This window comes from Kribbella endophytica (assembly GCF_054781295.1).
Window position 1 is genome coordinate 461374 of the sequence record NZ_BAAGUR010000002.1, and the last position, 226285, is coordinate 687658.

The following is a 226285-nucleotide window of genomic DNA, read 5'->3' on the forward strand; positions in this document are numbered from 1 at the left end:
CCCACGACCCGGCCCGCGAAACCGCCTGGATCGCCGAGGTCGACGGCGAACGCGCCGGCTGCGTCTTCTGCGTCCAAGGCCCCGACGAGTCCACCGCCAAACTCCGCCTGCTCCTCCTGACCCCCGCCGCCCGAGGCCACGGCCTGGGCAGCCAACTGGTCGACACCTGCCTGGCTTTCGCCCGCGCGGCCGACTACAAACGCATGGTCCTCTGGACGAACGACCCCTTGGAAGCAGCCCGCACCATCTACCTGAACCGAGGCTTCACCCTCACCGGCTCCGAACCCCACACCCTCTTCGGAGAAGGCCTCCTCAGCCAGTACTACGAACTCGACCTCACCTGATCGGTACGAAGGTGATGCGGTTGCCGTCGGGGTCTTGTTGGTCGGGGCCGGGATCGGTGACCTCGAGGGTGAGGTGGTTGACGGGGGTGGTGGCTGTGGGCCAGGTCGGGCTGAGTTCGAGGGTGTCGTTGGCCAGGTGGAAGGTTTCCGGGTCGTCCTGCTGCAGGCCCAGGTGGTCGCCGTAGAAGGTGTGGGCGGCGGGGAGGTTGGGGGCGTCGAGGGCTATGTGGGCCAGGCGGCGGAGGGGTGTGGTGGTGATGGGTGGGATGCGGAACTCCTCGGTGCGTTGGAGGAGTTCTACTCGGTTGCCGTTGGGGTCGGAGAGGAAGGCCAGGCGGCCTTGGCCGCTGCCGGCGACCTTGGGTGGGGTGAGTTCGGCGTACCCGGCGGTGATGAGGCGGGCGTAGTCGGCGTCGAGGTCGTCGGTCATGAAGCCGATGTGGTTGAGGCCGTACGTCGCGTCGGGGGCCGGGTTCTGGTTGTGGAGGAGCTCGATCAGGCCGGTGCCGAGTTGGAGGTGGACCCGGGTGACCTTCGGGCCCTCCATGAACAGGGTGTCGACGATCTGGGCGCCGAGGTCGGTGTAGAAGGTCAAGCTGGCGTCGAGGTCTTGGACGGGGCCGCCTACGTGGTTCAGCTCGTAGATCATTCCAGCATCTTGGCAAACGTTTACCGAGGCCTGTCAAGGTGCTGGCCGGGAGTGTGGCCGAAGGTTCGGCGGAAGGTGTCGATGAACGCGCTCGGGGTGGACCAGCCGCAGCGCAGGGCGACCGTGGTGACGGGGTGGCCCTCGGCGAGCAGGATGAGCGCGTGGTGCAGGCGGAGCTGGGTGCGCCACTGGGGGAACGTCATCGCGAACTCGGAGCGGAAGAGGCGGGACAAGGTGCGTTCGCCGGCGCCGACCGAAGCGCCCAGGGAAGCCAGGGTCCACGGAGAGGCCGGGTCAGCGGCCAGTACGGCGCAGGCCGCGGCCAGTCGGGGATCGGTTGCTTTGGGCAACTTCAGGGGTTGTTGTGAGGTGTGCTGCAACTGGTCGAGAAGCACCGCCCGCAAGCGAGTGTGCTCAGCGGACGAGCGGTCGGCGTCGGTGCAAGCGATGATCAGCTCGCGCAGAAGCGGGCCGACGGCAAGGACCGCGGGCGACGACAACGACAGCGGATTCTCGGTCAGCCCGACCAGATACAGATCCGTCCGTCCATAAGCCCGGTGCTGGTGCACGGTCCCCGCCGGCACCCAGATCGCCCGGTCCGCGGGCGCGATCCAGTGGCCCTGGTCGGTCGCGACCGCGAGCACCCCGCGGGCGGCGTACGCGATCTGGTGGTCGTCGTGCCGGTGTGCGTCGATGCCCGCGCCGGCGTCGAGGCGGCGCAGGACGGTCGGCGCGATCGGCTGGTGGCGGGTTGGCGACATCACTCGGCAGATTATCGGAAGCCGGACAGCCGCCGGCGCCACGAGGCTGGGAGGTGTGAAGAAACTCCCCACCGTCCTGCTCTCGACCGGCCACGGCAGCGTCGACCTCTACCAGGGCATCGTCCCGGTCCTGGTCCCGTTCCTGGTCGCCGAGCGCGGCTACGACTACGTCGCGGTCTCCGGCTTCGTGCTCGCGGCGACCCTGCTGTCGTCGGTGGTCCAACCGCTGTTCGGCCTGCTCACCGATCGCTGGTCGATGCCGTGGCTGCTGCCGGTCAGCATGCTCGGCACCGGCGCCGGTACGGCGCTGATCGGTTTCACCGAGGACTACCGCCTCACCCTCCTGGTGATTGCGCTGACCGGCGTCGGCGTCGCGGCGTACCACCCGCAAGCAGCCCGTACGGCGCGCGCGGTCACCGGCGGCGGGCACGTCGGCATGAGCTGGTTCTCGCTCGGCGGCATCGTCGGATTCGCGCTCGCGCCGGTGCTCGTCGTACCGCTGCTGCACGCGGGCGGCCTCAAAGCGAGCCCGGCGCTGATGATCCCCGCGATCGTCGGCGCGCTGATCACGCTTCCCCTGCTGCGCAAGGGCACAGCGCCGAAGATGACCCGACGCGAGGGCGCCGACGATTGGCGGTCCTTCGCTCAGCTCACCACGATCATCGTGCTGCGGTCGATCGTGTACGTCGGGCTGACGACGTTCGTCGGCCTGTTCATCGGTCAGCGGCTGGAGCTGTCCGCGACCGGTAGCTCCGCCGTGCTGGTGGTGCTGTTCGGCGGCGGGGTCGTCGGCACGCTGCTTGGTGGCCGCCTCGCTGCAAAGTACTCCCGGCTCCCCGTGATGCGCGTCGCGTACGCGACGGCGGCCGTGGGACTGGCCGGGCTGACCTTCGTGCCAGGCCCGGCGATGCTCGCGTTCGTCGTACTGGCCGCGATGGCGTTGTCCGTCCCGTTCTCACTACACATCACGCTCGGCCAGGACTACCTGCCGACAAGAGTCGGTACGGCGAGCGGCGTCACGCTCGGCCTCGCGGTCAGCGCCGGCGGGCTGCTCGCTCCCGCACTCGGCGCGCTCGCGCGGAGCACCTCGCTGCAGACGGTTCTCGCCGTACTGATCGTGCTCCCCGCGGTCGCCGGGCTGCTCGCCCGACGACTCACGGAGCCGCAGCCGATCAGATGATCGTCGTCCAGATCTTCGTGCTCGACTGGCTGCCGACGAACGGGTTGTTCGCCGCCCAGAGCAGCCCCTCGTGGCCTTCCGGTACGTCGAAGTTGCACATCACCCAGCCGCCGTCCTCGCCGCGGCGGTTGAAGCACTCGCGGCTCCAGTTCGTCGACGACTCGGTGTCGTAGATGGTCCCGGCCGCGGGCGCGCCGTTCGCCTTCGTGTCCTTGACCCAGACCCGGTCGCCGTACGCCGCGAAGCACGCCTTCGCGCCGCCCGTCGACACGCACCAGACGCCGGTGCTTCCCTCCGGCGGTGCACTGCTCGGGTTGCCGTCGGCGGCGAACGCCTCGATCGTGGTCAGCCCCATCACGAGCAGCGTCGTGGCGGGTACCGCGATCAGGGCGCGGGTCAGCCTGTTCATCTGAAGTCCTCACTGTGAAACGTGCGTTTGACCGCGCAGTCAATCACGCGGCGGGTGATGTCGAGCCCGCGCCACCGGCTACGACGTCGTCGACGCAAGCACCACCGAGCCGAGGAGCCGACCATGAGCCTGCCCGACGTCGTGTCGCGGGAAGAGTGGCTGACCGCCCGTCAGCAGTTCCTGATCGAGGAGAAGGAGTTCACGAAACGCCGCGACGCGCTGAACGCCGATCGCCGCCGCCTGCCGATGGTGCGGATCGACGAGGACTACCGCTTCACCGGCCCGGACGGCGAGCTCGGCCTCGCCGACCTGTTCGAGGGCCGCGCGCAGTTGGTGGTCTACCACTTCATGTTCCATCCCGAGTGGGACGCGGGCTGCCCGAACTGCTCCGGCTTCGCCGACGAGATCGGCCGGCTGGAAGGCCTGACCGACCGGGAGACCACCTTCGTGGCGATCTCGCGTGCGCCGTACGAGAAGCTCGCGGCGTACCGGCAGCGGATGGGCTGGACGTTCCCGTGGTACTCGTCGGGCGACGGAAGCTTCAACTACGACTTCCACGTGACGCTGGATCCGGCCGTCCGGCCGGTCGAGTACAACTACCGCACCCTGGCCGAGTGGGAGGCTCGAGGCAGCGGTGACCACGTGAAGGGCGAGCACCCGTTCGACCTGCACGGGCTGAGCTGCTTCCTGCGCACCGACGAGGCCGTCCACCACACGTACTCGACCTACGGTCGCGGTGTCGACGCGATGGGCTTCGCCGCCAACGCGCTCGACCTCACCGCGCTCGGTCGCCAGGAACCGTGGGAAGAACCCAAGGGCCGTACAGGGGGTACGGCGCCGGTGGCCGGCGACCCGCGAATCACGCACCGAGAGACGGGCGAACCCTGCCACTGAGAGGGGACAGCTCGGGCGCGGCAGGGGGACCGGGATGAGGGAACGGGTCGGTCTGTAAGCCGGATTCTGTAATCGGTGATCATCCATCTACGGCTGCCGTTGCCGGCAGTCTCCAGCGGCCTACCCGCGAGCTCGGGCGGGCAGCCCTCGAACGCTCGCGCGAACGCCGGTTGCCCAGCGCCCTTCTTGGCCTTGCTCCACGTGGGGTTTACCTAGCCTCCGCAGTCACCTGCCGAGCTGGTGGTCTCTTACACCACCGTTTCACCCTCACCCGCACCTGAACGAACCACGGGGTTCGTTCAGGCCGCTGGCGGTCTGTTCTCTGTGGCACTGTCCCGCGGGTTTCCCCGGGTGGGCGTTACCCACCACGCTGCCCTGTGGAGTCCGGACTTTCCTCGGCGCGCACCGGAGTGCGCGACGCGATCACCCGACCGACCCGTTCCGTCGATCAGGATACGGCCTGCGGCGACACTTCGGGCCAACGGCCATCGGGCCCGCGCTCATAAGCCAGTACGTCGACCACGGCGTCCAGGTTCAGCGGCCCGTAGATGTGCGGGAACGTCGTCCCGCTGCCGTCCAGGTCCTCGTCGCACAGCGCCGAGACGAGCCGCTCGGTGTCGATCACCAGCAGCACCAACGGCGTCTCGACGTCGGCGTAGAACTTGTTCGCGGTCGCTCCGACCTGGTCGAAGCGGGACGCGTGGATGAAGGTCGCGCCGTCGTCCAAGGTCTGGCCGCGGGTCGAGATCCGGTACGCGCCGGCCTTCTTCGCCGCCGCCCACTCGTCCTCGAACGCGAGGTGAAAGATCGTCGCCATGCCCCGAGATTAGCGACGGTACGGCGGCCGGTGCGGGACGAGGCAGGGGCGAGCCGCGGCGATCGTCCGGAGGCCCGCCGCGGACCGCGCCCAGGCCCGGAAGTTCCGGAACCGGTGAGGGATTGACAGCGGAGCGTGAAGCCAGAAAGATCCGATGTCTACCTCTGGTCCTCTCCGCCCCCAGGCCAGTGGTCCGCTCCTTCTCCAGGAGAGATCCGATGAACACCCTCCTGCGATCCCGCCTGCCCAAAATCCTGCTGGCGACAGCCCTGCTTGCCGGGCTGATCGCGACGGGCGGGCCTCCACCCGCCGTCGCCGCACCCGGCACCACCGCCTGGCAGAACGGGTCCTTCGTCGTCGACACCCCGAACCTGGTCCGGCGCTCCGACATCGTGCTCGGCCGGGCCAACGCGGCTCCGACCGAGTCGCTCCCGCTGGGCAACGGCGCCCTCGGGGCCGCGGTCTGGTCGGCCGGCGGTTTCACCGCCCAACTCAACCGCACCGACACGTTCCCGGGCCGCAAGTCGCTCGGCCACGTGGTCATCCCCGGACTGTCGCGGATGACCGGCGCGGCCGACTTCACCGGCCGCCTCGACCTGTACGACGGAATGCTGCGCCAGTCCGGCGGCGGCATGACGTTGACCGCCTTCATCCGCGCCGACGCCCAGCAGTTGGTCGTCGACGTGACCGGCGCCGATCCCAACGCCACCCAGACCGCGCAGGTCAAACTCTGGTCACCCCGTACGCCGACCGCCCGGGCCTCCGGATCCGTTGCCGCCCTGGCCGAAACCTGGGTCGACAACTCCGGCGCGGGAGCGTCGGGCCGGACCTTCGGCTCGCTGGCCGGCCTCACCGCGGGCGGCCGCAACGTCGTCGCCTCGACCCCGAACGCGCTGACCGGCCAGGTCGCCTTCCAGCCCAACGCCGACGGCTCGTTCCGGGTCGTCGTCGCGGCGCCGACCTGGACCGGCGGCGACTCGATCGCCACCACCAACGCCGTACTGAACGGCGCTGCGACCCGTCCTGCCTCCGAGGTGCGCTCAGCGCATCTGCAGTGGTGGCACGACTACTGGCAGAAGGCCGGCCTGATCAAGATCAGCTCGACCGACGGCACCGGCGACTACGTCGAGAACCTGCGGACCATCTACCTGTACTCCGCCGCGGCTCAGAGCCGCGGAGTGCTGCCGGGTTCGCAGGCCGGGGTCGCCGACCTGTTCACGTTCTCGCAGGACAAGCGGGACTGGTACCCGTCGGGCTACTGGTTCTGGAACCTCCGGATGCAGGTGGCCGCGAACCTGTCCGCCGGGCTGCCGGCGCTGAACGACCCGATGTTCCGCCTCTACAAGGACAACCTCGATGCGATCGCGTCCTGGACCAGTCAACGCATGCCCGGCCGGCAAGGGCTTTGCGTGCCGGAGACGATGCGGTTCAACGGCAACGGGACGTACGACGGGGGCACGAGCAACGCCTCCTGCGACTCGATCATCGCTCCGACGTACAACTCCCTGACCGTCACCACCGGCGCCGAGATCGGCCTGTGGGTCTGGGAGCACTACCGGATGACCGACGACCGGGCCTTCCTGACAGCGAACTACCCGCTGATCAAGGGCGCGGCGCAGTTCCTGCTCTCGCACGCGACGACCGGTGCCGACGGCAAGCTCCACACGTTCTCGAACGCTCACGAGACGCAGTGGGGTGTCACCGACCCGACGACCGACATCGCGGCGATGCAGGCGTTCTTCCCGGTCGCGGTGAAGGCGGCGCAGACCCTCGGCGTCGACACCGCGCTGGTCAGCCAGCTGAACGCGGCGATCCCGAAGATCCAGGCGCTGCCGCGTACCGACACGGCGACGCAGACCCAGCTGCTGACACCCGCACAGGATGCCAACGGCAACACCATGATCGGGCTCTCGACCCAACCCACAGCACCAAGGCACAACAGCGAGAACATCGGACTCGAGGCAGTCTGGCCGTTCAACCTGATCGGCGACACCGGTCCGCTGACCGCGGTCGGCCGTCGTACGTACACGTCGCGCAGCTACGTCAACGGCAACGACTGGAGCTACGACGCCCTGCACGCCGCGCGGCTCGGCATGGCAGGCGACATGAAGACCGCGCTGCTCGCCGCGATCCGGCAGTACCAGGTCTACCCGTCCGGGATGGCGAGCTTCACCGCGCAGCCGGCGTTCGAGCCGTACATCGAGCAGTCCGGCGTCCTGGCCATCACCGTCCCGGAGTCACTCGCGACGGACTACGACGGGCTGCTGAGGATCGCGCCCGCTTGGCCGGCCGACTGGACCGGTGAGGGAACGGTTGCCATCGGCCACAAGTCGAAGGTGCACGTGCAGATCACCAACGGCGCGCCGACCACGGTCGCGATCAGCTCCGGGGCTGCGCAGCAGCTCGCCGTACGGAGTCCATGGCCGGGGCAGAGCGTCACGGTCCTGGACGGGCAGACGCGCGCTGTCGTCGTACCGGCGCAGTCCAATGCGACGTTCACGATCCCGGCGCAGGCGGGTCGTTCGTACCTGGTCGAGAAGACCGGGGCGACCGCGCAACCGTTCCAAGCACTGTCCGGTACGCCGGCAACGACCGCGAGACGGTACGACAAGGCAACGATCGGGCTGCCCAAGCAGAGCAGCGGCAATGGAACCGTTGCCCTGCGAGCACGGGCCAACGGCAAGTACGTCACCGCAGGGACCGGTACGCCGCTCATCGCGAACAGCACGACGATCGGCACCGCCCAGCAGTACGTGATGACCGACCTCGGCGGCGGCAACGTCTCGCTGCGCGCCAAGGCCAACAACCTGCTCGTCGCGGCCGACGACGCGGGCGCGGGACCACTGCTGGCCAAGAACCAGAACGTCGGGTCGTGGGAGACCTTCCAGCTGATCCGCAACGGTGACGGCTCGGTCAGCTTCCGGGCCCAGATCAACAACAAGCTCGTCTGCGCCGACAACGGCGGCGCCGCTCCACTGATCGCGAACCGAGACGCGATCGGCCCGTGGGAACAGTTCGACCTGATCGAAGGAGTCGCGTGATGAGAAGAAGCCGAATCGCCGTGCTGATCACGGCGGCTCTGATCGGAGCCCTGGGCGTCAGCGCCCCGGCCGCCGAGGCAGGGTCGACCATTCCGGCCGCGGACTACCAGCAGGTGTCGCTGGCCAGCGGAGCCAACGAGCTCGGCGAGGCGATGTCGCTCGCCGTCATGCCCAACCGGTCGGTGATCCACACGGCCCGCGACGGCGCCGTACGGATCACCGATGTCAACGGTACGACGACGCTCGCCGGCCGATTGAACGTCTACACCCACGACGAGGAAGGCTTGCAGGGAGTCGCCGTCGACCCAGGTTTTGCGACCAACCGCTTCGTCTGGCTGTACTTCTCGCCGCGACTGTCGACGCCGGACGGGGACGCGCCGACCGACGGCACGCAGGCCGACTGGGACCGGTGGAAGGGCGAGCTGCATCTGTCGCGCTTCGTGCTGAAGACCGACAACACCCTCGACCTGGCCAGCGAGAAGATCGTGCTCCGGGTCCCGAACGATCGCGGCCAGTGCTGCCACGTCGGCGGTGACCTCGACTTCGATGCCGCAGGCAACCTCTACCTGACCACCGGCGACGACAGCAACCCGTTCCAGTCCGACAGCTACACGCCGATCGACGAGCGGACCAGCCGCAACCCGCAGTTCGACGCGCAGCGCACGTCGGGCAACACCAACGACCTGCGCGGCAAGCTGCTCCGGATCAAGCCGCAGGCCGACGGCACGTACACGGCTCCGTCCGGCAACCTGTTCGCGCCGGGCACCGCGCAGACCAAGCCCGAGATCTACGCGATGGGCTTCCGCAACCCGTTCCGGATGAGTGTCGACAAACCGACCGGCATCGTCTACCTCGGCGACTACGGCCCGGACGCCGGCGTCACCGACCCGAACCGCGGACCGAACGGCCAGGTCGAGTTCGACCGGATCACTGCCCCCGGCAACTACGGCTGGCCGTACTGCACCGGCACCAACGCCAGCAACGAGACCTACAACGACTGGCAGTTCCCGAGCGGTCCGTCGGGCGCCAAGTTCGACTGCGCCGGTGGTCCCACCAACAACTCGTTCCGCAACACCGGCCAGACCAAACTGCCGCCGGCCAAGGCGTCCTGGATCAAGTACGGCGGTGACGCCGGCACGCCGCCGGAGTTCGGCGGCGGCTCCGAGTCGCCGATGGGCGGTCCGGTCTACCGGTACGACGCCAACAACACCTCGCCGGTCAAGTTCCCGGCGTCGCTGAACGGCCGCTACTTCGCCGGGGAGCTCGGCCGCAAGTGGATCAAGGCGATCGAGGTGACCGGCACTGGTGGCGTCGGTGACATCGGCGCGTTCCCGTGGACCGGTACGCAGGTGATGGACATGGCCTTCGGTCCGGACGGCGCGCTCTACGTGCTCGACTACGGCACGGGCGCGAACAACCAGGCGCTGTGGCGGATCGAGTACAAGGGCAGCACCAACCGCAACCCGATCGCCAAGGCCGCCGCGACACCGACGTCGGGCGGCAGGCCGCTGACCGTGGCGTTCTCGTCGGCGGGCAGCTCGGATCCCGAGGGCGGCGCGCTGTCGTACCGGTGGACCTTCGGTGACGGCGGGACGTCGACGCAGGCCAACCCGTCGTACACGTACAACACCGCGGGCACGTTCACGGCGACGCTGACCGTGACGGACCCGACCGGGCTGACCGGTTCGGCGAACGTGCAGATCAGCGTCGGCAACACGGCTCCGACCGTGACGCTGCAGACGCCGGCCGACGGGCAGCCGTTCTCGTTCGGCGACACCGTGCCGTTCCAGGTCACCGTCAGCGACCCTGAGGACGGGACGATCGACTGCAGTCGGGTGAAGGTCACCTACCTGCTCGGGCACGACGACCATCAGCACCAGATCACGTCGAAGAACGGCTGCAGCGGTTCGATCGCCGTACCGGCCGACGGTGAGCACGATCCCGCCGCGAACATCTTCGGGGTCTTCGACGCGGAGTACACGGACAACGGCGGCATCACCTCGCACAGCGTGCGCAAGCTCCAGCCGAGGCACCGCCAGGGCGAGCACTTCAACGCGATGTCCGGCGTCGAGTTCGCGACGCACGCCGCGGCCGAGGGCGGCCGGACGGTCGGGTACGTCGACAACAACGACTGGGTCTCGTTCACGCCGTACGCGCTGAGCACGGCGACGTCGTTCAGCGCACGGGTGTCGTCGGGCGGGCCTGGCGGCACGATCGAGGTGCGGGCCGGTTCCGCCACCGGTCAGCTGATGGCGACCGTGCCGGTGGCGAACACGGGCAACTGGGACACCTTCACCAACGTCTCGGCCAACCTGAGCAACAAGCCGGCCGGTACGACGACGCTGTTCCTGGTCTTCAAGGGCGTCACGGGCAACGGGAACCTGTTCGACCTGGACGCGTTCACGCTGGCGACGTCGGGCTCGACCGGTACGACGCGTGAGGGCGAGGCGTTCAGCTCGCAGTCCGGCGTACAGGTGGCCGCGCACGCGGGTGCCAGTGGTGGGCAGACGCTCGGGTACATCGACAACGGCGACTGGGCCGGGTACTCGACGGTCAGCACGACCGGTCTGCGGTCGTTCAGCGCCCGGATCTCGTCGGGCGGGCCCGGCGGGACCATCCAGGTGCGGTCGGGGTCTGCGACGGGCACGCTGCTCGGCTCGGTCGCCGTACCGACCACTGGTGGCTGGGAGAACTTCCAGACCGTCTCCACCGCACTGACCGGCAACGCGACCGGTCCGCTGTTCCTGAGCTTCACCGGCGGCGCGGGCTCGCTGTTCGACGTCGACACCTTCACCGTCACTTCCTAGGGAGCTGTCATGACTACATTCACGCGACGTACGGCATTGCTGACCGGTGGAGCGCTGGTGGTCGGCGGTCTGCTGCCGTGGCAGACGGCGTCTGCGGCGCCGTACCAGGTGCTGGTGTTCAGCAAGACGGCCGGCTTCCGGCACGACTCGATCCCGGCCGGCATCCAGGCGATCCGGGACCTCGGTACGGCCAACGGCTTCACCGTGACGGCCACTGAGGACAGTGCGGTCTTCACGGCGTCGCAGCTGGCGGCGTACAAGGCTGTGGTGTTCCTGAGCACGACGGGGGACATCCTGAACGCTGCACAGCAGACTGCGTTCGAGGGCTACATCAACGGCGGTGGTGGGTACGTCGGAGTGCACGCGGCGGCCGACACCGAGTACGACTGGCCCTGGTACGGGCAGCTGGTCGGTGCGTGGTTCCACAGCCACCCGGCGATCCAGCAGGTCACTGCACGGGTGGAGGACCGGACGCACGCGTCGACCTCGCACCTGGGGACCACCTGGGTGCGGACCGACGAGCTTTACAACTACCGGACCAACCCCAGGCCGAACGTGCGGGTGCTGATCAACCTAGACGAGTCGACCTACAGCGGCGGCAACATGGGCGACCACCCGATCGCCTGGTACCACGCGCAGGGCTCGGGGCGGTCGTTCTACACCGGGTTCGGCCACACGATCGAGTCGTACGCCGACCAGGTGTTCCGGCGGCACCTGCTGGGCGGCATCCAGTACGCCGCTGGGGCCTCGTCGACGCCTCCGGTGACCCAGATCGAGGGGGAGGCGTTCACGTCGCAGTCCGGCGTACAGGTGGCTGGGCACGGTGGTGCGAGCGGTGGTCAGACGCTGGGGTACATCGACAACGGTGACTGGGCCGGGTACTCGCAGGTGAGCACGGTCGGCCGGACCGGGTTCACGGCGCGGATCTCGTCGGGTGGGGCGGGCGGGACGATCCGGATCCGCTCCGGGGCTGCTGGCGGCCCGGTGCTCGGGACTGTCGCCGTACCGGTCACTGGAGGGTGGGACAACTTCCAGACCGTCTCGACGACGCTGAACGGTTCGGGGAGTGGTCCGCTGTTCCTGACCTTCAGCGGTGGGTCGGGGTCGCTGTTCGACGTGGACCACTTCAGCCTGAGCTAGGTCGGTGCCGGCGCTCGTCACCTGCTGGGTGGCGAGCGCCGGTTGTGGATAATCCACGACGCCGGGTTGCCTTGTTTTGTTAGTGTTCCGGGCATGGCGACAGACGAGCGGGGACCCGAGGCGACCGGTGACAAGGTCGCGCCCACGACGGGGCCGACGGACGACCTGACGACGACGCGGCACGAGCTGACCGTGGGGGACCGGACGCTGAAGTACACGGCGACCACCGGGCGGATCGTGCTGCGGCGCGAGGTGCTGACCGAGGGCAAGTTCGACGGGCACGTGCCGAAGGCCGAGGTGTTCCTGACGTCGTACACGCTGGACGACGCGGACGCCGGCTCGCGGCCGGTGACGTTCGCGTTCAACGGCGGGCCGGGGTCGTCGAGCATCTGGCTGCACCTCGGGCTGCTCGGACCGCGGCGCGTGGTGTCGGGGGACGCGGGAGAGTTGGCGCCACCGCCGTACGGGCTGGTGGACAACGCGGAGACCCTGCTGCAGGTGAGCGACCTGGTGTTCATCGACCCGGTCTCGACCGGGTACTCGCGGGCCGTCGAGGGCGAGAAGCCGGGGGAGTACCACGGGTTCACGCCGGACCTGGAGTCGGTCGGCGAGGTGATCCGGCTGTGGACCTCGCGCAACGGGCGCTGGATGTCGCCGAAGTTCCTGGCCGGCGAGTCGTACGGGACGACCCGCGCGGCCGGCCTGGTCGCGCACCTGCAGAACCGGCACGGCATGTACTTCAACGGCGTGATGCTGATCTCGGCGGTGCTCGAGTTCGCGACGCTGGACTTCACACCGGGCAACGATCTGCCGTACACGCTGTTCCTGCCGTCGTACGCCGCGGCCGCGCACTACCACGGACTGATCCCGGACCGGGGGCTTGAGGAGGTCCTCGCGGACGCGGAGCGGTACGCCGCCGGGCGGTACCCGAATGCGCTTGCCCAGGGCAACCGATTGCCGTCGGACTACCGCGGTGAGGTGATCGAGCGGCTGTCCGCGCTGACCGGCCTGTCGGCGGACTACCTGGATCGCGTGGACCTACGGATCGAGCACACCCGCTTCTTCGCCGAGCTGCTGCGTTCCCGGCGGCAGGTGGTCGGTCGGCTGGACGCCCGCTTCACCGGGTGGGACCCGGACTCCGCCGGCGAGGTGTCGACCGACGACCCGTCAATGCGCGCGATCATGGGGCCGTACACGGCCGCGCTGAACCACTACGTGCGCGCCGAGCTCGAGTACCTGAACGACCTGCCGTACGAGATCATCAGCGCGGACGCCGCCAAGGACTGGTCGTTCAAGGAGTTCGAGAACAACCACGTCTCGGTCGCCGACCAACTCTCCGAGGCGATGCGCGCGAATCCCCACCTGAAGGTCCACATCGCCTCCGGCCGCTACGACTGCGCGACGCCGTACTTCGCCACCGAACACACCGTCGCCCGCTTGCGCATCCCCGCCGAACTCCGCGACAACATCGAACTCTTCTACTACCCGGCCGGCCACATGATGTACGTCCACGAGCCCTCGCGCCTGCAACAGTCCCAAGACCTGGCCGCCTTCATCCAGGCAGCCTCAAACCGTTGAGCCGGTCCGACAGAACACCAGGTCCGTTGCCGGCCACGCACGCAGTCTCCGAGCTGCCTGGTCCACCGGCCGCCGCCTGATGCTCCTCATCCGCCCACCCGCGCCGGTGGACCTCACCCCTCCACCGCCCGGTGTCGTCCTACGCCCTCCAACCCCCGAGGACATCGAGGCCTTGGGCCGCACGTACTTCGCCTCCTACCCACCAGACGTCGCCTGCGCCACCGAGCCAGAAGCAATCGAAGACATCCGCCGCACCTACTCCGGCGAGTACGGCCCTCTAGACCTCGCCAACAGCCGTCTGGCAATCCAGCCCGATGCCGTGGTCGGTCTGGCAGCCCAGCCCGACGCCGTGGCCGGTCTGGCAGCCCAGCCCGCCGCCGTAGCCGATCTGGCAGCTCAGCCAGCCGCCGTGGTGCGGCCGGCGGTCCAGCACGCCGTTGTCGGCGCTGCCCTCGTCGTCGAACGCGGACCCTGGGCCGACGCCCCCGACTGCCCGTTCCTCATCGAGCTCTTCACCCTCCCCACCCACCGCCGCCAAGGCATCGCCCAGGCCCTACTCACCGCCTGCCTGACCCTCAGCACCCCATTGGCTCTCCGCGTACAGGACAACAACACCCCCGCAATCACCCTGTACAAACGCTTCAACTTCAAGCCCAGCTGACCCAAGTCCGACCATCCGCGCAGCAGTCCTCGGGAGCGGTGGGCGAAAGACGGGAGCAGTCGGCGACGGTGGGCTGGGTGCTTACTGCGGGAAGCGCCGCTCGAATTCTTCGAGGAATTGTGTTGGGCGGGTTTGTTGGATGGCGTGGCCGGCGCCTTCGATCGTTGCCGGGTGGGCGTGGGGGATGCGGGCGGCGGCTTCGGTGAGTTTGTGGTGGGGGACTGGGCTGGTGGTTCCTCCGGCGAGGATCAGGGTGGGGACGGTGATGGCTGGGAGGTTCGCTTTCCAGGCTGGGTCGGGATTGGCTAGTTGGCCGAGGATGGCGGCGTAGCAGGTCCAGTCGTACGGCAGTTGTCCCTCGGGGCGTGGCGGGACGGTCCAGTTGCCTTCGCCGTCTGGTGGTGGGCTGTCGACTAGGACCAGGCCGGTCAGGCGGTCGGCGTACTGCTCGGCGAAGATCGCGGCGACGGTGCCGCCCATCGAGTGGCCGCAGAGGAGGAACTGGTCGAGTGCGAGGCGGTCGGTGAATTCCAGCAGGTCGTCGCGCATGGCTTCGAACGAGTACTGCTCGGTCCACACGCTGTCGCCGTGGCCGCGTTGGTCGAGGGCGATGACTCGGTAGGTGCGCGCGAGGTGGGGCGCGACCTTCTCCCAGGTGGCGGCGTTCGAGGTGAGGCCGTGCAGCAGGACCAAGGGTGGTGCATCGGTGTCGCCGTACTCGATGGCGGTGAACGGGCCGGCGGTGAGATCGATCCTCATGCCGGGCATTCAACGCCTGCAGCAGGTCAGCCGGGGTAGATGCGGAAGCCGCTGTATGTGTGGTGCTGGAAGGAGGCGTAGAAGTCCTGGGCGGTGTCGGTGACCAGGTCGACGCGTAGGGCACCGGTGAGTGGTGCGGCATATTCCAGTAGAGCTCGGCCGATGCCTTTGCGGCGGTGGGTTGCTGCGACGGCCATCAGCGAGAGGTGGGCCTGGATGTGGCCGTCGCTTTGCAGGTAGGCGAAGCCGACCACCTCGTCGTCTTCGACGGCGACGACGCTGGTGACACCGGGAGCGGTCAGTACGACGTGCGCGCGCTCGGGATCGCCCGGGAAGCTCGGCCAGTCCTCGGCACCACAGATCTTCAGTACGCCGTCCAAGTGCGAGCGGTCGTAGCGCATCACCCGCACAGCCGACGATGCGCCGGACCCGGGGGAGTGGCGGGACTCGCCGGACTCGGGCGAAGGGTGTGCGTCACCGGACCCGGGCGAGGGCCGTGCGTCACCAGACCCGGGCGAAGGGTGCGCGTCGCCGGACCCACGCGAGGGCCGTGCGTCGCCGGACCCGGGCGACAGGTGGGCATCGCCGGGGTCGGTGGTGTTCATGGCAGGGTGAGGACTTCGGCGCCGGTAGCGGTGACGACCAGGGTGTGTTCGAACTGCGCGGTGCGCGACTTGTCCTTGGTGGTGGCGGTCCAGCCGTCGTCCCACAGGTCGTAGTCGTAGCTGCCCAGGGTGAGCATCGGCTCGATGGTGAACGTCATGCCGGGCTCGATCACGTCGTCGAAGCGCTCGTCGTCGTAGTGCGGGATGATCAGGCCGGAGTGGAACGACGTCGCGATGCCGTGGCCGGTGAAGTCGCGGACGACGCCGTAGCCGAAGCGTTTGGCGTACGACTCGATCACGCGTCCGATGATGCTGACCTGGCGCCCGGGCTTCACGGCCTTGATGCCGCGCATCAAGGCCTCGTGCGTGCGCTCGACCAGCAGCCGGCTCTCCTCGTCGACGTCGCCGACCAGGAACGTCGCGTTGGTGTCGCCGTGCACGCCGTCGAGGAACGCGGTGATGTCGACGTTGACGATGTCGCCGTTCTCCAGCGGACGGTCGTCGGGGATGCCGTGGCAGATCACCTCGTTGACCGAGGTGCACAGGGACTTCGGGTAGCCGCGGTAGCCGAGCGTCGACGGGTACGCGTCGCGTTCCACCAGGTACTCGTGGCCGACCGCGTCCAGCTCGTCGGTGGTCACTCCGGGCTTCGCCGCCGCGCCGACGGCCTGCAGCGCCTGCGCGGCGAGTTTGCTCGCGACGCGCATCTTCTCGACCAGTTCGGGGGACGTGACGTAGGAGCCCTCGTACGGCGTCGGCGCGGGCTTGTCCACGTACTCCGGGCGCGGAATGGAGGCGGGAACAGGGCGGCGCGGCGAGATGATGCCGGGACTGAGAATCGACATGGTGGGATCATTCTAGTTAGTTGCGACAACTTCACCGGGAAGGTGGTCCGCTGCGATGGCCGACGACGATCACAGCAACGAGTGGTACTACAACACGAAGACCGGCGAGGTCGAGCCCTACCAGGGCGCGAAGTCCGCCGACCGGCTCGGTCCGTACAGCTCCCGCGAGGAAGCGGCCCGCGCGCTGGAGAAGGCGCAGGAACGCAACGAGGCCTGGGACAACGACCCGAAGTGGAACGACGACTGATCGGCGACAACACCAAGCGCTGAAACGCCGAGCGCTGAACGCACCGAGGGGCACCACCGCACAGGTGGTGCCCCTCGAGCGTTGTGCAGCGACTAACGCGACGTCGCCTTGCGGGCCGGCGCCTTGCGCGCGGGCGTCCGCTTGGCCACGGTCTTGCGGGCCGGGGCCTTCTTGGCCGGAGCCTTCTTCGCGGCGACCTTGCGAGCCGGCGCCTTCTTGGCGGCGACCTTGGCCGGAGCCTTCTTCGCGGCGACCTTGCGAGCCGGCGCCTTCTTGGCGGCGACCTTGGCCGGAGCCTTCTTCGCCGCGACCTTGCGGGCCGGGGCCTTCTTGGCGGCGACCTTGCGAGCCGGCGCCTTCTTCGCGACGACCTTCTTGGCGGGAGCCTTCTTCGCCACGGTCTTCTTCGCCGTCGTCTTCTTGGCCGGGGCCTTCTTGGCCGCCGTCACCTTTTTGGCCGCGACCTTCTTCGCCGGGGCCTTCTTGGCGACGGTCTTCTTCGCGACGACCTTCTTGGCGGGAGCCTTCTTCGCCGTGGTCTTCTTCGCGGCCGTCGTCTTCTTCACCGCCGTGGTCTTCTTCGCTGCGGTCTTCTTGGCGGGTGCCTTGGAGACCGCCTTCTTGGCCGCACTCACCTTCTTCGTCACTGTCTTCTTCGCTGCCGTGACCTTGCGCGCGGTCGTTGTCTTCGCGGCTGGGGCCTTCTTGGCGACAGTCTTCTTGGCGGGAGAAGCCTTTTTGGCTGTCGCCTTCCCTGCGGCTGCCTTCTTGGCTGGCACTCTGCCTCCTTGGTGCGGCTGAGGAAAACCACGGTGGATTCCTCGTCGTCCTGATGATGACAACACTTGGTGCCCACGTAAAGCACCTGAATCGCCCACAGGTCAAGGCGTCCGCACCGGCAATTCGGGCAGTAATGCCGAAAATCCTTGTGCAGAAGGGTTTTCGGTGACTCTTGAGCATGCCGGAAGGCGCTGAAGAAATGTTGGCGACACGCGCGCGAACTGGCCACTTCGGAGTGTTTTCGGACAGTGTTGTCCTCGGCAACGTCTCTGCGAACGATCGGATCCGGTGCGGTGCGAACCCTCTACGACGACCTGCACGACCCCGTCGAACTACCGGCGAACATCACGTCCGTGGTCAGCATCGTGCCCTCGTTGACGGAGTCGATCGCGCACACGCACCGGCCCTTGCTGACAGGCGCGACGGACTGGTGCACGCATCCGCACGACCTCGACGTTACCCGCGTTCGCGGCACCAAGAACCCCGACGTCGAACGCATCGCGCGGTTGCGTCCCGACGTCGTCGTCGCGAACGCGGAAGAGAATCGTGCCGTCGATCTCGACGCGTTGCGCGCGCACGGAATCGCGGTGTGGGTGACGACGCCGACGACTGTCGAGGAGTCACTGACTTCACTCGAGCGAATGCTCTCGGCGATCACCGGAAGCACTCCTTCGTGGCTCGACGAAGCGCGCGAAGTGTGGAGTACGCCGTACGACGGACCGCGCCGGCGAGCGGTCATTCCGATCTGGCGAAAGCCGTGGATGGCACTCGGCCGGGACACGTTTGCGGGTGATGTCCTCACGCGACTCGGGATAGACAACGTGCTGGCGGAATCGCCCGAACGTTATCCGCGGTTCGACGTCGACGCGTTACCGCCGTACGACGTCGTGGTGCTCCCGGACGAGCCGTACGCCTTTTCTCCCGACGAGGGCCCGGAGGTATTCGACCGCCCGGCGAAGTGCGTTTCCGGCCGCCATCTGACCTGGTACGGGCCGTCGCTGGTCGAGGCGCGGGCGGTGCTCAGCGGACAGCTGGCGTGACCTGCGCCACGGAAGTTGCCGTCTCAGGTAGACGGTTAGGTCAGGCTCACCTATCCTCCAAACGTGCCCGAGATGACCGCGAAGAAGAAGTGCTGCAAGGACAAGCCGAGGTGCAAGAAGTGCCCGGTCGTCCTCAAGCGGCTGGCTGACGCCGGCTGCGCGGAGCGCCTCGACCTGCGCCACTACGTGGTGGACAAGAAGGTCAAGAAGAAGGTCCTGAAGAAGGCCCGCGAGCGCTGAGCCCGCAGGATCCCGCCCGCAGGGTCAGGACGCCTGCCGCAGCGTGATCGCCTCGACGGCGACCCGCAGCAGCCCCGGGATCGTGACGTGCGCGGCCTGACCGGTCGCCTCCAGCTCGTCGGGGTGCCACCAGCCGTGGTCGCTGATCGTCTCCAGCTCGAGCGCCTCCTGGTTGGCGAACGTCACCTCGACGGTGTCCACACCGACCGCGAAGAAGGTCTGGTGCTGGATGATCGGGCAGCCGCCCCACTCGAACTCGATCGTGTTCGTCGCGACCGGTTCGCCGAGCGCGTCGGACGGCAGCAGGATGCCGACCTCCTCGCGCAGTTCCCGCAGCCCCGCCTGCACCACGGTCTCGCCCGCCTCGACGCCGCCACCGATCGTGAACCAGTACGGCGTACCGGGCTTCAGCGGGTCCCAGCCGTGCAGCAGCAGCACCTTCCCGTCCGGGCGGACGGGCAGGACGCGAGCCGTCGTCCGCCGGACGACGGTGCCTGGTGGTGGCAACCGGGAATCTGTCACATCTCAAAACGCTAGACGACCTGTCCCGTCCTTCGACCGCTTCCACGGCGCGTCGCCGTCAGCAACTGTTCCGGCCTGGTCCGGCTGCGGCGTGGGGGATCCACGCAACGGACCGTGCACGCCGGTGGTTGGAGCGCGGTGAGACGATCGCCGTATGACAGCGCGCATCGGTCTGGGTCTGGCGGCTCTGGGACGTCCCGGCTACATCAACCTCGGGCACGACGAGGACCTGCCGCCGGGCCGTGAGATCGACGACCTGCGCCGTCGTACGCACGACCTGCTCGACCTGGCCTGGCAGTCCGGGGTGCGGTACTTCGACGCGGCGCGGTCGTACGGACTGGCGGAGGTGTTCCTCGGCGAGTGGCTGGCCGCGGACCCGAAGCGTCGGGCTCAGCTGACGGTCGGGTCGAAGTGGGGCTACACGTACGTCGCCGACTGGCGATCGGACGCCGACCAGCACGAGATCAAGGACCACACGCTCGCGACCTTCGAACGGCAGTGGCCGGAGACGCTGGAAGCGCTCGGCGGTCCGCCCGACTTCTACCTCGTGCACAGCCTGACACAGGACAGCCCGGCGCTGGCCGACGCGAAGCTGCTCGACAGGCTCGGTGAGCTCGCCGACAGCGGCGTACGGGTTGGTCTGTCGACGAGTGGTCCGCATCAGGCCGAGACGTTGCGGGCGGCGTTGAAGCTCGACGGGCCGTTCACGGCGGTGCAGTCGACGTGGAACGTGCTCGAGCGGTCGGTCGGTCCGGCACTGGCTGAAGCTCATGACGCCGGGTGGTTCGTCGTCGTGAAGGAAGCGGTCGCCAATGGTCGGCTCACTGCGAAGGCCGGTACGACGCCGTTCACGGCGTACGCCGCTCAGCATCACGTCGCGCCTGATTCGCTGGCGTTGGGTGCTGCCCTCGCCAATCCATGGGCCGACATTGTGCTCAGTGGCGCGACGACCGCCGAGCAGCTCGCCAGCAACCTTGCCGCGACCGACGTCGAGCCGCTGGACGAGTTCACCCAGACTCCGGCGGAGTACTGGACCGAACGCTCAGCCCTGCCGTGGATCTGAGATCGCCTCGGCCAGTGCGCGGACCCCGCGGCGGATCCCCGATTCGTTGACGTTGCCGAAACCCATCACGAGTCCCGGCGCGGCCGCACCGACGTCGTCCATCCGGTAGTCGCCCAGGCCGCGCACTGACACCGATCGTTCCTCGGCTGCTGCGACGACGGCCGCCTCGTTCGTTCCGGAGGGCAGTCGCAGTACGGCGTGACAGCCGGCCGCGAGACCGGTCAACTGCAGCGCGGGCAAGTGCTCGTTGACCGCAGCGATGAGCGCGTCACGGCGTACCTGGTACGTCGTGCGCATCCGCCGCAGATGCCGGTCGTACCTACCCGACTCCATCAACCGTGCCAGCGCCAACTGATCGAGAGCGGGAGCGCCTCGGCTGGTCAGCGCCTTGGTCTCGACGAGCCCGTCGAGGATCGTGGGCGGCGCGAAGATCCAGCCGATCCGGATCCCCGGCGCGAGCGTCTTGCTCACCGAGCCCAGCGCGATCACACGCTCAGGAGCCAAGCCCTGCAGGGATCCGACCGGCTGCCGGTCGTACCGGAACTCCGAGTCGTACTCGTCCTCGATCACGAACCCGTCGACCTGCTCGGCCCAGGCGACCAGCTCCTGCCGACGGCCCGGACTGAGCGCGACACCGGTCGGGCACTGATGAGCCGGAGTCAGTACGACGGCCCGCGCGCCGCTCGCCCGCAGCGCGGCGACATCGACGCCGTCCTCGTCGACCGGGACCGGAACGGCCCGCAGGCCGAAGCGTTCGGCGATGCGGTCGTGATCGCGCGGGCCCGGGCTCTCCAGACCGACTCGCTGTACGCCGTGGTTCGCCAAGGTCGCGAAGACGAGGTTGAGCGCGTGCCGGAAGCCGGTCGTCACGATCGTGCGCTCCGCGATCGACGCACCCGCGCGGACGCGGCGGTGGTACGCGGCGAGGACCTCGCGCAACCGTGGGTCGCCGCGGTCGGGTTCGTCGCCCATCAGGGTCGCCGGTGCGAGGCGGGCCGCGTCGCCTAGCGCCCAGATCCAGTCGCGGACGGGCGCGGAGGCGAGGTCGGGGATGCCGTACTCGAAGTCGACGTCGAAGCGTGGCGCGGGGTGGTCGACGGGCGTCGTACGGGTTGGAGCTGTCGCTTCGGCGCGCTCGGCGACGCGGGTGCCGGAGCCGACCTCGCTGACGAGGTAGCCCTCGGCGTACAGCTGGGCGTAGGTGTCGACGACGAGCCCGCGCGAGATGCCGAGCTGGTCGGCGAGGCTGCGCGACGAGGGCAGCCGTTCGCCGGGGCGCAGCGCGCCGGTGCGGATCGCCGTCCGGAGCTTCTCCTGCAGTTGGTGCCCGAGCTGCCGCGGCGTACCGCGATCGAGCTGCAGGAGCAGCCCCGGGCCGTCGCCCTTCCACTGGACCGTCATGGCGCCTCCCAAGTGGTTCACTGGCCGTCCCCCGAAATGGACCTTCAGCCGGTGCCGCATTCGACCACATGCTGGAGGTCGTCAGCCGAGGGAAGGAACACCATGCGCGAGATCGTCAACTCCACCTACATCAGCCTCGACGGATTCATCGAGAACCCCCAGAACTGGCCGGACACGGGTGGGTTCACCGAGGAGGGCAACCGGATCCAGAACGAGCTGGTGCTCGGCTGCTCGGCGATCCTGATGGGCCGGCACACCTACGAGAGCTTCGCCGGCGTCTGGCCGAACCTGCCCGCGAGCGAGCTGGTCGACAAGATGAACACGATGCCGAAGTACGTCGCCTCCAGCACCTTGACCGCGCCGGAGTGGACCAACAGCCACGTCATCAAGGGCGACCTGGTCGAGACCGTCACCGCGATGAAGCAGGAGCCCGGCGGCGACATCGTCCAGTTCGGCGTCGGTGAGGTCACCCGCACGCTGCTCGCGGCCGGCCTCCTGGACCGCCTTCGCCTCTGGGTCCACCCGTTCATCATCGGCCACGGCGGGCCGGAGGGTTTGCTCTACCGCGACCTCGAGACCACTCAGTTCGAGCTCACCAGCAGCACAGCACTCACGTCCGGCATCGTCGTCCTCGACTACCGCGTGCGGCAGTAGTCGTCAGCTCCGCAGTACGTCGGCAAGCTCGTGCAGATCGCCGAGCGCGGCATCCGGCGCATGCCCGTCCGGACACGGAAAGCCGTCACGGTTGAGCCAGATCCCGGTCCAGCCGGCGGCCTGCGGACCGGTCACGTCGTTCGGCAGCGAGTCCCCGATCATCGCGATCGCACTCGGCGGACGATCGACCTTCTCGGCGGCCAACTGGTACGCCGCAGGATCCGGCTTCGCGACGCCGAGGTCCTGCGAGAACAGCACGACGTCGAACAGCTCCTCCAGCCCGGCCTTGGCTGGGTAGCTGTTGCCGTTGGAGAGCAGGCCGATCCTGTACGACGTACCGAGCGCTCGCAGGACCGGGATCGTGTCCGGGTAGAGCTCGATGTCGGCGAACCGGCGCTCGAGGTAGAACGCGTTCAGCTCGGCGGCCAGCGACGGGTCAGGTGGGCCGAGGCGGGTGAGAGTCCGTTGGAACGCCGCCAGGCGGAGGCGTTCGAGATTCAGCTCGGTGCCGTTGAGTTCGGCGGCGACGGCCTGACGGTCGGCGATCAGGTCGTCGACCGTCAGGGCCTCAGCGGCTGAGTGGTGCTCGCGGAGCTTCGCCAGGGTGGCGTGCAGGGATCTGCGCATCACCTGGTCGAAGTTCCACAGCGTGTTGTCGCCGTCGAAGAACAGCGTGTCGATCAACGGCGGTCAGAAAGTGTGTTCTTCGGTGGGGAAGGTGCCGTTGGTGACTTCGGCGGCGTACGTCGTCGCTGCGGTGGTCAGGATGGTGCGCAGGTCGGCGTACTGCTTGACGAAGCGGGGCATGGGGCCGGAGCGGAGGCCAGCCATGTCTTGCCAGACGAGGACCTGGGCGTCGGTGTCTCTGCCCGCGCCGATGCCGATGGTGGGGATCGGGATGCGTTTGGTGACCTCGGCGGCTACGTCGCCGGGGACCATCTCAAGGACGACCGAGAAGGCGCCGGCTTCGGCGAGGGCTACCGCGTCGTCGATGAGGCCTGCTGCTTGGTCGCCTCGGCCTTGCACGCGGTAGCCGCCGATGGCGTGCTCGCTCTGCGGGGTGAAGCCGATGTGGGCCATCACCGGGATGCCTGCCTGCGTGAGCTTCTCGACCGCCGGTACGACGGTGCGCCCGCCTTCGAGCTTCACCGCGGCGACGCCCGCCTCCTTCATGAACCGGACGGCCGTGTGGAACGCCTGCTCGGGAGAACCCTGGTACGAGCCGAACGGGAGGTCGGCGACGACTAGCGCGCGTTGGGTCGCCGTGGCGACCGCGCGGGCCAGCGGGATGAGTTCGTCGACGGTGACGCGCAGGGTCGACTCGTAGCCGTAGACGTTGTTGGCGGCCGAGTCGCCCACCAGCAGCACGGGGATGCCGGCGTCGTCGAAGATCTCGGCGGTGTACTGGTCGTACGCCGTGAGCATCGCCCACTTCTCGCCGCGGTTCTTCATGTCGCGCAGGTGGTGGATGCGGTACTTGCGCGGACGCTTGCTGCCGTCGGCCGGAGTACCGGTCGCGCCGGGGCCGGTCGCGCCAGAGCCGGTCGCGCCGAGGCCCGTCGTGCCCGGGCCGGTTGCGCCGGGGGTGTTGAGGACGCCGGAGTTGGACGGGTCGGACGGGGTCGTGTTGGTGACGTTGGCCGGTTGCTGTGCTGTCGGCTGGGCCGGGCCTGATGTGCCGGGCTGGCGCTGGTTGCCGGACTGGCCCTGGGCGCTGGACTGGCCCTGGGCGCTGGACTGGCCCTGCGGGCCGGGTTGGTTCTGAGCGCTGGGCTGGCCTTGGGCGTCGGGCTGGTGAGCGCCGGGCTGCTGAGCGCTGGGTTGGCCTTGGACGCCGGGCTGGCCCTGGACGCCTTGCGGCGCAGGTGCGTTGCCGCCGGGCTGGGCGCGGCGGGCTCGGTGGGAGATGGCGGCTTCGGCCTTCACCTGGCTCGGGGCGTCCTGCTGTACGTCGGCACGGCGGCGGGCGCCGAGCGGGCGACCCTCGGTGCGCATCTCCGGGCGGCCCTCTGCGCGGGGCTGCTCCGGGCGGGTCTCCGGGTGGTTGCTCTCGTACTCCGCGCTCGGGTCGGTCGGGTAGCCGTTGACCGCTGCGTTCTGCTGCGCGGCCGGGGGCTGCGCCGGCGGGCGGTTGGCCGGCGGGCGCTGCTGGGCGCCTGGCGGGGGAGGCGTGGGAATGGACGCCTGGATGGCGGGCTGGATGCCGGTGGACTGCTGCGCGGGGTACCCGTTGCCGGGTGCGTTGGCGCCGTTGCTCAGCCCGTTGCTGTCGCTGTGGCCGTTACCCGAGGTGCTGCCGTTGCCGGAGCCCAGCCCGTTGCCCGACCCGGAGCCGAGGCCGTTGCCAGAGCTCAGACCGTTGCCCGACCTCGAACCGTTGCCTCCGGAGCCCAAGCCGCTGGCGGAGTCCGAGCCGTTGCCCGTCCCGGAGCCCAAGCCGCTGCCGGAGCTCAGCCCGTTGCTGGTCCCGGAGCCGAGGCCGTTGCTGGTGCCCAGTGCCGTGCCGTTGCTGGAGCCGAGGGGGTTGGGGGCGGGCTGGCCGTTGCCGTTCGCGGAGCCGTTGCTTGGTGCGGGCGGCGGGGTGTTGGGGGACGGGCGGTTGGTGAGCCCGTTCGACGGCGGGGGAGGCGGAGGGGTCGGAGCGCTGCCGCTCCAGCCGTTGCCCGGAGTGCCGTTGCTGTGCTGGGTGAGGCCGTTGGAGCCGTTGCCTGGCGGAGGTCCGGCCGGGCGCTGCGGAGGAGTCCCCTGCTGCGGCGGCGGTGCCTGACGGTTGGCAGGAGGCTCGGGCGCACGACGCGGCGGCTCACCCTGCTGAGGTGCGAACGGGCTCTGCTGCCGCCCGGGCTGAGGAGGAGCCGGCGGCCGTTCCTGGTACGCCGAAGGAGCAAACGGCGACTCGTCGTACCGCGCCGACTCCTGCGGGATCTCGCGCGTGGTCTCGCGCGCCGGATCGCGCCCGAGGTCCCGGGCAGACTCACGCCCCTCGGGCGGAAGCAGACGACCAGGCTCAGGCGGGAAGGGCCGACCGAGGTCACGCCCTGCATCGCGGGCGGGATCGCGTCCCGGCTCCGGCGGGAAGCCCCGGCCGTTCTCGCGCCCGGCTTCGCGCCCGCTCTCGCGCGGGTCGTACTGCGCCGGTCGGCGGTCGTCGTACTGGCGCTGGGGGTCGGCGTACTGGCTCGGGTAGCCGCGGTCCTCGGCAGGCAGGAACGGCGGCTTCGGTACGTACGGCTGCTGGGGCACGGGGCCGCGTTCGTACGTGCGGGGGGCGTTGGGCAGCGACGGGGACGGGTCGAGGCCCTCCAGGGTCGAGCGGTCGCGCCAGCTGTCGCCTGAGTCGTCGGCGTAGCCGTAGTCCGAGCGGTGGTGCTCCTCGGTTGTCCGGTTCTTCGGTCCGGTCCCGTACGGCGCCGGCAGCTCGTCGTCGGCGTCGCCGTTGGTACCGGCCGACATGAAGTTGTCAACCATGCCCTCATCGTCCCACCGTTGCGGAGGGTGAGCGCCACCGGCTGTCGATGAGGGATCGCTCACAGCATCCGCGGGCACGCCGGAGTGCCCGGGGTGCTCGTCGAACGGGCTGTCCCAAGGAGCGTCGGAAGAAGGGCGGTTCCGCCACGATCCACTCAGTTGTCGGCAGCCTTTCTGGCGTCCTCACGCCACGCGTTCGTGATCGGGAGCCGCCGGTCGCGGCCGAACGCCTTGTGGGTGATCTTGGGACCCGGAGGATACTGCCTTCGCTTGTACTCCGCCTTGTCGACCAGCTGGACCACCTTGCTGACCAGCTCCGGCTCGAACCCCGCGGCGACCAGCTCGGCACTGCCGCGGTCCTGCTCGACGTAGTCGTCGAGCATGTCGTCCAGCAGGTCGTACGGCGGCAGCGAGTCGGTGTCGACCTGCCCGGGCCGCAGCTCGGCCGACGGCGGCTTGGCGATCGCGTTCTCCGGGATCGGCGGCTGCTTGCCCTTCGCCGCGGCGTCGGCGTTGCGCCATTTGGCCAGCCGCCAGACCACCGTCTTCGGCACGTCCTTCAGCGGCGCGAACCCGCCGACCGAGTCGCCGTAGATCGTCGAGTACCCGACCGACAGCTCCGATTTGTTGCCACAGGCAAGTACTAGGTGGCCGTCGGCGTTCGACAGCCCCATCCAGATCACCGCGCGGACGCGCGCCTGCAGGTTCTCCTCGGCGAGCCCGTTCAGCCCGAGCGTCTCCAGGAACGGCTGCACCATCGGCTGGATCGGGATCACCCTGTAGTTCAGTCCGGTCCGCGCGGCCAGCTCGGCGGCGTCGTCGCGGGAGTGGTCGCTGGAGTAGATGCTCGGGTTGGAGATCCCGAAGACGTTCTCCGGACCGACCGCGTCGCAGGCGATCGCGGCGACCAGCGAGGAGTCGATCCCGCCGGACAGCCCGAGCAGCACCGACTTGAAGCCGTTCTTGCGCACGTAGTCGCGCAGCCCGAGCACGACAGCGCCGTACATCTCGGCCTCGTCCGACAGCCGCGGCGCGATCGCGGCCTCCATCGGCTCGTACGCCGGCAGCGGCTCCTCGTGCAGCACGGTGTGCACGATCTCGATGCCCTCGTGCTCGGCGACCGGGATCGCCGTCGCGGCCGGTAGGTCGAGGTCGACGATCATCGAGCCCTGCTCGAACTGCGGTGCCCGCGCGAACACGTTGCCCTCGGCATCGGCGATCAGCGAGTCGCCGTCGAAGACCAGTTCGTCCTGGCCGCCGACCAGGTTCACGTACGCCAGCGCGCAGCCGGCCTCGCGGGCCCGGCGCGCGACCAGCTCACCGCGGACGTCGTCCTTGTTCGCCTCGTACGGCGAGGAGTTGACCACCAGCAGCAGGTTCGCACCGGCGGCGCGGGTGACCGCGACCGGGCCGCCGTCCTGCCACAGGTCCTCGCAGATCACCAGCGCGACGTCGATGCCGTGGATCCGGACGACCTGCAACGTGTTGCCGGGCACGAAGTGCCGGAACTCGTCGAAGACGCCGTAGTTCGGCAGGTGGTGCTTGACCGCGCTGGTGACGACGCGGCCCTGGTGGATCACCGCGGCCGAGTTCGTCGGCGAGCCCTTCGGCCGGCCGAGCCGGTCGACGCCCATCGCCGTACCGGCCGCGCGGTCGAGGTAGCCGCACACCACAACGACGTCGCCGAGACCTTCGTCGGCCAGCCGCTGCGCGAGCGTCTGCACCTTCGACTGGGACGCGTCGACGAACGAGCCGCGCAGGGCCAGGTCCTCGACCGGGTAGCCGGTCAGTACGAGCTCGGGAAAGGCGACCACGTGGGCGCCGCGCTCGACCGCGCCGCGGGCCCAGGAGACGATCTTGTCCGCGTTCGCGTCGAGGTCGCCGACCGTCACGTCGAGCTGAGCGAGAGCAAGCCGGAGCTGAGGCACCTGTGCACCCTACTGGGTTCCCGACGTGCCCCGAAGCGACTCGGCGAAGTCTTAACCGGCGACCAAGGTTGCGGCCCGGAATACTTTTCGCCGACGACCGGCCGGGCCGCTGCCGATTCACTGAGAAGGTGACCACCACCGAGCAAGGACCGACCGCTGTCACCGAGCGCGCGCTGGGTCCTGACCTGGCCCGCGGCTTCATGCTGCTGTTCATCGCGCTGGCCAACTCGCACTACTTCCTGCGCGGCCCCTCGGTGCTCGGAGGCTTCCCGCAGGACGGCTCGGCGATCGACCGCGCCGTCACCTGGCTGATCGCGACTTTCGTCGACGGGCGGGCGTTCCCGATGTTCGGCCTGCTCTTCGGGTACGGCGTCGCGCAGATCGTCCGCCGGCAGACCGGGACCGCGTGGGCGACCCGGTTCCTGCTCTGGCGGCGCAGCGCCGTGCTCGTCGTCCTCGGGTTCCTGCACGCCATGCTGCTGTACGTCGGGGACATCCTCGCGGCGTACGGCGTGCTGCTGTTCCTCGGCGTCTGGGCGATCCGGTGGAAGGACCGCTGGCTGTTCGTCGGCGCGTTCCTCGTGCTGGCGCTGACCGCGCTGCCGAGCGACACGTCGCTGTCGATCAGTGCCGACGCACCGGATGCCTCGATGCTGCCGCCGGATCTCTGGACGCAGTTCTCGCAGCGGATCCTGGTCAGCCCGGTGATCGCGCTGCTCGGGCCGATCGGGTTCCTGCCGCCGTTCCTGATCGGGCTGTGGGCCGGCCGTCGGCGGATCCTGGAGCGGCCGGCCGAGCACCTTCGGTTGCTCAAGGCCACGGCCGTCGTGGGCATCACGATCGCCGTACTGGGTGCGCAGCCGGTCGCGCTGACGCTGGCGCGGGTGATCGACCAGCCGACGGGGGACACGCTCAGTCTGGTCGGGCCGCTGCACGACGCGAGCGGGACGCTCGGTGGATTCGGGTACGCCGCGCTCATCGTGCTGATCGCGACGCGGATCCGGCGCGGCCGGGTGATCGAGGCGATCGCGGCGACGGGGCAACGATCGCTGACCTGCTACCTGATGCAGTCGGTGGTGTGGACGGTGGTCTTCACGCCGTACCTGCTCGACCTGTCGGACACGTTGACGGTGGCAACGACAGCGCTGCTCGCGACGGCGGCCTGGATGCTGACCGTGGTCCTCGCGGACCGGATGCGGAGCGCGAACTATCGCGGGCCGTTCGAGCTGCTGATTCGCAGGATCACGTACCGCACCGGCGTGTCGAGTCGTCCGGCGGTCCGGCGGTGACCGACGATCCGCAGACCATCCGGAACCACCTGCGCGGAGTACGACGTGAACCTCAGCCTTGCCGACCAGCCGACGCTGGCGGACCTGTCCGACGACGAACGGCACCTGCTCAACCTGGTTGCCACCCCCGCGGCAACGCTGCTCGGGCTGGTCGCCGGTGTGTTGCGGACCCGGTTGTTCGGTGAGGACGCCGCGGGCTGGGTGGATCTGTGGCAGACGAACCCGTCGACCGCTCGCGTCGAGTGGCAGGACGGGCCGGAGCTTGCCGAGGTGCTCGAGCACCTGCTGCCGCGGCCGATCGAGGGGACGTTCGAGGGGGTGCCGGGCCTGCGGTCGGTGACGACGTTCGACGCGCAGGCCCAGCTGGTGTGGATCGGTACGACGAGCCCGGTGGCCTTGCACCTCACTCGTCTGGACGGCTGATCACCAGGAGCCGCCGCCCCCGCCTCCACCACCGTCGCCCGCGCCGGCACTGCCGCTGAAGCCCGAGCTGCTGTTGCCGGTGTCGCTGCCGTAGCGCCAGCTGTTGTCGCCGGCGTACGCCGTACTGGATCCGCCGACGAGGCTGCCGGCCATGAACGCCGCGACGCCGCGACGGAACCGGCCGACCCGGAAGATCCCGACCGAGCTGAACAGGCTGACTGGGTCACCTCCGGCGATGAGCTCCTCCCAGCGGTCGCCGCGGTCGAGCACCATGGCCCACGGCAACAACTCGGCGAGCTTGCCGTCGGAGAGGTCCTCGGCGCGGACCGTGGTCAGGTATCGCTGGAACGACCGCAGGTCGCGGACGAGGTCGCGCGCGGAGTGCGTTAGCCGGCCGCGGGTCGCTGCCCGGCGGACGACGTACAGGCCGATGCACGCGATCACGACCAGCGCGAGGATCAGGATGCCGTCGAGCGGGCGGCCCGAGATCTCGGTGCTGATCGCGCTCGCGAGGAACGCCAGCAGCGCGAGGCCGAGCGCGCTGAGGAAGATCGGGACGAACTGGAGCTTGCGCCTGACCACCGGCGGCTTGCGGGTCGGGAGTCGGCCGAACCAGCCCGACGTAGCGACCTCGGTCCGCAGGGCGCGGATCATCGCGGCCTGGGCGTCGAGCGGGCGGCGGTGGTGCTGCAGGTAGAGCGTGGCACCTGGGGTGAGTGTGGGGAACAGGCCTTTGAGCAGCGCGAGGTGGTGGGGACGTCGGGTGGCGGCAGGGGTCACCAGGGTGACGAGGGTGTCGCCTTTGTCCTCGGTGTCGAGCCGGACCGCACCCAGCAGGGCGAGCTCGAGCAGCGTGGCCTGGGTGGTTTCGGCGTCGACGTACCCGTGGGTGAGCAGACGGGACTCGGCGACGCTGATCGGCGGCGGCGAGGTGACGGGCTTGCCGGTGGCGCCGCTGCGGTTCCAGCGGAAGAAGAGGACGAGGGCGGCGGCCACGGCGACGATCAGCGCGAGCAGGCCGCCGAGGAGCTTCAACAGACCGGGGGAGGTCGGGCCGGCGGCGTCTTCGAGGATGGCGGTGTCCGCGCGGACCTGGCCGAGCTCGATCGCGGACACGACGGTCAGCTGCTCGCCCGGTGCGAGCTTGCTTTGGGTGTACGTCGCTCGGCCGTCGGTGATTTTCGCCGTCGTACAGGGAGTCCGGGCGCCGGCCGTCCCGGCGTAGCAGGCCGTTCGGGTGACGCCGCCGGGGACCTCGACGGTGACGGTGGTCTGCTGCAGAGGAGCGGTCCAGCCTCGGCCGGTCGCGTTCCAGTACAGCTCGTCGTGGTCGGCGAACGACCGGATCGCGCCGTGCAGCCGGTAGCTGAGCACGTACGTCGCGGTGTCGCCGGTGACGGTCTTCTCCGGGGCGCCGATCCACAGCCGGACCGCCTTCGTGCGCGGGCTGCCGAGCTGGATGTCCTCCTGCTCGACGATGGTGTCGGCGCCGGTCGGGCTGGTGACGTGCACGTCGGTCACGTCGTACCGGCGGTCCTGGTCGTCGCCGCTCGGCTCGCGGACCACGAGGTCGCGGTAGATCCCGTGCCGGTCCGACGTCTCGCCGAAGCGGTAGACGATCGTCTCGGTGACCTGGACGACGCCGTCGCGGTCGACCTGGTAGTCGATCGCGAGCGAGTCGACCTGCTCGGTCGCCGGGCTGGGCGCCGCGAAGACCTGCGGCGAGGGTGCCACGACCAGCGCGGCACTTGACGCGGCAACCACCACCAGGGCCCGGGCCCACCACCGTCGACGGCTCATGTCTCAGTAGATGGCGGCGCCGCCGGGCGGGTTCCCCTTGTTAGGTGATTGTGTCGGGATCGACTTCCACCGTGTACGACGTGATCGAGGTGAGATGTCCCTGCGTGAACTCGTACAGGTCGCACGACGAGACGAACGACGACTGCCACTTCGCGTCGACGTACCGCGCCACTGCGTGCACCGCGACGGAGTCGGCGTTCGCGATCGTCTTGAACCGCAGGAACTGCGTCGTCGATCGCGCCAGCCCCGCCAGCGCGTTCTCGCACGCCTGCACCACCTGCTCGTGCCCCTGCAGCTTCGCCGCCCCCACCAGCGTCCAGGTCACCTCCGGGTGCAGGAACGGGTACACCTCCGAGAAGCGGTGCCGCGAGAACGCCTCCGCCACTTCCTGAATCGTCGCCATGGCGGGATCTTCTCAGAGCTTCCAGGTCCACGGCGCGTAGATGCTGACCCGTACGCCGGTCAGCAGCGGAGCGACGTACTGGGCCGAGCAGCCGGCGGCGTAGAAGTTGCGCGCCGCGACCACGTTGGCCCGGGTCAGACTGCCGCGCGCCACGTCGTACGTGCTGACGAGCTTGCGCGTCGGCCACGAGTCCTTGGTGAACACCCGCGCGGAGTAGTCCGCCGCCATCGGATCCCCGTGGCTCCCCAGCGCCTCCGTGGTCCGCGTCGCCATCCTGGCATTCAGGTAGTCACCCCGACTGTCGTTCGCGGGCATCGGCTGCACGGCGTGCTGCTGCTCCTGCGGGCTCCACTCCTCGTAGTCGCAGGCGAAGACGACCTGGGCGAAGCCCGGAGCGGGTGCTCGCAGCGAGGTGTCCGGCTCGGCCAGCCGGTGGACCGTCAGTTGCTGGTAGGCGCTCTTGGGGAGCGCGGGCCGGGACGGCAGCTTGGTCGGGAAGACCGGCCGGGTCAGCTCCGGCGTCGGCGGCGGTGCCGCGGGAGTGATCGGCCAAGCTGACGACGGGTCGGATTCCGCGGCGGGGACTCGGCCGGCCGACTCGGTGCCGCAGCCGGCGGTGAGGAGGACGGCGGCGGCGAGCAGGGTGGTGAGGCGCATGGGGCAACTCTGGTGGGTCGAGGGGTCGAGACGGAGCTGAGATGTTCGGGGTGCTGGGTCGAACTGGTGGTGGTGTGTAATGACGGACGTGACGACGGGTGATGGGCTGCGGCTGGGCCGGGTGGGGAAGACGGTCAGGGTCGTGGTGGCGGTGGTCGGGATCGTGCTGCTGGTGAACGGGTCGGTGCGGATGTCGGACGACATGTGGCCGTTCGGGCCGATGTCGCAGTACGCGATGACCGTGCCGGACGACGCGTCGATCACGTTCACCCGGATCCAGGCCGAGACCGATGCGGGGACCTCGGTGGACGTGCCGTTGAACATCGAAGGTGCAGGCGTCGCCCGGGCGGAGATCGAGGCTCGGACCGGGGAGATCGTGAAGGATCCCTCGCTGCTGCAGCAGGTGGCGGACGGGTGGGCGCGCAAGCACCCGGACAAGCCGAAGTACGTGAAGCTGGAGCTGATCCGGGACACCACGCAGCTGGTGGAAGGGCGTGTCGACGGGCCGCCGAAGGCTGAGGTCATGGCGACCTGGCAGGTGCGCCGATGAGCGACACCCAGCAAAGCTCGGTCACCACGCTGAACAAGGTGGCCAACTGGTTCACCCCGAAGATCGCCCTGGCGCGCGTCGCCTGGCTGCGGACGGTTCTCTACCTGTTCGTCATTCTCGACATGCACGCGTTCGTCCGCGACACCCGGCTCAAGGGCGAGCACCCCGGGCTCTACCAACCGCTCTTCCTGGCCCGCCTGTTCGATCTCCCGAAGCCGTCGGTCGCGAACACGACCACCCTGTACGTCGTACTGATCGTGTTCTGCCTGCTCGGCGCCTCCAACCGGCTGCCGCGGCTCGCGGGCTGGGTGGTCGCGCCGGCGTTCACCTGGTGGGTGCTGATCGGGATGAGCGACGGCAAGGTCGATCACGACCACCTCGCGCTCGTCGTCGCGCTCTGGGTGCTCCCGACGATCGCGCCGAACAAGAACCGCAAGGGCTCCGTGTACGCCGACCAGACCACCTCGGAGGCGGCCGGCTGGGCGATCCGGTGCGTCCAGATCAGCGTGATCGCGACGTACTTCCTGTCCGCGGTCGCCAAGCTCCGCAGCGCCGGTTGGGCGCTGACCTGGCCGGGCAGCGCCGTCCTCACCTGGGCGATCGTGCGCAGGCCGCACCCGGTCGGCGAGTGGCTGCTGCACCACCCGTGGCTGCTGCACGTGATGCAGTGGGTCGGGATCATCGGCGAGTTCCTGTCGCCGCTGGTGCTCTGGCTGAAGGGCCGCTGGCAACTGCTCGGCGCCCTGTTCTTCATCGGCTTCCACGTCGCGAACACCGCGATCCTGCTGATCCACTTCCTGCCGACCGTGGTCTGCTGGCTGGCCTTCGCCCCGATGGAGCGGATCGTGCCGTGGTTCCAGCGCCGCCGGAACCAGGACTCAGGTGGCGACGCCGGACAGCCCGAAGACCAGCCCGAAGACAGCCGGCAGCCCCAGCAGCAGCCCGGCGCGTAGCCGGAAGCGGCGCCCGCCCGGGCCCGGCGTACGGACGACGCGCGAGAGCACCGCCCCGGCGTACCCGAAGACGAGCGCGGCGAGCAGGATCTGCTTGGTCGGCAGGAAGGCGTCGTCGTGGGTCAGGCCGAGCGCCACCAGTCCGGGGCAGCAGAACGCGAACATGCCGTACCCGAGCTCGGGAATGGGGAGCCAGCGTCGCCCGAGGACGTCGAGCTCGGCGGGCCGGCGGCGTTGCAGCGACCGGACGAAACGCCCGGTGCTGAGCAGCAGGTCGCTGATGCAGAGCAGGGCGGCCACGATCAGCGCGGCGTGGAAAATCGTCTGCACCGGCGCAACCCTAGGCCCTGTGGCGAGGGTTGTCCCAGTCGCCACGTAACGTCTGCTTAACACTGCCGGGGCACACTGTGTGAGGTCCGGTGCTATGTCGTACGTCGAGAGAGGTGGAACCGCCGATGGACAAGCAGCAGGAGTTCGTGCTGCGCGCGCTCGAGGAGCGCGACGTACGGTTCGTGCGGCTCTGGTTCACCGACGTGCTGGGCTTCCTGAAGTCGGTGGCGGTCGCGCCGGCGGAGCTGGAGGGCGCGTTCTCCGAGGGGATCGGGTTCGACGGTTCCGCGATCGAGGGGTTCGCCCGGGTGACCGAGGCGGACATGCTGGCCAAGCCGGACCCGTCGACGTTCCAGATCCTGCCCTGGCGGGGCGAGACGATGGGCACCGCGCGGATGTTCTGCGACATCAACATGCCGGACGGCTCGGCCTCGTTCGCCGACCCGCGGCACGTGCTGAAGCGGACCCTGTCGAAGGCGGCCGACCTCGGCTTCACCTTCTACACCCACCCCGAGATCGAGTTCTACCTGTTCAAGTCGCTGACCGGCGCCCCGGGCACCTATCCCGAGCCGGTCGACTCGTCGGGCTACTTCGACCACACCCCGCAGGGCATCGGCAACGACTTCCGCCGCGAGGCGATCACGATGCTGGAGTCGATGGGCATCTCGGTCGAGTTCAGCCACCACGAGGGCGGTCCCGGTCAGCAGGAGATCGACCTGCGGTACGCCGACGCGCTGTCCACCGCGGACAACATCATGACGTTCCGCGTGGTCGTGAAGGAGGTCGCACTCAGCCAGGGCATCTACGCCTCGTTCATGCCCAAGCCGCTGAGCGACCAGCCCGGTTCGGGCATGCACACGCACATGTCGCTGTTCGAGGGCGACCGCAACGCGTTCTTCGAGGGCGGCGCGCAGTACCAGCTGTCCAAGACCGGACGGGCGTTCATCGCCGGCCTGCTCCACCACGCGGCCGAGATCACCGCGGTGACCAACCAGTGGGTGAACTCGTACAAGCGCCTCGCCGTCGGTGACGAGGCTCCGTCGTTCATCTCGTGGGGTCACAACAACCGCAGCGCGCTGGTCCGGGTGCCGATGTACAAGCCGCACAAGGGACAGTCGAGCCGCGTCGAGTTCCGCTCGCTCGACTCCGCCGCGAACCCGTACCTCGCGTTCGCGCTGATGCTAGCCGCCGGGCTGAAGGGCATCGAAGAGGGCTACGAGCTGCCGCGCGAGGTCGAGGACGACATCTGGTCGCTGACCGACCGCGAGCGCCGGGCGCTCGGCATCAAGCCGCTGCCGAACAGCCTGGCCGAGGCGATCCACGCGATGGAGGACAGCGAGCTGGTCGCCGAGACGCTCGGCGAGCACGTCTTCGACTTCTTCCTGCGCAACAAGCGGGTCGAGTGGCAGGACTACCGCAAGCAGGTCACGCCGTTCGAGCTGAACAAGCTGCTGCCGGTCCTGTAGGGCTCAACCGACGAGGATCCCGGTGATCCACACCGGGGTCCGCCCGCCGCCGGCCACGATCTTGTCGACCACCTCGAGCCCGGCGAACACCGTCCCGACCACCGTGTACGCCGGCGGCAGCTGCGCGTCGCGGTGGACGACGAAGAAGCGCGCGCCGTTCTGCCCGGCGGCGACCGGCACCATCGCGACCGTGCCGCGCGGGTAGCTCTCCTTGCCGGTCAGCTCCGCCGGGTACCGGAAGCCGGCCTCGGCTGGTCCGCACTCCAGCAGCACGCGCGTGAGCCGCCCGCACGGCGCGCCGGTGTAGAACCCGCCGAGCGCGAGGTGCCCGAACGCGTGCACCGCGCACGGCGCGCTCTCGCGGTCCAGCCGCAGCTCGACCGCGCCGACGTTGGTCGTCACCGTCACCTTCACCAGGCCGTCCGTCGGCGTCAGCGAGTACGGCGGCCGGACCGGCGCGCTCGCCCCCGTCCGCAGGTACGAGCACTGCTTGAAGAACGCTGGAGCGGCCTGGGCGCTGGCGATCCAGCCCTCCAGGACGAAGACCAGGGTGGCCACTACGACGATCGCAACAATCCGCTGCCATTGACGCATAGTGACCACGGTAACACTGAGTGGCAGTTTCAGATGATGTTGTTTTGTTGGTAATTAGTTTCCTGATCAGTCATCAAGGTCGCGTGGGATTCAGCCCATGCGTCGTCTGCTGACATTCCTCGGGCTGCTTGCTGCCCTCGCGCTGGCTGGGACCACGGCCGCGTCCGCCCACGTGATCGCCTCCACCGGCTACGCCACCGTCACGCAGGACGGCGGCCAGGTGAACTTCCAGCTCAGCCTCGAGTACGCCGTACTGGCCCGCGCGGTCGACCTCGGCGAGCCCGCGACCGACGACGGTCAGCGCGCGAAGGCCCTCGACAATGCCAAGCCGACGCTGGAGACCTACCTGCACGACCGCGTGATCGTCTCCCTGGACGGCGCCGCCTGCGAGCCAGAGCTGGCCACCACATCGGTCGGCAACCGCGCCAGTACGCCGTACGCGGAACTCGGTCTGACCTACGCCTGCGCGGGCGACCAGGGCACCTTCCGCCTGCAGTACACCGTGTTCGGCGATGCCGAGGCGGTCGCCGACGACCACACCAACCTGGTCGAGTACCACTTCGGCGACGACTCCGGCCGGACCGTGTTCGACCGCAGCCACCACGACTTCACCGTCGGCGACTCGACGATGGCTTCGTCCAGCCTGCAGTTCGGAAAGATGGGCGTCGAGCACATCCTGCTCGGCCTCGACCACGTGCTCTTCGTGGTCGCCCTGATCCTCGGCGCGCAGAGCTTCAAGAGCCTGCTCCAGGTCACCTCGATGTTCACCGTCGCGCACAGCGTCACGCTGGTCTCCACGCTGCTCGGCGGGATCACCGTGCCCGCGATCGTCGTCGAGCCGCTGATCGCGCTGTCGATCGCGTTCGTCGCGGTCGAGAACCTGCTGGGTTCCACCCGCCACCGGCTCCCGGTGGTCTTCGGTTTCGGTCTTCTGCACGGGCTCGGCTTCGCCGGGTCGCTGCGGATCACCGATCAGGTCAGTCCGGAACTGCTCGTCTCGCTGCTGAGCTTCAACGTCGGCATCGAGACCGGCCAGGCGTTGCTGCTGCTGGCCGTGTTCCCGCTGGTCCTGCTGATCCGCCGGAGCCGTGTCTCGGTTCCGGTTGTCCGCTCGGCGACCGGGGTCGTCGCCGCCTTCGGCACCTTCTGGTTCGTAGAAAGGTTCTTCCTCGCATGATCGGCTCTCCTCGCGCGTCGAGCGATCGTCCGCCGGCCACCCGCCGGCACAAAATCCTGTACGGCGTCACCGGCGGCCTGGCCGCTCTGGTGATCGGCGTACCGCTGACCGGCGTCATCGCGGACGCGGTCGACGCGCCCGCCGCCACCATCTCCGGCACGGTCTTCGAGGACCGTGACAACGACAACCGCCAGGACACCAACGAGACCCCGTTGGCCGGCGTGACCGTCTCGGACGGTCAGAAGCTCGTCGTGACGGACAAGAAGGGGCACTACTCCTTCGCGTCCGACGTCGAGCGTCGTGACGTCGACCTGGTCTTCGTCACCCAGCCGTCGGGCTACTCGGTGGGCACCGACGACAACATGACCCCGAAGTTCTTCCGCAGCCTCGGCCAGCTCGCCGCCGGTGACACCCGGGAGGTGAACTTCGGTCTGCGCAAGGACAAGAAGTCCGCCGACGGCGGGTTCACCTTCGGCAACGTGGCCGACCCGCACGTGAACGCGCAGCTGCCCGAGCAGATCACCGAGATCAACTCGACCCGGCAGAACCTCGCGTTCATCCAGGTCAGCGGTGACCTGACGAACTCGGCCACCGACGCGGAGTTCGAGTTCTACAAGTCGAGCACGGCGAACTCGAAGGTCCCGGTCTGGCCGGCCGTCGGCAACCACGAGTACGCCGCCGGTGCGACGTATGCGGCGCGGATCAACAACTACCGCAAGCACGTCGGCCCGGAGTGGTACTCCTTCGACTACAGCGACCGGCACTTCCTGGTGCTGGAGAACAACGGCGCCGCGCCGTTCGCCGAGCAGCTGGAGTGGGTGAAGGCCGACCTCGCGCAGAACGTCAAGGGCGGCAAGCATCTCGTGGTGCTGACCCACCAGCCGATGAACGTGCCGTTCGGTTCGCCGTCGGTGTACGACGAGTTCGGCAAGGTGCTCGAGCAGTACAAGGCCGAGCTGATCCTGGTCGGGCACGAGCACTCGAACGACGTCGAGGTGAAGAGTGACTTCGCGGGCACCGCGAAGCACATCCAGACCGTCTCGTCGTCGTACACGATCGACAACTCGCCGCGCGGGTTCCGGTTCGTGAACATGGACAACAAGACCTTCGACAACCCGTTCCGGATCTACGGCGCGGAGAAGGACCTCACGATCGTGTCGCCGGCGCCGGGCACGTCGGTGCCGCTGGACAAGTTCCCGGGCATCCAGGTGAACGCGTACGACACCACGGACGCGCCGGTGAAGGTCCGCTACCGCCTGGACAACGGCAACTGGAAGCAGCTCGCCCCGACCGGTGAGTTCACCTGGTACGCCGACCTGCCGGGCAACGCCAAGGTCGGCAAGCACACCCTCGAGGTGGAGGCGACCGACAAGTCGAAGGCCACCTGGAAGGGCACCTCGAAGTTCACCCTGACCAACGAGAAGGCGATCAAGCCGGTCGCCGGCGCCGACTGGAACCAGCACCACGGCGACTCGTCGCACAGTGGTGTGGCCCAGGACTACATCGCGGCCGGGCAGCGGCTGGCCTGGTCGTACCGGACCAAGGGCACGTTCCTGACCGGTTCGCCGGCCATCGTCGACGGCGTCGTGTACGCCGGGACGCGGGACGAGAACGGTGAGGGCAACAGCGAGGTGCACGCCGTGAACCTCGCCACCGGCAAGAAGCTGTGGAGCTACGACGTCCCGTCCTCGGTGCACGGCAGCGTCGCGGTCTCGGACGGGCTGGTCTACGTCCCGACCCTGCGCGGCACGCTGTTCGCGGTGGACGCGAAGACCGGCAAGCTGAAGTGGCGCAACGATCCGGAAGCCGCGCCGGAGGGCAACAACCAGCGCACCTACGGGTACTACGGCGTGACGGTTGCCGACGGCAAGGTGCTGTTCCCGTTCCAGACCCGCTTCGGTGAGGCAGCCGCGGGCATTCTGCTGGCGCTGGACGCCAAGACCGGGCAGCGGATCTGGGGCTCGCCGATGGCCGGCAACACGATGAGCGACGGGACCCCCGCGGTCGCCGACGGTCGCGTGTACGTCGGGAACCAGGACGGCAGCATCGTGATCGCGTACGACCTGAAGACCGGCCAGAAGCTGTGGACCGGCACCGACACCCTCGGCGGCTGGCAGGACGGCATCCCGACCGCGGGCGGCGGCAAGGTGTTCATCGGGTCGAACAACGGCCTCGTCGCGCGCGACGGCGCGACCGGCGCGGTGCTCTGGAGCTACACCAGCACGCACCCGTCGCTGGTCAGCAGCGGAGCGACGCCGTCGGCGGCCGCGCTCAGCGGCAACACCGTCTACATGTCCTTCCCGAGCGGTGCGGTGACGGCGCTCAACGCCACCACCGGCGCGGTGATCTGGGACCAGTTGCTGCCGGGTTCGCAGTACCGGGGTGGATCGTTCACCTCGCCGGCGCTGTCGGGCAACACCCTCTTCGTCGGGGCGAACAGCGGCGGGTTCTACGCCCTGGACGCGCGGACGGGGCAGCCGCTGTGGTCGCAGAACATCGGCACCTGGGTGTCGGCGGGCCCGGCGGTCAGCGGTAACACCGTCGTCGCGGGTGCCTTCGACGGCAACCTGTACGCCTTCACACCGGGCGGTACGGCGGCCAAGCCGTGGCCGGTCGTGTCCGGCAAGGTCACGGTCAAGGCCGACGGCTCACCGGCCGCGAGCACCACGGTCAGCGTCGTCAAGGACGGTACGGCGATCGGCCGCACCACGACGGATGCCTCCGGCAACTACCGGGTCGGGCTGCCGGACGGCGCGGGCACCTACACCATCCAGGTGGCGCAGCTCGGCTACGGGACGGCGGCGCGCGAGATCACGGCCGGTACCGGCGAGTCCACCGGGATCGACCTGCAGATCAGCCCGGTGAACGTCGACGCGAGCATTGGCAAGCGGCTCCCGAGCGGTCTGGTCGAGGGCGGGCCGGGTGACGTGGTGATCGAGAACAAGAAGCTCGCGATGGCGATCGCGAAGGTCTACAACGATCCGCAGCTGAGCCCGTCGTCCACGGGCAAGGTGCTCGACCTCGCGCTGACCGGGCAGCCGGACCAGCTCGACTGGATCAACCTGCCGTACGTGAGCACCGCCGAACCCACCGGTGGCAACGCGTGGCAGCAGCTGCAGGTGCGCTCGACCGAGGTGAAGATCATCGAGAACTCCGGAGAGAAAGCTGTCGTGCAGGTCGAGGGCACCTCGGCCGAACACTCTCAACTCAAGGTCGTCACCACCTTCACGGCGACGCCTGACGAGTCGTTCATCACCGCTGATACGACCTTCACCAACGGCACGGGGGCGGCACTGTCGGTGTGGGCCGGCGACGCGATCGACCACGACGGCGCGGGTTCGCGCTCGGCCGTCGCGGGCTTCCCGGTGGTCACGAGCGGTGGGCCGTTCAGCCAGGTCCCGACCGCGAAGCGGTGGATCGGGCAGTCCGGGACGACGCCGGACAACGAGACCTACGGCCTCGTCTACAGCGCGGCGTCGGGTGCGTTCACCGGCTACTCGCAGAGCAACTTCACGATGAGCAAGTTCAAGCTCGACCTCCCGGCGGGTGCTGACCACACCATCAGCCGCCGGATCGTGGTCGCGTCCAACGGCGGAGCCGCGGACAAGTTCGGCGTACTGGACCAGTTCGCCTACTGAGCTGACGAAACGGCCGGCTCCCCGATCGGGGAGCCGGCCGTTTCAGGTGCTGGTGATCAGAACGTCTTGGTGTACTTCGTGCCCTTGTAGTACATCTTCACGCCGTCGGGTTTGGACGCGTCGTGGCCGAAGGACAGCTTGCCCGTGTAGGTGCTGCCGTGCTTGCCGGCGGCAACGTCCCGGTAGCCGTAGTCGGACGAGCCGTTGCGCGTCACGTTGTAGCTGATCCCGCTGTTGCAGTTGTTGGTCACGTCGACGACCCACTTGTAGTCGTTCCAGCCGTCGTTGTTCAGCTTGGTGCGGACGACCTTCACGCAGGAGGGCCACGCGGCGGCAACTGCCTGCGGGGCCGGGTCGGCGGAGGGGGCGGGAGCAGCCTGTGCGGTGAGCGGGGCGGCGAGGAGAGTGGTGCCCAGGGCAAGGATGGCGAGGACGCGCAACGTGGATTCCTTTCGCGGAGTGACGTCGCCGGGTGACGGCGAGCTGAGTCGATCGCATCCTGGCATGCGATCGTGTCACTGAACGGTGCGAAAAGAGGCGGAAGTTAACTGGCGCCCGCGGTTTCGGGGGTGGTCCAGCGAGCAGCGGCCGTGGAGTGGCGGTACGGAGTGCTGAGGGCCGCGGGCACGGGCGTGGTCGTCCGTGGCTCCGGGACGGTGGTGCCGTCGGGGGCGAGGATCTCGACCTCGTCGACCGTGAAGAGGCCGACCGGGCGGATTCCTTCGGTGACGACCACGATGCAACCGGGGACCACCTGCTGGGCGCGGTGGTCCTGGGCCGGGACGAGGATGCCCTCGGCCGCCGAGCGCCAGGCACCGGGAGCGAAGCGGCGCAGCGCGATGCCGACCTGCCCGTCCTCGGCCGTGCGTGGTGGAAGGAACGCGGTGGCTGTGTAGTCGTAGTCGTAGTCCGGCTCGGGCGGCCCGGACACTCGCCCGCCCTGCTGGGGCGTCAACCAGACCACCGTGCCCCGAACAGCGAGCGACCCCGTCATCATGACCATGACCAGTCATCATGCCCGTCACAGACAGTTTTCGCCAGCCACTCCGAGTGTTGGCCGCAATCACTCCGTAATCCCACCGCGATGTCCACCAACCCGTGGTGCGGGTGGGGCGAAGCGGGTGCCGCTCGGTAGCCTGCGGGGGTGGCGGAGTCGCGGAAGGTGTCCAATGAGGGACAGCTGGTACGGCGGGGGTTCGCTGACCCCCAACGGGCCTCGAAGATGCTGCAGCAGCTCGATCAGCTGGACGCGCGCACCCCGATGGCGACCGAGCAGCTGATCAGCTCGCTGTCGGAGTCCGCCGATCCCGATCTCGCGCTGCTGCACCTGCTCGGCCTGGCCGAGGCCCTGGCCCAGCACGAGTACGACGTGTCCGCCTTCGCCCGCACGCTCGACATGGACGACGACTTCCGCCGTCGCCTGTGCTTCGTGCTCGGCGCGAGCGAGGCGCTCGGCCGCCATCTCACCGTGCACCCGCGGCACTGGTACGACCTGGCCGACCCGGCGCTGGCCGGCAGCAACCCGACCCCGGACGACGTCGCCGCGCGGCTCGCGCTGGCCGTCGACGACGACAACCCGGTCGATGCCCTGCGCATCGAGTACCGCCGGCTCTTGCTCCGCCTGGCCGCCCGCGACCTCGCCGAGGGCCTGCTGGTCGACGAGACGGCCGCCGTACTGGCCGACCTCGCGGGCGGCGCGCTGGAGACCGCGCTCCGGATCGCCCGCAACGACTACTTCAGCCAGCACCCCGGTGCGGCCGACTGCCGGCTCGCGATCATTGCCATGGGCAAGTGTGGCGGCCGCGAGCTGAACTACGTCAGCGACGTCGACGTCCTGTTCGTGGCCGAGCCGCTGGAGGGGGAGGACGAGCAGCCGGCGCTGAAGACCGCGACCCAGCTGGCCGCCGCCGCGATGCGGATCTGCTCGGCGCACACGGCCGAGGGCACGCTCTGGCCGGTCGACGCCGCGCTCCGCCCGGAAGGCAAGTCCGGCCCGCTGGTCCGCACACTCGACAGCCACCTGGCCTACTACCAGCGCTGGGCCAAGACCTGGGAGTTCCAGGCGTTGCTGAAGGCCCGCCCGATCGCCGGGGACGCCGAGCTCGGTCGGGCGTACGCCGACCAGACGGCCGGCCTGGTCTGGTCCGCGGCGGACCGTGAGGGTTTCGTCGACGACGTCCAGGCGATGCGTCGCCGGGTCGTCGACCACATCCCGGCCGCCGACGTGGACCGCCAGCTGAAGCTCGGTCCGGGCGGTCTGCGCGACGTCGAGTTCGCCGTACAGCTGCTGCAGCTCGTGCACGGGCGGAGCGACGAGAGTGTGCGCAGCGGGACGACGCTGATCGCGCTGGAGCAGCTGACGAGCTCCGGGTACGTCGGGCGCACCGACGGCGCCGTACTGGCTGATGCGTACCGGTTCCTACGCTCGATGGAGCACCGGATCCAGCTGTACCGGCTGCGGCGGACCCACTCGGTCCCCGAGCACGAGGACGACCTGCGACGGCTCGGTCGTTCGCTCGGCTTCACGAAGAACCCGATCACCGACCTGACCAAGGTGTGGAAGAAGCACGCGCTCGAGGTCCGCCGCCTGCACGAGAAGCTCTTCTACCGCCCGCTGCTCGCGGCCGTCGCGCGCATCCCCGGCGAAGAGGTCCGGCTCACCCCCGAGGCTGCGAAGCAACGACTCACCGCACTCGGGTACGCCGACCCGGCGTCCGCGCTGCGGCACATCGAGGCGTTGTCGGAGGGCGTGTCCCGACGGTCGTCGATCCAGCGCGCGCTGCTGCCCGCGATGCTCGGCTGGTTCGCCGAGTCGCCCGATCCGGACGCCGGTCTGCTCGCCTTCCGGACGATCTCCGAGGCACTCGGCTCGACGCCTTGGTACCTGCGGCAGCTCCGCGACGAGGGCGCATCCGCGGAACGACTCGCGCACCTGCTGGCCAGCGGCCGGTACGCCGTCGACCTGCTGCAGCGCGCACCCGAGGCGACGGCGATGCTCGCGGACGAACGCGAGCTGGTCCCGCGCAAGCCCGAAGCGCTGCTGACCGAGATGTCGGCTGCCGCGCGCCGGCAGGAGAAGCCCGAGGCCGCGGTTGCGGCGATCCGCGCGGTCCGGCGGCGTGAGCTGTTCCGCGTCGCGGCGGCCGACCTGTCGCACCTGCTCGAGGTCGAGCAGGTCGGTGAGGCGCTGACCACGATCGCGGCCGCGACGCTGACGAGTTCGCTGGAGGTCGCCCGGCGGGCGGTCGCCAAGGGCGGCGAGGAGCCGACCCGGATGGCGATCGTCGCGATGGGCCGGTTCGGCGGGCACGAACTCGGCTACGGCAGCGACGCCGACGTGATGTTCGTCCACGATCCGTTGCCGGGGGCATCGGAAAAGGCGGCCACCGACTTCGCCACCCAGGCCGCGACCGAGTTGCGCCGCCTGCTGTCGCTGCCGGGTGCGGATCCGGCGGTCGCGATCGACGCCGACCTGCGGCCAGAAGGCCGGCAGGGACCGCTGGTGCGCACGCTGGCGTCGTATGCGTCGTACTACGCGCGCTGGTCGGCGGTCTGGGAGGCGCAGGCGTTGCTCCGGGCCGATCCGCTCTGCGGCGATCCCGAGCTGTGCCAGGCGTTCCGCGACCTGATCGACCCGCTGCGCTACCCGGCGGACGGCGTACCGGCGCGGGACGTGATGGAGATCCGGCGGATCAAGGCGCGCGTCGACGCCGAACGGCTGCCGCGCGGTGCCGATCCGGCCACGCACACCAAGCTCGGGCGCGGCGGTCTGGCCGACATCGAGTGGACGGTCCAGCTGCTGCAGCTGCGCGAGGCGCACCGGGTCGAAGGGCTGCGGACGACGCGGACGCTTCCGGCGATGCGGGTGGCGGTCGAGGAGGGACTCTTCGAGCGCCAGGAGGCCGACGTACTGCGGGCCGCTTGGCAGCGGGCGTCGCGGATCCGGAACGCGATCATGCTGACCCGTGCTCGGCCGAGCGACTCGTTGCCGCGCGATCCGCGCGATCTGGCCGCCGTGGCGCAGATCTGTGGCTACCCGCCGGGACAGACCAGTCGTTTCTCCGACGACTACCTGCGGTTGACCAGACGTGCACGCAACGTGGTCGATCACCTGTTCTGGGGTGAGTAATTCATCGCCGTAAGGCCATGAAAGAGCGCTGAAAGGACCCTGCGCCACTCTGATCCCTCTGGGGGTGATCAGGGTGGGGAGTGCGGACAGTTTCACGGAGTTCGTGACACAGCGGTACGGAGCGCTGCTGGGTACGGCGCACCTGTTGACGCAGGACCACGGACTGGCCGAGGACCTGGTGCAGACGGCCTTGGCCAAGAGTTGGCGGACCTGGGACACCATCCGCGGCGACGACCCGTACGCGTACGTGCGGCAGGTGCTGGTCAACACCTGTCGCGCCTACTGGCGGGTGAAGAAGGGCAAGCTGGAGTTCCCGACCGAGGACCTTCCGACGCGGCCCGTGCTGATCGACGGCTTCGACCGGATCGAGCGCGACTCCGTCCTGGTCGCCGCGCTGGAACGGCTGCCGGGACGGATGCGGGTGGTCGTCGTACTGCGGTACCTGGTCGACCTGACCGAGGCCGAGACCGCGGAGGAGGTCGGGTGCGCGGTCGGCACGATCAAGAGCCAGACCAGCCGGGCGCTGGCGCGGTTGCGGGGTGACCCCCTTCTGCTCGACTACAGGAGGTCTGCGTAGGGCCCTGTAAGTTGTACCGGTGGAAACGGTGGATCAGATCCGGCAACCGGGCGTGTTCAGTCACGTCCGGCGCAGCGTGCGGATGACGGTCGGGCAGCAGCGGGTATGGGACACGCACTGGTCCGAGATCGGGCGCAAGCTGGAGGATCTGCCGGCCGGAACCCTCGACCTGGACGCCTGGTTCGGCCGGACCGCGCCGGTGGTGCTGGAGATCGGGTCGGGCATGGGCGAGGCGACCGCGCAGCTCGCGCAGGCCGCGCCCGACGTCAACCACCTGGCCGCCGAGGTCTACCCGGCGGGGCTTGGGCAGCTGATGCTCGCCGTCGAGAAGAACGAGCTCGGCAACGTCCGCCTGCTGCACGGTGACGCGCTGGACTTCCTCCGTGACCACGTCGCGCCGGACACGCTGGACGGCGTACGGATCTACTTCCCGGACCCGTGGCAGAAGAAGCGGCACAACAAGCGGCGACTGGTGAAGTCGCCGTTCGTCAGCCTCGTCGCGTCCCGGCTGCGGCCGGGCGGGACGTTGCACCTGGCCACGGACTGGGCCGACTACGCCGACGAGATGCTCGACATCTGCGCGGCCGAGCCGCTGCTCGTCAACCAGTACAACGGTTGGGCGCCACGCCCTTCGTGGCGCCCACTGACCAAGTTCGAGTCGCGTGCGCAGGTTGAAGGTCGCGTCTGTCGCGACCTTCTCTACACGAAGGTCATGCCGTCCGGCTGGTGAACGACCAGTGCCCTGACGGCACGGTGTAGATCGCGTAGCCGTCCGCCCAGACAGGCTCCCCGGCGTACGGAGCCGGCACGGCGGTGACGTCGCTCGCCTGCTCCGACGGCACGTGCACCTCGGCGGTGCTGCCGACCGGGACCTGCACCTCGACGTGCAGGACGCGCCCGACCTGCCGCCAGGTCGCGGACACCTTGCCGCGCACGGTGTCGGACCGCAGTGACGCCTGAGCCGTCTCCGCGCGGGCGTCCGGACGGATCAGGATCCGCTCCCAGCCGTTGCCGAGGTTGCGGACGCCGGCCACGTTCTCCAGCAGCCACTGCACGACCGTGCCCTGGAAGTAGTGGTTGCGCGAGCGGCTGTCCGCCTCCCAGCGCTCCCACATCGTGTCGGCGCCCTCGTCGTACCAGTAACCCCAGCTCGGGTACGTCCGCTGCTGCGCGACCTTCGCGGCGACGTCCGCATGCCCGTACTGCGTCAGAACCGGCAGCAGTACGCCGACGCCGAGGCAGCCGGTGTTCAGGTGGAAGTCGCGCGCCTCGATGTCGCTGACCAGGTGGGCGACGACCTGGTCGACGTGCTCGTCGGGGACCAGACCGAAGGCGAGCGGAACGGCGTTCGAGGTCTGCCGGTAGTCGGGATCCTTGGCGGTCCGGTAGAGCCCTTGCTCGCGGTCGAGGAACTCCCGGTTCAGGCCGTCGGCCAGCTCGACCGTTGCCTTGCGCAACCGCTCCAGCGGGCCGGTCGCGTCGATCAGTTCGCCGATCTCGATCACCGCCACCACCGCGCGGTGCAGGTACGCCGTGGCGGTCAGGCGCCGGTCCTCCGGCGCGGGGCCGGACGGGTAGCCCGGCGGCAGCCAGTCGCCGAGAACGCTGAGCGACAACCCGTCCTCGACGCGGGCCAGCTCCCAGTCGATGTACCGCAGGACGGAGTCCCAGTGGTCGCGGAGCAAGCGCGTGTCGCCGTACCAGCGGTGCATCTCGCGCAGGAGGAACGGGTAGACCGTCGACCACTCGGTCGCGGGGGACAGCTCGGTGAAACCCCAGTCGCCGGTCGGCACGATCACCGGCAGTTGCCCGTCGGCGGCCTGGCTGTCGCGGATGTCGCCCAGCCACTTGGTGAAGAACCGCGACAGGTCGAGCTGCGCCATCATCGTCGGCGCGCCGACCTGGGCGTCGCCGGTCCAGCCGTTCTTCTCGAACATCGGGGTGTCGGTCGGGATGCCGTGCAGGTTGTTCAGCACCGTCCGCCGCATCGCGTGCTCGGACCACTCGTACAGCTCGACGTCCGAGCTGAACCGCGCGGCCGGCCGTACGTCGGAGTGCACGACCTGCAGGATCAGGTCGGCGCGGTCGGCCCCGGTGACCTGGACGTAGCGGAAACCCTTGTACGAGAAGCGCGGCGCCCAGGTCTCGACTCCGTTGCCGGCAGCAATGTACTCGTCCTGCTGGAACCGACCCTCGACGTGGTGGCTGTCGGCAACCACCTGGCCGTCGGGGCCCAGCGTTTCGCCGTACTGGAGGCTGATGGTGCGGCCGGCCGGTGCCTCGGCGCGGAGCTGGACCCAGCCGGCGGTGGTGCGACCGAAGTCGACGACCTGGATTCCGGCGTGCGGGCTGGTGATCTCGGTCGGGTGGACCTCCTCGACGACGCGGATCGGCTCGTGGTGCTGGGCGCGGAGCTGCCCCTTGGGGGCGTCCAGCTCGAGCGCGGGGGACCAGGTGGAGGCGTCGAAATCGGCCGTGTCCCAGCCGGGCTGGGCGAGGCGGGCGTCGTACGTCTCGCCGGCGAACAGGCTGTCCGAGACCGTCGGGCCGCTGGTGACCTGCCAGCTGGCGTCGGAGTGCAGCTCGGTGGTGGTGCCGTCCTCGTGGTCGACGACCAGGCGAGCAACGAGGCGCGGATCAGCGGTCCAGGGCGTCTGGTGCCAACGCCAGACGTTCGGGGTGTTCATGCCGAAGAAGCCGCGGCCGAGCTCGGCGCCCAGGACGTTGGCGCCGGGCTGGAGGAGCTCGGTGACGTCGTGGGTGACGTAGAGGACCGTGCGGTCGTAGTCGGTGAAGCCGGGGTCGAGGACGGCGTCGCTGACTCGTTGGCCGTTGAGGTGCAGGTCGGCGTACGCGAGACCGCTGACGTAGAGGCGCGCCTTCGCGATCGGGCTGGGCAGGTCGAAGGCGCGGCGGAGCAGGGGAGCGGCTTCGGTGGAGGCGCCGATCCAGCGGGCGTCCTGCCAGCCCTCGTCGAGCAGCGCGGTCTCGAACCAGCTCGGGCGGCTCCACCTGCTCTCGCGGTCCAGGCCGTCCCACAGTCGGACGGTCCAGTGGTAGCGGGTGCGCGGGGTGAGCTGCGGGCCGTCGTACTCGACCTGGATGGCGTCACCGGTGACCTTGCCGGAGTCCCAGACGTCGGCCAGCTCCGGCGTGAGGAGGTCAGGGCTGCTGGCGACGAGGACCTGGTACGCCGACTGGATGGCGCCGTACCCGGGGGCGGTGGCGATCCAGGCGAGGCGTGGGCGGGGCTCGTCGAGGCCGAGCGGGCGGTCGGCGTACTCGACCGTGAGCTTCGCCACGTCGAGGGGTCCGCCGGGGGTCCAGCCGTCCGGGAAAGCTGGTGTGGCCACGGGGAGAGCTCCTCACGTCAGGCGGTCGATCCCGGAGGACCGTACGTACCTGCACCGGCTGGGGGCAACACCTGTGACCGCATCTGGACAGATCAGGATCGAGGCGTGAGAGCCAACGCCCACAGTCGGTCGGGGACGAGTTTGGCGAAGCGCATCAGCAGGGACATCTGCCAGGGGAAGACGATCCGGGCGGACTGGCGCTCGATGCCGTCGGCGATCGCGCGGGCCGCCTGGTCGGCCTTGATGATGAACGGCATCGGGAACGAGTTGGTCTCGGTCATCTCGGTCTCGACGAAGCCCGGGCAGACCGTGAGGACGTCGATACCGTTCGGGCGGAGCTTGGCGCGCAGCGCTTCGAGCAGGTTGATCTGGGCGGCCTTGGTCGCGCCGTACGCCTCGGCGCCGGGCAGGCCGCGGTAGCCGGCGACCGACGCGATGCCGACGATCATGCCGCCGCCCTGGAGGCGCGGGATGACGGTGTCGAGGGTGTTGGCCAGGCCGGTCAGGTTGACGTCGAGGTGCTTCTGGAAGGAGGCGGCGTCGAAGTCGTCCATCTGGGCCCAGTAGCCGGCGCTGAACACGACGATGTCGAGCCCGCCGAGTTGTTGCGTCACGTCGTGGGCGGCACGGCGTACCGAGTCCTGGTCGGTGACGTCGACGGTGCTGATGGCCAGCTGGTTGCCGGCGACCTCCTTGAGCTTGTCCTCGCGCCGAGCGGAGATCGCCACGTGCGCGCCGCGCTGGTGCAACTCGTGCGCGAGTGCGGCGCCGATGCCGGAGGAGGCGCCGACGATCCAGATCTTGCGGCGGGTGAGATCCATGTCAGGTCCTTCGGGTGAGGGCGAGCTGGACGACGTCGAGATAGCCGGAACGGAAACCGGCTTCGGAGTACGCGAGGTAGAACTCCCACATCCGGCGGAAGGTCTCGTCGAAACCGAGCGCGTCGACCTCCACGGCCTGCTCGGTGAAGCGGTCGCGCCACAGGCGCAGCGTCCTGGCGTAGTCGGCGCCGAACCGGTGCTGGTCGACCACGGTGAGACCGCCTGCCGCGCGGTCGATCGCTTCCAGGGAAGGGATCAGGCCGCCCGGGAAGATGTACTTGTGGATCCAGCCCTGCGCGTGCCGGGTCGCGCGCAGCCGGTCGTCGGGCATCGTGATCGCCTGCAGCCCGAACCGGCCGCCGGGGACGAGCACACGGTCGACGGTCTCGAAGTACGTCGGCCAGTAGCGCTCGCCGACCGCTTCGATCATCTCGACGCTCACGACCGCGTCGTACCGGCCGTCGACGTCGCGGTAGTCGCACAGCTCGACGGTCGCGTCCACGCCCGCCTCGGCGATCCGCTTGCGGGCGAGGTCGCGCTGCTCGGTGGACAGGGTGATCGATGTGACGGTCGCGCCGCGGCCCGCGGCCCGGATCGCGAGCTGGCCCCAGCCGGTGCCGATCTCCAGCACCTTCGAGCCGTCGCGTACGCCGGCGAGGTCGAGCACGTGGTCGATCTTGCGGACCTGGGCCTGCTCGAGGTCGTCGGTGCCGTCGAAGAGCGCGGACGAGTAGGACATGGTCGGGTCGAGGAACGTCGCGAACAGGTCGTTGGACAGGTCGTAGTGGCGGGCGATGTTGGAGCGGGCGCCCGTGCGGTCATTGCGTTCGGCGGCCGGCATCCGCTGCTCGATCACCTTGCGGAAGCGCTGCAGCGTCGGCGGGACGAGCGTCGTGAGGCGACGGGCGAAGACGGTGAGCAGCTCGGCCAGGTCCGTGCCGGGGGCGGCTCGCCAGTCGCCGGCCATGTAGGCCTCGCCGAAGCCGATCTTGAGGTCGGCGCCGATCCGGTGGAAGAAGCTGTCGTCGACGATCTCCATGACCGGTCCGCCGCGGCCGAGCCGCCGGCCGTCGGGCAGGACAACCTCGACCTCCAGGTCGCGCACGGCACCGCGCAGGACCTGCCGGGCGGCCGCCGCACGGAGTGAACTGCGGGGGGACTGGGCGATGTCGGGCCAGCGCCCGCGATCGACGGGCTTCGGCGTCGTGGCACCGCGCAGCGCGTTCGAGTTGGTCATCGTGCGACTCCTTCCGGTGGGGTGTGCGGGCGGCGCTGGACCACCGGTAACCGGCGGAGCCACAGCCACACCCCGTGGATTCGGATCAGCGCGGCGATCTGGTGGGTGACGAAAGGGTTCCGTAAGACCGTCGCGAGAACAGCGCGTCGCCGAGCAGGCTTCGGCGTGCCGGTGAAGGCCGCGGAGAAGACGCGGCGGTCGTGCTGGTGCAGGTCGATCGCGACCGAGACCTGGCCGGGTTCGAGGCGCAGCGTCACGTCGTACCGGCCTTCGACGGTGAAGAAGGGGGAGACGTAGAACTGCTTGTCCAGGCTGAAGCGGGTGCCGCGGGCGAGCTGGGCGTGGCGTTCGCCGTACGTGTTGTGGATCTCGAGCACGACGCAGCGCACGTCGCCGGCGGCGGTGAGGCACCAGAAGACGGTGAGCGGATCGAAGACGTAGCCGAAGGTGCGGGCGTTGGACAGCATTACGACGCGGTCGTCCGGAGCGAGCGGGATGCCCTGGGCGGCGGTGAAGTGGGCGACGTTGTCGCGAAGGGATTGCTCCGGGCTGCCGAGGTGGTCGGCGGCGCGGAACGAGCCGAGCCAGCCGCGGCGGGGGAGGTCGGTGACGTCGACCAGCCACTGGTACGTGCGGTAGCGGAACCGGTGCCTGCGCGGCACCCGGCGTGAGTGGCTGACGTGCCCGGGCACGATCGCGGGCAGCGTCGGAAGGTCTACCACTCGACTCCCATCCGCGCGGCGGCCTCGACACCTGAGCGGCAGCCGTCCTCGTGGAACCCCCAGCCCAGGTGCGCGCCCGCGAAGGCGAGCCGCGGCCCGCCCGCGGACTTGAGCTGCTCGGCCGCGGCGACCGACTCGGGCGTGAAGACCGGGTGCGCGTACGTCATCCGGCTGGTGACCTTGGCCGGGTCGACCCAGCCGTCGGGGTTGAGCGTGACCAGGTGCTCGTCCGCGGAGTCCAGACCCTGCAGGCGGTTCATCCAGTAGCTGACCAGGACCTGCGGCTGGTCGGTGTGGCAGTCGCGCATCCGGTAGTTCCAGGACGACCGCGCACGCCGTACGGCGGGAAGGACCGACGTGTCGGTGTGCAGCCAGGTCGGGTTGACCGAGTAGCGGAACGCGCCGAGCAGCGTCTTCTCCTGCGGCGTTGCGTCGCCGAGCAGGTCGAGCGTCGTGTCGGCGTGCGTCGCCAGTACGACGCGGTCGAAGGCGTGGGTCGCGTCGTCGGTGACGATCTCGACGCCGTCGTCGTGCCGCAGCACCGAACGGACGGGAGTCGCCGTCCGGACGTCGCCGATCGCGGCGACCACCTGGTCGACGTACGCGCCGGAGCCGCCCTCGACCGTGCGCCAGGTCGGCGAGCCGCCGACGGTCAGCATGCCGTGGTGGTCGAGGAAGCGGAACAGGTAGCGGGCCGGGTAGAGGCCGGCGTCGGCGGTGCCCGACGACCAGACGCAGGCGACCAGCGGGACGGCGAAGTGCCGTTGGAAGTACTTCGAGAAGCCGCGCTCCTGCAGGAAGCCGGCCCAGGTGAGGGTGTCGTCGCCGCTGTCCAGGACGGCGCGGGCCTCGCGGTGGAAGCGGGGGATCTCGGTGAGCATCCGGAGGAACCGCGGATCGGCGAGGCGGCGCGGCTGGCTCAGGATGGACGCGGTGCCGCGGCCTCCGGCGTACTCCAGACCGCAGCCGTCGCAGTGGACGCTCATGCTCATCTCGGTCGGACGCGTGCGGATGCCGAGCTCGGCGAAGAGCCTGAGCAGGTACGGGTAGGTCTGCTCGTTGTGCACGATGAAGCCGCTGTCGACCCGGTGGGTGCTGCCGGCCGAGTCCGTGACGTCGTGGGTGTGCGCGTGCCCGCCGGGCCGGACGTCCGTCTCGAAGACGGTGACCCGACACGTCCGGCTCAGCAGGTACGCCGCGGTCAACCCGGCGACGCCGGACCCGACCACGGCCACCGATTCACGATGACCGCTCATGAGGAAAGCCTTCCGCGTGCATAAGTTCTGAACAACTTTGAGTGCTGTGCGGAAGGTCTTCGGAGCCGAGCGCCGCGGTGATAGGTCCGGCCACATGCTGAGTTCGACGTCTCACATGCTGAAAGAAAGCCAAATCGATAGGTTTTCTTTGCTTTCATGGTCGCCAACGCAGGCCGCCCGGTGTCCCCGTGTTAGGTCGTCCGAAGACAGATCGCGATCCGCCCCGGTCGCCCGCACCTGAAGGTCACCACTGTGAGGAACAACTTCCGCCGTACCCGCTTGCTGGCCGCCGCTGTCGCGCTGATGGCCGTCGCCGTCGGCTGCTCCCGCGCCGACAGCAACGAGCAGCCGGTCGCTGCCACCGACAAGGGCCTGGCCGCGGAGCTGCGGCTCGGCTACTTCCCGAACGTCACCCACGCCGCGGCGCTGGTCGGACTCGACCAGAAGCTGTTCACCAAGGAGCTCGGCAGCACCAAGCTGGTGCCGACCAAGTTCAACGCCGGCCCGGAGGCCGTCGGCGCGCTGCTCGGCGGCTCGCTCGACGCGTCCTTCATCGGCTCCGGCCCGGCGATCAACGCCTACGCCAAGTCCAACGGCGAGGCCGTCCGGCTGATCGCCGGTACGACGTCCGGCGGCGCGCAGCTGGTGGTCAAGCCGACCATCACCAAGCCCGAGGACCTGGTCGGCAAGACCGTCGTCACCCCGCAGCTGGGCAACACCCAGGACGTGTCGCTGAAGAAGTGGCTGTCGGAGAAGGGCCTGACCGGCAAGGTCAAGGTCACCAACCTGGAGAACGCGCAGACGCTCGACGCGTTCAAGAAGGGTGACGTCGACGCGGCCTGGCTGCCCGAGCCCTGGTCGTCGCGGCTGGTCCTCGACGCCGGCGCGAAGGTGCTGCTCGACGAGGCCTCGCTGTGGCCCGACGGCAAGTTCCCGACCACCGTGCTGATCGTCCGCACCCAGTTCCTGCAGGAGCACCCGCAGACGGTCAAGGCGCTGCTGACCGGTCTGGTCTCCGCGATCGACTTCAGCACCAAGGACGAGGCCGCCGCGAAGAAGGTCGTCAACGCCCAGCTGCTCGAGCTCACCGGCAAGGCGCTGAAGCCGGCCGTCATCGACCGGGCCTTCGCCAACATCAAGATCACCGCCGACCCGGTCGCGTCGCAGTTCCCGCAGCTGGCCAAGGACCAGGTCACCGCGGCGATCGCGAAGGAGGCGCCGAACGTCTCGGGCTTCGCCGACTTCGGGCCGCTGAACGAGGTGCTGACCAAGGCCGGGCAGCCGACCGTCGACGCCGCCGGCCTGGACACGAAGTAACCGTTTCCAAGGGTTTTCAGGGCACCAAGGGTTTCCGGCAAGGGTTTCCAGGGGGAACACGATGACCGCAACGATCGAGACCAGGCAGGTGGCGCCGGTGGCGACTCCGGTCCGCTTCCATCAGGTCGGCAAGACCTTCGGCCAGGGCAGCAAGGCCGTGGTCGCGCTCGACCAGGTCGACCTCGCGGTCGCGCCGGGGGAGTTCGTCTGCCTGCTCGGCGCGTCCGGCTGCGGCAAGACGACGCTGCTCAACCTGGTGGCCGGTCTCGACCAGCCGACCAGCGGCCGGATCGAGCTGAACTCGTCCCGGCCGGCGGTCGTCTTCCAGGAAGCCGCGCTGATGCCGTGGCTGACCGCCGCGGGCAACATCGAGCTGCCGCTGCGGATGGCCGGCGTCGGCAAGGCGGCCCGGCGCGCCACCGCGGCGGAGCTGCTCGAGCTGGTCCGCCTCGGCGGGGTCGGCGACAAGCGGCCGCACGACCTGTCCGGTGGGATGCGGCAGCGGGTCGCGCTCGCCCGGGCGCTGGCCTCGACGACCGACCACACCGGTACGGGTGCGGGCAAGCCGTCGTTGCTGCTGATGGACGAGCCGTTCTCCGCGCTCGACGCGATCACTCGCGACGTACTGCAGGGTGAGCTGCTGCGGATCTGGCGCGCCACCGGTACGGCGATCCTGTTCGTCACGCACGACGTCCGCGAGGCGGTGCGGCTCGGCCAGCGCGTCGTCCTGCTGTCGTCGCGGCCGGGCCGCGTCGTCCAGGAGTGGAACGTCGACGGGCTCGCCGATGGTGACGAGACCGGTGCCGTGGACGAGGTCAACGCCGCGCTCCGCAAGGTGATCAGCAGCCATGCCGCCTGAGGCCACCCGCGTCCGGCCGGTCGACGCCGGCTCGGTCGAGGCGGGGCTCGACGCGCTCGACACCCCGGTCGACCTGCACCGGGAGACGTTGCTGCGGCGGATCGTCGTACGGGTCCTACCGCCGGTCGGTGCGATCGCCCTGTTCGTGCTCGTCTGGCAACTGCTCTGGGCCGCGGCGTTCTGGCCGGAGTTCAAGCTGCCGGCGCCGGCCGACGTCGGTGCGCAGATCTGGCAGCTGGTCACGTCCGGCGACATCCTCGAGCTGTTCTGGACGTCGGTGCACCGGGCCGTGATCGGGTTCGGGATCTCGCTGCTGATCGCCGTACCGCTGGGTCTGGCGATCGCGAACCTCACCGTCGTCCGGCGCGGCATCGGGCCGCTCGTCTCCGGGCTGCAGAGCCTCCCGTCTGTGGCCTGGGTGCCGGCGGCGATCCTCTGGTTCGGGCTCAACGACCGGGCGATCTACTGGGTCGTCCTGCTCGGCGCCGTACCGTCGATCGCGAACGGGCTGGTGTCCGGTCTGGACCAGGTGCCGCCGATCCTGCCGCGCGTCGGCAAGGCGCTCGGCGCGGGGCGGTGGGGCGGGATCCGGTACATCCTGCTGCCCGCCGCGCTGCCCGGATTCCTCGGCGGGCTCAAGCAGGGCTGGGCGTTCTCGTGGCGGTCGCTGATGGCCGCGGAGCTGATCGCGACCTCGCCTGACCTGGGCGAGGGGCTCGGACAGTACCTGCACAACGCGATGTCGCTGTCGGACATCTCGATGGTGTTCGCGGGAATCCTGCTGATCTTCGTGGTCGGTGTGGGGATCGAGCTGGCCGTGTTCCGGCCGCTGGAGAACTCGGTACTCCGGGCGCGAGGGTTGACCCAGGGGAGGAAATGATCGGGCGTCTCGCCATCTGAAACCCTGGCATCTTGGGTGACTTTGTCTGCTTTCCTTGAAGCATGCAGGTCATCGTCGCGAACGCGCCCGGAGACGCTCTCACGCGTCGCCGGCACGTCGACCTGCTCCGGGTGAACTCCGCCGGCTGTTGATCTTCGACGCACCTCTTCAGCCGCCGTCTCCGTTCCGCCCCAAGGGAGCAGTCCTGTGCGTCGTCTCATCCTCATTGCCCTGCTCGGATCCGTGGCCCAACTGGTCGACGGCACGCTCGGTATGGCGTACGGCGTCACCGCCACCACCGCCCTGCTGATCACCGGCATCACCCCGGCCGTCGCCTCGGCCTCCGTCCACCTGAGCGAGGTCGGGACGACATTGGCGTCCGGGCTGTCGCACTGGCGGTTCGGCAACGTCGACTGGCGCGTGGTCGCGCTGATCGGCGTACCGGGTGGGGTTGGTGCTTTCGCCGGGGCGACGTTCTTGTCGAACCTGTCGACCGAGTCCGCGTCGTTGTGGGTTGCGGCGTTGCTGATTCTGCTCGGGGTCTACATCCTGGCGCGCTTCGCGACCGGGAAGGTTCGGGCGGTGATCCAGGGGCGCGTTGGTGGGCGGTTCCTTGGTCCGCTTGGGCTGGTTGCTGGGTTTGTGGACGCGACCGGTGGTGGTGGGTGGGGGCCGGTCGCCACGTCGGCGCTGCTCGGGAGCGGGAAGCTGGCGCCGCGGAAGACGGTCGGGTCGGTCAACGCCGCCGAGTTCATCGTGTCGGTGGCGGCGAGCCTGGGCTTCCTGTTCGGGCTGGGGAACGAGAACATCCCGTACGAGATCGTCGCCGCGCTGCTGATCGGTGGGGTTGTCGCTGCGCCGCTCGCCGCGTGGCTGGTGTCGCGGCTCGCGACGCAGTGGCTGGGGGTTGGCGTTGGGTTGGTGCTGATCCTCACCAACGCGCGGACGCTGATGAAGGGGCTCGAGATTTCGACCGGGCCGCGGTTCGCCGTGTACGGCGTGCTGGTGGCGCTGTGGGCGGCGGTCGTCGCGTACGGCGTACGGCGGTCTGCCGCGCAGCGCGCCGAGGAGAAGGAACTGGAGACGATCGCGGGCTGATCGTGGCTCGGGCCGGCGGTTCGTTGGCGAGCCGAAAGGAGATCGGCCGCGCCGTCGGGGTCGCGTGCTGGAAAAGGCGCCGTACTGTGGAGGCGTGCGATATCTGCCGTTCCTGATCAGTCTGGCCCTGACCGTCTACGCGCTGTTCTCCTGCATCCAGACGCGTACCGAGGACGTTCCCTACCTGCCCAAGCTGGTGTGGCTCGTCCTGATCGTCTTCGTGCCCTTCGCGGGCCCGATCGTCTGGCTACTGATGTCGCGAAACGCCGGCCGCCCTGAACGCCCGGTCCGCCGGGCTCCCGCCGCCGGCCGCCCGGTAGCGCCCGACGACGACCCGGACTTCCTCGCGACGCTGGAGCGCTTCCGAGACCCCCGCATGGGCGGCTCGGCGCCGCCTCCCCAGGACCCGCCGGCCGAGGACAAGCCCGCCAAGGACAAGCAGTCCAAGGAGAAGCCCCCGAAGGCCCCCAAGGACAAGCCATCCAAGGCCGAGGACACCGGCAAAGAAGCCCCCACCGAATCCGACGACGGCAAACAGTAAGCAGACGTCGGTACGCCCCGCAGGCCGCGCGGCGCCAAAGTCAGCACGTCCACAGGCCTCCAACCCCGCGCCCCCTGAGGCCGCGCCCATGCGGCCGACAACGCCGCGCCCCTTGAGGCCGCTCCGGCCGAAAGCGAAGTGCGAAGGGGAGAGCCCGGTGGGTGCGCGAGGTGAGCGGTGCACGGCCGAGCGGTGCACGAGCCGAGCGGTGCACGAGCCGAGCGGTGCACGAGCCGGCAAGGTGCCGAGCTGACCTGTGGACGAGCCGAGCGGGGAACGCGAGCCGAGCGGTGCACGAGCCGGCAAGGTGCCGAGCTGACCTGTGGACGAGCCGAGCCGGGTACGCGAGCCGAACGGTGCACGAGCCGAGCCGGGTACGCGAGCCGAACGGTGCACGAGCCGAGCCGGGTGCGCGAGGTGAGCGGTGCACGAGCCGAGCGATGCACGAGCCGAGCGGTGCACGAGCCGGCAAGGTGCCGAGCTGACCTGTGGACGAGCCGCGCCGCGCCGCGTGCGCGAGCCGAGCGGTGCGGTGCGCGAGCCGAGCCGGGTACGCGAGCCGAACGGTGCGCGAGCCGGGCGGGGGTGCTGGTTCAGGCCGGCTACTACTTCAGCTGTTTCCGGCCGCAGCGGCCTCAGCCCATGGCGACCTTCTCGGCCGCATCGCCGCCGGCAGTAGCTCAGCAAGTCGGCTAGCAGCGGTGTGCGTGCGGCTACGACCAGCAGGTGAGCGAGTCGGCTGGTAGTTGGTGCTCGTCGTGCTGCCGGCTGCGCTGCCTGGTCACCGTGCGCGGGTGGCCGCCACGTCAGCACCAGCGAGGGTGAGGTTGGCGGGCGGGGTCGGCCAGGTCAGGTAGGGCTCGGAGCCCTTCAAATGCTGGGAATCCCGCGTACCAACCCACCGGTCCTCGGGCGCACGGGTGTACGCCCGAGGAGCTCGGTGCTGGGTGGGTGTTCAACCTCCGGACGAAGAGCTACCGGGGTTGGGTCCGGGGCCGGAGCAGGCCGGCGCCGGAAGGGTCGGGGTGGATCGTCACCCGGCGGCCGTCAGGCGGACTTCCTGTGCTCGGCGAGGACGACGTTGTTGTCCCGCTCGGATTCCGTGGTCCCGCCCCAGACGCCGTACGGCTCTCCGACGGAGAGTGCGTGCTGACGGCACTCGGGCTGGACCGGGCAGGTACCGCAGAGTGACTTCGCCACCATCTCGCGCGCGCGTTTGCGGACGCCACGCTCCGATTCGGGGGAGAAGAACAGCTCCGGGTTGACGTCGCGGCAAGCGGCTTGCGACTGCCAGTCCCACAGATCCATGAGCGGGCGGGGTAGGCGAGGCATCCCTCTCGACATGGCAACCTCCTTGACTCACCGTGAGCGCGGACGGGCGCTCGGTGAAAACTATGCTCAACTCATGCGTAGTTCAACCCTTGTCGTCTCGAACTTCGGTCGATTCGTTATCGGCCCTTGGCGAATTCGGCCGCATTTCCCCCGAATCGGGAGTTGAAACAGGCATGATGAACGCCGTGCGACCCGCCTCCGAGACCCTCACCGTCGGGGCCGCCGCACGTCGTCTGGGCATCGCCGCACCAACGCTGCGGAGTTGGGAACGCCGGTACGGATTGAGCCCGAGCGCCCGCAGTACAGGCGGTCACCGCCGGTACGACGCGGAGGACCTGGCCCGGTTGAGGGCGATGTTGCGGCTGGTCGACCAGGGGGTGCCGACGGCCGAAGCCGCGGCGGAGGTTCGTGACCGTAGCTACCCGGTGTCGTCACCGGCTGTGACATCCGCCACGTCGGTTGCCACCGGCCCGGAGAAGGCTGCCGCGGCAACTTTCCAGCCGCCCGCGAGGGCCCGGCGCGAGCCGTCGAAGCCGCCGGCGGACCTGTTCTCGCTGGCGAACGCGATGGACGGCGAGCGGCTCACCCACGAAGTTGCCCGCAGCCTCGACCGGTCGGGCGCTGTCGAGGCCTGGACGAGCCGGCTGATGCCGCTGCTCGTCGAGGTCGGCGACCAGTGGGAGCGGACCGGCGCCTGCGTCGAGGTCGAGCACCTGGCGTCGGACGCGGTCGCGGGCGGCCTGAGGTACCACACGCGCCGCGCGGTCGAGCGGAACCGGCCCGACGACGAGGAGCGTCCCGTCGTACTGGCGTGCCTCGAGCGCGAGGACCACGCGCTTCCCCTGCTCGCCCTCGCGGCCGCGCTGGCCGAGCGAGGGGTGAAGGTCCGGACGCTGGGCGCCGCGACTCCGGTGGCGTCGCTGTCGACGGCGGTCAGCCGGATCAGGCCGGCCGCGGTGTTCGTGTGGTCGAGCGCGCCGGAGACGGCCGACCTGGCCGCCCTGGGGACGCTGGTCCGCACGCGGCCGTCGTACGCGGTGGTGATCGGTGGGCCTGGTTGGCAGGCGGTCGGCAAGCCGACGGGTTGGGTGAACTCGCTGTCGGATGCGGTGAACGCGCTCGTCAAAGCGGTCCGCCCGGGCTAGGTGATCGTCGCGCCGAGGATTGCGGCGGCGAGGCCCAGTCCGAGGTTGAGTACGGCGTTGAGGACCGCGCCGGCGCGGTTGCCGCTGCGGGCGAGTTGCAGGGTTTCGGCGGAGAACGTGCTGTACGTCGTGAACGCGCCGCAGAAGCCGACGCCGACCAGCAGCGTGGTCGTGTGGTCCGTGACGCCGGTCAGCAGGCCGAGGACGAAGCTGCCGAGCACGTTGACCGTCAGCGTCCCCCACGGGAACGGCCTCGCGCCGTGCAGGATCCGCGCGACGACGTACCGGTCGGTGAGAAACCTGAGCGGTGCTCCGACCGCCGCGCCGACGGCGACGAGCAGGAGATTCATCGGGCCACCCGATCTCCGGCCCAGACCGCGACCATCGCGGCGGCCAGCGTCCCGAAGAAGTAGACCAGGGCAACCACCGCGTGATCAGGCAACAACCGATCGGTGTCCACGGCAAACGTCGAGAACGTCGTGAACCCACCCAGTACGCCGGTCCCGATGAAGGGCCGGAGCAACGGATGTGTTTGCGGGGTGATCCGAGCCAGCAGTACGCCGATGAGAAAACACCCGACGACGTTGGTCACGAAGGTCGCCCACGGAAACGCACCCAGCTGATGAGGCCAAACCTCAGCCAGCCCGTACCGAGCCAACGACCCGACCACGCCCCCTGCAGCGATCACCACCAGAGTCCGCCCGAGCCCGACCTCTGCACTCACGTGTTGTCGGTCGGGTCGTAGCGGTAGCACTCGTGGACGCCGTGGGCGATGTCCTTGGTGCCGGTGAGGGCCCGGATGACCATCGCGTGGGTGATCGCGAGGACCGGGCCGTCGGTGCTCGCGGTGTGGCGGGCGAGGGCGGCGCGGGCTCGTTCGCGGACGGCGGACAGCGGCTCCCACGGGCGCGGGATGCCGTCGGGCCACTCGCCGCCGTACTCGTCGAGCTCCGCCTGAGCAGCCCGTACGTCGGCGACGCCGCGCCACGTCCCGGTGCTGTTCGGCAGCCAGTCGCGCAGTTCGTAGTCGACCTTCACACCGAGCGCGAGCCGGTGCCCGATGATCGACGCGCTCTGCAGGGCGCGGGTGAACGGCGAGCTGATCAGGTACGTCGCACCGATGCCGCTGAGCAGGTCGGCGACTGCCTCGGCCTGCTTGACGCCCTCGGTGCTCAGCGGCGCCGAGTCGGCGGCCATGCCGGGCCAGCCGCGGCCCTCCACCGGTTCGTAGTCCGGTGCCCCGTGCCGCACCAGGTAGATCTGGATCACGAGCCTGTTCTACCTGACTCGGCAGCTTTTCGTCGCGCCTCGCGTGGTGTCGCCCTCATCGCAGATGCCGCGCGCCGGCCCAGCCGCGCACGTGCCCGCCCGACAGCGGATCCGTTGGGCCACCCGGAGGCCGCACCGAGTGCTGTACGCCGAACAGCTCGTCCAGCGCGGCCTGATCGTCAGCATCGGTCCCGTCGAACTCGCCCGGCGCGGACCCGTCGCCGGAGGCGGTGCCGTCGTCGAGGGGAGCCGGGTAGTCGAGCCCCGCAAGCCGGGGCAGGATGGTTGGCCCGTCGAGCGGCGATGAGGCCATGCCCTCCGTCGGCGTACTGCCGTCGACCTCGTCGACGGCCGACGGGTAAGCGGGCGGAGGCGGGTTGTGGAAGTCCTGGAGAGGTCTGGCGCCGCGTTTCCCCAGTGGGGGCCTGGTGTCGAGCTGCGGTGGCTCCAGCGGCGGAGAGGGCTCCGTCCAGCCCTCCAGCCAGTGGACCTCCGTCGCGCCGTGGTGGCCGTGGACGGCGAGTACCGAGTCGAGGTCGGGCCAGACCGCCGTCGCGGGATTGTTGCCTCGCCACCGCAATGCCACCGAACCGTCCGTGAACACACACCCCTCGGCGACCACACCGGTCCCCGAGACACCGCTGAGGTCACGGTGCCGAACGAGCTCGAACGTCCGCGGCATCACCAGCCCGCTCCGCGCCGGTACCCGCCGTGCCGAACCAGACCCCCGAGCGGACTCGCCACCGTACTTCGACCCCTTAGATGCCTCGACATGTTGTTGCGACCCTCAACGACCCACCTCCCACCCCGGTTACTGATGGGACAGCTGGGTCTCACCCGCTGGCCGCATTCGTCTCAGTCGGTACGGCGTCCGTGGGTCAGCGGGTCGGGCGGCGCATGAAGACCCGGGCGGCCGGGTCCAGGCCGATCTCGCTCTCCTCCGCGCGGAGCCTCAGCAAACCCGGCGTCAGTTCGTCCTCGGGCAGCATCCGGAAGCCCAGGCTCGCGTAGTACGGCGCGTTCCAGGCGACCTCGCGGAAGGTGCTCAACGTCAGCGCCGGGAGGGAGTTCTCCGACGCCCAGCGGTCGGCGGTGTCGATCAGGGCGCGGCCGAGGCCTTGGCGCTGGTGGTCGGGGTGGACGGTGACCTGCTCGATGTGGGCGGCGCCGTCGACGACCTTCACGAGGATGTAGCCGATCGGCTGGTCCGCGGTCCCGGCGGCCACCCAGGCGCGGCCGGCTCGCTGGTAGGTGCGGAGGACGTGCAGCGGCGGCGGCGCGTGGTCGGCGATGTCGGTCATGCCGATCGCGCGGAACAGTTCACCGCCCGCGGTCTCGAGCGCTTGCAGGAGCGGAAGTTCGCCAGGTGCGGCGAGTCTGATGGGCACTCCAGGAGACAACCACGCCTCGCCTCACCCGCGCCACGGGATTCGCGAGCGGCGTTCCGGCGTACGGACGTCTCGACGGACCGCAAACGGCAAGTGCTACGCTCTGTCATGTGAAGCGTTGCTATTGGCAGTTTTTTGAGTGGCCGGCCCTGGTGCCGGGCGACTCAGCCAATCGCTGACGCCCCGACGCAACACCCAGAGCCGGCTCGAGGCAAGGACATCCGTCCTTGCCTTTTCTCATGTCAGCCGGCGCTGGCTTCGGGTTCGGTCGCCGGCGGAAAGGTCTCCCCGTGATGAACACCCAGCCGCTGCAGGCAGGTCCGTCCCCGGTCGTCGATCGCCGGATCGAGAAGACGGTCCCGCTCGTCACGCCGCAGGCGCTGCACGACGAGCTGCCGCTGACCGACGACCTCGCCAAGACCGTCGTCGCCGGGCGTGACGCCGTGGCCGACGTGCTGAACGGCGTCGACGACCGCCTGCTGGTCGTCGTCGGGCCGTGCTCGGTGCACGACGCCGACGCGGCGCTCGAGTACGCCGAACGCCTGCGCCCGGTCGCCGAGCGGCTGTCCGACGGCCTGCTCGTGGTGATGCGCGTGTACTTCGAGAAGCCGCGCTCCACGCTGGGCTGGAAGGGCCTGATCAACGACCCGGGCCTCGACGGTTCCGGCGACGTGAACTCCGGGCTCCGGATCGCGCGCAAGCTGCTGCTCGAGGTGCTCGCGCAGGGGCTGCCGGTCGGGTGCGAGTTCCTCGACCCGATCACGCCGCAGTACATCGCGGACACCGTCGGCTGGGGCGCGATCGGCGCGCGGACCGTCGAGTCGCAGGTGCACCGGCAGCTGTCGTCCGGCCTGTCGATGCCGATCGGCATGAAGAACCGCCCCGACGGAAGCATCGCGACCGCGGTCGACGCGATCAAGGCAGCCGCCGTACCGCATGTTTTCACCGGTATCGCGCACGACGGTACGCCGGCGATCCTGCACACGCGGGGGAACCCGGACTGCCACCTGGTGCTGCGTGGTTCGGACGGTGGGCCGAACTACGACGCCGAGTCCGTCGCCGGCGCGCAGGAGTTGCTGCGCAACGCCGGTCTGCCTGAGCGCGTGGTGATCGACGCGAGCCACGGGAACTCCCGCAAGGACCACCGCCGCCAGCCGCAGGTCGCCGCCGAGATCGGTGAGCAGATCGCCGCCGGCAACAAGGCGGTCGTCGGCGTGATGCTGGAGTCGTTCCTGGTCGAGGGCCGCCAGAACCTGGAGCCGGGCCACGAGCTGACGTACGGCCAGTCCATCACGGACGCCTGCCTGGGCTGGGACACGACGGAGCAGGTGCTCGAAGGCCTCCGCGACGCCGTACTGGCCAGGCGCCGGGCGAGCTGACCCACACGGCCGGTGCGGCGGGCTGGTCGCCGTACCGGGCCCGGCCGATCGCCCTGCGACGCGCCGTACGGATGATTCACGCAACTTCTCCGGTGCTACTCGCATCGAGAGGGTTGATGGCAACGATGCCGTCGAACTCTGGAGGGGAACCACTGTGCGGATCACGAAGAAGGCAGTAGCGGGAATTGCGGCGCTGGCGTTGGCCGGAGGCGGGGGCGTTCTCGTCATGTCGTCGGCGGACGCGGCGCAGTCGGCGCCGCAGCCGTCGGCTCCTGGGGCGCGTGACGCGGGGGGATCGATCCCGAACACCAAGGGTGCCGTCACCAACTGGAACCTCGGCAAGGGCAGCGTGTACGGCGACAACCTCGGCCCGGGCATGGTCCAGTGGTTCACGACCGTCTACAACGGCTCGGTTCACGAGATCGGCCTCGACGCGAACCTGAAGAACCAGCTCGGCAACGGCAAGGGCACCAGCGCGACGTTCGCGGCGAAGGCGATCGAGAAGATCGGCGGCTCGTTCGCCACCAACAAGACCGTCGTCGGCGAGCTGAAGCTGCCGGGCGCCGGCATCTACCTGGTCAACACCCAGGCGAAGTTCGACCGCAAGGACCTCGGGTCGACCGGCTACGAGACGCCGACCACCGAGACGTACCCGAGCCTCGTCGTCCGGTACGACGGTGACAAGGACGCCGGCACGATCATGGGCAGCCCGGTCTCCAAGGCCGGCTTCGTCGAGCTGACCGGTTCGAGCACCGCTACGGTCACGGTCACCGGCCCGACCACGCTCAACATCTACGGCTTCGGCTACAACGAGGACCGCAGCGCCTTCGGCGGGGGCCAGATCACGGTCGCCGGACAGGCCACCGCCGTCAAGATCGGCTGACAAAGCCGCCACGAGCGTTGACGGTGGCCCGTGCTAGGCGCCCACCGTCAACGCTTCGTGGTGCCCCCGGGCCCGTCCGCCTGGGGGTGCGGCAACCGGACGGGTGATCTTCACGGAGGGGACGCGAAGCGTTCACCCAGGCCGAAAATCCGGCTCTAATCTGCAGGTATGACTGAGATCTCCCGCCGTCTCGTGCTCGGATCCGCGGCCGGTGGCGCGGCGCTGTCGCTGCTGCCGCCGTCGTTGCACAGCGCGATGGCGCAACCGTTGCGCAAGGGTGGCCTGAAGGCCGTCGAGCACGTGATCGTGCTGATGCAGGAGAACCGTTCGTTCGACCACTACTACGGCACGCTGCGCGGCGTCCGCGGGTACGGCGACCGCCGGCCGTTGCGGCTGCGGAACGGCAAGTCGGTGTTCCACCAGCCGGTCGCCGGTGGTGGTGAGGTGCTGCCGTTCTCGGTGCGTGAGGCCGCCGCCGCCGAGGGGCGCGATCCGGGCGACATCCAGTACCTCGGCGCGCTCGCGCACGGGTTCACCGACGCGACCCAGGCCTGGGGCAACGGCTGGAACGACGACTGGGTCGCCGCCAAGACGTCGGCCACGATGACCCACTACGAGCGCCGCGACATCCCGCTGCAGTACGAGCTGGCCGAGACCTTCACGATCTGCGACGCCTACCACTGCTCGGTCAACGGCTCGACCAACCCGAACCGGAACTACCTGTGGTCCGGCACGACGGGCTACGAGCCCGGTACGGCGAACCGCGCGGTCACCAACGCGGCGTACGACTACGCGCACGCGGGCTACGACTGGACGGCGTACCCGGAACGCCTGGAGAAGGCCGGCGTCTCCTGGCAGATCTACCAGGAGTGGGACAACTTCACCGACAACGCGGTCGAGTACTTCACGACGTTCAAGGAGATCGGCCGCCGGATCCTCGCGAACGTGCCGGATGGGTACCGGACGACCGAGGAGTTCTACGACAAGCTCTTCGCCAAGACGCCGGAGGAGCGGGCGACGGCGCTGCAGCAGCTCGACGCGGCGGTGAAGAAGCTGTCGAAGAAGGAGCAGACGCTGTTCCGCAAGGCGATGTTCCGGTCCGAGCCGGAGTCGCTGGTGCCGCGGCTGCGGGCCGACCTCAAGGCCGGGACGCTGCCGCAGGTGAGCTGGCTGGTGCCGTCGGCGGTCGACTCCGAGCACCCGGGCTCGTCGACGCCGGTCGGCAGCGCGAACCTCGTGTACGACGTGCTCGACGCGATCGCGGAGGACCCCGAGGTCTGGTCGAAGACCGTGCTGCTGATCAACTTCGACGAGAACGACGGGTACTTCGACCACGTGCCGCCGCCGGTGGCGCCGCGGCCGGCGTCCGGCAACGACGACGACTGGTTCAACGGCAAGCCGATCGGGCTCGGCCCGCGGGTGCCGATGACGGTGGTGTCGCCGTGGACGATCGGCGGGCACGTGAACTCGCAGGTGTTCGACCACACGTCGGTGATCCGCTTCCTGGAGACGTGGACCGGGGTCCGCGAGCCGAACATCAGCAGCTGGCGCCGGACGGCGTGCGGCGACCTGACGTCGGCGTTCGACTTCGATCGGGGCTATCGGCAACCATCGGTCGACAAGCCGGGCGTGGTGCCGGCGCCGATCGCGCGATGGAAGCCGACGCCGCCGGTGGACCAGGCGCTGCCGTTGCAGGAGCCCGGTCGTCGGCCGGCGCGTGCGCTGCCGTACCAACCGTCGGTCTCTGGTGCAGTCGTCAACGGCGTACTCAAGCTGCGGTTGGAGAACGAGGGCGACGTCGCCGCGCACTTCGCCGTCTACCCGTACGCCGGTGAGCTTGCGGCGCCCGAGCACCTGGATGTCCGCACGGTGAAGGCGTTGCCGATCGAGGTCGACGGGCCGTTCGAGCTGGCCGTCCAGGGCCCGAACCGCTTCTGGGTCGAGCTCGCCGGCACCACCGAGGGCGTCGCGGCCGGGCTCGATGTCCGCCTGGAGATCAAGCACGGCGACGTACGCCTGGAGCTCGAGAACCACAGCAGCAAGCCGCTCACGGTCAAGCTGAAGTCGAAGGGCTACGGCCGCCACAACCTCACCCAGCCCTTGCGCGGCAAGCAGTCGAGAACGTTGCCCTGGCCAACCGACAAGGGCTGGTACGACGTCGAGCTCACCGTCGTCGAAGACCCCACCTACCGCCGCCGCCTCACCGGCCACACCGAGACCGGCCACCCCAGCGTGACGGGCTAGTTCTTCGGCGTGCAGCCGCAGGACTGGCGGTGCATGATCTCGGCGGGGAGCCGGACGGTTTGTGGCGGTGCGGCGGGATCGTGCATGCGGCGGAGGAGGAGTTGGACGGCTCGGGCGCCGATGGCGGTGGAGGGCTGGGCGACGGTGGTGAGGCCTGGGCTGAAGAGGTCGGCCCAGGCGAAGTCGTCGAAGGCTGCTACCGCCAGATCTCGGGGGACCTTGATGCCGGCGGCCTTGAGGGCCGCGAGGGTGCCGATGGTCATGTTGTTGTTGGCGGCGAAGACCGCGGTCGGGGGATCGGGGAGGTCGAGCAGGGCGAAGGTGGCTTTGCGGCCTCCTTCGCTGGTGGAGGAGCCGTCGATGATCAGCGCGGGGTCGACCGGGAGGTCGGCGCGCTGGTGGGCCAGGTGGTAGCCGCGGAGGCGTTCGGCGCTGGTGGAGAGGCCGGGGATGCCGGCGACCAGGCCTATGCGATGGTGGCCGACTGAGATCAGGTGGTCGACGACGGCTGCGGTGGAGGCCTCGTTCTCCACGCCCACCTGGTCGACGCGGAGCTCGGGATCGATGCGGTCGACCACGACGTACGGGATCGGACGGTCGCGCAGCAAGGGCAGTGTGAGGTCGCGCCAGCCGTCGGCGGGCGCGATGACGAGGCCCTCGATGTGGTGGGCGAGCAGGTTCGCGACGGCGACCGACTCGCGCCGGGCGTCGTCGCGGGTGTCGACGATGATCAGGTTGAGCCCGGCGCGGGTGGCCTCGCCGTCGATGCCCTGGATGAGTTCGACCCAGTACGGGTTGGACGCCGCCGTGAGTGCGAGGCCGATGGTCTGGTTGGAGCCGGCCGACAGCGAGCGCGCGATCGGGTGGTGCTGGTAGCCGAGGACGCGCATGGCGCGGAGCACCCGTTCGCGGGTCTGCGGCGCGACCAGGCGGGTGCCGTTGACGACGTGGGAGACCGTGCTGACCGACACGTCGGCGGCCCGGGCGACCTCGGTCATCGTGACCATCGGTCGAATCGTCGTCGCTCAGCGTGCTTTGCGCAAGGCTTTGCGCAAAGCCTGCGACCAGTGCGCGGACAGGTCTAGCTTCGCGATTCAAACCGCCTGCTCCGATCCCCTGGAGGGCCGATGTCCCGCTCCAGCACGCTCCTCGCCTGCCTGGTCGTCCCCACTCTGCTAGCCGCCACAGCCTGTACGGCGACCAAGTCCGGCAGCGACTCCGGAGGCGACAGCTCCGGGCCGGTCAAGATCGGCCTGGTCACCAAGACCGACACCAACCCGTACTTCGTCAAGCTCCGCGAGTCGGCCAAGGCGCACGCGGCGACCAAGAACGCCGAGGTGATCGCGGTGGCCGGCAAGTTCGACGGCGACAACGAGGGCCAGGTCGCCGCGATCGAGAACCTGGTCCAGCAAGGCGTCAAGGGCATCCTGATCACGCCGAGCAACTCCACCGGCATTCTCGGCGCGCTCAAGCAGGCCAAGGAGAAGGGCGTTCTGGTGATCGCCCTCGACACCGAGACCGACCCGAAGGAAGCCGTCGACGCGACGTACGCGACGAACAACGTCACCGCCGGCGAACTGCAGGGCAAGTACGTGAAGGCCACGCTCGGTCAGACGCCGCCGAAGCTCCTGCTGATGGACGGTACGCCGGGAGGAACCGTCGACGAGCAACGCCACCGCGGATTCCTGCAGGGCATGGGCCTGAAGGACGGCGCCCCGGAGATCCTCGGCGCGGCGCCGACCAACGGCGACCAGAACAAGGCGCAGGCCGCGATGGAGAACCTGCTCCAGCGCGACGCGTCCGTGAACGCCGTGTACACGCTGAACGAGCCGGCCGCGCGCGGTGCGGTGGCGGCGCTGACGGCGAAGGGGCTGGCCGGGAAGGTCGCGGTCGGGTCGATCGACGGCGGGTGTCAGGGCGTCGCCGACGTGAAGGCCGGCAAGTACCTGGCGACGGTGATGCAGTTCCCGAAGAAGATGGCCGAGCAGGGCGTCGACGCGGTCGTTGCCTTCAGCAAGGACGGTACGAAGCCGAGCGGGTTCCAGGACACCGGCGCGCAGTTGATCACCGACAAGCCGCTGCCGGGCCTGGACAGCAAGGACACCGCGTGGGGCGCCCAGAACTGCTGGGGGTGACCGATGACCACCTCGAGTGTGGGTCGGCTCCGAGCCCGCCCAGCTGAAGCCTTCCTGCACAATCCCGCCCTCGGTCCGCTCGGCGCGCTGGTCGTCGCGATCATCGTGTTCTCGTTGACCACCAGTACGTTCCTGTCCGTCGACAACCTCTCGCTCGTCGTCCAGCAGTCGCTCGTGGTCGCGACGCTCGCGCTCGGCCAGACGCTGATCGTGCTGACCAGCGGGATCGACCTGGCGAACGCCGCGATCATGGTGCTCGGCACGATGCTGTTCGCCCGGCTGGTGACCGAGGGGAGCAGCCCTGTTCTCGCGCTGATCGTCGGGTTCGTCGTCTGCGCGCTGCTCGGCGGCGTCTCCGGCGGCCTGGTGACGTGGCTCAACCTGCCGCCGTTCATCGTGACGCTCGGCATGCTGACCGTCGTACTCGCGGCCGGGCGGTTGTACTCGCAGGGCAACTCATGGCCGGTCACCGACCCGGTCCTGGGCGTGCTCGGCGAGGGCGGCTACCTGTTCGGCCAGATCCGGGTGACGCACGGGATGACGCTGGCCGTCGTCATGTTCGTCGTGGTCTGGTACGCCCTGACGCAGACGTCGTGGGGCAAGCATGTGTATGCCCTGGGCAACGATCCGGAGGCGGCCCGGCTGACCGGGATCCACGTCGGCCGGACCCGGTTCAGCGTGTACCTGATCGCCGGCGTGATCTACGCGTTCGCCGCCTGGCAGGCGCTCGGCCGGATCCCGAACGCGGACCCGAACGCGTTCCAGACCGGCAACCTGGACAGCATCACCGCGGTCGTGATCGGCGGCACCAGCCTGTTCGGCGGTCGGGGCAGCGTGCTCGGCACGATCGTCGGAGCGCTGATCGTCGCCGTCCTGCGCAGCGGCCTGACCCAGGCCGGGATCGACAGCCTGTACCAGGACGTCGCGACCGGCGTACTGGTGATCGCCGCCGTCGCCTTCGACCAGCTCGCCCGCCGGAGGTCCCGATGACAACCCCAGCACTCCAGGCCCGCGGACTCGTGAAGCGGTACGGCCGGGTGACCGCGATCGACGGCGCCGATTTCGACCTGTACGCCGGGGAGGTGCTCGCCGTCGTCGGCGACAACGGCGCCGGCAAGTCGAGCCTGATCAAGGCGCTGTCCGGCGCGCTGGTCCCGGACGAGGGCACGATCCTGCTCGACGGCGAGGAGACCCGGTTCCACTCGCCGCTCGACGCGCGCCGGGCCGGGATCGAGACCGTGCACCAGACGCTCGCGCTCGCGCCGGCGATGGACATCGCGACCAACCTCTTCCTGGGCCGGGAACTGCGCCGGCCGGGACCGCTCGGCGGCGTACTGCGGTTGCTCGACAAGCCGACGATGCGGCGCCAGGCGCAGGAGCAGCTGGATGCCCTCGGCATCGAGACCGTGCAGCACATCGGGCAGATCGTCGAGACCCTGTCGGGCGGTCAGCGACAGGCCGTCGCGGTGGCCCGGGCGGCGATGTTCGGCAACCGGATGGTGATCATGGACGAGCCGACGGCCGCGCTCGGCGTGAAGGAGTCGCGGCTGGTGCTCGACCTGATCCGGCGGATCCGCGACCGCGGGCTGCCGGTGGTGCTGATCAGCCACGACATGCCGCAGGTGTTCGAGCTGGCGGACCGGATCCACATTCATCGGCTCGGGCGGCGGGCGGCCGTCGTACGGCCTGATGACGCGTCGATGAGTCAGGTGGTGTCGCTGATGACCGGCGCGTTGCGGATCGGCGATCCGGACGCGCCACCGGATGTCGCGGAGGTCCCGGTCGAGGTCGGCGGAGGTGAGCGGTGATCGTCAAGGCGGTCGCGTTGGCGGCCGCCATCCTCGGAGTCGTGAGCGGCAGCGTGGTGCCGGAGCCGGAGTTCCCGTACCCAGTGACGAACTACCAGGAGGACAACCGCGGCCAGTTCCACTTCAGCTCGCGCGGCGGCTGGATGAACGACGTGAACGCGCCGCTGTACTACCGCGGCGTGTATCACCTGTACTACCAGCACAATCCGCACGGTCTCGCGTGGGACACGATGCACTGGGGACACGCGACCAGCACCGATCTCGTGCACTGGCAGCAGAAGCCGATCGCGCTCGAGCCGGGCGTGCATCCGGGCGATCTGTGGTCCGGTGGTGGGGTCGTCGACACCCGCAACGTGACCGGGCTGAAGGCCGGCGACGACGATCCGATCGTCGTGTACTCGGGCACGAACGGCGTCACGGTCTTCTACAGCCTGGATGGCGGCAACACCTTCAAGACGTTTGCCGACGGCAAGAAGGTGGTGGTGCCGCCGGCCAAGACCAGCCGCGATCCGAAGGTGTTCTGGGACCCGGACTCGCAGCGCTGGGGGATGGTCGTCTGGACCGACCAGGGTGGCAATGGCGCCGACTTCTACACGTCGGCGAACCTGCTCGACTGGACGTTCGCTTCGCGGTACCAGGCGGACTGGCTGTTCGAGTGCCCGGACATGGTGCGGATGCCGTACGAGGGTGGGCACCGGTGGGTGCTGAGCGACGGCAGCGGCGAGTACGTCGTCGGAAAGTTTGCCGGAGGCACCTTCACGACCGATCAGCCGGTCCCGCAGAAGATCAACCAGACCGACACGTACGCCGGGGCCGGCTACTACGCGGCGCTGACGTTCGGGAACCTGCCGACGGACCGGGTCGTGTCGATGGCCTGGCAGGGGCAGAACCAGGGCACGATCTGGACCGGCAACGCAAGCTTCCCGGTCGAGCAGCGGCTGCGGTCGATCGGTGGTCAGCCGCAGGTGGTGAGCACGCCGGTGCCGGAGATCGCCGGGCTGCGATCGGGGACACAGTCGTGGGTCGGGCGGACGCTGGACAAGGATTCCGCGAAGCGGTTGCTGGCCGGCGTACAGGCGGACACGTACGAGCTCGAGGCGTCGGTCGACGTACGGCAGGCGCGGTCGATCGGGTTCCGGTTGCACACGAGTCCGGACGGGTGGTCGGACCGCGATGTCGTGTACGACGTTGCCGCGGGCACGCTTGACGGTGTGCCGCTGCGGGCTGAAGGTGGCCGGGTGAAGCTGCGGCTGCTGGTGGATCGCGGGCAGCTGGAGGTGTTCGGGAACGACGGCGAGGTCTACCAGAGCCGGAACGTGAACTTCGACAGCCTGCCGGGTGGCGACGGAGTCGAACTGGTTGTCGACGGCAAGGTTCGGCTGGAGTCGCTGAAGCTCCACGAGCTGTCCTCGATCTGGAAGCAGCCGGGCGAGTCGACGCTGAAGACGAACATCGCGGGGGACTGGTACCCGGCGTCAGGGAACTGGACGGATGCGACGGGTGGGAAGCAGGGCCAGGCATCTGGTGATGCGTTCTACCTGAGCAAGGCGACCGGCTCGGACTTCACGCTGGAGGGTGATGTCCGGCTGGTGTCCGGTACGGCGGCGGCGCTGACGTTCCGGGCGTCGAAGGACGCGAGCCGGCACTACACGGTGAACATCGACGCGGACGCGGGAGTGGTGAAGCTCTGGCGGCCGGGGCGGGACATCGCGACCTTCCCGACGCCGATCGAGCGGAACCGGACGTACCACCTGAAGGTGAAGGCCGCGGGCTCGCAGTTCACGGTCTGGCTGGACGGGCAGCAGGTGATCTCGGCGAGCGACGGTGAGATCGCGTCCGGGCAGTTCGGGCTGAACGTGTTCCGCGGGACGGCGGTGCTGCAGAACATCACGCGGAGCTGATCGGAACGTCAGGCGAAGTTGGGCGGGCCCTCGAGCCGGCGCTGGATCTCCTCGATGTCCTCGCGGGAGAGCTGGCCGAGGATCCGCGCCGCCGAGACGACCGCGAGGGTGTTGTCCTGGTCGGCCGGTTCGGGATCGGTCTTCTCGTCCTCGAACGGCCAGGACGCGACCGCGGACAGCATCTCCTCGCGCCCGACGAAGCCGGCGGCGTACAGCTCGAGGAAGCCGCGCAACGACGGTGTGGTCTCGATGTTCGGTTCGTCCATGCCGGCAGGCTCCTCGTCTGGTCAGCGGGCGATCGGCGCGGTCAAGGCGGCGGTGACGGTGATCAGGTCGGCCGGGGCCAGACCGATGTCGAGCCCCCGGCGGCCGCCGGAGACGTAGACCGTGTCGTGCCCGGTCGCGGTGGTGTCGACGACGGTCGGCAGGCGGCGCTTCTGGCCGATCGGGCTGATCCCCCCGACGACGTACCCGGTGGTCCGCTCGGCGGCGGCCGGGTCGGCCATCGTTGCCTTCTTCCCGTCGAGCGCGGCGGCGACGGCCTTCAGGTCGAGCTGCTGGTCGACCGGTACGACGCCGACCGCGAGCTTGCCATCGACGTCGACGAGCAGGGTCTTGAAGACCTGCGCGGTCTTCAGGCCGAGTGCCTCGGCGGCCTCCAGCCCGTACGACTTCGCGGCGGGGTCGTGCTCGTAGGTGTGCGTGCTGAAGCTGATCCCGGCCTTGGTCAGCGCGACCGTCGCCGGGGTGCCCACCGAACTCTGCTTGCTCTTCGCCACTGTCCGAGCCTAAGCCCCAGCGGGCTGTTACCGGTGGATCAGGGGAAGGAAGGCAGGGGGGCGGGGGGCGTGGTGGTCATCAGGTGGGGAGGAGGCGGACGCAGCAGTGGGCGGGGGTGGGGTGGAGCTCTGCTCGAAGACTGGAGTCAGGACGCCCTGCCAAGACACCTCTGACCAGGTGCAGTGCCATCGCGCAGACCAACGAGCCATGTTCTTTGGCGAGGGCTTGGAAGGGGCAGTTGGACAGGGCGATCGATTGACCGTCGGGGTGGGGCTCGAAGCCTTGGGCGGCGAGGACTTGGGTGATCGAGTCGCCGGGGAGGGCTTTGCCGTAGCCGTGGGCCTGGCGTTCCAGGGCCTGGCGGGGGGAGTCGCCGGTGGACTCGGCGTCGGTGATGGCGCCGGCCAGCAGGTGGCCGGCGACGGCGTACTGGCGTTCGGGCAGGGAGATCGCGATCTCGGTGTCCGAGCGGCGGTAGAGCTTCGCGGGGCGCCCGGCGCCCGGTCCCGTGCGGCCGGTACGGCGTTCGTAGACGACCGTGAGCAGGCCCTCGGCGGCGAGCTTGTCGAGATGGAAGGCGGCCGTGTTGCGCGGCAGCGCGAGCGCGGTGGCCGCGTCGTCCCGGCTCACCGGCGCGGCGGCCGCGGCGACGTACTCGTAGAGGCGTCGCCGGGTCGGTTCGTCCAGGGCGGCGACCGCCTGGAGGTTGGCCTGTCGGTCCACGGGATGATTCTATCTCCAACTTCGGTTGACAAAACAGTAAACTGATCGCCTTCGATCATCAGGAGGGGCGTATGACGACGATCCGGACCGAGCTCGCCGAGCCGACCACGGTGGTACCGGCCAAGCTGCACGTCGTGGGCGGCCGCCCCGAGATCGACCTGCCGGCCGCTGAGCGCGCGGTTTCCGACCTGCTGGTGGCGCTGGGGCGGGACCCGCACGGTGCGCACCTGGCGGACACGCCTCGGCGGGTCGCGAACGCGTACGCCGAGATGCTGACGCCGCGGGAGTTCGACCTGACGACGTTCCCGAACGACGAGGGGTACGACGAGCTCGTGCTGGCGCGGGACATCCCCGTGCAGTCGCTGTGCGAGCACCACATGCTGCCGTTCCAGGGGGTGGCGCACGTCGGGTACCTGCCGGGGGAGCGGATCCTCGGGCTGTCGAAGCTGGCCCGCGTGGTCGAGCTGTTCGCGCGTGACCTGCAGGTGCAGGAGCGGCTGACCAAGCAGGTTGCCGACTGGCTGCAGGACCACCTGGCGCCGAAGGGCGTGGGTGTGGTGATCGAGGCCGAGCACCAGTGCATGTCGTTGCGCGGAGTGCGCGCGGCGGGCTCGACGACGGTGACGTCGGCGGTGCACGGGACGCTGCGCGACAACCCGGCGTCGCGGCAGGAGTTCTTCGCGCTGACTGGTATTTCTGCCTGAAGTACTAGGCGGTGGCGACTGCTGGTGGTGGGTGGTGGGTGAGGCGGCCGGTGGCCAGGATGTGGGCCACCTCGCCGGGGAGCAGGTCGGTGCCGGGGACGGTTTCCATCTCGGAGACGTCGAGCCAGCGGACGATCGTGGCGCCGCAGTGGCCGTGGACGGCAAGGATCGAGGCGAGGTCCGGCCAGACGGCGGTGGAGGGGTTGTCGCCGTGCCAGCGCAGCGCGACGGAGCCGTCGGTGAAGACGCACCCTTCGGCCACCACCCCGGTGCCGGAGACGCCGCTGACGTCGGTGAAACGCACGAGTTCGAAGGTCTGGGGTTTCACCGGCGGACCTCTGCGGTCGCGGTGGCCGGGCGGCCTGAGGGAGCTGTAACCATGGTCCTTTCCCCGGGAATCGGCGCGGGTGGGTACTCGCCACAAACCGGGGACAGGTACCGACTGTCAGCGGGGAAGGACGGTCTGTAGCGACTCATCTTCTGGAAAACAAGCTAGAACCAAACCGGGCGGACGCGCCAGTGGTCCGGGTGCGTGTCTCAGCAATCGATCGGTGCCTGCCCGGCAGCTGAAAAGTCCGGGCGCACGGGTTTCGGGCGGCGTCCGGCGGAGAGCCCTGCTGCTCCTGACAAACTCGCGCCGATGGTTGCCGTGGACAAATAGCAGGCTCCGAGGACGGTTCGCGTGGTCGAATGAGCCGTGTTCCTGACCATCGCCACCACGTCCAGCGGTCTCGGCGCCCCGGCGGCCGAGCTCGGCTTCCTGCTGCACAAGAACCCGGCGCGACCGCAGTCGGTCGACGTCAGCAGCGGGACAGCCCATGTGATCTACCCGGAGGCGACCGACCAGGCCTGTACGGCGGCCGTGCTGCTCGAGATCGACCCGATCGCACTGGTCCGGTCCGGAAAGGGCCGCGCGGCGGAGGGCTTCACGCTCGGGCAGTACGTGAACGACCGGCCGTACGCCGCGTCGAGCCTGCTCGCGGTCGCCTTGGGGAAGCTGTTCCGGACGGCGATGAACGGGCGCTGCGACGCGCGGCCGGAGTTGGCGGCGCGGGCGATCGAGCTGGAGCTGCACGTTCCGGCGCTGCCGTGTCGTGGTGGTGCCGCGCTGGCCGAGCGGCTGTTCGCGCCGCTGGGGTGGACTGTGGATGCGCGGGCGGTTCCGTTGGATCCGGAGATCCCGGAGTGGGGCGATTCGCGGTACGTCGATCTGCGGTTGAGCGGCGTACTGCGTCTGGCGGACGCGCTGAACCACCTGTACGTGCTCCTGCCGGTGCTGGACGACGCCAAGCACTACTGGGTCGGGCAGGACGAGATCGACAAGCTGGTGAAGGCGGGCGACGGGTGGCTGGGGGCGCATCCGGACAAGGAGCTGATCAGCCGGCGGTACCTGGCGCACCGGCGGAAGCTGACGGATCTCGCGCTGGAGCGGCTGACCGAGGTCGACGGGCTGTCGCTGGACGATGACACGCTGGCCGAGGAGGACGGGACGCTCGCCGAGGGCGACAGCGCTGAGATGCCGGCGGCTGACGCGCCGGTTTCGCTGGCGGTTCAGCGGCGGGAGGCTGTGGTCGGCGTACTGAAGGAGCTGGGCGCGCACCGGGTGGCTGACCTCGGGTGTGGAGAGGGGCAGTTGGTCGGGCTGCTGCTGAAGGACGGGCAGTTCGACGAGGTCGTGGCGACGGACGTGTCGGCGCGGGCGCTCACGCTGGCCGAGCGGCGGCTGCACGTCGACGAGATGTCCGACCGCAAGCGCGAGCGGCTGCGCCTGTTCCAGTCGTCGGTGACGTACGCCGACGCCCGGCTGACCGGGCTGGATGCCGCCGTACTGATGGAGGTCGTCGAGCACGTCGATCCGCCGCGGCTGCCGGCGCTGGCGCAGGCCGTGTTCGGGGCGGCGCGGCCGGGGGCTGTGGTGGTGACGACGCCGAACTCCGAGCACAACGTCCGGTACGAGACGCTCGCCGCCGGCGCTTTCCGGCACCCGGATCACCGGTTCGAGTGGACGCGGGAGGAGTTCCGCGCGTGGGCGGCGGAGGTGTGCGCGCTGTACGGGTACGGCGTGACGTTCCGGGCCGTCGGGCCGGACGACCCGGAGGTCGGGCCGCCGACGCAGCTCGCGGTGTTCCGGAAGGAGAACGTCTGATGGCGACGATCGGGGTACCGGCGCTCAGCCTCGTCGTACTGGTGGGTGCGAGCGGGTCGGGCAAGTCGACGTTCGCGCGCAAGCATTTCCTCGGGACCGAGGTGATCTCGAGCGACTTCTGCCGTGGGCTGGTGTCGGACGACGAGAACGACCAGGCGGCGACCAAGGACGCGTTCGCGGTACTGCAGTTCATCGCGGCCAAGCGGCTGGCGGCCGGGCGTTTGACGGTGATCGACGCGACCAACGTGCAGCCGGAGGCGCGGCGTGAGCTGGTCGCGCTGGCGCGGGAGCACGACGTACTGCCGGTGGCGATCGTGCTGGACCTGCCGGAGAAGGTCTGCCTGGAGCGGAACGAGCAGCGGCCGGATCGCGACTTCGGTGCGCGGGTCGTCGGGCGGCAGCGGTCGCAGCTGCGGCGGGGACTGCGGAGTCTGCGGCGCGAGGGCTTCCGCGGGGTGCACGTGCTGGAGACCGTGGAGGCGGTCGAAGCGGTGACGATCGAGCGGACCCGGCTGTTCAACGACCTGAAGGACCAGACCGGACCGTTCGACATCATCGGCGACATCCACGGCTGCAGGGCAGAGCTGGAGCAGCTGCTTGGTGAGCTGAAGTACACGATCACCAGAGATTCCAATGGTCGTGCTGTTGATGCAACTTCTTCTACTGACAGAAGAGTTGTGTTTGTCGGGGACCTCGTTGACCGAGGGCCCGATACTCCCGGTGTGCTCCGGCTCGTCATGGGGATGGTTGCTTCGGGCAACGCCTACTGCGTGCCCGGCAATCACGAGGACAAGCTGCTGAAGGCTCTGCGTGGCAAGAAGGTGAAGACCTCCCACGGGCTGGCCGAGTCGCTCGAGCAGCTGGCGGGGGAGTCCGACGAGTTCCGGGCTGCTGTCGAGACGTTCATCGACGGGCTGGTGTCGCACTACGTGTTCGACCGCGGCAACCTGGTCGTCTCACACGCCGGCCTGGTCGAGCGGATGCACGGGCGCGCCTCCGGGCGGGTGCGCGCGTTCTGCCTGTACGGCGAAACGACCGGCGAGACCGACGAGTTCGGCCTGCCCGTCCGTTACCCGTGGGCGCAGGACTACCGCGGCCGCGCGATGGTCGTCTACGGGCACACTCCGACGCCCGAGCCTGAGTGGATCAACAACACGATCTGCCTCGACACCGGGGTCGTGTTCGGCGGCGCGCTGACCGCGCTGCGGTACCCGGAGCGCGAGCTGGTCGCCGTACAGGCTGCTGAGCAGTACTACGTGCCGGCCAAGCCGCTGCACGTCCCGACTGCGCCGGCGCGCGAGCCCGACGTTCTCGACATCACCGACGTCACCGGGCGCCGGGTGATCGAGACGACGAACCACGGGCGGCTCAGCGTGCGCGCCGAGCAGGCGGGCGCGGCGCTCGAGGTGATGAGCCGGTTCGCGATCGATCCGCGGTTCCTGCTCTACCTGCCGCCGACGATGAGCCCGGTCGCGACCTCGCCGGAGCCGGGGCTGCTGGAACACCCGCGGCAGGCGTTCGAGGCGTACCAGGGGCAGGGCGTCACCGAGCTGGTGTGCGAGGAGAAGCACATGGGTTCGCGCGCGGTCGTGCTGGTGACCCGGGACGACGACGTCGCCGAGAAGCGGTTCGGCCTGGCCGGGCGCGGCGCGGTGCACACGCGGACCGGGCGGTCGTTCTTCAAGCCGGGCCTGACCGACGAGCTGCTGCTCGGCCTTCGCGAGGTCGCCACTGCGGCCGGGCTGTTCGAGGAGCTCGACACGTCGTGGCTGCTGCTCGACGCCGAGCTGCTGCCGTGGAGCGCGAAGGCCGGCGACCTGCTGCGCAACCAGTACGCCGCGGTCGGCGCGGCCGCGCGATCGTCGTTGCCGGTAGCAACCGCGGCGCTCGAGACGGCGAAGACCGCCGGGCTCGACGTCGGGGAGCTGCTCGAGCGGACTCAGCGTCGTACGGCGAACGCGGAGCTGTTCAGCGCGGCGTACCGGCGGTACTGCTGGCCGACCGACGGACTCGACGGCGTCCGGGTCGCGCCGTTCCAGGTGCTGGCGTCGGAGGGCGCGACGTACCACGATCGACCGCACGCCTGGCATCTCGGGATCGCGGACCGGATGGTTGCCGCGGGCCCGTCGTTGATCACGGCCACCAAGCGGCTGTTCGTCGACGCCGACTCGTGGGCGGACGGGATCGCGTGGTGGGAGGAGTTGACCGGCGCGGGCGGCGAGGGCATGGTCGTGAAGCCGGCCGCGAACCTGGTCCGGACCGGGAAGGGCCTGGCGCAGCCGGGGCTGAAGGTCCGCGGGCAGGAGTATCTGCGGATCATCTACGGCCCCGACTACACCGAGCCGGCCAACTTCGAGCGCTTGCGCAACCGGAACCTGAACCACAAGCGTTCGCTCGCGCTGCGCGAGTACGCGCTCGGCCTGGAGTCGCTGGAACGCGCTGCCCAGGGTGAGCCGTTGTGGCGGATCCACGAGTGCGTGTTCGCCGTACTGGCGCTGGAGTCCGAGCCGGTCGACCCGCGGCTCTAGCAGGGGCCGCGTTTCGCATAGTTCGTCGGACGATATATATTCGATCCCTGTGAGGGATCAATCGCCGACGCTGACCGAAGCGCAGTACTTCCTGCTGGCCGCTCTGCAGGACGGGCCGCTGCACGGGTACGGGATCATCAAGGCCACCGAGGAAGCGACCGACGGCCGGCTGCGGCTGGCCGTCGGGACCTTGTACGGCGCTTTGGAGCGGCTCGAGCGGGCCGGCCTGGTGGTGTCTGACGGCGAGGCGATCGTGGACGGTCGCGCCCGGCGGTACTACCGGCTGACCGACGACGGCAGCGCGGCGCTGCAGCGCGAGGCGGCCCGGCTGCAGCAGGCGGCGAACGTCGTCATCAAGCGCCCCCGTGCGGCGCAAGCGTGAACCGGCTGGTCCTGCTGGCCTACCCGAAGGCCTATCGCGACAGCCGTGGCGACGAGTTGCTGGACTGTCTCGCGGAGGCCCATCCCGGGCGCGACTGGCCACCGCCTCGTGAGGCGGCCGCGTTGCTCGGGAGCGCGCTGCAGGCTCGGGTCCAGGCAGCCACCACGGGGAATTGGTGGGCGGCCGGAGTGCGGCTGGCCGGGCTCTGGCTGGCGCTGCTCGCGCTGGCGCCTTATCTGCAAGACGTGTGGAACTGGACGCTGCACATCGACCCGGCCGGGCACGCCATCAACTTCCACTTCAATGGCCGGCTCCCGTGGGCCGTCGGCGACGGCACGCAGACCCGCCTGCTTCCGTACGGGTTGCTGCCGTTGGTCGCCTTCGTCGCGTTGCTGCGCGGCCGGGCCTGGATCGCCTTCCTGGCCGCCGCGGCGATGCTCTACGCCGGGCTCACGGTCGGCAGCTCGGACGTCTTCGGCAGTCAAGGCGTGGTCGGTCCGAGCTACTACGGTCTCGGGGCGCCGATCCTTGCCCACCACATCGTCCTGCCGATCCTGCTGCTGGTCATCAGCGCGGTGCTGACCGTCCGTCGAGTGCGGTCGTCGTCCTACGCCTGGCTGATTCCGGTCGCCCTGGCTGCCTTCGTTGCCGGTGGCCTCCATCTCACCGCGGGCGATCCGTGGTTCCAGCGGGGCCAGTTCGTCCTCGAGATCGCGTTGGTGGTCGGTGCGGGCTGGGCGACGTACCAGACCTGCGACTTCCGCTGGGCCGTGCCGATCGGTGCCTTCGGCATCGTTCGCGCCGAGGCGATCCTCACCGACCCGACCGTGATCGCCTACCACCCGCAGCCGAGTGTCACCGCCGTGCTCGCGCTGGTCGCGGCGCTGCCCGTGCTGGTTCTGACGACCCGGAAGAACACCCGGCTCCGATGAAGCAGCCTCTGAAGCTCGCCGTCGCCTTTGTGGTGCTCTACCTCCTCGCGGTCTGTACGCCGTACGGCCAGACCGTCGAGAACGCCTTGACCAAGGGGTACGTCACCGAGGCCTGGGTCTTCCGGATCCAGTACTCGATCGGGCCGCCGCCCTTGCGCGGCGAGGAGCTCACCCTCGTCCTCGGGACCGCGGTGATCGTCCTGATCGCCGTCCTGCGCCGGCAGTGGCTGCTCGCCGTCGCGGGAGCGTTCGTACCGGGTGCCACAGCCGTCAGCACGTACGTGCTCAACCGGTTCGTCCTACCGCGGCCGGACATCTCCGGAGCGGCCGAAGGCTTGACCGAGGGGAGCTTTCCCAGCGGTCATGTCGCGGTCACCGCGGGAGTCGCGATCGGAGCGGTGCTGGTCTGCACTCCACGCGTCCGGCCGTACGTCGTTGCCGTCGCCATGACCTGGCTGGCCTTCGTCGCGGCAGCGGTGCAGAACCTCGGCTGGCACCGTCCCAGTGACGCGATCGGGGCGACCCTGCTGGCCGGTGTCTGGTACTCGGTCGCCGTCCACTGGTTGCCAAAGGCAATGGAACGCGGTGCGTCCATGCGGGGGCTTGGTCCTGCCCCGGTTCTCGCGGGCGCGGGCGCTGCGGTGGGCGCGGTTGTGGGGGCGGTCCTCGGTGCGGGCCGGGCCGACTACCTGCTCGAAGCGTTCGTCCACGGCGTGGTGGGGTTGCTGTGCGCGAGCATCCTGTGGACAGCAGCGTCCGAAGAATCGCGAAGCGTCCGAAGCAGGGTGCGCCACAGCCTCGGCTTCTTCGGACGCATGCGGCTTCTTCGGACGCTGCGCGTCCCGGTCGTCGCGGTCACGCTGGTGCTCGCCCTCGTCTCCGCGGTCGGGGTCGGCTACTGGCGCGACCACTCGCCGGTGCGCGTCGACAGCGCCCGGCCGGAGCCGCCGGTGATCACCGGCCCGGGGACTGCCGCTCAGGGGGTCAAGGTCGGTAAGGCGGGCGCCAGGTCGAACATCGACGTCTACCTGGACTTCCGCTGCCATCGGTGCACGGTGTTCGAGCAGGCGTCCGGCGCGACGCTGGACACGCTGCTCGAGCAAGGTGCCACCACGGTGACGTACTGGCCGATGGCCTTGAGCTCCCTCAAGTCGCCGCGACTGGCCAACGCGTTCGCCGTGGCTGCCGCCGACGGGCACGCTCGCGGCTTCGTGCGGGCGTACTTCGACGACCCCGACAAGACGTGGACCGACGACCAACTCGTTGAGCTCGGCAACAAACTCGGCGTACCGAGGTTCGCCGAGGCGCTGGCCGCGGACCGCTACCGGTCCTGGCTCGTGGCCATCGACGGTGCGGCCACCGAGCGTGAGGTCCTCGAGATCCCCACGGTGTTCGTGAACAACCGCATGCTGCGGGCCGATCAGCTCACGCCCGAGGGCCTCACGCTCGGTCTGGGGTCATAGGCGGTCTGGGGTCATGGCGGTCTGGGCTCACAGCCCGGTCACACCTCGCAGTACGCCGTCCTGGAAGCCGATCACCAGCGTGCGATCGGCGATCAGGGTCGGGGTGGAGAAGGTGTTGGCCTTGCTCACCTGGAGGACGGGCTCGGCGGTCCCGGTCGCGAGGTCGATCCGCGTGAGCAGGCCGGTGGTGCCGACCAGCCAGGCCGTCTTACCGTCGCGGGACAGAGCTGGACCGGACTCGAAGGCACGCAGTACGGGCCGGATCGTCCAGCGGGTGGCGCCGGTCGCGGGGTCGGTCATCACGACGTTGCCCTGTTCATCGATCAGGAGCAGCCCGTACGCCGTGACACGGGACGGTGTGTAGATGTAGCTGCCGGGCTTCTGCCAGCGGACCGCGCCGGTCGCCGGGTCGAGTGCGAGCGCGGCGGAGACGGTCGCGACCAGGACCGAACCGTCGGGCAGCAGGTCGAGCTCGTCGCTCCAGGCGCCGTAGATGAGCTGCTGGTACGGCGTGGTCTTGTTGGTGATCGACACGGCCCAGAGCTCGGCGCCGGTGCGGGCGTCGAACGCGCGGGCCTTGCCGTCGCCACCACCGGCGAAGACGCGGTTGCCGTCGCAGGCGACCCGGCCGGCGAACAGGCCGTGCAGCTCGCCGGACCAGAGGACGCGGCCGCGGGAGTCGAGGCAGTGCAGGCGTCCACCGGCGGAGACGAGGATGCGGTGCTGGCCGTCGACCTTGGTCACCAGCGGGGTGGAGAGGACGGGGGCGTGCAGGTTGGTGGACCAGGCGGTCGTGCCGTTCGCTGCGTCCAGCGCGTAGAGGCGGTGGTCGGCGGAGGGGACGAGGACTGTGCGGTCCATCAGGGCGGGGGCTCGGTGAACTGCGCCGAGGGCGCGCTGCCAGCGACGGGTGATGGACCGGCCCCTGGTGGTGAAGGCCTGCACCTGACCCGCGGCGGTTGCCGCGACGAACCCGTCGGGGGTGGAGAGTAGGGCGCCTTGGATCGCGCCGTCGAGTTTGGCGGTCCAGGAGACGGCCGGTCCCTGCCGGCTCGAGGCGGCCGCCGCTCCCAGCCTGGTCGAGGCGGCCGCTCCCCCCTGCGGGGTGTCTGGCGCTGAGCCGGGTGACGTGCTGGCGTCGAGCGTGGTGGCGAGGGTCCGGTCGAAGGCGGCGCCGTCGTTGCCGATGGCTCGTAGCTGGACGCGATGCTCGCCTGGCGGGAGCGCGGTGGCGGTGAGATCGCCTTGCCAGGTGTTGCCGTTCTTGGTGAGCGGGATCCAGGTGCCGGCGTTGCTGCCGCTGAAGACGTTCTGCGGGTACACCTGCGCGAGGACCTGCGTGGGTGCGGTCTTGTAGGCGGCCGACACGGTGATCGCCTCGCGGGTGGTGTGGACCGCGGCGTGGCTCGGTGCGAGCGTCTCGCCCGGGCCGGTGCGGCCGAGCGGGATCGTGGTGACGGGCGTCGACGTCGGGGAGCCGGTGGCCGGTACGGCGATCTCGGTGACGTCGAGGCGGCTGCCGTCCGCCGTACGCTCGACCCAGTAGAAGCTCGGGATGGCGAAGGTGTTGCGCATCGCGACCTGGGTCAGCCCGTTGAACGCGGCGACCTGCTGGCGGTGGATGTGGCCGGCGAAGATCGCGCGCACCCGGTGCCCGGCGATCCGGTCGAGGAAGTCCTCGGTGTCGTTCACGTAGTAGTTGTCCGCGGCGAGCGGGTAGTGCAGGAACATCGCGGTCGGCACGTCGTGGCCGCGCAGCGCGCGGGACACGTGGTCGAGTCCGTCCGCGCCGAACAGGCCGGGCTCCTGGAGCAGTTGCATCGGCGCGAGGCCGACGACGCGGAGGCCGTGCTGCTCGAACGACGACCACTCGGGGCCGAAGTACCGGCGGTAGGTCTCGAACGCGTCCGGGTTCCAGCGAGACTCGTGGTTGCCGGGGACGTGGTGCATCCGGTCCCACAGCGTGGCCGGGATCGACGAGCGGTACAGGGCGAACTCGTCGTCGACGCCGTAGTCGGTGATGTCACCGCAGTGCAGGACGAAGTCGGGGTTCATGCCCTGGGCGACCGTGAGCATCCGGTGCAGGTCCTTCGACCGGTCCGGCAGTACGACGTCCGCGTGGGTATCGGTGATCACCGCGAACCGGAGCGGGGTGGTGTTGACGTGCTCCACGCCGTACGGCATGAGTGAGGCGTTGGCAGTGGCCGGCAGCAGTGCACCGCCGGCGACACCCAGACCGGCTAGGCCGAGGAACCGACGGCGGCTGGGGGAGAGGACGGACGGATCAGTTGGACGGAGATTTGTACGCACAAATCTCGACCCTGCGTTCGGGCGGTGCCTGCTGTCAACGGGCTGAGCGGACTGTTGGCCAAGCGGTCGCCGGTGGTTCAGTTATCGCAGCAGGCCGTCGAGGGCGGCCGACGAGATGGTGTCGGCCTCCTCGTCGGTCAGTGGCGCGTGGCCGGTCAGCAGCCGAAAGATCAGCGGGCCGAAGAGCACGTCGGTCGCCGTACCGGCGGTGATGCCCGGCCTCACCTCGCCGCGATCGGTGGCCCGCTGCCACAACTCGGCGATCGCGCGGCGCCGGGCGTCCAGGAAGTACTCCCGGAAGTACGGCGCCGCCTGCGGATCGGTGACCGATGCCGCCAGCAACTGGGCGAACACCGCGCCGTGCTCGCCGGCGTAGAACCGGCTTACCCGACGGACCTGCTCGGCCAGGTCCCCGCGCGCCGAACCCGTGTCCGGCAAGGGGATCGCAGCTGCCATCTCCCGCCCGAACGCCTCGGCCGCGATCGCGGTCCGGGACGGCCAGTGCTTGTAGATCGTTGCCTTGCTCACCCCGGACCGCGCCGCGATCGCGTCGACGGTCGCCGCCGCCAGACCACCTTCCGCGAGCAGCTCTTTGGTTGCACACAGCACCGAGTCCTGCGCCTTGAGACTGCGCGGGTGCACGCCTTTGTCAGGCATCGTCGTGGTCCGTCGACACGCCCACTACTTCACGGCTTCGGTGAGGCTGGTGAACTCCTCGTCGGTCAGCTCGAGCTGGGCGGCGTTGATGTTGTCCTCGACGTGGGCGACCGAGGAGGTGCCGGGGATCGGCAGGATGACGGGGGAGCGCTTGAGCAGCCACGCCAGGGCGAGCTGGGACGGCGACGCCGTGTGGTCCTTGGCGATTTGGTCGAGCGGACCGCCGGCGCGAGCCAGGCCGCCGGTGGCCAGGGGGAACCAGGGGATGAAGCCGAGGTTGTTCTGCTCGGCGTACTCGAGCACCGGCTCGGCGTCGCGCTGGGCGAGGTTGTAGAGGTTCTGCACGGAGACGATCTCAGCCGTCTTGGCGGCTTCCTTGATCTCGTCCACCGAGACCTCGGACAGACCGATGTGCCGGATCTTGCCCTCCTTCTGGAGCGCGGCGAGCTCACCGACCTGGTCGGCGACCGGGACCTTGGAGTCGATCCGGTGCAGCTGGAGCAGGTCGATCCGCTCGAGGCCGAGGTGCCGCAGGCTCAGCTCGACCTGCTGGCGCAGGTACTCCGGCCGGCCGATCGGGACCCATCCGCCCGGCCCGGTCCGCGCGAAGCCGGCCTTGGTGGCGATCACCAGGTCGTCGGCGTACGGGTGCAGCGCCTTCTTCAGCAGCAGGTCCGCGGTGAACGGCCCGTAGGCGTCCGCCGTATCGATGAAGTTCACGCCGAGCTCGACCGCGCGCCGCAGCACGCGGACCGCTTCGTCCGGGTCCTTGGCGTCACCCCAGACACCTTCGCCCGGCAACTGCATCGTGCCGTACCCGAGCCGCCGGACTGTCAGGTCACCACCGATGGTGAACTCACCCGACGCTGCCGCTACTGCTTCAGTCATCACGAACTCCCTCAAAGTGAACTGAACGTACAGTTCGCTCCAACCCGCGAGCAGCGGCCGCTATTCCAGTTCCGACAGCGGAACTTGCCGCGCCGGGTCAGAGCAGTTGGCGCTGCAGCGAATCGGCCACCCACTGCTCGAACTCCGCCGGACTCCAGCCGGACTCGTCGACCAGTTCCTGGTAGACACCGGGGGCGGCGAGCGCACGGTAGACGGCTTGCGCCTGGGCGAGCGGGATGGCCAGCTCCCCGTCGAGCGACGCGATCATGGCGTCCATCACCTGGTTCCGGCCGGCCAGCTTGGACCGCAGCAGCGCCTTGGTCTCCGCGCTCTCGTCGGTCGCGGCCTCGAAGATCAGGACGACGTCGAAGCCCGCCGAGTACAGATTGGTGAGCCAGTCCGCAGCCCCGCGCAGGCGGCGGACCGGGTCCGGCTCGGCGAGGACCTGCTCGGCGCGTTGCTGCGCGCCCGCGTCACGCAGCCAGAGGTCGCAGATCAGCGAGAGGATCTCCCGCTTGGTGCCGAAGGCGGAGTAGACCGTCCTGGTCGCGACGCCGGCCTCCTGGGCGATGGCGGCGATGCTCGTCGCGCCGTACCCGTGCTCGGCGAAGAGCTGCCGGGCCGCCCGGGCGATCCTGATCCGGGTCTCCTCGGCCTGTTCCTGACGGTAGGTCTTGACGGGTCCGGGCATGTGGGCACACTATCAATGCGTTGAGTGCAGTGATACTGCATCGAGTGCATCGCGAGTGTATTGGGGGAGAAGATGGTGGCAGGAAGCGCGTACGACGTGCTGGAGCGGATCCTGGTGGAGGGCTTCGCGACCGGCGACGACGGCATCGTGGACAAGCTGTGCGCCCCGGACCTGGTCGAGCACCAGTTCGGGCTGGCCGGCACCGGGGAGGAGGCGCGGACCCGGCTGCGGGCGGCGATCCGCGAGGTCCACGCGATGATGCCGGACGTCGTCTACACGATCGAGGACTCGGTGACGGTCGGCGACACCGTGTGGGTGCGCGGGCGAGCCCGGGGGACGGCGACCGGGAGCTTCTTCGGACCGCCGAGCGGCCGGCCGATCGACATAGCGCTGTTCGAGGTCGCGCGCGTCCGGGACGGCCTGCTCGTGGAGCACTGGGGATGTCCGGACCGGTTCGCCCTGCTGGCCCAGACCGGAGTGCTGGACCAGCTCGGGTGAGTCCGGCGGTCAGCCCAGGTTGAGAGTGCTCGCCGCCGTGGCGGCAGCCTCTTCGCCGTACGCCGAGGCGAGGCGCTTGAGGAAGGCCGGGCGGTCCAGCGTGTACTCCTGGGTGCCGACGGTCTCGAGGACCGTGGTGGCCAGCGTGCAGCCGATCTGGGCCGCGGCCTCGTGGTCGAGGCCGGCCGCGCGACCGGTCAGGTACCCGGCGCGGAAGGCGTCGCCGCCACCGGTCGGGTCGACCAGGCCGGGAGCCGGTACGGCGGGGATCTTGGCGAGCACGCCGTCGGCGTTCTCGATCACGACGCCGTCGCCGCCGTGCGTGGTGACGCGGACGCCGACGCGGCTGAGGATCTCGTCCTGGCTCCAGCCGGTCTTCTGCGCCATCAGGCCGGACTCGTACTCGTTGCTGAACAGGTACGTCGCGCCGTCGACCAGCTCGCGGATCTGCTCGCCGTCCATCCGGGCCAGCTGCTGCGACGGGTCGGCCGCGACGGCGATGCCGTGCTCCTTGGCCAGCCGGGTGTGCTTGAGCATGCCGTCCGGGTCGTCCGCGCCGATCAGCACCAGGTCGAGGCCGCCGGTCTTGGCGTGGATGTCGGCCAGGTCGATCTCGCGGGCCTCGGCCATCGCGCCGGTGTAGAAGGAGGCGATCTGGTTCGCGTCCAGGTCCGTCGTACAGGTGAAGCGCGCGGTGTGCACGTTCTCGCAGACGCGGACGTGGGAGACGTCGACACCGGCCTCGGTCAGCGCCGCGCCGTACTCGGCGAAGTCGGCCCCGACCGAGCCGACCAGCAGCGACGGGCGGCCGAGCTGGGCCATCCCGTAGCAGATGTTGGCGCCGACACCGCCGCGGTGCACGACCAGTTCGTCGACCAGGAACGACAGCGACACCTTGTGCATCTGCTCACCGACGAACTGGTCCTTGAAGCGTCCTGGGAACGTCATCAGGATGTCGGTCGCGATCGATCCGGCGACGGCGATCTGCATGCTTTGGTACTCCTAGAAGGGGTCGGTGTCGAGCGGTCGGACAACCCGTAGAGACTACAGGCGACCGAACACGACGAGGAAACGGCGGAAACGGATGGGCAACCAGGTCCAGGTGACCGACCAGCTGCACGACTACATGGTGGCGCACGGGATGCCGCTTGACGAGATCGCCACCGAGCTGGTCGCGGAGACGCAGAAGCTCGGCTCGGCCGCCGTGATGCTGACCACGGCCGACCAGGCCGCGCTGCTGACCACGCTGACCCGGCTGATCTCGGCGAAGCGCGCGGTCGAGATCGGTACCTTCACCGGCTTCTCCGCGCTGGCGATCGCGCGCGGCCTGCCCGACGACGGGCAGCTGATCTGCCTCGACGTCAGCGACGAGTGGACCTCGATCGGCCGCCCGTACTGGGAGCGCGCCGGTGTCGCGGGCAAGATCGAGCTGCGGATCGGCGACGCGCACCAGTCGGCCGCCGAGCTGGACGGCGAGTTCGACCTGGCCTTCGTCGACGCCGACAAGCCGGGCTACATCGAGTACTTCGAGCACCTGGTCCCGCGGATCCGCCCGAACGGCCTGCTGCTGTTCGACAACACGCTGGCCGGCGGCCGCGTGGTCGGGGTGCACGACGAGGACCCGGTTGACCGCAAGGAGTTCAACGCGCACGTCGCCGCGGACGACCGCGTCGACGTGGTGATGCTCGGCATCGGCGACGGGCTGACGCTGGTCCGCAAGCGATGAGCAAAGCGGCTCCCCGGCTCGCGGTGACGGGCCTGCGGCACCTGTACGCCGACCGGCCGGTGATCGAGGACCTGACCTTCAGCCTCGCCGCCGGCCGGGCGGTGGCGCTGGTCGGCCCCAACGGCGCGGGCAAGACGACCGTGCTGCGCTGCATCGTCGGCGCGCACGAACCCGCGGCCGGCAAGATCCTGCTGGACGGCGTACCGATCGACGAGCGCGCGGAGGTCGTCCGGCGAGATGTCGCCGCGCTGCTGGACGACCTGGACTTCTTTCCTGACCTGACCGCGGCCGAGCATCTCGACCTGCTCGCTCGCGCGCACGGGAACCCGGAGCCCGAAGACCTGGTCGACACGTTGCTCGACGACGTCGGGCTGCTGGCTGCGGCTGATCAGCTGCCGGGGTCGTTGTCGTCGGGTCAGCGTCGGCGGCTCGCGCTGGCGACCGCGTTGGTGCGGCCACGGAAGCTGCTCGTGCTCGACGAGCCGGAGCAGCGGCTGGACACGGCGGGTGTGGCGTGGCTGGCGGAGCGGCTGAAGGCGGAGAAGAAGGCGGGGACGTCGGTGGTGTTCGCGAGTCATGATCCGGCCCTGGTGGAGGCCGTGGCGGACTCCCGCGTCGAACTCACCCCGCTGCCGTGAGCGCCGCCTCTTCCGAAGGTCCCGTGGTGTTCGACCCGGCCGACTTCGGTGCGATCCCGCGGTCGGTCGAGCTGCGGCGCTGGATGCGCAAGGTCCGGCGCGGCAAGGCCGACCGCACGTTCTGGCAGCAGTTCGAGGACGTCTACCTGGTGATCTTCGCGCTGGCCATGCTCGGCGCGACCGGCGGCAACGTCGTACGGCACCTGAACAACAAGTCCGCGGCGTGCTCGTCGGCCTCGTGCGGCTGGTTGCTGGACACGGTGCCGTGGATCCTGGTGCCGCTGCTGGTGTCGTGGATGCTGCGGGTGCTGCTGAGCGTCGGACCGGTGTCGGCGTCGCGCGCGACTGGCTTTTGGTTGCTGACGACACCTGTCGATCGCGGCGCGCTGCTGCGCCCGGCGTACCGGCTGGTGATCGTGGTGGCCGCGGTGATGGGTGCCCTGGCGGCGGTGATCGGGTTCGCGTTGTTCGGTGCTGGCTGGTCGACCGTGGGAGAGGCGGCGCTGCTGACGGTGTTGCTGCTGGTCGGTACGGCGTGCGCGACGGTGTGGGCGCAGCAGGTGCCGGCGAGAGGTCGATGGGCGCTGCGGATTGCTGACTTGTTGCTTGTGGTTGCTGCGATCCCCGCATTGATCCTGGCCACGCAAGCCGGCAAGAGTAATGAGCCCAGAAGTTTTGCTGTCGTCAGTGACTTTCATGTGCGGTTGCTGGGGTTGGCGGCAGTAGTTGCCGTGCTCTCCGGTCTGCTCATCTTCTTCACCGCTCGCACCTTGGCGCGGTTGCCCAAGCAGAGTTTGGTGGCCGGTGGTGATCTGCTCGCCGGGATGGCCGGGGCTGCGATCACCATGGACGTGAGTCTGCTGGCTGACGTCGTGGCCGGGCGGCACTGGCGGATGATTGGGCGGTTGAAGTCGCGGCGCGGGCGAGGCGAGCGCGTGCAGGCGATCATCCATCGCGAGTTCCTCCGGGTACTGCGCTGGCCGCGGCGGCTGATCGTGGGCGCCGGGCTGCTCGTCGTTCCGTACGCCGTCGCCGGCACCGGGTACGACGTACTCGTGCCGATCGCGGCAGGCTTCGCCGGGTTCGCGGCGACGCGGCCGTTGATGGACGGGCTGCGGTCGGTCTGCCGGTCGACCGGGCTGGTGCGTGCGCTCGGGATGGACCTGAAGGATCTGCGGGTCGCGATGGCCGTCGTACCGGGTGGGTTCGTGCTGCTGTGGACACTGGCGGCCAGCCCAGCGTTGGGCGACGCGCCGACGACCTTCGCGGTCGCGGCGGGCATCCTGACCGGCGTCGTACGACAGGCGTCCGCGCGACCACCGTCGTACGCCGGCCCGCTGGTCGCGTCGCCGATGGGCGCGATTCCGCCAGGGCTGTTCTCGCAGCCGATCCGTGGGTTCGACCTGTTGCTGCTGTGTCTGCTGCCGGTGCTGTTCGGCTGGCCGCCGCTGTGGTGCTACGTGATCCCGGGCATCGTGCTGGCGATCATGTTCTCGATTCGGCCGAAGACGGCGTGACCGCAGCGTTCAGTTGCGCCTCGCGGATGAGCCACTTGCGCTCGATCGCGGCCGGTACGTCGACCGCGTGGTGCCGCGCGAGCAGCAGCAACTGACACAGCACGTCGGCGAACTCGAGCTCGAAGCCTTCCCGGATCTCTTCGTCCGTGAGCCCTTTGGTCCGGGCGCGCCCGGTGACCTGCAGGTAGGACTGGGTGAGCTCACCCAGCTCCTCCTGCAGCTTGAGCAGGAACCAGTCCCCGTCCCGCTCGATCCCCAGGTACTCGCCGTACCGCTCGGAGATCCGCTCGGCCCGCTCGCTCAGTTCGGTGATGTCCACGGGGCCCAGCCAACCAGGCCCCGTGGACAGTGTCGTCGGTGCAGCCCTCCGGTGCGCCCAACACACAGCAGGAGGTCAAGGTCGCTCGGCCCGAGGGCAACCATGCCAACGTGGACATGGTTGCCGATGCTGATCCCCGGGGCGCTCAGCACACAGCAGGAGGCCAACGCCGCCTGACCCGAGGGTGACCACGCCAGCGTGGCTGGGGCCCGCAGTTCGGAACGTCGCACAGGTCGGCTGGCCTTTGCTGCAGACGAGCTCGTACGTCTCCAGGATGATCGGGTAGTCCCTGGCCGGTCGTGCGGCTCACTGCGTGGGACAAGCTCCCTAGACACCACCTGGCTGTAGTGGCCTTCAGCGGATGTTGGGGCGGCTTGATTTCTGGCTGCGACACGGCGGCTGGGTGGGACAGCTAGCTCGGGGACAGAGCGCCGGTTTCCTAAACTGTGCGTCGCAGGTTCGAATCCTGCCGAGGCACCCTGCAGGTCAGCGGCATGTTGTGACAGATCGACCTTGACCTATCAGTCAGCATGAGCCTTCCAGTACGCTGGCCCGCTGAGGCCTCGGCCCAGCCTTTTCCAATTGAGGGCGTGAGGCCTTTTGGCACCTCGCTGACAGGCTCGCTCGCGAAACTTTCCGGACGGCTCCGCCAGGGAGTACTCCCGAAGCAGATCCGCGCCCTAGACTCTTCCGGTGGACGACGAGTTGCGGATCACGGTGGCCGGCGTAGCAGGGTTACCGGAGCCGACGAAGAAGGCGCTACACGAGGCGCTGGAACGCCGCGCCCAGGAGACGTTAGCCGAGGCCGGTCGCCTGGAGGCAGCCAACAACTCTGGGGTCAACGTCCCGATGATCACGCCCACCCACATCAGCGACGCTGACACCTACCAACGCAGGGGCTACGGGCGCTCAAAACTCGGGAAACCTGCTCGCAACTGGCTCCTGATCAGCGGGATGGCTACGTTTGTAGGAGGCCACTTCACGAACAACATCACCAAGCCATGGGGGGCCATCGGCTTTGTCATCTGCGCCCTAATCGCATTCATTTCCTTCGTTAAAGGTTCAGACTAATGCCAGGAGAAGAGTCAGAGCCACGAGACGCCCACCTCAGTGGGCCTGCAGAGGAACACTTACGCGAACTTCTCGAGGACTTGCGAGCCGAGATCATCAACCGGGCGCAGAGGAAAGCAGTTGTTGACACGTCGCCCAATCGGGAAATGAGTCCTGCTGATATCGATTCAGCTGCCGCCGATCTCGGCTACTCGATACGAAGCGAGGCCATGAGCGGCAGTGGGCGAGGATCGAGCCGTCGATTCATTATGGTGATCGGCGTCCTCGGGTCGGCCGGGTTGGCGATCTTGGTTACATATTTTGTTCGGAACGTGGATCTCAGCACGGCAGACCGGTGGGCATCCATACTCGGCGGTATCACGGCCGTGGCCGGGCTTGTGCTCTCTCTCATCGCAGCCCGCGACCTGAAGCGCCACGGAGACGCTGCGAAGCTGGAGAAAACGCCGGCTTCGGACCCACGAGTTCCGCTAGCCGAGGCAAATTTCTTGCTCGAATGGGCCAATTTGGAGAACGGCATTCGGGCGGAAGTGACCGCTAATCACGATCTTCCATCCCAGAACGTCCCCTTGGGATCACTGCTACGCCTATACGCCACAGACAAGGACCTGAGTTCAACAGAAGTGAAAGAACTCCGCAGCCTCCTTCAACTGAGAAACGAGTTAGCTCACTCCCGTCCAGGGGCTCAAGAACCTGGCCGAGTCATCGAGGCTTTCCCAGTGCTCCGCCGGTACCTGAGCAAGCTGAATGAGCACTGATGACTCGGCCCAGGTCTGACACTCAAGTCTTCTAACGGGGCCAGCCCCGAAGCGACCAGGAGCCCGAGTGGCTCCTGGCCTCCACGTCGCAGTTGTCCCGATTCGGTCATCGATGCAGGCCGCGTGGAGGTCGCACGCGAAGCGCCTCCAGCTTTGCTTGCCTGCGGTATTTTGTCATGCGGCTCACCCGTGCATTTCAACCGGAAAGGCAGGGTTCGTGAACTGATGGACGGCTGCGGTGGATCCAGTCAGTTGTTCTGAGGTGGGTGAGGGCAACTTCCTCATCGACATCCTTGCGAACCAGCCTGGCAGCGTGCGCGATCTCGAAGTCAGCTCGGTACTGGGTCGGCGTTTGTTGCTCTGACCGGTGGTGCGAAGCTGTCCCGCGCCTTCGCCACATCTGGTTCTGTCGGGGCGAGTCAGTTCCAGATGGCTGCATGGAGCTGTCGAACGAGACTGCGCTGCACTTCTCGTTGTCAGCGCTGCGAGCGTGGCTGCTTCTAGCTGCGCACATCTGACAGCACTGAGAGGAGCTCTCCCTCGGCAGTTGGCGGATGATCTTACTCGCGGAATAGGCCCTTATGCAGCCCGGAAAATCACGGTCGGGCACTCGGCTTCTATTGGACATGGCGCCAAGGCGTGCGACTCTGGACTTGTGCTCTAGGTGTTAACCGGTACGTACTTTCCGAAACGTGCGGCTCAACGAGACAACCATCGCTGGACCCTGTACACCAACGCGAACTTCGTAGGCCACGATCGCGTCGACGTACAGATTGGGCACCTGGTGCCAGCCGCAGAGTGGGTCCACCGTCAATACCATCCTCGCACATGTCACCGAGCGCCTCGAAGCGGTCTTGCCTGACGGCTCCGACGACTTCATGATTTCCATCGAGGGCGACGTCATCGTCGAGGATCTCGCCATCGTCCTGTCCTTCGCTGAATGTAACCTTTACGCCCGTCCGTGTGAAGGTCGATCGATTGATCCGCAACCCATCGGGCTCGCACCATAGTCCCGCGCCGGCCGACATCCCTCCACGAACCTTCACCCCAAATCTGGTCCTTCACGACGACGACATCGAGGACCTGCAGAAATTCACGTCTGATCTACTAATGCTCAATCGGACCGTGTACGAGCAAGCTATGAGCGCAATGCGCCGCATCGTGACGGCGAGCGAGCGCGTTGCGGAGGATCCGACGCTCGCCTATACCGACTACGTCGCCGCCCTTGAATCATTGTCAATCAGCACGGAGATGCCGTTGCCTGCGTGGGAGCGCCTAGATCCCCGGAACCGCCGCATCCTAGACCAGTCCGCCTGACGCGTGTCGAGAGCGGACATCATCTCGCTGACGCTCATCGACCAGATCGGCCGGACATCGCACTTTCTATGCACCGAGTCTGCAGTACGCCGCCTAAAGTTCTCGGCCCAGATCCCTTGCTGGCAAGAGATTCAGGGAATCTTTAGGTTCGCCCGGACCAGCGCCCCGGGCCGGTGTCCCGGACCAGCATCCTGAATCCAAGCCCGGATCAGCGTCCTGGGCCGGCATCCCGGCCCAGGACACTTCCGATCACCAGCCGTTGTTGGCGAAGCTGTGGCCGAGGATGACTTGGTCGAAGGTGTTGCCGTCGTTGTCGTCGGTGTAGGCGACGGCGACCTCGGACCACGGCGAGACGGCGACGGCGACCTGTTCCTGGCGGCCGTCGGTGAGTTGACTCAGGCGCTGCGCCGACAGCCGACCGGTGTCGGAGCCGTCGGGGGCGAAGCCGCGGACCCAGACGTCGAGATCGGTGGCCTGGGTGGTCCAGCCGACGACCGAGTTGGCCTGGTCGTCGATGCCGATGGAGGGTTGTGTCGCTGCTGAGGCGACCTGGAGATCGGCGTGGCGTGCGGTGCCGGTGGACGTGAACGATCGCGTGGCGGTCGTCGTACCGGACTGCCAGGCGACCGCGAAGTCGCCGTTGAAGTTGGAGGCGACACTCGCCTTGGTCTGCTCGCCGGTGAGCGTGGCGTTCGCCGTACGACGAGTCAGGTTGACCGCGCCGTTGGTGCGCGCGAGCCGGACCAGGCCGACGTCGTACGACGCGTTGGCGTCGGCGTCGTCGTCCCAGACCACGACCGCGTCACCGGAGGCCGAGACCGCGACGTCTGGGTTGTGGTGCTGGCCGGTCGTCGCCGAGGCGGTGACCTCCCAGGCGCGCGTGGTCGGGCCGGTGAACCCTGCCGCCTTGATCGTCGCCGGCGTACCGGTCTGGATGTCCTCCCAGGCCACGGTGAACGCGACGGCCGCGGTCGACGGAGCGCCGTCGGGATCGACGGCGACGCGCGGCTTGAGCTGCTGGCCGTCCGAGTTGCTGTTGGCGCTGCCCGACGCGGTCACGGTCCCGGCCGTGTTCACGACCCGGTACGGGACGTTGTAGTAGCCGTTGCCGTCCGGGTCGTCGGCCCACACCACGACGGCGTTGCCCTTGTCGTCCAGGCCGACGTCCGGCGTCAGGTGCCGCCAGTTGGTGATGCCGCTGCCGCCGGCGGCCGACAGCTTCTTCTCGTAGACAGCGGTGCCGTTGCGGAACAGGCGAAGGTAGATCTCGCTGTGCGCGTTGTCCTCCGCGGCGGTGGTGTCGCGGTCGTCCTCCCAGACCACGGCGACGTACCCGGTCCGGTTGGTCGCGATCGCCGCGACGTCCTGGTCGCCGGTGGAGGCGCTGTTCGCGGTCACCCAGGTCGGCGCCGCGACGGCGGCCTGGGCGGTGAGAACGCCGGTGGTGCTGAGCAGGATCGACGCGACGGTGATCCCCAGAAGCTTCTTCTTCATGGTCGTTTCCCCTCAGACCGTCTGCAGGCCAGGCTGGCCCTCTTCGACGACGAACGACTTCACCGTGGTCGCGGCGGCGCCGTGCTCGGACACCTTGGCGACCGCACGGAAGTCGGCGCGCATCTGCGTCGGGCTGAGCGTCGTACGGATGTAGCCGCGCCGGTTGTTGTAGAACTTCAGCCACGGGTTCGTGCCGACGTCCGGGATCGTGGTCGCGCCGTCGCCGTCACCGCTGGAGGTGACCGAGCTGGTGACGAGCTCCTGGCCGATCACGGCCGACGCCGGGTTGTTGTAGTCGGCAACCAAGTTGCTGGCCCAGGCGCGGTGCACGTCGCCGGTCAGTACGACGGGGTTGCGCACGCCGCGATCCACCCAGCCCTGCTGGATCCGGGCGCGGGAGGCGCGGTAGCCGTCCCACGAGTCCATGCTCGCGCCGGTCGAGTTGAACCGGCGCGCGAAGAACACCTGCTGGCCGAGGATGTCCCACGTCGCGGTGCGCTGCGCCAGGTTGTTCAGCAGCCAGGTCTCCTGCGCGTTGCCCGGCAGGCTGCGGCTGGCCAGGTCAGCGTCCGGACAGGTCTTCCAGCCGTCGCCGCAGGCCTGGTCGTTGCGGTACTGCCGGGTGTCGAGCATGTGGAAGCTGGCCAGCTTGCCCCACGGCAGCTTGCGGTACAGCGGGATGCTCGCGCCACTCGGCGCCTGCGCGGGCCGCAGCGGCATGTTCTCGTAGTACGCCTTGTACGCCGAAGTCTGTCGCGCGGTCCACTGCGCGGCGGTCAGCGACGGCGTGCTGTCGGCACGGATGTTGCCGGCCCGGTTGTTCTCGATCTCGTGGTCGTCCGGTACGACGATCCACGGCGCGGCCGCGTGCGCGGCCTGCAGGTCCGGGTCGGACTTGTACTGCGCGTACCGGCGGCGGTAGTCGGCCAGCGAGACGATCTCGGACGCGCCCGCGTGCAGCCGCGGGCGGCCGGTCGTTGCGCCGTACTCGTAGATGTAGTCGCCGAGGTGCAGGATGACGCCCGGGTTGTCCTCGGCCATCCGGCGGTAGACGGTGAAGTAGCCCTCCTCGTAGTGCGAGCAGGAGGTGAACGCCATCACCAGGTCGCGGCCGTTCGTGCCGGGCGCGGGGGCGGTCCGGGTGCGGCCGACGGGGGAGAGGTGGCCCTGGGCACGGAAGCGGTAGAAGTAGTCGGCGTCGGGGTTGAGCCCGGCGGCGACGACGTGCACGGAGTGGGCGGCGGCGTACGTCGCGGTGACCGAGCCGGACGCGACCAGCGTGGTGAAGCGGTCGTCGGTGGAGACCTGCCAGTCGACGGCGACGTTGGCGTTCGCCATGCCGCCCTGGCCGTCGGCGTTGAGCGGGGAGGGTGCGAGGCGGGTCCAGAGGACGACGCTGCTCGCGTCGGGTTCGCCGGAGGCGACGCCGAGCTGGAACGGGTACGGGACGGCGGCGGTGGCTGTGACGACGCTGGAGGAGTAGGCGGGGACGGCCGCGGCGCCGGCCGCCGCGAGTCCGCCGAGCATGAGTGTTCGACGACTGATCGGGCTCATCGGTCTCACCTTCGTGAACGGGGCGGGAGTTCGTTCACCATGGTGGCGCGGTTTGTGTAACTTTTCTACTACTCGGCGTGAACACTCTGCGTGCGATCATCGGCGCGACGATCGAACGGGGAGTGAACGATGCTGGGCCGGCGGGAGCTGCTGCGTGCCACAGGCGTGGCGGGACTGGGGATGGTCGTGGGCGGGTGCCGCGAGGAGCCGTCGGTGAACGTGACGCCGACGAGCGGGACTACTGCCGACGGGACGCCCTCGGGCGGGCCTTCGACGGGTTCGCCTGGGCCGGCTGGGTTCCGGATGCCGGCCGAGGGCGGGCCGCACGCGGTGACCTGGATGGCGTACGGCGCGACGCCGGGCGTGTGGGGTGAGGACTCCGTTTCGGCGTACGGGCGGGATCTGCGCAACAGCCCCGTCGTCGCGCGGCAGGACCTGGTCCGGCTCGCGGCGACGATCTCCCGGTTCGAACCGGTCGCGTTGCTGGTGAACTCCGCGGCCGACGAGACTGAAGCGCGTCGCTTCCTCGCCGCCTGCAGCGCCGGACGCGCGGTCAAGGATCAGGTCGGCGACGAGCTCGACCGGTCCGGTCGGATCTACGCGGGTGGGGAGAAGCTGCCGGCGGTTGGGACCGTGGACCTCGTCCGGATGCCGCTGAACGACCTGTGGGCGCGCGACACCGCTCCGGTCTTCGTCCGCGACACCGGCGGACGTCTGCACGCCGTCGACCTGAACTTCAACGGCTGGGGGCAGTGGCTGCCGCGCACCGGGCTGCCCGGCTGGCGCAAGGACCCGGCCAAGACGAGGAACGGGATCCGCGACCAGCCGATCACGCGCGACCGCGGTTTCGCGGCCGGGATCGCCGCCGACGCCGACATCCAGGTCGTGCGGACCTGGCTGACGATGGAAGGTGGCGGGCTCGAGGTCAACGGCGCGGGACTCGGGGTCGCGACCGAGAGCTGCATCCTCAACCCGAACCGGAACCCGGGCAAGACGAAGGCCGCCGTCGAGGCCGAGCTGCGGCGGCTCTTCGGCGTCGAGCGGATGCTGTGGATGCCGGGCCGGCCGGCCATCGAGCTGACCGACTGGCACGTCGACTTCCTCGCCAGGTTTGTTGCCCCCGGCAAACTCCTGTACGCCGCGTCGGACGATCCGGACGACGGGCCCGACCAGCGCGCGCTGCGGGCGGGGGTGGAGGAGATCAACGCGCTGCCGGCGAACGAGCGAGCCCTGCTGCTCGGTGGAGGCGGAAGGTCCGGCGGAGGCGGCGCCGGGGCGGATCGGCTGACGCTGCACGCGGTGCAGCCGCCCGATCCGGAGCAGGTCTTCGCGGCGTACGAGGAACGCAACCGCGCGCTGCCGATCACCGAGCGCGGTGCCGACGAGTTCGGCGAGACCGCCGCGACCGGGTACGTCGGGTACTACGAGGCCAACGGGTGCGTGGTGCTCGGGCAGTTCGGGGACCTCGAGGCCGACCAGGCGGCGTACGACCTGATCTCGGAGCTGTACCCCGATCGCGTCGTCGTACAGCTCACGACGGACGGCCTCGCCAACGCGGGCGGGACGATCCACTGCGCGACCCAGCAGCAGCCCGCCTGAGCGGGCTGCTGCCTGGCCGATCCGCTAGGGGTAGTTGACCCACTGAGCGACGTTGGTGCTCGAGTTGGACGGACCGCCGGTGTTGTTGATGACGTGGGCGATCGTGCCGCGGCCGCCGAGCGAGACGGTGACCATGTTGTGGAACTTCACGCCCGCCTTGTTCGGCACTTCGAAGGCGCGTTCGGCGACGATGCTCGCGTCGCTGGTGAAGACGCAGTAGCTGCCGAGCCCCCAGGCCTCGTGCGTGGTGACCGAGTCGGCCACCTTGTACGCGGCGTACCCGCGGGTGGACCCGTTCATCCAGGCGCCCTGGTTCGGCGGGTCGTACGGCAGCTCGTTCTGGTAGAAGTACGTCCGGCCGCCGTTGCCGTTCCAGATCGTCTGGTACTTCTGGTAGTGCTCGACGAACAGCCCGTACGCCGTGACGTTGTCCCCGTTGACGACCAGCCCGGTGTCGGCGGTGTTCACGTTCCAGCCGACGCCGTCGCGGTGGTCACCGCGCCACAGCCACGCGTGGTCGAGGATCACGTTGTCGCTGTTGATCCGCAGCGTCTCGGTCGCCTTGCCGACCGCCGAACCGCCGATCCGGAAGTACAGGTCGTGCAGCGATGTCGGGTTCGCGCTGTGGTTGGCCGAGGCGCCGGTCTGGCCGACCTCCATCAGCAGCGACGAGTTGGTCGGCGCCGCGTCGATCAGCAGGCCGGCGATCTTGACCCCGTCGACGTCGGCGACGGTGATCGCGCTGTTGCCGTTGGTCGGCATGATCGTGGCCAGGCCGAGGCCGAGCACGACGGTGTCCGGCCGGGTGATCCGCAGCGGCTCGCTGATCCGGAAGATGCCCGGGGTGAACAGGATGTTCTTGCCCGCGGCAAGTTCCGCGTTCAGCGTCGCGCCCGAGACGCCGGGCTTGGCGATGTAGAACTGGCTGATCGGCAGCGACTGGCCGGCGGGGTTGCCGCTCGTCCAGCTCGGCCCGGCCGAGTTCGTCCGGATCGCCGGGACGAACACCTGGTAGGCGCCGGCGTTGTCGACGTACAGGTACGGCTTCTCGCGGACCACCGGCGTCTGCGCGACCTTCGTGTACGGCGGGTTCGGGAACGTGCCGGCCGGAGCGTTCTGCGCACCGACGAAGACCATGTTCCAGTTCTGGCCGGTCCAGCTGCCCCAGTTGGTGTTGCGTGACAGCCACTGCTGCTGGCTGCCCGACCGGACCTGGCCGTCGACGAGCGTGTCGGCCATGAATCCGCCGCTGGCCCAGCCGCCGTCGTCCAGGGCGAGGTTGCCCTTCAGATGCATCCGCCGGTACGCCGACGCCTGGCTGACCGCCCACCGGTCGAGCCCGCCGGGCGGCGTGACGGACAGGCCCTCGGCGCCGCGCCAGAAGTTGTGGGTCGCGTTCTGCGGCGGGAACCAGTCGGCCTCGACGTGCACGGCGCCGTTGATGTTCACGCTGTCCGGCGTCAGGCCGAGGCCCGCGACCTGGGTGAAGAAGCCGACGTTCGCGCTGACGTTGTAGGTGCCGGGCTTGAAGAGGAGGGCGTACCGCTGCTCGCCGTACTGGTTCTCCTCCTGCTGGTTGAACACCTGGTCCAGGCGGCTTTGGATCTGGCTGGCAGGCGTCGACGGGTCGAAGACCGACACGTTCGGGCCGAGGTCCGGCGTACCGGGCGGGTTGGTCGGAGGCGTGCCGTCCACAGGGCTGATCCTGAACGATTGGGCGGCGCTGCCGTTGCAGGTGTACTGCTGCAGCTGGACGCTGTCCGAGACCGAAGCCGACGGGACGTCGAGGCACTTGCCGCTGTTGCGGTTGACGAGGTGGTAGGCGCCGTCGGCCTCCTCGACCGGGCGGAACTGCTGGTTGTTGCCGTTGCCGAAGGCCCACAAGTGGATCAGCGCGCCGTCGGCGGTGGAGACGTTGCTGACGTCCAGCACCTGGGTCGCGGCGTTGCGCGCGTTGATCCGCACGTAGCCGTCGGAGGTCGGCTGGAACTGCCACTGCTGCGCGGTGCTGGTGTTGCACGCGTACTGCTGGACGGCGGTGCCGTTCGCCGTACCGGCCGCGCGGGCGTCGACGCACTTGCCGCTGTGCTTGGCGGCGACGGTGTTCCAGCCGGTGGGGGAGATGGCGGCGGTGCCTGCGGTGGCGTCGGGTGAGCTGACGACAGTCAGCGCAGTGGCGACGACGGCGGCCACCAGGGCCGCCGAGACCGCCGCGAAGCGGCGACCACGCGGCGGCGGGCGGAGTGGGGCGACTCCAGGCATGGGTGGTTCTCCTCAGGGTCGGGGCGGACCCACGCTCGGAATGCGCATTCGGGCGGGGGTGACCTAAGGAAAGCCAAGATGCTTACTTAATTCAAGAGGTGGAGGAAGGGTTGTCGGATTCCGGAACCGCTTCCGGTGCGGTCTGCTGGCTCGCGCCGTTCGGCAGCGCCGCCAGGATCGCGTTGAAGCGGCGCACGTAGTCCTCGTAGCGGCCGGCCTCCTGGTTGACCAGGCCCTGGACGCGGCGCTGCAGGTCGGCGTACCGGCCCTCCTCCTGGTCGGTCAGCGCCTGCACGCGGTTCGCCAGATCGGCGTACCGCTGCGCCTCCGCGGTCTGGAACTTGCGCAGCTCGGCGAGTACCTCGTCGGCGTTTGCCATGTCGTCTCCATCGGGTCCGGCCCGCAGTACGGCGGCCAGGTCGGTACGGAACTTGTTCATCGGGTTGCGGCCCGGGTCGGTCTTGCGGCGGGTGTGCTCGCGGTGTCCGATCACCGCGAGCGCGTTCCAGCCGTGGAAGTCGCAGATCGCGGCGGCGTGCAGCAACGCCGTACGGTACGCGGCCGCGGTCATCGCCCGCGCACCGTCGTACCGGACCTCGTTGCCGTAGTAGTGCGCGTTGCCGTCGACGTTGTCCGCGCCCGGCTTCAGCTCGGACGCGTAACCGGCGTAGTTCTGCGCGGTCACCCGGCTGAGCGTGGTCTGCGACCCGCGCCCGGCATGGTTGGCCCGGCCGACCGCACCGACGTGCAGATCGCCGTCCATGTCGGTCGACACGTTGCACAACGGCCCGGGGATCCCCTCCTCGGCCCGGCCACGCACGAACAGGAAGTTCAGGTAGTCGTCACTCTGGGAGTTGCTGCCGGTGTGATGCACGATCACCCCCCGCACGTCCCCGAACGCACCAGGCCTGCCCCGCGTCCGCCATCCCGGGTACTCCCGGAACTTGACCCCCCACTTCCGCAACGCCGCCACCATCTGGTCAGCCGTCATCGGTCGGGCCAAAACAACACCTCACACGCCTCACGTCTTCACCGACAGTGGCGAAGCTCGTACCGGGAGTAGTCCCCGTTCATTCCCCAGGTAAACCTCACCGTCCGAGGAACCTACTCACTCCGAGCGACCGCGTCGAGGGAAGAGCGTGAATCAGTGCCTGAGCAGCGGCAGGAGTTGGTCGCCTGCTCGGATGATCTCCTCGCGGTAGGGGGTGTCGGAGAGGATGAAGTGGGTGAGGCCTAGGTCCTGGTACTTGCGGAGCGACTTGGCGACGTCTTCGGCGGAGCCGACGAGCCAGGTGGTGCCGGCGCCTCCGCCGCCGTACTTGCCGGGGGCGGTGTAGAGGTTGTCGTCGAGTACGTCGCCGCGTTCGGCGAGCTCGAGGAGGCGTTGCTGGCCGACGGCCTTGAAGCGTCGGGCGTTGGGGCCGTGGGTGTCGCGGAAGTTGGTGTCCTGCGCCATCTTCTCGACCTTGGCCTCGGCGTCGGCCCAGGCTTCTTCGGTGGTGTCGCGGATCAGCGTCGTGATGCGCAGGCCGTACTCGAGGGGCTTGTGCTCGCGGCCGAGTTCTTGCTGGAGGCCGTTGAGGCGGTCGATGCGTTCGGCGATGCCGTCGAGCGGTTCGCCCCAGAAGAGCTGGACGTCGGCGTCGGTCGCGGAGACGCGTTCGGCGGCGGGGGAGGCGCCGCCGAAGTAGAGCCGCGGGTGCAGACGTCCTTCCCGTACGACGGGCCGAGTGGCGACCGTCGAGTTGGTGACCTGGAAGTGCTCGCCGGTGAAGGTGACGTCCTCCTCGGTCCACAGGCGTCGTACGAGCTGGAGGAACTCCTTGGTGCGCGCGTACCGCTGCGCCTGGTCGCCCTCGCTGTCGCCGTACGCCGCGAGGTTGTCCTGCCCGGAGACGATGTTGATCAGCAGTCGCCCGTCGCTCAGCTCGTCGAGCGTGCTCGCGGCCGACGCGAAGTGCGCGGGGTGCCAGTAGCCGGGCCGAATCGCCGCCAGCGGCTGGAACGCCGTCGTCCGCGCCGCGAGCGCCGTCGCCACCGTCAACGTGTCCGGCCGGCCCCAGCCCGTCCCGAGGAGAGCGCCGCCCCAGCCGTGCTGCTCGGTCAGCCGCGCGAGGTCGGTCAGCCGGTCGAGGCTGTTGTGCCCGTCGGTCGTGTCGTCACCCCGGTGTCCGGGCCGCACCTGATTGGGGATGTACCAGAGGAACTCGAGACTCATGAGCTGGGACCTTTCGGCGGAGGACGCGACTCAAAAGACTGTAATCCACCTGAACTACTGCACTTTGACCGTCTCAGTGTTCGGCATTGACATCGTTGTCCTCGGTGGCGACGATACTTCCGCACGCCAGAAGGGAAACGTTTCCAACCTCGGTCGGTCGAGCCGCCCCTGGAGCCTCGAGGAGATCCGCCCATGATTCTGAGTCGTTCGCGCGTTCTGCGCGCGCTGGTGGCCGGCGCCGCGGCGCTGGCCGTCGGAGTAGCGTCGGCACTGCCCGCCGGAGCCGATCCGGGCGGAGGTGCCGACGGCCCGGCCGCGACGGCGCGGGCCCGGGTCGCCGCCGACGTCCTGATGAGTTCGTACGAGCCGGTCAAGGCGTGGTTCCCGTCCAGTTGGTGGAACTCCGCCGTCGCCCTGCAGACCGTCGGCGACTACATGCAGCGCACCGGCGACCGCCGCTACCTGCAGCACCTGGACAACACGTTCGAGAAGGACAAGGGCGTCTTCCCGGCCGGCTACCTGTCGGGCGATCCGCTGCTCGGCAACTTCACCAGCCGCGCCATCGACGACTCCGAGTGGTGGGCCCTGACCTGGATCCAGGCCTACGACCTGACCAAGAACCGCAAGTACCTCGCCATGGCGGTCACGATCGCGGAGTACGTCGAGGACTACTGGGACGACACCTGCGGCGGTGGGGTCTGGTGGGACGCTGAGCGGACGTACAAGAACGCCGTCACCAACGGCCTCTGGATCCGGCTCACCGCTGAGCTGCACAACAGGATCCCGGCCGACCGGCACTGGCTCGGCCGCGCGCAGGCCGGCTGGAACTGGCTGACCGGTAGTGGCCTGATCAACGCCGACGGCCTGGTGAACGACGGCCTGAACACCGGCACCTGCAAGTCCAACAACGAGACGGTGTGGACGTACAACCAGGGCCTGGCGATCGGCTCCGGCCTCGAACTGTGGCGGGCGACCCGCGATCCCCGGCTGCTGACCACCGTACGGCGGCTGGCCGACTCCGCGATGCGCGCGGACGGCCTGGCCCCGAACGGGATCCTCACCGAGTCCTGCGAGGCGCCGGGCAAGTCCTGTGACGACAACCAGAAGCAGTTCAAGGGGATCTTCCAGCGCTACTGGATGGACTTGACGGACACCACGCACGACCGGCGCTACCTCGATTTCCAGGCCAGGCAGGCCGCGAGCGTGTGGGACAACGATCGCGACGCGGCCGGACGGCTCGGGCTGCGATGGTCCGGTGGCAGCTCGAACGTCTTCGACTGGCGGACGCAGGCCAGTGCGCTGAGCGCGCTGATCGCCGCCGTCCCGGCGCGGCCGCCGGTGCGGTCCCTGTCCGCGACCATGACTCCGGCGCAGCCGGTGGTGATGGCCTCGAGTGCTGAGGCGACGAAGGTCGAGCTGACGGCTCGGCTCCAGGCGACGGCGCCGGCGGGGCAGCGGATCGTTGCCGACGTACGGGCCTCGGCGCCCGCGGGGTGGACCGTGACCCCGCGCCAGGCGACCGTGACCCTGCGCCCGAAGGGCAACGCCGTACCGGCGCAGGCCGAGGTCGAACTCGACGTGGCGATTCCCGCTGGTACGGCGGACGGCCGCTACCCGGTGACCGTGAAGGCGACGTCCGGTCCGCTCCTCGCGTTCAGCACACAGGCCGAGATCCTGGTGGCGCGGACCGTGGACTTCGACACCGGCACCGCGGCCGAGTTGCCTTGGCTGTTCGATGCCGGCGGCTCGCAGAGCAACGGGGTCCAGAACCGCTTCGCCGACGGCAACGCGTACTTCGTCTACCGCTTCCCGTTCCCGTCCGGTACCAGCGCGGCGTCCGCGACGCTGACGCTCGACAACGAGTACGTCGTCGACGTGAGTGGCGACGGCCGGCAGTGGACGACGGTCGCGAGGGAGACCGAGCACGCCCACGACGGCCAGAACAAGGCCACGCGGACGTTCGACCTGACGCCGTACCTCGGCCCGGACAAGTCTGCCTACGTGCGGATCTCGGACTCGTTCCCGGACGAGGGCTGGGGTGGGCGGCTCTACCACCTCAGCGCGTCGTACGCCGGGTAAAGCCGGTTTCAGGGACGCGTAGCTAGCGGGAGGGTGATCCGGAAGCAGGCGCCTTCGCCCACGGCGGTTCGCAGTTCGACCTCGCCGCCGTGGGCCTGGGCCAGCGATCGCGCGATCGCCAGGCCGAGGCCGGCGTTGGCGCCGCCGGAGCGGCTGCGGGCGCGGTCCACCCGGTAGAAGCGGTCGAACACGCGGCTCGCCTGGTCAGCGCTCATTCCCGGACCCTGGTCGGAGATCTCCAGGACGGCGCGATCGTCCGCAGTCCCGACGCCGATGCGCACCGGCGTACCGGGTGGTGTGTGCGCGACGGCGTTGCCGACCAGGTTGGTGACGACCTGGCGCAGCCGCGCCTCGTCGCCCCACACAGGTGCCGGGCCGGGTGGGCCGCCGCCAGGCCCGGTCACTTCGACCGGCCGCGACGGGTCCAGCGCCTGCAGGTCCTGCCGAGCGTCGTTGGCCAGGGTCCGCAGGTCCATCGGGCCTGGCTCGAGCAAGGAGTCCGGTGCCTCGTCGAGCTGCGCGAGCAGCAGCAGATCCTCGGTCAGCCCGGCCAGCCGGCCGGCCTCCTGCTCGATCCGGCGCATCGTCGCGTCGACGTCGGCCGGTTCGGGGAGCGCGCCCATCCGGTACAGCTCGGTGAAGCCCTTGATCCCGAACAGCGGCGTACGCAACTCGTGGCTGACGTCGGAGACGAACGTGCGCATCCGGGCCTCGGAGGCCGATCGATCGGCGAACGCCTGCTCCAGCTGGCCGAGCATGGTGTTCAGCGAGGCGGACAGCCGGCCGAGCTCGGTGCCGGGCGCGGCCAGCTCGGGCACCCGGCGCGACAGGTCACCTCCCGCGATGGCCGCGGCGGTCTGCTCGATCCGCCGGAGCGGCCGCAGACCGCCGTTCACCGCGAACCAGCCGGCGACGGCCAGCGCGGCCAGGGTCAGGGACCCCGCGATCACGCTGCTTCGCCGTACGCGGGCAACAGTCGAGTCAGCCTCGGCGAACGAGCCGGCCACCACCAGCGAGCCGGACTGCCGCGGCAGCGCGATCGCACGCCACCGGCTCGCCCCGTCGGCCGCCGGTACGACGACGGCCGCGCCGTCGGGCACGGCCCGGCGCAGTTCTTCCACCGGGGGAAGCTGATCCCGTCCGATCCGCGGGGAGCTGACCTGGGAGACGACCTTGCCGTCCGGGTCGAGGAACACGAAGTACGGGCTCCCGAACAGGTCCAGCCCCAGCGCCAGCGCCTGCGCATCGGCACCGGGCCGGTCCTGGCTGACCGGCCCGTCGGTCAGCTGCAGGAGCCGGCCGACCGACCGGAGCTCCGAGTCGAGCCGGGTCCGCAGGTGGTTCTGCAGCAGCGAGGTGACGATCGTGGCGCCGGTGGTGAGGCCGATCAGCAGCAGGGCCAGCGTGATCAGCAGAAGCCGGGACCGCAGGGACAGGCGTTTCACCGTCGTGGCTCGCGCAGCACGTAGCCGGTGCCGTGCACCGTCTGGATGAGCTTCGGCTCGCCGGTGTCGGCCTTGCGGCGCAGGTACGAGATGTAGGTGTCGACGATGCTCGCGTCGCCGCCGAAGTCGTAGGCCCAGACCCGGTCGAGGATCTGCGCCTTGGAGACGACATGACCGGCGTTCTGCATCAGGTAGTGCAGCAGGCGGAACTCCGTCGCGGACAGGCGCACCGGCTGACCCGCCCGGGTGACCTGGTGGCCCTCGACGTCGAGCTCGAGGTCTCCGACGGTCAGGAGCGCGGCCGGTACGCCGTACGTGCGGCGCAGGATGGCCCGGATCCGCGCGATCAGCTCCTCCAGGTCGAACGGCTTGGTGACGTAGTCGTCCGCCCCGAGCGACAGCCCGGTCACCTTGTCGGCCTGCCGGTCGCGCGCGGTCAGGAACAGCACCGGGACCGGTGTGCCGCGGCCGGAGGGCCGGTCCCGCAGGCGCCGGACGACCTCGAAGCCGTCCACGTCGGGCAGCATCACGTCGAGCAGCACCAGGTCGGGTGGCTCCCGGGTGGCGGCGGCGATCGCCTCGGCACCGTTGGACGCCGAGGTGACCGAGAACCCCGCGAACCGCAGCGTCGCCGACAGCAGCTCGCGCACCGTCGCCTCGTCGTCGACCACCAGCAGGCGCTCGGCACCAGCCGGCCGGCCCGCCGCTTCCCCGTCGCTCATACCTGCCACACTACGGACGCCACCGGGTCGGGGCGGCTCCCTCGAAGGCCCAGCCCTGGGTCGCGGCGGCTGCCCAGGAGGCCCAGGGCTGCACCGTCGCCGACGCGTCGCCCGCGTGCCGTCATCAGACCTCGCGGCGCCGGAAGACGACGAAGGCCACCACGAGCACGACCACGATCCACGCGGTCATGCCGGCCAGGTTGGTCCATGCGTCGGGGTACTCAGGTGTCGGCTGCAGCTTCCGGACCTCCGGCCCGCCGAGCGACGGCCAGTACGCGAACGCCTTCTGCGCCCAGGACGGGAGGGCGCTGCCGAACCCCGGGACCAGCAGCGTGATCCCGACCTGGACGGCCAGACCGCCGGCGGTGGCCCTGGTCAGCGTTCCGACGGCCACCGCCAGCAGGCCGATCGCGGCCAGGTAGAGGCCGGTGCCGGAGACGGCCGCGAGGACTCCGGGATCGCTCAGTACCGCCGTGGGCGTGCCGTCCTGCCGGCCGAGCATCGCCTGTCCGGCGAGGAAGGTGACGAACGACGTCAGCTGCCCGGCAAGCAGGGCGATCGCGGCGAAGACGACGGTCTTTGCCGCCAGCAACGACCCGCGCCGCGGCATCGCCGACAGCGACGTACGGATCGTGCCGGTGGCGTACTCCGAGGTGACGACCAGGATGCCCAGCACGCTGACGCACAGCTGCGCGAGGAAGAAGCTGTTCAGCGACAGCGCGGTCGGGTCCCAGGTCAGCTTGTCCTCGGGACTCAGGTCGCGGTAGCCGGCGTCGTCGCCGCTGGTGATGAGCAGGGTGATGGTCGTGCTGAACACCACCATCGCCAGCAGCGTCCACCACACCGAGGGCAGGCTGCGCAGCTTCGTCCACTCCGAGCGCAGCAGGTCGGTGAACCGCAGCTGGGACCGGACGGCCGCGACGGCGCTCATACCGCGGCTCCGGCGTACTCGACGCTGTCCTGGGTCAGTTCCATGAACACGTCCTCGAGCGACGGTTTCTGCGGAGTCAGCTCGGACAACGAGACTCCGTGGAACGCGGCGAGCTGCCCGATCTCGGTGGAGTCCAGCCCGGTGACGATCAGCGAACCCTCCGGCCCAGCCCGTACGACGCCGCCTGCGGCGGTCAGCTGCCGCGCGAGCGCGTCGGCGTCCTGGGCCCGAACCAGTACGGTGCCGTCGCCGTGCGAGCGGGTGAACTCGCTCATGCTGGTGTCCGCGATCAGCCGGCCCCGGCCGATCACCACCAGGTGGTCGGCGGTGACGGCCATCTCGCTCATCAGGTGGCTCGAGCACAGTACCGAGCGGCCGTCGGCGGCCAGCGTGCGCAGGAAGTCGCGGATCCACCGGATGCCCTCCGGGTCGAGTCCGTTGACCGGCTCGTCGAAGATCAGGATCCGCGGGTCGCCGAGCAGCGCCGCCGCGATGCCCAGCCGCTGGCGCATGCCGAGTGAGAAGCCGCCGGCCTTGCGGCGCCCGATCTTGTCCAGCCCGACCATGGCCAGGACCTCGGCCACCCGGCGGCGCCCGATGCCGTTGCTCTGCGCGATCGCGAGCAGGTGGTCGTCGGCCCGGCGGGCCGGGTGCAGCGCCCCGGCGTCGAGCAACGCCCCCACCTCGGTCAGCGGGACCGGCAGGTGCGCGTACTCACGGCCGCCGACCCGGACCGAACCCTTCGTGGGCGCGGCCAGTCCCAGGATCATCCGCATCGTCGTGGACTTCCCGGCGCCGTTCGGTCCGAGGAATCCGGTCACGTGCCCGGGCTCGACGGTGAACGACAGGTCGTCCACCACCAGGTCCGGCCCGTACGTCTTGGTCAACCCGCGTACTTCGATCGTCGTCATGACCGCAGCCTGACCCGCGCTCCTGACCGGCGGCTGAGAGTTCCTGGGAGAACTCTGTGAACCGGGCCGCCCGGCGCGCGGCAGCGCCGGTACGGCGTACAGGAAACTCTGCGAAAAACCGCGGGCCCACCCGCGCGAAGCGGATGGGCCCGAAGGTGGTGACGGCTACGGATCAGACGTCGTAGTAGAGCTCGAACTCGTGCGGGTGGGGGCGGAGCTGGATCGGGGCGATCTCGTGCTCGCGCTTGAAGTCGATCCAGGTCTCGATCAGGTCCGAGGTGAAGACGTCACCCTCGAGCAGGAACTCGTGGTCGGCCTCGAGGGCGTCGATCACGGCCGGCAGGGAGGTGGGGACCTGGTTGACCGACGCGTGCTCCTCGGGCGGGAGCTCGTAGAGGTCCTTGTCGATCGGGTCGGCCGGCTCGATCTTGTTGCGGATGCCGTCGATGCCGGCCAGCAGCTGGGCGGCGAAGGCCAGGTACGGGTTGGCCGACGGGTCGGGGCAGCGGAACTCGATGCGCTTGGCCTTCGGGTTCGAGCCGGTGATCGGGATCCGGATGCAGGCCGAGCGGTTGCGCTGGGAGTAGACCAGGTTGACCGGGGCCTCGAAGCCGGGGACCAGGCGGTGGTAGGAGTTCACCGTCGGGTTGGTGAAGGCCAGCAGCGACGGGGCGTGCTTGAGCAGGCCGCCGATGTACCAGCGGGCGGTGTCGGACAGGCCGCCGTACCCGGACTCGTCGTAGAACAGCGGGTCGCCGTTGGTCCACAGCGACTGGTGGCAGTGCATGCCCGAACCGTTGTCGCCGAAGATCGGCTTCGGCATGAAGGTCGCGGTCTTGCCGGCGTCCCACGCGGTGTTCTTGACGATGTACTTGAACTTCATCACGTCGTCGGCGGCGTTCAGCAGCTCGCTGAAGCGGTAGTTGATCTCCGCCTGGCCCGCCGTACCGACCTCGTGGTGGGCCCGCTCGACGATCAGCCCGGAGTTCTCCAGGTGCTTGGTGATGTCGTTGCGCAGGTCGGCGAAGTGGTCGACCGGCGGCGCGGGGAAGTACCCGCCCTTGTAGCGGACCTTGTACCCGCGGTTGCCGCCCTCCTCGACCCGGCCGGTGTTCCAGGCGCCGGCCACGGAGTCGATGTGGTAGTAGCCCTCGTTCGCCTTGGTCTCGAAGCGGACGTCGTCGAAGACGTAGAACTCCGCCTCTGGCGCGAAGAACGCGGTGTCGGCGATCCCGGTCGACTTCAGGTACTCCTGCGCCTTGCGGGCGATGTTGCGCGGGTCGCGCGAGTACGCCTCACCGGTCAGCGGGTCGTGCACGAAGAAGTTGATGACCAGCGTCTTGTCCTTGCGGAACGGGTCCAGGTACGCGGTCGTCGGGTCGGGCAGCAGCGACATGTCCGACTCGTGGATCTGCTGGAAGCCGCGGATCGACGAACCGTCGAACTGCAGGCCGTCCTCGAAGACCTCGGGACCGAACGACGACACCGGGACGGTGAAGTGCTGCATGATGCCCGGCAGGTCGCAGAACCGGACGTCGATGAATGCGACGCCCTCGTCCTTGACGTAGGCGAGCAGCTCCTCAGCGCTGGAAAACATACATACTCCTCGGGGTGGCTCAGAGATTCCTCTGAACGTAGGCCCAGCCAATTACTCGGCCGTGACGCAGATGTTTCGCGGATGTTAAACCCAGCGTGTCCGCGCTGACCCACTGGAGAGGTGGGGGAGGCAGGTGAGATCTGCCGCGCCCTCCGTAGGCTAGCCACTATGGCATCATCCGCACACCCGGGGACAGGACCCGCCGAAGAGTTCCGCTATCCGGGCAACCGTCTCGGCCTGCCCGAGGACGGCCCGGGCTCGGTCACCGGCTGGGGCCGCCGGCTGCTCGCGCTGCTGATCGACTGGCTGCTCGCGGGCCTGATCGCGTCGGCGATCACCGGCAAGCCGATATGGGCCGGTGGCAACGATTACAACACCGCCCAGCTGGTCACGTTCTTCGCCATGTCGGCTGTGCTGGCAGGGCTCGCGGGCTTCACGCTCGGGCACCGGATCTGCGGCCTGCGAGTGATCCGCGTCGGGGCCAACGACCCTGGGTACACCGCGCAGCCCGGTCTGCTCGCCGGGGTGATCCGCTCGTTCCTGATCTGTCTGGTGCTGCCCGCCGTCGTCTACGACCGCGACCGCCGCGGCCTGCACGACCGCGCCGCGGGCACGATCGTCGTACGGCGGTAAGTGCAGCGCTGACCGGAACCTGACAGCTTGGCACCGAACACTCCGAGTCACACCAAGATGGCAGCATGAAGGTGATCACGGCCACACTGGCCGCCGTACTGCTGCTGGCTGCTTGCGGATCCACGGACGACGCCGGTACGCCGAGCCCGTCCGTCCCGACGACGCCGAGCAGCAGTCCGACTCCGGCGCCGACGCCAACTCCCACGCCGGCCCCCAAACCCACGCCCAAGCCGAAGCCGGTCCCCAAGGCCAAGGACGGCACCAACCTCGCCGCCTGCCGCGACGGCGACTGCATCGTCCAGGTCGGCTCGGGCCGGACGACGATCAAGTTCAGTGGCGGCAAGCTCGTGATCACGAAGGTCGACGCCAAGTTCGCGTACTTCGTGCTGACCGGCGACTACGGCAGCGGCAACGGCTCGCTGGGGGAGTCACCGGCGACGTTCGGTGAGGGGCTCAGCGTGATCACCGGCCCGGTCCCGCGTGAGCAGGACCCGCCCGGGCTCACCCTGCGCGCGCCGTACGTCGGCAACGGCAGAGCGATCATCGACCTGCACCTGGTCTAGCGGCGGGTCAGCAGCAGCTGCACGTCGTCCAGGTAGCCCGAGCGGAAGCCCGCTTCGGAGTACGCCAGGTAGAACTCCCACATCCGCCCGAACGTGTCGTCGAAGCCCAGGGCCGAGATGTTCGGCCACTGGTCGACGAAGCGGTTGCGCCAGATCCGCAGGGTCCGCGCATAGTCCGGCCCGAGCGAGCGCAGCACCTGCGCGTGCAGGCCGGTGTGCTGATTGGTGACCTCTTTGATCACCTTCACCGACGGGATCAGCCCGCCGGGGAAGATGTACTTCTGGACCCAGGTGAACGTGTTCCGCGTGGCCAGCATCCGCTCGTGCGGCATCACGATGGCCTGTACGACGGCGACGCCGTCCGGCGCGAGCCGCCGTTCGATCGCGTCGAAGTAGACCGGCCAGTACTTCTCTCCGACCGCCTCGATCATCTCGACGCTCAGTACGGCGTCGAACTCGCCGATCTGGTCGCGGTAGTCGCGCAGCGCGACCTGGACCCGGTCGCTCACGCCGGCGTCGGCGATCCGGCGCTGCGCGAGCAGGGCCTGCTGCGAGGCGATGGTGATCGCGGTGACCCACGCGCCGCGCTGGGCCGCGCGGATCGCCAGGCTGGCCCAGCCGCAGCCGATGTCGAGCACGCGGGAGCCCGAGCGGACCCCGGCCGCGTCGAGGATCGCGTCGAGCTTGTGCAGCTGGGCGGGCGTCAGTTCGTCGTACGACGCGGAGCCGAGATCCGCCAGCGGGTCCGCCGTACCGAAGTAGGCCGCCGAGTAGGTCAGCGTCGGGTCCAGGAACTCCGAGAACATCGCGTTGCTCAGGTCGTAGTGCCGGCTGATGTTCTCGCGGGCGCCGGCCCGGTCGTTCTCCTGGTCGCCGGGCTGGGACTTGGTCACCAGCCAGCGCAGCGACTGCGCCCACTTCGGCAGGAGGTGCCGGTTCGACTCGTTGTTGAACCGCTCGGCGAACGGCACCAGCAGGTCGGCCAGGTCCGTGCCCGGCTCAGGGTCCCAGTCGCCGGCCAGGAAGGCCTCGCCGAACCCGGAGCCCGCGTCCTGACCGAGCCGGTCCAGGAAGGGCCCGCTGCGGTGCACGCGCATCGCCGGACCGCCCAGCCCGTACCGGCGGTTGTCGATCGCGATCGAGGCGGGCAGGTCCTTGGCGATGATCCGGATCGCCGCCAGCGCGCCGGCCCGGCGGACCGGGTTCGAACGGGGCGCCACCAGACTCGGCCAGGTCGTGGCCTCCGGCTGGTGAACCGCCGGCATCACATCGGTCATTTCCTGTCCTCGCCCCTAGATCCGTCCTGGCGCACTCTACGGTCGATCGGCGCACGGATGGTGCGACACCAGGCACAGGATTGTCCTCACCCACAACAAACGCCGTCAACGCCCATCGGTTACCCACCGAATTCCGGCCTGGACCGGTGACCCCGCGTGCTGGATAGCCTCGGGACGAGTGATCAAGCGATCGATTGAAAGGATCAGTGTGAGAAACCCTCTCCGGAAACTCCTGCTCGGTGGCACCGCGGTGGCGGCGTTCAGCATCGTCGCGATGGCTCCGGCCAGCGCGTACGGCGAGTACCCGCACCCGTTCATGTCGCAGCGCGAGTGCGAGTACGTCGCGAGCACCATCATCGACAGCCAGACCGGCGCCGAGTGCGTCCAGGAGAACGACGGCCTCTGGCACCTGTACACCTACGGATAAACCCGGCCGGGCCCCGTCGACCGGTTCGGCGGGGCCTACCCGGCCCGGGCCAGCTACAGGGCCGGGCCCGCCTCGGCCCTCGGCGAGGTTCGGGCCAGGGCCTACCCGGCCCGCTGGCCCAGGTACAGGTGATTGCCGTCGGGGTCCTCGGCGCGGGCCTCGCGCTCGCCCCACGGCTGGTCGGTCGGCTCCTGGGTGATGCGACCGCCGGACTCCCGGATCGCCGCGACCAGCCCGTCCAGGTCGTCGGTGTAGAGCCAGAGCGCGATCGGCGGTTGGCCCGGCGTACGGACGAAGGCTGGGTCGTGGCCGAGCCCGACCGAGGCCTTGCCGAACTGCACGCTCACGTACGCCGGGGCACCCTCGGGCGGGAACTGGTAGACCAGCTCACCACCGAGCACGTCGGTGTAGAACGGCAGCAGCCGGGGCAGATCGGCGCTGGTCAGGATCGGGAACACGTCGTCGACAGGCATGGGAAGACCTCCTCGTTCAGCAGGATCACTGATCACCTGACGAACGAGAAGGCCTGGAAATCAACAAGTACCGACCACCAATCGGGGACCGGTACTTGTGAGGTGGTGACCAGTTCGGTCAAAAGTGCAGGCTCAGCGGCCCTTCATCGCCTGGCGGGCGCCCTTGAGGCTGGTCGGGACCGGCCCCTTCGGCATCGGGACCTGCGGGCGGACGGAGTCCAGCGCCTTCAGCCGCTGCAGCAGGTCGGTGATCTCGGACGGCTGCAGCGCCTGCGGGAGCTTCATCACGTGCTTGGTGAGCTTGCGGATGTCGATCTCGCCCTCGCCCTTGCCGGCCATCACCGTGATCACCGGCGCACCACCGGCGACCCGGCTGTGCTTCTTCTGCTCGGCGGCCAGCAGGTTCTTCACCCGGCTGGCCTGGCCCTCGCCGACCAGGACGATGCCCGGACGGCCGACCACGCGGTGCACGATGTCGGCGTTCTTGGTGACGGCGACGGCCGGCGACACGTTCCAGCCACGGCGCAGCGTCTGCAGCGCCGAGGCGGCCGCACCGGCCTGGCCCTCGATCTGGCTGTACGCCGCCTTCTCGACCCGGCGGCCGAAGATGATCGTGGCGGCCAGGAAGCCGAGCGCGACGCCGAGCGGGATCCAGATCAGCGGCGGGCCGACCAGGAATCCGAGCGCGACGAACACGGCGACCACGCCGAGGAAGATCCCGGCGAGGAGGAGCCCGATCCACGGATCGGACTTCTTGGTCAGCTGGTACGCCGACCGGATCTGCTTCAGCCGGCTGGTCTTCTCGGCGGGCGCGTCGTTCTTGGCCATCTCTACCTTGTCAATCTCTCGCTCGAGGGGGTCGTCCTAAGCATCGGTGGTGGCGGAGGTCATCCGCGACTCCACCGCCTGACGGTACAGCCGTCCGGCCCGGTACGACGAACGGACGAGCGGACCGGAGAGAACTCCGGCGAACCCGATCTGCTCGCCTTCGGCCTGCAGCTCGACGAACTCCTCCGGCCGGACCCACCGCTCGACCGGGTGGTGCCGCACTGAGGGGCGCAGGTACTGGGTGATGGTGATGATCTCGCAGCCGGCGTCGTGCAGGTCGGTCAGCGCCTGGCTGACCTCCTCGCGGGTCTCGCCCATGCCGAGGATCAGGTTCGACTTGGTGACCAGGCCGTAGTCACGGGCCTGGGTGATGACGTCGAGCGAGCGCTCGTACCGGAAGCCGGGGCGGATCCGGCGGAAGATCCGCGGCACCGTCTCGACGTTGTGCGCGAACACCTCCGGCCGGGACGAGAACACCTCGGCCAGCTGCTCGGGCACGGCGTTGAAGTCGGGCGCGAGCATCTCGACGCCGGTGCCCGGGTTCAGTGCGTGGATCTGGCGGATCGTCTCGGCGTACAGCCAGGCGCCGCCGTCGTCGAGGTCGTCGCGCGCGACACCGGTCACCGTCGCGTACCGCAGGCCCATCTTGACGACGGACTCGGCCACGCGGCGGGGCTCGTCGCGGTCCAGCTCCTGCGGCTTGCCGGTGTCGATCTGGCAGAAGTCGCAGCGCCGGGTGCACTGGTCCCCACCGATCAGGAAGGTGGCCTCGCGGTCTTCCCAGCACTCGAAGATGTTGGGGCAGCCGGCCTCCTGACACACCGTGTGGAGCTCCTCGGACTTCACCAGCGCCTGCAGCTTCTGGTACTCCGGGCCCATCTTGGCGCGCGTCTTGATCCACTCGGGTTTGCGCTCGATCGGGGTCTCCGCGTTGCGCACCTCGAGCCTGAGCATCTTGCGTCCTTCTGGGGCGATCGTCACGCCCTCAAGAGTACGCCGGGGCTCCGGAGGCCCCTCCACCCGTAGGCTGGTGACTTATGTCAAGTCCTCAGCCGGTGCGTGCCGAGCCCGGCACGCCGCCGAAGACCGGGACGACCGTCCAGGGCTGGGTCCGGCCCGGCCCGACCGCCAAGGAGCAGCGGTACGACGTACTGCTCGGCCTCCTGCTGGCCCTCGCGGGTGTGATCGGGACCGAGCTGGCCCGCGGCGCGACGCCGATGCCGGCCGACCTGGGCATCGGCGGTGTCGAGCCGTACGTGCTGAGCGCGGCCGGCGCCCTGGCGCTGTGCTTCCGCCGCCGCTGGCCGATCCCGGTCCTGCTGGCCGTGTCGGTGCTGTTCGTGGTCACCGGCGAGCGGGCGACGTTCGCGTTCACCAGCAACATCGTCACCCAGGCGACCGCGTTCATGGCGATCTACGCGGCGGTCGCGTGGGCCCGGGACCGGCGGCTGATGAAGGTGACGGTCGCGGTCGTCTTCGTGGTGATGTTCGGCTGGCTGACGGTCGGCTTCGTCCGGGCGTTGCGCACGGACGAGTTCAAGGGCGCCAACGACACGATCCTCGGGCCGTACGTGTCTGGCGTGATCATCACGCTCGCGATCAACGTCCTCTACTTCTTCGGCGCGTACTTCTGGGGCCGTACGTCGTGGGGCGTCGCGCGGCAGCGGCACGAGCTGGAGCAGCAGGCCGCCGAGCTGGCCGCGCAGCAGCAGGCCAACGCCCGGCGCGCGGTGATCGACGAGCGGCTGCGGATCTCCCGCGAGCTGCACGACGTGGTCGCGCACCACATCAGCAGCATCGGGATCCAGGCCGGTGGGGCGCGACGGGTGATGGACAAGGACCCGGACGCGGCCAAGAACGCGCTGAGCGTGATCGAGAACTCCAGCCGTACGGCGGTCAACGAGATGCGGCAGCTGCTCGGGATGCTCCGCGCTGCCGATCCGGATCTGGACGACGCCGAGCTCGGCGTACCGGTCGGCAAGGCGCCGCAAGCGGGCGCGGACCGGCTGCCGGCGCTGGTCGTCGAGGCGAGCGCGGAAGGGCTGGAGGTCGGGTTCCACCAGATCGGGCAGCCGGTCAAGGTGCCGGAGACGATCTCGGTGTCGGTCTACCGGATCGCCCAGGAGGCGCTGACCAACGTCCGGCGACACTCGACCGCCCGTACGGCGCACGTGACGCTGCGGTACCTGGACGACGCGATCGAGGTCGAGGTGATCGACGACGGCCGCCCCAAGCACGCCCCGGTCGGCTCGCGCCTCGGCCACGTCGGCATCCGCGAACGGGTCGCCCTGCTCGGCGGCGAGTCCGAGATCGGCCCCCGCCCGGTCGGCGGTTTCAGAGTGCGGGCGAGGATCCCGCTCGCCGCGCCGCCGATCGGCGCTGACGGCTCCGCCGATGTCGCGCCAGCGACGAGCTCGGGCGGCCCGGCCCCTTCCACCGACCCGGTGGCGGGGGAGACTGACCACTCCGTACAAGACCGTGAAGGAGCAGCTCAGTGAGTGAGACCGGGACCGCCGCCCCGATGCGGGTCCTGCTCGTCGACGACCAGGACCTGGTCCGCGCGGGTTTCCGGATGATCCTGTCGGTCGAGTCCGATATCGAGGTCGTCGGGGAAGCCTCCGACGGCGAGAAAGCCGTCGAGCTCGCGCTCGAGCTGCGCCCGGACGTCGTACTGATGGATGTCCAGATGCCCGGCCTCGACGGCATCGCCGCCACCCAGCGGATCGTCGCCGCCGACGCCGGCAAGGTCGTCATCCTGACCACCTTCGACCGCGACGACTACCTGTTCGAGTCGCTCGGCGCGGGCGCGAGCGGGTTCCTGCTCAAGAACACCGCGCCCGAGGACCTGGTCGAGGCGATCCAGGTCGTCCACTCCGGCCACGCCCTGCTCGCGCCCGAGGTCACCCGCCGCGTGATCAAGCGCTTCTCCGGCGGCGGCGAGCGCGTCTACCGGCCCGACCTGGTCGCCGACCTGACCGACCGCGAGCGCGAGGTGCTCGGCCTGATCGCGCGCGGCCTGACCAACACCGAGATCGCCGGCCAGCTGTTCGTCGGCGAGGCCACGGTGAAGACCCACGTCTCCCGCGTCCTGCTCAAGCTCGGCCTGCGCGACCGGGTCCAGGCAGTGGTGTTCGCCTACGAGTGCGGGCTGGTCGTCCCCGGCGACGACGCCGCCTCCTGAACCTGCGTCACCGCCACCACCAGCACACTCACCACAGCAACCAGTACGACGACCAGCGGCACCCCGGCGTACGGAGCAAGCAGCGGGGCCAGTCCGATCAGCACCACCCCGACGACGCTGGTGCTGAGCCGCAGTGTCGGCCGGGCCAGGATCGTCCGAGTCACACCCCACAGCAGCGCGACGAACAGTCCAGCCGGCACAGCCACGGCGTACCCAGCGCTGGTGGGTGAGATCGGCAGGTGGTGGCTGGTGTACTCAACGGCCACCTCCAGGCCGGCACCCAGTGCGGCGAGTGCGGCGAACAGTCCGAAGTGCCCGTAGCCCCACAGGTAGGACTGGTCGCGGTTGCGCTCCAGGCCGTGCCCAGCGGGCTGCAGGAAGTAGAGCCACCACAGGGCGAACAGCAGGACCAGACCGCCCACACCAACGACCACCAGCCCGGTGCTGACCTCGGTCGCCCGCACAGCGTTGCTGACGGCGAGCACGCTCTCGCCCAGCAGGATGATGGTGAACAGGCTGTACCGCTCAGCGATGTGGTGCGGGTGCCAGCCGGTGTCCCGCTTGCGCTGGGCCCACCACGGCACGGTCAGCTCGAGCACCGCCAGGCAGGCGAAGGTCAGCGTGGTGGTCTCCCCGGTCGCCGTACGGATCAGCCAGCCGAGCTGCAGCACGCTGATCCCGACAGCGTTGCGGAACGCCGTACGACGCTCTGCCGGGTTCTCGACCCCCGCACGGACCCACTGGGCGATCTGACCGACTCGCATGATCAGGTACCCCAGCGTGACCAGCCGGAAGTCCCCGTCGGCAGCGGCAGTCGGTACGCCGGCCGTCAGCACCAGGACACCGCCCATCTGCATCAGCGTGAGCAGCCGGTAGGCCACGTCGTCGGTGTCGTACGCCGAGGCGAACCAGGTGAAGTTCATCCACGCCCACCAGATCGTGAAGAACACCTGCAGGAACCCGATCACCTCGGGGTGCCCGTCGGCGACGCTGTGCGCGAACTCGGCCGCGGCGGCCGCGACGGCGACCACGAAGGTCAGGTCGAACAGCAGCTCGAGCGGACTGGCGACGCGGTGCTGCTCGTCGGGCCGGCGCGGGCGCATCCGGCCCCGGATCAGGGCTGCGGGCATGGTTCGGCTCCTGGTGCTGGTCGGCTCACGACAGCAAAGACAGGGCAGGGGCACGGTCTGTGACCGGCGTCGCACGAAAATCTTCACCCGACCGGTCACAGCCGGGTGCGCTGTCCTGTCCTTCCTGGTGACCGGGCGGCGCCAGGCCCCCGCGACCGACAGGAGACGGACATGAAGATCGTCGTCATCGGCGGCACCGGGCTGATCGGGTCCAAGCTGATCCGCCGCTTCGCCGCGCACGGGCACGACGCGGTCGCCGCGGCGCCGAACACCGGGGTGAACACGCTCACCGGCGAGGGCCTGGACGAGGTACTGACCGGCGCGGACGTGGTCGTCGACGTGTCCAACTCGCCGTCGTTCGAGCCGGCCGCGGTGATGGAGTTCTTCACCACCTCCACCACGAACGTGCTGGCCGCCGAGAAGAAGGCCGGCGTCGGGCACCACGTCGCGCTGTCGATCGTCGGCACCGAGCGGCTGCCGGACAACGGGTACTTCGCGGCCAAGATCGCCCAGGAGGACCTGATCACGAACTCCGGCGTCCCGTTCTCGCTGGTGCACGCGACCCAGTTCTTCGAGTTCACGATCGGCATCGCCGACGCGGCGACCACCGGCTCGCAGGTGAAGATCGCGCCGGTGAAGTACCAGCCGATGGCCGGCGACGACGTGGCCGACGCGGTCGCCAAGGTCGCGGTCGGTACGCCGCTGAACGGCCGCAAGGAGATCGCCGGGCCGGACCAGGTCCGGATGGACGAGTTCATCCGCGAGGCGCTGGCGCTGGTTGGAGACGCGCGCGAGGTGGTCGCCGACGAGCACGCGACGTACTTCGGCTCGGAGCTGCTCGAGGGCAGCCTGGTCCCCGAGGGCGAGGCCCAGCTGGGCCACATCCACTACGTCGACTGGGTCAAGGGCCAGGCCGAGCGATGAGCACGCCCGACGAGAGCTCGTTCCTGCGGGACGCCGGGAGCATGTACGGGCGTGAGCCCGCAGGATCCGGAGCTGCCGGCCACGAGACGTTGAGCGAGCTGCACCACGAGGTCGAGGTGGACCTCGGGATGATCGCCGCGAGCGACGCCGAGCGCGTCGTACCGGTGAGTGAGTGGCTGGTCGACCCGATGGAGGTCGAGCGGGACGAGGTGGCGCTGCGCAGTCTGCTCGGCGCCGTCGAGGCACTGGAACGCCGTCCGGACACGATCGAGGAGTGAAGATAAGCCTGTGAACGACGCTGCGGTGAACGACGACCTGGAAGAGGCCGCGCGAGTTTTCAACGAGCTGCGGCCGCGGCTGTTCGGCATCGCCTACCGGATGCTGTCCAGCGCGACCGAGGCCGAGGACCTGGTCCAGGACGTCTGGCTGCGCTGGCAGACCTGTGACCGCAGCGTCGTGGCCAACCCCGCGGCGTACCTGGCGACGGCGATGACCCGGCTGGCGATCAACGCGGCCACGTCGGCCCGGGTCCGCCGCGAGACGTACATCGGGCCCTGGCTGCCCGAGCCGGTGGACACCAGTGCCGACCCGCTGCTCGGTGCGGAGCGCGGGGAGGCGCTGGAGTTCGCCGTACTGATCCTGCTCGAGCGGCTGTCGCCGAACGAGCGGGCGGCGTACGTACTGCGGGAGGCGTTCGACTACCCGTACCCGCAGATCGCGGAGATCCTGCAGCTCAGCGAGCCGGCTGTGCGTCAGCTGGTGAGCCGTGGGCGCAAGCGGGTCACTGGTGAGCGCCGTACGCCGGTGGACGAGGGGGAGCAGCGCCGACTGCTCAGTGCCTTCGTCAGCGCGGCCCGGACGGGCGACCTGGACGCACTGGAGAACCTGTTCGCTGCGGACGTGTCCAGCTACTCCGACGGCGGTGGGATCGTCCGGGCCTCCAAGTTCCCGGTGCACGGGGTGGAGCGGGTCGCCAAGTACTACAAGGCCTTCGCCGATCGCTTCTGGGCCGGTGTCGACGTGGAGATCGCCACGGTCAACGGCTCGTCGTCGGCGCTGCTGCGGCTCGACGGGCAGCTGTTCGCCATGGTCACCGTGGTGGGGTCGTCCGACGGCATCGACCGGATCTACTGGCAGATGAACCCGACCAAACTCGCCGGGGTGGGCTGATGATCGACCACCTCGTCGCGGCCCTGCGGTCGGGACAGGTGGAACGCCTGCTCGCGCCCGGCGCCGTACTGGTCTCCGACGGCGGCGGGCAGGTCGCCGTTCCGCTGCAGCCGGTCCACGGCGTCGGAGAGATCGCCCGGGTGATCACCGTCCACTGCACCCGCCCCGGCGCGGACCTGTCCGTCGAGCGCGCCAACGGCCGCCCGGCCATCGTCGTACGACGCTCCGGGCTGGCGCAGGCCGTGCTCTGCCTCGACGTCGCCGACGAGGTCGTCACCCACCTGTGGCTGATCCTCAACCCCGCCAAGCTGACCGCCTGGCACCGGGATCCCTCCTGCGGATGACCCGGCCGGTCACACTGCGGACCGACGTGCTGACGGCTCCGGATGACTAGCGTTGGCACTACTCCCGGTGAAGGGAGCGGCCGGGCGTGGGTCCGGTCAGGGGGCCGAAGCAGCAGAGGAACGGTGAACGGGATGCTGAGCGTTGCTGGGCTGACCCGGCGGTTCGGTGATCACCTCGCACTCGACGACGTGACGTTCGACGTCGTACCAGGGCGGATGACCGGCTTCGTCGGGGCCAACGGAGCCGGTAAGACGACGACGATGCGGATCATGCTCGGGGTGCTCGCACCCTCGGCGGGGCAGGCGCTGTGGGACGGCGTACCGCTGACGCACGCGATTCGCAGCGACTTCGGCTACATGCCGGAGGAGCGCGGGCTGTACCCGAAGATGAAGATCCGCGACCAGCTGATCTTCTTCGGGCGCCTGCACGGCCTCGACCCGGTCCGGGCGGGGGAGCGGACCGACAAGATCCTCGACCGTCTCGGCCTGACCGAGCGGTCCGGTGACACGCTGGAGACGCTGTCGCTGGGCAACCAGCAGCGCGTCCAGATCGCCGCCGCGCTCGTTCACGAGCCGATCGCGCTGGTGCTCGACGAGCCGTTCAGCGGGCTCGACCCGCTGGCCGTCGACGCGATGGTCGACCTGCTCCGCGAGGAGGTCACGCCGGAGGTGCCGGTGCTGTTCTCCAGCCACCAGCTCGAACTGGTCGAGCGGCTGTGCGACGACCTCGTCGTACTGTCCCGCGGCAAGGTCGTGGCAGCCGGCTCGGTCGCGTCGCTGTCGGCCGGCTCCAGTACGACGTACCGGCTGGTGACCGATGTCGACGCGGGCTGGTTGCGCGACATCCGGGGCATCAAGGTGCGCGACGTGGACGGCTCGTCCGGGCTGTTCGACGTGGTCGAAGCGGGCCAGGAGCAACAAGTTCTGCAGCAGGCGATGAGTCGCGGGCAGGTGGTCGAGTTCGGCCCCGAGCGCGTGGCGTTGAGCGACGTCTTCCGGGAGGCGACCCGATGAGTGAGCAGAAGCAGGGTTTGCGGCATCCGTGGCAGCTGGTGGCGCTGCGGGAGATCAGTACGAAGCTGCGGGACAAGACGTTCATCGGCTCGACGCTGTTCATGCTGGTCGTGGTGATGCTGGCCGTGATCGTGCCGGCGCTGATCGCCGGCAACGGCTCGCCGGACAAGATCGCCGTCACCAACGACGCCGCCGCGCGGATCGTCCAGACCGCCGACCAGCTCAACGGGGACGATGCGCTGGAGACGACCCGAGTGGCCGACCGTGCCGCGGCCGAGCAGGCCGTCACCTCGGGCGACGTGAAGGCGGCGCTGCTGCCGGCCGACAACGGGTACGTCGTACTCGGTGACGACCAGGTCGACAGCGGACTCCAGAACGCGCTGCGCGAGGCGGTCACCAACCTTGGGATGTTCGACAACGCCGCGAAGGCGGGGCTGACGCCGGAGCAGTTGCAGGCCGGTACGACGGTGCAGGAGCAGCTGCTGAACCCGGGCCCGCTGCCCGAGATCGTGGCCGAGTTCGTCAACATCGGGCTCGCGCTGGCCTTCTACATGACCGCGCTCGGGTTCGGCATGATGATCGCGCAGAGCGTCGTACAGGAGAAGGAGAGCCGGGTGGTCGAGATCCTGGCCGCCGCGATCCCGATCCGGGCGCTGCTGTGGGGCAAGGTGGTCGGCAACACGGTGATGGCGCTGACGCAGATCGTCGTGATCGCGGCCGCGTCGCTGATCGGGCTGCTGGTCACCGGGCAGGCCGACATCCTCGAGGTGATCGCGCCGGTCGCGGGCTGGTTCGTGGTGTTCTTCGTGCTCGGGTTCCTGGCGCTGGCCGGGCTGTGGGCCGTGGCTGGCTCGCTGGCGACGCGGCAGGAGGACCTCGGGTCGACGACGCTGCCGGGGCAGATGATCCTGATGGTCCCGTTCTTCTTCTCGGTGTTCGCCGGGGGGACGGCCAAGACGTGGGCGTCGTTCGTGCCGATCGCGTCGTCGATGGCGATGCCGGGACGGATGCTGACCGAGGACGTACCGCTCTGGCAGCCGCTGGTGGCGATCGCGCTGCTGCTGGTCGCGACGGTGTTGATCGTGCGGCTCGGGGCACGGTTGTACGAGCGAACGCTGCTGCAGACCGGACGCAAACTCGGTTACCGAGAGGCACTGACGCTCAAGGCATCCTGACCGCTGCTACTTATCGTCACAGCCGGGCAAACGTTACAGACAATTGCCCGGCTGTGACACAACCGCAACACGCGTCAACTGTGTACTGCGGCGTAACCTCGACTACGGTCCCAATGCATGAACGTCGAGCTGCGCCACCTGCGGGTGGTGGTCCTGGTGGCAGAAGCGGGGTCCGTGGGACGGGCCGCCCGCTGGATGAAGGTGAGTCAGCCCAGTCTGACCGCGCAGCTGAAACGGATCGAGTCGGCGTTCGGCGGTGAGCTGTTCGAGCGCTCCCGCACCGGCGTCACCCCGACCCCGCTCGGCCGGTACGCCGTCGACCGCGCCCGGGCGATCCTGGTCGACGTCGACCACCTGTCCGCGACCGTGTCGGCGATGACCGCGGTGGAGTCCAGCGCCGTACGGCTCGGTGGCTTCCCGACCGCGCCGATGTCCGGGATCGCCTCCCGGCTGCGCGACCACGGCGAGATCGAGCAGGTCAGCATCGAGGTCGAGTGGTCGACCAGCGTGCTGCTGCAGCAGCTGGAGAGCGGCCGGCTCGACTTCGCGCTGCTGCGCGAGTTCCCCGGCTTCGAACTGCGGCTGCCGACCGGCGTCGACGCCTGCACGATCGTCGAGTCCGAATCGGCGTACGTCGTGCTGGCCGCCGACCACCCGAAGGCGATCGCCACCCGGCACCGCGGCGACATCGACCTCGGCGACCTGGCGGGGGAGGAGTGGATCGGTGAGCCGCCGGACGACAGCGGCTTCCACGTCCTGTTCCGCGCCTCGTGCGAGGCGGCCGGTTTCACTCCCCGCATCGAGCACCACTCGGTCGACACGTCGGTCCTGATGGGCTTCGTGACGAGCGGCCAGGGTGTCGCGCTGATCTCGCCTACGTCGTACCGCATGCTCTCCAGCGACGTCACCACTCGTCCTATCGCCGGCGACCCCATCCATCGTCGGCTGCTGCTCGCGTGGAGCACTGACTCGCCGCGGGCTCAGATGGCCTCGGACGTGTGCGAGATGGCTATCCACGCCTACGACGAAGCCTTCGCCGAACACGCCCGCTGGGGGCAACACCAACGCATGCACGTCGCTTGAGTACGTAAGAAGGCCCGGCCGCTTGGGAAGCGGCCGGGCCTTCTTCTTTCTTTAAGCTCCTGCTGGTCTGAACTGCCCGACGAAGAACTCCCCAGTGTCCTCGGGGTCGTCCATCCGCTCGCGGTACTGCTGGCCGACCTCTTCCTTGGGCCGCATGAACGACTGCTGGCCTGGGTTCTTGGGGGCCTGGGCCTGAGGAGCCTCAGCCTTGGGTGCTTCCAGCTTGGGCTCCGGCGCCTTGGGCTCTTCAACTTGCGGGGCCTGCGGCTGCTGCACCTGCGGGGCCTGCGCCTGCGGCTGCGGGGCCTGCGCTCTCGGCTCCTGCACCGGCGGCTCCTGCGCCCTCGGCGCTTCCGCCTTGGGGGCCTCGGCCTTGGGTGCTGCTTCCGTCGGAGCCTCAACCACTGGCGGTGCGGCTGCTACAGGCGCTGCGCTCGCTCCAATCGCAGTAGCCCCTGCCGCCGCGGCTGTCGGCGTAGCAGCGGCCGGCGGCTCATCGTCCTTGTCGTCCTCAACAGCTCGCGGCGCCTCGGCCACCGGCACCTGCTGCGTCTCATCCCGATCCACCGGCACCTGCTGCGTAGCGTCCGAGTCAGCCGCGACAACCTGAGTCTCCTCAGCCTGCTGGTTCGCGCCCGCAGCAACTACCTGCGTCTCGTCGGTCCGCGCGGTCTCTGCGGCGCCAACAACCTGCGTCTCGTCAGCCCGCGGGTCCTCGCCGGCAGCAACTACCTGCGTCTCATCGGGATCAACCTGCTGCGCCTCAGCCTGCTGCGGCTCAACGCGCTCCGGCTCGTCCCGCTCCGGCGCCACCTGCACCGTCTCGTCCGCGTCGTTGCTCACCGCATCGTTGCTCACCGCACCGACAACTGCCGTGTTCTCCGGCTCGGCCCGAGCGTCCGCCTCAGCGAACTGCATCGTGTGCTCGTCCGCCTGACTCCGCGGCTGCACCGGCGCCGGCTCCTCGTCGAACAGGTCGTCGTAGTTCGTGTTCCCAAAGTTCTGGAACCGGTTGTCCCCACCAGCCGGCGCATACTCAGCAGCAGCCGGCGGCGGCGCATAAACAGCCGCGACCTCAGCCTCCTGCTGCGCCTGCGCGAGCTCCTGCTCCCGCTGGCGCCGCTCGGCCTCAGCCCGCTCCCGCCGGCGCCGCCGTACCGACTGCACGATCAGCTGCACGGCGTACACGAGCGAGATCACCGCGAGGATCGGCACCACGCCGTTCAGCGTGTACGCCTTGACCCCGTCGATCATGCCGGTCGTCACGCCCGGGACGTCGTTCAGGAAGTTCGTGGTCCGGTTGGGGATCCAATGCACCGCGTAGATCATCGCGCCGAACGTGAGCGCGGCACCAAGCGCGGCCGCCCCGGAGAAGTACGACACCACAGCCCAGAAGATCAGCGCTCCGATGCCATAGGCAAGCGCCATCTCCTTCGCGTTCAGCTCGATCCCGCCGTCGGCCGTCAGCACTCCGAACGCGGCCGGCCCCGCCAACGCCACGATGATCCCGAGAAGGAAACCAAGGAATTTGGACACGTCCCCACCGTAGCGACGTTTCCCCCACAGACAGCGACGACACTTCGGCGCCCCGCCCGACCTTCCCCTACAGCCGGTCACCGAACCTCAAAACCCCATAAATCCAGGCCCACCAGCCACCCACCCGACGCCCAGCAGCCACCCCCACACCCTCCGCGACCAACCCCCACCCCGCACCCCCGCAAACCGCCACCCCACCGCCAAGCCCACCCATCCGCGAGAACCACCACCCTGCCGAACCAGCAACCATCCGGCGCCCCGGTGCCGCACCAAACAGGCAACAGCTACCCGCGCATCCGCGATGGGGGTCACCCGTGCCGGACCACCAGACGCCCTGCATCTGCGGATCCGTCACCAGCGCTGGACCAACACGCACCAGCCACCGCGCGCATCCGCGAGAACTGCCACCCGGCGGCCAACAGGCACCAGCTACCCGCGCATCCACGCTTCCATCACCAGCGCCGGACCATCAGGCACCAGCCACCCCGCGCATCCGCGAGAACCGCCAACCCCGCCGAACCACCAGGCGTCAGCCACCCGTGCATCCACGACAACCACCCCTGCCGAACCATCAGGCGTCAGCCACCCGTGCATCCACGACAACCACCCCCGCCGAACCACCTGGCGTCAGCCACCCGTGCATCCACGACAACCCCCCTGCCGAACCACCAGGCGCCAGCCATCCGCGCATCCACGCACCCGCGAGACCCGCCACCCGTCAGACCAACAAGTACCGGCCACCGCAGAGATCTGCGCACCAATATCCGACCCAGGGGGAGAGGTCAGTGACGTCCCCCGCAGGGAGACGCCACCAGCGCCCCCGCACGACACACACCAGCCAACTACTTACGGCGTAACAGCCAACCCGTACGTAATCCCCGCCGGCGCCTCATCCACATGCTCCAGATCCGGCGTCCGCTCGTACTCGTCCCACGCCAGCATCCGATCCAGCTCCCGCCGTACCGCCGCCAGCACCTCGGTCACCTTCACGTCCCGCCCAAGCTCCTTGGACAACGTCGTCACATCAGCGTCCGAGATCCCGCACGGCACGATCCGGTCGAACCACGCCAGATCGTTGTCACAGTTCAACGCGAACCCGTGCATGGTCACCCCCTGCGCCACCCGGATCCCGATCGCCGCGATCTTCCGCTCGCGCCCACGCTCATCGGCCGGAACCCACACCCCACTACGCCCCTTGACCCGCCCAGTCCGTACGCCGAGCTCAGCGCACACCGCGATCAAGGCCTCCTCCAGCCGCCGCACGTAATCCACCACGTACACGTGCGAGGCCAGCTTCACGATCGGGTACGCCACGAGCTGCCCCGGCCCGTGCCACGTGATCTTCCCGCCCCGGTCCACATCCACCACCGGCGTACCGTCCACCGGCCGCTCGTGCGGCTCGGTCCGCTTGCCGGCCGTGTACACGGGCGGGTGCTCGAGCAGGATCACCGTGTCCTCGCCGGTGCCCTCGGCAACCGCGGTGTGCAGCCGCCGCTGCTCCTCCCACGCCTGCTCGTAGTCGACCGCCTCGGCGCCGAACCCGGCCTCCACGTACTTGATAGCCCTCACGCGTTCGAGTGTATGCCTGACCCTCACCCCGACGTCGCCCACCATCCACAGGCCCCGATCGGACGCCCTGCTGTGGATAACTCCACGGCCGACAGCGACGATTCGTGCACCCTCTTGGCATGGCACTCGACGACATCGCCGGCTACAGCTTGCGCCGGAAGCTCGGGTCCGGATCGGCCGGCACCGTCTGGCTGGTCCGCGACCTCGCCTCCGGCCGCCACGCCGTCCTCAAACGCATCCCCGCCCCGACCATCACCAACCCGACGGTCTTCGAACGCGACCTCACCACCCTGCTCGCCATCAACCACCCCCACATCGCCCGCCTGATCGAAGTCCGCCGGTCCGAGTCCGACTGGCTCCTCTTCGGCCAGCACGTCCCCGCCGGCAACCTCACAGCCCTCCTAGGCCGAAGAGGCGACCTCTCTCTAGGCGAGCTGGTCACCCTGATCAGCCCACTGGCCGAGGCCCTCTCAGTCCTCCACCACAAAGGCCTCCACCACGGCCGCCTGACCCCCGCCAACATCCTCTTCGACGCCGACGGCCGCCCCGTCATCACCGACACAGCCCTCCGCTCCCAGGACCCCACCACGACCCAAGCCGACGACCTGACAGCCCTCGGTGCTCTAACTCAACTGGCCGCCGGTACCACCACCCCGTTCCCCGCCACGCTCTTCACCCACACCACAGCCCCAACCCTGGCCCGCAAGGTCCTGGACCTCTCCCCACCCACACCTCTCAACCTCGCATTCCCCGACCACTCCACCCCCGAGTCCCAACCCGCTCCCACCCGTCCCCTTCTCACCCCAAGACCAGCCCCCGCCCCGACCACGCCAGGCCCGACCACCCCAGCCCCAACCGCCAGCCCCAGTGCGATTCCCACGGTCCAACCCCGCCCTCAAAACCGCCGAAAACCCCGCCGAGACACCACCCGCCGAGCCCGCCGCGACAACACCACCCGCCTCAACCGCATCCTCGCCAGCACCACCCACCGAGCCCCTCGCTCCCACCGAACCGCTTACGGAATCCTCGCCGCCTCAGCCCTAGCCGCCCTCGTAGTCACAGCCCTGGCCCTGACCACCCTCGGCATCCTCGACACCCCCACCACCAACCCAGCCGCCGCAGCACCCCCATCACCCACCCCCACCAAACCCACAACCCCAGCTCCGACCACCCCAACCCCGACCACCCCAACCTCCTCCATTCCAACGCCCATGGCCTCGCCCTCACCCAGCGCCACAACCTGGCAACAAACCCTCCAGGCCCTGGACCAACGCCGAGCCCACGCCTTCTGGACCCTCAACCCCGCCGAACTCGACGCCGTCTACCAACCAGGCAGCAACCCCTGGACCACAGACCGAGCAGCCCTAGCCACCTACCAAGCCCAAAAGATCCGAATCGCCAACCTCCGCTTCCACATCGAGCACCTAACCCAAGAGCCCACCCCCGGCCCCACCATCACCCTCCGAGTCACCGACCGCCTCATCTCCGCCACAGCCCTGACCCCCACCGGCCAAACCCAACTCCCACCCGGCCCACCCACCACCCGCCGAATCACCCTCACCCCCAACGGCAAGACCTGGCGCATCACCACGATCACCCCTGCCTAAACCTCTTATAAACAAGGCCATCCCCTCAAAACTGTCGGCGCCCTCCAGGAGACTGATCCGTATGACGTACTGCGACGAGCGACCCCCGTGGTCCATGACCGGCAGCGAAATGCTGTCGGCGCTCGACGCCGTCCAAACCCAGCTCACCCACCTCCAGACCTACCGCCTGCAGCTGTTATCGGCTCTGGACACCAACGGCCACGCCGCCGAAATCGGCGCCCGAGACACCGTCCAACTGGTCGCCGTCCGCCACCGCCTGGACCCCACCGAAGTCCGCCGAGACCTACGCCTAGCCACGGCCCTGCCGAAGTACGCGGAGGTCCAAGCAGCCCTCCAAGCCACCAGCGAGCCCCCAGCCGCAGCCCCGGCCGCAGCCACAGCCACAGCCTCCGGCGCAGCCGCGCCCGACGATCCTGCCGTGGGCGACGTGGGCGAGGCGGGCGAGATGGGCGCGCCGGGCGAGGCGGGCGAGGCGGGCGAGATGGTGCTGCATGTGGGACAAGCCGAAGCCATCATCACCACCCTCGAACGCATCCCCGCCACCGCGACGGTCCCCGTCGAGACCCTCCAAGTCGCCGAACACGAACTCGTCAAAGCCGCCCAGACCCTCTGCCCAGGAGACCTACGCAAACTCGGCAAACACATCCGCAACACCCTCGACACCGACGGCCCCGAACCCGAAGCCCAAGCCCTCGCCGCGGAAACCCTCTGGCTGAAGCGCGACGAACTAGGCGTCGAATTCGCCGGCTACCTAGCCGGCGACAACGCCGAGCTCTTCCACACCCTGATCTTCGCCGGCGCCAAACCCCACCAGACCCCCGACGGCGCCCGCGACCCCCGCAGCCGCGGCAAACGGCAAGCCGACGCCCTCACTGCCATCCTCACCTCGGCTGCATCCACCGGCACAGCCGCCCCCGCCCACGGTGACATCAAACCCCACATCACCGTCACCGTTGATCTCAACGATCTGACAGCGGGTATCGGCGCGGGCACCCTCGCCTCAGGCGCCACCTTGTCCACCAGCGCCGTACGCCGCCTAGCCTGCGACGCCGGCCTCATCCCGCTGGTCCTCGGCTCCAACTCAGAGCCCCTGGATGTCGGCACCGAACACCGCTTCGTGACGCGAGCAATCCGTCAGACCTTGAATGCCCGCGACAAGGGATGCGTGATCTGCCAGGCCCCACCCGCAATGTGCGAAGCCCACCACCTGGTCCACTGGGCCGACGGCGGCCCCACCACGATCACCAACCTCGCCCTGCTCTGCAAAGCCCACCACATCGACGTCCACCACGACCACTGGACCATCACCATGAACCATGGCCGTCCCCAGGTCACCCGCCCAGGATGGGCCACCCCAGCTCAACCTCCGTAGCCAGCATCGCCGCGGCGACGCCCACCCTCACGCGACAGCGATGCCCAACCCTCACCGCGACAGCGACGCCCACCCTCGCTGCGACAGTGATGCACGCCTTCATGCAGAGGCGACGCGCGCCTTCACCGCAATGCCGTCGAGCATCGTCATACAAAAGATGGCGCGCCTCCACCGCAATGGCGTCGAGCGTTGTCATGCGATGCGACGCCCATCCTCACCGCACGGCGATGCAAGCCGTCATGCAACGCAGACGCACGCCGTCACGCAACACCGCCCCACGCTTTCACTGCAACGGCGATGCACGCCCTCGACGCAACGGCGAGCGCGCTCTCGACGCAACGGCGAGCGCGCTCTCGACGCAACGGCGATGCGCGCTCTCGACGCAATGGTGATGCTGCCCGACGGGCAGGTCGAGGGCGTACGCCGACGGACGGCTGGGACGACCGAGCTGTGCCGGTCGCTGCTGCGGACGGCACTGTCTTCGGCAGCGAGTTCCGGCTGCAGGACGTTGCTGCGCTGATGGCCGAAGGTGTTGCTCGGCCCTCGCGGCGATGCCGCGTGCCCTCGACGCAGCGACGAGCCCGCCCCATGCTGCGGCCTCGTCCGACCCAGCTCGTCCGCGAACAAACTCCCGCCGCAAACCGGCAGCCCGCGAGTCGGCCACCCACGGGTGGGTGGCACCGCGTGCAGGCCGCCGAGGAGCTGGCGGCACCGCTTGCAAGCCCTCGTGCCCGGCCGTGTCGCGTGTCAGCCGTCCGCGTGCCACCCGCCATGTGCCGGCCGCCCCCGTGCCCGGCCGGACCGCGTGTCAGCCGCACGCGTGCCACCTGCCCGCGCCACCCGCCGCGCTCTGGCCGCTCGCACCGGCTGCCGTCGTCGCCGTGGTGTGGCCGCCGTTCGTGACGGCATTGCCGCTGTGGTGGTACCGGGTGCATCGCTGGGAGATCACCGAGGACGCGGAGTACGTCCGCGCCGGGTACTTCTAGCAGCGTGCCGGCCGTACCGCTTGCCAGCCGCCCCCCGTGCCCGGTCTGGCCGCGTGACAGCCGTACGTGTGCTGGCAGGCGGTGAGCCGGCAGCTCTCATCAGCTGGATGATGACCCGGGCATCCACGTCGGCTACCACAGGCCTCCTCCGCTGCCCACCTGCCGGGTCACTGCACGCCCAATCCCATGAAGCCGATCCCAATCCCGCGGGCGACCTCATCACCAAACAACGAGCGCTTCACCTGTACGTCGTACGGACGCCGACTTGGGCACAGCGGTGTGGAGGACACCCGCGGCAGCGGGGGCAGACAACTGCAGACCCGGCAGGTGTGTGTCGGACGCTCGCCGCGGTCCCGCTGCTGCTCCAGAGACCATCCGGCAGATCGATGCGCAGCTGGGTTTGTCCTCGCCGCGAAGGGCCGATGGCGTATCGGTGCGCGGGTGTCGCGCTGACGATGGCGAGGTTTGGAGCGCGACGGTGCGCAGGTGTGGGGCTGACGGCGGCCAAGGGGCGGGGAGCGGCGCCCGCGCTAGGGCCGGCTTCTTTGAGGTGGACTCGGGCTGGAGTCGGGGCTTCGGCTGGGGATGGCTAGTGGGCGAGGGCTGCGGCTATGGCCTGTTGGGGAGTGGAGTGGGTGAAGGTGAAGCCGGTGGTTTGGAGGGTGGTGGGGAGGGCTCGTTTGCTGCCTAGGAGTTCCCAGGCAAACTCGCCCAGCAGGGTGGTGAGGGCCTTGGCGGGGACGGGGATGAGGGCGGGGCGGTGGAGTTGGGTGGCGAGGGACTTGGTGAATTTCTGGTTGGTGATGGGGGTGGGGAGGGTGATGTTGACGGGGCCCTCGACGGTGTCGTGTTCGGCGGTGTGGCGGACGGCTCGGAGCCAGTCGGGGAGGGAGACGACGGGGAAGTACTGGGTGCCGGGGCCGAGGCGGCCGCCTACGCCTAGGCGGAAGGGGAGGGTGAGGAGCTGGAAGGCGGGGGCCTGGTGGGCCAGGACTACGCCGGTACGGAGGGTAGCTACTCGGCAGCCTGCCTCGCGGGCGGGGTCGGCGGCGCCTTCCCAGACGCGGACGACGTCAGCGAGGAAGCCGTCGCCGAGGGGGGAGGCTTCGGTGAGGAGGTCGTCGCCGCAGTCCATGCCGTACCCGCCGATGCCGCTCTGGGTGAGGAACACCGGCTTGCGGTCGAGTTGGGCGGCGGCCTCGGCGAGGGTGGCGGTGGTGCGGACGCGGCTCTCGCGGATGGTTGCGCGGTACGTCGGGGTCCAGGGGCGGCCGATGTTCGCGCCGGCGAGGTTGACGAGGACGTCGGCGCCGATGAGGGCCTTGGCGTCGAGCCGGCCGGTGGCGGGGTTCCACTGGAGCTCGTCGGGGGAGGCGGGCGTACGGCGTACCAGGCGGGTGACTTGGTGGCCGTCGGCAACGAGGTCGCGGGCGAGCGCCGTACCGAGGAAGCCGGACGCGCCGGCCAGGACGTACTTCACGCGAACCTCCGGAGGACAGGGGTAGAAACGAGCCGACCCGCTCGGGCTGGGAGGCCCGAGCGGGTCGGCTTGCTGCTGCTGGTGGCGATCAGACGTCGAACTGGGCTTCTTCCAGGCGGGCCTTGACTGCCGTCAGGTAGCGGGCCGCGTCGGCGCCGTCGACCAGACGGTGGTCGTAGGTGAGGGCCAGGTAGACCATCTGGCGGATCGCGATGGTCTCGCCGAGCTCGGGGTGGGTGATGACGACCGGGCGCTTGACGACCGCACCCGTACCGAGCATGCCGACCTGGGGCTGGTTCAGGATCGGGGTGTCGAACAGAGCGCCGCGGCTGCCGGTGTTCGTGATCGTGAACGTACCGCCCGCCATCTCGTCCGGCAGCACCTTGTTGTTGCGGGTGCGGTCGGCGAGGTCGGCGATCTTCTTCGCCAGGCCGGCGATGTTCAGGTCGCCGGCGTTGTGCACGACCGGGACCATCAGGCCCTTCTCGGCGTCCACGGCGATGCCCAGGTGCTCGGCGGCGTGGTAGGTGACCTCGCCGGCCTCCTCGTTGATCGAGGCGTTGAGCTTCGGGTACTGCTTCAGCGCGTCGATCGCGGCGAGCGCGAAGAACGGCAGGAAGGACAGCTTGACGCCTTCGCGGGCGAAGAACTCGTTCTTCTTCGCGTTGCGCAGCTTGGCGATCTCGGTGACGTCGACCTCGACGACCGTGGTCAGCTGGGCCGACACCTTCAGCGAGTTCACCATGTGGCTGGCGATCGCCTTGCGGATCCGGCTCATCTTCTCGGTGGTGCCGCGCAGCGGGCTGACCGGCGCGTTCGCCGCCGGGGTCGCTGCTGCCGGGGCTGCGGCGGCGGGGGCCGGGGCGGTCTTGGCTGCTTCAGCGGCGGCGATGACGTCCTGCTTGCGGATGCGGCCGCCGACTCCGGTGCCCTGTACGGCGCCGAGGTCGACGTTGTTCTCCGCGGCGAGCTTGCGGACCAGCGGGGTGACGTAGTTCGGGCCCTCGGAGGAGGAGCCGTTGGAGCTGGCGGCCGGGGCCTGTGCTGCCGGAGCTTGTGCTGCCGGAGCTTGGGCGGCGGGCGCCTGGGCGGCCGGGGCCTGGGTCGACTGCGGGGCGGGGGCTGCTTGCGGGGCCGGGGCCTGGGCCGGCGGGGCCTGCTGCGGGGCCGGAGCCTGTGCAGCCGGTGCCTGAGCCTGCGGGGCCGGAGCTGCCTGCGGGGCCGGTGCCTGGGCGGCCGGGGCCTGCTCGGCGGGGGCTTCCTGCTTCGCCTCGGCCGGGGGCTCCTGCTTCGGGGCTTCCTGGGCCGGGGCCGCGTCGCCGGAACCGACGACTGCGAGCTCGGCGCCGACCTCGACGGTCTCGTCCTCGGCGACCTTGATCTCGAGGAGCTTGCCGGCGACCGGCGACGGGATCTCGGTGTCGACCTTGTCGGTGGAGACCTCGAGCAGCGGCTCGTCGACGGCTACGTCGTCGCCCACCTGCTTGAGCCAGCGCGTCACGGTGCCTTCGGTGACGCTCTCGCCGAGGGCGGGGAGGGTGACGGAGGTGCCACCTGAGCTGGGTGCCGATGCGGCCGGGGAGGCCGCGGGGGCTGAGGCCGCTTCGGCCGAAGAAGAGCTGGAGGAGTCGTCGCCCGAGGCCTGCGCCTGCGGCGCGGCCGAGTCGGCCTGCTGCGCGGCCGGGGCCTGCGCCTGCGGCTCGGCCTGCTGCGCGGCGGGGGCCTGTGCGGCCGGAGCCTCGGCCTGCGGGGCCGGGGCGGACTCGGCGGGAGCCTGTGCCTGCTCGGCCGGTGCCTGTGCCTGCTCGGCGGCGGGGGCCGCGGACTCGTCGGTGGACTCGGCCGGGGCCGAGTCGCCGCCGGTGGACTCGCCGGCGTCGCCGATGACGGCGAGCTCGGCGCCGACCTCTACGGTCTCGTCCTCGGCGGCCTTGATCTCCAGGAGAGTGCCGGCCACGGGGGAGGGGATCTCGGTGTCGACCTTGTCGGTCGAGACCTCCAGCAGGGGCTCGTCGACGGCAACCGTGTCACCGACCTGCTTGAGCCAGCGGGTGACGGTTCCTTCGGTGACGCTCTCCCCGAGGGCCGGCAGGGATACAGAGGTCGGCATGACGGTCGTTGCTCCTTCGTCGATCGGTCTCGAAGTCAGCCTACGGTGCCGCCGGAACGGGGCGCCGCCGGGTCACGGCGGACACGCCCGTTGCGGCGCACCACCAACTTACTCGTGGAAGTGCAAAGGCTTTCCGGCCAGCGCCAGGTGCGCTTCGCCGAGAGCCTCGTTCTGGGTCGGGTGGGCGTGCACGAGCGGCGCGACGTCGGCCGGGAACGCCTCCCAGTTGTAGATCAGCTGGGCCTCGCCGATCAGTTCGCCGACCCGGGAGCCGACCATGTGCAGGCCGACCACCGCGCCGTCCTTGGCCCGGACCAGCTTCACGAACCCCTGGGTCTTCAGGATCTGGCTCTTGCCGTTCCCGCCCAGGTTGTAGTTCAGGATCTCGACCTCGCCGTACGTCGCCCGCGCTTGCTCCTCGGTCAGGCCGACGGACGCGACCTCCGGCTCGGAGTAGGTGACGCGCGGGATGCCGACCTCGTCGATCGGGGCCGGGTTCAGCCCGGCGACGTGCTCGGCGACGAAGATGCCCTGCTGGAAGCCGCGGTGCGCGAGCTGCAGCCCGGGCACGATGTCGCCGACGGCGTACACGCCCGGCACGCTGGTCTGCAGGTTCTCGTCGACGGTCACGAAGCCGCGGTCGAGCGCGACGCCGACCTCTTCGTACCCGAGTCCGGAGGTGTTCGGACCGCGGCCGACCGCGACCAGCAGCAGTTCGGCCTCGATCACCTCGCCGCCGGCGACGGTCACCCGGACGCCGTTGTCGGTCACCTCGACGGACTCGAACGACGTACCGGTCTTGAAGGCGATCTTGCGCTTGCGGAACGCCCGCTCGAGCGTCTTGCTGCAGTCGGCGTCCTCGGCCGGGACCAGCCGCGGCAGCGCCTCGACGATCGTCACCTTCGTACCGAACGAGGTCCACGCGCTGGCGAACTCGACACCGATCACGCCGCCGCCGAGCACGACCGCGGACTCCGGCACGCGGTCCAGCGTCAGCGCGTGCTCGCTGGCGATCACGCGGTGGCCGTCGAGCTCGAGGCCGGGCAGGGAGCGCGAGTACGAGCCGGAGGCGATGATCACGTTCTTGCCCGTGTACGTCGTACCGCCGACCTCGACCGTGGTCGGGGAGGTCAGCCGTCCCTCGCCCTCGATCACGGTGATGCCGCGGGACTTGATCTGCCCCTGCAGGCCCTTGAACAGCCGGTCGACGACGCCGTCCTTGTACTTGTTCACGCCGCCCATGTCGACGCCCTCGAGCGTCGTCCGGACGCCGAACTGCTCACCCTCGCGGGCGGAGTCGGCCACCTCGGCGGCGTGCAGCAGCGCCTTGGTGGGGATGCAGCCACGGTGCAGGCAGGTCCCGCCGAGCTTGTCCTTCTCGACGAGGGCGACGGACTTCCCGAGAACGGCGGCGCGCAGCGCGGCGGCGTACCCGCCACTGCCTCCGCCGAGAATCACCAGGTCGTAGGTCTTGCTGTCTGCCGTGGTCGTCACAGGTTCCTCCGTGGGTCAACAGGTCGGCGGGCGGCCCCGGGTCGCGGAGTTCCGGCCCGGCGTCATCTTGTCACCGAGCGCGCGTTGGGTCGTGCCCGGGCTCGCCGTACGGCGGGTGTGGTTTGTGAGGGTGTCCGCTCAGGATGCCGAGGGACCGGTCGGTGTCCGGCGAGGAGATGGGGGCGACGCGCTCCGGCTCGTGCGGTCATCACCGGGGTGGTGGGAGAGGTGTTCCGAACTTCTTCGGCGGGCGCTGCGTCGTACTGGGCAGCCCGTACGACGGGCCGTCCGGAGGCGGGGGTCCTCGGGGGATCGGACGGTTCGGGAACCACGTGGCGCCGCGGTCGTGGCCGTCTCCGGTGAGGGGACGGCGGCAGCGAGGGGTGGCCGCGGCGGCACGTGGTGGGCGGGGCCTATTGGATCGGGGACGAATTTGCGGTGATAGGGGACACTTTGTCCATGAAGTGGTTCGGTCGCCGGCAGAAGCCCGGCACGTTGCGCAAGTCGGACACTCCCGACCAGGCGCATCTGCGTGAGTTCGTCCAGACGCGGCAGGGCGTCGAGGGGTTCGTCGAGCCGCGCACCGCCGTCACGGAGTACACGCTGCTCCTGGTGGCCGTCGACGGTGAGTGGACCCGTCGCCGGGTGCCGTCGGTCGAGTGGGCGCACAACTTCCTGAACAAGCTGGGCATCCCGTCGTACGACGCGGCCGTGGTCGGGTACCCGCCGCGGATGCGCGAGTACAACGCCCGCCAGAAGAAGAACGGGCTCGCCTAACAGTCTGTTGCCGGACTGGACGAGGCCGGAGATCTCGGCGCGCGCTGGTACTTGTGGGGCTGATGGCCTCTCTGCACGGTCAGGTTGTCGCGACCGGGTCGGTGGATGCCGGTGGCGGCGACGCTGTCCATCGCGCTGCTGTCCACAGCGGTCGGGGCTGGGTGTGGCCGGCCCAGCTAGAGGATTGGCACGCGTTGGCGGGTTGAAGCAGCCAGCTCAGGGTCGACCGTGCCCAGGAGCAGGGCGGGTTCGGAGCCCAGGCGGGCGTTCACTCGTCCCAGCGGGTCAGCGAGGACGCTTCGGCCGATGCCCAGCGGGTCTGTCCCGGCCGGGGGAGTCCAGGCCTGGTCGCAGGCCAGCAGCCAGGCTTGCGCGTCCGACGCGCGGGCTCGGGTCAGCAGGTCCCACTGCTCCTCCTTGCCGGGGCCGGCACCCCAGGAAGCCGGTACGACGATCAGTTCCGCGCCCAGCCGTCCCAGCGCGGTGAACTGGTCCGCGAACCGCAGGTCGTAGCAGGTCGCCAGCCCGACCGTCACGCCCTGAAACTCGAAGACGACCAGCTCCTTGCCGGGGGCAACCAGATCTGACTCTCGCGAGCCGAAGGCGTCGTACAGGTGGATCTTCCGGTACGACGCCTCGACGCCCGGGCCGGTCGCCAGGAGCGTGTTGAACACCCGCCCGTCGTCCGACGGCTCGAACAGCCCCGCGACGACGACCACGCCGGTCTCCTCGGCGACCTTCCGCAGTCCGTTCGCGAAGGGGCCGTCGAGGGGCTCGGCCACTGCTCGCAGGTCGCTGCCGAACGCCGCGAGGGTGGCTTCCGGTAGGGCGACGACCTGAGCTCCGGCGTCAGCGGCTCGGCGTACGGCGTCGACCGCACCGGCTAGATTGGCGACCGGATCTGCGCCGGTGAGGATCTGGGCGGCGGCTACGCGCAGAGTGGATTGCTGGGGCTGCTGTGCTGTGGACTGCGCAGTGCGTGGCGTCGCGTCGGCGCCTGGCATGGACGAAGCTGTCATGAACCCTCCAAGGCTGTATACATTGAGTATGCATTTGAGTGGGGACTCCGGCCGCGATCGTGCCTACATGTACCTGCGAGGGACGGTCCTGAGCGACCCCGCGGTCTCCGGCACGTTCATCAACGAGCAGGCTGTCGCGACCGAGGTCGGCGTCTCCCGGACGCCGGTCCGTGAGGCGTTGCTGATGCTGGCCGCCGAGGACCTGGTCCAGCTGGTGCCACACCGCGGCGCGTTCGTGGCGCCGGTGCCGGGGCGGGAGATCGCCGAGATGATGCAGGCCCGCGGGGTGATCGAGTCCTGGGCGGCGACGAGTTGTCTGGCCGCTGGTACGGCGCCGGTCGCGTTGATGACCGAGGTGCTGGAGGAGCAGCGGTCGATCGTGGAGTCCGGCGATGCGAGGGAGTTCATCGAGCTGGACAGCAGGTTCCACGCGCTGCTGATCGGAGCGACCGGCAACTCGGTGCTCATTCGTCTGTACGACAGCCTGCGAGCGCGGCACGTGCTGCTGGGGGTCGTGGCGCTGCGGCGCAGTGCTACCCGGCGGCAGGACGTACTGTCCGAGCACCAGGCCATCGTCGACGGCCTGGCCTCCGGCGACACCGCCGCAGCCGAGGCCGCGATCCTCCGCCACCTCGACACCACCGGCAACATCCTCATGCACGGCTGAGCCCGCCCAGCTGAGTCATGCAGAGCTGCGCCGGGCAGGGCCTGGTCACGCCGGGCTGCGCCGGGCCGGGCCTGGTCACGCCAGGCTGCGCCGGGCCGGGCCCGGTCACGCCGGGCCGACCTGCGCACAGCCGAGTCGTGCCGTGCCGTCTCACGCAGCAGCCACTGCGTCTCGGGGGCTGGCTGCTACGTCGTCCTGCACTGCTCGGCCGAGGCGCAGGCCGACCAGGGTTACCAGGCAGGCGACCACGATGTACGCCGCGATGACGTAGCCAGTACCGGCTTTGGCCAGGAAGTACGTGAACGCCAGCGGGGCAAGGGCTCCGCCGATGACGCCGGCCAGGGTGTAGGCGAGGGAGCTGCCCGTGTAGCGCAGCCGGGCGGTGAACTGCTCGGACACGAACGCTGCCTGCGGCCCGTACATCAGCGAGTGGAACACCAGCCCGATCACCACACCAGGCAGCACAGTGGCCAGCGACGACGCGATGGCGAAGAACACCACGCTCCACACAGCCCCGCCGATCGCGCCAATCCCATAGATCAGGCGGCGTCCGTACCGGTCGGACAGCCAGCCCGACAGCGGGATCAGCCCGACCTGGAACGCAGACCCGACCAGTACGGCGGTGACTGCCTGGCCGCGGCTCATGTCGAGCTCCTGCGTCGCGTAGGTCAGCACGAACACGGCGAACATCGCGTACAGCACGTCCGGCCCAACCCGGGCCAGGATGGCCGCCAGTAGCCCGCGGCCCTGCGTGCGGAGCACCTCGGTGACCGGTGCGGTCGGGCGGTCGCCGCGTGCCTCGAGCTCCTTGAACACCGGAGTCTCCTCCAGCCTGGTCCGGATCAGCAGGCCGAAACCGACCAGTACGGCGGACAGCAGGAACGCGACCCGCCAGCCCCAGCTCAGGAACGCGTCCTCGGACAGTGCGCCGGCCAGTACGGCCAGTACGCCGTTCGCCATCAGCGTGCCGAGCGGCGGTCCCACCTGCGCGGCCGACGCCCAGAAGCCGCGCTGTCCGGCCTGGCTGAACTCGCTGCTGAGCAGTACCGCCCCACCCCACTCGCCGCCGACTCCGACGCCCTGCACGAAGCGCAGGAACACCAGCAGGGTCGGCGCGATCGCACCGGCCTGGGCGTGCGTCGGCAGCAGTCCGATGAAGAAGGTCGCGACGCCGATCAGCAGCAGAGTCGCGACGAGCACGCGCTTGCGGCCGATCACGTCGCCCAGGCGGCCGAAGAAGATCCCGCCGAGCGGGCGCGCGACGTACCCCACGGCGTACGTCGCGAAAGCCTGCAGGGTGCCGGTGAGCGGGTCGCTGCCGGGGAAGAACAGGTCGCCGAAGACGAGCGCGGCGGCGGAGCTGTAGACGGCGAAGTCGTACCACTCCAGCGACGTGCCGGACAGGCTCGCGGCGAACGCCTTGTACAGGCTCCGGCGATCGCCCTGAGCCCCAGCCGCCGGGTGCGGACCGGGAGCCGTGGGCACAGGGCCGCCGGGCGCGGGGCCAGGCGGGGTTGAGCCGGCGGGGGTTGGGCCAGTGGGCGTTGGCATCGGGTTGGACCTCCTTGGGACGATGCTCCATACTCGTCGTATACAACGTGTTCACGCAAGCGATGTCGGAGATTTCTGTGGATGAGGGGCTGATGGGAGCGCGATCAGAGGGACTGGTCGCGCTCGGTTTCATCGCCGCGGGAACGCGCCGGCAACAAGTCAGTGGAGGTTCGGATGTCCCAGGTTCTGCGATTCACGCTCCCGGACGGGTCGGTGCGGGAGGTCGAGGTGCGGTACGCGCTCAATGCCGGGTACGCCGGGCGCGACACCGCGCAGGTTCAGCACCACGTCGACGAGTTGGCCGAGCTGGGGGTGCCGGCGCCTGGGCGGATCCCGACGCTGTACCCGCTGTCGGCGTCGCTGGTCGGTCGGCCCGACGTGGTCCAGGTCGCGCACGGGCGGACGTCGGGGGAGGCGGAGTGGGCGCTGGTGGTCGGTGAGGGGCAGGACGACCTGCTGCTGACTGTGGCGTGCGATCACACGGACCGGGCGCTGGAGGTGCACGGGGTCGCGTGGAGCAAGCAGACTGCGCCGGACGCGCTGGGGGATGTCGCTTGGCCGCTGGCGTCGGTGGAGAGTGAGCTGGACGCGTTCACGCTGAGGGCGTGGGTGCGGCACGGCGACGAGGAGCAGCTGATCCAGGACGGGACGCTGGCGCAGCTGCTGCCGCCGTCGTACTGGGTGAAGGAGCTGGGCGACCTGCTGCGGCCGGGCACGGTGTTGCTGAGCGGGACGATCCCGATGATTGCTGGGGTGGATCAGTTCGCCGATGCTTGGCGGGTGGAGCTGACTGATCCGCGCGGGGTGACCAGCTGGATCGAGTACGCCGTCGAACAGCTTGCCGCGGCGTGGGACTGAGGCGAGGGGCATGAAGGCCGAGCACGAGTTCTTCGGTGTCGACCAGGTCGAGTGGACCGACGCGGGCGGCGGGATCAGCCAACGGGTCCTGAGCGAAGGGCCTGAGGACAACCTCACGCGGATCGCCCGCTGGGCTCCGGGGACGATCACCAGTGAGGTGATCCGGCACGAGTACTTCGAGGAGGTCTACCTGCTCGAGGGTTCGCTGACGGACCTCACACTGGGCAAGACCTTCGGTGCTGGCCAGTACGCGGCGCGCAGGCCGGGCATGCCGCACGGCCCGTACAGCACAGCAGAGGGCTGCACGATGCTGGAGATCCGCTACCCAGCCGGGTAGTGAATGTGGGTGGGGTGGGGTGAGGGCCGCCCCGAGCGCAGCTTCGCGCGCAGATCGCTGCGCTGCCGGCCCAGCGCGCTGGTGTGCGCGCCGGGCCAGGTCAGCTCAGGTCAGCTCAGGTCAGCTCAGTTCAGCTGGCTGCGGCCGCCAGCTCTACCAGGGTGCGGACGGAGTAGCCCGTGCCGCCGGTGGAGGTGTAGCCGGAGGCGCCGCCGTCGTTGAAGGCGGGGCCGGCGACGTCCAGGTGGACCCAGTCGATGCCTTCGGCAACGAAGTCGCCGAGGAAGGCGGCGGCGGCGAGGGCGCCGCCCCAGGGCTCGCCGGTGATGTTCGCGAGGTCGGCGACCTTCGAGTGCGAGCGGAGCTTGTCGAGCATCTCGGACGGGATCGGCAGCGGCCACATCGCCTCGCCGGCCGCGAGCGCCGCGTCGATGACCCGCTCGCGGGCGGTGTCGGTGTTCGCGAACGCGCCCGCCACCTTGGTGCCCAGGGCAACGACACAGGCGCCGGTCAGGGTCGCCACGTCGACGATCAGGTCAGGCTCGTCCTCGGACGCACGGACCAGCGCGTCGCCCAGGACCAGGCGGCCCTCGGCGTCGGTGTTCAGGACCTCGACGGTCTTGCCGCCGTACATGGTCAGTACGTCGGACGGCCGCGCCGCCGAGCCCGACGGCATGTTCTCGGCCATCGCGGCGTACGTCGTGATCTGGACCGGCAGCCCGAGCCGCGCGATCGCGATCGTCGCGCCGACCACCGCGGCCGCGCCGGCCATGTCGGCCTTCATGCTGATCATCCCGGACGCCGTCTTCAGAGACAGGCCGCCCGAGTCGAACGTGATGCCCTTGCCGACGAACGCGAGGTGCGTGACCGGCTTCTTCGGCGTGTAGCTGAGCCGGATCAGCCGCGGCGGGTTGTCCGAGCCCTGGCCGACGCCGAGGATGCCGCCGTACCCGCCCTTGGCCAGGGCCTTCTCGTCCAGCACCTCGACCTTGACGCCGTACTCCTTGGCGAGCTTCTGCGTGTGCGCGGCGAACTCGGCCGGGTGCAGGTCCGAGGGCGGCATGTTCACCCAGTCGCGGACCTGGTGGACCGCGTCGGCGACCACCTGGGCGCGCTCCAGCGCGGCCTTGGCGTCCTTGTTGCGGGCCAGGTCGGTGAGCAGCGTCAGGTTGCCCGGCGCGTCGGTCGAGGCCTCGGACTTGTAGGCGTTGAACGAGTAGCGGCCGATCAGCGCGCCCTCGGCGACCGCCCGGACGCAGTCGGCGTCCGGCGTCGGCAGCGCGAACGCGACCGACTGCGCGGTCTTCGCGGCGCGGACGCCGACACCGGCGGCGGTGCGCAGGTCCTCGGTCTTCAGCGCGCCGTCCGGCGCGGCGCCGAGGCCGACCGCGATCAGCGTCGCCGACTTGCCCGGCTTCGGGCCGGGAACCTTGGTGACCTCACCGGTCTTGCCGGTGGCTCCGAGCCCGGACAGCACCTCCACCAGGCGGCCGTCGTACGCGGCGTTCAGCGACTCGGTGCCGGCCGGCAGCGCGACGCCGCCGTCGAGCCTGACGACACCGATGACGACGACGTCGGTCTTGACGCCGGCCGCATCTGACTTGCTCAGGGTGATGGTGCTCACGAAATCCTCAGTCCTCCTTGACCGGATGGCAGGTGCGCCGGTCGTGACGGTACGTGAATGCTGCTCCAGCATGCTACGTGGGAGCGGCGCGGGAGATGCGTGCCACACCACCGAGCCTGCCTCATCGGGCTGTCCCGCCCGGCCGCGCCGGTCAGGTAGGTTCCGCTGCATGACCAGCTTGAAGAAGTCCCCGCTGCACGAGCGGCACGTCGCCCTGGGAGCCAAGTTCGCCGAGTTCGGCGGCTGGGAGATGCCCCTGGAGTACGGCGGGGTGGTGGCCGAGCACACCGCGGTCCGGACCTCGGTCGGGGTGTTCGACGTGAGCCACCTGGGCAAGGCCACGGTCAAGGGGCCGGGCGCCGCGGCGTACGTGAACTCCTGCCTGACCAACGACCTGGGCAAGATCGGCCCCGGCCAGGCCCAGTACACGCTGTGCTGTGCCGAGGACGGCGGCGTGGTCGACGACCTGATCGCGTACCTGCACGCGGACGACGACGTGTTCCTGATCCCGAACGCCGCGAACACGGCCGAGGTCGTACGACGGCTCGCCGAGCAGGCGCCGGACGGGGTCGTGGTGACCAACACCCACGACGACTACGCGATCCTCGCCGTCCAGGGCACGCACTCCGACGACGTCGTCGCCGCGATCGGGCTGCCGACGGGGCACGACTACATGGCGTTCGCCGTCGCGGACTTCGCCGGTACGCCGGTGGTGGTATGCCGGACGGGCTACACGGGTGAGCGTGGTTACGAGCTCGTCGTACCGAACGACGCTGCTGTCGCGGTGTTCGACGCGTTGCTGGCCGCGGGAGAGCAGTACGGGATCGCGCCGGCCGGTCTGGGGGCGCGGGACACGCTGCGGACCGAGATGGGGTACCCGCTGCACGGGCAGGACATCTCGCCGGAGATCACGCCGGTGCAGGCGCGGTCCGGCTGGGCGGTCGGGTGGAAGAAGGAGCACTTCTGGGGCGACGCCGCGCTGCGCGCCGAGAAGGAGGCCGGCCCGAAGCGGATCCTGCGTGGGTTGCGCGCTGTAGGCCGGGGCATCCCGCGGCCGCACATGACGGTGGCCGGCGCTGATGGTGCGTTGGGTGAGGTCACGTCGGGCACGTTCTCGCCGACCCTGAAGAAGGGCATCGCGCTGGCGCTGCTCGACGCCGGGGTCAAGGAAGGCGACGAGGTCACGGTCGACATCCGGGGCCGCCAAGAGGCCTTCGAGGTCGTCAAGCCGCCGTTCGTGACGGTCAACGTGCGCCAGGACTGAGCTGGGCTAGCTGGGCGGTCATGCGGCCGGATAGGTCTGCGGTGGCTGGGGCCGCGGCGGCCGGCTGGTGGTGTGGAGGAGGCGTCGTCGGTGAGTGCAGGCGCGGCGGCTGGGTCGTGGTGTGGAGGAGCCAGCGTGAGTGGGCTCGCCCTGAGGGTTTGACTGGGGCGGGCTCCCGGGTGAGCACGTTGGCCTGGGTCTCCGGGCGGGCTGGGCGGCGGCGGAGGGCTCTTACTCGGGGCTCCACTCGGGTGCGTGGTGCGGCGGTTCCGCGGCAGTGGGACTGGGGGGACAGGGCTGTGCCGCACCAGTCTCGGGTGGTGTTCTGGCCGTTGGTGAGGAGGCCTGCGGCTAGGAGGGCTAGGGCGGCTGCGGCGGATAGCCAAGGGCTGGGCATGGGGTGACCTCTTCCGTGGGGCGCGGCGGTGCGCGGACAGGATGAGGGCGGGGTGTTACCCGGCGCTTACCAGCGGGAGCGGGCCGGCTGACTACGCTGCGGGGGTGGAGTTCCGACTGCTTGGTCCTGTCCAGATCTGGGCGGGTGGGCAGCAGGTCGAGCTGAAGCGCAGGCAGGAGCGTCTGCTGCTGGCTGTCCTGTTGCTGGAGTCCGGCAAGGCTGTGGCTGCTGACCGGTTGATCGAGTTGCTCTGGCCGGAGGAACAGCCTGGTAGTCCTCGGCGGGCGCTGCAGGTCTATGTGTCGCGGCTGCGGACAGTGCTGGCTGCCGGCGACAGCAAGTTGGTCACTGGGTCGCTTGGCTATGCCATTGAGGTCCCGACCGGGCGTACTGATGTGGAGCTGTTTGCTGCGCTGGTCGAGCAGGCGAAGCCGCTTGACGATCTGGAGCAGCGTCGGAAGCTTCTGGTCGACGCACTGGCGTTGTGGCGCGGTCCGGCGCTGGCGGATGTTGCTTCTGAGGATGTACGGCGGCGGCTGTGCGCGGGGCTCGACGAGTCGCGTTGGGCGGCGCAGGAGTTGCGGCTGACGACCGAGCTGGCGTTGGGTCGGCACCGGGAGCTGCTCCCCGAGCTGGCCGCGCTCACCGGCGAGCAGCCGACGCGGGAGTCGCTGGCCGCGGCTCAGATGCTGGCGCTGTACCGGGCTGGTCGCCAGACGGACGCGTTAGCGGCGTACGCCGAGCTGGTGCGGCACCTGTCCGACGAGCTGGGTGTCGAGCCCGGACCGCAGCTGCGCGATCTCCAGGTCGCGATCCTGCGCCAGGACGAGGCGCTTGACTTCCAGGCCACCGCGCCGGGCCCGCGCGAGCTGCCGGCCGACATCGGCGTACTGGTCGGCCGCGACGCCCTCCTGGCGGAGCTGACGGCAGTACTGCGGGGCACCGGGGGAGCCAGTGGAGCGGGTGGGTCAGCCTCGGCGCTACCGCCGACCGGGAGGGCCAGTGCAGCTCCGGGGGCGGCTGGAGAAGCCGAGGGGTCGGCTGGAGGAGTGAGCAGAGCCCCCGGCTCGGCCGGAGGAGCGAGCAGAGCCTCGGGCGGGCGGCTGGCCTCGTTGCCGGCTGTGGTGTGTCTGTACGGCGCTGCGGGGACAGGCAAGTCGGCGGCGGCTGTGCGGTTGGGGCACAGCTTGGCGGCGGAGTTCCCTGGTGGGCAGTTGTTTGCTCGGTTGCAGGATGTGAACGGGGAGCCGGTGGCGACCAGTGTGCTGCTTGGGCGGCTGCTTCGGTCGTTGGGTGTGGAGAGCTTGCCTGAGTCGGTGGAGGAGCGATCGGCACTGTTGCGGTCCACGCTGGCTGGCAAGGCAGTGCTGCTCGTGCTGGACGACGCGGCGGATGCCGGGCAGTTGCGGCCATTGCTGCCGGCTGACAGCCGGTGCGCGGTTGTCGTCACGTCCAGGCGGCCGCTGCTGGGGCTCGAGGACGCTGTCCACCGGGAGATCACGCCGCTCGACAGCGGGACCAGTGTGGAGTTGCTGGCTGCGCTGTCCGGGCGGCCAGCTGATGAGCTGCAGGAGATCGTCGGCTACTGCGTCGGTCTGCCACTCGCGCTGCGGATCGTCGGGGCTCGGCTCAGCCTGATCCGCGAGGACGTGGCCGAGGTGGTCAAGTCGCTGGCCGACGAGTCCAGCCGGCTCGACTACCTGGTGGCCGGCGATCGCGCCGTACGAGCAAGCCTCGATCTGACACTCCGTACGGCGGGGGAGACCGCACGGCGGCTGTTCGGGTACCTGGCGCTGGTCGGTGCTGACGAGTTCTCCGCGTGGGTCGCGGCGCCGCTGCTTGATCTGGATGAGCGGCCTGCACGTACGGTCCTGTCTGAGCTGGTCGCGCTCGGGTTGGTGCAGCCGCGGCGCACCAGCCCAGCGACGTACGGCCTGCATGCGCTGGTCCGCGCCCGCGCGGTTGAGGAGCTGAGTGGCGCCAGCGACCGCGAGACGGTTGAGGTGCGGTACTTGCAGGCGGTGCTGCGGCTGTTGGCCATCGCCGACGATCAGCTCGGGGACGTCATTCCGCATCACCTGGTCTTCGACCGCGGTGAGGGCCGACCGCTGACCGAGACCGACAGCCAGGCAGCGCGGGGAGCAGCCTGGCTCGACCTCGAAGCACCGGTCGTGCAAGCAGCAGTAGCCCTCGCGGCGCACACAGGCGCGGCCGCAGCAGGCCGCGAAGAACAGCGCGATGCCGGCCCGAGCCGCGAAGACCTCCAGCGCTCCCGCCTAGCGGCGATGCTGGCGTTGCGGCTGGATCATTACTTGATCGTGCGGGACCACCGGGAGATGCGCGAGCAGGCGCTGGCTGACGCCACCACAGCTACGGCAGACGGCGATCCCACGCTCGAGGCCGAGGTGCTGCGTCGCCTGTTCGCCGCCCGAGCTCAGGGCGGCGCGTCGACCGACGAGCTGCAGGGTGTTGTCGACCGTGAGCTGGATGCCTGCCGGCGCTCGGGGGATCCCGAGCAGATGGCGACGGCGCTCGGCCAGCTCGCGTGGGTGGTGTCGGCGGATGCGGACTTCGAGCAGACGATCGTGGTCGGCGAGCAGATCCTGGCGCTGGCGGACCAGTGCGCGGATCCGCCGGTGATCAAGGTGCGCGCGCTCGACCACATCTCGGCCGGCCTGGTGCAGCTCGGCCGGGTGCCCGAGGCGATCGAGGCCAAGCGGCAGATCCGGGCGCTGAGCGAGCCGGGCACCCGGCTGCACGCGATCCGGCTGATCCTCCTGTCCCAGGCGCTCACGACCGGAGCGGGCCAGGGCGCCGAGCACGCCACGGAGCTCGCCGGCGCGGTCGCCGAGGCCCGCGAGATCGTGGACCGCATCGGCGACGAGCTTGGCGGCGCCCACACCGACCTGGCCGAGGCACGGCTGGAGATGCTGCGCGGCAACCTGACCCAGGCGGCCGAGCTGCTCGACCGGACCGCCGCAGTGTTCGCCGTACGGCCCGACCAGTGGGGCGACGCCCAGCTCCGCGTCACGAGGGCGTGGCTGGCGATCCGGTCAGGCCGCCGCGACGACGGCTTCCGGATCTTCGAGGAGGGGATCGAGGCCCACACGGCGATCGAGTACGCCGGCGGTGCCGAGCTGCTGCGTGGCCAGCTGCGGCTGGCCCGGGAGGAGCCGTGAGCACGCTGTGTGATCATCGACCGAGCGGCCGGATTCCTGCACTGTCTGTGACAATCTGGCACAAAATGGCCATTGTCGGTGCTGTGCCGCCGCAATTTGTGGACGATTGGTCGCGCAGCGTGAACATTCGTTCCAAATGTACCGCCCCGGTACTCGTTCCGGTAACGATTTGTACACTGCTGCCGGAACCGGCTGGTTTGGGGTCGGAGTGTCGGGCAGGCTAGCGCGCGGTTGTGGCGCCGGTCGTTGTCAAGGCATTTCGGCTGCACGTAGTTCCACCACCCTGGGCCTGGCCCGATCTACAGACCGTGGCCGGTCCCATCCCGGAATCTGGCTGACAGAGCTGACGGAGTGCGCATGAGCATCGGTTCACCCGACTCGACCGTAGGTGTCGAGGACCACCCGTCGTCGGCGGAGCCCGTCCGCGACGCGAGTGTGGCGCACGGGAAGTCGCCGACGCGGATCGCGATGGACCGGCTCCGCAAGGACCGGGTCGCGGTGATCTGCGTGTGCGTGGTGCTGTTCTTCGTGCTGATCGCGGTCCTCGCGCCGCTGCTGACCAAGCTCGAGGGCGGCAACATCGGCACGTTCAACCCGGACCTGGTCGACGAGTACGGCTTCCCGACCATCGGCATCACCCCCGACCACTGGTTCGGGGTCGAGCCGAAGACCGGCCGGGACAACTTCGCCCGCTGGGTGTACGGCGCGCGCCCGTCGCTGATCGTCGCGTTCGTCGCGACGCTGTTCGGCACCGCCGTCGGCGTGGTGATGGGTCTGTTGGCCGGCTTCCTCGGCGGCTGGGTGGACCGGGTGATCTCGTGGGTGATCGACTTCGTGCTGAGCCTGCCCTACCTGCTGTTCGCGATCGCGATGGTGCCGATCGTGGAGAACATGCGCGGCGGCTCGTTCAACCTGACCCCCGACGAGCAGGCCTCGACCCGGTTCTTCGTGCTGATCTTCGTCTTGTCGTTCTTCGGCTGGGCCGGTCTGGCGCGGATCATCCGCGGTGAGGTGCTGTCGCTGCGCGAGCGCGAGTTCGTGCTGGCGGCCAAGGCGATCGGCGTGCCGACCCGTCAGGTGCTGTTCAAGGAGCTGCTGCCGAACCTGGTCGCGCCGATCGTGATCTCGGCGTCGCTGGCGCTGCCGGCGTACGTCACGGCCGAAGCAGGGCTCTCGTTCCTGGGCGTGGGACTGATCGAGCCGATCCCGTCGTGGGGTCAGACGATCGCCACCGCGACCAACTGGTTCAAGGCCGACCCGCTGTACCTGTGGCTGCCGGTGCTCGGCATCACAGCCCTCGTACTGGCCCTCGCCCTCCTGGGCGACGCGGTCCGTGACGCCTTCGACCCGAAGACTCGCCGGTAGCCCGGCGTTGCCCCAGCGGCAGAAAAGGAGAAAGACAACAATGCAGTGGAAGCGGATCACCGCTGTCGCGGCGACGGTCATGATGGCCGCCGTGGCCTGTGGCACCCCGTCGTCGAACAGCGGGAGCGGTAACGGAAACACGGGCGACGCGGGCAAGGCGCAGGCGAAGGCGACCGACCCGACCCTGAAGGGCCCGGCCCCCGAGGTCGAGGGCGCGAAGAAGGGCGGCACCGCGACGGTGCTGTCCGACGTCACGCCGAGCACCTTCGACCCGACCGACATCTACTACGTCGACGGCAACCAGATCGGCAAGCTGATGTACCGGGCGCTGACCCAGTACAAGCTGGACGAGAAGACCGGTCAGCCGACCCTGGTCCCCGACCTCGCCGAGGACCTGGGCACCAAGTCGGCCGACGGCCTGACCTGGACGTTCAAGCTCAAGCAGGGCATCAAGTACATGGACGGCACGCCGGTCAAGGCCGCCGACTACGCGTACTCGATCAAGCGGTCGTTCGCCCACGACCTGTACGACTCCGGACCGACGTACCAGCAGCAGTTCTTCAAGGACGGCGAGAAGTACAAGGGTCCGTACGCCGACGGGGACAACTACTCCGGCGTCGAGGCCCCGGACGAGTCGACCCTGATCATCCACCTGGCGAAGAAGTTCGACGACCTTCCCTTCTACGCGGCGTTCCCGATGTTCACGCCGATCCCGAAGACCAAGGACACCAAGAAGAACTACGAGCAGAAGCCGATGGCGACCGGCCCGTACATGGTCGAGGGCTACACCGCCGGCACCGAGCTGAAGCTCACCAAGAACCCGAACTGGGACGCCAACACCGACCCGGTGCGCCACCAGTACGTCGACAAGTGGGACTTCAAGTTCTCGCAGGACCTGCTGAAGGTGCAGCGCCAGGTGCTGGCCAGCAACGGGGCCGACGCGAACGCGCTGAGCTACAGCAACCTGGACGCCAGCCTGGTGCCCGAGGTCAAGGACCAGACCCAGATCATCCGTGGCCAGTCGCCGTGCACCGCGGTGCTCGGTATGGACACCCGGAAGATCCCGTTGGAGGTCCGCAAGCTCGTCGCGCAGGCCTTCCCGTTCGACAGCTGGCGCAAGGTCCGTGGTCTGACCCCGGACAGCGCCATCCCGGCCTCCACCATCCTGCCGCCGGCCGTCCCGGGCTACGAGAAGTTCGAGCTGCCGGGCCTGACCGGAACCGGTAAGGGCGCCGAGGACGCGGCCGTCGCGTCGGAGATCAAGGGCAAGCTCAAGGAGCTCGGCAAGGAGAACTTCGAGCTGAGCTACTACTACTCCAACGACGACAAGATCCGTCAGCAGCAGAACCAGCTGTGGACCCAGACGTTCACCGCGGCCGGCTTCAAGGTCAAGTCCGTCGGCGTGCCGAAGGCCAAGATCCGCAGCCTGACCAACGACATGAACGCTCCGGTCAACCTCGGCCAGGGCCCCGCCGGTTGGTGCTCCGACTGGCCGCAGGGCACCAGCTGGTTCCCGGTGCTGTTCCGCTCCGACGCCGTCGCGCTCAACAACAGCATCGGCATGATCCAGGACAAGGCCCTCGACACCGAGATCGACCGCGTCGCCGGCCTGACCCCGGACGAGCAGCTGAAGGAGTGGTCGAAGGTCGACCGCAAGATCCTCGAGGAGTACCTGCCGGCGGTTCCGCTGTACTACAGCGCGAGCACCTACCCGGTCGGCAAGAACATCGGTCACGCCATCAACGACGTGACCCAGGGCATGCCCGAGTTCACCTCGATCTACCTGAAGCAGCCCTGATCCGGTTCGCCGGAACAACAGGTTCGGGTACGCCGGGACACCACGTCCCGGCGGACCGGAACAACTAGCAGTCTGATCATCTGATGGTGGGGTGGTGACCGGACCTCGGTTCGGTCACCACCCCGATCGGTGAGGAGAAAACCCCCGTGCTCTACTTCGTGGCGCGCCGGCTGGTGAGCGCGCTCAGCGTCGTACTGGTCACGCTTATCGCGACCTTCGCGCTGTTCTTCGTCGCCCCGACCGACCCGGCCGCGGCGATCTGCGGTGAGCGCAACTGCACCCAGGAGCGCTACAACGAGATCAAGGAGAACCTGCACCTCGACAGACCCAAGGTGCAGCAGTTCGCCGAGTACACGGCGGGAATCTTCGCCGGGCGGACCTTCGAGACCGCCGGTGTCGTGCAGAAGTGCAACGCGCCCTGTCTGGGCTTCTCGTTCAAGAACGACCGTCCGGTGACCCAGATGCTGAAGGAGCGGCTGCCGGTCACGGTGTCGCTCGTCGCCGGGTACGCCGTACTGGTCCTGACCATCGGCGTCTTCGTCGGCTCGATGGCCGCGAAGAGACGCGGCAGCCTGGGCGACCGGGTGCTGATGACCAGCACGCTGGTGCTCAGTTCCGTGCCGTTCTACATCGTCGCGCTGATGATCTCCCTCTACCTGACGATCCTCTACCCGATCCTGCCGCGCGGTGGTTACACGCCACTGACGGACAATCCGGCCAAGTGGTTCCTCGGCTTCGTGACGCCCTGGCTGGTGATCGGGATCTACAACTGCACGCAGTACGCGCGCTACTCGCGGGGCTCGATGGTCGAGACGCTGAGCGAGGACTTCATCCGGACCGCGCGGGCCAAGGGCCTGTCGGACCGGAAGGTGACCTACAAGCACGCGCTGCGCTCGGGCCTGATCCCCGTCATCACCATCTTCGGTCTGGACATCGCCGGCAGCCTGGCCGGCGCGATCTTCACCGAGCGCATCTTCGACCTTCCCGGCCTGGGCAACCTGGTGCTGGAGAGCCTGCAGACCTACGACCTGCCGGTGATCATGGGTACCGTGCTGATCGCGTCGGTGATCCTGGTCGCGATGAACTTCCTGGTCGACGTGGCCTACAGCATCGTCGACCCGCGGGTGAGGCTGTCGTGAGCACACCCACCAACGAGCCGCGGAAGGACACCTCCTCGATGAGCGACAGTGCAGCCGACGCCAAGCGCGGGCCGTCGATCGCGACCCGCGAGCGCCGGCAGGGATCGCTCAACCCGAGCGGCGAGACGCCGTACCTCGAGGTCACCGACCTGACGGTCAAGTTCCCGACCGCCGACGGCCTGGTCAGCGCGGTGAACGGACTGTCGTACGCCGTACCGCTGGGCCGGACGCTGGCGATCGTCGGCGAGTCCGGGTCGGGCAAGTCGGTCTCCAGCATGGCCGTGATGGGCCTGCACGACCGCAAGCGGACCCGGATCACCGGCTCGATCAAGCTCGGCGGCGACGAGATCGTCGGCCTGCCCGAGAACGACCTGATGAAGGTCCGCGGCGACGCGGTCTCGATGGTCTTCCAGGACCCGCAGTCGTCGCTGCACCCGCTCTACACGGTCGGCAACCAGATCTCCGAGGCCTACCTGGTGCACCACAAGGTCTCCAAGGACGTCGCCAAGAAGCGCGCCCTGGAGATGCTCGACCTGGTCGGCATCCCGAACCCGGTCCGCCGGTACAAGCAGTACCCGCACGAGTTCTCCGGCGGTATGCGCCAGCGCGCGATGATCGCGATGGGTCTGGTCAACGACCCGAAGCTGGTGATCGCCGACGAGCCGACCACCGCGCTCGACGTCACAGTCCAGGCGCAGATCCTGGACCTGCTGAACAACCTGCAGAAGGAGTTCGGCTCGGCGATCGTGCTGATCACGCACGACCTCGGCGTCGTCGCCGAGATGGCCGACGACGTTCTGGTGATGTACGCCGGCCGCTGCGTCGAGTACGGCACCGCCGCCGACGTCCTGGCCCAGCCGCGGATGCCCTACACGTGGGGCCTGCTGGAGTCGATCCCGACGGTGTCGGCGGCCAGCGAGCGGCTGCGCCCGATCAAGGGTCTGCCACCGAGCCTGCTGAACCTGCCCAGCGGCTGCTCGTTCAACCCCCGCTGCCCCTACAAGGAGCGGGTCAAGGGCGAGCGCTGCACCACCGACCTGCCCGAGCTGCTGCCGGTCGACGGCGCCGGCGCGCACACGTCCCGTTGCCACCTGCACGACAAGGCCTCGATCTACGAGGCCGAGGTCGCACCGAGACTGGGCTGAGGAGAGAGATGAGCAACCCCGTGCAGGACAGTACCTCTGCCACGCAGGCCACGCCGCTGCTGCAGGTCCGCGACCTCAAGATGCACTTCCCGATCAAGGAGGCCGCCGGGCTGGGCCGGACCCGCAAGGTGGTCCAGGCCGTCGACGGCGTCAGCTTCGACCTGGCCCCGGGCGGCAGCCTCGGCCTGGTCGGCGAGTCCGGCTGCGGCAAGTCGACCACCGGCCGGATGATCACCCGGCTGCTGACCCCGACCGCGGGCCAGATCCTCTTCAAGGGCACCGACATCGCCCGGCTGAAGGAGAAGGACCTGCGGCCGTTCCGCCGCGAGCTGCAGATCGTCTTCCAGGACCCGTACAGCTCGCTGAACCCGCGGCAGACGGTCAGCAACATCATCAGTACGCCGTTGCGGGTGCACAACCTGGTGAAGAAGGGCAAGGAGCTCGAGCGCGTCCAGGAACTGCTGGAGCGGGTCGGCCTGAACCCCGAGCACCACAACCGCTACCCGAACGAGTTCTCCGGCGGTCAGCGCCAGCGGATCGGCATCGCCCGGGCGCTCGCGGTCGAGCCCGAGGTGATCATCGCCGACGAGCCGGTCTCCGCGCTCGACGTGTCGATCCAGGCGCAGGTGATGAACCTGATGGAGGACCTGCGCCGCGATCTCGGCATCGCCTTCGTCTTCATCGCGCACGACCTCGGCGTGGTCCGGCACTTCTGCGACACCGTCGCCGTGATGTACCTGGGCAAGATCGTCGAGCAGGGGCCGCGGGAGCAGATCTACACCGCTCCCCAGCACCCGTACACGCAGGCGCTGCTGTCGGCCGCTCCGGACCTCGGCACCATCCGTGGTGTCCCGCCGAAGGAGCGGATCCGGCTGGTCGGGGACGTCCCGTCGCCGATCGACCCGCCGAGCGGCTGCCGGTTCCGCACCCGGTGCTGGAAGGCGGAGGACATCTGCGCCACCCAGGAGCCGCTGCTGGAGATCAAGCCGCGCTCGACGAGCGGCCACACAGCCGCCTGCCACTTCGCCGAGCCGAAGGTCGACCTGACGGCTGCGACTGCCTGAGCACGCTCACCTCGGCCCCGCCTGCTGATCGCAGGCGGGGCCGAGTCGCGTCCTCCCGCCCCTCAAGTCATTGCTGGGGAAGCAGCCGCGGAGTGATCACGTGCAAGTAGTCCTGCCCGCCAGTCAGTACGGCGGGCTTGCGGCCGCCCGTGTACGACATCGTCAGCTCCTCCGTGGCGAACGAGTTGATCGCATCCAGCAGCAGCTGCCCGGTGAACGCGACCGTCAGCGGATCACCCGAGCCGGTGATCGGCAGCGTCTCGGCGCCTGACGCGTCGTCGCCCGAGCCGGCGTACACGCGGACCGAGCCCACGCCGTACTCGAGCCAGATCGGCGTCATCCCGTCAGCGACGACGCTCAGTCGTTTCACCACGTCACGGAGGGCGATCCGGTCGACGGTCGCGCTGATCGGGGTCTCGTCGGGGACGATCCGCCGGTACGGAAGGTAGGGCCCGCTGAGCGTACGCACCCAGGCTGACCGGTCGTGGTTGCGCAGCAGCAGGGTCTCGTCGGCCAGCGACAGCAACACCTGCCCGCCGTCGGCGGCGAACCCGCGCGCCAACTCGCCCAGCGTCTTCGCAGGCACCAGTACGTCGAACGCGTCGACCGGCGAGGTCAGCCCGACCCGAGCGATCCCCAGCCGGTACCGATCGGTGCTCGCGAGCTCGACAGTGTCGCCCGAGAAGCTGAGATTGATCCCCGCCAAGGCCGGCACCACGTCGTCCCGAGCAGCAGAAACCCCCACCTGCCCAACAGCAAGGGCGAATTCAACAGCATCAACATCTGTTCGATGTTCTTCTTCAGGTGAAGTCTTCGTCGGATACTCGCTCACCGGCAGGAGCGGCAGCGAGTAGACGGCATCTCCGCAGCGCACGACAAATCTGTTGTCGACGGCTGCGAGCGTGACCGGGCCTGCCGGCAGGAGTTTGGTGATCTCAGCCAGCATCCGCCCCGGCACCAAACAGGTGCCCTCGGCATCGACCTGGCAGTTCAGTGCCACCTGGGCCGCCATGGCGTGGTCCGTCGCGGCGACCGTCGTACCGTCGAAGCCGGCAGAAAAGTACAGCCCGAGCAGCACCGGGGTGCTGGTGCGGTGGGGGAGTCCCTTGGCGACCCAGCCGACGGCGGCGGCCAACTCCTGCTGGTCTGCTACGAGCTTCACGCGCCGCAGCCTAGGAGCGGTCGCGGCGCGGGAAACCTTCAGCTAGCTCGAATGTCCGTGCTTGAGCTCGTCCCGCTCCTGCGCGAACCGCACCGACTCGAACGCGACCAGCCCGGCCAGCAGCGCCGCCAGTACGCCGACCTGCGCGAGCGCCGGGACCTTGGCCAGCGCGAACAGCGCGATCACGCACAGCGCGGCCGTGATCAGCCGGCTCCATCCGACCGAGCCCGTCGTCCGGTACTTGAACCCGACGTGACCCAGCAGGTAGAACACGACCCCGAAGAACAGCGCGTACAGCCCGACCCCCTTCAGCGGGTCGTCGAGGTGGTGGTGCTCGGTGTCCCCGACGTACTCGAGCACCTTCTTCAGCCCGAGCGCGAGCAGCACGATGCCGGCCACCATCGGGAAGTGCAGGAACGTGTACGCGTCGCGCGCCAGCTTCGGCCGGGTCTCGTGCGGCTCGGCCGCGAGCGCCTGCTCGCCGTAGTGCACGGTCGCGTCGAAGTAGATCCACCACAGCGCCGCCGACACCGCCAGCCCGAGCAGCGACGCGATGATGATCGGCCAGGAGATCGGCAGGTCGGTGACGCCGACGCCGATCGCGACGATCGACTCGCCCAGCGCGATGATCACGATCAGCCCGTGCCGCTCGGCGAAGTGCGCGGCCGAGCGCAGCCGCCAGCCGCGCGCGTCGATCAGGTAGGTGCCGCCGTAGTCCGCGGCCAGGGCGGCCGCCCACAGCAGCGTCTGCGTCCGGCCGTGGAACTGCGACGCGACCAGCAGCAACGCCGTACCGGCCAGCATCGCCGGAGCGAAGCGGACGAGCGTACGACGCAGCGTCTTGTCGCCGTCCGCGATCAGCCAGAACAGCACCAGGTGCATCGCCCGGAACAGGAAGTACGCGATCGCGATCACGACAGGCCCCGGCAGCCCGCCCGGCAGGTCGTGGAACGCCTCGGGGATGGCCAGCGCGATCAGGAACATCGCTCCCATCGCGAGCAGCATCACGGTCCGGATCGAGCCTTCGTCGGCCTTGACCAGGTTGCACAGCCAGGAGAAGCCGATCCAGCTCCACCACAGCAGCCCGATCAGCAGCAGCCCGCGGACCGCGCCGCCCCAGGTCAGGTCGTGCGCCATCAACGCGGTGATCTGGGTCAGCGCGAAGACGAAGACCAGGTCGAAGAAGAGCTCCAGCGTGGTGACCGTCTGGTCCTCGGAGGTGGCCTGCGCCTTGATCGGCGGCCGTCGTGTGCTCATGGCCGCCATTGTGCATCCGCGGAGGTTATCGGAAGGCGATAACGCCCCTTCCGGTACGCCGTGCCTCGCCGACACCATCAGTCCCACCATCGCAGACCCCGAAAGGTTGTGGCCACGGTGAAGGCAGTGCGCGTGCACGAGTACGGCAAACCACCCACCCTCGACGACATCCCCGACCCGGTTCTGCAGGGACCGCTGGACGTGATCGTGAAGGTCGACGCCGCGGGCGTCTGCCGGACCGACCTGCACATCATCGAAGGCCAGTGGGCCGACAAGTCCGGCGTGGAGCTGCCGTACGTGATCGGTCACGAGAACGCCGGCACCGTGCAGGAGGTCGGCGCCGCGGTGTCGACGGTCGCGCCCGGCGACAAGGTGATCCTCCACCCGCTGGTGACGTGTGGACTGTGCCGTGCCTGCCGGGCCGGCGACGACGTCCACTGCTCCGACTCGCGCTTCCCGGGCATCGACACCGACGGCGGCATGGCCGAGTACCTCCGTACGTCGGTCCGCTCGATCGTCAAGCTCGACGACGGGCTGGCGCCGGCCGACGTCGCGGCACTCGCCGACGCGGGCCTCACGGCGTACCACGCGGTCCGCAAGGCCGTTCCGCTGCTGCACCCGGCCGATCGGGTCGTGATGATCGGTGCCGGCGGCCTCGGGCACATCGGGCTGCAGTGCCTGGTCGCGATGACGCCCTCGCGGGTGACGGTCGTCGACCGGTCGCAGGAGGTGCTCGACAAGGCGATCGCGCTCGGCGCGCACTCGACCGTGCTGAGCGACGGCAGCCAGGTCGAGCAGGTGCTCGAGCAGACGAGCGGCGAGGGCGCCCAGGTGGTGCTCGACTTCGTCGGCGAGAACGGCACCGAGGCCGACGGCGTCGCGATGACGCGGAACTCCGGCTCGTACTTCGTGATCGGGTACGGCGGCAAGGTCGACGTCCCGACCATCGACGTGATCTCCCGCGAGATCAGCGTGGTCGGCAACCTGGTCGGCTCGTACAACGACCTGGCCGACCTGATGGAACTGGCCGCGCAGGGCCGCGTCCGGCTCGCCACCCAGCAGTACTCCCTGAACGACGCGCTGACCGCGCTGGACGATCTGGACGGCGGCCGGGTTCCCGGCGGCCGGGCCATTCTGACGAGCTGAGGAGCACTCCATGTACAGCAAGGACGGCAACAGCTACTTCATCGTCGACAGCCACGTCCACGCGTGGGACGCGACCCCGGCCAATCAGGCGAACCGGTACGGCGAGGGCTTCATCAACTGCTTCTACGACTACCACCGCAACCTGTCGCCGGCCGACAAGGTGTGGACGCTGGGGGAGTTCCACAAGCAGTCCGAGGAACGGATCATCAAGGACCTGTTCACCGACGGGTACGTCGACAAGGCGATCTTCCAGCCGACGTACCTCACCGACTTCTACGTCAACGGGTTCAACACGACCGAGCAGGACGGCCTGCTGGCAGAGAAGCACCCGGACAAGTTCATCGTCAACGGGGCCTGGGACCCGCGCGACGGTGAGGCGGGCCTGGACAAGCTGGTCGAGCTGTCGGAGCGGTGGAACCTCAAGGGCGTCAAGCTGTACACGGCGGAGTGGAAGGGCGACTCGAAGGGCTGGAAGCTGACCGACCCGTGGTCGTACCGGTACCTGGAGAAGTGCGAAGAGCTCGGGATCAAGAACATCCACATCCACAAGGGCCCGACGATCTACCCGCTGAACCGCGACGCGTTCGACGTCGCCGACGTGGACGACGTCGCGTCGGCGTTCCCGGGGCTGAACTTCATCGTCGAGCACGTCGGCCTGCCGCGGCTGGAGGACTTCTGCTGGATCGCGACGCAGGAGCCCAACGTGTACGGCGGTCTGGCGGTCGCGATGCCGTTCATCCACAGCCGGCCGAAGTACTTCGCGCAGATCATCGGCGAGCTGCTGTACTGGATCGGCGAGGACCGGATCACGTTCGCCAGCGACTACGCGATCTGGACGCCGGCCTGGCTGATCGAGCGGTTCGTCGACTTCGAGTACCCGGCCGAGCTGACCGAGTACCCGGACCTGACGGTCCAGGCGAAGAAGAAGATCCTCGGGCTCAACGCGGCCAAGCTGTACGACCTCGACGTACCGGCCGAATTGCGCCTACCGGAGTCTGCCGACGGTGCTGTCGGCTCCGAACCGGTGCCGGTGGCGTGATGGACGCCGTCAAGGAGGTGATGACGCGCCCCGACGGCGTCGCCGACGAGTTGTGGGCCGCGCTGGGGACGGTCCGAGACCCTGAGCTCGACGCACCGGTCACCGATCTGGGCTTCGTCGCCGCTGTGTCGTCTGTTGACGGCACAGTCGAGGTCGAGCTGCGGCTGCCGACGTACTTCTGCGCGCCGAACTTCGCGTACCTGATGGTCGCCGACGCGTACGACGCGGTCGCCGCCGTACCAGGGGTGAAGAAGGTGGTGGTCCGGCTGGAGGACCACTTCGCCTCCGACGAGATCAACAACGGCGTCGCCGCCTCCCGAGGCTTCGAGGGGTCGTTCCCCGGCCTGGCCGACGGCGAGCTGGAGGAACTCCGCCGGACCTTCCGGCGCAAGGCCCACCGAGCCTGCCAGGAGCAAGTTGCCAGCCGCCTCCTGAAGGCCGGCTGGACCATGCTCACCCTCGCCGACACCACCCTCGGAGAGGCACAGGCGGCGCTGGCCCCCGCCCTCCAGGCCGGCGAAGCCAGGCCCTCGCCGGGCGCGCTCGCCCCTCCCCCCTCCTCCTCCGGCGCGGCGTCAGCCGCGCCGGAGGAGGAGCAGGCGGGGATCGAGTTCGAGCGCCTGCGGAGGCGCCGAGCTGAGCTCGGGCTGTCCAGCGGACCTGACGCTGCGTTACTCGTACAGGACGACGGCACTCCAATCACCTCCGTGGACCTGCCGTTCCAGCTCAGGATGGCGAAGACGACGCGGATCAGCATCGAGGGGAACTCGGGGCTGTGTCGCGGGCTGTTGAGTGTCCGGTACGGACTGCCACGGCCGCCGGGTGTCGACCAGGCGGCCGGGTGAAGGCCGCGCGGTCAGGCGGTGCGGCGGCCCTGAATTCAGGGCAGGCTGTCAGGGTGAGCATGCCCGCGCACCCCTTCGACCCGCCGACGACCAACGGCGCGCCCACGGCCGGCACCGTGCAGTCGGTCTCCCGTGCGCTGAAGGCGATGGAGTTCGTGGCCGCCAGCCGCGACGGGGTCACCGCCAAGGAGATCGCCGCGCACCTCCAGCTCGCGCTGCCCTCGGCGTACCACCTGCTGGCGACGCTGACCGAGTCCGGCTACCTGGTGCACCTGGCGCAGGACCACCGCTACGGCCTCGGCTACCGCGTCCGCCTGCTCGAGCAGGGGCTGACGCGGCAGCTCGAGGTGCCGCCGCTGATCGCGTCCGCCGTACGGCGGCTGCATCTGGAGGCCGACGCGGCGGCGTACTACGCGGTCTACCGCGAGGTCGACGTCGTGATCGCCCACGTCGTCGACTCCGAGCGGCGCCCGCGCGTGCAGGTCCTCGACATCGGCTTCCACGAGGCGACGCACGCGACCGCGTTCGGCAAGGTCATGCTCGCCGCGATGACCGAGCAGGCCCGCAACGGCTACCTCGACCGCGTCGGCCTGCGCCGGTGCACGACCAGCACGATGACCGACCGCCCGACCCTCGAAGCCCATCTCGACAAGGTCCGCCACTCCGGCGTGGCCCTGGAGATCGGCGAGTTCCAGGACGGCCTGTCCTGCCTGGCGGCGCCGGTCCGCTCGTCGGCGGGCGTCGTACTGGCCTCGGTCGCGATCTCGCTCCCGTCGGCCGACTTCGCCGCCCGCCGCTGGGCGCTCGAGCGCGCCGTACGACGTGGAGCCTTGGTCGCGACCAGAGCGGTCAACGCCATCTAGCCCCAAGCGCCCGCACCCTCGGCGTACAGAGAAACGGACCGCGACCCCCGGGCGGGGGAGTCGCGGTCCGTTCGTTGGTACGGCGGGCTGCTGCCGATGCAGGGGTCAAGCAGCAACCCACCGGTCCTTATGCGCGGCCGTGCGCCTGACGGCTGCGGCGGCTGAGCGAGTCGATCGTCACGGCGACCAGGAGGACGCCGGCGGTGACCATGTAGCGAACGCTGGAGTCCAGGCTGAGCAGCGCCAGGCCGTTGGAGATCGACATGATCACCAGCGCGCCGAGCAGTGCCGAGTACGCCGAACCGCGGCCGCCGAAGAGGCTGGTCCCGCCGATGACGGCGGCGGCGATCGCGTTCAGGTTCGTGTCGCCACCACCGCTGCTCTGGTTCACCGCGACCAGCCGGGCTGCTGCGAGCAACCCGCCGACGGCGGCGAAGGTCGAACAGGCGGCGAACACCGACAGGTAGATGAACCGGACGTTGATACCGGCCCGGCGAGCAGCCTCGACGTTGCCGCCGACGGCCATCACCGAACGACCCCAGCGGGTCTTGCGGATCGCGAAGTCCGTCGCCATCACCAGGGCGAGGAACAGCACGAACATCGACGAGACACCGCGGTCGCCGTTCAGGACGAGAACCGGGATCAGCAGCACCAGAGCCAGGGCGCCGGCCTTGATCGCGATCATCGACGTCGGTGCGGCCGACAACCCGGCCGCGGCGCGGGCGCCTCTACCGCGCAGCCGGGTCAGCACGTACACGGCGACGACGACCGCGATCAGCCCGTAGGCCAGCGCGGGGGAGAGGAAGCTGCGGGTCGCGAACCCGACGAACGCGGAGTCGAAGGGCAGGTTGAGCGAACCCTCCTTGCCCAGGACCAGCAGCTGCAGACCGAGGAAACCGAGCAGACCGGCCAGCGTGATGACGAAGCTGGGCACCCCGAACCGGTTGTAGAGCGCGCCGTAGAACAACCCGATCACCAGACCGAGCACGACGCCGGCGATCAGCGAGACGACCAGCGGCCAGCCCTCGTTGACGAACGTGACACCCAGTACGGCGGCCGCCAGACCGCTCACCGAACCGACCGACAGGTCGATCTCGCCGAGCAGCAGGACCAGCACGATGCCGATCGCGATCACGCCGACCGACGTGGTCTGCAGGGTCAGGTTGACCAGGTTGCGGCTGGACAGGAAGTTGCTGTTCGAGATCTGGAAGACCGCCCAGATGATGATCAGGCCGACCACGACCGGGACCGAGCCGAGATCACCGGTGCGCAGCCGCGCGGTGAACGCCGAGACCGCGCCGCTGAACCCGTGGCTGGCGATCAGCCGCTCGTCCTGCAGGTCGGCCGGCAGTGCAGCGGAACCGTTCGTTGCCTCGGGCAGCGTGTCCTGCACGGGCGCCTTCGAACCGTCGACCGGGGTGGTCATGATGCCGCACCTTCCTCGCGGGTCCGGCGCGCCGCGCGCTCGGAGACCGCGTTGTCCGTCGCGCCCGTGATGGCGGCGATGATGTCTTGCGTCTTGGTCTCGCTGACCGTGAAGACGCCGTTGTTGCGGCCGAGGCGCAGGACGGCGACCCGGTCGGCCACCGCCATCACGTCGGCCATGTTGTGACTGATCAGGATGACCGCGAGGCCCCGTTCGCGCAGCCGCTCGACCAGGTTCAGCACCTCGGCGGTCTGGGCCACGCCGAGCGCGGCGGTCGGCTCGTCGAGCATCACGACCTTGGGCTGGCCGAGCAGGCTGCGGGCGATCGCGACGGTCTGCCGCTGGCCGCCGGACAGGCTGGCCACCGGGATCCGGACGCTCGGGATCTTCGCGGACAGCTGGCGGAGCAGCTCCCAGGAGGAGCGTTCCATCTCGACCTCGTCGAGCACCTTGCCCTTGCGCAGCTCGCGGCCCAGGTACAGGTTCGCGACCACGTCGAGGTTGTCGCACAGCGCCAGGTCCTGGAAGACGGTGGCGATGCCGAGCTGCTGCGCCTCGGCCGGGCTGGCGACCCGGACCTCCTGGCCGTCGAAGACCATCGTGCCGTCGTCGGCGGTGTAGACGCCGGCGATGGTCTTGACCAGCGTCGACTTGCCGGCGCCGTTGTCGCCGACCAGGGCGAGCACCTCGCCCGCCCGGACGTCCAGCTCGATGTTCTTCAAGGCCTGGACCGCGCCGAAGCGCTTGGAGACACCCCGCAGCGCCAGCACGGTGCCGGTGGCGACGGGGGTGGGTGTGACAGTCATCGATTCAGCTCCTGAGAGGTTCGTTCACGACCGAGCCCCGGTGGCACCCCCGGCCTCCTCAGAGCCGGGGGTGCCACCGGGGTGGGCTGCCTTACTTGAGGCCGGCGGCCGTGCAGGCGGTCGCGAACGACGCGGTGCAGATGTCGGTCACCTTGTAGATGCCGTCCTTCACCACAGTGTCGTTGATGTTCGCCTTGGTGACCGCGATCGGGTCGAGGATCGTGGACTTCACGCCCTTGAAGTCACCGGTCGCCTCGGGCTGTCCGCCACCGGCCAGGGCGACGGCGGCCTTCGCAGCGGCCTCGGCCTGCGGCTTGACGGCCTTGTAGATGGTCATCGACTGGTCGCCGGCGACGATCCGCTGGATCGCGGCGAGCTCGGAGTCCTGACCGGTGACCGGCGGGAGCGGGGTCACGCCGCCACCCTTGAGGGCCGCGATCGCACCGCCCGCGGTGCCGTCGTTGGCGGCGTACACGCCGACCAGGCCGTTCTTGATCGCGCTCAGCTGGCCTTCCATCCAGGCCTGGGCCTTGTCCGGGCTCCAGTCCGGGGTGTCGAACTCGGCGGCGACCTTGTAGCCGCTGGTGTCGAGCACGCTGTGCGCGCCCTTCTTGAAGTCGGCGGCGTTCGGGTCGGTCGGCGCGCCGTTGATCATGGCCAGGTTGCCGGTGGTCTTGCCGGCCGCCTTCAGGATGTCGACCAGGGTCTGCGCCTGCAGCTTGCCGACCGTCTCGTTGTCGAAGGAGACGTAGTAGTTCGCGCCCTCGATGAACCGGTCGTAGGCGATGACCGGGACGTTCTGGCCCTTGGCGGAGGCGACGACCGCGGCGGCGGCCTTGCCGTCGACCGGGTCGAGCACCAGCACGTTGGCGCCCTGGGTCAGCGCGGCCTCGGCCTGGGTCTGCTGCTTCGCGGCGTCCTGGTCGGCGTTGCTGTAGATCAGCTCGCAGTCGGCGCAGGCGGCCTTGAGAGCGTCGGTGAACAGCGGCCGGTCGAGGGCCTCGTACCGGGTGGTCTTGGACTCGGGGAGCAGCAGGGCGATCTTCTTGCCGCCCGAGCCGCTGCTACCGGCCGGGGAGTCGTCCGATCCACAGGCGACCAGGGACACAGCCAGGGCCGACACGGCGATACCGAGGCCGACGAGACGAGTTGGTGAAACGGACATCTGGTGACTCCTTGACGTGAGGGCCCGAGTAGGCCTGATCGAAGTCAAGCTCGCCCGAGGCTTGACGTCAAGGCTTGAATTCAAGAAGTAGACATATCGTTGTCACACAGGTGTCCCACCCGAGAGAGCGCTCCCGTGGGAACCAGCGGGAACGGGCACCCGGTGACACAAGCCTGACTCGCAGCGTCACCACCCGGAAACACAGGACAGGCGGATCGGCGAACGAGAGCTGCGCGCCGGGCTGTACGGGCGGGGTCGCGGGCAGCGGCTAGGCGCGGGCGAGCTCGATCTGCCCGGGTGTGGCTGAGGGCGGCGGCTAGGCGCGGGCTACGCGGGCGTGGCTGAGGGAAGCGGCTAGGCACGGGCGTGCGAGCTCGATCTGCCCGGGTGTGGCTCGAGACGGCGGCTAGGCGGCGAGCGGGCTTGATCTACCGGGTGTGGCTGGAGACGGCTGCTAGGCGCGGGCTACGCGGGTGTGGCTGAGGACGGAGGCTAGTTCGATGGCGCCCATGACGTCGGCGGCGTCGCCGAGCTCGGCGGGGCGCAGTTCCACGGTGGCGGCGGCGCTGGGGATCGCGCAGCGGTCGAGGGCTTCGCGCATCGGGTCGAGGATCAGGCTGCCGGCTTCGGCCATCTTGCCGCCGACGACGATGACCTCGGGGTTGAACAGGTTGACCAGGCCCGCGACGGCCACGCCGACGCGGCGGCCGGCGTCCTCGACGACGCGGCGGCAGCCGAGGTCACCGGCCAGGGCGCGGGTGATGACGTCGCGCAGGCGCAGCGGGCCGTGCGAGGCGGCGAGCGAGTTGAGCAGCGCGCGGGACCCGACGAACGTGTCCAGGCAGCCGCGGTTGCCGCAGCGGCAGATCGGGCCGTTCTCGTCGATGGTCAGGTGGCCGATCTCGCCCGCCGTACCGGCCGAACCGCGGAACACCTCGCCACCGAGCACGATGCCCGCGCCGACGCCGTACGAGAACTTGATGTAGCAACCGTGCTGTACGTCGCGCAGCGCGCCGGCCCGCAGTTCGCCGAGCGCGGCCAGGTTGGCGGTGTTGTCGAGCGCGACCGGGGCACGCAGGTACCCGGCCATCGCCGCGGCGACGTTGACGCCGCGCCAGCCGGGCAGGACCGCGTCGGACCCGGCCTCGCCGCTGACCGAGTCGACCGGTGTCGGCAGGCCGAACCCGATCGCGCCGATGTCCTCGACGCCCTGGCCGACGGTCTCGGCGAGGTCGGCGAGCAGGCGGGCGGCGCGTTCCATCCCGTCGTCGGCGATGTGGTCGGCCTGCAGCGGCATCAGCTGCTCGGCGAGGATCTCGCGGCTCTCCGACGCGATCGCGACGCGGACGTCGCGCTCGCCGAACGCGACCCCTGCGAGCAGGCCGCCGCCGGAGGCGAGCGACACCAGGACGGCGCGGCGGCCGTTGCGGATGCTGGGGGACACCCCGACCAGGCCGGCCTGGTCGAGTTCCTTGACCATGTTGGACACCGTGGCGGCGGACAGTCCGGAGGCGGCGGCGATCTCGACCTGGGTCAGCGGACCGTGCTGCCGGACAACCCCCAGAACACGCTCACGGTTGGCTTCGCGAAGCGAAGCCTGTGAGCCTGGTGCCGGGCGGGTTGCGTTCATTACATAAAGATAACGGATCGAAGGCATTCCGTCGCTGGAATGCCGGCCTTCGCCCTGACCGTGATCGCCATGTGTCCTCGCCGTTACGCGTAGTCCTGCCCGTCAGGACATCCGCCGCGACACTAATGCACCACCAGTCCCAGCAGCCGCGCGGATGCCAGGCTTGCCGAGAGAATCACATACTGTATTCAACTGACTGCAGGCCGTGGTGAGTCGGAGGCGAGGGCTGATGCCGGGAGGGCCAGGGCGCGGTCGGTTCGACTGCGGCGCCGGGGGGTCGCCGAGGGGCTCGGTGGTTTGGCGGGCGTGGCGAGTCAGAGGGTGGGAGCTGGTGCCAGGAGGCTCAAACAGCCAGGGCCAGGGTGACGAGGGTGAGGGGGACCGCGAGTTCGACGGTGGCGCCGAGGGTGTCGCCGGTGATGCCGCCGAGGGACTTGGTGGTCTGGCGGGCGGTGGTGAGGGCCAGGGCGATGGCGAGCAGTACGGCGAGGGTGGTGGCGACGAGTGGGCGCCAGGTGGAGCTGTTGGCCGGCAGGGTGGTGCCGTCGACGGTCAGCCAGGCGAGGGCCAGCAGGAGTGCGAGTGCGGCGAGGGTGACCAGCGCTGCGGCGTACGGGCGGACGGTGGCGGCGACCATCGCGCCGAGGCCGTCGGGGCGGGCCGAGGGGACGCCGATGCGGCAGGACCAGGGGAGGGTGAGCCGGCTGGCGACGGTTGCGACGAGGACGGCCTGCCAGCCGAAGCCGGCCTGTACGCAGGTGGTGAGGGCGGCGACGTCGAGCAGCAGTACGGCGGCGATCGCCACCACACCGAACGGCCCGATGTCACTCTGCTTCATGATGCGCAGCTTGGTCTCCCGGTCGCGCCGACTACCGAACCCGTCGGCCGTGTCCGCCAGCCCGTCGAGGTGCAGTGCGCCGGAGAGCACGCACAAGGCGACCACCCCGAGCACCGCCGCCAACAGGTCCGCTCCCGGCTGCAGAGCCTGTACGGCGGCAACCACTGCAGCCGCCAAGCCGCCGATCACCACCCCGGCCACCGGCGCCAGCAGCATCGCCCCGCCGGCCGTCACCCGATCCACCTGCCGGGGCGCGGGAGTAGGCAGCACCGTCAGAGTCCCGAACGCCAGCCGCAACCCGTCGAGCCTCACAGGGTGACCGTTCGACCTGCCACACACCACAGAACGGTGTCGGACTCGCGGGAGATCGTCGCGTTCACTCGGCCCATCAGGTCACGGAACAATCGCGTCCCTGCGTCGGCCGGGACGACGCCGGACCCCACTTCATTGCTGACAGCAACTACTTGGCGAGGGGTGCTCGACCAGGCGGTCGCCAGCGCCTCGATCCGCTGCTCGACCTGACCGAGGTTCTCCGGGTGCTCCCAGATGCCGCACGCATCCATGGTGCGGGCGAGCCACAACGTCAGGCAGTCGATCAGCAGTGGCGGGCCGTCGGAGGCCAGCAGGGGAACGAGATCGATGGTCTCCGCCAGTCCCCACGACGCAGGCCGGCGCTCGCGGTGCTTGGCGATGCGGTCGGCCCACTCGGGGTCCGCGGACCCGTCGCCGCCGGTCGCGACGTACAGGGTGTCGGGGATGTTCGCCAGCAGTCGCTCGGCCGCGGTGGACTTGCCGGACCGGGCGCCGCCGAGGATCAGGGTGCGCCGGGAAACGCCAGGCGCAGTCCAGGACAGTCGATCTCCAGCCGGAGTGAGTACGTCGTACCGAACGCCGCTTGTGGTTCGGGTGACCGTCACTTCGTAGTCGTCGACGGGAGTGAAGCCCTCGGCGGTCAGCCGCAGTACGCCGTCGACGGTCGCGCCGGCCGGCGTCGTGACCAGTTCAGCCATCCCGCGGATCGCCGATCAGCGCCAGGCCCGCGCGCAGGAAGGCGCCCGCTGCGGCGTCGGCCTCGCTCAGGTACCCGGCGACCATGGCGCCGTCGCGCAGGACCATCAGGTCGTCACCGGTGTGCGCGGGCAGGCCGAGCGGCGCGACGAGGTCCTGGAACATCTTCTTCCACCAGCCGCGATGGGAGTCGACGATCCGGCGTACCGCGCTGTCGGCGTCGGCGTACTCCGCCGCGGCGTTGATGAACGGACAGCCGCGGAAGCCGGGCACGCAGGCCATCTCGCCGAGGCCGGCCGACATCATCCGCAGCACCGCCGCGGCGTCACCGCCGGCCGCCGCGATCACGGCCTCGACCCCCGCGCGCTCGGCGGCGGCACGCCGTTCCAGATAGGCGACGACGAGGTCGTCCTTGGTCCGGAAGTGCCGGTAGAAGGTCACCTTCGTGGTGCCCACCCGGTCGATGATCTTGTCCGCGCTCACCGCGCGCATCCCGTGCGCGTAGAAGAGTTCGTCGGCGGCCGCGAGCAGTCGTTCTCGCACCGGCTCGGTCATGGTCGGCATCGTACGTGGCCCCCGTTCCGCTTGCGCCGACCGGCCCGGACGGTGCATGATCGTTGGTAGAGTTACTAGTTAGTCTACCAATCACAGCACCTCCGGCAACACCTCCGAGATCGGACCACCTCCCATGACCACAGCGACCTCCTCCGCCCCCACGACCAGCGTCCCGGCGGCCCTCCGCCGCCTGTACTTCGTCCGCTTCGGCTTCGCCCTCGTCTGGGCGATCCTCCTGCTGCTCAGCGCCGACAAGCTCGGCCCGCTGAGCGTGACGCTGCTGATCGTCTACCCGCTGTTCGACGTCGCCGCCGCGGTCGTCGACCTCCGTACGTCGAAGACGCCGGTTCTCGTCGCGAACATCGTGATCAGCGCCCTCGCAGCCATCGGCCTGGCCGTCGCCACCACGTCCGGCATCCCCGCGGTCCTGCGCGTCTGGGGCGCGTGGGCGATCGTCGCCGGAATCGTCCAGCTCGTCGTCGCGGTTCGCCGCCGCGCGCTCGGCGGCCAGTGGCCGATGATCCTCAGCGGCGGGATCTCGGTGCTCGCCGGTACGTCGTTCGCCGTGTCGGCCTCCGCGGCGGACCCGTCGCTCACCAACCTCGGCGGCTACGCGCTGCTCGGCGGCGTGTTCTTCCTGGTCTCCGCGATCCGCTTGCGGGCCCGGAGCTAACGGTCGAAGCTGACCGGTACGTCGAACGCGGCCTTCCGCGCCGTACGGCGGAAGGCCTTCAGGACCGGGCGGCCGAGCGCGAGCACCAGAGCGGCGCAGAGGATGCCGCGCGGGATGTCCCAGCCGAGCGACGTGGCGACGACGAACAGGAAGTAGCGGTGCAGGTTCTCGGCCAGGCCGTCGCCAGGGATGAACGAGAAGTCGCTGCCGAAGGTCGCGTACGGCCAGAACCAGAGGTTCATCACGACGCCGTACAGGATGCCGGCCACCAGCGAGTACGCCGCCAGCAGGAGCAGCTCGAGCCGGCCGCCCACTCGCGGCAGCAGGCCGGCCAGGCAGCCGACCCAGGCGCAGGCGAGCATCTGGAACGGCATCCACGGTCCGACGCCGCCGCTGATCAGTGCGCCGGCCAGCAGGGACACAGCGCCCAGGACGAAGCCGAAGCCCGCGCCGAACGCTCGGCCGGCCAGGATGAGCAGGAAGAAGCCTGGCTCCAGTCCTGCCGTGCCTGGGCCTAGTGCGCGGAGTGCGGCGCCGACTGCGGCGAGCATGCCGAGCAGGGAGATCACCTTCGCGTCGATGCCTGACTCGGCCAGCTCAGCCAGTACGACGGCCACCAGCAGCGGCAGCAGCAGGACGAACAGCCAGGGTGCGTCGGTGGTGTGGCCGAGCGCGGAGGCGCCGGCCTGGTCGGTCTGCCAGATCAGTGGCCAGCCGAATGCCAGCAGGCCGACCGCGGACGCCAGCAGCAGCGTCGCCGTACTGCGTGGCTTCAGCCGGACCAGCCTTGAGGGGGCTGTCGTCACGAGGCTCGCTCCAGGGCTGTGGCTACTTCGCCGACGGTCAGGAACGGCAGGGGCGCGAGGATCTTGGCGACCTGGGGGGCGAACGCCGGGGAGCCGGCGATGACCGTCGCGGTGTCGCCGTCGCTGACCAGTTCGCCGTCGGCCAGGACGAGGACGCGCGTCGCGACCTCGGCGACCATCTCGACGTCGTGGGTGGACAGCACGACCGCGTGCCCGTCCGCCGCGAGCTCGCGCAGGATCTCGACCAGCCGCCGCTTCGCGCCGTAGTCCAGTCCTCGCGTCGGCTCGTCGAGCAGCAGCAGGGGCGGAGCACCGCACAGTACGACGGCCAGCGCCAGGCAGAGCCGCTGTCCCTCCGACAGGTCGCGCGGGTGCATCTGGTCGTCGACGTCCGGCGCCAGCCGCTCCAGCAACGCCCGGCAGCTGCCAGCCGCCACCCGGAAGTCGCTGTCGGCTCCGGCGCACTCCTCGGCGACGGTCGGTGCGTACAGGAGGTCAGCCGGCTCCTGCGGTACCAGTCCGACCGCCTTGACCAGCTGCTTGGGCTTCGTACGCCGCGGGTCGATCCCCGCCGCCACCACGCTGCCTGAGCGCGGCTGGACGAGCCCCACCAGCGCGTTGAGCAGCGTGGACTTGCCGGCGCCGTTGCGGCCCATCAATGCGACGACCTCACCGGCCTGCAGCGTCAGTGAGACGCCGCGCAGCGCCGGCACGCTCCCGTAGCTGACGACCAGGTCGTTGCACCGGGCAAGCTCTTTTCCGATCACCGCGACGCGAGGGGTCGGCCGGTGATCGCCCAACCGCTCCCGCAGTACGCCGGCCGCCCGCCGAGCGTCCCGCACCGACAGCGGCAACGGCGACCACCCAGCCAGCCGCCCCAATTCCACCACCGGCGGCGCAACGGGCGCAGACACCATCACGTCGGCAGGGAGCCCGGTGGACACGGCGCCTGATCCCGCCACACCCCGGTCGGTCGGCAGCCCGCCGAGCGCAGCGCCGGAGATCTCCACCACGCGGTCGGCGTACTGGATCACTCGCTCTAACCGGTGCTCGGCCATCACCACCGTCACGCCCAGGTCGTGCACCAGGCGCTGCAGTGCGGCCAGCACCTCCTCGGCCGCCTGCGGGTCCAGCGCCGACGTCGGCTCGTCCAGCACGAGCACAGCCGGGTGCGACGTCAGCGCAGCCCCGATAGCTGTCCGCTGCCGTTGCCCACCGGACAGCGCAGTCAGCGGCCGGTCCCGTACGTCGGCCAGCCCGAGCAGGTCGAGCGTCTCCTCGACCCGGCGCCGCATCACGTCCGGAGCGACGCCGAGCGACTCCATGCTGTACGCCAGCTCGTCCTCGACCGTGTCGGTGACGAACCCGGCCATCGGGTCCTGCCCGACGATGCCAACCACGTCCGCCAGGTCGCGCGGCCGGTAGTCCTTGGTGTCGCGGCCATTCACCAGCACGCGGCCGGCCAGCGTGCCGCCGGTGAAGTGCGGGACCAGCCCGTTGATCGCTCGCAGCAGCGTGGACTTGCCGGAGCCGGTCCGGCCGATCACCAGCGCCAGCTCGCCCTCAGGCACCGTGAAGCTCACGTCCCGCAGCGCCGGTTCGGCGGCACCGTCGTACGTGACTGTGACCCGGTCGAACTCGATCATGCCGCCACCAGCTCACGTCGTCGGGTCAGAGGAGGAGCTGCGACCGCAGGGGCCAGGCCGATCAGGATGCCGAGCACCGGCAGCAGTGGGACGGGCGGCACGACCAGCGGACCCGGCAGCACCAGCCCCTCGACCCCACGAGCCGCTGCGATGATCAGCGCCGCCGCAGCGAGCGCACCGGACCCGATGACGAGCCACTCCGGCAGAGCCCACGGGTCCGGCCGGTAGCGAGTGCGGGTGACCCGCTGCCGCCCGACAGCCATCGCACCGGTTGCCAGCAGTACGCCGAACGCCAGCGCCCCGCCCGCAGCCGGTACGGACATCGCGTCGGTGAGTAGGGAGTAGACGCCGAGCATGATGCCCAGCAGACCGAGCAGCACCGACGCCCCGGTGATCTGGCGCTGGCGGCGCGGTACGTGCGCCGTACGGCCGTAGCCGCGGGAGTCCATCGCCGCGGCCAGCTCGACCGAGCGGTCCAGTGCGCCTTCCAGGACCGGCATGGCCGTCGTACGGAAGGAGCCGCGGGTTCGGCCGCGCAGGCGGCGGGCGCCGCGGATCCGGCGCGCGTCGGTGACCAGCTGCGGCGCGAAGGTCAGGGCGACCACGCAGGCGACGCCCATCTCGTAGAGGGCCCCAGGCAACGACTTGAGCAGGCGGCGCGGGCTGGCCAGGGCGTTGGCGGCGCCGATGCAGCAGAGCATCACGGCCAGCTGGCCCCCGTCGTACAGGGCAGTGACCAGCGCCTCGGCAGTCACCTCGCCGCCGAGCTTCACGCCGCTGGCCCAGTCCGGCAGCGGGACCTGCGGCAGCGTGAACAGCAGGGTGTTGCCCTGCGAGCGGGTCGACAGGAGCGCTTGCAGTACGACGCGGACGCCGATCACCACCAGGCCGAGCTTGAGGAACGCCAGGTAGCTGTTGGCCCAGGGGGCGTCGCTTCGGCGTGCTGCCACGACGAAGCCGGCGACCGCCAGGATCAGGATCAGCAGGACCGGGTTGCGGGTCCTGCTGGCGGCTACGGCCAGGCCGAGGGCCCACAACCACCACGCCCCCGGGTGCAGAGCCCGGGGGAGAGTCAGGTGGTGGACCGCGCGCACCTGATCAGCTCTGCGCGCGTCGGCGAGCCAGCACGAAGCCACCGCCGGCCAGCAGCAGTACGACGACCGCGGCGACGATGATGCCGGTCACCGGGGCGCCGCCCTCGTCCTCGTCGGCGGTCGGCGGCTGGGCCGCGTTGGTCGGGTTCGGCGCGGGGGTCGGGGAGGCGGCCGAGCCGATGGCCGGACCGATCTCCAGGGTGACCGGAGCGTCGGTGGCGGGGACCTTGATGTTCTTCACGGCGGTGCCGCAGCCGGCGGCCGGGTAGCCGTCGATGCCGCAGGTCAGGCCCTTCTCGATCCGCACCGGGCCGGTCGCGGCCATCACCTTGGCGCCGGTCGCCTTCGCGTCGGTGACCACGCAGGTGCCGGTCGCGGGCGGCGGGGCGACGCCGGTCTCGGAGTCGGTGGCTGTGCCCGGGTCGACCACGAGGGCGACGCGCTTCTTGCCGGTCTCCGCGGGAGTCGCGCCGCAGATCGCCTCGAAGTCACCGGCCGCGCGGGGGACGCGGGGCTTGGCGCCGCCGAGGGCGTACCGCCAGCCCTCGACCGCACCGTCGGCGGGGACCACCTGGTCCGCACCCTTCTGCGCGAACGCCCACTGGCCCTTGGTCCACTGGTAGTAGCCCCAGAACCTGAAGCCGTCCTCGGCCGACCTCGTAACGCCGGCCGGGGCGGTGCCGCCGGCCTGGTCGGTGGTGCCGACTCGAGCCGAGCCGCCGGCCCGCGCGGAACCACTGGCCTGAGCGGTGCCGCCGGCCTGGGCCGCGGTGCTCGCCTGGGCTGCGCTGATGGTGACGGTCCCCGCCAGCAGGAGACCCGCCAGCAGGCTGAGGGCCAGTCGTGGGGTCCGGTGTGCAGTCATCTCGTGTGTCCTCGCTCGGGCCGGGCCAACGAGAGGAGAGGTGCACCGCCGGGAACACGGGGCCGGCTCCTCCCGCGGTCCTCGGCGGGTCGGTGAGCCTGCTGCCTGGACGCAGTGTTCCGGCTCGCCGCCGCCCGGTGGGTCCCGGGTGCGGCCTACGGTTGCGGGTCAGCGCCGGCTTCGGACCGGCTTCCCTGCGGCACAGCAGTGGTTCGGCCGCAGCTTACCGCCGTACCGGCCAGGCATGCGTGAGCCGTACGCCGAACGTGCGGCACCCCACACGTGGCGCCGGACAGGCCAAGAGCCCGTACGGCGAGCGTGGTGGACCACCTGCTCGCCGTACGGGCTCTGATGACTGGTGCTACTCCTGTGCGGCCAGGCTCATCGGGCCGTAGACCACCCGCTCGTCCTCGAGCAGGTAGACCTGGGCGACGCCCTGGTCCGCGAGCTCGCGCCAGATCTCGCCGAGCCAGCTCTCCGCGTCGCCCTGGGCGGAGAAGTCCCCGGTGCCCAGGTCGCCCGGGTCGGCCGGCTCACCGGCGGCGGTCTCGTACCGCCAGGTCCAGCTCATGAGCCCGGCCGGGTCTGCGGCGCGTTCTGTGCGGTCTTGGCCGGGTCGGTCTCGATCGCGTTGCCGAGCGACTCGTCGATCCGCTTCAGCAGGGCGTCCTCGAGCTTCACGCCGGCCGCCTTCACGTTCTCGGTGACCTGCTCGGGGCGGGACGCGCCGATGATCGCCGAGGAGACGTTCTGGTTCTGCAGGACCCACGCGATGGCCAGCTGGGACAGGCTCAGCCCGGCCTCGTCGGCGATCGGCTGCAGCTCCTGGACGCGGTTGAGCACGTCGTCCTTGAGCCAGCGGCTGATCATGTTCGCGCCGCCCTTGGTGTCGGTCGCGCGCGAACCCTCCGGCGGCTGCTGGCCCGGCTTGTACTTGCCGGTCAGCACGCCCTGCGCGATCGGGGAGAACACGACCTGCCCGATGCCGAGCTCCTCCGAGGCCGGGACGACCTCGGCCTCGATGACGCGCCAGAGCATGTTGTACTGCGGCTGGTTGGAGACCAGCGGGACGCGCAGCTCGCGGGCCAGCCGGTGGCCCTCGCGGAGCTGGTCGGCGGTCCACTCCGACGTACCGATGTAGAGCGCCTTGCCCTGGCGGACGACGTCGGCGAAGGCCTCCATCGTCTCCTCCAGCGGCGTCTCGGTGTCGAACCGGTGCGCCTGGTAGACGTCGACGTAGTCGGTCTTGAGCCGCTTGAGCGAGGCGTTGATCGACTCGTGGATGTGCTTGCGGGACAGGCCCGTGTCGTTCGGTCCGCCCGGGCCGGTCGGCCAGTACACCTTGGTGAGGATCTCCAGCGACTCGCGCCGCTGTCCCTCCAGGGCCTCGCCGAGCACGGTCTCCGCCGCGGTGTTCGCGTAGGTGTCCGCGGTGTCGAACGTGGTGATCCCGGCCTCGAGCGCCGCCTTCACACAGGCCTTGGCCTGCTCGTTCTCCACCTGCGATCCGTGGGTCAGCCAGTTCCCGTAGGAGATCTCGCTGACCTTCAGTCCACTGTTTCCGAGATACCGAAAGTCCATACCCCAGACCCTACTTCCACCAGCCGACACCCGCCCGGCGACGCCCTACCTACGGACTGCCGTCAGCCACTGCCCGGCGACGGTCTCCACCCACGCCGCCACGTCCGGCGCCGCCGGAATCCGGTAGAACGTGTACTCCAGGCACCCGTCGAGCACCTCGAGATGGTCGAAGTTGTGGTCCTGCGCGAACATCAGCACCTCGCCGGACACCCGGTGGAACAGTGTGAGGATCCCGCCGGCCTCTTCAGCCAGTACGCCGTACTCCGCCGGGTCGAACGGCAGCGTGAGCCCGTCCTGCTCCCACACCCAGGCTGCGTCGGCGACCAGCTCTGCCGCCACGGTGTCTGCCAGCTCAACCGTCAGCGCCCCGTTGTGGCTGGACATCCAGTTCTCGAGGTCGTTCCAGTAGTCGACGACTCCACCGGTCGCCCGCCAGAGGTCGTGCAGGACCTCGGGCACTGGAAGAGCCGGCGTCCCGATCGGCGGGGCGGGCGGAGCTGCAGGCGGTGGTGAAGGCTCGGCGCAGAGCCAGCCGGTGGTGGTGCCGTCGCTCAGGTCCCAGGCGAGGAGCTCGTGCGGCGCCCCGTTGAGGACGAGTGGGGTGACCCGGGCGGTCTGGAGCAGGTGGCTGAGCTGGGGGAGTGAGGGGACCGGCTGGCGGTCCCAGGGGTGGGGAGTGCCGAGCTCTACCGACTTGGTGGTGTGGGCCAGCCACGGGGACCCGGCCAGGGCGTGCTGCCAGTCGTTCAACTGACCTCGATGGTCAGGGTGTGGTGGCCGGTGAGGGTGGCTGGTACGGCGGTGGCTGGCTGGCCGTCCAGGTGGAGCTGGGCGGTGGTGCCTGTGCCGGTGAGGGTGAGGTCGAGGGTGGCGGCTCGGTAGGGGAGGCCGGTGAGGTGGAGGTCGCCGAGGCCTTCGGGGACCACCGGGGCGACCGTGATGCCCGAAGGGGTGAAGTGGAGGCCAAAGAGGGACTCGTGGATCAGGCGGAGGTACGCCGTGGCTGACCAGGTCTGGTGGGGGAGGGACTCCCACTGGTGGCCTACCTGCCAGCCGCCGTCGACGGCTCCGGTGGTGGCGTTGTAGAGCTCGAACAGCTCGTCGCCGGAGCCGTGGAAGAGCCGGGACAGGTCGTCGAGGGTCTGACCGAACACCTGTACGTCGCCGGCGGAGGCAGCCGCCGCGCCCCACAGGCCCATGACCATCGGCCAGCAGATCGCGTTGTGGCGCCCGGGGCGGGCGGCGTCGTACCGGGTGAAGTGCGGCCAGACGTTGACCATCCCGTACGGCTCGCGGTGCGCGCCCTCGAGGATCTGACGGGTGCGTGAAGGCCCGGCGATGCCGAAGTCGATGGCCAGCGCCAGCCCGGCGGTCTCCTGGTGGAGGTCGAGCCCGTCCGGGCCCAGGTAGTAGCCGTACAGGCCCCTCGGGGCATCCCAGAGGTGCAGGTTGATCGCGTCGGTCAGCACGTCGGCCCGGCGGTCGAACAACGGCTCGTCACCCAGCAGCGCCAGGCAGCGCAGCGCCCGGACGTACACCGCGTTGGTCGACAGGCACCGCAGCTCCGCCGTGCCCGGGTAGTCCAGCACGAACGACGACCCGACTTCCTCGTACGACGGAAGGCCGCTGATCCCGTCCTGCATCACCGCCGGCCCGGCGTACAGCCCGGTCGCCGGGTCGAACCGCTCCCGGTCGAGGATCGCCAGCGACGCCCGCCCGATCTCGTACGCCGTGGCGCCGAACTCCGTGTCGCCGGTGACCGCCACGTGCTGCCACGCGCCGATCACCCAGATGATCTGGTCCCACCACTGGTTGTCCTGGGCGACCACCCCGCGGTCCAGGTCGCAGACCTTCAGCAGCGTCGCGCGAGCCACGTCGGGCGTGAGCAGGCTGGCCGCGTTCCAGCAGTTGATCGCCGCGTCCCGGGTCCACGGGTCGTCGTAGCCACCGCCGGCCCGGACGAACCCGGCGGCGGTGACGTTGACGTCGAGCAGGTTGCGCAGCGCCGCGTCGTACAGCGCGCTCAGGCCGGCGGACCCCTCGAGACGAGGGCGCGGCGAGGACGCAGCCCGGTCCTCGGGGCGCGGGTCAGGCAAGCTCACCGGCAGTCAGCCGCTCAGACCGGCTTCTCGCCGCGGGCCACCATCGGCTTGGGCAGCCGCCAGCGCCGCATCTGCATGGTCCGCCGGACGGCGTAGAACCCGATCCCGCGGGTCCCCTCGTTCGGGAACTTCTTCGCGATCGCCCGCTTCAGCCCGCTCGACAGGAAGAACCAGTCGGCCGCGATGCACGCGATCATCACCAGGAACAGCAGGTTCACCAGCCCCGGCAGCCAGGTGAACACGCCCGAGAAGACCACGCCGAGCAGCGAGATCACCAGCAGCACCGGCAGCGCGAACTCCATCACCGACCAGCGGGCGTCGACGTAGTCGCGGGCGAACCGGCGGACCGGGCCCTTGTCGGCGGCCGGCAGGTACCGGTCGTCGCCGGTCTTCATCGCGTCCTGCATCTTGGCCCGCTCGGTGCGCATCTTCTCGCGCCGGTACGCCGAGGCCTCCTTGCGGTTGCGCGGCTTCTTCAGCGCGGCCTTGCGGGCCGACTCGGCCTCGCGCCGGGTCGGGGTCGGGCGGCCCTTGCCCCCGGTCTTGCCCTGGGGCTCCGCCGCGGCGGCATCGGACGGTGTCTCGGACTTGCTACGACGGAACACGGGAGCTGGACCTCATTCGGGCTGCGCTGTCGATCCCTCGGGGTCGTCCCCGGAGGATCTGGCCAGTTTATCGGGGCCGGTCCTGATGGTTTCGTGACCCATGGGGACATAGGGTGGATGACACGCACGCCGGGTCCACTCTCCGGCACAGAAGGGGTACGGATATCGATGAGCATCTTCAGGCGGATGTCGACGATCTTCAAGGCCAAGGCGAACACCGCCTTGGACAAGGCCGAGGATCCTCGCGAAACTCTTGACTACTCGTACCAGAAGCAGCTCGAACTGCTGCAGAAGGTACGCCGTGGTGTGGCCGACGTGGCCACCAGCCGGAAGCGGGTGGAGCTGCAGGCTTCGCAGCTGCAGGCCCAGTCGTCCAAGCTGCAGGAACAGGCGCAGAAGGCGCTCTCGATGAACCGGGAGGACCTCGCCCGCGAGGCCCTGACCCGTAAGTCGGGCCTGCAGGGCCAGATCGACGATCTGACCGCCCAGCACGCCCAGCTCCAGGGCGAGGAGGAGAAGCTCACCCTCGCCTCGCAGCGGCTCCAGGCCAAGGTGGAGTCCTTCCGCACCAAGAAGGAGACCATCAAGGCCACCTACACCGCGGCCGAGGCGCAGACCCGGATCAACGAGGCCTTCTCCGGCATCTCCGAGGAGATGAGCGACGTCGGTCTGGCGGTCCAGCGGGCCGAGGACAAGACCCAGCAGATGCAGGCCCGGGCCGGCGCGATCGACGAGCTGCTGGCCTCCGGCGCGCTCGACGACGCCTCCGGCACCAGCAAGGACAGCATCACGCTCGAGCTCGAGCGGATGTCGACGGGCTCGGACGTCGAGAGCGAGCTGGCCGCGATGAAGGCGCAGATCGGTGGCACCGAGGCGCCCAAGCAGCTGTCCCAGGATGCCCCCGGCGGGGCACAGCCGGCTCAGCAGCCGGTCCAGCAGGCCGAGCCGGTTCGACCGCAGGACGGAGACGTTCGATGATCGTTCGCATCATGGGTGAGGGGCAGTACAAGCTCGCCGACGAGAAGCTGGACCAGCTGAACTCGGTCGACGGCGACCTGGAGAAGGCCGTCTCGGCCGGCGACGAGGACGGTTTCAAGACCGCCTTCGCCGCGCTGCTGACGTTCGTCCGCGGCGGCGACCGGGTGCCCGACGACGAGCTGCACGACTCCGACGCGATCCTGCCGCCGGGTGACAGCACGCTGGCCGAGATGCGCGAACTGATCAGCGGCGACGGCCTGATCGCCGGCTGATCACTTAAAGTAGTCGTTTGAGAAACCCCCGGCCGGGATGGGCTGGGGGTTTTCGCGTGCTGGGCGCTCACAGCCCTTCCGGATTCCGGACCCAGGAAACCCGCAATGGCTACTGTCGGATACCGGTTTCGCGTAGTAATCTCTGGGCATCGCCGTTGTGGGGGCGGTGTTTTATCGGCAGTCCGTGACGGGGTGTGTTTTTGGTCGCGGGCGTCGATTCACCTGTGGGGGGTGGCTGTGCGTGACTGATTTTGTCGTGTCCGAAGGTCTGTCCGAACCAGTTGATCCACGGCTGGTCGTCGGCGATCGTCGCGGACCGGTGTGGCTGGTGCCGGCCGACGTGCCGGCCGTTGTGCCGCGCTCGGCGCGGTTCACGGAGGCCCGCTGGGTCGCGAAGTACCGCTGGGCAGCGCTCGGTGGCGACTTCGCGGTCGCACTGGTCGGCGCGTCGGCGGCTCTGGTCACGCGGTTCGGCGGCCAGATCAGCCTCGGCTACTTCGTGCTCGGCGCCGTCCTGCCGATCGCCTGGCTGGTCTGTGTGGCCCTGGAGCGCGGGTACGAGAGCCGGTACTTCGGCACCGGGCCGGAAGAGTTCAGGTCGGTCCTGCGGGCCACGGTGGCGATGACCGCGCTGGTCGCGGTCACGTCGTACGCGACCAAGAGCAACGTGGCGCGAGGGTTCGTCGTGGTCGCGGTACCGCTGACCTGTCTGGGTGCGATGGTGCTCCGCTGGGCACTGCACCGAGCCATCGCGAACCGTCGCTTCGTCGGCCGCTGCATGCGGCGGGTCCTGGTCGTCGGGCACGACGAGCAGGTGGTGACGCTGAGGCGGCACCTGGAGGAGCGGCCGGCCGACGGCTACGTCGTCGTCGCGACCTGCCTGCCGCGCGGCGGCACCAAGCGGGAGCCGAACCCGGAGTCGGAGCGGCTGGGCCGCACGGAGGTCGACATCCTCGCCGCGGTGGACCTGTACGGCGTCGACGTGGTGGCCGTGGCCGCCGATCCGGAGCTGGCCGGGCACTCGCTGCGCCGGCTGTCCTGGGCGCTCGAGCAGCGCGGTGTCGAGCTGATCGTGTCGCCGGGGATCGTCGAGGTGGCCGGACCGCGGATCTCGATCCGGCCGGTCGCCGGACTGTCCCTGCTGCACCTGGAGCGGCCGTCGGTGAGTGGCGGGCCGCACCTGCTGAAGAACATCTTCGACCGGGTGGTCGGCGGGGGACTGTTGCTGATGGCAACTCCGCTGCTGCTGATCACCGCCGTGGGGGTGAAGCTGACCAGCCGTGGCCCGGTCCTGTTCCGTCAGACCCGGGTCGGCCGGTCCGGCGTCGAGTTCACGATGCTGAAGTTCCGGACCATGGGGATCGACGCCGAGGACCGCAAAGCGGAGTTCCATGCGGTGGACGACGGCAACGGAGTGCTCTTCAAGCTCCGCAACGATCCGCGGGTGACCAAGGTCGGCCGCCACCTGCGGCGGTTCTCGCTGGACGAGCTGCCGCAGCTGGTGAACGTTCTCCGGGGGGAGATGTCGCTGGTCGGGCCCCGTCCGCCGTTGCCGGCCGAGGTGGCCCGGTACGCCATCGACGACGCGCGGCGGATGCTCGTGAAACCCGGCCTGACCGGCCTGTGGCAGGTCAGCGGGCGCAGCGATCTGACGTGGGAGGAGTCCATGCGACTCGACCTGCGGTACGCCGACAACTGGTCCATCGCCTTGGACCTGCTCATTTTGTGGAAGACCGTGCGCGCCGTCGTCGGCAGCGCGGGCGCCTACTGATCCGTCGCTCAGCGGCGGGTCGTCAGCGACGCCTTCGAACAGCCGGACGGCGTCGAGCACAGAAGTGTTCCCGAGGGGGGAATCCATGCCGTACCTCAGTGCGCCGGGCGACATCGACGAGAAGGAGTCGACCGCCCGGTCCGAGACCGCACACCTGGTCGGCCTGGCCGCCCAGGGCGACCAGGTCGCCTGGAGCCGGGTGGTCGATCAGTACGCCCGGCTCGTGTGGGCCGTCACTCGCAGCTTCCGGCTCACCGACAGCGACGCGTCCGACGTCTCGCAGGTGGTCTGGCTACGGTTGCTGGAACACATCGACCGGGTCGACCCGGTCCGGGTCGGCGCCTGGCTGGTCGTCACCACCCGCCGCGAATGCCTGCGGGTGCTGGCGTTCCGCAAGCGGGTGCTGCTGACCTACGAGCCGGACGCCTTCGACGTCGCCGCCGGTGACCAGCCCGAGCCCGACGCCGACCTGCTCGCCGACGAGCGGGCGGTCGATGTCCGGCGGGCGCTGGAGAGCCTGCCGGAACGGTGGCAGCAGATGCTCGCCATGCTGATGGCCGATCCGCCCGCGCCGTACGCGCGAATCTCCGAGGCGCTGGACATCCCGATCGGCAGCATCGGGCCCATTCGTGGCCGCTGCCTGGACAAGCTCAGGGTGCTGCTCGCGTCCTGAGCTGCGGCTGGGCCAACGACCTGGGCACCCCCCGCCCAGAGCCGGCGGCCGGTCCCGGTAGCTGGATCAGAGCATGATCCACGCGGTCCGGACCGGTCGCCGTGCGGTGCCCGGCCACCGGAGCAGGAAACTGACCAGCCGTTGCGCCTCGGGACTGTCGCCGTCCGAGGCGCGCGCCTCGACCGCGACCGGCCCGGACGGGTGCAGCCGCAGGTTCACGGTCAGGTGTTCGTGGCCGTGCACCTCGACGTCCAGGGTCCAGTTCAGGTCGGCGAACCGCAGCCGGCGTGCCGGGTCCGTCCGCTCGTCCAGCGGATCCACGAGACTGTCGTACACCAGGTCCAGCACCTCGAGGTCGCGTTCGTGCCTGGCGAACGCCGCGTACCCGGCCGAGCGCAGCAGCTCCAGCTGCTTCCCGGCACTGCGCTCTGATCGCCAGCTCATGGCTGTCAGCGAATCCCTTGGACCTTGATCACGCTGTCGCGGTCCTGGACGTACGGCGCGCCCTGCCAGGCGGCCCAGTTCACCCGGTTGCCCTGCTCGTGCACGATGAAGTTCCACGGGCCGCGATAGGTGTTGGCGTAGAACCGGTTCTTCTGGTCGAAGGTGATCGCGTCCTGGATGGCCCGCTCCTTGTACGGCGACCAGGTGGGGAACGTGCCCCAGTTGGAGAACAGGCCGTTGAAGCCGCAGCCGGTGCGGGAGGCGCAGGACTTGCCGATCTTGTCGGGGTCGAGCGAGAACGTGTTGTCGTGCACGACCACGTTCTGGGTCTTCCACCGGCAGTCGCCGAGGTAGGGCTGGCGGCCGATGGTGGTCGCGTTGCAGGTCTTGCTGGTGACCGTCGACGGGTTCACCAGGGTGCCCGAGCCGGTGCTGGTGTTGGCCGGCGAACCGGCGAACCGGTCCGCGTTCTCCCACAGGATCACGCCGGCCCAGTTGTCGGTGAACACGTTGCCGGCGATCTCGAACGTCTCGTTGAACGGCCCGGCCACCCGCAGGTCGCTGCCGGACTCCGAGATGTACACCGCCGAGGTCGGGAAGCCGCCGTTGCCCGGGCCCTTGGCCAGACCGTTGCGGACGAAGGTGTTGCCGCGGATGCTCGCGTTGTAGCTGGTCTCGTAGATGATGCCTTCGGCGCTGTTGTCGGAGAAGTAGTTGCCCTCGATCCTGAAGCCGGCGTTGTTGGTGTCGGCCCACAGGCCGGCGCTGCGGTTGTGGTGCACCCAGTTGCCGCGCACCACCGCGCCCGTCACCTCCCAGAACTTGCCGCCGCCGGTGCAGCCGCAGCCGGGCTTGAGGGTTTCCCAGTCGTCGGTGTTGTTGCCGGCGATCTCGTTGTTCTCGATCGTGATGTCGGTGACCTTCTCGGGGTTGTAGGCGTTGAAGCCGTACTGCCCGTTCTCCAGCAGGCAGTTGCCGCGGATCAGGCTGCGGCTGCCGACCATCACCGCGGCGCCGGCGTTGTGGCGGATCGTGTTGGCCTCGATCGTCCAGCCGGTGGCGCTGTTGTGGTTCACCACGCCTTCGTCGTTGTTCGACTTCACGGCACCGAAGTTCTGGATGGTGAGGTACTTGATGGTCACGCCGTCGACGTAGCCGGTGAAGGCGTAGCGGTTGTCCCGCCGGCCGTCGAGCACGGCGCCCGGCGCGCCGAGGTAGGTGTTGCCCTTCTTGGGAATCACCTGGCTGTACGGGCCGGCCCCCAGCGTGTGCGTGCCGGGGGCGAGCCAGAAAGTGGTCCCGGCCGGGTTGGCCTTGGTGAGGTCGTTGAGGCTCTGCTGGGTGTTGACGGTGACCGCGCCCGCCGGAGCGGTCGCCGGTCCGGACAACGCCGCGGCGGTACCGCAGATCCGGGCCTTCGGCGTGGCGGGGGCAGTGACCGGAAGCGCCGGCGCCGGCTGGTTCGAGTCGACCGGCGGCTGGCCAACGGCCGGCTCGTCGTCTGCGGCGGAGACCGCCACCAGCACGCCGGCGATCAGGGCCACGCCCGCGGCGATCGGCAGGACACGGCGGAGGTACCACGCGGATCCACGGCCGGTGGACCGGGACGAATCGCGTTGTTCCATGACACTTCCTTCGGGGGCAAGGTTCCTGGCTAGTGCGGAGCGCGGAGCGGCCGGTCGATGGCGGACCGGTAGATGTCGAGCAGTTGCCCGACGTTGTGCTGCGGGTCGTGCCGTGACTCGTACGTCGCCCGGGCGCGGCGGCCGTACTCCTGGTAGCGCTCGGGATCGGCGTCGACGTCGAGCAGCAGTTTCGCCAGCGCGTCCGGCTGTCCCGGTCCGAACAGCGCGCCGTCGACGCCGTCCGTGATCAGCTCAGGGAACGATCCGTGCCCGGCGGCCAGCGGTGGCACCCCGACGGCCATCGCCTCCACCACCACGAGACCGAACGTCTCCTCCCACTCCGACGGCAGCACCACCGCACGGGACCGGGCGATCAGCTCGAAGCACTGCTGCTTGGTCAGCTGCCCGGTGAGCTCGACCGACGGCCGGTCCGCGGCCCAGGCCGCCACTTGGGCGTGGTGCGGACCACCACCGGCGACGACCAGCCGCAGCGCGTTGTCGCCGGCCTGCGCGCGGTAGGCGTCCCAGCCCCTCATCAGCAGCGACGACCCCTTCGGTGCGTCCAGCCGGCCGACGTAGGCCACCTGTCGTTGCCGGTCGCCGCCGACCGGACCGTCGTACGGGACGAGGTTGGGCTTGACGTAGGTCCGTTCCGGTGCGAATCCCATCGCCGCGAGCAGCAGGCGCTGGGAGTCGGAGATGAAGATGTACGCCGACACCAGGTCGCGCCAGCTGCGGCGGTGTGCGCGGGCCGCGAGAACCGTCGGTCCGGTCGCGAGGACCGAGCCGCGGTAGCAGCGGTGGACGAGCGCGGGGAGCGGGTTCCCGCCAGCGCAGTCGTGGCAGACGTTGCCGTCGCGGAAGAAGTCGCCACTGGCGCAGAGCAGCTTGTAGTTGTGCAGCGTCGCGACCACGGGCACGTTCGCGTCCCGGCACGCGTACAGCACCGACGGGCTCAGCAGCGGGAAGGTGTTGTGGACGTGCACGACGTCGGGCCTGACCCGGGCCAGCGTCGCGCCGAGATCCCGCTTGCTGGTGGGGTTCCACACGACACGGGCGGGCAGGGTCGCCTTCTGCAGGGCCGGCCAGGCCTCGATCTCGTCGCTGAGGCGGCCGAAGGTCTCGACCTCGTGGCCGAGGGCGGCCAGCGCCTCGCCCTCCTGCTCGACGACCCGGTTCTCTCCGCTCGGCGCGGTCGACCGGTAGGTGTTGTGCACGAGCAGGATCTTCATCGCACTCCTTTGCGGGAGGTACTTCCGGAGTACACCAGCGACGCGGCCAGCGTCAGCTCGAGCAGGTACGGCGACGCGTCGCTGAGGCCGCTCTCGGTGAAGGAGGCGACGATGCAGTACGCGACGAGGAACAACGCTAGGGCCCGGCGTGGACCGTCGGGCTGGAACCAGGCGGCGGTCAGCAGGAGCAGCAGCATGGCCACGATGATCGCCACCCCGGCCAACCCGATGTCGTAGTACGTGCCCAGCCAGTTGCTGTCGATCGGCAGCCCGTTGAAGGACTTGTTCGACAGGCCGAGGCCGAAGACCGTCTCGAAGGTGGAGCGTGGTTCGGCCAGGATGGACTCCCAGACCGCCCGGCGGCCGGTCAGCGCGGAGATGTCCTCGGTGTCCTGGCCGCGGGCGAGCCAGGTGGTCACCACCGAGCCCAGGGTGAGCGCTCCGAGGGTGAAGAAGGCGGCGCCGATCGCGAACGACTTGCGAACCCGCGACCGGGTGGTGAACAGGCTCAGTCCGGCGATCACGATGCCGGCCAGCACAGCGATCAGAGCGGTGCGGGTGTGGGTCAGCAGCAGGACCGGCACCGCCAGCAGCACGCTGATCAGCGCCAGTTCGCGCCGCAGGAGACCGGACAGCCACAGCACTGTGGTCAGACCGGTGACCACAGCGGCGTAGTGGCCGACCTGCGTGGGCGGGATGGGCCACAGGGCTCCGCCGAGCCGGTCGTCGGTCAGAGCAACACCGGGAGCGGCGAGCAGGCCGAGCAGGACGGAGCCGAGGATGACCCACAAGAACAGGAGGTGCGTTCGCAGCAGCAGCAGGTCCCGCCGGGTCCACCACGGCGTCAGCAGCCACAGCACCGCGACGAAGAGCAGCAGCCGGGCCGCCCGGAAGAGCGCGCCGAACAGGAACTCGGCCCCGATGCTGGCAAGCAGCGACTCCGCCGCCAGCAGTGCCAGCAGGAAGACGAAGACGCTGGGCCGGATCCGGGCCGGCCGGTTCGCGCTGAGCGCCAGCATCAGGGCCATTCCCAGTGAGGCCTGGGTGACCAGCTTGCCGACGATGCCCGGGATCGGCAGGATGTGCGGCGCGCCGGGGAAGAACGTCAGGACGTTCAGCACCAGCAGTCCCCAGGAGGCCTGAACCCGTCGGCGCCGCCGGTGTTCCGGCGAGACGATCCGCCGGCCACCGTGGTCGCCCGCGAGCCGTGAGCCGATCGTGGTGATCGTGCTCATCGGGTGAACATCTCCAGGTCGGTGTCCGGCCCACCGGTGGTCTCCACGACGCCGACGCCCTCGTCGGTGCGGTCCGCGTTCAGCACCACGGCCGTGTCGATCGACAGACCGGCCAGCCGCAGCATGTCCCCGGTGGCGTGGATCTTGGTGGCCGTGGAGCGTCCCGCGGTCACCACGACCGCGACCCGGGAGGCCCAGGTGGCCAGGTGGTCCGCGCCCAGCATCGGCGTCAGGGTGGAGAGCGTGAGCACCAGTCCGGCGGCATCCCAGGAGGCGTCGAGGGCGATGTCGCCTGAGCCGGTGGACCGGCCCTCGTCGTTCAGCCGGAGGTGGCAGCCCTGCGCCGGCCCGCCGTCGGGATCGGGGAGATACACGTCGATGCGGTGGCGGAGCTGACTGAATCGCGACTCGTGAGTGCCCGTGGTCGTGACGCCCAGAAGACCTGCGAGAACGCCTGTGCCGGTCAGGTCCGCGACCAGGACCTGCTTGCCCTCCGCCGCCACCGACACGGCCAGAGACGCCGTCGCGAGAGCGCAGGCCTGCACGTCGTCCACGCTGACCACGGCGAGAGTGGGGGTCGCGGACTTCGGCCAGGTGATCTGCTGCCGCAGGTGCTGGACCAGTTGACGGATCTCGGGGTGCTGACGCTGCGACGTGCGCAGGTACCGGGGGAACGGCCACCAGCGCAGGCGCGGTGGTCGACCGGTACTGAGCCGGATCCGGGATGCGAGGGACCGGGCGATGTCCTGCCGCTTCCACAGCCGGTCGGACAGCAACGCCCGTACGACGACGAAGCCGAGACCGAGGAAGAGTCCGGCCAGCAGTCCCGTCGCGGCGCTGATCGCGAGCGTCCTCTTCATCGAGGACGGCACGGGGGCGGCCTGGTCGAGCAGCCGGCTGCTGTTCATCCGGGAGGCCTGGACCTCGTGGTCGACCAGTTGATTCCGGATGTACTCGAACCTTGCGCGCGCGGTGCCCAGTGCGACGGCCTGCGGACTGTTGGGTGACTTGAGATCGCTAGGGTCGTCGCCGGCGTTCCGGACCGCCGACTCGGCCTGCCTGACGTCCGCTTGCGCAGTGACCAGATCCTGACGCAAGGGAGCGTCCACCTGTGCGATCTGCTCCTTGCGGAAGGTCAGATAGGTCTGCGCCAGGACGGTGGCCAGTTTGGTGGCCTGCTCACTGGTGTCCGCTGCCACGGTGATCTCGAGCACGCGGTCGGTCAGCGCGATCGCGGTGTACTGCTTGAGCAGATCGTCCGGAGTCTCGGTCAGGTCGAGCCGGTCGATCACGCGCTGCGCCACGGTGTGGGTGGTCACCAGACTCACGTCGGTGGCCGCCGCCCGCGCCGGGTCCTCGCCCTCGCGGTGGGTCAGGACCAAGCGGGCCGACGACACGTTGGGCGGTGGCAGCACCGAGGGCATCGCCAGTCCCGCGGCCAGTCCGGCGACCGCGAGGACGAGCCAGATCCGCAGGTGCCGCCGGACCGCGTCGCGGAGAAAGCGCAAGGTGACCAGGCTGTCCGGCGGGAACGCGGTGGACCGCTCGTCGGCGAACAGGTCGTCGTCGTCGTCCCAGGAGGACGCCGCACGCGAGGGCTCGGAGTACGGCTGGTTGCTCATCGGCTCGTCCTCTTCGCCGTTCCGCTGAGCAGCGTGGGCAGTCGCGCGCCGATCCGCCGGGTGGACGGCGAGACGCGGCCGATGGTGCGGTCGGTGGGAGAGGGGTCGGTCACGACGATGCCGTCGATGTCGCGGTCGTCCGCGGCGGCGGCCACCGCGAGCCGGGCCAGTTCCTCGGCTGTCACGCTGCCGGCCGACAGGGCGATGATCGTGGCAGTGGTGCGATCGGCCCCGGCCAGCTGCGGCGTGTCCCGGCCCACCACGACGACATGGATGCTGAGGGCAACCTTTCCGGGTGGCTCCTGGTGGTTGTCGACCACGATCGCGGTGGACAGGCCGAGCGAGGTGGCGAACGCGGCCAGCTGCGGACCGAGCGGCCGGGCCTTGTCGTCGCCGGCGAACGAGATCACGCTCAGCGAGACGTGCGGTCCGCCCTTCGCGTCCAGGCCGAGGTGGTGCAGCGTCTTGCGCAGGTTCCACGCCTCGACAGCTGTCGGCGTGTAGTGCTCGAGCAGGTTGGCCCAGTCCTCGACGTCCTTGGCCCGGTACGACGCGACCGAGGCGAGCACCGGCAGCCCGACGGCGTCCGCGATCTCGTCCCGCAGCCGCAGCCGGCGGTCACCGCGCACGGCGGCCAGCAGCCCGATGGAGCCGGCCACGGCACCGAGCAACGCGCCCAGCAGGCCGAAGGTCAGCAGATGGATCACCATGTTCCCGCCGCGTGCGGTCGTCGCTTCTTCCAGCACCCGAGCCCCCGTCTTCTTCCCCAGGTCGCCAGGCAGCTTCTGGTCGGTGGTGACGAAGACCAGATAGACCTCGGCGACGGCGTTCGCCAGTTGCGTCGCCTGCTGGGCCGACGTTCCCTGGGCGTCGATCTTGATCACGTCCTGGGTGACCGCGACGACGTCGACCCGGTCGCGGACCGCGTCGGTGTCCAGGGCCGGCGACAGGTTCTGCCCGGCGCTCTTCAGCACCGGCTCGCTGCCGGCGATGAACACCTGCGTCTCGATGCTCTGGGTGCCGGCCGCCTTCTCCGCGTCGGTCGCGGGCGGTGGTGGCAGGACCACGAGTGACGTGGCCGTGTGCATGGGCGGCTCCAGCAGCGCGTAGCCGATGCCCGCCAGCAGCCCCAGCGCTGCCACACCCGCGACCACGCGGCGATGCCGCTGGATCGCTCGCCAGGACTTCTTGACGTCCAGCTCCTGTGTGCTCACAGGCCCCTCCAGTAGAACGCCGTCGGTTGGTTCGCTGTAATAGAGGGCGCTGAACGGGAACTGATACAGCCGGCCGGTCAGCGACGGAAGTGGAACCGGCTGAGCAGGAGCGAATCGGGGTCCAGCCTGCCGCTGCCGACCAACGTCGTGCTTTCCACCCGGTGGCCGAACCGGGGCGAGTACCACCCGAGGATCGGAGCTGTCCGGCCGCGGTGCGCCGTCCAGCTGAGAGCCGGCGGCAGCTCGGCCGTCGCCGTACCGGTCGGCCAGCTCAGCCGAGCGATCGGTCCGTCGAGCTCGACGGACACCTCCGGCCCGAGATGCCAGGCCAGCCGGACAGCGGCTGTCACGTCCAGGTGGTCTTCGACCCGCAGGACGCCGGTGCGATGGTCCAGCACGACCGTACGGCGATGCGTGGCCGGTGGTCCCAAGGCCTGGTAGCCGTCGTGCTCGGCGCTCCAGGTCGACTCGTCGCCCTCGGCCGAGAACCGCTGCCCCTGGCCGTCCGCTCCCCGCAGCCAGAGGAAAGGCCCGCCCTGCACCGACTGTTCGGCGCCCGCGACCTCGACGGTGTTGTGCCCGATCGTCGAGCGGAAGTAGTTCCGCCAGGACTCCTCACCGTGGTAGCAGTACGTGCCCGGGTCGGCGAGGACGTCCGTTCCGCCGACCCGCACCTCCACCGACAGCGCGTCGGCATGGGCGTGCGCCGCGATCGAGAGGAACCCGTGGGGTCCCGCGTCGGCGCGGCACCAGATCTCCGGGCCCGGGTCGCGGCTGTGCAGGACGGTGATCCCCGCGTCGGCGAAGTGCTCCGGCCGATGGTCCGGCCGGTCAGGCGGGCGATGCTGCCCGACCAGCGAGCGGGCCAGTACGGCGACCGTGGTGTCCGCTGCCGGCGGCCACCACGAGGCGCGGCCGACCAGCGCGGACCCGAGCGAGAGGAAGGCCGACCAGTTCGTCAGGTCGGGGGGATCGAGCACCAGCACCTGACCCTCGTCGTCGTCGCCCTGGCGCGGTGGGCGCAAGGTCTCGTCGACGATCGCCGCCGCCACGTCGAGCATCCTGGTCAGCAGCGCCCAGGTCTCGTCCGGCAGCGGATGGCCGGCCGCGTCAGCCTCGACAGCGGCGTACAGACCGAGCTCGGCGACGAAGCGGTGGTAGTCGGTGGCCAGCTCGCGGTTGACCCCGGAGGGGAACGTGTTCGCGTCCAGCTGCCGCTCCAGCAACGTGGCCGCCTCCGTACGCCACCTGGTGCTTTCCGCGAACCAGGGAAACGCGCAGGCGGCGACGAGTTGACCGGCGGCCTCGGCGATCACGTGGTTGTTGGCGGAGGAACCCCGGCTGCGGAACGCGGCGAGGTACCGCTGGTGCCAGTGCAGCTGACGGATCGCGAGGTCGTTGCGCTCGAAGAGGTCTTCCACGCCCGCCCAGCCGGCCAGCAGCCGTCTGATCCAGGTCCAGCTGATCAGCCGCGTACCGACCTCGATTCCGCTGGTCCAGTGGATCCCCGACAGGAAGGGGTTCTGCCGCCACCAGTCGTTCAGCTGCTCCGCGACCCGGTCGGCGTAGCTGTCGTCGTGCGTGAGGTACCAGGCCGCTGCGAGCTGGGTCAGGTGATGGTGCCGCGACAGCTCCCAGACCTGCTTGACGTTTCCGACCAGGTCCTCCGAGCGGTGGTTCAGCCGGAACGCGTACTGCGCCGGATCGGACCGCAGGCCGGTGACCGGGTCGCGGAACCAGTCCGGCGAGCGCAGGTCCGTGCGGTCGATGCCCAGCACCTCCAGCTCACCGGCGAGGATCGCGTCGGCGGTGGAGATCACCGTCTTGCGGGCCTGTTCCGGTACGGCGTCCGCGGTGCCGGGCGGCAGGGTGGCGGCGAAGACCCGGCCCGGACCGCCGGGCAGCGGGCTGGTGAGCTCGTCGCCCGGGCGGACCTGCCGCGAGGCCCAGGTCGTACGGCGGACGTGGTCCCGGGTCCGCCACACCAGCTCGGTGGGCGACATCCGCCGCAGTCGCCGGACGTACCAGCCCACTGGCTGGCGGCTCACACCGTTCCCTGGCGGGGATGCCGGTCGATCGCCACCGGGCAACCGCCGGCAAGGCTCTGATCCACCGCGATGGTGGCCCGCGTGGTGGCGATCAGCGACTCGAACGAGATGGGCATCGGCGCGCCCGAGCGGACCGCCGACACGAACGCGGCCAGCTCGGCCCGCTGGCCCTTGTCGGTACCGCCGCGGGCCTTCTTCGTCACCGGCCGGCGGCCGGTCCACAAGGTCGCCTTCTGGAAGTTGTCCAGCCGGGCGTTACGGCCACCGCCGGTGATGTCGAGCGTCTCCTTCGGGAACCGCCCGTTGCCGCAGCTGAGGTAGCTGATGGTGCCGACCGAGCCGTTCTCGAAGCGCAGGTTCACCGTCACGTCACCGGCGTCGGGCCCGGGGACCGCGTAGACCTCGGTCGGCACACTGCCCAGCCACCACGACAGCGTGTCGATGAAGTGGCCGCCCTCGCCGGCGAACCGGGTGCCCTCCCGGTCCTGGTCCAGGTACCAGCTGGACGAGTCCAGCCGGCCGGCGTTGACCAGGTAGCGCAGGGCCGAGCCGCCGCCCGGCTCACCGAACCGGGTGCGCAGCCCGGTGAGCATCGGAGCGAAGCGGCGGTTGAAGCCGACCATCAGCCGGTCGTTGCCGACGGCATCGACCACCGCGACGATCCGGTCCACCTCGTCCTCGGTCAGCGCCAACGGCTTCTCCACGAACACGGTCTTGCCGAGCTCCAGCGCCCGGCAGGTCAGGTCGGCGTGGCTGCTGTGCCGGGTGACCACGAAGACGGCGTCGATCGAGTCGTCGTTCAGCACGGCGTCCGCGTCGGTCGAGACGCTCGCGAACCCGAACCTGCGTTGAGCGTTGGCCGCCGACAACGACTTGTTGGTGGCGACGTGCGCGAGCACGGCCTCCTCGTTCGCGGCCAGGTGCGGCAGCAGCATCGACGAGGCGTAGTTGCCCGCGCCGACGAAGCCGAGCCGCACCTTGCCCGGCGTACCGCCGGCCGGACGGCTGCGGGGCCGGCGGGTTGCCTGGGGCGCGGGCTGGGGGAGCGGGGTGGAGTCCGGGTACTCGAAGAGGAAGCCGACGCCGGGCAGGGCACCGGTGCTGAGCTGACCGTAGACGTCGGTCGCGTCCGCGATCGGGAAGATCCGTGCCACCAGCGACGCCACGTCGATCTGCTCGCGGGCGATCAGGTCGATGAAGCACTCGAGGTTGCGCCGCTCGGTCCAGCGGACGTACCCGGCCGGGTAGTCGATGCCCTCGAGCTCGTACCGGTCGTCGTAGCGGCCGGGACCGTAGGACCGGGAGAACCGGACGTCCAGCTCCTTGTCGTAGTAGGCATTCCACGGCAGGTCGAGCTTGGTCTTGCCGATGTCGACGATCCGGGCCCGGTCGCGGGCCAGCCGCGCCGCCACCTCGACCGGACCGTTCGACGAGCCACCGGCCGCCAGCAGGACGTGGTCGGCGCCGAGTCCGTTGCTCGCTCCGAGCAGCGCGCGTTCGAGCGTCGCGATCCCCGCGTCGTCGGCCGACGAGCAGGCGATCGCGCCGGCCTTCTCCGCCATCCGGCACCGGTCGTCGACGGTGTCGATGCCGAAGACCCGGACACCGGCCGCGACCAGCAGCCGCACCACGAGTTGGCCGACCAGGCCGAGCCCGATGACGACCGCGGTGTCGCCGAGCTGAACCTCCGACTGCCGGACGCCGTGCATCGCGATCGCACCGACGGTCGAGAAGGCGGCCTGCTCCGGCGGTACTCCGTCGGGCACCGGCACGCACAGGTTGGTCGGGATCCAGTTGTACTCCGCGTGCAGCGCGAACTCGTTGCCCGCGGCAGCGACCAGCTGGCCGACCGCGAACTCCTCGGCCCCGCGGCCGACCTCGACGACCTCCCCGCACAGCGAGTAGCCCAGCGGCGTGTAGGAGTCGAGCTTGTTCATCACCTTCTTGTAGGTGGTGACCGCGCCCTGCTGGACGACCGAGTCCAGCACCTTCTTCACCTGGTCCGGCCGGGCCCTGGCCTTGCCGAGCATCGACAGCCGGGCCTCGCCGACCTTCATCAGTTCGGTGCCGGTGGAGATCAGCGAGTAACGGGTCCGGACCAGCACCCCGCCCGGCGCGCAGGCCGGCGGTGGCACGTCCAGCACCGCGAGCTCGCCGGACTTGTAGTTCTGCGCAACCTGCTTCATCGTCGTCTCTCGCTCCGGTAAGAGGGTCATGTGCTGACTCCCAGCGCTCCGAGGTGGCGGCACCAGGTCTCCAGCGTCAGCAGCTGCCAGATCTGCTTGGAATAGTCCTCGCGGCCGGCCCGCTCGTCCGCGACCAGACGCGCCACCGCCTGCTGCTGGAGGAACCCGCTGCCGACCAGTTCGCCGTTCAGCAGCACGTCGTCCACCAGCTCGCGCAGGTCGTTGCCGATCCAGGCGCGCAGCGGTGCGCTGAACGACGCCTTCGGCCGGTAGATGATCTCCTTCGGCAACCAGGCCTCGGCCGCGCGCTTGAGCGCGAGCTTGCCCTGCCGCCCGTGGATCTTGTCCTGTCCCGGGATCGAGAACGCCGCGCGGACCACCTCCGGGTCGACGAACGGGGTCCGCACCTCGGTCGAGGCCGCCATGCTGGCGCGATCGGTGTAGGCGAGGTTCAGCCCGGGCAGGAACATCCGCGTGTCGGCCAGGCACATCCGGTTCACGTGGTCGTCGAGCGTGGTGTCGTGGTACAGGTCGCTGTGCTCGGCCAGCAGTTTCCCGACGTACGGTTCGAGGTCGGGGTTCAGCAGACCGGTCAGCTCGCCGGCGTCGTACATCGTGTAGCTGCGCCGGAACGCGGCTTCCTCAGGCAGGTCGGCGAAGGTGACGAACCGCTTGGCCCAGCGGGCGTAACGCAGTCCCCGGCCGTTCGCGGTGACCGGCAGCCGCCGGACCGCGGGGCCGACCATGCCGTTGCGTACGGCGCCCGGCAGTCGCTGGTAGCGAGCGCCCATCACGCACGCCAGGTGCTTGCGGTAGCCGCCGAACAGCTCGTCGGCCCCCATCCCGGACAGCAGGACCTTGACCCCGGCGTCGCGGGCCGCGTCGCACATCAGCAGCGTGTTGATCGCGGCCGGGTCACCGATCGGCTCGTCCAGGATGTCCACGATCCGGGGCAGCAGCTCCACCACGTCCGGCGCGATCTCGATCTCGTGCAGGTCGACGCCGTACCGCGCGGCCACCTTGCGGGCGTAGATCGCGTCGTCGGGCATCGCCTCGAGCCGCTGATCCTCGGCCCGGAAGGTGATCGTGTACGCGTCGATCCCGGGATCGCTGCGCTTGGCCAGCACGGTGACCAGGCTCGAGTCGAGGCCACCGCTGAGGAACGTCGACACGGGGACGTCGGCGACCAGGTGGGCCGCGACGGACTCCTCGATCACCTGGCGCAGGTCCGCGGGCGGGCCGGCGGCGGCCTCGGCGGCGACGTCGGCCACCCGCCAGTACGTCTCCTGCCGGCTGGTGCCGTCCGGCCGGAACTCCGCCCACGAGCCGGGCGGGAGTTTTTCGACACCCTCGATCGCACACCGCTGCTCGGGCAGCCAGTAGTAGAGCATCGACGCGATCATCGCACCGGGATCGGTGCGCAGCTCCGGTCCGACCGCGGCGACCAGCGCCTTCAGCTCGGAGGCGAAGATCACGCCGCCCTGGCGGCGCAGGAGGTAGAGCGGCTTGATGCCCATCGGGTCGCGGGCCAGGAACAGGCTGCCGGTCGCCTCGTCGAGCATCGCGAACGCGAACATGCCACGGAACCGGGGCAGCGCCGCCGGACCCCAGCGGCGCCAGGCCTCCAGCACGACCTCGGTGTCGGAGCTGGTCCGGAAGGTGGTTCCCGAGGCGGCCAGCTCGGCCCGCAGCTCCTTGTAGTTGTAGAGCTCGCCGTTGTAGCTGATCGTCAGCCCCTGCTGGGAGAACGGCTGGTCGGCCGCTCCCGACAGATCGATGATCGACAGCCGGCGATGCGCCAGGTACGCACTGATCCGGCCGTCCTCGACCTGGTGCACGCCGGTGGCGTCAGGCCCACGGTGGGCGATCCGGTCGCTCATCGTCTCGGCCAGCGCGCGGCCGTCGTGCTGCTGGTAGCAGCCGGCGATTCCACACACCTCAGGACCTCCCGGTCCGCGAGCCGACGATCCCGGCCGCCGGTGCGGTCGCGGCCGTGCGGCCGGTGAGCTGGTCGTAGACACCGACGTACGCCTTCTGCTGGTGCTTCCAGGCGAGCTGGGTCTCGACGAGCTGCCGGCCGAGCCGGCCCATCCGGCGCCGGGTGACCTTGTCGTCGAGCAGCTCCACGATCGCCTCCGCGTACTTCACGACGTCGTTCGGTTCGACGTACAGGGCCGCGTCCCCGGCCGAGACCCTGGTCTCGCGCAGGTCGAACGCGACCACCGGCAGCTCGAAGGCCATGTACTCCATCGTCTTGTTCATCGTCGACACGTCGTTGAGCGGATTCTTCGGATCCGGCGACAACCCGAGGTCGGCGGTCGACATCACCCGCTGGACCGTCTCGTCCGGCACCCGGCCGGTGAACTCGACGTGGCCGGCCAGGCCGAGCTCGTCGCTCAGCGCCACCACCTCGTCGAAACAGTCGCCGCTGCCCATCAGGGTGAAGGCGACGTCCGTGCGGCCCAGCTTGTTGACCACCACGTCGGCCGCCCGGACGACGATGTCGACGCCGTCCTGCGGTCCCATCACGCCGATGTAGGCGACCAGGTACCGATGACCGCGCCGGCACGTCTCGTCGGCGGTGCCCCGGCGCAGCTTGTCCGGGTCGGGCCCGGTCCGGACGACGGTGACGTCACCGGGCTGCTTGCCGCTGCGGGTGATCGCGATCTCGCGGTACGAGTCGTTGGTGGAGGTGACGTGGTCGGCGGTGCGGTGCGTCATCCGCTCGAGGAACCGAAGTCCCTTGTACGGAAGGCCCGCGACGTCCGGGAAGCGGGACTGGAACAGCTCCGGACACAGGTCGTGGTGGTCGAAGACGAAGCGGGTGCGGTCCATCCGGCGCAGCAGCATCGCGATCGGCCAGAAGATGTCCGGCGGGTTGCAGGCCTGCAGCACCTGGAACTTCCCCTGCCGGCGGGCCCGGAGCACCAGCCGCAGCGTCATCAGGAACGAGTAGACGTACTCGGCGACGTACCCGAGCTTGCTGCCGCCGGGCGAGTAGCCGCGGTACTTGTGCATCACGACGCCGTCCAGGACCTCGTACGCCGGGTCGTCCGGCCCCTTCGGGCAGACGACGGTCACGTCGTACCCGGCGGCGACCAGCGCCTTGCACTCCAGCCAGACCCGTCGGTCGAAGGGCACATGCAGGTTCTGGATGATGATCAGGACCCGGGGTGCGGTCACCAGCCCACTCCTTCGTAGCCGGGCAGGGCTTCGACGCCGGCGCCGAGCCGGCCACTGAGGTCGATCGTCCGGGCCGGCGGATGGCCGAGCAGCGCCTCGACGACCTGGGAGTCGGTGGAGGAGACCAGAGCGACGTCGGCGCCGCGCAGCGCCTCGACCGGATCGTCGGTCAGCACTCTGCGCAGGTGCGGAAGCTTCGACTCGACGTGCCGCTTGTTCGCTCCGACCAGTTGGCTCGGGTTGACGATCGAGTCGTAGATCCGCAGGTTGTAGCCCTTGCCGATCAGTCGCTCGGCGAGCTCCACGCTCGGGCTCTCCCGCAGGTCGTCGGTCGCGGTCTTGAAGCTCAGTCCGAGCAGGGCCACCTCGCGCCCGGGCCCGGCCACGACGCGGTCGACGACGTCGCGGACGCTCAGTTCGTTGCTGGCCAGCGTTCCGGCCAGCAACGGGAGATCGGTGTCGTTCATCCGGGCCAGGTGCAGCACCGAGCGCAGGTCCTTGGGCAGGCAGGAACCGCCGAACGCGAAGCCCGGGCGCAGGTAGTACGGCGAGATGTTCAGGCTGGTGTCCTGGCAGAACAGCTCCATCACCGCGCGCGTGTCGACCCCGTAGTACCGGAAGATCCGGCCCATCTCGTTGGCGAACGACACCTTCGTCGCGTGGAACGCGTTGCAGGCGTACTTCAGGGCCTCCGCGGTGCGTACGTCGACCACCTGGACCGGTGTGGCCAGGAAGCCGAACAGCTCGCTCAGCGCATCCCCCACCCGGGGATCGGCGGTGCCGACCACGACGAACGGCGGCGCGAAGAAGTCGGCCAGGCCGGAGCCCTCACGCAGGAACTCGGGGCACATCGCGGTGCCGAAGGTGAACCCGTCGACCGGCGCTTCGGCAGCGAGCACCGACCCGACGACGGTGTCGACGGTGCCGGGTGGCACGGTGCTGCGCATGACGATGCTGTGGAAGCCCGACTCCGGCGGTGCGACGGTCCGCGCGGCCGCGGCGATGTCCTGGATCGCGCGCCGCACGTAGGTGAGATCGGTGCTGCCGGTGGACGTCGACGGTGTCCCCACACAGATCAGGGAGACATCCGCCCGGTCGAGGGCGGCGGCCGGATCGGTCGTCGCGTGCAGCCTGCCCGCGGCCACGGCGGCCGACACCAGTTCGTTCAGCCCCGGCTCCACCACCGGACTGCGTCCCGCGGCGATCGGTTCGACCTTCGCGGCGTCGACGTCCACTCCCCAGACGTCGTGGCCGTTGGCGGCGAGGCAGGCGGCGGTCACCGCCCCCACGTACCCCAAGCCGAATACGGCGACCTTCATAACGTCCCCCAAAGCTCACTTCGTCGGAGTGGTTCGTCCGGTGGACCAGACAGAGCGGGAAAGAGCGGTTCTGATACAGCGTTCGCGACTTTCGCCGGGATGGGCTCGCCCGCGCAGCTCATTCGGTCCTCCGGAGCAGGTAGTAGGCGTAGCGGGAGTCGAGCGCGTTGTGCGGCACCAGGTAGCAGGCCTCGGGACGAAGACCGAGCTCCGTCATGCGGATCCAGAACTCGTCGATCGGATAGGTGGTCATGCTCGCCGCGACCGACTCGCGGTAGTCACGGCGTCGTGACGCGGTCCGCCAGCTGCCGGTGTCGTACTTGATCTGTACGAAGGCGAGTCCGCCCACGGCCAGGAGCTGGTGAGCGATGCGCATGATCCTCAGCCCGTACTCGGGACTGGGGACGAGCTCCAGGACGTAGAAGCACAGGAACAGGTCCACCTGACCGACCTGCTCGACCACGTCTTCCGGCCGGCCCAGATCCGCCAGCACGGCGGTGAACGGCGTACTCGTCCGGGCGGTCATCTGCCGGCCGCACTCGGTGAGACTGGCTTCGTTCACGTCGACGCCGACGAACTCCTCGCAGCCCGGAGCGAACGCCACGGCGTTGGAGCCGCCACCGCACCCCCATTCGACGACGCGGGATGCCTTCTCGAACGGGGTGACCTTGGACAGCCTCTCGAACAGCTCGAGATGTTCCGCGCCGACCGACTCCCAGGCGGAGTCGGTCGGGAACACGGTCGCGTCCCGGTAGTGCGAGTTCCCGCGCCAGCTCTCCTTCTCGGTGTTCTGGCTCCAGTAGGACCGGGCGTCGTGGACCAGCCGGTCCTCGGAGTGCCCGAACCCGAGGCGCACCGCTGAGCGGTCCACCACCTCGCGGGCGATGCTCTTGGCGTTTCCTACGACACTCACAGCTCCCCCCTCCTGACGTGACCGAAGGGGCGGCACCCGGCCAGGCGGTCGCGGGCACCGAACGGTCACGACCAAAGGAGTGGCGGGCCCGGGGCCCTGATACATCGAACCGCCGGCGGGGCCCGGGCAATCGGCCGCGATCCGATGTATCAGATCGGGGCGCCGCGGATCTGTAGTAGTCGGAAGCCGGAAAGTGGTCCGGCTCGCCGACTGCGACGAGGAGATGTCGATGAAGGTTCTGGTCACCGGGGATCGTGGCTACATCGGTGCCGTGCTTGTCCCGTTCCTCCGCGCGGCCGGTCACCAGGTCGACGGCCTGGACCTCGGTCTGTACGAGGGGTGCGACCTGCTCGGCGGCCCGGACCCGATCGGCGACCGGGCCCCCCGGGACATGCGCGACGTCGGAGCGGCCGAACTGGCCGGGTACGACGCGGTCGTGTGCCTGGCCGCGCTGTCGAACGACCCGCTCGGCCACCTGAACCGCGACACGACGTACTCGGTCAACCTGGACGGCACCCTGCGGGTGGCCCAGGCGGCGAAGGAGGCGGGAGTCGAGCGCTTCCTGTTCGCCTCTTCCTGCAGCCTGTACGGCGCCGCCGGCTCCGAGGCGGTCGGTGAGGACGCCGACCTGTACCCGGTCACGCCGTACGGCGAGACGAAGGCCCTTGCGGAGAAGGAGCTGTCCAGGCTCGCTGACGACACCTTCAGCCCGACGTACCTGCGCAACGCGACGGCGTACGGCGCGTCCACCCGGCTGCGGCTCGACATTGTGGTGAACAACCTGACCGCGATCGCGATGACCTCGGGCCAGATCCGGATGGAGAGCGACGGGTCCCCGTGGCGGCCGCTGGTGCACATCGAGGACATCAGCCGTGCGTTCGCGACCGTGCTGGAGGCGCCCCGCGAGGTGATCCACGACGAGGCCTTCAACGTCGGCCGGCCCGAGGACGTGGTGCAGGTGCGCGACATCGCCGAGATGGTCGGCGAGGCCGTTCCCGGCTCCACCGTCTCGTTCGCGGCCGGTGCCGGTCCGGATCTGCGCAACTACAAGGTGGACTTCTCCAAGCTCGAGGACACCTTTCCCGACCTGCGGCTGCGCTGGACGGTCCGCGCCGGCGTCGAGGAGCTCGCCGCGGCGTACAGCAAGCACGGGCTGACGCTCGACGACTTCGAGTCCGCGCAGTTCGTCCGGCTCCGCAGGATCAACCAGCTGCTGTCGCTGGGGCTGGTCGACGACCAGCTCCGGCGACAGACCGCCGACCGGTTCCCGGCGCCCGGGTCACCGGTGTTCGCCGCGAGCACCACAGTTGAGGAGATGCACTGATGGGGGATTCTGTCGGCTGCCGCCTGTGCGGACAGCCCCTGACCCGCACGTTCGTGGACCTGGGCATGTCCCCGCCGTGCGAGAGCTACCTGCGCGCCGACCAGCTGGACGAAGGCGAGACCTTCTACCCGCTGCACGTGCGGATCTGTGACAACTGCCTGCTGGTCCAGCTGCCGGAGTACGTCGCCGCCGGCGACGTGTTCAGCGACTACCTGTACTTCTCGTCGTTCTCGACCAGCTGGGTGGAGCACGCCCGCAGGTTCGTCGTCGACATGCAGCAGCGACTCGGTCTCGGTACCGACAGTCTGGTGGTCGAGGCGGCCAGCAACGACGGCTACCTGCTGCAGCACGCGGTGGCGCTCGGCATCCCCGTGCTCGGCATCGAGCCGGCCGCGAACATCGCCGAGGTCGCCAACGACAAGGGGATCCGGACCGAGAGCTACTTCCTCGGGGAGCAGACCGGGCAGGACGCTGCGGCCCGGCACGGCCAGGCCGACCTGGTGGTGGGCAACAACGTTTTCGCCCACGTCCCCGACATCGTCGACTTCGCCAAGGGCCTGCGCGCGCTGGTCAAGGACGACGGCCTGGTGTCGCTGGAGTTCCCGCACCTGCTGCGGCTGATCGAGGGCCGGCAGTACGACACGATCTACCACGAGCACTACTCGTACCTGACCCTGCGGACCGCCTCGCTGGCGCTGGAGAAGGCCGGCCTGAAGGTGATCGACGTCCAGGAACTGGTCAGCCACGGCGGTTCGTTGCGGGTCATGTCGACACCGGTGGAGACGGCGGGGGAGCCGTCGGAGCTGGTGCTCAAGGTGCTGAAGAACGAGGAGGAAGCGGGACTTCACACGGTCGAGGGGCACGCCGGCTTCGCCCGCGACGTGTTCGCGATCAAGGCCGATCTGGTCGAGTTCCTGGTCGGCGCGGCCCGCGAGGGCAAGTCGGTCGCCGGGTACGGCGCGCCCGGCAAGGGCAACACGCTGCTGAACCACTGCGGGATCCGCGAGGACCTGCTGTCGTTCACGGTCGACCGCAGCCCGCACAAGCACGGCCTGTACCTGCCCGGGACGCACATCCCGATCTTCGCGCCGGAGCGGCTCGCCGAGGTCCGCCCCGACTACATCGTCATCCTGCCGTGGAACCTGCGGGAGGAGATCGTGCACCAGCTCGGCTATGCACGGGAGTGGGGCGCGCGGTTCGTCGTCCCGATCCCGCGCCTCGAAGTGATCTGACCCGCCGGTCCAGACCGGCGAAACGACCAGGGGAGGGGTTCCATGAAGGTCGTGATCTTCTGCGGAGGGCTCGGGCTGCGCATGCGCAGCGGAGTCGATTCCGCACCGAAGCCGATGATGACGATCGGCGACCGGCCGGTGTTGTGGCACGTCATGCGGTACTACGCGCACTTCGGCCACACCGAGTTCATCCTGTGCCTCGGATTCGGGGGCGCCGCGGTCAAGGAGTACTTCCTGCGGTACGAGGAGACGCACTCCAACGACTTCGTGATGACCAAGGGCGGGCAGAAGGTGGAGCTGCTCGACTCCGACATCAGCGAGTGGCGGATCACGTTCGTCGACACCGGTATCGACACCAGCATCGGTGAACGGCTGCGGCGGGTCCGGCCGTACCTGGACGACGACGACGTCTTCCTGGCCAACTACGGCGACGTGCTGACCGACGCGCCGATGGACAAGATCATCGACCACGTGCTCGCCAGCGACGTCACCGCGAGCCTGCTGGCGGTTCCGCCGCAGTCGTCCTTCCACGTGGTCGAGTTCGGCCCGGACGCCCGGATCAACGCCCTGCGGTCGGTCACCGACCTGCCGTTGTGGATCAACGGCGGCTACTTCGTGCTGAAGAAGGAGGTCTTCGACGTGCTGCACCAGGGCGAGGACCTGGTCGGCGACGCGTTCCCGCGGCTGGCCGCGATGGGCAGGCTGGAAGCCATTCCGCATCACGGCTTCTGGGCTCCGATGGACACGCTGAAGGAGCGCAGCCAGCTCGAGGAGCTGTACCGGTCCGGCACCAAGCCCTGGGCGGTGTGGTCGCGGGAGGCGGGTGCTCGCCGCGGCGACGGGCAGCCCGTGGCCCCGGTTCCGGTCGGCGCGGACGATAACGTTGCCGACAGCAATGGACTCGGCTCCGCCGACAGCGGGACCGCGCTGCCGCCGACGGTGGTGGCGATCTGATGCTCCCGTTCCAGCTCGGCCTGCGTGGCCGGCAGAGCCACCTGGTCGCCCTGGGGGCGCATCCGGACGACATCGAGATCGGCTGCGGCGGCACGTTGCTCCAGCTCGCCGAGACCGTCCCCGGGCTGACCGCCGAGTTCGTCATCGCGACCGGTGATCCGGTCCGCCTGGAGGAGGCCCGCCGCGGCGCGGAGCTGTTCCTGCCCGGGTGCGAGGTGACGGTCACGTCGGCCGAGTTGCCGGACGGACGGCTCCCGACGTACTGGGAGCAGGTCAAGGAGCTGCTCGAGGCGACGGCGCGGGGGCGCCGTCCCGACCTCGTGCTGGCGCCCAGCCGTACCGACGCGCACCAGGACCACCGCACGGTCGCCGAGCTGGCGACCACGGTGTGGCGCGACCACCTGGTGCTGAACTACGAGATCCCCAAGTGGGACGGCGATGTCGGCCGGCCGTGGCTGTACGTCGCGCTGACCGAGGAACAGCTGCGCGAGAAGGTCGCGCGGCTGCACAAGGCCTTCCCCTCGCAGGTCGGGCACGACTGGTTCGACGAGGAGGTCTTCGCCGGACTGGCCCGGCTGCGGGGAATGGAGTGCCGGGCGCGGTACGCGGAGGCGTTCACGACCGGCAAGGCCACACTCACATGGTGATCCGAGGGAGAGACGTGACGGGATTCAGATGTCGTGGGTGTGCCGGTGACGACGTCACGCCGGTGGTCGACCTCGGCCCTCAGCCGTGTGCGGACCACTTCCCGCCGGTCGGTACGCCGGGGGAGGACCCGCGCTGGCCGCTCGAGCTGTGGCTGTGCCGCGACTGCAAACTGGTCCAGCTCGGTCCGGTCGAGCCGCAGCTGCCCGAACCGCCGCTGGCGGTCGAGTCGGCCACCAGCCTGGCGCACGCCGAGACCTCGGTGAAGGAACTGCTGGCCGAGCATCCCGAGCTGGCCGGCGCCGCGGTCTTCGAGTTCGCCAGCCACCACGGCGGATCCTGGCTCGACCACCTGCGCGCCGCGGGCTGCCGGATCGCGACCGGTCCGGAGCACGCCGATCTCGTGGTGGACGTGCACGGCATCGCGCACGAGCCCGAGGTCGGCGAGATGATGCGGCTGCGGGCCGAACGGCTGGCGCCGGGCGGCCTGCTGGTGCTGGAGTTCCATCACCTGCTGCCGCTGTTCATCGGCAACCAGTTCGACACCATCCGGCACGGCCACTGGTCGTACCTCTCGCTCGGCGCGGTGATCCGGCTGGGCGCGCTGCACGGCCTGGCGGTCGAGTCCGTTCGGCGGATCGACATGTTCGGCGGCAGCCTGCGGGTGATGCTCCGGCACTCGGGCGAGGCCAGTCCCGACGAGTCGGTCGCCGAGATGCTCCAGGACGAGTCGGCCGCCGGGATCTCCGACGAGATCCAGCTGGCGAGTCTGCAGGAAGCGGCGCGGCACGCGGCCGGTGCGCTGCACGACGAGCTGGTCCGGCACCAGGCCGCCGGCCGTACGGTTCTCGGGTACGGCGCACCCTCGAAGGCTCCGGTGCTGCTGGACCTCAGCAAGGTCGGAACGGACCTGCTCGCCTTCACCGTCGATGCCGCCCCCGGCAAGCACGGCCGCCGGATCCCCGGCTGCGGCGTACCGATCCGGCCGATCGACGAGCTGCGCGCGGCCCGGCCCGACATCGTCCTGGTGCTCACCTGGGACATCGCCGACGAGGTGATCTCGCAGCTCGAAGCCGACGGCCGTGGCTGGGGTGCCACCTACCTGGTCCCGCTGCCCGAGCCGCACGAAGTCGTGGGCTGACGATGAGGGGGATTCTGCGCCGACTCACCTGGGGACTCGCCGACCAGGCCGTGACCAGCATGGTCAGCTTCGTCGTCGGGATCGTCGTCGCCCGGTCGATGGGCGCCGTCGAGTTCGGTGCGTTCTCCCTCGCGTGGGTGACGTACGGAGTGGTGGTGAACATCTCCCGCGGTCTGGCCACCGACCCGCTGGCGGTGCGTTTCAGCGGCGTACCGCGGCCGGCGTGGCGGACCGCCGTCGCGAGCTCGACGGGGATGGCGATCACGGTAGGACTGGTGACCGGGGCGATCTGTATCGGCGCCGGGCTCGGCCTGGGCGGGCGGCCTGGCGCCGCCTTCGTCGCCCTCGGCTTCGTGCTGCCGGCCCTGACGTTGCAGGACAGCTGGCGGTTCGCGTTCTTCGCGTCCGGCCAGGGCGGCAAGGCCTTCATCAGCGACATCACCTGGGCGATCGCCCTCGTTCCCCTGCTGTACGTCGCCTCGCAGCGTCCCAGCGTCACCTTGTTCGTTCTGGCCTGGGGTGCGGCGGGCGCGTTCGCCGCGCTGGTCAGCGGCCTGCAGGCCGGCATCCTGCCCCGGCTGTCCAGGACCCGGCGCTGGTTCACCCAGCACCGCGACCTCAGCGTGCGCTACCTGGTCGAGAACCTCACCATCAGTGGCGCGTACCAGTTCCGCATGTACGGACTGGGCGCCTTCGCCGGGATCGCGGCGGTCGGCACCGTCCGCGGCGCCGAGATGTTGCTCGGCCCGTTCTTCATCGTGCTGTCCGGCGTCGGCCTCGTGGCGGTGCCGGAAGCGGCGCGGGCGCTACGGCGGTCGGTGCGCGGCCTGCGGACCTTCTGCCTGCTGCTGGGTGGTCTCCAGGCGGTGGCGGCGCTGATCTGGGGAATGACGCTCGTCATCGGGCTGCCCGACGACTGGGGGCACAAGCTGCTCGGCGAGATCTGGGACACCGCCGAGGCTTTGTTGCTGCCAGCAACTTTGTCGGTGGCGTTCGCCAGCTTCTACACCGGCGCGGCGGCCGGCCTGCGCGCCCTGGGCGTGGCGCAGCGCAGTCTGCGGGCCCAGCTGTGGGCCTCCGCGGCGTACCTGGTCGGCGGAGTCGGCGGTGGCGCGCTGGGCGGCGCCGTGGGATCGGCCTGGGGCGCGGCGTCCGCGACGTTCGTCGGCGCGATCGTCTGGTGGATCTACCTACGGGCCGGAGTCCGCGAGCGGCTGCTGGCCGAGGACGAACCGTCCATCCACGAGCTCGGTCCGGAACCGGAGCACATGCCTGAAATGAGGAGCACATGAACGCGGTACCCCGACTGACGGTCGGCCTGCCCGTCTACAACGGTGAGAAGTACCTGGCCGAGTCCTTGGACGCCCTGCTGGGACAAAGCTACGCGGACTTCGACCTGATCATCTCCGACAACGCCTCGACCGACGGGACCGAGGAGATCTGTCGCGACTACCTGGGCCGCGACCCGCGGATCAGCTACGTGCGGCATCGGGTCAACCTCGGCGCCGCGCCGAACCACAACTTCGTGTTCGAGCAGTCCCGCAGCGAGCTGTTCAAGTGGGCCTCCCACGACGACCTCTACGGCCGCGACCTGTTGCTGCGCTGCGTCGAGGCGCTCGACGACGACCGGCACCTCGTTCTGGCCCACGCCTGGCAGGCGATCATCGACCAGTCCGGCGACATCGTGCTGAAGGTCGACTATCCGCTCGCGACCGACGATCCGCGGGCGCCCGAGCGGTTCAGGAGCATGTTGCTCACGGTCGGCGGGGACGACTTCTACGGCGTGATCCGCTCCGACGTGCTGCGCCGGACGCCACTGAACGCGAGCTACCACCACTCCGACCGCACGATCATGGCCGAACTGGCCCTGCACGGGCGCTTCCACCAGGTACCGGAGTTGCTGTACTACCGTCGCGACCACCCGGACCGGGCAGAGCGGGCCAAACCGACCATCCGCTCCCGGGCCGCCAACATGGACCCCCGGCGGTCCGGCCGGCTGCGCAACCCGACCGCCCGGCTGCTCGCGGAGTACGTGGCCGGCTTCGTCGCCGCGATCGGCAGGGCGCCGCTGTCGTCGGCCGACCGGCGCCGGTGTCAGCTGTACCTCGCCCAGTGGCTGATGAGCAGGGCCCTGCCGGGGTCGTCCCACCGGATCGAGGACAGCGCCGTGCCGACCGCGACCACGGCGGCGCCCGACAACGTCGCGCTGGGCGGGATCGGCAGGGTCGCGCAGGAATGAACACAGCACCACGGATCGCCATCCTCGGCCTGCTGGGGTCGGGCAACCTGGGGAACCACGGATCGCTCGAGGCGATGCTGCGGTTCCTGCGGGCACACCACCCCGACTCCCCGATCACCTGCGTGTGCTCGGGGCCCGAGGAGGTCCAGAAGCGCTACGGCATCCCGGCGTTCTCCATCACCTGGTACCAGCCGGGCCGGGCCGGCCGCTCGCGGCTGAGGACTGCTGCCGCGAAGGCGTTCGGCAAGGTGGCCGACCTGGTCCGCACCCCGCTGTGGGTGCGCCGGTACGACATCGTCATCGTGCCGGGGATGGGGGTGCTGGAGACCACGCTGCAGCTACGGCCCTGGGGGTGGCCGTACGCGCTGTTCCTGGTCTTCTTGTCCGGGCGGCTGCTCGGCACCCGCACGGCTCTGGTGAGCATCGGCGCGAACGCGCCCCGGGAGCGGTCCATCCGATGGATGTTCGCCACCATCGCCAGACTCGCGACCTACCGGTCGTACCGCGACGAACCCTCCCGCCAGGCGCTGCGGACGATGGGCGTCGACACCAGCCGGGACGACGTCTACCCGGACCTTGCCTTCGCGTCGCCACGCCCGGCCGCGTTGCCGCGCCGGTCCACGCCGTCGCGCGCGCCGAACCTGACCGTCGGCCTGGGCGTCATGGCCTACCGGGGCGGCAACGACGACCGTGGCCGTTCGGAGCAGGTCTACTCCGCCTACGTCGGCAAGATCACCGAGTTCGCCCGCTGGCTCGTGGACGAGGGGTACCGGGTCCGGATGATCACCGGCGATCCTGCGGACCAGGAGGTGGTTTCCGCTGTGGTGGAAGACCTTCGCAGGAACCGGCCCGGGCTTGCCGACGAGCGGCTGGTCACCGAGCCGGTGGAGTCGTTCGGCGGGCTGATGCACCAGCTCGCGGGCGTCGACGTGGTGGTCGCTTCGCGCTTCCACAACGTAATTTCGGCGCTGAAGCTGGCCATCCCGACGATCTCGATCAGCTATGCCGGCAAGAACGACGTCCTGCTGGAGCAGATGGGGCTGGCGGAGTTCAGCCAGCCGCTGCAGAGTCTCGACGTCGGCCGGCTGATCGAGCAGTTCCGGGCTCTGGAGCAGCGGGCGCCCCAGCTGAGGCCCGAGATCGAACGCAAGCTCGCCGAGTACGCGACGTCGCTCGAACGACAGGACGCCGTCGTCTCGTCGGCTCTGTTCGGACTGGGCGGGAAGCGTCCGGTCGTCACGGACAACGACAAGATCAAGGAGGTCTGATGGACGTCATCCAAGTACCCGGCATCGCCGGCGCCTTGATGTTCCTGCCTACGCCGCACGTCGACGAACGGGGCTTCTTCTGCCGGACGTTCGACCGCGCGGTCGTCCGGTCCGCCGGCCTCGATCCCGACGCGTTCGAGCAGGACAGTGTCTCCCGCTCGGCCCGGGGCGTGGTCCGCGGCATGCACGTGCGGGCCGGGAGCGGCGAGGCCAAGCTGGTGCGCTGCTCGTACGGCGCGGTCTTCGACGTGGTGGTCGACCTGCGACCGGACTCGCCGACGTACCGCAACCACGAGTACTTCGACCTGACCGGCGAGAACCAGGTCACGGTCTACGTGCCGGCCGGCTGCGCGCACGGCTTCCAGGCACTGACCGACCCGGCCGACGTGTCGTACCGGATCGACCGTGCCCACGATCCCAGCGAGGACGTGACGATCGTGTTCGACGATCCGGATCTGGCCATCGCCTGGCCGCTTCCCGTGAGCCTGATGTCGGCGCGGGACAAGGCGGCGCCTTCCCTCGCCGATGCGGCCAGGAGGCTGAGGTGACCGGCCACGGCAAGTCCTTCCAGCGGTCGGGTGACCTGAACGCACGGCTGCACGCCGCCGTTCCCGGCGGTGCCCACACCTACGCCAAGGGCGAGGACCAGTACCCCGCCGGCATGGCCCCGGTCATCACCCACGGTCGTGGTGCCCACGTGTGGGACGCCGATGGCAACGAGTACGTCGAGTACGGGTCCGGCCTGCGCGCCGTCAGCCTGGGCCACGCCCATCCGCGGGTGGTCGAGGCGGTGCGCCGCCAGCTCGAGCTGGGCAGCAACTTCGTCCGTCCGAGCGTGATCGAGCTCGAAGCCGCGGAGCGGTTCCTCAGTACGGTCCGCACGGCCGAGATGGTCAAGTTCGCGAAGAGCGGCTCGGACGTGACCACGGCCGCGGTCAAGCTGGCCAGGGCCGTCACCGGCCGGCCACTGGTGGCGATCTGCGAGGACCAGCCGTTCTTCTCCACCGACGACTGGTTCATCGCCACCACCCCGATGTCCGCGGGCATCCCGGCGGCGGTCTCCGAGCTCACGATCCGGTTTCCGTACGGCGACCTCGAGGCGACCGAGCTGGTCCTGCGCGAGCACGAGGGCCGGGTCAGCTGCCTGATCCTCGAGCCCGCGACGCAGCAGGACCCACCCGACGGTTACCTGGCCGGGCTTCGCGACCTGGCCCACCGGTACGGCTGCCTGCTGATCTTCGACGAGATGATCACCGGATTCCGCTGGGCGGAGGCCGGCGCGCAGAGCCTGTACGGCGTGACCCCGGACCTGTCCACCTTCGGCAAGGCGCTGGGCAACGGGTTCGCTGTGGCGGCGTTGGCCGGTCGCCGGGAACTGATGGAGCGAGGAGGACTGCGGGACTCCCGCGAACGGGTCTTCCTGCTGTCGACGACACACGGCGCCGAGACCCACTCGCTGGCCGCGGCGATGGCCGTCCTCGACACCTACGAGCAGGAGGGCATCACGGCGCGCCTGCACGAACTCGGTCACCAGTTGGCGACAGGTGTGCGGCAGGCCGCCGCCGCCGCGGGTGTCGCCGAGCACGTGCTCGTCCGCGGTCGCGCCAGCAACCTGGTCTTCGCGACACTCGACGAACGACTGGAACCGTCCCAGGAGTACCGCACGCTCTTCCTGCGCGAGCTGATCCTGGGCGGCGTGATCGGCCCGTCCTTCGTCGTCAGTTCGGCGTTGACGAGTGCGGATCTGGACCGAACCGTCGAGGTGGTGGGGCAGGCCTGCGCCGTCTACCGCAAGGCACTCGATGCCGGTGACCCGGCAGGGGGAATGGGCGGACGGCCCGTCCGGCCGGTGTTCCGCAGATTCGCCTGAGCACGAGGTCGGCGCCGGGCTAGCGGCGATCGGCGAACCTGTCGATCAGGAGAGCGGCGGCCGGGACGACCAGCAGCGCGCAGCCGAAGCCACCGAGGGTGTCGGTCGGGTAGTGGGCGGTGAGGTCGATCTGCGCGTAGGCCGTCACCGCACCGCCGGCCAGGGCCAGCCCCAGGACCAGAGCCGTCGCCACGACCCGTCCGAGCTTCAGCAGGTCGCTCAGGAGCAGGCCGAGCAGCAGGCAGATCGCCGTTGCCGCCGCGGTGTGGCCGCTGGGGTACGACAGGAAGTCTCCGTGGATCCGCCGATCCACCACGTGCTTGAGAATCGTCGACAGCACGGTGACCGCCACCACCGCGGTCACCGTCGCGAGTGCGAGGCGGGGACGGCGGGCGAGCAGGCACAGCGCCGTGACCAGCAGCACCGTGAGCAGACGGCCGATCGGTTCGCCGATCCAGTCCACCACCAGCACGCCGGGCCAGCCGGCCGACGGGGTGTCGACGTGGCGCTGGACCCAGCTGTCGAGCCGTCCCGGCTCGGTGCCGCCTGAGTGGAGCACTGCCGGTACGGCGAGCAGGACGGCCCCGGCGATCGCCAGCGCCACGGCCGTCGGACGCAGGACGGCAACCACGGCCGGTCGGGTCCGGGGCGCGTCGACGCGCGCCGAACCACTGAGGTTCGTCCCCATTTCCCCCACCCCCAAAGCAAAGTCTATCTGTAGTTTTCCGGGGGTCCGTCGCAACCGGGACGGGGGCGTAGTACTCTGCGACCTCTTGCCTGGTACAGGGTTGGGGAACGCGGAGCCGGGGCGCAGGGGAGTGTTGGGTGGGTGCACTGGGGGTCGACCGGAAGGCAGACGTGGCCGTACCGGCGTGGCGTCGGCCGATTGACAGTGGTGACGGGCACACTGCAGACTGCCGTGGGCAGTGGCGTAGTGTGCCCGGACGATCGCAGAGTGAGACGAAGGGCCGGTTGTGAGCGGAGTCAATGACGCCCACGGTCCTGTGTGGGTCGTTCCGCACGAGGTGCCGGCCATCGTGCCCCGCGCGTCCCGGTTCACCGAGCCTCGCTGGGTCGGTGTCTACCGCTGGGCAGCGGTCGGGGGCGACCTGCTGGCGGCGATGATCGGCATCGCGGTCGCGCTGCTGACGCGATTCGGCTACCAGGTCGGCAGCGGTTACCTGGTGATCAGCAGTGTGCTGCCGTTGGCGTGGGTCGCCACGGTCGCGTTGTCCAAGGGCTACGACTCGCGGTACTTCGGCGCCGGGCCGGACGAATTCCGCTCGCTGCTGCGCTCCGGGGTCGGACTCACCGCCGCGCTCGCGCTGGCGTCGTACGCGACGCGGACCGAGATCGCGCGCGGCTTCGTCGTCCTGGCCATCCCGGTGATCGTCGGCGCCGCGCTGGTGCTGCGCTACGGCCTGCGCAAGGACCTGCATCGCCACCGCGTGCGAGGCCGGTGCATGCACCGGGTGCTGGTGGTCGGTCGGACCGATCCCGCGGCGACCCTGTGCGAGCACCTGGAGAGCCGGCCGACCGACGGGTTCCGCGTGGTGGCGACCTGCCGCCCGCGCGGGGCGGGCCGCGCGAGCGGGCCGCTGCAGCCCGACGAGCTGGACGAAGCCGACATCCTGGCCGCGGTCGATCGGCATGCCGTGGACGTGGTCGCCGTCTCGACCGACCCCGAGCTCGCCGGACAGTCCCTGCGCCGGCTGTCGTGGGCGCTGGAGCAGCGCGGTGTCGAACTGATCGTCTCGCCCGGCATCATCGAGGTCGCCGGCCCGCGCATCTCGGTCCGCCCGGTGGCCGGACTGTCCTTGCTGCACCTGGAACGCCCCTCGGTGAGCGGCGGACCGCACCTGCTGAAGGCGGTCTTCGACCGAGTGCTGGTCCTGGCTCTGCTGATCGTGCTGTCTCCGCTGATGCTCGGCCTGGCGATCGCGGTCAAGGTGTCCAGCCCTGGTGGCGTGCTGTTCCGCCAGCGGCGGGTGGGCCGGGCGGGCGCGGAGTTCACCATGCTGAAGTTCCGCAGCATGTACTGCGACGCCGAGCAGCGCCTCGGTGACCTGTACGCGCTCAGCGACGGCAACGGCGTGATCTTCAAGATGCGCGACGATCCGCGGATGACTCCGCTCGGCCGCTGGATCCGGCGGTTCTCCCTCGACGAGCTGCCGCAGCTGTTCAACGTGCTGCGCGGCGAGATGTCGCTGGTCGGGCCGCGGCCGCCGCTGTCGGAAGAGGTCGCCCTGTACGCGGCCGACGACTCCCGGCGGATGCTGGTCAAGCCCGGCATCACCGGACTGTGGCAGGTCAGCGGCCGCAGTGACCTGTCGTGGGACGAGTCGGTCCGGCTGGATCTGCGCTACGTCGACAACTGGTCGATGACGCTGGACCTGCTCATCCTCTGGAAGACCCTCCGCGCGGTGATCTACGGAGCGGGGGCCTACTGATGACGATCGACCCACGGGCCCCGATCTACGTCGCGGGGCATCGCGGTCTGGTCGGATCAGCCGTCTGGCGACGGCTGGAGCAGGCCGGGTGCAGCCACCTGATCGGCGCGACGTCGGCCGAGCTGGACCTGCGGGACCGGGCCGCGACGACGGCCTTCCTGGCCGAGCACCGCCCGGCCGTGGTGATCGACGCGGCGGCCCGGGTCGGCGGCATCCTGGCCAACCGCGACCACCCGACCGAGTTCCTCAGCGACAACCTGCGGATCCAGGTCAACCTGATGGACGCCGCCCTCGAGGTCCGGGTGCCGCGGCTGCTGTTCCTCGGCTCGTCGTGCATCTACCCGAAGTACGCCGAGCAGCCGATCCGCGAGTCCAGCCTGCTGACCGGTGAGCTCGAGCCGACCAACGACGCGTACGCGATCGCCAAGATCGCGGGCATCATGCAGGTCCAGGCCGTACGACGGCAGTACGGGCTGAACTGGATCTCCGCGATGCCGACCAACCTGTACGGGCCGAACGACAACTTCGACCCGACCAGCTCGCACGTGCTGCCCGCCCTGATCCGCCGCTTCCACGAGGCCAAGGTGAACGGCGACGACAAGGTGGTGCTGTGGGGGACCGGTACGCCGCGGCGCGAGTTCCTGCACGTCGACGACCTGGCCGACGCCTGCCTGTTCCTGCTGAACCACTACGACGACCCGGCGCCGATCAACGTCGGCGTCGGCGAGGACCTGACCATCCAGGACCTGGCCGAGCTGGTCGCCCGCGTCGTCGGCTACACCGGTGCCATCGGCAACGATCCGACCAAACCCGACGGGACGCCGCGCAAGCTGCTCGACGTGAGCCGGCTGCGCGACCTCGGCTGGTCGCCGTCCGTCGACCTCGCACCAGGCCTCGCCCAGACCTACGCCTGGTACCTCGACCACCTGGGAGCTGACCGATGAAGAAGGCCCTGATCACCGGGATCACCGGCCAGGACGGCTCGTACCTCGCCGAGCTGCTGCTGGCCAAGGGATACCAGGTGCACGGTCTGATCCGTCGGGCCAGCACGTTCAACACCCACCGGATCAACCACCTGTACGCCGATCCGCACGAGGACGACAAGCGGCTGTTCCTGCACTACGCCGACCTCACCGACGGCTCGCGGCTCGTCACGTTGCTGGCCTCGATCCAGCCCGACGAGGTCTACCACCTGGCCGCGCAGAGCCACGTCCGCGTGAGCTTCGACGAGCCGGAGTACACCGGCGACACCACCGGGATGGGCACCACCCGCCTGCTCGAGGCGATCCGGATGATCGGGCTGGACTGCCGGTTCTACCAGGCGAGCTCGTCGGAGATGTTCGGCGCGACGCCGCCGCCGCAGAACGAGCAGACCCCGTTCTACCCGCGCTCGCCGTACGGCGCGGCCAAGCTCTACAGCTACTGGATGACCCGGAACTACCGCGAGGCGTACGACATGTTCGCCGTCAACGGGATCCTGTTCAACCACGAGAGCCCGCGCCGCGGTGAGACGTTCGTGACGCGCAAGATCACCCGCGCGGTGGCGCGGATCAAGCTGGGACTGGAGAAACGCCTGTACCTGGGCAACCTGGACGCGTGCCGCGACTGGGGCTACGCGCCGGAGTACGTCGAGGGCATGTGGCGGATGCTGCAGCACCACGAGCCGAGCGACTACGTCGTCGCCACCGGTACGTCGTACTCGGTGCGCGACTTCGTGCAGCTGTCGTTCCAGCACGCGGGGCTGGACTGGGAGCAGTTCGTCGACTACGACCAGCGCTACGAGCGGCCGACCGAGGTGGACTCGCTGATCGGCGACGCCTCCAAGGCGCAGACAGAGCTGAGCTGGAAAGCGCAGGTGCACGTGCCCGAGCTGGTCCGCATCATGGTGGACGCCGACCTGGCCGCCCTCACCGAGCAGGCCGACGCATGACCGTCGAGGAGACCGGCGCCTGGACGAGCACCGGTGACGGGACCGGGTGGGACCAGCGGGTCGACGTGCTGGGGATCCATGTCAGCGTGACCGACCTGGACGAGACGGTCGAGACGTTCGGCAAGTGGATCGGCAACCAGCAGCGGCAGCTGGTCTGCGTGGCCGACATGAACGCGCTGCTGCACGCGCGGGCCGACGCCGAACTTACCCGGGTGTACAACTCCTCGGGCCTGACGCTGGCGGACGGGATGCCGCTGGTCTGGTCCGGCAAGCGTGCCGGGTTCGAGCGGATGGCTCGGGTCTGCGGGCCGGACCTGCTCGAGCGGGTGATGGCGGAGGCGGCCGACCGCGGCTGGTCGCAGTACTTCTACGGCGGCGCGGACGGCGTGCCCGAGACGCTGCGGGACACGTTCACCAACCGGCACCCGGGGCTGCGGGTCGTGGGCGCCTACTCCCCGCCGTACCGGGCTCTGTCGGCCGATGAGGACGCGGCGATCGTGGACGAGATCAACGCGGCCAGGCCGGACATCATCTGGGTCGGGCTGGGCGCGCCGAAGCAGGAGCGCTGGATGGCCGAGCACCGCGACCGGCTGGACGCGGCGATCCTGATCGGTGTCGGTGCGGCGTTCGACTTCCACACCGGGCGGCTGGACCGCGCGCCGGCCTGGATGCAGAAGGCCGGGCTGGAGTGGAGCTACCGGCTGTACAAGGAGCCGCGCCGGTTGTGGCGGCGGTACGTGCTGGGCATCCCGCGGTTCGCCGTCGGCATCCTGCGGCAACCTCCCACGCCGGTTTCTTGAAACTCCCCAAGCTCAGCAAACTCGCAGGACCAGCAGGCCGGGCCGGCTGGGGACTGGCGGACCAAGGTCTGTCCAGCGTCAGCAACCTCGCCGTCGGCGTACTCGTCGCCCGCAGCAGCAGCGTCGCCGACTTCGGTGTCTACGCGCTCGCCTTCGGCGGCTACACGATCGCGCTGAACGTCTCGCGTGCGGTCGCGACCGAACCGCTGGCGGTCCGGCACTCCGGCGACCGCACACCGTCGTGGGAGAAGGCGGTGCGATCCGGTACGGCGACCGCGCTGCTCGCGGGGCTGGTCGCGATGGTGATCGGACTGATCATCGCGGCGGTTCCCGGCGTACCGTCGCACGGCGTACTGATTGCTTTTGCGGTGACGATGCCGGGGCTGCTGCTGCAGGACGCCTGGCGGTGGGCCTTCTTCGTCGTCGGGGACGGTCGGCAGGCGTTCTTGAATGACCTGGTGTGGCTGGTCGCGATGGGCGTGCTGTTCGGCGGGCTCTACCTGACCGGCTCGGCGACGGCGTTCTCGCTGACGCTGTGCTGGGGGCTCGGCGCGGTGATCGCCGCGGTGGTCGGGCGGTTCCAGACCGGTCTGCTGCCGCGCTTCCGGCTGGTCAAGCACTGGCTGAAGGAGAACCGGGACCTCACGCCCAAGTACGTCGGGGAGATGCTCGCGGTCAGCGGGACGATCCAGGTCTACATGCTCGGCATCACCGCGGCCGCCAGTATCGCGGCGGTCTCCGGCATCCGTGGCGCGCAGGTGCTGCTCGGCCCGGTGAACGTGCTCAACCAGGGGATCCGCGCGGTCGCCGTACCGGAAGCTGCTCGGGCCCTGAAGCACTCGCACCGAAGGCTCTGGCGGGTCGGCCTGGTCATCTCGTTCGGCGTCGGCGCGGGGGCGCTGGCCTGGGGAGCGATCTTCCTGCTCCTGCCGGAATCCATCGGCCGGGCCCTGCTCGGTCCGGGCGTCTGGGCCGAGGCCAGGGAGGTGATGGTGCCGGTGATCCTGCTGCAGGCGCTGGGCGCGTCGAACGCGGGCGCCTTCGCGATCATGCGTGCCCTGGCGGCGGCCGGCCGCGGTCTGCGCGTCCGGCTGATCTCTTCGGTGTTCCTGATCGCTGCCGGCGTCACCGGCGCATCCCTGGGCGGCGCCCAGGGGGCTGCGTGGGGCCTGGCCTCCGCGGCGTTCTGCACCCTGCTCCTGTGGTGGCACGAGGCCCACAGAGCCCTGGTCGCCCACCGTGCGGCAGGCCGTACGACGGCCCAGCCCGCCGACGAGTCCGTGCCCACCCCGGACCTCTGATCAGGGCGGCAGCCGCCGGAGCGTGGGGCCCGGAGCACGGCGGTGCTCCAGGCCCCCACCCGGTGAGGTTGCTATCGCGCTTCGTAGTGCGTTGCGATCTGGTCGTCGGTGAGTGCCGTCGGGTAGACCGCCACCTCGTCGACCGTGCCGTCGATCCCGGCGTTGGACGGCTGGCCGGGCCAGGCGTTCAGGTTGTCCGCGCCGATCCGCCAGTAGCCCGTGTACGGCTCGGCACCGGCGACCGCCTGGGTTCCCTGCAGCACGCCGTCCAGGTAGAACTTCATCGACCCCGGAGCGAACGTGCCGACCGCGTGGTGCCACTGGCCGTCGTTCGTGCCCGCTGCCGAGGTGATCACCCGGGTGGACCCGTCGTAGACGCCGAAGACCGCGGTGCCGTCGTTCTGCAGGTACAGGTGCCGGTCGTACTGGCTGCTGGTCCCGTTCGAGCTGTTGCCGAAGCCAACGATCTTGCCGCCACCGCCCGACGTGGTCCGGTACCAGGCCTCGACGCTGAAGTTCTGCGGCTGGCTGACCAGCGTCTGACCGATCATCCGGCCGGCGGCCGCGAAGTCGCCGGCGGTGTTCCCGCCACTGGTCAGCACGCCGGCCGCACCGAGCGTGACTCCGGAGTACGGACCGGTGTTGTTCTGGCCGGACGAGTCCGTTGCGTTGGCCGTTCCACCGGGCTCGCCGAGCCGCCAGTACGCCGTGGGCCCGTCCGCCAGCACCTGCTGGTCGTACGGCGCGTCGACGCTGGCCACGGTCACCGGAAGGGAGTAGTCACCGCGCAGCGTGCTGGTCCCGTCGGTCACCTCGATCCGGTAGACCTGTGACGAGCCCGGTGGCAGACCGGTGTCGGTGAACGACAGCCACGGCCGGTTCCAGAACCGGGACTCGGCCGTGTACGTCGCCACCGTGGTGTTGCTGAAGCCGCGCAGCACCCGGTAGGTCAGTCCGATGTCGTCGTTGTCGATCACGGTCTGGAAGTTCACCTTGACCTGGCCGGCCCGGTAGCTGACCGGGAGAACCTTGGCGGGCTTGGCCGGAGCCGCGCCGGGGCCGACGCTGGTGAACCGGGCCAGACCCTGCTGGCCGGAACCGTTCACCGTGGTGAAGTCTCCACCGACCCACAGGTCCGTGCCGCCGGTCGCGGAGACCAGTGGGCCGACAGCGGTCGGCGAGCCCGTGTTGGTGTTCGGGAACCAGGGCCCGAGCTCACCGGTGTCGACGTTCTGGGTGAGCAGGAACCGCCCGGCGCCTTGCGGGAAGCCGCTCCCGCCCAGGTAGCTGCAGTCGTGCGCGTGCGAGCCCTTGTAGAGCCAGCCGCTCACGTAGGTGATCGCTTCGGTCGCGCCCAGGCAGTTGTTCTTCCACAGCAGGTTGCCGCCGGCCACGTCCGCCGCCCAGGTCCCGTCGAAGCAACCACCGCCGTCACCGGCGTTGGCGAAGTACACCCGGTCGCCGGCGGTCTCGATGTCCTTGACCCGCGACGTGCACCCCGGAACAGGGTCCGGTACGGCGGAAGCGGCCGGGAACGCCTGCAGCGAGCCGTTCACCGGGTCCAGGCTGGCCACCGACCAGCGCGCGGTGCCGTTCATGGTGGAGAAGTTGCCACCGACGTACACCTTCGAGCCGTCGTCCGCGACGTCGATCGCGTAGACGTCGTTGTCGGACTGCGGTGCCCAGGGGAGCAGGGCCGCCGTACTGGTCGTGACGGCCGCCAGGCGCGGTCGCGCGATGTTGTTGACCAGGCCGAACGACCCGCCCAGGTACACCGTGCTGCCGGAGACCGCGAGCGCCTTGACCCGGTACGAGACCGACGGCTTCCAGTTGGTCACCAGCGCGCCGGTGGCGGTGTCGAACGCGGCGACGCGGTTCCGGGTCACGCCGTCGACCTGCGTGAAGTCGCCGCCCACGAACACCCGGGATCCGTCGGCCGAGGCAGCGATCGCCCAGACCATCCCGTTCAGCGTGTGGTTGAACCCGGTGTCGAGCGCCCCTGTGCTCTGGTCGAACGCGGCCAGGTAGGTCCGGTTCGTCTGATTGGTGCCGGCGGCCGCTCCTGGTGGCCGGACCGTGGTGAAACGCCCCCCGACGTACGCCTTGCCTGCTGCGACCGCCAGGCCCTGCACGCTCGCGTTGGTCTGCCACGCCGTGCTCGGAAGAGCCGACAGCGAAGCGCTGATGCCCTGTGCGGGCACCGGTGACAGCAACGCCGCCACCAGTGCCCCACCCAGTGCAAGGATCCCCACCCTTTTCATTACATCCCCCCTCAGAGATGTGCACGCGCCGCAGTGTGCGGCGGGTGTTACTCGCGCCGCATCACTTCACCTGCACCGTGACCGAGGTGGCCGACTTCACCACGTTGCGGCCGTCGAGGACCTCGACGCGGTAGTTGACCTGCTGGCCGCTCTTCACACCGGTGTCGGTGTAGGTGACGAGCTGCGCGGCCTGCCAGTTGTAGGTGTTGCGGTTCCAGGTGCCGACCAGCCGGCTGCCCTGGTAGACCTTGTAGGTCAGCGTGATGTTGTCCGGGTCGACGACGGTCTTGAAGGACAGGCCGACCTTGTTCGGGACCGGGCTGTTCACCGCGGGCGCCGGCGGGGCCGGTGCCTTGGCGCCGCCGATCGCGTTGGTGAACCGGGTGACGCCCTGCTGGCCGACCCCGTTCACCTTCAGGAAGTCGCCGACGACCCACAGGTCCGTGCCGGTGGCGTCCATCCCCAGCGGACCGACCTTGGTCGTGCTGTTCGGGTCGGCGTCGGTGTTGGGGAACCAGGGGCCGAGCTTGCCGGTCACCCCGGAGTGCGCGAGCAGGTAGTGCGTGCCGGATCCGTCCTTGAAGTACGACGGGTCGTCCGGGCTGCAGTTGTGCGCGTGCGAGCCCTTGTAGAGCCAGTTGCCGATCGCCTTGACCGACTCGGTCGCGCCCAGGCACTTGCTCTGCCACAGCAGTTGGCCGGTCGCCACGTCCGCGGCCAGGATGCCGTCGTAGCAGCCGGTGCCGTCACCGCCGTTGGAGACGAACACCTTCGAGCCGTAGGTGTCGATGTCCTTCACCCGGGTGACGCACTTGCTGGTCGGCTCGGGGATGTACGCCTCGGCGGTCATCGCGATCGGCACGCCGGTGCTGTTGTTCAGCGAGACGAGCGTGTTGTGGTGCTGGTTGTGCACCGTGTTGAACGGTCCGCCGGCGTACACCTTGGTGCCGTTGTCGGCGACGTCGACCGCGTACACGTCGTCGTCGGCGTCCGGGTTCCACGGCAGCAGGGCACCGCTGTTCAGCGCGACCGCGGCCAGCCGGTTGCGCTCGATGCCGGAGACCCGGCCGAAGGAGCCGCCGAAGAAGACGCTGTTGCCGTAGATCGCGACCGCCTTGACCCGGAAGTTGACCGAGGGCCGGAAGCTGCTCAGCGCGCCGGTCGCGGCGTTGAACATCGCGATCCGGTTCCGCGGCTGGCCGTTGACCGTGGTGAAGTCCCCACCGACCACGATCCACTTCTTGTCCGACGAGGCGGCGATGCTCCACACCGGACCGTTCAGCTTCGGCGCGAAACCGCCGGCGTTACCGCTGGTGCGGCTGAAGGCAGCCAGGTACGTACGCGCCGCCTCGCCCTGCCCGGCCGGTTTGCCCGGCGGCCGGACCCTGGTGAAAAGTCCCCCCACGAACACGTTGTCCCCGGCGATCGCGACGGCGTTCACCGGCGCGTTGGTCTGCCAGGTGCTCTGCCGCAACGCGGAGACGGCCGTGCCGAAGCCCGGCGCGGCGGCCACCACCGGTGGGCCGGCCGGGATCAGCGCCGCGGCCAGGACGGCCCCGACGGTGACTAGTACCAGAACTAACTTCTTCATCGATGTCCTCAGAAAGCGGGCGGGCCTGTCTGTTATCAGCACACGCAACCTAGCGCTGGTGGGAGACCGGCCGGAAGCCGACCTCCCCCGAGCGTTATGACGTTGTGCTATAGCAGGCCGGCTGTCCGCTCAGCGTGCGTCGAAGTGCGCCTGAACCTGCCCGGGATCGAGCGCGTACGGGTACACCGCCGCCTCGTCGATCGCCATGCCGGTCTGGGTCGCACCGCCGCCGGACCAATTGCCGGTGTTGTCGTAACCGACCCGCCACCAACCGTAGTACAGGGATGCCTGCCCGACGGTCTGGTTACCGGCCAACACGCCGTCGACGTACAGGCGCATGTCGCCGCTGTCGTAGGTGCCGACGACGTGGTGCCACTGGCTGTTGTTCTTGTTCGACGCGCTGGTGAGCGTACGGCGGCTGCCGTCGTTGACGCCGAACGTGATCGCGCCGTTGGAGCGCATGTAGAGCATCCGGTCGCCGCCGTCGGCACTGTTGCCGGTCTTGGAGTTGCCGAAGCCGACGATCCGCCCGCCGCGCGTGAAGCTCTGCTTCACCCAGGCCTCGACGGTGAACTGCTGCGGCATGCTGTAGGCCTTCTCGCCCGCCATCCGGCCGCTGGAGTTCGTGGTCGCCGCGGTGTTGCCGGCGATCGCTCCGGCGCTGCCGAGCGTGATGCCGCTGTACGTGCCGTTGTTGCTCTGGCCGGAGGAGTCCACCGACGTGGTGGTGCCGGAGGCCTCGCCGAGTCGCCAGTACGCCTGCGGGCCGTCGGCCCCGATCAGCTGGTCGTACGCCGTCGACGCCGTGCTCGCGACCGTGATCGGGTCGGAGTAGTTGCCGCGCAGCGTCGTCGTACCGTCGGTCACCTCGACCCGGTAGTTCGTCACCTCGCCAGGCGTGACGGCCGTGTCGGTGTAGTGCAGCCACGGCTTGTCCCACGGCGTCGACGTGGCGGTCCAGGTCGCGATCGTGGTGTTGGTGAAGCCCTTCAGCAGCCGGTACGTGAGCGTGCTGTCGTCGTTGTCGACCACGGTCGGGAAGTGGATCTCCACCTGACCGGGCTGCACGCTGTACGGCGTGAGCTTGGCCGGCTTCGCCGGAGCCGATCCCGGGCCCGCGTTGGTGAACCGGGTCAGGCCCTGCTGAGCGACGCCGTTGCTGGTGGTGAAGTCGCCGCCGGCCCACAGGTCCGAGCCGCCGGTCGCGAACGCCAGCGGACCGACCTCGGTGGGCGGACCGGCGTTGGTGTTCGGGAACCAGGGGCCGAGCGTTCCGTCGCTGAGCGACTCGGTCAGCAGGAACCGGTAGCCGAAGCCCTGCGGGAAGCCGCCGGCGCCGTTGTAGGCGCAGTCGTGGGCGTGCGAGCCCTTGTAGAGCCAGCCGTTGACGACCTTGACCGCCTCGGTGGCGCCCAGGCACTGGTTCTTCCAGACCAGCGCGCCGGTCGGGACGTCCGCGGCCCAGGTGCCGTCGAAGCAGCCGCCGCCGTCACCGCCGTTGCCGAAGTAGACCTTGTCGCCGCTGCTGTCGATCGACTTCACCCGCGTGGTGCAGGAGCCGTTCGGCGGCGGGACCGCGGACGCGGCCGGGAAGGGCAGCACCGCGCCGGTCACCGGGTCGAGGCTCGAGACGGTGTTCTGGGTGGTGCCGTTGACCGTGCTGAACTGGCCGCCGGCGTACACCTTGGAGCCGTCGTCGGCCGCGTCCACGGCGTACACGTCGCCGTTCACCGCGGGGGCCCAGGGCAGCAAGGTGCCGAGGTCCGCGCTGACCGCGGCGAGCCGGAGGCGCTCGATGTTGTTGACCAGGCCGAACGAGCCCCCGAAGTACACGGTGCTGCCGGAGACGGCGATGGTCTTCACCCGGTAGGAGACCGAGGGCTTCCAGTTGGTCACCAGCGCGCCGGTGGCGGTGTCGAACGCGGCGATCCGGTTGCGGGTCACGCCGTTGACCTGGGTGAAGTCGCCACCCACGTAGATCCGGGAGCCGTCGGCCGACGCCGCCACGGCGTACACCTGGCCGTTCAGGACCGGGTTGAAGGCGGTGACCAGGTCACCCGTGGTGCTGTCGAAGGCGGCCAGGTAGGCCTGCCCGACCTCGTTGGTGCCCAGCGGCGAGCCCGGCGGGCGGACGCTGGTGAACCGGCCTCCGGCGTACGCCTTGCCGCCCGCGACGACCAGGCCCTGGACGCTGGCATTGGTCTGCCAGACCGGGCTGTGCTCGGCGGAGAGCGAAGCGCTGATGCTCTGGGCCGGCGTCGGCGCCAGCACCCCAGCCACCAGCACGCCTACGACTCCCAGGCGCGCGAACAGCCATCTCTTCTTCATCGTGCGTGTCCCCCCTTGGACATGTACGCCGTACGACGACGGCGCTGTGTGAAGTACTGGTCCCCGGACCCCCAGGGACGAGAGTAGGGCATCCGGGGCGTGAGAGGGTGAACTCCCGGTATCCTGTGCACCGCGAGCAACGCTGTCCAGCTCGAGCGAGAACGTGGGGGGGACCGGATGGAACCGGGAACAGTGGTCTGGCGCGACACCGCCCAGGCACTGCTACGGCACAAGTGGCTGATCGTCGGTTGCATCCTGCTGGGCATCGTCGGTGCGTCCTTCTACTCCCTGTCCCAGACCGAGCGCTGGACGGCGTCCAGCCAGATCGTGGTCGGCCCGGCCGTCCCGCCCGCCCTGGTCGGCAAGCTGCCCAGCGGCACGGACAAGACCGGCCCGCTCGGCATGGACCTGCCGGCCGAGACGCAGGCCCGGGTGATCGCCAGTCCGGCGCTGCTGCGTGAGGTGGCCAAGTCGCTGGACCTGCCGACCGACGACGACGCGGTGCAGTCGCTGGCCACCGTGACCCGGGTCAAGGCCGTCACCGACAACGCGTACCTGATCACCACCGACGGCCCGACCTCCGAAGAGGCCGTACGCCGGGCGAACGCGATCGCCCGGGTGTACCTGGCCCAGCGCACGACCGAGGCCAAGGCGCTGCTGACCACGCTGGCCGGCCAGGCGCAGGACCGGTCCAAGACCGCGACGGCGCAGTCACGCAGCCTGGTCGCCCAGATCTCCGAGGCACTCGCCCGGAACGACACGCAGACCGCCGCCGCACTGCGCGACCAGCGGGTCGGTCTGGCCACGGAGGCCCGCCAGGCCGCCGACGAGGCGGCCGCGATGCGCAAGGCGCTGTCCGGTGTCGGCTCCGGCAGCGAGCTGGTCACCCCGGCCACCAAGGACACCGCGATGTCGTCGCCGAAGGTGCTGCGCGACATCACCGTCGGCGCGATCCTCGGCCTGGTGCTCGGCTTCGGTCTCGCTCTGCTGAGCACTCACCTGAGCCCGTTCGTCCTGACCCGCGACCAGGCGGCCAACGCGGCCCGCGCTCCGGTCATCACGGCGTCGGTCGGCCGGCGACGGTTCTGGTCCCGCGCGGCCCCGCAGCTGCCACCGTCCGAGCTGACAGCGCTCGGCGCCGAAGCCAGTGGAGCGCTCGCCCGCCGGGAGATCAACCCGCACGGCGCCGGCACGAGCGGCGCCGCTGCACTGCTGGTCGTCTCCGCGTCGACCACGCCGAACTCGGCAGGCATCGCGCTGGCGATGGCCGAGGCCGGTGCGCGTGACGGCCGCGAGACGCTGCTGGTGATGGCGGACCTGACCGGTGCGCCGGTGCTGTCCCACGTCACCGACCACGAGGGCCTGACCGACCTGGTGAGCGAGCCTGCTCCCACCCGTGCGGTCCGGGCGCGCAAGCTGTTCCGGCCGGGCACGGTCGCCGACCTGTACGTGCTGCCGCCGGGACTGACCAAGGACGAGACCGCCCTGGCTGTCGGGCCGTCGCTGGTGCCGGGCATCGTGGCTGACCTGCCGCCGGGGTACTCGGTCGTCATCCACGGGCCGGCCTCGGTGGGGCGGCACGGGATCACGCCGCTGGCTGCTGCTGTGGACGCGTCGGTGCTCGTCGTACAGGTTGGGCATGACAAGGACACCGACGTCAGTCGGCTGACCTCGGCGCTGGCGTTCGCCGGCGCGCCGGTGCTGGGCGTCGTACTGGTTGGTGCTTCGCCGCACGACGAGACGCTGGGCATCCCGCTGAACTACAAGCCGGCCGACCGCAGTACGTCCGCGCTGCCGATCCGCTGACCCCCCCATGACATTGACGGCGCCGCCTGTGCCGGGGACCGGTTCTGAACAGAGCAGCAAGGCTCCGGTGCTGTGGCTGGTCCTCTGGTGCCTGCTGGTGCTCGGCGTCCAGCCGTGGTCGTCGCGCGCGGCCTCGCCGCAGGGTACGACCGGCTCGACCAACAGCTTGATGAAGGGCGTCCTGCTCGGCGCGATCTTCCTGATCGTGCTCGCGGCGACCAAGCCGGGCTTCCGGACCCGGATCAGCCCGGCCACCAACCTGTACGTCGTGTACGTGCTGTTCGCGACGGCCACGGTCTTCCTGCTGGCCGACCCGCTCGGCCCGCTGCTGCGACTGGCCCGCTTGCTGATCGGGCTCGTGCTGTTCCTGATGCTGTGGCGGCCGCTGATCCAGACGCCGGAGCGGCTGATCCGGGCGCACCTGTGGGCGCACCTGCTGCTGGCCGGGACGATCGTGCTGAGCTTGGTGTACGCGCCGGAGCAGGCGTGGCGACCGCTCAGCTCTTTCGGTACC

204 protein-coding genes and 1 other RNA gene (2 of these 205 running past the window's edge) are annotated in these 226285 nt (G+C 69.7%); 105 read left to right on the top strand and 100 right to left on the bottom strand.

Going from position 1 to position 226285, the window contains the following annotated elements:
• Positions 1-344 carry the 3' portion of a GNAT family N-acetyltransferase gene (locus ACYVIO_RS20650; RefSeq protein ID WP_460652472.1) on the top strand. 148 nt of this gene lie to the left of the window's left edge, so only the last 344 of its 492 coding nucleotides appear in the window; its start codon lies off the left edge, out of view; the stop codon is at positions 342-344.
• On the opposite strand, the gene ACYVIO_RS20655 is transcribed toward ACYVIO_RS20650, so the two are convergent.
• Together ACYVIO_RS20655 and ACYVIO_RS20660 are read right to left on the bottom strand one after the other, a co-directional pair.
• On the bottom strand, positions 337-993 hold the full coding sequence (locus tag ACYVIO_RS20655; RefSeq protein WP_460652473.1) for a VOC family protein: 657 nt from the start codon (positions 991-993) through the stop codon (positions 337-339). The genes ACYVIO_RS20650 and ACYVIO_RS20655 overlap by 8 nt on opposite strands.
• Positions 994-1013: 20 nt before the next feature.
• Positions 1014-1754 (bottom strand): AraC family transcriptional regulator, encoded by a 741-nt coding sequence (locus ACYVIO_RS20660; protein ID WP_460652474.1) that lies wholly within the window; start codon positions 1752-1754, stop codon positions 1014-1016.
• Positions 1755-1809: 55 nt separating this feature from the next.
• On the opposite strand from ACYVIO_RS20660, the gene ACYVIO_RS20665 reads away from it, so the two are divergent.
• A complete protein-coding gene (locus ACYVIO_RS20665) occupies positions 1810-2934 on the top strand; it encodes an MFS transporter (protein WP_460652475.1) in 1125 nt (374 codons plus the stop codon).
• Here ACYVIO_RS20665 and ACYVIO_RS20670 read toward each other — a convergent pair.
• Positions 2927-3343 carry a hypothetical protein gene (locus tag ACYVIO_RS20670; RefSeq protein WP_460652476.1) on the bottom strand — a complete coding sequence of 139 codons (417 nt, stop codon included), beginning with the start codon at positions 3341-3343 and terminating at the stop codon, positions 2927-2929. The two genes, ACYVIO_RS20665 and ACYVIO_RS20670, sit on opposite strands and share 8 nt — an antisense overlap.
• A gap of 123 nt (positions 3344-3466) precedes the next feature.
• Here ACYVIO_RS20670 and ACYVIO_RS20675 point away from each other — a divergent pair, with 123 nt between their 5' ends.
• Complete coding sequence (locus tag ACYVIO_RS20675) at positions 3467-4237, top strand: DUF899 domain-containing protein (protein ID WP_460652477.1); 771 nt, start codon at positions 3467-3469, stop codon at positions 4235-4237.
• Positions 4238-4276: 39 nt separating this feature from the next.
• Here the strand turns inward: ACYVIO_RS20675 and rnpB are convergent.
• Positions 4277-4676: RNase P RNA component class A (gene rnpB, locus ACYVIO_RS20680), an RNA gene on the bottom strand.
• 9 nt (positions 4677-4685) lie between these two features.
• The gene (locus tag ACYVIO_RS20685) at positions 4686-5054 is read right to left on the bottom strand and encodes a DUF952 domain-containing protein (protein WP_460652478.1); all 369 of its coding nucleotides are present in this window, start codon (positions 5052-5054) and stop codon (positions 4686-4688) included.
• Between the two features lie 218 nt (positions 5055-5272).
• Between ACYVIO_RS20685 and ACYVIO_RS20690 the strand changes: the two genes are divergently transcribed.
• The 5 genes from ACYVIO_RS20690 (at position 5273) to ACYVIO_RS20710 (ending at position 14281) form a co-directional block, all read left to right on the top strand.
• The gene (locus tag ACYVIO_RS20690; protein ID WP_460652479.1) at positions 5273-8095 is read left to right on the top strand and encodes a fascin domain-containing protein; all 2823 of its coding nucleotides are present in this window, start codon (positions 5273-5275) and stop codon (positions 8093-8095) included.
• The gene (locus ACYVIO_RS20695) at positions 8095-10902 is read left to right on the top strand and encodes a carbohydrate-binding protein (RefSeq protein ID WP_460652480.1); all 2808 of its coding nucleotides are present in this window, start codon (positions 8095-8097) and stop codon (positions 10900-10902) included. The genes ACYVIO_RS20690 and ACYVIO_RS20695 overlap by 1 nt, the downstream gene beginning before the upstream one ends.
• 9 nt (positions 10903-10911) lie before the next feature.
• On the top strand, positions 10912-12042 hold the full coding sequence (locus ACYVIO_RS20700) for a ThuA domain-containing protein (RefSeq protein WP_460652481.1): 1131 nt from the start codon (positions 10912-10914) through the stop codon (positions 12040-12042).
• A gap of 93 nt (positions 12043-12135) precedes the next feature.
• Positions 12136-13620 (top strand): S10 family peptidase, encoded by a 1485-nt coding sequence (locus tag ACYVIO_RS20705; RefSeq protein WP_460652482.1) that lies wholly within the window; start codon positions 12136-12138, stop codon positions 13618-13620.
• Between the two features lie 172 nt (positions 13621-13792).
• A complete protein-coding gene (locus ACYVIO_RS20710) occupies positions 13793-14281 on the top strand; it encodes a GNAT family N-acetyltransferase (RefSeq protein WP_460652483.1) in 489 nt (162 codons plus the stop codon).
• An 81-nt stretch (positions 14282-14362) separates the two neighbouring features.
• Here the strand turns inward: ACYVIO_RS20710 and ACYVIO_RS20715 are convergent, their stop codons facing one another.
• The 3 genes from ACYVIO_RS20715 to map all read right to left on the bottom strand — a co-directional run bounded on the left by ACYVIO_RS20715 (position 14363) and on the right by map (position 16490).
• A complete protein-coding gene (locus ACYVIO_RS20715; RefSeq protein WP_460652484.1) occupies positions 14363-15040 on the bottom strand; it encodes an alpha/beta fold hydrolase in 678 nt (225 codons plus the stop codon).
• A 26-nt stretch (positions 15041-15066) separates the two neighbouring features.
• Positions 15067-15441: a GNAT family N-acetyltransferase gene (locus ACYVIO_RS20720; RefSeq protein ID WP_460653552.1), complete on the bottom strand. Its 375-nt coding sequence runs from the start codon at positions 15439-15441 to the stop codon at positions 15067-15069.
• A 200-nt stretch (positions 15442-15641) separates the two neighbouring features.
• Positions 15642-16490, bottom strand: a complete 849-nt coding sequence (gene map / locus ACYVIO_RS20725) for a type I methionyl aminopeptidase (RefSeq protein ID WP_460652485.1) — start codon at positions 16488-16490, stop codon at positions 15642-15644.
• Between the two features lie 55 nt (positions 16491-16545).
• Here map and ACYVIO_RS20730 point away from each other — a divergent pair, with 55 nt between their 5' ends.
• Entirely contained in the window at positions 16546-16737 is a 192-nt protein-coding gene (locus ACYVIO_RS20730) for a hypothetical protein (protein WP_460652486.1), read from the top strand.
• A 92-nt stretch (positions 16738-16829) separates the two neighbouring features.
• Here the strand turns inward: ACYVIO_RS20730 and ACYVIO_RS20735 are convergent, their stop codons facing one another.
• A complete protein-coding gene (locus ACYVIO_RS20735) occupies positions 16830-17516 on the bottom strand; it encodes a histone H1-like repetitive region-containing protein (RefSeq protein WP_460652487.1) in 687 nt (228 codons plus the stop codon).
• Between the two features lie 294 nt (positions 17517-17810).
• On the opposite strand from ACYVIO_RS20735, the gene ACYVIO_RS20740 reads away from it, so the two are divergent.
• Positions 17811-18557 (top strand): helical backbone metal receptor, encoded by a 747-nt coding sequence (locus ACYVIO_RS20740; protein ID WP_460652488.1) that lies wholly within the window; start codon positions 17811-17813, stop codon positions 18555-18557.
• Positions 18558-18620: 63 nt separating this feature from the next.
• Entirely contained in the window at positions 18621-18797 is a 177-nt protein-coding gene (locus ACYVIO_RS20745; protein WP_344173722.1) for a hypothetical protein, read from the top strand.
• A gap of 24 nt (positions 18798-18821) precedes the next feature.
• Here ACYVIO_RS20745 and ACYVIO_RS20750 read toward each other — a convergent pair whose 3' ends face one another.
• Positions 18822-19319 carry an NUDIX hydrolase gene (locus ACYVIO_RS20750; RefSeq protein ID WP_460652489.1) on the bottom strand — a complete coding sequence of 166 codons (498 nt, stop codon included), beginning with the start codon at positions 19317-19319 and terminating at the stop codon, positions 18822-18824.
• Between the two features lie 154 nt (positions 19320-19473).
• On the opposite strand from ACYVIO_RS20750, the gene ACYVIO_RS20755 reads away from it, so the two are divergent.
• Positions 19474-20382, top strand: coding sequence for an aldo/keto reductase (locus ACYVIO_RS20755; protein WP_460652490.1), 909 nt, complete (start codon positions 19474-19476; stop codon positions 20380-20382).
• Here ACYVIO_RS20755 and pdxR read toward each other — a convergent pair.
• Complete coding sequence (gene pdxR, locus ACYVIO_RS20760) at positions 20362-21783, bottom strand: MocR-like pyridoxine biosynthesis transcription factor PdxR (protein ID WP_460652491.1); 1422 nt, start codon at positions 21781-21783, stop codon at positions 20362-20364. The two genes, ACYVIO_RS20755 and pdxR, sit on opposite strands and share 21 nt — an antisense overlap.
• A gap of 102 nt (positions 21784-21885) precedes the next feature.
• Between pdxR and ACYVIO_RS20765 the strand changes: the two genes are divergently transcribed.
• The gene (locus ACYVIO_RS20765) at positions 21886-22437 is read left to right on the top strand and encodes a dihydrofolate reductase family protein (protein ID WP_460652492.1); all 552 of its coding nucleotides are present in this window, start codon (positions 21886-21888) and stop codon (positions 22435-22437) included.
• 3 nt (positions 22438-22440) lie between these two features.
• On the opposite strand, the gene ACYVIO_RS20770 is transcribed toward ACYVIO_RS20765, so the two are convergent.
• From ACYVIO_RS20770 to ACYVIO_RS20780, 3 genes are all read right to left on the bottom strand, one after another.
• Positions 22441-23121, bottom strand: coding sequence for an HAD family hydrolase (locus ACYVIO_RS20770; protein ID WP_460652493.1), 681 nt, complete (start codon positions 23119-23121; stop codon positions 22441-22443).
• A gap of 6 nt (positions 23122-23127) precedes the next feature.
• A complete protein-coding gene (panB, locus tag ACYVIO_RS20775) occupies positions 23128-25905 on the bottom strand; it encodes a 3-methyl-2-oxobutanoate hydroxymethyltransferase (RefSeq protein ID WP_460652494.1) in 2778 nt (925 codons plus the stop codon).
• 155 nt (positions 25906-26060) lie between these two features.
• The gene (locus ACYVIO_RS20780) at positions 26061-27833 is read right to left on the bottom strand and encodes an NAD+ synthase (RefSeq protein WP_460652495.1); all 1773 of its coding nucleotides are present in this window, start codon (positions 27831-27833) and stop codon (positions 26061-26063) included.
• 128 nt (positions 27834-27961) lie between these two features.
• Here ACYVIO_RS20780 and ACYVIO_RS20785 point away from each other — a divergent pair, with 128 nt between their 5' ends.
• Both ACYVIO_RS20785 and ACYVIO_RS20790 read left to right on the top strand, forming a co-directional pair.
• Positions 27962-29122: a DUF418 domain-containing protein gene (locus ACYVIO_RS20785; protein WP_460652496.1), complete on the top strand. Its 1161-nt coding sequence runs from the start codon at positions 27962-27964 to the stop codon at positions 29120-29122.
• A gap of 45 nt (positions 29123-29167) precedes the next feature.
• Positions 29168-29545, top strand: a complete 378-nt coding sequence (locus tag ACYVIO_RS20790) for a hypothetical protein (RefSeq protein WP_460652497.1) — start codon at positions 29168-29170, stop codon at positions 29543-29545.
• Here ACYVIO_RS20790 and ACYVIO_RS20795 read toward each other — a convergent pair whose 3' ends face one another.
• The 3 genes from ACYVIO_RS20795 to ACYVIO_RS20805 are packed head-to-tail and all read right to left on the bottom strand — an operon-like array spanning position 29546 to position 32405.
• Positions 29546-31345: a DUF2207 domain-containing protein gene (locus ACYVIO_RS20795; protein WP_460652498.1), complete on the bottom strand. Its 1800-nt coding sequence runs from the start codon at positions 31343-31345 to the stop codon at positions 29546-29548. It abuts the gene before it with no gap.
• A gap of 40 nt (positions 31346-31385) precedes the next feature.
• Complete coding sequence (locus ACYVIO_RS20800) at positions 31386-31748, bottom strand: nuclear transport factor 2 family protein (RefSeq protein WP_460652499.1); 363 nt, start codon at positions 31746-31748, stop codon at positions 31386-31388.
• Between the two features lie 12 nt (positions 31749-31760).
• Positions 31761-32405, bottom strand: coding sequence for a hypothetical protein (locus ACYVIO_RS20805; RefSeq protein ID WP_460652500.1), 645 nt, complete (start codon positions 32403-32405; stop codon positions 31761-31763).
• A 79-nt stretch (positions 32406-32484) separates the two neighbouring features.
• On the opposite strand from ACYVIO_RS20805, the gene ACYVIO_RS20810 reads away from it, so the two are divergent.
• On the top strand, positions 32485-32955 hold the full coding sequence (locus tag ACYVIO_RS20810) for a hypothetical protein (protein ID WP_460652501.1): 471 nt from the start codon (positions 32485-32487) through the stop codon (positions 32953-32955).
• Complete coding sequence (locus tag ACYVIO_RS20815) at positions 32952-33908, top strand: hypothetical protein (protein WP_460652502.1); 957 nt, start codon at positions 32952-32954, stop codon at positions 33906-33908. Before ACYVIO_RS20810 ends, ACYVIO_RS20815 begins: the two co-directional genes overlap by 4 nt.
• On the opposite strand, the gene ACYVIO_RS20820 is transcribed toward ACYVIO_RS20815, so the two are convergent.
• Complete coding sequence (locus ACYVIO_RS20820) at positions 33834-34238, bottom strand: hypothetical protein (RefSeq protein WP_460652503.1); 405 nt, start codon at positions 34236-34238, stop codon at positions 33834-33836. The two genes, ACYVIO_RS20815 and ACYVIO_RS20820, sit on opposite strands and share 75 nt — an antisense overlap.
• Positions 34239-34363: 125 nt before the next feature.
• Here ACYVIO_RS20820 and glnA (ACYVIO_RS20825) point away from each other — a divergent pair, with 125 nt between their 5' ends.
• On the top strand, positions 34364-35704 hold the full coding sequence (gene glnA, locus ACYVIO_RS20825; protein ID WP_460652504.1) for a type I glutamate--ammonia ligase: 1341 nt from the start codon (positions 34364-34366) through the stop codon (positions 35702-35704).
• Between the two features lie 3 nt (positions 35705-35707).
• Here the strand turns inward: glnA (ACYVIO_RS20825) and ACYVIO_RS20830 are convergent, their stop codons facing one another.
• Positions 35708-36298, bottom strand: coding sequence for a peptidylprolyl isomerase (locus ACYVIO_RS20830; RefSeq protein WP_460652505.1), 591 nt, complete (start codon positions 36296-36298; stop codon positions 35708-35710).
• A 97-nt stretch (positions 36299-36395) separates the two neighbouring features.
• On the opposite strand from ACYVIO_RS20830, the gene ACYVIO_RS20835 reads away from it, so the two are divergent.
• Together ACYVIO_RS20835 and ACYVIO_RS20840 are read left to right on the top strand one after the other, a co-directional pair.
• On the top strand, positions 36396-37475 hold the full coding sequence (locus ACYVIO_RS20835; protein ID WP_460652506.1) for a HupE/UreJ family protein: 1080 nt from the start codon (positions 36396-36398) through the stop codon (positions 37473-37475).
• Positions 37472-41113: an outer membrane protein assembly factor BamB family protein gene (locus ACYVIO_RS20840; protein WP_460652507.1), complete on the top strand. Its 3642-nt coding sequence runs from the start codon at positions 37472-37474 to the stop codon at positions 41111-41113. Before ACYVIO_RS20835 ends, ACYVIO_RS20840 begins: the two co-directional genes overlap by 4 nt.
• A gap of 56 nt (positions 41114-41169) precedes the next feature.
• On the opposite strand, the gene ACYVIO_RS20845 is transcribed toward ACYVIO_RS20840, so the two are convergent.
• On the bottom strand, positions 41170-41553 hold the full coding sequence (locus tag ACYVIO_RS20845) for a hypothetical protein (protein ID WP_460652508.1): 384 nt from the start codon (positions 41551-41553) through the stop codon (positions 41170-41172).
• Between the two features lie 104 nt (positions 41554-41657).
• Positions 41658-42116 (bottom strand): hypothetical protein, encoded by a 459-nt coding sequence (locus ACYVIO_RS20850; RefSeq protein ID WP_460652509.1) that lies wholly within the window; start codon positions 42114-42116, stop codon positions 41658-41660.
• 141 nt (positions 42117-42257) lie between these two features.
• On the opposite strand from ACYVIO_RS20850, the gene ACYVIO_RS20855 reads away from it, so the two are divergent.
• From ACYVIO_RS20855 to trmB, 3 genes are all read left to right on the top strand, one after another.
• Positions 42258-45242: a bifunctional [glutamine synthetase] adenylyltransferase/[glutamine synthetase]-adenylyl-L-tyrosine phosphorylase gene (locus ACYVIO_RS20855; protein ID WP_460652510.1), complete on the top strand. Its 2985-nt coding sequence runs from the start codon at positions 42258-42260 to the stop codon at positions 45240-45242.
• Between the two features lie 73 nt (positions 45243-45315).
• A complete protein-coding gene (locus ACYVIO_RS20860) occupies positions 45316-45819 on the top strand; it encodes a SigE family RNA polymerase sigma factor (protein WP_460652511.1) in 504 nt (167 codons plus the stop codon).
• Between the two features lie 19 nt (positions 45820-45838).
• Positions 45839-46549, top strand: coding sequence for a tRNA (guanosine(46)-N7)-methyltransferase TrmB (gene trmB / locus ACYVIO_RS20865; RefSeq protein WP_460652512.1), 711 nt, complete (start codon positions 45839-45841; stop codon positions 46547-46549).
• On the opposite strand, the gene ACYVIO_RS20870 is transcribed toward trmB, so the two are convergent.
• From ACYVIO_RS20870 to ACYVIO_RS20890, 5 genes are all read right to left on the bottom strand, one after another.
• The gene (locus ACYVIO_RS20870; RefSeq protein ID WP_460652513.1) at positions 46530-49172 is read right to left on the bottom strand and encodes a family 78 glycoside hydrolase catalytic domain; all 2643 of its coding nucleotides are present in this window, start codon (positions 49170-49172) and stop codon (positions 46530-46532) included. The genes trmB and ACYVIO_RS20870 overlap by 20 nt on opposite strands.
• 92 nt (positions 49173-49264) lie before the next feature.
• Positions 49265-49993, bottom strand: a complete 729-nt coding sequence (locus ACYVIO_RS20875) for an SDR family NAD(P)-dependent oxidoreductase (protein WP_460652514.1) — start codon at positions 49991-49993, stop codon at positions 49265-49267.
• Position 49994: 1 nt separating this feature from the next.
• A complete protein-coding gene (locus ACYVIO_RS20880; RefSeq protein ID WP_460652515.1) occupies positions 49995-51230 on the bottom strand; it encodes a class I SAM-dependent methyltransferase in 1236 nt (411 codons plus the stop codon).
• Positions 51227-51952, bottom strand: coding sequence for a DUF1365 domain-containing protein (locus tag ACYVIO_RS20885; RefSeq protein ID WP_460652516.1), 726 nt, complete (start codon positions 51950-51952; stop codon positions 51227-51229). The genes ACYVIO_RS20880 and ACYVIO_RS20885 overlap by 4 nt, the downstream gene beginning before the upstream one ends.
• Complete coding sequence (locus ACYVIO_RS20890) at positions 51946-53208, bottom strand: NAD(P)/FAD-dependent oxidoreductase (protein WP_460652517.1); 1263 nt, start codon at positions 53206-53208, stop codon at positions 51946-51948. The genes ACYVIO_RS20885 and ACYVIO_RS20890 overlap by 7 nt, the downstream gene beginning before the upstream one ends.
• 252 nt (positions 53209-53460) lie before the next feature.
• Between ACYVIO_RS20890 and ACYVIO_RS20895 the strand changes: the two genes are divergently transcribed.
• The 6 genes from ACYVIO_RS20895 (at position 53461) to ACYVIO_RS20920 (ending at position 57903) form a co-directional block, all read left to right on the top strand.
• Positions 53461-54525 carry an ABC transporter substrate-binding protein gene (locus ACYVIO_RS20895; RefSeq protein WP_460652518.1) on the top strand — a complete coding sequence of 355 codons (1065 nt, stop codon included), beginning with the start codon at positions 53461-53463 and terminating at the stop codon, positions 54523-54525.
• A gap of 61 nt (positions 54526-54586) precedes the next feature.
• On the top strand, positions 54587-55384 hold the full coding sequence (locus ACYVIO_RS20900; protein WP_460652519.1) for an ABC transporter ATP-binding protein: 798 nt from the start codon (positions 54587-54589) through the stop codon (positions 55382-55384).
• Positions 55374-56264: an ABC transporter permease gene (locus ACYVIO_RS20905; RefSeq protein WP_460652520.1), complete on the top strand. Its 891-nt coding sequence runs from the start codon at positions 55374-55376 to the stop codon at positions 56262-56264. The genes ACYVIO_RS20900 and ACYVIO_RS20905 overlap by 11 nt, the downstream gene beginning before the upstream one ends.
• Positions 56265-56326: 62 nt before the next feature.
• Positions 56327-56416, top strand: a complete 90-nt coding sequence (locus ACYVIO_RS20910) for a putative leader peptide (protein ID WP_460652521.1) — start codon at positions 56327-56329, stop codon at positions 56414-56416.
• Positions 56417-56471: 55 nt separating this feature from the next.
• Positions 56472-57362: a sulfite exporter TauE/SafE family protein gene (locus tag ACYVIO_RS20915; RefSeq protein WP_460652522.1), complete on the top strand. Its 891-nt coding sequence runs from the start codon at positions 56472-56474 to the stop codon at positions 57360-57362.
• 94 nt (positions 57363-57456) lie between these two features.
• The gene (locus ACYVIO_RS20920; RefSeq protein WP_460652523.1) at positions 57457-57903 is read left to right on the top strand and encodes a PLD nuclease N-terminal domain-containing protein; all 447 of its coding nucleotides are present in this window, start codon (positions 57457-57459) and stop codon (positions 57901-57903) included.
• A 1047-nt stretch (positions 57904-58950) separates the two neighbouring features.
• Here the strand turns inward: ACYVIO_RS20920 and ACYVIO_RS20925 are convergent.
• Complete coding sequence (locus ACYVIO_RS20925) at positions 58951-59247, bottom strand: WhiB family transcriptional regulator (RefSeq protein WP_077017062.1); 297 nt, start codon at positions 59245-59247, stop codon at positions 58951-58953.
• A gap of 173 nt (positions 59248-59420) precedes the next feature.
• Here ACYVIO_RS20925 and ACYVIO_RS20930 point away from each other — a divergent pair, with 173 nt between their 5' ends.
• Positions 59421-60380, top strand: a complete 960-nt coding sequence (locus tag ACYVIO_RS20930; protein WP_460652524.1) for a MerR family transcriptional regulator — start codon at positions 59421-59423, stop codon at positions 60378-60380.
• On the opposite strand, the gene crcB (ACYVIO_RS20935) is transcribed toward ACYVIO_RS20930, so the two are convergent.
• The 5 genes from crcB (ACYVIO_RS20935) to ACYVIO_RS20955 all read right to left on the bottom strand — a co-directional run bounded on the left by crcB (ACYVIO_RS20935) (position 60377) and on the right by ACYVIO_RS20955 (position 63037).
• On the bottom strand, positions 60377-60730 hold the full coding sequence (crcB, locus tag ACYVIO_RS20935) for a fluoride efflux transporter CrcB (protein WP_460652525.1): 354 nt from the start codon (positions 60728-60730) through the stop codon (positions 60377-60379). The two genes, ACYVIO_RS20930 and crcB (ACYVIO_RS20935), sit on opposite strands and share 4 nt — an antisense overlap.
• Positions 60727-61104, bottom strand: coding sequence for a fluoride efflux transporter CrcB (gene crcB / locus ACYVIO_RS20940; protein ID WP_460652526.1), 378 nt, complete (start codon positions 61102-61104; stop codon positions 60727-60729). The genes crcB (ACYVIO_RS20935) and crcB (ACYVIO_RS20940) overlap by 4 nt, the downstream gene beginning before the upstream one ends.
• Positions 61101-61649: a histidine phosphatase family protein gene (locus tag ACYVIO_RS20945; protein WP_460652527.1), complete on the bottom strand. Its 549-nt coding sequence runs from the start codon at positions 61647-61649 to the stop codon at positions 61101-61103. Before ACYVIO_RS20945 ends, crcB (ACYVIO_RS20940) begins: the two co-directional genes overlap by 4 nt.
• Positions 61650-61704: 55 nt before the next feature.
• Positions 61705-62331, bottom strand: a complete 627-nt coding sequence (locus ACYVIO_RS20950) for a hypothetical protein (RefSeq protein ID WP_460652528.1) — start codon at positions 62329-62331, stop codon at positions 61705-61707.
• Between the two features lie 196 nt (positions 62332-62527).
• Positions 62528-63037 carry a GNAT family N-acetyltransferase gene (locus ACYVIO_RS20955; RefSeq protein WP_460652529.1) on the bottom strand — a complete coding sequence of 170 codons (510 nt, stop codon included), beginning with the start codon at positions 63035-63037 and terminating at the stop codon, positions 62528-62530.
• A 293-nt stretch (positions 63038-63330) separates the two neighbouring features.
• Here ACYVIO_RS20955 and ACYVIO_RS20960 point away from each other — a divergent pair, with 293 nt between their 5' ends.
• From ACYVIO_RS20960 to ACYVIO_RS20970, 3 genes are all read left to right on the top strand, one after another.
• Positions 63331-64416, top strand: a complete 1086-nt coding sequence (locus tag ACYVIO_RS20960) for a 3-deoxy-7-phosphoheptulonate synthase (protein ID WP_460652530.1) — start codon at positions 63331-63333, stop codon at positions 64414-64416.
• Positions 64417-64570: 154 nt separating this feature from the next.
• A complete protein-coding gene (locus tag ACYVIO_RS20965; protein WP_460652531.1) occupies positions 64571-65299 on the top strand; it encodes a hypothetical protein in 729 nt (242 codons plus the stop codon).
• A gap of 168 nt (positions 65300-65467) precedes the next feature.
• Positions 65468-67543, top strand: coding sequence for a phosphocholine-specific phospholipase C (locus ACYVIO_RS20970; RefSeq protein ID WP_460652532.1), 2076 nt, complete (start codon positions 65468-65470; stop codon positions 67541-67543).
• Here the strand turns inward: ACYVIO_RS20970 and ACYVIO_RS20975 are convergent.
• Positions 67540-68550, bottom strand: a complete 1011-nt coding sequence (locus ACYVIO_RS20975; RefSeq protein ID WP_460652533.1) for a LacI family DNA-binding transcriptional regulator — start codon at positions 68548-68550, stop codon at positions 67540-67542. The two genes, ACYVIO_RS20970 and ACYVIO_RS20975, sit on opposite strands and share 4 nt — an antisense overlap.
• 120 nt (positions 68551-68670) lie before the next feature.
• On the opposite strand from ACYVIO_RS20975, the gene ACYVIO_RS20980 reads away from it, so the two are divergent.
• Genes ACYVIO_RS20980 through ACYVIO_RS20995 form a run of 4 tightly spaced genes read left to right on the top strand, consistent with a single transcriptional unit; the run spans position 68671 to position 73387 of the window.
• Complete coding sequence (locus tag ACYVIO_RS20980) at positions 68671-69678, top strand: substrate-binding domain-containing protein (RefSeq protein ID WP_460652534.1); 1008 nt, start codon at positions 68671-68673, stop codon at positions 69676-69678.
• A 3-nt stretch (positions 69679-69681) separates the two neighbouring features.
• Positions 69682-70668, top strand: coding sequence for an ABC transporter permease (locus ACYVIO_RS20985; RefSeq protein WP_460652535.1), 987 nt, complete (start codon positions 69682-69684; stop codon positions 70666-70668).
• A complete protein-coding gene (locus ACYVIO_RS20990) occupies positions 70665-71486 on the top strand; it encodes an ATP-binding cassette domain-containing protein (RefSeq protein WP_460652536.1) in 822 nt (273 codons plus the stop codon). Before ACYVIO_RS20985 ends, ACYVIO_RS20990 begins: the two co-directional genes overlap by 4 nt.
• Entirely contained in the window at positions 71483-73387 is a 1905-nt protein-coding gene (locus ACYVIO_RS20995; RefSeq protein WP_460652537.1) for a GH32 C-terminal domain-containing protein, read from the top strand. The genes ACYVIO_RS20990 and ACYVIO_RS20995 overlap by 4 nt, the downstream gene beginning before the upstream one ends.
• Positions 73388-73395: 8 nt before the next feature.
• Here the strand turns inward: ACYVIO_RS20995 and ACYVIO_RS21000 are convergent, their stop codons facing one another.
• From ACYVIO_RS21000 to ACYVIO_RS21010, 3 genes are all read right to left on the bottom strand, one after another.
• Complete coding sequence (locus ACYVIO_RS21000) at positions 73396-73653, bottom strand: hypothetical protein (protein WP_460652538.1); 258 nt, start codon at positions 73651-73653, stop codon at positions 73396-73398.
• Positions 73654-73674: 21 nt separating this feature from the next.
• The gene (ybaK, locus tag ACYVIO_RS21005) at positions 73675-74166 is read right to left on the bottom strand and encodes a Cys-tRNA(Pro) deacylase (protein WP_460652539.1); all 492 of its coding nucleotides are present in this window, start codon (positions 74164-74166) and stop codon (positions 73675-73677) included.
• Positions 74167-74245: 79 nt separating this feature from the next.
• Complete coding sequence (locus ACYVIO_RS21010) at positions 74246-74890, bottom strand: helix-turn-helix transcriptional regulator (protein ID WP_460652540.1); 645 nt, start codon at positions 74888-74890, stop codon at positions 74246-74248.
• Between the two features lie 71 nt (positions 74891-74961).
• On the opposite strand from ACYVIO_RS21010, the gene folE reads away from it, so the two are divergent.
• A complete protein-coding gene (gene folE, locus ACYVIO_RS21015) occupies positions 74962-75594 on the top strand; it encodes a GTP cyclohydrolase I FolE (protein WP_460652541.1) in 633 nt (210 codons plus the stop codon).
• A gap of 4 nt (positions 75595-75598) precedes the next feature.
• Here folE and ACYVIO_RS21020 read toward each other — a convergent pair whose 3' ends face one another.
• Complete coding sequence (locus tag ACYVIO_RS21020) at positions 75599-75922, bottom strand: hypothetical protein (RefSeq protein WP_460652542.1); 324 nt, start codon at positions 75920-75922, stop codon at positions 75599-75601.
• 369 nt (positions 75923-76291) lie between these two features.
• On the opposite strand from ACYVIO_RS21020, the gene ACYVIO_RS21025 reads away from it, so the two are divergent.
• Genes ACYVIO_RS21025 through ACYVIO_RS21045 form a run of 5 tightly spaced genes read left to right on the top strand, consistent with a single transcriptional unit; the run spans position 76292 to position 83045 of the window.
• Positions 76292-77740: a 3' terminal RNA ribose 2'-O-methyltransferase Hen1 gene (locus ACYVIO_RS21025; RefSeq protein WP_460652543.1), complete on the top strand. Its 1449-nt coding sequence runs from the start codon at positions 76292-76294 to the stop codon at positions 77738-77740.
• Complete coding sequence (locus ACYVIO_RS21030) at positions 77740-80268, top strand: polynucleotide kinase-phosphatase (protein WP_460652544.1); 2529 nt, start codon at positions 77740-77742, stop codon at positions 80266-80268. Before ACYVIO_RS21025 ends, ACYVIO_RS21030 begins: the two co-directional genes overlap by 1 nt.
• A 49-nt stretch (positions 80269-80317) precedes the next feature.
• On the top strand, positions 80318-80650 hold the full coding sequence (locus tag ACYVIO_RS21035; RefSeq protein ID WP_460652545.1) for a PadR family transcriptional regulator: 333 nt from the start codon (positions 80318-80320) through the stop codon (positions 80648-80650).
• A complete protein-coding gene (locus ACYVIO_RS21040) occupies positions 80647-81582 on the top strand; it encodes a hypothetical protein (RefSeq protein ID WP_460652546.1) in 936 nt (311 codons plus the stop codon). Before ACYVIO_RS21035 ends, ACYVIO_RS21040 begins: the two co-directional genes overlap by 4 nt.
• The gene (locus tag ACYVIO_RS21045; protein WP_460652547.1) at positions 81579-83045 is read left to right on the top strand and encodes a thioredoxin domain-containing protein; all 1467 of its coding nucleotides are present in this window, start codon (positions 81579-81581) and stop codon (positions 83043-83045) included. Before ACYVIO_RS21040 ends, ACYVIO_RS21045 begins: the two co-directional genes overlap by 4 nt.
• A 27-nt stretch (positions 83046-83072) precedes the next feature.
• Here ACYVIO_RS21045 and ACYVIO_RS21050 read toward each other — a convergent pair whose 3' ends face one another.
• The 4 genes from ACYVIO_RS21050 to ACYVIO_RS21065 form a co-directional block, all read right to left on the bottom strand.
• Positions 83073-85355, bottom strand: a complete 2283-nt coding sequence (locus tag ACYVIO_RS21050; protein WP_460652548.1) for an outer membrane protein assembly factor BamB family protein — start codon at positions 85353-85355, stop codon at positions 83073-83075.
• 81 nt (positions 85356-85436) lie between these two features.
• A complete protein-coding gene (locus ACYVIO_RS21055; protein WP_460652549.1) occupies positions 85437-86012 on the bottom strand; it encodes a TetR/AcrR family transcriptional regulator in 576 nt (191 codons plus the stop codon).
• Between the two features lie 24 nt (positions 86013-86036).
• Positions 86037-86900, bottom strand: a complete 864-nt coding sequence (locus tag ACYVIO_RS21060; RefSeq protein ID WP_460652550.1) for an aldo/keto reductase — start codon at positions 86898-86900, stop codon at positions 86037-86039.
• Between the two features lie 97 nt (positions 86901-86997).
• On the bottom strand, positions 86998-87591 hold the full coding sequence (locus tag ACYVIO_RS21065) for a TetR/AcrR family transcriptional regulator (RefSeq protein WP_460652551.1): 594 nt from the start codon (positions 87589-87591) through the stop codon (positions 86998-87000).
• A 72-nt stretch (positions 87592-87663) separates the two neighbouring features.
• On the opposite strand from ACYVIO_RS21065, the gene ACYVIO_RS21070 reads away from it, so the two are divergent.
• The gene (locus ACYVIO_RS21070; RefSeq protein ID WP_460652552.1) at positions 87664-88089 is read left to right on the top strand and encodes an ester cyclase; all 426 of its coding nucleotides are present in this window, start codon (positions 87664-87666) and stop codon (positions 88087-88089) included.
• A 9-nt stretch (positions 88090-88098) separates the two neighbouring features.
• Here ACYVIO_RS21070 and ACYVIO_RS21075 read toward each other — a convergent pair whose 3' ends face one another.
• The gene (locus tag ACYVIO_RS21075) at positions 88099-89079 is read right to left on the bottom strand and encodes a carbohydrate kinase family protein (protein WP_460652553.1); all 981 of its coding nucleotides are present in this window, start codon (positions 89077-89079) and stop codon (positions 88099-88101) included.
• Positions 89080-89173: 94 nt separating this feature from the next.
• Here ACYVIO_RS21075 and ACYVIO_RS21080 point away from each other — a divergent pair, with 94 nt between their 5' ends.
• The 3 genes from ACYVIO_RS21080 to ACYVIO_RS21090 are packed head-to-tail and all read left to right on the top strand — an operon-like array spanning position 89174 to position 91970.
• Positions 89174-89815 carry an O-methyltransferase gene (locus tag ACYVIO_RS21080; RefSeq protein ID WP_460652554.1) on the top strand — a complete coding sequence of 214 codons (642 nt, stop codon included), beginning with the start codon at positions 89174-89176 and terminating at the stop codon, positions 89813-89815.
• Complete coding sequence (locus tag ACYVIO_RS21085) at positions 89812-90453, top strand: ABC transporter ATP-binding protein (protein WP_460652555.1); 642 nt, start codon at positions 89812-89814, stop codon at positions 90451-90453. Before ACYVIO_RS21080 ends, ACYVIO_RS21085 begins: the two co-directional genes overlap by 4 nt.
• Positions 90450-91970 carry a DUF6297 family protein gene (locus ACYVIO_RS21090; RefSeq protein ID WP_460652556.1) on the top strand — a complete coding sequence of 507 codons (1521 nt, stop codon included), beginning with the start codon at positions 90450-90452 and terminating at the stop codon, positions 91968-91970. Before ACYVIO_RS21085 ends, ACYVIO_RS21090 begins: the two co-directional genes overlap by 4 nt.
• On the opposite strand, the gene ACYVIO_RS21095 is transcribed toward ACYVIO_RS21090, so the two are convergent.
• Positions 91939-92289, bottom strand: coding sequence for a pyrophosphatase (locus ACYVIO_RS21095; RefSeq protein WP_460652557.1), 351 nt, complete (start codon positions 92287-92289; stop codon positions 91939-91941). The genes ACYVIO_RS21090 and ACYVIO_RS21095 overlap by 32 nt on opposite strands.
• Before the next feature lie 693 nt (positions 92290-92982).
• On the opposite strand from ACYVIO_RS21095, the gene ACYVIO_RS21100 reads away from it, so the two are divergent.
• The 3 genes from ACYVIO_RS21100 (at position 92983) to ACYVIO_RS21110 (ending at position 95432) form a co-directional block, all read left to right on the top strand.
• The gene (locus ACYVIO_RS21100) at positions 92983-93360 is read left to right on the top strand and encodes a hypothetical protein (protein WP_460652558.1); all 378 of its coding nucleotides are present in this window, start codon (positions 92983-92985) and stop codon (positions 93358-93360) included.
• Positions 93360-94115 (top strand): hypothetical protein, encoded by a 756-nt coding sequence (locus ACYVIO_RS21105; RefSeq protein ID WP_460652559.1) that lies wholly within the window; start codon positions 93360-93362, stop codon positions 94113-94115. Before ACYVIO_RS21100 ends, ACYVIO_RS21105 begins: the two co-directional genes overlap by 1 nt.
• A gap of 963 nt (positions 94116-95078) precedes the next feature.
• Positions 95079-95432, top strand: coding sequence for a hypothetical protein (locus ACYVIO_RS21110; RefSeq protein ID WP_460652560.1), 354 nt, complete (start codon positions 95079-95081; stop codon positions 95430-95432).
• Between the two features lie 249 nt (positions 95433-95681).
• Here ACYVIO_RS21110 and ACYVIO_RS21115 read toward each other — a convergent pair whose 3' ends face one another.
• A complete protein-coding gene (locus ACYVIO_RS21115; protein WP_460652561.1) occupies positions 95682-96926 on the bottom strand; it encodes a hypothetical protein in 1245 nt (414 codons plus the stop codon).
• 12 nt (positions 96927-96938) lie between these two features.
• Complete coding sequence (locus tag ACYVIO_RS21120) at positions 96939-98480, bottom strand: alkaline phosphatase D family protein (RefSeq protein ID WP_460652562.1); 1542 nt, start codon at positions 98478-98480, stop codon at positions 96939-96941.
• Between the two features lie 129 nt (positions 98481-98609).
• Here ACYVIO_RS21120 and ACYVIO_RS21125 point away from each other — a divergent pair, with 129 nt between their 5' ends.
• Entirely contained in the window at positions 98610-100079 is a 1470-nt protein-coding gene (locus tag ACYVIO_RS21125; RefSeq protein WP_460652563.1) for an agmatine deiminase family protein, read from the top strand.
• A gap of 24 nt (positions 100080-100103) precedes the next feature.
• On the opposite strand, the gene ACYVIO_RS21130 is transcribed toward ACYVIO_RS21125, so the two are convergent.
• The 3 genes from ACYVIO_RS21130 to ACYVIO_RS21140 all read right to left on the bottom strand — a co-directional run bounded on the left by ACYVIO_RS21130 (position 100104) and on the right by ACYVIO_RS21140 (position 104559).
• The gene (locus ACYVIO_RS21130) at positions 100104-102341 is read right to left on the bottom strand and encodes an RICIN domain-containing protein (protein WP_460652564.1); all 2238 of its coding nucleotides are present in this window, start codon (positions 102339-102341) and stop codon (positions 100104-100106) included.
• Between the two features lie 91 nt (positions 102342-102432).
• Complete coding sequence (locus tag ACYVIO_RS21135; RefSeq protein ID WP_460652565.1) at positions 102433-103332, bottom strand: peptidoglycan recognition protein family protein; 900 nt, start codon at positions 103330-103332, stop codon at positions 102433-102435.
• Between the two features lie 153 nt (positions 103333-103485).
• Entirely contained in the window at positions 103486-104559 is a 1074-nt protein-coding gene (locus ACYVIO_RS21140) for an LLM class flavin-dependent oxidoreductase (protein ID WP_460652566.1), read from the bottom strand.
• A gap of 192 nt (positions 104560-104751) precedes the next feature.
• Here ACYVIO_RS21140 and ACYVIO_RS21145 point away from each other — a divergent pair, with 192 nt between their 5' ends.
• Positions 104752-106638 carry a glycoside hydrolase family 76 protein gene (locus tag ACYVIO_RS21145; protein ID WP_460652567.1) on the top strand — a complete coding sequence of 629 codons (1887 nt, stop codon included), beginning with the start codon at positions 104752-104754 and terminating at the stop codon, positions 106636-106638.
• An 8-nt stretch (positions 106639-106646) separates the two neighbouring features.
• Here ACYVIO_RS21145 and ACYVIO_RS21150 read toward each other — a convergent pair whose 3' ends face one another.
• The 5 genes from ACYVIO_RS21150 to glnA (ACYVIO_RS21170) all read right to left on the bottom strand — a co-directional run bounded on the left by ACYVIO_RS21150 (position 106647) and on the right by glnA (ACYVIO_RS21170) (position 112244).
• A complete protein-coding gene (locus ACYVIO_RS21150; RefSeq protein ID WP_460652568.1) occupies positions 106647-108083 on the bottom strand; it encodes a sensor histidine kinase in 1437 nt (478 codons plus the stop codon).
• Positions 108080-108805 (bottom strand): response regulator transcription factor, encoded by a 726-nt coding sequence (locus ACYVIO_RS21155; protein ID WP_460652569.1) that lies wholly within the window; start codon positions 108803-108805, stop codon positions 108080-108082. The genes ACYVIO_RS21150 and ACYVIO_RS21155 overlap by 4 nt, the downstream gene beginning before the upstream one ends.
• Positions 108806-108929: 124 nt before the next feature.
• Entirely contained in the window at positions 108930-109736 is an 807-nt protein-coding gene (locus tag ACYVIO_RS21160) for an ABC transporter permease subunit (RefSeq protein ID WP_460652570.1), read from the bottom strand.
• Positions 109733-110647 carry an ATP-binding cassette domain-containing protein gene (locus tag ACYVIO_RS21165; protein WP_460652571.1) on the bottom strand — a complete coding sequence of 305 codons (915 nt, stop codon included), beginning with the start codon at positions 110645-110647 and terminating at the stop codon, positions 109733-109735. The genes ACYVIO_RS21160 and ACYVIO_RS21165 overlap by 4 nt, the downstream gene beginning before the upstream one ends.
• A 172-nt stretch (positions 110648-110819) precedes the next feature.
• Entirely contained in the window at positions 110820-112244 is a 1425-nt protein-coding gene (gene glnA / locus ACYVIO_RS21170) for a type I glutamate--ammonia ligase (RefSeq protein ID WP_460652572.1), read from the bottom strand.
• A 168-nt stretch (positions 112245-112412) separates the two neighbouring features.
• On the opposite strand from glnA (ACYVIO_RS21170), the gene ACYVIO_RS21175 reads away from it, so the two are divergent.
• Both ACYVIO_RS21175 and ACYVIO_RS21180 read left to right on the top strand, forming a co-directional pair.
• Positions 112413-112877, top strand: coding sequence for an RDD family protein (locus ACYVIO_RS21175; protein WP_460652573.1), 465 nt, complete (start codon positions 112413-112415; stop codon positions 112875-112877).
• A gap of 65 nt (positions 112878-112942) precedes the next feature.
• On the top strand, positions 112943-113440 hold the full coding sequence (locus tag ACYVIO_RS21180) for a hypothetical protein (protein WP_460652574.1): 498 nt from the start codon (positions 112943-112945) through the stop codon (positions 113438-113440).
• Here the strand turns inward: ACYVIO_RS21180 and ACYVIO_RS21185 are convergent.
• Positions 113437-114717 carry a class I SAM-dependent methyltransferase gene (locus tag ACYVIO_RS21185; RefSeq protein ID WP_460652575.1) on the bottom strand — a complete coding sequence of 427 codons (1281 nt, stop codon included), beginning with the start codon at positions 114715-114717 and terminating at the stop codon, positions 113437-113439. The two genes, ACYVIO_RS21180 and ACYVIO_RS21185, sit on opposite strands and share 4 nt — an antisense overlap.
• Before the next feature lie 208 nt (positions 114718-114925).
• Between ACYVIO_RS21185 and ACYVIO_RS21190 the strand changes: the two genes are divergently transcribed.
• The gene (locus ACYVIO_RS21190; RefSeq protein ID WP_460652576.1) at positions 114926-115144 is read left to right on the top strand and encodes a hypothetical protein; all 219 of its coding nucleotides are present in this window, start codon (positions 114926-114928) and stop codon (positions 115142-115144) included.
• 101 nt (positions 115145-115245) lie between these two features.
• Here the strand turns inward: ACYVIO_RS21190 and ACYVIO_RS21195 are convergent, their stop codons facing one another.
• From ACYVIO_RS21195 to lipA, 3 genes are all read right to left on the bottom strand, one after another.
• Positions 115246-115617 (bottom strand): VOC family protein, encoded by a 372-nt coding sequence (locus tag ACYVIO_RS21195; protein WP_460652577.1) that lies wholly within the window; start codon positions 115615-115617, stop codon positions 115246-115248.
• Between the two features lie 132 nt (positions 115618-115749).
• Positions 115750-116445 (bottom strand): DUF4191 domain-containing protein, encoded by a 696-nt coding sequence (locus ACYVIO_RS21200; protein WP_460652578.1) that lies wholly within the window; start codon positions 116443-116445, stop codon positions 115750-115752.
• Positions 116446-116481: 36 nt separating this feature from the next.
• Positions 116482-117399: a lipoyl synthase gene (gene lipA / locus ACYVIO_RS21205; protein ID WP_460653553.1), complete on the bottom strand. Its 918-nt coding sequence runs from the start codon at positions 117397-117399 to the stop codon at positions 116482-116484.
• An 83-nt stretch (positions 117400-117482) separates the two neighbouring features.
• Between lipA and ACYVIO_RS21210 the strand changes: the two genes are divergently transcribed.
• The gene (locus ACYVIO_RS21210) at positions 117483-118943 is read left to right on the top strand and encodes a sensor histidine kinase (protein WP_460652579.1); all 1461 of its coding nucleotides are present in this window, start codon (positions 117483-117485) and stop codon (positions 118941-118943) included.
• On the top strand, positions 118940-119626 hold the full coding sequence (locus ACYVIO_RS21215) for a response regulator (RefSeq protein WP_460652580.1): 687 nt from the start codon (positions 118940-118942) through the stop codon (positions 119624-119626). The genes ACYVIO_RS21210 and ACYVIO_RS21215 overlap by 4 nt, the downstream gene beginning before the upstream one ends.
• On the opposite strand, the gene ACYVIO_RS21220 is transcribed toward ACYVIO_RS21215, so the two are convergent.
• Complete coding sequence (locus tag ACYVIO_RS21220; RefSeq protein WP_460652581.1) at positions 119581-120756, bottom strand: low temperature requirement protein A; 1176 nt, start codon at positions 120754-120756, stop codon at positions 119581-119583. The two genes, ACYVIO_RS21215 and ACYVIO_RS21220, sit on opposite strands and share 46 nt — an antisense overlap.
• Before the next feature lie 171 nt (positions 120757-120927).
• Between ACYVIO_RS21220 and ACYVIO_RS21225 the strand changes: the two genes are divergently transcribed.
• The 7 genes from ACYVIO_RS21225 (at position 120928) to ACYVIO_RS21255 (ending at position 126466) form a co-directional block, all read left to right on the top strand.
• Positions 120928-121680 (top strand): SDR family oxidoreductase, encoded by a 753-nt coding sequence (locus ACYVIO_RS21225; RefSeq protein ID WP_460652582.1) that lies wholly within the window; start codon positions 120928-120930, stop codon positions 121678-121680.
• Positions 121677-121958: a hypothetical protein gene (locus ACYVIO_RS21230; protein ID WP_460652583.1), complete on the top strand. Its 282-nt coding sequence runs from the start codon at positions 121677-121679 to the stop codon at positions 121956-121958. The genes ACYVIO_RS21225 and ACYVIO_RS21230 overlap by 4 nt, the downstream gene beginning before the upstream one ends.
• A 10-nt stretch (positions 121959-121968) precedes the next feature.
• The gene (locus ACYVIO_RS21235) at positions 121969-122850 is read left to right on the top strand and encodes an RNA polymerase sigma-70 factor (protein WP_460652584.1); all 882 of its coding nucleotides are present in this window, start codon (positions 121969-121971) and stop codon (positions 122848-122850) included.
• The gene (locus tag ACYVIO_RS21240; RefSeq protein WP_460652585.1) at positions 122850-123194 is read left to right on the top strand and encodes a sigma-70 family RNA polymerase sigma factor family protein; all 345 of its coding nucleotides are present in this window, start codon (positions 122850-122852) and stop codon (positions 123192-123194) included. Before ACYVIO_RS21235 ends, ACYVIO_RS21240 begins: the two co-directional genes overlap by 1 nt.
• A gap of 132 nt (positions 123195-123326) precedes the next feature.
• Entirely contained in the window at positions 123327-124208 is an 882-nt protein-coding gene (locus ACYVIO_RS21245; protein WP_460653554.1) for an ABC transporter ATP-binding protein, read from the top strand.
• Positions 124205-125383, top strand: a complete 1179-nt coding sequence (locus ACYVIO_RS21250; RefSeq protein WP_460652586.1) for an ABC transporter permease — start codon at positions 124205-124207, stop codon at positions 125381-125383. Before ACYVIO_RS21245 ends, ACYVIO_RS21250 begins: the two co-directional genes overlap by 4 nt.
• A 117-nt stretch (positions 125384-125500) precedes the next feature.
• Positions 125501-126466 carry a LysR family transcriptional regulator gene (locus ACYVIO_RS21255; RefSeq protein WP_460652587.1) on the top strand — a complete coding sequence of 322 codons (966 nt, stop codon included), beginning with the start codon at positions 125501-125503 and terminating at the stop codon, positions 126464-126466.
• A gap of 51 nt (positions 126467-126517) precedes the next feature.
• Here the strand turns inward: ACYVIO_RS21255 and ACYVIO_RS21260 are convergent, their stop codons facing one another.
• Entirely contained in the window at positions 126518-128002 is a 1485-nt protein-coding gene (locus ACYVIO_RS21260; protein ID WP_460652588.1) for a hypothetical protein, read from the bottom strand.
• A gap of 846 nt (positions 128003-128848) precedes the next feature.
• A complete protein-coding gene (gene lipB, locus ACYVIO_RS21265) occupies positions 128849-129571 on the bottom strand; it encodes a lipoyl(octanoyl) transferase LipB (protein ID WP_460652589.1) in 723 nt (240 codons plus the stop codon).
• 119 nt (positions 129572-129690) lie between these two features.
• Here lipB and ACYVIO_RS21270 point away from each other — a divergent pair, with 119 nt between their 5' ends.
• The 4 genes from ACYVIO_RS21270 to ACYVIO_RS21285 all read left to right on the top strand — a co-directional run bounded on the left by ACYVIO_RS21270 (position 129691) and on the right by ACYVIO_RS21285 (position 133536).
• Positions 129691-131178 (top strand): serine/threonine-protein kinase, encoded by a 1488-nt coding sequence (locus ACYVIO_RS21270; protein WP_460652590.1) that lies wholly within the window; start codon positions 129691-129693, stop codon positions 131176-131178.
• 61 nt (positions 131179-131239) lie between these two features.
• The gene (locus ACYVIO_RS21275) at positions 131240-132550 is read left to right on the top strand and encodes an HNH endonuclease signature motif containing protein (protein WP_460652591.1); all 1311 of its coding nucleotides are present in this window, start codon (positions 131240-131242) and stop codon (positions 132548-132550) included.
• Between the two features lie 367 nt (positions 132551-132917).
• On the top strand, positions 132918-133070 hold the full coding sequence (locus ACYVIO_RS21280; protein WP_460652592.1) for a hypothetical protein: 153 nt from the start codon (positions 132918-132920) through the stop codon (positions 133068-133070).
• Between the two features lie 253 nt (positions 133071-133323).
• The gene (locus ACYVIO_RS21285; RefSeq protein WP_460652593.1) at positions 133324-133536 is read left to right on the top strand and encodes a hypothetical protein; all 213 of its coding nucleotides are present in this window, start codon (positions 133324-133326) and stop codon (positions 133534-133536) included.
• 589 nt (positions 133537-134125) lie between these two features.
• On the opposite strand, the gene ACYVIO_RS21290 is transcribed toward ACYVIO_RS21285, so the two are convergent.
• From ACYVIO_RS21290 to lpdA, 3 genes are all read right to left on the bottom strand, one after another.
• Positions 134126-135016 (bottom strand): TIGR01777 family oxidoreductase, encoded by an 891-nt coding sequence (locus ACYVIO_RS21290; RefSeq protein WP_460652594.1) that lies wholly within the window; start codon positions 135014-135016, stop codon positions 134126-134128.
• A gap of 88 nt (positions 135017-135104) precedes the next feature.
• Positions 135105-137126, bottom strand: a complete 2022-nt coding sequence (gene sucB / locus ACYVIO_RS21295; protein WP_460652595.1) for a 2-oxoglutarate dehydrogenase, E2 component, dihydrolipoamide succinyltransferase — start codon at positions 137124-137126, stop codon at positions 135105-135107.
• A gap of 108 nt (positions 137127-137234) precedes the next feature.
• Positions 137235-138620 carry a dihydrolipoyl dehydrogenase gene (gene lpdA, locus ACYVIO_RS21300; RefSeq protein WP_460652596.1) on the bottom strand — a complete coding sequence of 462 codons (1386 nt, stop codon included), beginning with the start codon at positions 138618-138620 and terminating at the stop codon, positions 137235-137237.
• 459 nt (positions 138621-139079) lie between these two features.
• Between lpdA and ACYVIO_RS21305 the strand changes: the two genes are divergently transcribed.
• Entirely contained in the window at positions 139080-139397 is a 318-nt protein-coding gene (locus ACYVIO_RS21305; RefSeq protein WP_460652597.1) for a hypothetical protein, read from the top strand.
• 176 nt (positions 139398-139573) lie between these two features.
• Here the strand turns inward: ACYVIO_RS21305 and ACYVIO_RS21310 are convergent, their stop codons facing one another.
• Positions 139574-140416, bottom strand: coding sequence for a carbon-nitrogen hydrolase family protein (locus ACYVIO_RS21310; protein WP_460652598.1), 843 nt, complete (start codon positions 140414-140416; stop codon positions 139574-139576).
• 28 nt (positions 140417-140444) lie between these two features.
• On the opposite strand from ACYVIO_RS21310, the gene ACYVIO_RS21315 reads away from it, so the two are divergent.
• Complete coding sequence (locus ACYVIO_RS21315) at positions 140445-141083, top strand: GntR family transcriptional regulator (RefSeq protein ID WP_460652599.1); 639 nt, start codon at positions 140445-140447, stop codon at positions 141081-141083.
• 150 nt (positions 141084-141233) lie between these two features.
• On the opposite strand, the gene ACYVIO_RS21320 is transcribed toward ACYVIO_RS21315, so the two are convergent.
• Positions 141234-142568, bottom strand: coding sequence for an MFS transporter (locus tag ACYVIO_RS21320; protein ID WP_460652600.1), 1335 nt, complete (start codon positions 142566-142568; stop codon positions 141234-141236).
• A gap of 240 nt (positions 142569-142808) precedes the next feature.
• On the opposite strand from ACYVIO_RS21320, the gene ACYVIO_RS21325 reads away from it, so the two are divergent.
• Positions 142809-143492 (top strand): DUF2848 domain-containing protein, encoded by a 684-nt coding sequence (locus ACYVIO_RS21325; protein ID WP_460652601.1) that lies wholly within the window; start codon positions 142809-142811, stop codon positions 143490-143492.
• A gap of 10 nt (positions 143493-143502) precedes the next feature.
• On the top strand, positions 143503-143829 hold the full coding sequence (locus ACYVIO_RS21330; protein ID WP_460652602.1) for a cupin domain-containing protein: 327 nt from the start codon (positions 143503-143505) through the stop codon (positions 143827-143829).
• A 130-nt stretch (positions 143830-143959) separates the two neighbouring features.
• On the opposite strand, the gene ACYVIO_RS21335 is transcribed toward ACYVIO_RS21330, so the two are convergent.
• Entirely contained in the window at positions 143960-145453 is a 1494-nt protein-coding gene (locus ACYVIO_RS21335; RefSeq protein WP_460652603.1) for a leucyl aminopeptidase, read from the bottom strand.
• 169 nt (positions 145454-145622) lie between these two features.
• Between ACYVIO_RS21335 and gcvT the strand changes: the two genes are divergently transcribed.
• The 7 genes from gcvT (at position 145623) to ACYVIO_RS21370 (ending at position 156804) form a co-directional block, all read left to right on the top strand.
• Positions 145623-146717, top strand: a complete 1095-nt coding sequence (gcvT, locus tag ACYVIO_RS21340) for a glycine cleavage system aminomethyltransferase GcvT (protein ID WP_460652604.1) — start codon at positions 145623-145625, stop codon at positions 146715-146717.
• Between the two features lie 501 nt (positions 146718-147218).
• Positions 147219-150293, top strand: coding sequence for an AfsR/SARP family transcriptional regulator (locus ACYVIO_RS21345; protein WP_460652605.1), 3075 nt, complete (start codon positions 147219-147221; stop codon positions 150291-150293).
• A 357-nt stretch (positions 150294-150650) separates the two neighbouring features.
• On the top strand, positions 150651-151658 hold the full coding sequence (locus tag ACYVIO_RS21350; protein WP_460652606.1) for an ABC transporter permease: 1008 nt from the start codon (positions 150651-150653) through the stop codon (positions 151656-151658).
• A 40-nt stretch (positions 151659-151698) separates the two neighbouring features.
• Positions 151699-153456 (top strand): ABC transporter substrate-binding protein, encoded by a 1758-nt coding sequence (locus ACYVIO_RS21355; RefSeq protein ID WP_460652607.1) that lies wholly within the window; start codon positions 151699-151701, stop codon positions 153454-153456.
• A 146-nt stretch (positions 153457-153602) separates the two neighbouring features.
• Complete coding sequence (locus ACYVIO_RS21360) at positions 153603-154595, top strand: ABC transporter permease (protein WP_460652608.1); 993 nt, start codon at positions 153603-153605, stop codon at positions 154593-154595.
• Between the two features lie 38 nt (positions 154596-154633).
• On the top strand, positions 154634-155740 hold the full coding sequence (locus ACYVIO_RS21365; RefSeq protein ID WP_460652609.1) for an ABC transporter ATP-binding protein: 1107 nt from the start codon (positions 154634-154636) through the stop codon (positions 155738-155740).
• A gap of 8 nt (positions 155741-155748) precedes the next feature.
• Positions 155749-156804, top strand: a complete 1056-nt coding sequence (locus tag ACYVIO_RS21370) for an ABC transporter ATP-binding protein (protein ID WP_460652610.1) — start codon at positions 155749-155751, stop codon at positions 156802-156804.
• Positions 156805-156871: 67 nt separating this feature from the next.
• Here ACYVIO_RS21370 and dnaN read toward each other — a convergent pair whose 3' ends face one another.
• Together dnaN and ACYVIO_RS21380 are read right to left on the bottom strand one after the other, a co-directional pair.
• Positions 156872-157966: a DNA polymerase III subunit beta gene (dnaN, locus tag ACYVIO_RS21375; protein ID WP_460652611.1), complete on the bottom strand. Its 1095-nt coding sequence runs from the start codon at positions 157964-157966 to the stop codon at positions 156872-156874.
• Between the two features lie 42 nt (positions 157967-158008).
• Positions 158009-159223, bottom strand: coding sequence for a low temperature requirement protein A (locus ACYVIO_RS21380; RefSeq protein ID WP_460652612.1), 1215 nt, complete (start codon positions 159221-159223; stop codon positions 158009-158011).
• A gap of 117 nt (positions 159224-159340) precedes the next feature.
• Here ACYVIO_RS21380 and ACYVIO_RS21385 point away from each other — a divergent pair, with 117 nt between their 5' ends.
• The 4 genes from ACYVIO_RS21385 to ACYVIO_RS21400 are packed head-to-tail and all read left to right on the top strand — an operon-like array spanning position 159341 to position 163116.
• Positions 159341-160369 (top strand): NAD(P)-dependent alcohol dehydrogenase, encoded by a 1029-nt coding sequence (locus tag ACYVIO_RS21385; protein WP_460652613.1) that lies wholly within the window; start codon positions 159341-159343, stop codon positions 160367-160369.
• A gap of 10 nt (positions 160370-160379) precedes the next feature.
• Positions 160380-161408, top strand: a complete 1029-nt coding sequence (locus tag ACYVIO_RS21390) for an amidohydrolase family protein (RefSeq protein WP_460652614.1) — start codon at positions 160380-160382, stop codon at positions 161406-161408.
• On the top strand, positions 161408-162253 hold the full coding sequence (locus ACYVIO_RS21395) for an iron-sulfur cluster assembly protein (RefSeq protein WP_460652615.1): 846 nt from the start codon (positions 161408-161410) through the stop codon (positions 162251-162253). Before ACYVIO_RS21390 ends, ACYVIO_RS21395 begins: the two co-directional genes overlap by 1 nt.
• A 59-nt stretch (positions 162254-162312) precedes the next feature.
• Positions 162313-163116: an IclR family transcriptional regulator gene (locus ACYVIO_RS21400; protein ID WP_460653555.1), complete on the top strand. Its 804-nt coding sequence runs from the start codon at positions 162313-162315 to the stop codon at positions 163114-163116.
• Between the two features lie 127 nt (positions 163117-163243).
• Here ACYVIO_RS21400 and ACYVIO_RS21405 read toward each other — a convergent pair whose 3' ends face one another.
• The 7 genes from ACYVIO_RS21405 to ACYVIO_RS21435 form a co-directional block, all read right to left on the bottom strand.
• Positions 163244-164542, bottom strand: coding sequence for a sugar ABC transporter permease (locus ACYVIO_RS21405; RefSeq protein WP_460652616.1), 1299 nt, complete (start codon positions 164540-164542; stop codon positions 163244-163246).
• The gene (locus ACYVIO_RS21410; RefSeq protein WP_460652617.1) at positions 164539-165348 is read right to left on the bottom strand and encodes an ATP-binding cassette domain-containing protein; all 810 of its coding nucleotides are present in this window, start codon (positions 165346-165348) and stop codon (positions 164539-164541) included. Before ACYVIO_RS21410 ends, ACYVIO_RS21405 begins: the two co-directional genes overlap by 4 nt.
• Positions 165349-165439: 91 nt before the next feature.
• Positions 165440-166513, bottom strand: a complete 1074-nt coding sequence (locus ACYVIO_RS21415; protein WP_460652618.1) for a substrate-binding domain-containing protein — start codon at positions 166511-166513, stop codon at positions 165440-165442.
• Positions 166514-166967: 454 nt separating this feature from the next.
• The gene (locus ACYVIO_RS21420) at positions 166968-168143 is read right to left on the bottom strand and encodes an ROK family transcriptional regulator (RefSeq protein ID WP_460652619.1); all 1176 of its coding nucleotides are present in this window, start codon (positions 168141-168143) and stop codon (positions 166968-166970) included.
• A 343-nt stretch (positions 168144-168486) separates the two neighbouring features.
• On the bottom strand, positions 168487-169293 hold the full coding sequence (locus ACYVIO_RS21425) for an adenosylcobinamide-GDP ribazoletransferase (protein WP_460652620.1): 807 nt from the start codon (positions 169291-169293) through the stop codon (positions 168487-168489).
• The gene (locus ACYVIO_RS21430; RefSeq protein ID WP_460652621.1) at positions 169290-169991 is read right to left on the bottom strand and encodes a bifunctional adenosylcobinamide kinase/adenosylcobinamide-phosphate guanylyltransferase; all 702 of its coding nucleotides are present in this window, start codon (positions 169989-169991) and stop codon (positions 169290-169292) included. Before ACYVIO_RS21430 ends, ACYVIO_RS21425 begins: the two co-directional genes overlap by 4 nt.
• Complete coding sequence (locus ACYVIO_RS21435) at positions 169984-170544, bottom strand: TetR/AcrR family transcriptional regulator (protein ID WP_460652622.1); 561 nt, start codon at positions 170542-170544, stop codon at positions 169984-169986. The genes ACYVIO_RS21430 and ACYVIO_RS21435 overlap by 8 nt, the downstream gene beginning before the upstream one ends.
• Before the next feature lie 133 nt (positions 170545-170677).
• Here ACYVIO_RS21435 and ACYVIO_RS21440 point away from each other — a divergent pair, with 133 nt between their 5' ends.
• Positions 170678-171217, top strand: a complete 540-nt coding sequence (locus tag ACYVIO_RS21440; protein ID WP_460652623.1) for a hypothetical protein — start codon at positions 170678-170680, stop codon at positions 171215-171217.
• On the opposite strand, the gene ACYVIO_RS21445 is transcribed toward ACYVIO_RS21440, so the two are convergent.
• The 9 genes from ACYVIO_RS21445 to ACYVIO_RS21485 all read right to left on the bottom strand — a co-directional run bounded on the left by ACYVIO_RS21445 (position 171214) and on the right by ACYVIO_RS21485 (position 179916).
• Positions 171214-172023 (bottom strand): ECF transporter S component, encoded by an 810-nt coding sequence (locus ACYVIO_RS21445; protein ID WP_460652624.1) that lies wholly within the window; start codon positions 172021-172023, stop codon positions 171214-171216. The genes ACYVIO_RS21440 and ACYVIO_RS21445 overlap by 4 nt on opposite strands.
• A complete protein-coding gene (locus tag ACYVIO_RS21450) occupies positions 172020-173669 on the bottom strand; it encodes an ABC transporter ATP-binding protein (protein ID WP_460652625.1) in 1650 nt (549 codons plus the stop codon). Before ACYVIO_RS21450 ends, ACYVIO_RS21445 begins: the two co-directional genes overlap by 4 nt.
• Complete coding sequence (locus ACYVIO_RS21455; protein ID WP_460652626.1) at positions 173666-174763, bottom strand: energy-coupling factor transporter transmembrane component T; 1098 nt, start codon at positions 174761-174763, stop codon at positions 173666-173668. Before ACYVIO_RS21455 ends, ACYVIO_RS21450 begins: the two co-directional genes overlap by 4 nt.
• A gap of 4 nt (positions 174764-174767) precedes the next feature.
• Complete coding sequence (locus tag ACYVIO_RS21460; RefSeq protein ID WP_460652627.1) at positions 174768-175628, bottom strand: SCO2322 family protein; 861 nt, start codon at positions 175626-175628, stop codon at positions 174768-174770.
• Positions 175629-175989: 361 nt separating this feature from the next.
• A complete protein-coding gene (locus ACYVIO_RS21465) occupies positions 175990-176199 on the bottom strand; it encodes a hypothetical protein (protein ID WP_460652628.1) in 210 nt (69 codons plus the stop codon).
• Positions 176196-177209 carry an aldo/keto reductase family protein gene (locus tag ACYVIO_RS21470; protein ID WP_460652629.1) on the bottom strand — a complete coding sequence of 338 codons (1014 nt, stop codon included), beginning with the start codon at positions 177207-177209 and terminating at the stop codon, positions 176196-176198. The genes ACYVIO_RS21465 and ACYVIO_RS21470 overlap by 4 nt, the downstream gene beginning before the upstream one ends.
• Before the next feature lie 45 nt (positions 177210-177254).
• On the bottom strand, positions 177255-177959 hold the full coding sequence (locus tag ACYVIO_RS21475) for a hypothetical protein (protein ID WP_460652630.1): 705 nt from the start codon (positions 177957-177959) through the stop codon (positions 177255-177257).
• The gene (locus ACYVIO_RS21480) at positions 177956-179311 is read right to left on the bottom strand and encodes an MGH1-like glycoside hydrolase domain-containing protein (protein ID WP_460652631.1); all 1356 of its coding nucleotides are present in this window, start codon (positions 179309-179311) and stop codon (positions 177956-177958) included. Before ACYVIO_RS21480 ends, ACYVIO_RS21475 begins: the two co-directional genes overlap by 4 nt.
• Positions 179312-179325: 14 nt before the next feature.
• A complete protein-coding gene (locus ACYVIO_RS21485; RefSeq protein ID WP_460652632.1) occupies positions 179326-179916 on the bottom strand; it encodes a DUF3043 domain-containing protein in 591 nt (196 codons plus the stop codon).
• A gap of 168 nt (positions 179917-180084) precedes the next feature.
• Between ACYVIO_RS21485 and ACYVIO_RS21490 the strand changes: the two genes are divergently transcribed.
• The 4 genes from ACYVIO_RS21490 to ACYVIO_RS21505 all read left to right on the top strand — a co-directional run bounded on the left by ACYVIO_RS21490 (position 180085) and on the right by ACYVIO_RS21505 (position 183610).
• Positions 180085-180894: a PspA/IM30 family protein gene (locus tag ACYVIO_RS21490; RefSeq protein WP_460652633.1), complete on the top strand. Its 810-nt coding sequence runs from the start codon at positions 180085-180087 to the stop codon at positions 180892-180894.
• Positions 180891-181166 (top strand): PspA-associated protein PspAA, encoded by a 276-nt coding sequence (pspAA, locus tag ACYVIO_RS21495; protein WP_460652634.1) that lies wholly within the window; start codon positions 180891-180893, stop codon positions 181164-181166. The genes ACYVIO_RS21490 and pspAA overlap by 4 nt, the downstream gene beginning before the upstream one ends.
• 241 nt (positions 181167-181407) lie before the next feature.
• Positions 181408-182937, top strand: coding sequence for a sugar transferase (locus tag ACYVIO_RS21500; RefSeq protein ID WP_460652635.1), 1530 nt, complete (start codon positions 181408-181410; stop codon positions 182935-182937).
• Positions 182938-183022: 85 nt separating this feature from the next.
• Positions 183023-183610 carry an RNA polymerase sigma factor gene (locus tag ACYVIO_RS21505; protein WP_460652636.1) on the top strand — a complete coding sequence of 196 codons (588 nt, stop codon included), beginning with the start codon at positions 183023-183025 and terminating at the stop codon, positions 183608-183610.
• A 66-nt stretch (positions 183611-183676) separates the two neighbouring features.
• Here ACYVIO_RS21505 and ACYVIO_RS21510 read toward each other — a convergent pair whose 3' ends face one another.
• The 12 genes from ACYVIO_RS21510 to ACYVIO_RS21565 form a co-directional block, all read right to left on the bottom strand.
• Positions 183677-184054 carry a hypothetical protein gene (locus ACYVIO_RS21510; protein WP_460652637.1) on the bottom strand — a complete coding sequence of 126 codons (378 nt, stop codon included), beginning with the start codon at positions 184052-184054 and terminating at the stop codon, positions 183677-183679.
• Positions 184055-184059: 5 nt separating this feature from the next.
• Complete coding sequence (locus ACYVIO_RS21515) at positions 184060-185679, bottom strand: right-handed parallel beta-helix repeat-containing protein (protein WP_460652638.1); 1620 nt, start codon at positions 185677-185679, stop codon at positions 184060-184062.
• 29 nt (positions 185680-185708) lie between these two features.
• The gene (locus ACYVIO_RS21520; protein WP_460652639.1) at positions 185709-186911 is read right to left on the bottom strand and encodes a glycosyltransferase; all 1203 of its coding nucleotides are present in this window, start codon (positions 186909-186911) and stop codon (positions 185709-185711) included.
• Positions 186908-188146, bottom strand: a complete 1239-nt coding sequence (locus tag ACYVIO_RS21525; RefSeq protein ID WP_460652640.1) for a hypothetical protein — start codon at positions 188144-188146, stop codon at positions 186908-186910. The genes ACYVIO_RS21520 and ACYVIO_RS21525 overlap by 4 nt, the downstream gene beginning before the upstream one ends.
• Entirely contained in the window at positions 188143-189768 is a 1626-nt protein-coding gene (locus ACYVIO_RS21530) for a hypothetical protein (protein WP_460652641.1), read from the bottom strand. The genes ACYVIO_RS21525 and ACYVIO_RS21530 overlap by 4 nt, the downstream gene beginning before the upstream one ends.
• Complete coding sequence (locus ACYVIO_RS21535) at positions 189765-190982, bottom strand: Wzz/FepE/Etk N-terminal domain-containing protein (RefSeq protein WP_460652642.1); 1218 nt, start codon at positions 190980-190982, stop codon at positions 189765-189767. The genes ACYVIO_RS21530 and ACYVIO_RS21535 overlap by 4 nt, the downstream gene beginning before the upstream one ends.
• A 77-nt stretch (positions 190983-191059) precedes the next feature.
• Positions 191060-193030: a heparinase II/III family protein gene (locus ACYVIO_RS21540; RefSeq protein WP_460652643.1), complete on the bottom strand. Its 1971-nt coding sequence runs from the start codon at positions 193028-193030 to the stop codon at positions 191060-191062.
• Positions 193027-195246, bottom strand: coding sequence for a bi-domain-containing oxidoreductase (locus tag ACYVIO_RS21545; protein ID WP_460652644.1), 2220 nt, complete (start codon positions 195244-195246; stop codon positions 193027-193029). Before ACYVIO_RS21545 ends, ACYVIO_RS21540 begins: the two co-directional genes overlap by 4 nt.
• On the bottom strand, positions 195243-197153 hold the full coding sequence (gene asnB, locus ACYVIO_RS21550) for an asparagine synthase (glutamine-hydrolyzing) (RefSeq protein WP_460652645.1): 1911 nt from the start codon (positions 197151-197153) through the stop codon (positions 195243-195245). Before asnB ends, ACYVIO_RS21545 begins: the two co-directional genes overlap by 4 nt.
• Position 197154: 1 nt before the next feature.
• The gene (locus tag ACYVIO_RS21555; protein ID WP_460652646.1) at positions 197155-198399 is read right to left on the bottom strand and encodes a glycosyltransferase family 4 protein; all 1245 of its coding nucleotides are present in this window, start codon (positions 198397-198399) and stop codon (positions 197155-197157) included.
• On the bottom strand, positions 198396-199718 hold the full coding sequence (locus tag ACYVIO_RS21560; RefSeq protein ID WP_460652647.1) for a UDP-glucose dehydrogenase family protein: 1323 nt from the start codon (positions 199716-199718) through the stop codon (positions 198396-198398). Before ACYVIO_RS21560 ends, ACYVIO_RS21555 begins: the two co-directional genes overlap by 4 nt.
• 118 nt (positions 199719-199836) lie before the next feature.
• Positions 199837-200631, bottom strand: coding sequence for a class I SAM-dependent methyltransferase (locus ACYVIO_RS21565; RefSeq protein WP_460652648.1), 795 nt, complete (start codon positions 200629-200631; stop codon positions 199837-199839).
• A 229-nt stretch (positions 200632-200860) separates the two neighbouring features.
• On the opposite strand from ACYVIO_RS21565, the gene ACYVIO_RS21570 reads away from it, so the two are divergent.
• The 10 genes from ACYVIO_RS21570 to ACYVIO_RS21615 are packed head-to-tail and all read left to right on the top strand — an operon-like array spanning position 200861 to position 211304.
• Positions 200861-201955, top strand: coding sequence for an NAD-dependent epimerase/dehydratase family protein (locus tag ACYVIO_RS21570; protein WP_460652649.1), 1095 nt, complete (start codon positions 200861-200863; stop codon positions 201953-201955).
• Positions 201955-203187 carry a class I SAM-dependent methyltransferase gene (locus ACYVIO_RS21575; RefSeq protein WP_460652650.1) on the top strand — a complete coding sequence of 411 codons (1233 nt, stop codon included), beginning with the start codon at positions 201955-201957 and terminating at the stop codon, positions 203185-203187. The genes ACYVIO_RS21570 and ACYVIO_RS21575 overlap by 1 nt, the downstream gene beginning before the upstream one ends.
• 42 nt (positions 203188-203229) lie before the next feature.
• Positions 203230-204141, top strand: coding sequence for a sugar phosphate nucleotidyltransferase (locus ACYVIO_RS21580; RefSeq protein WP_460652651.1), 912 nt, complete (start codon positions 203230-203232; stop codon positions 204139-204141).
• Entirely contained in the window at positions 204141-204788 is a 648-nt protein-coding gene (locus tag ACYVIO_RS21585) for a PIG-L deacetylase family protein (RefSeq protein ID WP_460652652.1), read from the top strand. The genes ACYVIO_RS21580 and ACYVIO_RS21585 overlap by 1 nt, the downstream gene beginning before the upstream one ends.
• Positions 204789-204802: 14 nt before the next feature.
• The gene (locus ACYVIO_RS21590; protein ID WP_460652653.1) at positions 204803-205927 is read left to right on the top strand and encodes a class I SAM-dependent methyltransferase; all 1125 of its coding nucleotides are present in this window, start codon (positions 204803-204805) and stop codon (positions 205925-205927) included.
• Between the two features lie 2 nt (positions 205928-205929).
• Positions 205930-207219 carry a hypothetical protein gene (locus ACYVIO_RS21595; RefSeq protein WP_460652654.1) on the top strand — a complete coding sequence of 430 codons (1290 nt, stop codon included), beginning with the start codon at positions 205930-205932 and terminating at the stop codon, positions 207217-207219.
• Positions 207216-208166, top strand: coding sequence for a glycosyltransferase family 2 protein (locus ACYVIO_RS21600; RefSeq protein WP_460652655.1), 951 nt, complete (start codon positions 207216-207218; stop codon positions 208164-208166). Before ACYVIO_RS21595 ends, ACYVIO_RS21600 begins: the two co-directional genes overlap by 4 nt.
• A complete protein-coding gene (locus tag ACYVIO_RS21605) occupies positions 208163-209434 on the top strand; it encodes a polysaccharide pyruvyl transferase family protein (protein ID WP_460652656.1) in 1272 nt (423 codons plus the stop codon). Before ACYVIO_RS21600 ends, ACYVIO_RS21605 begins: the two co-directional genes overlap by 4 nt.
• On the top strand, positions 209434-209982 hold the full coding sequence (locus ACYVIO_RS21610) for a dTDP-4-dehydrorhamnose 3,5-epimerase family protein (RefSeq protein WP_460652657.1): 549 nt from the start codon (positions 209434-209436) through the stop codon (positions 209980-209982). Before ACYVIO_RS21605 ends, ACYVIO_RS21610 begins: the two co-directional genes overlap by 1 nt.
• On the top strand, positions 209979-211304 hold the full coding sequence (locus ACYVIO_RS21615) for a glutamate-1-semialdehyde 2,1-aminomutase (protein ID WP_460652658.1): 1326 nt from the start codon (positions 209979-209981) through the stop codon (positions 211302-211304). Before ACYVIO_RS21610 ends, ACYVIO_RS21615 begins: the two co-directional genes overlap by 4 nt.
• A 19-nt stretch (positions 211305-211323) precedes the next feature.
• On the opposite strand, the gene ACYVIO_RS21620 is transcribed toward ACYVIO_RS21615, so the two are convergent.
• On the bottom strand, positions 211324-211992 hold the full coding sequence (locus ACYVIO_RS21620; RefSeq protein WP_460652659.1) for a phosphatase PAP2 family protein: 669 nt from the start codon (positions 211990-211992) through the stop codon (positions 211324-211326).
• A gap of 349 nt (positions 211993-212341) precedes the next feature.
• Between ACYVIO_RS21620 and ACYVIO_RS21625 the strand changes: the two genes are divergently transcribed.
• Genes ACYVIO_RS21625 through ACYVIO_RS21645 form a run of 5 tightly spaced genes read left to right on the top strand, consistent with a single transcriptional unit; the run spans position 212342 to position 217785 of the window.
• Complete coding sequence (locus tag ACYVIO_RS21625) at positions 212342-213754, top strand: sugar transferase (RefSeq protein WP_460652660.1); 1413 nt, start codon at positions 212342-212344, stop codon at positions 213752-213754.
• Positions 213754-214698, top strand: coding sequence for a GDP-L-fucose synthase family protein (locus ACYVIO_RS21630; protein ID WP_460652661.1), 945 nt, complete (start codon positions 213754-213756; stop codon positions 214696-214698). The genes ACYVIO_RS21625 and ACYVIO_RS21630 overlap by 1 nt, the downstream gene beginning before the upstream one ends.
• A complete protein-coding gene (gene gmd, locus ACYVIO_RS21635; RefSeq protein WP_460652662.1) occupies positions 214695-215684 on the top strand; it encodes a GDP-mannose 4,6-dehydratase in 990 nt (329 codons plus the stop codon). The genes ACYVIO_RS21630 and gmd overlap by 4 nt, the downstream gene beginning before the upstream one ends.
• On the top strand, positions 215681-216484 hold the full coding sequence (locus tag ACYVIO_RS21640; protein WP_460652663.1) for a WecB/TagA/CpsF family glycosyltransferase: 804 nt from the start codon (positions 215681-215683) through the stop codon (positions 216482-216484). The genes gmd and ACYVIO_RS21640 overlap by 4 nt, the downstream gene beginning before the upstream one ends.
• Positions 216481-217785 (top strand): hypothetical protein, encoded by a 1305-nt coding sequence (locus ACYVIO_RS21645; protein ID WP_460652664.1) that lies wholly within the window; start codon positions 216481-216483, stop codon positions 217783-217785. Before ACYVIO_RS21640 ends, ACYVIO_RS21645 begins: the two co-directional genes overlap by 4 nt.
• A gap of 71 nt (positions 217786-217856) precedes the next feature.
• On the opposite strand, the gene ACYVIO_RS21650 is transcribed toward ACYVIO_RS21645, so the two are convergent.
• From ACYVIO_RS21650 to ACYVIO_RS21660, 3 genes are all read right to left on the bottom strand, one after another.
• Positions 217857-220046: a LamG-like jellyroll fold domain-containing protein gene (locus ACYVIO_RS21650; protein ID WP_460652665.1), complete on the bottom strand. Its 2190-nt coding sequence runs from the start codon at positions 220044-220046 to the stop codon at positions 217857-217859.
• Positions 220047-220107: 61 nt separating this feature from the next.
• The gene (locus ACYVIO_RS21655) at positions 220108-221637 is read right to left on the bottom strand and encodes a delta-60 repeat domain-containing protein (protein WP_460652666.1); all 1530 of its coding nucleotides are present in this window, start codon (positions 221635-221637) and stop codon (positions 220108-220110) included.
• 129 nt (positions 221638-221766) lie between these two features.
• Positions 221767-223965 carry a LamG-like jellyroll fold domain-containing protein gene (locus ACYVIO_RS21660; protein WP_460652667.1) on the bottom strand — a complete coding sequence of 733 codons (2199 nt, stop codon included), beginning with the start codon at positions 223963-223965 and terminating at the stop codon, positions 221767-221769.
• A 177-nt stretch (positions 223966-224142) separates the two neighbouring features.
• Between ACYVIO_RS21660 and ACYVIO_RS21665 the strand changes: the two genes are divergently transcribed.
• Positions 224143-225771, top strand: coding sequence for a Wzz/FepE/Etk N-terminal domain-containing protein (locus ACYVIO_RS21665; protein ID WP_460652668.1), 1629 nt, complete (start codon positions 224143-224145; stop codon positions 225769-225771).
• Positions 225772-225778: 7 nt separating this feature from the next.
• Positions 225779-226285: the 5' portion of an O-antigen ligase family protein gene (locus ACYVIO_RS21670; protein WP_460652669.1), read on the top strand. 849 nt of this gene lie beyond the right edge of the window; the window shows 507 of its 1356 coding nt (coding positions 1-507); it begins with the start codon at positions 225779-225781; its stop codon lies off the right edge, out of view.

Excerpts from the sequence above, each read along its gene's own strand:
- ACYVIO_RS20655 (WP_460652473.1), bottom strand. The coding sequence starts at position 993 with ATGATCTACGAGCTGAACCACGTAGGCGGCCCCGTCCAAGACCTCGAC.
- ACYVIO_RS20660 (WP_460652474.1), bottom strand. The coding sequence starts at position 1,754 with ATGTCGCCAACCCGCCACCAGCCGATCGCGCCGACCGTCCTGCGCCGC.
- ACYVIO_RS20670 (WP_460652476.1), bottom strand. The coding sequence starts at position 3,343 with ATGAACAGGCTGACCCGCGCCCTGATCGCGGTACCCGCCACGACGCTG.
- ACYVIO_RS20675 (WP_460652477.1), top strand. The coding sequence starts at position 3,467 with ATGAGCCTGCCCGACGTCGTGTCGCGGGAAGAGTGGCTGACCGCCCGT.
- ACYVIO_RS20685 (WP_460652478.1), bottom strand. The coding sequence starts at position 5,054 with ATGGCGACGATCTTTCACCTCGCGTTCGAGGACGAGTGGGCGGCGGCG.
- ACYVIO_RS20690 (WP_460652479.1), top strand. The coding sequence starts at position 5,273 with ATGAACACCCTCCTGCGATCCCGCCTGCCCAAAATCCTGCTGGCGACA.
- ACYVIO_RS20695 (WP_460652480.1), top strand. The coding sequence starts at position 8,095 with ATGAGAAGAAGCCGAATCGCCGTGCTGATCACGGCGGCTCTGATCGGA.
- ACYVIO_RS20700 (WP_460652481.1), top strand. The coding sequence starts at position 10,912 with ATGACTACATTCACGCGACGTACGGCATTGCTGACCGGTGGAGCGCTG.
- ACYVIO_RS20705 (WP_460652482.1), top strand. The coding sequence starts at position 12,136 with ATGGCGACAGACGAGCGGGGACCCGAGGCGACCGGTGACAAGGTCGCG.
- ACYVIO_RS20715 (WP_460652484.1), bottom strand. The coding sequence starts at position 15,040 with ATGAGGATCGATCTCACCGCCGGCCCGTTCACCGCCATCGAGTACGGC.
- ACYVIO_RS20720 (WP_460653552.1), bottom strand. The coding sequence starts at position 15,441 with ATGCGCTACGACCGCTCGCACTTGGACGGCGTACTGAAGATCTGTGGT.
- map (WP_460652485.1), bottom strand. The coding sequence starts at position 16,490 with ATGTCGATTCTCAGTCCCGGCATCATCTCGCCGCGCCGCCCTGTTCCC.
- ACYVIO_RS20730 (WP_460652486.1), top strand. The coding sequence starts at position 16,546 with ATGGCCGACGACGATCACAGCAACGAGTGGTACTACAACACGAAGACC.
- ACYVIO_RS20755 (WP_460652490.1), top strand. The coding sequence starts at position 19,474 with ATGACAGCGCGCATCGGTCTGGGTCTGGCGGCTCTGGGACGTCCCGGC.
- pdxR (WP_460652491.1), bottom strand. The coding sequence starts at position 21,783 with ATGACGGTCCAGTGGAAGGGCGACGGCCCGGGGCTGCTCCTGCAGCTC.
- ACYVIO_RS20765 (WP_460652492.1), top strand. The coding sequence starts at position 21,886 with ATGCGCGAGATCGTCAACTCCACCTACATCAGCCTCGACGGATTCATC.
- panB (WP_460652494.1), bottom strand. The coding sequence starts at position 25,905 with ATGGTTGACAACTTCATGTCGGCCGGTACCAACGGCGACGCCGACGAC.
- ACYVIO_RS20795 (WP_460652498.1), bottom strand. The coding sequence starts at position 31,345 with ATGAGCCGTCGACGGTGGTGGGCCCGGGCCCTGGTGGTGGTTGCCGCG.
- ACYVIO_RS20800 (WP_460652499.1), bottom strand. The coding sequence starts at position 31,748 with ATGGCGACGATTCAGGAAGTGGCGGAGGCGTTCTCGCGGCACCGCTTC.
- ACYVIO_RS20805 (WP_460652500.1), bottom strand. The coding sequence starts at position 32,405 with ATGCGCCTCACCACCCTGCTCGCCGCCGCCGTCCTCCTCACCGCCGGC.
- ACYVIO_RS20810 (WP_460652501.1), top strand. The coding sequence starts at position 32,485 with ATGACGGACGTGACGACGGGTGATGGGCTGCGGCTGGGCCGGGTGGGG.
- ACYVIO_RS20815 (WP_460652502.1), top strand. The coding sequence starts at position 32,952 with ATGAGCGACACCCAGCAAAGCTCGGTCACCACGCTGAACAAGGTGGCC.
- glnA (WP_460652504.1), top strand. The coding sequence starts at position 34,364 with ATGGACAAGCAGCAGGAGTTCGTGCTGCGCGCGCTCGAGGAGCGCGAC.
- ACYVIO_RS20830 (WP_460652505.1), bottom strand. The coding sequence starts at position 36,298 with ATGCGTCAATGGCAGCGGATTGTTGCGATCGTCGTAGTGGCCACCCTG.
- ACYVIO_RS20835 (WP_460652506.1), top strand. The coding sequence starts at position 36,396 with ATGCGTCGTCTGCTGACATTCCTCGGGCTGCTTGCTGCCCTCGCGCTG.
- ACYVIO_RS20840 (WP_460652507.1), top strand. The coding sequence starts at position 37,472 with ATGATCGGCTCTCCTCGCGCGTCGAGCGATCGTCCGCCGGCCACCCGC.
- ACYVIO_RS20850 (WP_460652509.1), bottom strand. The coding sequence starts at position 42,116 with ATGGTCATGATGACGGGGTCGCTCGCTGTTCGGGGCACGGTGGTCTGG.
- ACYVIO_RS20875 (WP_460652514.1), bottom strand. The coding sequence starts at position 49,993 with ATGGATCTCACCCGCCGCAAGATCTGGATCGTCGGCGCCTCCTCCGGC.
- ACYVIO_RS20880 (WP_460652515.1), bottom strand. The coding sequence starts at position 51,230 with ATGACCAACTCGAACGCGCTGCGCGGTGCCACGACGCCGAAGCCCGTC.
- ACYVIO_RS20890 (WP_460652517.1), bottom strand. The coding sequence starts at position 53,208 with ATGAGCGGTCATCGTGAATCGGTGGCCGTGGTCGGGTCCGGCGTCGCC.
- ACYVIO_RS20900 (WP_460652519.1), top strand. The coding sequence starts at position 54,587 with ATGACCGCAACGATCGAGACCAGGCAGGTGGCGCCGGTGGCGACTCCG.
- ACYVIO_RS20905 (WP_460652520.1), top strand. The coding sequence starts at position 55,374 with ATGCCGCCTGAGGCCACCCGCGTCCGGCCGGTCGACGCCGGCTCGGTC.
- ACYVIO_RS20910 (WP_460652521.1), top strand. The coding sequence starts at position 56,327 with ATGCAGGTCATCGTCGCGAACGCGCCCGGAGACGCTCTCACGCGTCGC.
- ACYVIO_RS20925 (WP_077017062.1), bottom strand. The coding sequence starts at position 59,247 with ATGTCGAGAGGGATGCCTCGCCTACCCCGCCCGCTCATGGATCTGTGG.
- crcB (WP_460652525.1), bottom strand. The coding sequence starts at position 60,730 with ATGAATCTCCTGCTCGTCGCCGTCGGCGCGGCGGTCGGAGCACCGCTC.
- ACYVIO_RS20950 (WP_460652528.1), bottom strand. The coding sequence starts at position 62,331 with ATGCCGCGGACGTTCGAGCTCGTTCGGCACCGTGACCTCAGCGGTGTC.
- ACYVIO_RS20960 (WP_460652530.1), top strand. The coding sequence starts at position 63,331 with ATGAACACCCAGCCGCTGCAGGCAGGTCCGTCCCCGGTCGTCGATCGC.
- ACYVIO_RS20970 (WP_460652532.1), top strand. The coding sequence starts at position 65,468 with ATGACTGAGATCTCCCGCCGTCTCGTGCTCGGATCCGCGGCCGGTGGC.
- ACYVIO_RS20975 (WP_460652533.1), bottom strand. The coding sequence starts at position 68,550 with ATGGTCACGATGACCGAGGTCGCCCGGGCCGCCGACGTGTCGGTCAGC.
- ACYVIO_RS20980 (WP_460652534.1), top strand. The coding sequence starts at position 68,671 with ATGTCCCGCTCCAGCACGCTCCTCGCCTGCCTGGTCGTCCCCACTCTG.
- ACYVIO_RS20985 (WP_460652535.1), top strand. The coding sequence starts at position 69,682 with ATGACCACCTCGAGTGTGGGTCGGCTCCGAGCCCGCCCAGCTGAAGCC.
- ACYVIO_RS20990 (WP_460652536.1), top strand. The coding sequence starts at position 70,665 with ATGACAACCCCAGCACTCCAGGCCCGCGGACTCGTGAAGCGGTACGGC.
- ACYVIO_RS21000 (WP_460652538.1), bottom strand. The coding sequence starts at position 73,653 with ATGGACGAACCGAACATCGAGACCACACCGTCGTTGCGCGGCTTCCTC.
- folE (WP_460652541.1), top strand. The coding sequence starts at position 74,962 with ATGACGACGATCCGGACCGAGCTCGCCGAGCCGACCACGGTGGTACCG.
- ACYVIO_RS21030 (WP_460652544.1), top strand. The coding sequence starts at position 77,740 with ATGGCGACGATCGGGGTACCGGCGCTCAGCCTCGTCGTACTGGTGGGT.
- ACYVIO_RS21045 (WP_460652547.1), top strand. The coding sequence starts at position 81,579 with ATGAAGCAGCCTCTGAAGCTCGCCGTCGCCTTTGTGGTGCTCTACCTC.
- ACYVIO_RS21055 (WP_460652549.1), bottom strand. The coding sequence starts at position 86,012 with ATGCCTGACAAAGGCGTGCACCCGCGCAGTCTCAAGGCGCAGGACTCG.
- ACYVIO_RS21060 (WP_460652550.1), bottom strand. The coding sequence starts at position 86,900 with ATGACTGAAGCAGTAGCGGCAGCGTCGGGTGAGTTCACCATCGGTGGT.
- ACYVIO_RS21065 (WP_460652551.1), bottom strand. The coding sequence starts at position 87,591 with ATGCCCGGACCCGTCAAGACCTACCGTCAGGAACAGGCCGAGGAGACC.
- ACYVIO_RS21070 (WP_460652552.1), top strand. The coding sequence starts at position 87,664 with ATGGTGGCAGGAAGCGCGTACGACGTGCTGGAGCGGATCCTGGTGGAG.
- ACYVIO_RS21075 (WP_460652553.1), bottom strand. The coding sequence starts at position 89,079 with ATGCAGATCGCCGTCGCCGGATCGATCGCGACCGACATCCTGATGACG.
- ACYVIO_RS21080 (WP_460652554.1), top strand. The coding sequence starts at position 89,174 with ATGGGCAACCAGGTCCAGGTGACCGACCAGCTGCACGACTACATGGTG.
- ACYVIO_RS21085 (WP_460652555.1), top strand. The coding sequence starts at position 89,812 with ATGAGCAAAGCGGCTCCCCGGCTCGCGGTGACGGGCCTGCGGCACCTG.
- ACYVIO_RS21105 (WP_460652559.1), top strand. The coding sequence starts at position 93,360 with ATGCCAGGAGAAGAGTCAGAGCCACGAGACGCCCACCTCAGTGGGCCT.
- ACYVIO_RS21115 (WP_460652561.1), bottom strand. The coding sequence starts at position 96,926 with ATGAAGAAGAAGCTTCTGGGGATCACCGTCGCGTCGATCCTGCTCAGC.
- ACYVIO_RS21120 (WP_460652562.1), bottom strand. The coding sequence starts at position 98,480 with ATGAGCCCGATCAGTCGTCGAACACTCATGCTCGGCGGACTCGCGGCG.
- ACYVIO_RS21125 (WP_460652563.1), top strand. The coding sequence starts at position 98,610 with ATGCTGGGCCGGCGGGAGCTGCTGCGTGCCACAGGCGTGGCGGGACTG.
- ACYVIO_RS21130 (WP_460652564.1), bottom strand. The coding sequence starts at position 102,341 with ATGCCTGGAGTCGCCCCACTCCGCCCGCCGCCGCGTGGTCGCCGCTTC.
- ACYVIO_RS21135 (WP_460652565.1), bottom strand. The coding sequence starts at position 103,332 with ATGACGGCTGACCAGATGGTGGCGGCGTTGCGGAAGTGGGGGGTCAAG.
- ACYVIO_RS21140 (WP_460652566.1), bottom strand. The coding sequence starts at position 104,559 with ATGAGTCTCGAGTTCCTCTGGTACATCCCCAATCAGGTGCGGCCCGGA.
- ACYVIO_RS21145 (WP_460652567.1), top strand. The coding sequence starts at position 104,752 with ATGATTCTGAGTCGTTCGCGCGTTCTGCGCGCGCTGGTGGCCGGCGCC.
- ACYVIO_RS21155 (WP_460652569.1), bottom strand. The coding sequence starts at position 108,805 with ATGAGCGACGGGGAAGCGGCGGGCCGGCCGGCTGGTGCCGAGCGCCTG.
- ACYVIO_RS21160 (WP_460652570.1), bottom strand. The coding sequence starts at position 109,736 with ATGAGCGCCGTCGCGGCCGTCCGGTCCCAGCTGCGGTTCACCGACCTG.
- ACYVIO_RS21165 (WP_460652571.1), bottom strand. The coding sequence starts at position 110,647 with ATGACGACGATCGAAGTACGCGGGTTGACCAAGACGTACGGGCCGGAC.
- glnA (WP_460652572.1), bottom strand. The coding sequence starts at position 112,244 with ATGTTTTCCAGCGCTGAGGAGCTGCTCGCCTACGTCAAGGACGAGGGC.
- ACYVIO_RS21175 (WP_460652573.1), top strand. The coding sequence starts at position 112,413 with ATGGCATCATCCGCACACCCGGGGACAGGACCCGCCGAAGAGTTCCGC.
- ACYVIO_RS21180 (WP_460652574.1), top strand. The coding sequence starts at position 112,943 with ATGAAGGTGATCACGGCCACACTGGCCGCCGTACTGCTGCTGGCTGCT.
- ACYVIO_RS21185 (WP_460652575.1), bottom strand. The coding sequence starts at position 114,717 with ATGACCGATGTGATGCCGGCGGTTCACCAGCCGGAGGCCACGACCTGG.
- ACYVIO_RS21195 (WP_460652577.1), bottom strand. The coding sequence starts at position 115,617 with ATGCCTGTCGACGACGTGTTCCCGATCCTGACCAGCGCCGATCTGCCC.
- ACYVIO_RS21200 (WP_460652578.1), bottom strand. The coding sequence starts at position 116,445 with ATGGCCAAGAACGACGCGCCCGCCGAGAAGACCAGCCGGCTGAAGCAG.
- lipA (WP_460653553.1), bottom strand. The coding sequence starts at position 117,399 with ATGCTCAGGCTCGAGGTGCGCAACGCGGAGACCCCGATCGAGCGCAAA.
- ACYVIO_RS21210 (WP_460652579.1), top strand. The coding sequence starts at position 117,483 with ATGTCAAGTCCTCAGCCGGTGCGTGCCGAGCCCGGCACGCCGCCGAAG.
- ACYVIO_RS21220 (WP_460652581.1), bottom strand. The coding sequence starts at position 120,756 with ATGCCCGCAGCCCTGATCCGGGGCCGGATGCGCCCGCGCCGGCCCGAC.
- ACYVIO_RS21225 (WP_460652582.1), top strand. The coding sequence starts at position 120,928 with ATGAAGATCGTCGTCATCGGCGGCACCGGGCTGATCGGGTCCAAGCTG.
- ACYVIO_RS21230 (WP_460652583.1), top strand. The coding sequence starts at position 121,677 with ATGAGCACGCCCGACGAGAGCTCGTTCCTGCGGGACGCCGGGAGCATG.
- ACYVIO_RS21240 (WP_460652585.1), top strand. The coding sequence starts at position 122,850 with ATGATCGACCACCTCGTCGCGGCCCTGCGGTCGGGACAGGTGGAACGC.
- ACYVIO_RS21245 (WP_460653554.1), top strand. The coding sequence starts at position 123,327 with ATGCTGAGCGTTGCTGGGCTGACCCGGCGGTTCGGTGATCACCTCGCA.
- ACYVIO_RS21250 (WP_460652586.1), top strand. The coding sequence starts at position 124,205 with ATGAGTGAGCAGAAGCAGGGTTTGCGGCATCCGTGGCAGCTGGTGGCG.
- ACYVIO_RS21255 (WP_460652587.1), top strand. The coding sequence starts at position 125,501 with ATGAACGTCGAGCTGCGCCACCTGCGGGTGGTGGTCCTGGTGGCAGAA.
- ACYVIO_RS21270 (WP_460652590.1), top strand. The coding sequence starts at position 129,691 with ATGGCACTCGACGACATCGCCGGCTACAGCTTGCGCCGGAAGCTCGGG.
- ACYVIO_RS21275 (WP_460652591.1), top strand. The coding sequence starts at position 131,240 with ATGACGTACTGCGACGAGCGACCCCCGTGGTCCATGACCGGCAGCGAA.
- ACYVIO_RS21280 (WP_460652592.1), top strand. The coding sequence starts at position 132,918 with ATGCGCGCTCTCGACGCAATGGTGATGCTGCCCGACGGGCAGGTCGAG.
- sucB (WP_460652595.1), bottom strand. The coding sequence starts at position 137,126 with ATGCCGACCTCTGTATCCCTGCCGGCCCTCGGGGAGAGCGTCACCGAA.
- ACYVIO_RS21305 (WP_460652597.1), top strand. The coding sequence starts at position 139,080 with ATGAAGTGGTTCGGTCGCCGGCAGAAGCCCGGCACGTTGCGCAAGTCG.
- ACYVIO_RS21310 (WP_460652598.1), bottom strand. The coding sequence starts at position 140,416 with ATGACAGCTTCGTCCATGCCAGGCGCCGACGCGACGCCACGCACTGCG.
- ACYVIO_RS21315 (WP_460652599.1), top strand. The coding sequence starts at position 140,445 with ATGCATTTGAGTGGGGACTCCGGCCGCGATCGTGCCTACATGTACCTG.
- ACYVIO_RS21325 (WP_460652601.1), top strand. The coding sequence starts at position 142,809 with ATGTCCCAGGTTCTGCGATTCACGCTCCCGGACGGGTCGGTGCGGGAG.
- ACYVIO_RS21330 (WP_460652602.1), top strand. The coding sequence starts at position 143,503 with ATGAAGGCCGAGCACGAGTTCTTCGGTGTCGACCAGGTCGAGTGGACC.
- gcvT (WP_460652604.1), top strand. The coding sequence starts at position 145,623 with ATGACCAGCTTGAAGAAGTCCCCGCTGCACGAGCGGCACGTCGCCCTG.
- ACYVIO_RS21350 (WP_460652606.1), top strand. The coding sequence starts at position 150,651 with ATGAGCATCGGTTCACCCGACTCGACCGTAGGTGTCGAGGACCACCCG.
- ACYVIO_RS21355 (WP_460652607.1), top strand. The coding sequence starts at position 151,699 with ATGCAGTGGAAGCGGATCACCGCTGTCGCGGCGACGGTCATGATGGCC.
- ACYVIO_RS21365 (WP_460652609.1), top strand. The coding sequence starts at position 154,634 with ATGAGCGACAGTGCAGCCGACGCCAAGCGCGGGCCGTCGATCGCGACC.
- ACYVIO_RS21370 (WP_460652610.1), top strand. The coding sequence starts at position 155,749 with ATGAGCAACCCCGTGCAGGACAGTACCTCTGCCACGCAGGCCACGCCG.
- ACYVIO_RS21380 (WP_460652612.1), bottom strand. The coding sequence starts at position 159,223 with ATGAGCACACGACGGCCGCCGATCAAGGCGCAGGCCACCTCCGAGGAC.
- ACYVIO_RS21390 (WP_460652614.1), top strand. The coding sequence starts at position 160,380 with ATGTACAGCAAGGACGGCAACAGCTACTTCATCGTCGACAGCCACGTC.
- ACYVIO_RS21395 (WP_460652615.1), top strand. The coding sequence starts at position 161,408 with ATGGACGCCGTCAAGGAGGTGATGACGCGCCCCGACGGCGTCGCCGAC.
- ACYVIO_RS21400 (WP_460653555.1), top strand. The coding sequence starts at position 162,313 with ATGCCCGCGCACCCCTTCGACCCGCCGACGACCAACGGCGCGCCCACG.
- ACYVIO_RS21405 (WP_460652616.1), bottom strand. The coding sequence starts at position 164,542 with ATGACCACCCCGGTCGACGGTTCGAAGGCGCCCGTGCAGGACACGCTG.
- ACYVIO_RS21410 (WP_460652617.1), bottom strand. The coding sequence starts at position 165,348 with ATGACTGTCACACCCACCCCCGTCGCCACCGGCACCGTGCTGGCGCTG.
- ACYVIO_RS21415 (WP_460652618.1), bottom strand. The coding sequence starts at position 166,513 with ATGTCCGTTTCACCAACTCGTCTCGTCGGCCTCGGTATCGCCGTGTCG.
- ACYVIO_RS21420 (WP_460652619.1), bottom strand. The coding sequence starts at position 168,143 with ATGAACGCAACCCGCCCGGCACCAGGCTCACAGGCTTCGCTTCGCGAA.
- ACYVIO_RS21430 (WP_460652621.1), bottom strand. The coding sequence starts at position 169,991 with ATGGCTGAACTGGTCACGACGCCGGCCGGCGCGACCGTCGACGGCGTA.
- ACYVIO_RS21435 (WP_460652622.1), bottom strand. The coding sequence starts at position 170,544 with ATGACCGAGCCGGTGCGAGAACGACTGCTCGCGGCCGCCGACGAACTC.
- ACYVIO_RS21440 (WP_460652623.1), top strand. The coding sequence starts at position 170,678 with ATGACCACAGCGACCTCCTCCGCCCCCACGACCAGCGTCCCGGCGGCC.
- ACYVIO_RS21450 (WP_460652625.1), bottom strand. The coding sequence starts at position 173,669 with ATGATCGAGTTCGACCGGGTCACAGTCACGTACGACGGTGCCGCCGAA.
- ACYVIO_RS21460 (WP_460652627.1), bottom strand. The coding sequence starts at position 175,628 with ATGACTGCACACCGGACCCCACGACTGGCCCTCAGCCTGCTGGCGGGT.
- ACYVIO_RS21465 (WP_460652628.1), bottom strand. The coding sequence starts at position 176,199 with ATGAGCTGGACCTGGCGGTACGAGACCGCCGCCGGTGAGCCGGCCGAC.
- ACYVIO_RS21470 (WP_460652629.1), bottom strand. The coding sequence starts at position 177,209 with ATGGACTTTCGGTATCTCGGAAACAGTGGACTGAAGGTCAGCGAGATC.
- ACYVIO_RS21490 (WP_460652633.1), top strand. The coding sequence starts at position 180,085 with ATGAGCATCTTCAGGCGGATGTCGACGATCTTCAAGGCCAAGGCGAAC.
- pspAA (WP_460652634.1), top strand. The coding sequence starts at position 180,891 with ATGATCGTTCGCATCATGGGTGAGGGGCAGTACAAGCTCGCCGACGAG.
- ACYVIO_RS21505 (WP_460652636.1), top strand. The coding sequence starts at position 183,023 with ATGCCGTACCTCAGTGCGCCGGGCGACATCGACGAGAAGGAGTCGACC.
- ACYVIO_RS21510 (WP_460652637.1), bottom strand. The coding sequence starts at position 184,054 with ATGAGCTGGCGATCAGAGCGCAGTGCCGGGAAGCAGCTGGAGCTGCTG.
- ACYVIO_RS21515 (WP_460652638.1), bottom strand. The coding sequence starts at position 185,679 with ATGGAACAACGCGATTCGTCCCGGTCCACCGGCCGTGGATCCGCGTGG.
- ACYVIO_RS21520 (WP_460652639.1), bottom strand. The coding sequence starts at position 186,911 with ATGAAGATCCTGCTCGTGCACAACACCTACCGGTCGACCGCGCCGAGC.
- ACYVIO_RS21525 (WP_460652640.1), bottom strand. The coding sequence starts at position 188,146 with ATGAGCACGATCACCACGATCGGCTCACGGCTCGCGGGCGACCACGGT.
- ACYVIO_RS21530 (WP_460652641.1), bottom strand. The coding sequence starts at position 189,768 with ATGAGCAACCAGCCGTACTCCGAGCCCTCGCGTGCGGCGTCCTCCTGG.
- ACYVIO_RS21545 (WP_460652644.1), bottom strand. The coding sequence starts at position 195,246 with ATGACCCTCTTACCGGAGCGAGAGACGACGATGAAGCAGGTTGCGCAG.
- ACYVIO_RS21560 (WP_460652647.1), bottom strand. The coding sequence starts at position 199,718 with ATGAAGGTCGCCGTATTCGGCTTGGGGTACGTGGGGGCGGTGACCGCC.
- ACYVIO_RS21570 (WP_460652649.1), top strand. The coding sequence starts at position 200,861 with ATGAAGGTTCTGGTCACCGGGGATCGTGGCTACATCGGTGCCGTGCTT.
- ACYVIO_RS21575 (WP_460652650.1), top strand. The coding sequence starts at position 201,955 with ATGGGGGATTCTGTCGGCTGCCGCCTGTGCGGACAGCCCCTGACCCGC.
- ACYVIO_RS21580 (WP_460652651.1), top strand. The coding sequence starts at position 203,230 with ATGAAGGTCGTGATCTTCTGCGGAGGGCTCGGGCTGCGCATGCGCAGC.
- ACYVIO_RS21585 (WP_460652652.1), top strand. The coding sequence starts at position 204,141 with ATGCTCCCGTTCCAGCTCGGCCTGCGTGGCCGGCAGAGCCACCTGGTC.
- ACYVIO_RS21595 (WP_460652654.1), top strand. The coding sequence starts at position 205,930 with ATGAGGGGGATTCTGCGCCGACTCACCTGGGGACTCGCCGACCAGGCC.
- ACYVIO_RS21600 (WP_460652655.1), top strand. The coding sequence starts at position 207,216 with ATGAACGCGGTACCCCGACTGACGGTCGGCCTGCCCGTCTACAACGGT.
- ACYVIO_RS21605 (WP_460652656.1), top strand. The coding sequence starts at position 208,163 with ATGAACACAGCACCACGGATCGCCATCCTCGGCCTGCTGGGGTCGGGC.
- ACYVIO_RS21610 (WP_460652657.1), top strand. The coding sequence starts at position 209,434 with ATGGACGTCATCCAAGTACCCGGCATCGCCGGCGCCTTGATGTTCCTG.
- ACYVIO_RS21620 (WP_460652659.1), bottom strand. The coding sequence starts at position 211,992 with ATGGGGACGAACCTCAGTGGTTCGGCGCGCGTCGACGCGCCCCGGACC.
- ACYVIO_RS21630 (WP_460652661.1), top strand. The coding sequence starts at position 213,754 with ATGACGATCGACCCACGGGCCCCGATCTACGTCGCGGGGCATCGCGGT.
- gmd (WP_460652662.1), top strand. The coding sequence starts at position 214,695 with ATGAAGAAGGCCCTGATCACCGGGATCACCGGCCAGGACGGCTCGTAC.
- ACYVIO_RS21640 (WP_460652663.1), top strand. The coding sequence starts at position 215,681 with ATGACCGTCGAGGAGACCGGCGCCTGGACGAGCACCGGTGACGGGACC.
- ACYVIO_RS21650 (WP_460652665.1), bottom strand. The coding sequence starts at position 220,046 with ATGAAAAGGGTGGGGATCCTTGCACTGGGTGGGGCACTGGTGGCGGCG.
- ACYVIO_RS21655 (WP_460652666.1), bottom strand. The coding sequence starts at position 221,637 with ATGAAGAAGTTAGTTCTGGTACTAGTCACCGTCGGGGCCGTCCTGGCC.
- ACYVIO_RS21660 (WP_460652667.1), bottom strand. The coding sequence starts at position 223,965 with ATGAAGAAGAGATGGCTGTTCGCGCGCCTGGGAGTCGTAGGCGTGCTG.
- ACYVIO_RS21665 (WP_460652668.1), top strand. The coding sequence starts at position 224,143 with ATGGAACCGGGAACAGTGGTCTGGCGCGACACCGCCCAGGCACTGCTA.